Source organism: Planktothrix agardhii (assembly GCF_904830935.1).
Classification (GTDB): domain Bacteria; phylum Cyanobacteriota; class Cyanobacteriia; order Cyanobacteriales; family Microcoleaceae; genus Planktothrix; species Planktothrix agardhii.
The window spans coordinates 115,344-346,029 of the sequence record NZ_LR882952.1; the positions used below are offsets into that span (position 1 = coordinate 115,344).

Annotated in this window: 200 protein-coding genes, 1 rRNA gene and 3 pseudogenes (2 of these 204 only partly in view); 84 read left to right on the forward strand and 120 right to left on the reverse strand. The window is 39.8% G+C overall.

Annotated features, from left to right (window positions below; translation table 11 throughout):
* The 6 genes from psbA to NMG88_RS00610 form a co-directional block, all read right to left on the reverse strand.
* A protein-coding gene (gene psbA, locus NMG88_RS00590; RefSeq protein WP_026787323.1) for a photosystem II q(b) protein crosses the window boundary here: on the reverse strand, positions 1-910 show its 5' portion. Its footprint begins 173 nt before the window's first position; 910 of the gene's 1,083 nt are visible here — the first part of the coding sequence; the start codon lies at positions 908-910; its stop codon lies off the left edge, out of view.
* A gap of 277 nt (positions 911-1,187) precedes the next feature.
* Positions 1,188-1,310, reverse strand: a complete 123-nt coding sequence (locus NMG88_RS22440; RefSeq protein WP_264478083.1) for a hypothetical protein — start codon at positions 1,308-1,310, stop codon at positions 1,188-1,190.
* Between the two features lie 8 nt (positions 1,311-1,318).
* Complete coding sequence (locus NMG88_RS00595; protein WP_026797445.1) at positions 1,319-1,744, reverse strand: tetratricopeptide repeat protein; 426 nt, start codon at positions 1,742-1,744, stop codon at positions 1,319-1,321.
* Positions 1,745-1,824: 80 nt separating this feature from the next.
* The gene (locus NMG88_RS00600) at positions 1,825-2,679 is read right to left on the reverse strand and encodes a Uma2 family endonuclease (RefSeq protein WP_227351402.1); all 855 of its coding nucleotides are present in this window, start codon (positions 2,677-2,679) and stop codon (positions 1,825-1,827) included.
* A gap of 148 nt (positions 2,680-2,827) precedes the next feature.
* Positions 2,828-3,955 (reverse strand): AbrB family transcriptional regulator, encoded by a 1,128-nt coding sequence (locus NMG88_RS00605; RefSeq protein ID WP_254032140.1) that lies wholly within the window; start codon positions 3,953-3,955, stop codon positions 2,828-2,830.
* 28 nt (positions 3,956-3,983) lie between these two features.
* On the reverse strand, positions 3,984-4,445 hold the full coding sequence (locus tag NMG88_RS00610) for a peroxiredoxin (protein ID WP_042156813.1): 462 nt from the start codon (positions 4,443-4,445) through the stop codon (positions 3,984-3,986).
* Between the two features lie 338 nt (positions 4,446-4,783).
* Here NMG88_RS00610 and NMG88_RS00615 point away from each other — a divergent pair, with 338 nt between their 5' ends.
* Both NMG88_RS00615 and aqpZ read left to right on the forward strand, forming a co-directional pair.
* Positions 4,784-6,346, forward strand: a complete 1,563-nt coding sequence (locus NMG88_RS00615; RefSeq protein ID WP_042156815.1) for a B12-binding domain-containing radical SAM protein — start codon at positions 4,784-4,786, stop codon at positions 6,344-6,346.
* Between the two features lie 333 nt (positions 6,347-6,679).
* A complete protein-coding gene (aqpZ, locus tag NMG88_RS00620) occupies positions 6,680-7,432 on the forward strand; it encodes an aquaporin Z (RefSeq protein WP_042156817.1) in 753 nt (250 codons plus the stop codon).
* 208 nt (positions 7,433-7,640) lie between these two features.
* Here aqpZ and prfC read toward each other — a convergent pair whose 3' ends face one another.
* Both prfC and NMG88_RS00630 read right to left on the reverse strand, forming a co-directional pair.
* The gene (gene prfC / locus NMG88_RS00625; RefSeq protein WP_042156819.1) at positions 7,641-9,290 is read right to left on the reverse strand and encodes a peptide chain release factor 3; all 1,650 of its coding nucleotides are present in this window, start codon (positions 9,288-9,290) and stop codon (positions 7,641-7,643) included.
* A 91-nt stretch (positions 9,291-9,381) separates the two neighbouring features.
* A complete protein-coding gene (locus NMG88_RS00630; RefSeq protein WP_042156822.1) occupies positions 9,382-10,131 on the reverse strand; it encodes a 4'-phosphopantetheinyl transferase family protein in 750 nt (249 codons plus the stop codon).
* 389 nt (positions 10,132-10,520) lie between these two features.
* Here NMG88_RS00630 and NMG88_RS00635 point away from each other — a divergent pair, with 389 nt between their 5' ends.
* From NMG88_RS00635 to NMG88_RS00655, 5 genes are all read left to right on the forward strand, one after another.
* Complete coding sequence (locus tag NMG88_RS00635) at positions 10,521-11,912, forward strand: malic enzyme-like NAD(P)-binding protein (RefSeq protein ID WP_042156823.1); 1,392 nt, start codon at positions 10,521-10,523, stop codon at positions 11,910-11,912.
* A gap of 101 nt (positions 11,913-12,013) precedes the next feature.
* Positions 12,014-13,783 (forward strand): EAL domain-containing response regulator, encoded by a 1,770-nt coding sequence (locus NMG88_RS00640; RefSeq protein WP_254035003.1) that lies wholly within the window; start codon positions 12,014-12,016, stop codon positions 13,781-13,783.
* 33 nt (positions 13,784-13,816) lie between these two features.
* Positions 13,817-14,911 (forward strand): hybrid sensor histidine kinase/response regulator, encoded by a 1,095-nt coding sequence (locus NMG88_RS00645; RefSeq protein ID WP_042156828.1) that lies wholly within the window; start codon positions 13,817-13,819, stop codon positions 14,909-14,911.
* Between the two features lie 52 nt (positions 14,912-14,963).
* Positions 14,964-19,766: a PAS domain S-box protein gene (locus NMG88_RS00650; RefSeq protein ID WP_042156830.1), complete on the forward strand. Its 4,803-nt coding sequence runs from the start codon at positions 14,964-14,966 to the stop codon at positions 19,764-19,766.
* Positions 19,767-19,888: 122 nt separating this feature from the next.
* Positions 19,889-20,980, forward strand: coding sequence for a hybrid sensor histidine kinase/response regulator (locus NMG88_RS00655; protein ID WP_042156832.1), 1,092 nt, complete (start codon positions 19,889-19,891; stop codon positions 20,978-20,980).
* Positions 20,981-21,046: 66 nt separating this feature from the next.
* Here NMG88_RS00655 and NMG88_RS00660 read toward each other — a convergent pair whose 3' ends face one another.
* The 5 genes from NMG88_RS00660 to NMG88_RS00680 all read right to left on the reverse strand — a co-directional run bounded on the left by NMG88_RS00660 (position 21,047) and on the right by NMG88_RS00680 (position 27,218).
* Entirely contained in the window at positions 21,047-21,997 is a 951-nt protein-coding gene (locus NMG88_RS00660) for an RluA family pseudouridine synthase (protein WP_254032142.1), read from the reverse strand.
* On the reverse strand, positions 21,990-23,960 hold the full coding sequence (locus NMG88_RS00665; RefSeq protein WP_254035004.1) for a TolC family protein: 1,971 nt from the start codon (positions 23,958-23,960) through the stop codon (positions 21,990-21,992). Before NMG88_RS00665 ends, NMG88_RS00660 begins: the two co-directional genes overlap by 8 nt.
* A gap of 42 nt (positions 23,961-24,002) precedes the next feature.
* Complete coding sequence (locus NMG88_RS00670) at positions 24,003-25,190, reverse strand: ABC transporter permease (protein WP_254034552.1); 1,188 nt, start codon at positions 25,188-25,190, stop codon at positions 24,003-24,005.
* Positions 25,191-25,213: 23 nt separating this feature from the next.
* On the reverse strand, positions 25,214-26,404 hold the full coding sequence (locus NMG88_RS00675) for an ABC transporter permease (protein ID WP_227381053.1): 1,191 nt from the start codon (positions 26,402-26,404) through the stop codon (positions 25,214-25,216).
* Between the two features lie 124 nt (positions 26,405-26,528).
* Complete coding sequence (locus tag NMG88_RS00680; protein ID WP_227366532.1) at positions 26,529-27,218, reverse strand: uracil-DNA glycosylase; 690 nt, start codon at positions 27,216-27,218, stop codon at positions 26,529-26,531.
* A gap of 147 nt (positions 27,219-27,365) precedes the next feature.
* On the opposite strand from NMG88_RS00680, the gene NMG88_RS00685 reads away from it, so the two are divergent.
* Both NMG88_RS00685 and NMG88_RS00690 read left to right on the forward strand, forming a co-directional pair.
* Positions 27,366-28,028: a phosphoribosyltransferase gene (locus tag NMG88_RS00685; RefSeq protein ID WP_254035005.1), complete on the forward strand. Its 663-nt coding sequence runs from the start codon at positions 27,366-27,368 to the stop codon at positions 28,026-28,028.
* A gap of 38 nt (positions 28,029-28,066) precedes the next feature.
* Positions 28,067-28,360, forward strand: a complete 294-nt coding sequence (locus NMG88_RS00690; protein WP_264477077.1) for a hypothetical protein — start codon at positions 28,067-28,069, stop codon at positions 28,358-28,360.
* A 9-nt stretch (positions 28,361-28,369) separates the two neighbouring features.
* On the opposite strand, the gene NMG88_RS00695 is transcribed toward NMG88_RS00690, so the two are convergent.
* Positions 28,370-28,738: a VOC family protein gene (locus NMG88_RS00695; RefSeq protein ID WP_026787302.1), complete on the reverse strand. Its 369-nt coding sequence runs from the start codon at positions 28,736-28,738 to the stop codon at positions 28,370-28,372.
* 57 nt (positions 28,739-28,795) lie between these two features.
* On the opposite strand from NMG88_RS00695, the gene tftA reads away from it, so the two are divergent.
* Positions 28,796-30,148 carry a hormogonium tapered terminus morphoprotein TftA gene (gene tftA, locus NMG88_RS00700; protein ID WP_254035006.1) on the forward strand — a complete coding sequence of 451 codons (1,353 nt, stop codon included), beginning with the start codon at positions 28,796-28,798 and terminating at the stop codon, positions 30,146-30,148.
* Between the two features lie 69 nt (positions 30,149-30,217).
* On the opposite strand, the gene NMG88_RS00705 is transcribed toward tftA, so the two are convergent.
* Entirely contained in the window at positions 30,218-30,994 is a 777-nt protein-coding gene (locus NMG88_RS00705) for a hypothetical protein (RefSeq protein WP_026787300.1), read from the reverse strand.
* Positions 30,995-31,193: 199 nt separating this feature from the next.
* Here NMG88_RS00705 and cobA point away from each other — a divergent pair, with 199 nt between their 5' ends.
* Entirely contained in the window at positions 31,194-32,801 is a 1,608-nt protein-coding gene (gene cobA, locus NMG88_RS00710; RefSeq protein ID WP_042156844.1) for a uroporphyrinogen-III C-methyltransferase, read from the forward strand.
* Positions 32,802-32,945: 144 nt separating this feature from the next.
* Here cobA and NMG88_RS00715 read toward each other — a convergent pair whose 3' ends face one another.
* The 3 genes from NMG88_RS00715 to NMG88_RS00725 form a co-directional block, all read right to left on the reverse strand.
* Complete coding sequence (locus tag NMG88_RS00715) at positions 32,946-33,410, reverse strand: hypothetical protein (protein ID WP_042156845.1); 465 nt, start codon at positions 33,408-33,410, stop codon at positions 32,946-32,948.
* A 159-nt stretch (positions 33,411-33,569) separates the two neighbouring features.
* Positions 33,570-34,190, reverse strand: a complete 621-nt coding sequence (locus NMG88_RS00720; RefSeq protein WP_042156847.1) for a L,D-transpeptidase — start codon at positions 34,188-34,190, stop codon at positions 33,570-33,572.
* Between the two features lie 125 nt (positions 34,191-34,315).
* Positions 34,316-35,422, reverse strand: a complete 1,107-nt coding sequence (locus NMG88_RS00725) for a tetratricopeptide repeat protein (RefSeq protein WP_144390506.1) — start codon at positions 35,420-35,422, stop codon at positions 34,316-34,318.
* A gap of 327 nt (positions 35,423-35,749) precedes the next feature.
* Between NMG88_RS00725 and rsmA the strand changes: the two genes are divergently transcribed.
* The 3 genes from rsmA to NMG88_RS00740 are packed head-to-tail and all read left to right on the forward strand — an operon-like array spanning position 35,750 to position 37,908.
* The gene (gene rsmA / locus NMG88_RS00730) at positions 35,750-36,586 is read left to right on the forward strand and encodes a 16S rRNA (adenine(1518)-N(6)/adenine(1519)-N(6))-dimethyltransferase RsmA (RefSeq protein WP_042156851.1); all 837 of its coding nucleotides are present in this window, start codon (positions 35,750-35,752) and stop codon (positions 36,584-36,586) included.
* A gap of 35 nt (positions 36,587-36,621) precedes the next feature.
* Entirely contained in the window at positions 36,622-37,569 is a 948-nt protein-coding gene (gene ispE, locus NMG88_RS00735; protein WP_254035007.1) for a 4-(cytidine 5'-diphospho)-2-C-methyl-D-erythritol kinase, read from the forward strand.
* A gap of 3 nt (positions 37,570-37,572) precedes the next feature.
* Positions 37,573-37,908 carry a DUF3082 domain-containing protein gene (locus NMG88_RS00740; protein WP_214560247.1) on the forward strand — a complete coding sequence of 112 codons (336 nt, stop codon included), beginning with the start codon at positions 37,573-37,575 and terminating at the stop codon, positions 37,906-37,908.
* 162 nt (positions 37,909-38,070) lie between these two features.
* Here NMG88_RS00740 and NMG88_RS00745 read toward each other — a convergent pair whose 3' ends face one another.
* Together NMG88_RS00745 and NMG88_RS00750 are read right to left on the reverse strand one after the other, a co-directional pair.
* On the reverse strand, positions 38,071-41,193 hold the full coding sequence (locus NMG88_RS00745) for an AAA-like domain-containing protein (protein WP_254035008.1): 3,123 nt from the start codon (positions 41,191-41,193) through the stop codon (positions 38,071-38,073).
* 28 nt (positions 41,194-41,221) lie between these two features.
* Positions 41,222-42,529: an AAA-like domain-containing protein gene (locus tag NMG88_RS00750; RefSeq protein WP_254035009.1), complete on the reverse strand. Its 1,308-nt coding sequence runs from the start codon at positions 42,527-42,529 to the stop codon at positions 41,222-41,224.
* A gap of 178 nt (positions 42,530-42,707) precedes the next feature.
* On the opposite strand from NMG88_RS00750, the gene NMG88_RS00755 reads away from it, so the two are divergent.
* Positions 42,708-43,523, forward strand: coding sequence for a phospholipase D-like domain-containing protein (locus NMG88_RS00755; RefSeq protein ID WP_227351418.1), 816 nt, complete (start codon positions 42,708-42,710; stop codon positions 43,521-43,523).
* Positions 43,524-43,594: 71 nt separating this feature from the next.
* Here NMG88_RS00755 and NMG88_RS00760 read toward each other — a convergent pair whose 3' ends face one another.
* From NMG88_RS00760 to fraC, 10 genes are all read right to left on the reverse strand, one after another.
* On the reverse strand, positions 43,595-46,072 hold the full coding sequence (locus NMG88_RS00760; protein ID WP_254035010.1) for an HD family phosphohydrolase: 2,478 nt from the start codon (positions 46,070-46,072) through the stop codon (positions 43,595-43,597).
* Between the two features lie 69 nt (positions 46,073-46,141).
* Positions 46,142-47,122, reverse strand: coding sequence for an ADP-ribosylglycohydrolase family protein (locus tag NMG88_RS00765; protein WP_042156863.1), 981 nt, complete (start codon positions 47,120-47,122; stop codon positions 46,142-46,144).
* On the reverse strand, positions 47,119-47,580 hold the full coding sequence (gene aroQ / locus NMG88_RS00770; RefSeq protein ID WP_026787287.1) for a type II 3-dehydroquinate dehydratase: 462 nt from the start codon (positions 47,578-47,580) through the stop codon (positions 47,119-47,121). The genes NMG88_RS00765 and aroQ overlap by 4 nt, the downstream gene beginning before the upstream one ends.
* A gap of 30 nt (positions 47,581-47,610) precedes the next feature.
* A complete protein-coding gene (locus NMG88_RS00775; protein ID WP_162832325.1) occupies positions 47,611-47,748 on the reverse strand; it encodes a hypothetical protein in 138 nt (45 codons plus the stop codon).
* Positions 47,749-48,252: 504 nt separating this feature from the next.
* Positions 48,253-49,509 carry a competence/damage-inducible protein A gene (locus NMG88_RS00780; RefSeq protein WP_254035011.1) on the reverse strand — a complete coding sequence of 419 codons (1,257 nt, stop codon included), beginning with the start codon at positions 49,507-49,509 and terminating at the stop codon, positions 48,253-48,255.
* A 72-nt stretch (positions 49,510-49,581) separates the two neighbouring features.
* Positions 49,582-51,285 (reverse strand): CocE/NonD family hydrolase, encoded by a 1,704-nt coding sequence (locus NMG88_RS00785; protein WP_042156865.1) that lies wholly within the window; start codon positions 51,283-51,285, stop codon positions 49,582-49,584.
* 135 nt (positions 51,286-51,420) lie between these two features.
* A complete protein-coding gene (gene larE, locus NMG88_RS00790) occupies positions 51,421-52,242 on the reverse strand; it encodes an ATP-dependent sacrificial sulfur transferase LarE (protein ID WP_254035797.1) in 822 nt (273 codons plus the stop codon).
* A gap of 34 nt (positions 52,243-52,276) precedes the next feature.
* Entirely contained in the window at positions 52,277-53,050 is a 774-nt protein-coding gene (locus NMG88_RS00795; protein WP_026787281.1) for an ABC transporter permease, read from the reverse strand.
* 54 nt (positions 53,051-53,104) lie between these two features.
* Positions 53,105-53,686, reverse strand: coding sequence for a DUF5357 family protein (locus NMG88_RS00800; RefSeq protein WP_026787280.1), 582 nt, complete (start codon positions 53,684-53,686; stop codon positions 53,105-53,107).
* A 1-nt stretch (position 53,687) separates the two neighbouring features.
* Complete coding sequence (gene fraC, locus NMG88_RS00805) at positions 53,688-54,194, reverse strand: filament integrity protein FraC (protein ID WP_144390507.1); 507 nt, start codon at positions 54,192-54,194, stop codon at positions 53,688-53,690.
* 248 nt (positions 54,195-54,442) lie between these two features.
* Here fraC and NMG88_RS00810 point away from each other — a divergent pair, with 248 nt between their 5' ends.
* Positions 54,443-54,676 carry a hypothetical protein gene (locus NMG88_RS00810; RefSeq protein ID WP_026787278.1) on the forward strand — a complete coding sequence of 78 codons (234 nt, stop codon included), beginning with the start codon at positions 54,443-54,445 and terminating at the stop codon, positions 54,674-54,676.
* Between the two features lie 46 nt (positions 54,677-54,722).
* Here NMG88_RS00810 and NMG88_RS00815 read toward each other — a convergent pair whose 3' ends face one another.
* Both NMG88_RS00815 and NMG88_RS00820 read right to left on the reverse strand, forming a co-directional pair.
* Positions 54,723-56,525, reverse strand: a complete 1,803-nt coding sequence (locus NMG88_RS00815; RefSeq protein WP_042156868.1) for a two-component system response regulator — start codon at positions 56,523-56,525, stop codon at positions 54,723-54,725.
* A 57-nt stretch (positions 56,526-56,582) separates the two neighbouring features.
* Positions 56,583-57,467: a fructosamine kinase family protein gene (locus tag NMG88_RS00820; protein ID WP_042156869.1), complete on the reverse strand. Its 885-nt coding sequence runs from the start codon at positions 57,465-57,467 to the stop codon at positions 56,583-56,585.
* A gap of 131 nt (positions 57,468-57,598) precedes the next feature.
* Here NMG88_RS00820 and msrA point away from each other — a divergent pair, with 131 nt between their 5' ends.
* Together msrA and NMG88_RS00830 are read left to right on the forward strand one after the other, a co-directional pair.
* Positions 57,599-58,237 carry a peptide-methionine (S)-S-oxide reductase MsrA gene (msrA, locus tag NMG88_RS00825; protein ID WP_042156871.1) on the forward strand — a complete coding sequence of 213 codons (639 nt, stop codon included), beginning with the start codon at positions 57,599-57,601 and terminating at the stop codon, positions 58,235-58,237.
* A gap of 65 nt (positions 58,238-58,302) precedes the next feature.
* Positions 58,303-58,620 (forward strand): STAS/SEC14 domain-containing protein, encoded by a 318-nt coding sequence (locus tag NMG88_RS00830; RefSeq protein ID WP_254035012.1) that lies wholly within the window; start codon positions 58,303-58,305, stop codon positions 58,618-58,620.
* Positions 58,621-58,634: 14 nt separating this feature from the next.
* Here NMG88_RS00830 and NMG88_RS00835 read toward each other — a convergent pair whose 3' ends face one another.
* The 5 genes from NMG88_RS00835 to NMG88_RS00855 form a co-directional block, all read right to left on the reverse strand.
* Entirely contained in the window at positions 58,635-60,431 is a 1,797-nt protein-coding gene (locus NMG88_RS00835) for a caspase family protein (protein WP_042156873.1), read from the reverse strand.
* 149 nt (positions 60,432-60,580) lie between these two features.
* Positions 60,581-61,540, reverse strand: coding sequence for a DNA-methyltransferase (locus tag NMG88_RS00840; RefSeq protein WP_052347362.1), 960 nt, complete (start codon positions 61,538-61,540; stop codon positions 60,581-60,583).
* Positions 61,541-61,649: 109 nt separating this feature from the next.
* Positions 61,650-62,489, reverse strand: a complete 840-nt coding sequence (locus NMG88_RS00845; protein WP_227398191.1) for a DEAD/DEAH box helicase family protein — start codon at positions 62,487-62,489, stop codon at positions 61,650-61,652.
* 57 nt (positions 62,490-62,546) lie between these two features.
* On the reverse strand, positions 62,547-62,855 hold the full coding sequence (locus NMG88_RS00850) for a hypothetical protein (RefSeq protein WP_026797475.1): 309 nt from the start codon (positions 62,853-62,855) through the stop codon (positions 62,547-62,549).
* Positions 62,856-62,978: 123 nt separating this feature from the next.
* Entirely contained in the window at positions 62,979-64,496 is a 1,518-nt protein-coding gene (locus NMG88_RS00855) for an Eco57I restriction-modification methylase domain-containing protein (RefSeq protein WP_254035013.1), read from the reverse strand.
* 163 nt (positions 64,497-64,659) lie between these two features.
* On the opposite strand from NMG88_RS00855, the gene NMG88_RS00860 reads away from it, so the two are divergent.
* The 6 genes from NMG88_RS00860 (at position 64,660) to NMG88_RS00885 (ending at position 77,124) form a co-directional block, all read left to right on the forward strand.
* Positions 64,660-64,905, forward strand: a complete 246-nt coding sequence (locus tag NMG88_RS00860) for a hypothetical protein (RefSeq protein WP_214559362.1) — start codon at positions 64,660-64,662, stop codon at positions 64,903-64,905.
* Complete coding sequence (locus NMG88_RS00865; protein WP_026793600.1) at positions 64,896-65,171, forward strand: hypothetical protein; 276 nt, start codon at positions 64,896-64,898, stop codon at positions 65,169-65,171. Before NMG88_RS00860 ends, NMG88_RS00865 begins: the two co-directional genes overlap by 10 nt.
* A gap of 10 nt (positions 65,172-65,181) precedes the next feature.
* A complete protein-coding gene (locus NMG88_RS00870) occupies positions 65,182-68,754 on the forward strand; it encodes a TIGR03032 family protein (RefSeq protein WP_254035014.1) in 3,573 nt (1,190 codons plus the stop codon).
* A gap of 72 nt (positions 68,755-68,826) precedes the next feature.
* The gene (locus tag NMG88_RS00875) at positions 68,827-75,963 is read left to right on the forward strand and encodes a putative Ig domain-containing protein (protein WP_254035015.1); all 7,137 of its coding nucleotides are present in this window, start codon (positions 68,827-68,829) and stop codon (positions 75,961-75,963) included.
* Positions 75,964-76,024: 61 nt separating this feature from the next.
* Positions 76,025-76,219 (forward strand): hypothetical protein, encoded by a 195-nt coding sequence (locus NMG88_RS00880; protein ID WP_026793602.1) that lies wholly within the window; start codon positions 76,025-76,027, stop codon positions 76,217-76,219.
* Between the two features lie 122 nt (positions 76,220-76,341).
* Positions 76,342-77,124: an SDR family NAD(P)-dependent oxidoreductase gene (locus NMG88_RS00885; RefSeq protein ID WP_235765568.1), complete on the forward strand. Its 783-nt coding sequence runs from the start codon at positions 76,342-76,344 to the stop codon at positions 77,122-77,124.
* A 57-nt stretch (positions 77,125-77,181) separates the two neighbouring features.
* Here the strand turns inward: NMG88_RS00885 and argC are convergent, their stop codons facing one another.
* The 10 genes from argC to NMG88_RS00935 form a co-directional block, all read right to left on the reverse strand.
* Entirely contained in the window at positions 77,182-78,243 is a 1,062-nt protein-coding gene (gene argC, locus NMG88_RS00890) for an N-acetyl-gamma-glutamyl-phosphate reductase (protein ID WP_026787270.1), read from the reverse strand.
* Positions 78,244-78,339: 96 nt separating this feature from the next.
* Positions 78,340-79,533 (reverse strand): glycosyltransferase, encoded by a 1,194-nt coding sequence (locus tag NMG88_RS00895; RefSeq protein WP_227364662.1) that lies wholly within the window; start codon positions 79,531-79,533, stop codon positions 78,340-78,342.
* A 153-nt stretch (positions 79,534-79,686) separates the two neighbouring features.
* Positions 79,687-80,292, reverse strand: a complete 606-nt coding sequence (locus NMG88_RS00900; protein WP_052369716.1) for a fasciclin domain-containing protein — start codon at positions 80,290-80,292, stop codon at positions 79,687-79,689.
* Positions 80,293-80,319: 27 nt separating this feature from the next.
* Positions 80,320-80,874 carry a fasciclin domain-containing protein gene (locus NMG88_RS00905; RefSeq protein WP_052369715.1) on the reverse strand — a complete coding sequence of 185 codons (555 nt, stop codon included), beginning with the start codon at positions 80,872-80,874 and terminating at the stop codon, positions 80,320-80,322.
* Between the two features lie 124 nt (positions 80,875-80,998).
* Positions 80,999-81,802, reverse strand: a complete 804-nt coding sequence (locus NMG88_RS00910) for an MBL fold metallo-hydrolase (RefSeq protein WP_235753221.1) — start codon at positions 81,800-81,802, stop codon at positions 80,999-81,001.
* A 37-nt stretch (positions 81,803-81,839) separates the two neighbouring features.
* Positions 81,840-82,427, reverse strand: coding sequence for an anthranilate synthase component II (locus NMG88_RS00915; RefSeq protein ID WP_254035016.1), 588 nt, complete (start codon positions 82,425-82,427; stop codon positions 81,840-81,842).
* Between the two features lie 3 nt (positions 82,428-82,430).
* Positions 82,431-82,946: a diacylglycerol kinase gene (locus NMG88_RS00920; RefSeq protein ID WP_042156920.1), complete on the reverse strand. Its 516-nt coding sequence runs from the start codon at positions 82,944-82,946 to the stop codon at positions 82,431-82,433.
* A 141-nt stretch (positions 82,947-83,087) separates the two neighbouring features.
* Positions 83,088-83,642, reverse strand: a complete 555-nt coding sequence (gene ybeY / locus NMG88_RS00925; RefSeq protein WP_026793609.1) for an rRNA maturation RNase YbeY — start codon at positions 83,640-83,642, stop codon at positions 83,088-83,090.
* Between the two features lie 31 nt (positions 83,643-83,673).
* Positions 83,674-83,865, reverse strand: coding sequence for a DUF3285 domain-containing protein (locus NMG88_RS00930; protein ID WP_026787263.1), 192 nt, complete (start codon positions 83,863-83,865; stop codon positions 83,674-83,676).
* Between the two features lie 112 nt (positions 83,866-83,977).
* Entirely contained in the window at positions 83,978-84,481 is a 504-nt protein-coding gene (locus NMG88_RS00935) for a thylakoid membrane photosystem I accumulation factor (RefSeq protein WP_233428016.1), read from the reverse strand.
* Positions 84,482-85,188: 707 nt separating this feature from the next.
* On the opposite strand from NMG88_RS00935, the gene apcA reads away from it, so the two are divergent.
* From apcA to NMG88_RS00955, 4 genes are all read left to right on the forward strand, one after another.
* Entirely contained in the window at positions 85,189-85,674 is a 486-nt protein-coding gene (gene apcA / locus NMG88_RS00940) for an allophycocyanin subunit alpha (RefSeq protein WP_042156917.1), read from the forward strand.
* 68 nt (positions 85,675-85,742) lie between these two features.
* Positions 85,743-86,228: an allophycocyanin subunit beta gene (apcB, locus tag NMG88_RS00945; protein WP_026787260.1), complete on the forward strand. Its 486-nt coding sequence runs from the start codon at positions 85,743-85,745 to the stop codon at positions 86,226-86,228.
* A 225-nt stretch (positions 86,229-86,453) separates the two neighbouring features.
* Positions 86,454-86,657, forward strand: a complete 204-nt coding sequence (locus tag NMG88_RS00950) for a phycobilisome linker polypeptide (RefSeq protein WP_026787259.1) — start codon at positions 86,454-86,456, stop codon at positions 86,655-86,657.
* A gap of 187 nt (positions 86,658-86,844) precedes the next feature.
* Positions 86,845-88,929: a hypothetical protein gene (locus NMG88_RS00955; RefSeq protein ID WP_042156916.1), complete on the forward strand. Its 2,085-nt coding sequence runs from the start codon at positions 86,845-86,847 to the stop codon at positions 88,927-88,929.
* Between the two features lie 78 nt (positions 88,930-89,007).
* Here NMG88_RS00955 and psaK read toward each other — a convergent pair whose 3' ends face one another.
* On the reverse strand, positions 89,008-89,268 hold the full coding sequence (gene psaK / locus NMG88_RS00960) for a photosystem I reaction center subunit PsaK (RefSeq protein ID WP_375295595.1): 261 nt from the start codon (positions 89,266-89,268) through the stop codon (positions 89,008-89,010).
* Positions 89,269-89,731: 463 nt separating this feature from the next.
* On the opposite strand from psaK, the gene NMG88_RS00965 reads away from it, so the two are divergent.
* Positions 89,732-90,367, forward strand: coding sequence for a phosphoribosylanthranilate isomerase (locus tag NMG88_RS00965; protein WP_026787256.1), 636 nt, complete (start codon positions 89,732-89,734; stop codon positions 90,365-90,367).
* An 89-nt stretch (positions 90,368-90,456) separates the two neighbouring features.
* On the opposite strand, the gene NMG88_RS00970 is transcribed toward NMG88_RS00965, so the two are convergent.
* On the reverse strand, positions 90,457-90,816 hold the full coding sequence (locus NMG88_RS00970; RefSeq protein ID WP_036834084.1) for a hypothetical protein: 360 nt from the start codon (positions 90,814-90,816) through the stop codon (positions 90,457-90,459).
* A gap of 561 nt (positions 90,817-91,377) precedes the next feature.
* Here NMG88_RS00970 and psbO point away from each other — a divergent pair.
* The gene (psbO, locus tag NMG88_RS00975; protein ID WP_042156912.1) at positions 91,378-92,214 is read left to right on the forward strand and encodes a photosystem II manganese-stabilizing polypeptide; all 837 of its coding nucleotides are present in this window, start codon (positions 91,378-91,380) and stop codon (positions 92,212-92,214) included.
* Positions 92,215-92,686: 472 nt separating this feature from the next.
* On the forward strand, positions 92,687-93,460 hold the full coding sequence (locus tag NMG88_RS00980) for an RNA polymerase sigma factor SigF (protein ID WP_027254885.1): 774 nt from the start codon (positions 92,687-92,689) through the stop codon (positions 93,458-93,460).
* A gap of 107 nt (positions 93,461-93,567) precedes the next feature.
* Here the strand turns inward: NMG88_RS00980 and panD are convergent, their stop codons facing one another.
* The 8 genes from panD to lysS form a co-directional block, all read right to left on the reverse strand.
* Complete coding sequence (gene panD, locus NMG88_RS00985) at positions 93,568-93,993, reverse strand: aspartate 1-decarboxylase (protein WP_227373518.1); 426 nt, start codon at positions 93,991-93,993, stop codon at positions 93,568-93,570.
* Positions 93,994-94,293: 300 nt separating this feature from the next.
* Complete coding sequence (locus NMG88_RS00990) at positions 94,294-94,962, reverse strand: pilus assembly FimT family protein (RefSeq protein WP_254035017.1); 669 nt, start codon at positions 94,960-94,962, stop codon at positions 94,294-94,296.
* Between the two features lie 287 nt (positions 94,963-95,249).
* The gene (locus NMG88_RS00995; RefSeq protein ID WP_254035018.1) at positions 95,250-95,864 is read right to left on the reverse strand and encodes a type II secretion system protein; all 615 of its coding nucleotides are present in this window, start codon (positions 95,862-95,864) and stop codon (positions 95,250-95,252) included.
* A 41-nt stretch (positions 95,865-95,905) separates the two neighbouring features.
* Positions 95,906-96,862, reverse strand: coding sequence for a hypothetical protein (locus tag NMG88_RS01000; RefSeq protein WP_254035019.1), 957 nt, complete (start codon positions 96,860-96,862; stop codon positions 95,906-95,908).
* A gap of 61 nt (positions 96,863-96,923) precedes the next feature.
* The gene (gene hpsB, locus NMG88_RS01005; protein WP_254035020.1) at positions 96,924-97,568 is read right to left on the reverse strand and encodes a hormogonium polysaccharide secretion pseudopilin HpsB; all 645 of its coding nucleotides are present in this window, start codon (positions 97,566-97,568) and stop codon (positions 96,924-96,926) included.
* Between the two features lie 21 nt (positions 97,569-97,589).
* Positions 97,590-102,425, reverse strand: a complete 4,836-nt coding sequence (gene hpsA, locus NMG88_RS01010) for a hormogonium polysaccharide biosynthesis protein HpsA (protein WP_278047048.1) — start codon at positions 102,423-102,425, stop codon at positions 97,590-97,592.
* A gap of 461 nt (positions 102,426-102,886) precedes the next feature.
* Entirely contained in the window at positions 102,887-103,123 is a 237-nt protein-coding gene (gene rpmB / locus NMG88_RS01015; RefSeq protein WP_026787250.1) for a 50S ribosomal protein L28, read from the reverse strand.
* 469 nt (positions 103,124-103,592) lie between these two features.
* Positions 103,593-105,152, reverse strand: a complete 1,560-nt coding sequence (lysS, locus tag NMG88_RS01020) for a lysine--tRNA ligase (protein ID WP_227358220.1) — start codon at positions 105,150-105,152, stop codon at positions 103,593-103,595.
* Between the two features lie 207 nt (positions 105,153-105,359).
* Here lysS and NMG88_RS01025 point away from each other — a divergent pair, with 207 nt between their 5' ends.
* The 3 genes from NMG88_RS01025 to NMG88_RS01035 all read left to right on the forward strand — a co-directional run bounded on the left by NMG88_RS01025 (position 105,360) and on the right by NMG88_RS01035 (position 107,184).
* Positions 105,360-105,602, forward strand: coding sequence for a hypothetical protein (locus NMG88_RS01025; protein WP_235750911.1), 243 nt, complete (start codon positions 105,360-105,362; stop codon positions 105,600-105,602).
* Entirely contained in the window at positions 105,595-105,852 is a 258-nt protein-coding gene (locus NMG88_RS01030; protein WP_235750910.1) for a type II toxin-antitoxin system RelE family toxin, read from the forward strand. Before NMG88_RS01025 ends, NMG88_RS01030 begins: the two co-directional genes overlap by 8 nt.
* 195 nt (positions 105,853-106,047) lie before the next feature.
* Entirely contained in the window at positions 106,048-107,184 is a 1,137-nt protein-coding gene (locus tag NMG88_RS01035; RefSeq protein ID WP_254035022.1) for a Rid family detoxifying hydrolase, read from the forward strand.
* A 71-nt stretch (positions 107,185-107,255) separates the two neighbouring features.
* Here the strand turns inward: NMG88_RS01035 and NMG88_RS01040 are convergent, their stop codons facing one another.
* Positions 107,256-108,638, reverse strand: coding sequence for an MFS transporter (locus NMG88_RS01040; RefSeq protein ID WP_254035023.1), 1,383 nt, complete (start codon positions 108,636-108,638; stop codon positions 107,256-107,258).
* A 235-nt stretch (positions 108,639-108,873) separates the two neighbouring features.
* Here NMG88_RS01040 and NMG88_RS01045 point away from each other — a divergent pair, with 235 nt between their 5' ends.
* Positions 108,874-109,641, forward strand: coding sequence for a WecB/TagA/CpsF family glycosyltransferase (locus NMG88_RS01045; RefSeq protein ID WP_042156889.1), 768 nt, complete (start codon positions 108,874-108,876; stop codon positions 109,639-109,641).
* A 245-nt stretch (positions 109,642-109,886) separates the two neighbouring features.
* Here the strand turns inward: NMG88_RS01045 and NMG88_RS01050 are convergent, their stop codons facing one another.
* A complete protein-coding gene (locus NMG88_RS01050) occupies positions 109,887-110,540 on the reverse strand; it encodes a pentapeptide repeat-containing protein (protein WP_026793621.1) in 654 nt (217 codons plus the stop codon).
* A gap of 573 nt (positions 110,541-111,113) precedes the next feature.
* On the opposite strand from NMG88_RS01050, the pseudogene NMG88_RS01055 reads away from it, so the two are divergent.
* Positions 111,114-112,127, forward strand: a pseudogene (locus NMG88_RS01055) (IS701-like element ISPlag1 family transposase).
* Between the two features lie 213 nt (positions 112,128-112,340).
* On the opposite strand, the gene NMG88_RS01060 reads toward NMG88_RS01055, so the two are convergent.
* A complete protein-coding gene (locus NMG88_RS01060) occupies positions 112,341-113,309 on the reverse strand; it encodes a glycosyltransferase family 2 protein (protein WP_254035024.1) in 969 nt (322 codons plus the stop codon).
* A 418-nt stretch (positions 113,310-113,727) separates the two neighbouring features.
* Here NMG88_RS01060 and NMG88_RS01065 point away from each other — a divergent pair, with 418 nt between their 5' ends.
* Together NMG88_RS01065 and NMG88_RS01070 are read left to right on the forward strand one after the other, a co-directional pair.
* Positions 113,728-114,978, forward strand: a complete 1,251-nt coding sequence (locus NMG88_RS01065) for an RNA-guided endonuclease InsQ/TnpB family protein (RefSeq protein WP_254035025.1) — start codon at positions 113,728-113,730, stop codon at positions 114,976-114,978.
* A 193-nt stretch (positions 114,979-115,171) separates the two neighbouring features.
* Positions 115,172-115,774 carry a superoxide dismutase gene (locus tag NMG88_RS01070; protein ID WP_026793716.1) on the forward strand — a complete coding sequence of 201 codons (603 nt, stop codon included), beginning with the start codon at positions 115,172-115,174 and terminating at the stop codon, positions 115,772-115,774.
* A gap of 209 nt (positions 115,775-115,983) precedes the next feature.
* On the opposite strand, the gene NMG88_RS01075 is transcribed toward NMG88_RS01070, so the two are convergent.
* Positions 115,984-116,427 carry a helix-turn-helix domain-containing protein gene (locus NMG88_RS01075; protein WP_026787115.1) on the reverse strand — a complete coding sequence of 148 codons (444 nt, stop codon included), beginning with the start codon at positions 116,425-116,427 and terminating at the stop codon, positions 115,984-115,986.
* A gap of 381 nt (positions 116,428-116,808) precedes the next feature.
* Between NMG88_RS01075 and gatA the strand changes: the two genes are divergently transcribed.
* The 3 genes from gatA (at position 116,809) to NMG88_RS01090 (ending at position 119,042) form a co-directional block, all read left to right on the forward strand.
* Entirely contained in the window at positions 116,809-118,269 is a 1,461-nt protein-coding gene (gatA, locus tag NMG88_RS01080) for an Asp-tRNA(Asn)/Glu-tRNA(Gln) amidotransferase subunit GatA (RefSeq protein WP_042151002.1), read from the forward strand.
* Positions 118,270-118,332: 63 nt separating this feature from the next.
* A complete protein-coding gene (locus NMG88_RS01085; protein ID WP_052369315.1) occupies positions 118,333-118,635 on the forward strand; it encodes a type II toxin-antitoxin system HicB family antitoxin in 303 nt (100 codons plus the stop codon).
* The gene (locus tag NMG88_RS01090; RefSeq protein WP_042151005.1) at positions 118,632-119,042 is read left to right on the forward strand and encodes a type II toxin-antitoxin system VapC family toxin; all 411 of its coding nucleotides are present in this window, start codon (positions 118,632-118,634) and stop codon (positions 119,040-119,042) included. The genes NMG88_RS01085 and NMG88_RS01090 overlap by 4 nt, the downstream gene beginning before the upstream one ends.
* A 132-nt stretch (positions 119,043-119,174) precedes the next feature.
* Here NMG88_RS01090 and NMG88_RS01095 read toward each other — a convergent pair whose 3' ends face one another.
* A complete protein-coding gene (locus NMG88_RS01095) occupies positions 119,175-123,140 on the reverse strand; it encodes an NACHT C-terminal alpha/beta 1 domain-containing protein (protein WP_254035026.1) in 3,966 nt (1,321 codons plus the stop codon).
* Positions 123,141-123,334: 194 nt separating this feature from the next.
* On the opposite strand from NMG88_RS01095, the gene NMG88_RS01100 reads away from it, so the two are divergent.
* Both NMG88_RS01100 and NMG88_RS01105 read left to right on the forward strand, forming a co-directional pair.
* Positions 123,335-123,595 (forward strand): helix-turn-helix domain-containing protein, encoded by a 261-nt coding sequence (locus tag NMG88_RS01100; protein WP_254035027.1) that lies wholly within the window; start codon positions 123,335-123,337, stop codon positions 123,593-123,595.
* Positions 123,596-123,660: 65 nt separating this feature from the next.
* Positions 123,661-124,266, forward strand: a complete 606-nt coding sequence (locus NMG88_RS01105) for a PDDEXK family nuclease (protein ID WP_235758383.1) — start codon at positions 123,661-123,663, stop codon at positions 124,264-124,266.
* Positions 124,267-124,352: 86 nt separating this feature from the next.
* Here the strand turns inward: NMG88_RS01105 and secG are convergent, their stop codons facing one another.
* Both secG and gpmI read right to left on the reverse strand, forming a co-directional pair.
* Positions 124,353-124,580, reverse strand: coding sequence for a preprotein translocase subunit SecG (secG, locus tag NMG88_RS01110; protein WP_026787120.1), 228 nt, complete (start codon positions 124,578-124,580; stop codon positions 124,353-124,355).
* Positions 124,581-124,657: 77 nt separating this feature from the next.
* On the reverse strand, positions 124,658-126,256 hold the full coding sequence (gene gpmI / locus NMG88_RS01115) for a 2,3-bisphosphoglycerate-independent phosphoglycerate mutase (RefSeq protein ID WP_254032164.1): 1,599 nt from the start codon (positions 126,254-126,256) through the stop codon (positions 124,658-124,660).
* An 85-nt stretch (positions 126,257-126,341) separates the two neighbouring features.
* On the opposite strand from gpmI, the gene NMG88_RS01120 reads away from it, so the two are divergent.
* The gene (locus NMG88_RS01120; protein ID WP_310995358.1) at positions 126,342-127,343 is read left to right on the forward strand and encodes a lysylphosphatidylglycerol synthase transmembrane domain-containing protein; all 1,002 of its coding nucleotides are present in this window, start codon (positions 126,342-126,344) and stop codon (positions 127,341-127,343) included.
* Here NMG88_RS01120 and NMG88_RS01125 read toward each other — a convergent pair.
* Together NMG88_RS01125 and NMG88_RS01130 are read right to left on the reverse strand one after the other, a co-directional pair.
* Positions 127,316-128,005, reverse strand: coding sequence for an N-acetylmannosamine-6-phosphate 2-epimerase (locus NMG88_RS01125; protein WP_254035028.1), 690 nt, complete (start codon positions 128,003-128,005; stop codon positions 127,316-127,318). The genes NMG88_RS01120 and NMG88_RS01125 overlap by 28 nt on opposite strands.
* Before the next feature lie 72 nt (positions 128,006-128,077).
* Positions 128,078-128,680, reverse strand: coding sequence for a DUF2059 domain-containing protein (locus tag NMG88_RS01130; RefSeq protein ID WP_026793707.1), 603 nt, complete (start codon positions 128,678-128,680; stop codon positions 128,078-128,080).
* 157 nt (positions 128,681-128,837) lie between these two features.
* On the opposite strand from NMG88_RS01130, the gene rimO reads away from it, so the two are divergent.
* The 3 genes from rimO to NMG88_RS01145 all read left to right on the forward strand — a co-directional run bounded on the left by rimO (position 128,838) and on the right by NMG88_RS01145 (position 132,974).
* Entirely contained in the window at positions 128,838-130,154 is a 1,317-nt protein-coding gene (gene rimO / locus NMG88_RS01135) for a 30S ribosomal protein S12 methylthiotransferase RimO (protein ID WP_254035029.1), read from the forward strand.
* A 358-nt stretch (positions 130,155-130,512) separates the two neighbouring features.
* Positions 130,513-131,919, forward strand: a complete 1,407-nt coding sequence (locus tag NMG88_RS01140; RefSeq protein ID WP_042151026.1) for a DEAD/DEAH box helicase — start codon at positions 130,513-130,515, stop codon at positions 131,917-131,919.
* 272 nt (positions 131,920-132,191) lie between these two features.
* Entirely contained in the window at positions 132,192-132,974 is a 783-nt protein-coding gene (locus NMG88_RS01145; RefSeq protein ID WP_042151029.1) for a hypothetical protein, read from the forward strand.
* 83 nt (positions 132,975-133,057) lie between these two features.
* Here NMG88_RS01145 and NMG88_RS01150 read toward each other — a convergent pair whose 3' ends face one another.
* From NMG88_RS01150 to NMG88_RS01165, 4 genes are all read right to left on the reverse strand, one after another.
* Positions 133,058-134,116, reverse strand: coding sequence for an adenylate/guanylate cyclase domain-containing protein (locus NMG88_RS01150; RefSeq protein ID WP_042151034.1), 1,059 nt, complete (start codon positions 134,114-134,116; stop codon positions 133,058-133,060).
* A 207-nt stretch (positions 134,117-134,323) separates the two neighbouring features.
* On the reverse strand, positions 134,324-134,701 hold the full coding sequence (locus tag NMG88_RS01155; protein WP_042151037.1) for a response regulator: 378 nt from the start codon (positions 134,699-134,701) through the stop codon (positions 134,324-134,326).
* 38 nt (positions 134,702-134,739) lie between these two features.
* On the reverse strand, positions 134,740-138,396 hold the full coding sequence (locus NMG88_RS01160) for a PAS domain S-box protein (RefSeq protein ID WP_235765548.1): 3,657 nt from the start codon (positions 138,394-138,396) through the stop codon (positions 134,740-134,742).
* A 221-nt stretch (positions 138,397-138,617) separates the two neighbouring features.
* Positions 138,618-138,806, reverse strand: coding sequence for a hypothetical protein (locus NMG88_RS01165; RefSeq protein ID WP_227349882.1), 189 nt, complete (start codon positions 138,804-138,806; stop codon positions 138,618-138,620).
* A 147-nt stretch (positions 138,807-138,953) separates the two neighbouring features.
* Here NMG88_RS01165 and NMG88_RS01170 point away from each other — a divergent pair, with 147 nt between their 5' ends.
* The 5 genes from NMG88_RS01170 (at position 138,954) to NMG88_RS01190 (ending at position 146,176) form a co-directional block, all read left to right on the forward strand.
* Positions 138,954-141,323 (forward strand): glycosyltransferase family 4 protein, encoded by a 2,370-nt coding sequence (locus NMG88_RS01170; protein WP_227357713.1) that lies wholly within the window; start codon positions 138,954-138,956, stop codon positions 141,321-141,323.
* Positions 141,324-141,403: 80 nt separating this feature from the next.
* The gene (locus NMG88_RS01175) at positions 141,404-142,522 is read left to right on the forward strand and encodes a CobW family GTP-binding protein (protein WP_026793704.1); all 1,119 of its coding nucleotides are present in this window, start codon (positions 141,404-141,406) and stop codon (positions 142,520-142,522) included.
* 98 nt (positions 142,523-142,620) lie between these two features.
* Positions 142,621-143,079 carry a D-aminoacyl-tRNA deacylase gene (gene dtd, locus NMG88_RS01180; RefSeq protein ID WP_026793703.1) on the forward strand — a complete coding sequence of 153 codons (459 nt, stop codon included), beginning with the start codon at positions 142,621-142,623 and terminating at the stop codon, positions 143,077-143,079.
* Positions 143,080-143,107: 28 nt separating this feature from the next.
* Positions 143,108-144,697, forward strand: coding sequence for an Hsp70 family protein (locus tag NMG88_RS01185; protein WP_254034513.1), 1,590 nt, complete (start codon positions 143,108-143,110; stop codon positions 144,695-144,697).
* 57 nt (positions 144,698-144,754) lie between these two features.
* Positions 144,755-146,176: an MlaD family protein gene (locus tag NMG88_RS01190; protein ID WP_052369318.1), complete on the forward strand. Its 1,422-nt coding sequence runs from the start codon at positions 144,755-144,757 to the stop codon at positions 146,174-146,176.
* 205 nt (positions 146,177-146,381) lie between these two features.
* On the opposite strand, the gene NMG88_RS01195 is transcribed toward NMG88_RS01190, so the two are convergent.
* A complete protein-coding gene (locus NMG88_RS01195) occupies positions 146,382-146,639 on the reverse strand; it encodes an AAA family ATPase (RefSeq protein ID WP_235750876.1) in 258 nt (85 codons plus the stop codon).
* A gap of 141 nt (positions 146,640-146,780) precedes the next feature.
* Positions 146,781-146,897: ribosomal RNA gene (gene rrf / locus NMG88_RS01200) — 5S ribosomal RNA — on the reverse strand.
* A 235-nt stretch (positions 146,898-147,132) separates the two neighbouring features.
* Between rrf and NMG88_RS01205 the strand changes: the two genes are divergently transcribed.
* Entirely contained in the window at positions 147,133-150,294 is a 3,162-nt protein-coding gene (locus NMG88_RS01205) for a valine--tRNA ligase (protein ID WP_254035030.1), read from the forward strand.
* Between the two features lie 389 nt (positions 150,295-150,683).
* On the opposite strand, the gene NMG88_RS01210 is transcribed toward NMG88_RS01205, so the two are convergent.
* The 4 genes from NMG88_RS01210 to NMG88_RS01225 form a co-directional block, all read right to left on the reverse strand.
* Positions 150,684-151,046: a response regulator gene (locus NMG88_RS01210; protein WP_042151059.1), complete on the reverse strand. Its 363-nt coding sequence runs from the start codon at positions 151,044-151,046 to the stop codon at positions 150,684-150,686.
* Between the two features lie 130 nt (positions 151,047-151,176).
* A complete protein-coding gene (locus NMG88_RS01215) occupies positions 151,177-155,682 on the reverse strand; it encodes a PAS domain S-box protein (protein ID WP_235750878.1) in 4,506 nt (1,501 codons plus the stop codon).
* Between the two features lie 117 nt (positions 155,683-155,799).
* Positions 155,800-157,209 carry a cobyrinic acid a,c-diamide synthase CobB gene (locus NMG88_RS01220; RefSeq protein ID WP_026787143.1) on the reverse strand — a complete coding sequence of 470 codons (1,410 nt, stop codon included), beginning with the start codon at positions 157,207-157,209 and terminating at the stop codon, positions 155,800-155,802.
* A 75-nt stretch (positions 157,210-157,284) separates the two neighbouring features.
* Positions 157,285-158,067, reverse strand: a complete 783-nt coding sequence (locus NMG88_RS01225) for a TIGR00297 family protein (protein WP_026793694.1) — start codon at positions 158,065-158,067, stop codon at positions 157,285-157,287.
* 18 nt (positions 158,068-158,085) lie between these two features.
* Between NMG88_RS01225 and NMG88_RS01230 the strand changes: the two genes are divergently transcribed.
* Positions 158,086-158,514, forward strand: coding sequence for a VOC family protein (locus NMG88_RS01230; RefSeq protein ID WP_026787145.1), 429 nt, complete (start codon positions 158,086-158,088; stop codon positions 158,512-158,514).
* Here NMG88_RS01230 and NMG88_RS01235 read toward each other — a convergent pair.
* Positions 158,511-159,146 carry a lipase family alpha/beta hydrolase gene (locus NMG88_RS01235; RefSeq protein WP_026787146.1) on the reverse strand — a complete coding sequence of 212 codons (636 nt, stop codon included), beginning with the start codon at positions 159,144-159,146 and terminating at the stop codon, positions 158,511-158,513. The two genes, NMG88_RS01230 and NMG88_RS01235, sit on opposite strands and share 4 nt — an antisense overlap.
* Before the next feature lie 299 nt (positions 159,147-159,445).
* On the opposite strand from NMG88_RS01235, the gene NMG88_RS01240 reads away from it, so the two are divergent.
* Positions 159,446-159,817, forward strand: coding sequence for a hypothetical protein (locus NMG88_RS01240; RefSeq protein WP_235750879.1), 372 nt, complete (start codon positions 159,446-159,448; stop codon positions 159,815-159,817).
* Positions 159,818-160,227: 410 nt separating this feature from the next.
* Positions 160,228-161,133, forward strand: coding sequence for a heterocyst differentiation master regulator HetR (gene hetR, locus NMG88_RS01245; RefSeq protein ID WP_254035031.1), 906 nt, complete (start codon positions 160,228-160,230; stop codon positions 161,131-161,133).
* 115 nt (positions 161,134-161,248) lie between these two features.
* Here the strand turns inward: hetR and NMG88_RS01250 are convergent, their stop codons facing one another.
* Positions 161,249-162,010, reverse strand: coding sequence for a peptidylprolyl isomerase (locus tag NMG88_RS01250; protein WP_227366431.1), 762 nt, complete (start codon positions 162,008-162,010; stop codon positions 161,249-161,251).
* A gap of 364 nt (positions 162,011-162,374) precedes the next feature.
* Between NMG88_RS01250 and NMG88_RS01255 the strand changes: the two genes are divergently transcribed.
* A complete protein-coding gene (locus NMG88_RS01255) occupies positions 162,375-162,629 on the forward strand; it encodes a DUF7219 family protein (protein ID WP_026797524.1) in 255 nt (84 codons plus the stop codon).
* Between the two features lie 341 nt (positions 162,630-162,970).
* Here NMG88_RS01255 and NMG88_RS01260 read toward each other — a convergent pair whose 3' ends face one another.
* From NMG88_RS01260 to mfd, 6 genes are all read right to left on the reverse strand, one after another.
* Positions 162,971-163,360, reverse strand: coding sequence for a pepsin/retropepsin-like aspartic protease family protein (locus NMG88_RS01260; RefSeq protein WP_227366430.1), 390 nt, complete (start codon positions 163,358-163,360; stop codon positions 162,971-162,973).
* Positions 163,353-163,571 carry a hypothetical protein gene (locus NMG88_RS01265; protein ID WP_026787152.1) on the reverse strand — a complete coding sequence of 73 codons (219 nt, stop codon included), beginning with the start codon at positions 163,569-163,571 and terminating at the stop codon, positions 163,353-163,355. Before NMG88_RS01265 ends, NMG88_RS01260 begins: the two co-directional genes overlap by 8 nt.
* Before the next feature lie 197 nt (positions 163,572-163,768).
* Positions 163,769-164,020 (reverse strand): DUF6737 family protein, encoded by a 252-nt coding sequence (locus NMG88_RS01270; RefSeq protein ID WP_227349890.1) that lies wholly within the window; start codon positions 164,018-164,020, stop codon positions 163,769-163,771.
* Positions 164,021-164,052: 32 nt separating this feature from the next.
* On the reverse strand, positions 164,053-164,382 hold the full coding sequence (locus NMG88_RS01275; RefSeq protein WP_026787154.1) for a type II toxin-antitoxin system PemK/MazF family toxin: 330 nt from the start codon (positions 164,380-164,382) through the stop codon (positions 164,053-164,055).
* Positions 164,367-164,561, reverse strand: a complete 195-nt coding sequence (locus tag NMG88_RS01280) for a hypothetical protein (protein ID WP_026787155.1) — start codon at positions 164,559-164,561, stop codon at positions 164,367-164,369. The genes NMG88_RS01275 and NMG88_RS01280 overlap by 16 nt, the downstream gene beginning before the upstream one ends.
* A gap of 50 nt (positions 164,562-164,611) precedes the next feature.
* Complete coding sequence (gene mfd / locus NMG88_RS01285; RefSeq protein ID WP_042151083.1) at positions 164,612-168,127, reverse strand: transcription-repair coupling factor; 3,516 nt, start codon at positions 168,125-168,127, stop codon at positions 164,612-164,614.
* 133 nt (positions 168,128-168,260) lie between these two features.
* Between mfd and NMG88_RS01290 the strand changes: the two genes are divergently transcribed.
* The 3 genes from NMG88_RS01290 (at position 168,261) to NMG88_RS01300 (ending at position 171,987) form a co-directional block, all read left to right on the forward strand.
* A complete protein-coding gene (locus tag NMG88_RS01290; RefSeq protein WP_042151086.1) occupies positions 168,261-169,589 on the forward strand; it encodes a hemolysin family protein in 1,329 nt (442 codons plus the stop codon).
* Positions 169,590-169,727: 138 nt separating this feature from the next.
* Positions 169,728-170,921, forward strand: coding sequence for an SGNH/GDSL hydrolase family protein (locus NMG88_RS01295; RefSeq protein ID WP_042151089.1), 1,194 nt, complete (start codon positions 169,728-169,730; stop codon positions 170,919-170,921).
* Position 170,922: 1 nt separating this feature from the next.
* Positions 170,923-171,987 (forward strand): SGNH/GDSL hydrolase family protein, encoded by a 1,065-nt coding sequence (locus NMG88_RS01300; protein ID WP_227382206.1) that lies wholly within the window; start codon positions 170,923-170,925, stop codon positions 171,985-171,987.
* A gap of 181 nt (positions 171,988-172,168) precedes the next feature.
* On the opposite strand, the gene NMG88_RS01305 is transcribed toward NMG88_RS01300, so the two are convergent.
* Positions 172,169-173,572 (reverse strand): tetratricopeptide repeat protein, encoded by a 1,404-nt coding sequence (locus tag NMG88_RS01305; RefSeq protein WP_052338683.1) that lies wholly within the window; start codon positions 173,570-173,572, stop codon positions 172,169-172,171.
* Between the two features lie 161 nt (positions 173,573-173,733).
* The gene (ilvB, locus tag NMG88_RS01310) at positions 173,734-175,596 is read right to left on the reverse strand and encodes a biosynthetic-type acetolactate synthase large subunit (RefSeq protein ID WP_026787161.1); all 1,863 of its coding nucleotides are present in this window, start codon (positions 175,594-175,596) and stop codon (positions 173,734-173,736) included.
* 497 nt (positions 175,597-176,093) lie between these two features.
* Here ilvB and NMG88_RS01315 point away from each other — a divergent pair, with 497 nt between their 5' ends.
* Positions 176,094-176,432, forward strand: coding sequence for a P-II family nitrogen regulator (locus NMG88_RS01315; protein WP_042151095.1), 339 nt, complete (start codon positions 176,094-176,096; stop codon positions 176,430-176,432).
* 51 nt (positions 176,433-176,483) lie between these two features.
* Here NMG88_RS01315 and NMG88_RS01320 read toward each other — a convergent pair whose 3' ends face one another.
* The 12 genes from NMG88_RS01320 to murC all read right to left on the reverse strand — a co-directional run bounded on the left by NMG88_RS01320 (position 176,484) and on the right by murC (position 187,806).
* Positions 176,484-177,728 (reverse strand): L-lactate MFS transporter, encoded by a 1,245-nt coding sequence (locus NMG88_RS01320; protein WP_042151098.1) that lies wholly within the window; start codon positions 177,726-177,728, stop codon positions 176,484-176,486.
* A 245-nt stretch (positions 177,729-177,973) separates the two neighbouring features.
* Positions 177,974-178,585: an RdgB/HAM1 family non-canonical purine NTP pyrophosphatase gene (rdgB, locus tag NMG88_RS01325; protein ID WP_042156944.1), complete on the reverse strand. Its 612-nt coding sequence runs from the start codon at positions 178,583-178,585 to the stop codon at positions 177,974-177,976.
* A 55-nt stretch (positions 178,586-178,640) separates the two neighbouring features.
* Positions 178,641-180,071, reverse strand: coding sequence for a phosphoglucomutase/phosphomannomutase family protein (locus NMG88_RS01330; protein ID WP_042151101.1), 1,431 nt, complete (start codon positions 180,069-180,071; stop codon positions 178,641-178,643).
* A 106-nt stretch (positions 180,072-180,177) separates the two neighbouring features.
* Positions 180,178-180,867, reverse strand: a complete 690-nt coding sequence (gene folE / locus NMG88_RS01335; protein WP_026787165.1) for a GTP cyclohydrolase I FolE — start codon at positions 180,865-180,867, stop codon at positions 180,178-180,180.
* A gap of 68 nt (positions 180,868-180,935) precedes the next feature.
* Positions 180,936-181,658 carry an SDR family oxidoreductase gene (locus tag NMG88_RS01340; protein ID WP_042151105.1) on the reverse strand — a complete coding sequence of 241 codons (723 nt, stop codon included), beginning with the start codon at positions 181,656-181,658 and terminating at the stop codon, positions 180,936-180,938.
* Positions 181,659-181,796: 138 nt separating this feature from the next.
* On the reverse strand, positions 181,797-182,396 hold the full coding sequence (locus NMG88_RS01345; RefSeq protein ID WP_052369320.1) for a methyl-accepting chemotaxis protein: 600 nt from the start codon (positions 182,394-182,396) through the stop codon (positions 181,797-181,799).
* A 17-nt stretch (positions 182,397-182,413) separates the two neighbouring features.
* Positions 182,414-182,611 carry a hypothetical protein gene (locus NMG88_RS01350; protein WP_042151108.1) on the reverse strand — a complete coding sequence of 66 codons (198 nt, stop codon included), beginning with the start codon at positions 182,609-182,611 and terminating at the stop codon, positions 182,414-182,416.
* Between the two features lie 52 nt (positions 182,612-182,663).
* Positions 182,664-183,644 (reverse strand): acetyl-CoA carboxylase carboxyl transferase subunit alpha, encoded by a 981-nt coding sequence (gene accA, locus NMG88_RS01355; RefSeq protein WP_042151111.1) that lies wholly within the window; start codon positions 183,642-183,644, stop codon positions 182,664-182,666.
* 458 nt (positions 183,645-184,102) lie between these two features.
* Complete coding sequence (locus NMG88_RS01360; protein WP_026787173.1) at positions 184,103-184,582, reverse strand: low molecular weight protein-tyrosine-phosphatase; 480 nt, start codon at positions 184,580-184,582, stop codon at positions 184,103-184,105.
* Between the two features lie 130 nt (positions 184,583-184,712).
* Positions 184,713-185,069 (reverse strand): YbaB/EbfC family nucleoid-associated protein, encoded by a 357-nt coding sequence (locus tag NMG88_RS01365; protein ID WP_026797516.1) that lies wholly within the window; start codon positions 185,067-185,069, stop codon positions 184,713-184,715.
* 135 nt (positions 185,070-185,204) lie between these two features.
* Positions 185,205-186,167, reverse strand: a complete 963-nt coding sequence (murB, locus tag NMG88_RS01370; RefSeq protein ID WP_026793673.1) for a UDP-N-acetylmuramate dehydrogenase — start codon at positions 186,165-186,167, stop codon at positions 185,205-185,207.
* Positions 186,168-186,264: 97 nt separating this feature from the next.
* A complete protein-coding gene (gene murC / locus NMG88_RS01375; RefSeq protein ID WP_235750881.1) occupies positions 186,265-187,806 on the reverse strand; it encodes a UDP-N-acetylmuramate--L-alanine ligase in 1,542 nt (513 codons plus the stop codon).
* Between the two features lie 481 nt (positions 187,807-188,287).
* Between murC and thrC the strand changes: the two genes are divergently transcribed.
* Together thrC and NMG88_RS01385 are read left to right on the forward strand one after the other, a co-directional pair.
* Positions 188,288-189,592: a threonine synthase gene (gene thrC, locus NMG88_RS01380; RefSeq protein WP_026787177.1), complete on the forward strand. Its 1,305-nt coding sequence runs from the start codon at positions 188,288-188,290 to the stop codon at positions 189,590-189,592.
* Positions 189,593-189,656: 64 nt separating this feature from the next.
* Entirely contained in the window at positions 189,657-189,932 is a 276-nt protein-coding gene (locus NMG88_RS01385; protein ID WP_026787178.1) for a MoaD/ThiS family protein, read from the forward strand.
* Positions 189,933-189,994: 62 nt separating this feature from the next.
* Here NMG88_RS01385 and rsmG read toward each other — a convergent pair whose 3' ends face one another.
* Both rsmG and NMG88_RS01395 read right to left on the reverse strand, forming a co-directional pair.
* Positions 189,995-190,744 (reverse strand): 16S rRNA (guanine(527)-N(7))-methyltransferase RsmG, encoded by a 750-nt coding sequence (gene rsmG / locus NMG88_RS01390; protein WP_026787179.1) that lies wholly within the window; start codon positions 190,742-190,744, stop codon positions 189,995-189,997.
* 18 nt (positions 190,745-190,762) lie between these two features.
* Complete coding sequence (locus NMG88_RS01395) at positions 190,763-191,446, reverse strand: ABC transporter ATP-binding protein (protein ID WP_254035032.1); 684 nt, start codon at positions 191,444-191,446, stop codon at positions 190,763-190,765.
* A 257-nt stretch (positions 191,447-191,703) separates the two neighbouring features.
* On the opposite strand from NMG88_RS01395, the gene NMG88_RS01400 reads away from it, so the two are divergent.
* Positions 191,704-192,735, forward strand: a complete 1,032-nt coding sequence (locus tag NMG88_RS01400) for a Sll0314/Alr1548 family TPR repeat-containing protein (RefSeq protein WP_235765550.1) — start codon at positions 191,704-191,706, stop codon at positions 192,733-192,735.
* Positions 192,736-192,744: 9 nt separating this feature from the next.
* The gene (locus tag NMG88_RS01405) at positions 192,745-193,197 is read left to right on the forward strand and encodes a DUF3531 family protein (protein ID WP_254035033.1); all 453 of its coding nucleotides are present in this window, start codon (positions 192,745-192,747) and stop codon (positions 193,195-193,197) included.
* A gap of 74 nt (positions 193,198-193,271) precedes the next feature.
* On the opposite strand, the gene NMG88_RS01410 is transcribed toward NMG88_RS01405, so the two are convergent.
* From NMG88_RS01410 to psb32, 3 genes are all read right to left on the reverse strand, one after another.
* Positions 193,272-193,586 (reverse strand): hypothetical protein, encoded by a 315-nt coding sequence (locus NMG88_RS01410; protein ID WP_254035034.1) that lies wholly within the window; start codon positions 193,584-193,586, stop codon positions 193,272-193,274.
* A gap of 91 nt (positions 193,587-193,677) precedes the next feature.
* On the reverse strand, positions 193,678-194,736 hold the full coding sequence (gene obgE / locus NMG88_RS01415; RefSeq protein ID WP_042151132.1) for a GTPase ObgE: 1,059 nt from the start codon (positions 194,734-194,736) through the stop codon (positions 193,678-193,680).
* A 97-nt stretch (positions 194,737-194,833) separates the two neighbouring features.
* Positions 194,834-195,556 (reverse strand): photosystem II repair protein Psb32, encoded by a 723-nt coding sequence (psb32, locus tag NMG88_RS01420; protein WP_042151135.1) that lies wholly within the window; start codon positions 195,554-195,556, stop codon positions 194,834-194,836.
* A 107-nt stretch (positions 195,557-195,663) separates the two neighbouring features.
* Between psb32 and NMG88_RS01425 the strand changes: the two genes are divergently transcribed.
* A complete protein-coding gene (locus tag NMG88_RS01425; protein ID WP_042151137.1) occupies positions 195,664-197,385 on the forward strand; it encodes an ABC transporter ATP-binding protein in 1,722 nt (573 codons plus the stop codon).
* A gap of 106 nt (positions 197,386-197,491) precedes the next feature.
* Entirely contained in the window at positions 197,492-198,661 is a 1,170-nt protein-coding gene (locus NMG88_RS01430; protein WP_042151139.1) for an FAD-dependent oxidoreductase, read from the forward strand.
* Between the two features lie 141 nt (positions 198,662-198,802).
* Here NMG88_RS01430 and NMG88_RS01435 read toward each other — a convergent pair whose 3' ends face one another.
* From NMG88_RS01435 to NMG88_RS01450, 4 genes are read right to left on the reverse strand one after another with little or no spacing between them, the layout of a single operon-like run.
* The gene (locus tag NMG88_RS01435) at positions 198,803-199,396 is read right to left on the reverse strand and encodes a hypothetical protein (protein ID WP_227349899.1); all 594 of its coding nucleotides are present in this window, start codon (positions 199,394-199,396) and stop codon (positions 198,803-198,805) included.
* A gap of 37 nt (positions 199,397-199,433) precedes the next feature.
* A complete protein-coding gene (locus tag NMG88_RS01440) occupies positions 199,434-200,648 on the reverse strand; it encodes a phosphate/phosphite/phosphonate ABC transporter substrate-binding protein (protein WP_235758367.1) in 1,215 nt (404 codons plus the stop codon).
* A 4-nt stretch (positions 200,649-200,652) separates the two neighbouring features.
* A complete protein-coding gene (locus tag NMG88_RS01445) occupies positions 200,653-200,949 on the reverse strand; it encodes a DUF3593 domain-containing protein (RefSeq protein WP_027254857.1) in 297 nt (98 codons plus the stop codon).
* A gap of 54 nt (positions 200,950-201,003) precedes the next feature.
* Complete coding sequence (locus NMG88_RS01450; protein WP_026787189.1) at positions 201,004-201,309, reverse strand: DUF2499 domain-containing protein; 306 nt, start codon at positions 201,307-201,309, stop codon at positions 201,004-201,006.
* Positions 201,310-201,420: 111 nt separating this feature from the next.
* Between NMG88_RS01450 and csaB the strand changes: the two genes are divergently transcribed.
* Both csaB and trmB read left to right on the forward strand, forming a co-directional pair.
* The gene (gene csaB / locus NMG88_RS01455; protein WP_235765553.1) at positions 201,421-202,461 is read left to right on the forward strand and encodes a polysaccharide pyruvyl transferase CsaB; all 1,041 of its coding nucleotides are present in this window, start codon (positions 201,421-201,423) and stop codon (positions 202,459-202,461) included.
* A gap of 30 nt (positions 202,462-202,491) precedes the next feature.
* Entirely contained in the window at positions 202,492-203,130 is a 639-nt protein-coding gene (trmB, locus tag NMG88_RS01460; RefSeq protein WP_042151148.1) for a tRNA (guanosine(46)-N7)-methyltransferase TrmB, read from the forward strand.
* 199 nt (positions 203,131-203,329) lie between these two features.
* Here trmB and rpaB read toward each other — a convergent pair whose 3' ends face one another.
* A complete protein-coding gene (gene rpaB, locus NMG88_RS01465; protein WP_027254861.1) occupies positions 203,330-204,091 on the reverse strand; it encodes a response regulator transcription factor RpaB in 762 nt (253 codons plus the stop codon).
* A gap of 474 nt (positions 204,092-204,565) precedes the next feature.
* On the opposite strand from rpaB, the pseudogene NMG88_RS01470 reads away from it, so the two are divergent.
* Positions 204,566-204,943: pseudogene (locus NMG88_RS01470) on the forward strand (glutaredoxin domain-containing protein); the annotation flags it as partial.
* Positions 204,944-204,969: 26 nt separating this feature from the next.
* Here the strand turns inward: NMG88_RS01470 and NMG88_RS01475 are convergent.
* Both NMG88_RS01475 and NMG88_RS01480 read right to left on the reverse strand, forming a co-directional pair.
* Positions 204,970-205,221, reverse strand: coding sequence for a MoaD/ThiS family protein (locus NMG88_RS01475; protein WP_026793659.1), 252 nt, complete (start codon positions 205,219-205,221; stop codon positions 204,970-204,972).
* Positions 205,222-205,336: 115 nt separating this feature from the next.
* Positions 205,337-205,459, reverse strand: coding sequence for a photosystem II protein Y (locus tag NMG88_RS01480; RefSeq protein ID WP_026787195.1), 123 nt, complete (start codon positions 205,457-205,459; stop codon positions 205,337-205,339).
* Between the two features lie 792 nt (positions 205,460-206,251).
* Between NMG88_RS01480 and NMG88_RS01485 the strand changes: the two genes are divergently transcribed.
* Positions 206,252-208,156: an iron uptake porin gene (locus NMG88_RS01485; protein WP_042151157.1), complete on the forward strand. Its 1,905-nt coding sequence runs from the start codon at positions 206,252-206,254 to the stop codon at positions 208,154-208,156.
* Between the two features lie 60 nt (positions 208,157-208,216).
* On the opposite strand, the gene NMG88_RS01490 is transcribed toward NMG88_RS01485, so the two are convergent.
* Complete coding sequence (locus NMG88_RS01490) at positions 208,217-209,200, reverse strand: hypothetical protein (protein WP_254035035.1); 984 nt, start codon at positions 209,198-209,200, stop codon at positions 208,217-208,219.
* 115 nt (positions 209,201-209,315) lie between these two features.
* Between NMG88_RS01490 and pdxA the strand changes: the two genes are divergently transcribed.
* The 4 genes from pdxA (at position 209,316) to moeB (ending at position 213,329) form a co-directional block, all read left to right on the forward strand.
* Positions 209,316-210,353 (forward strand): 4-hydroxythreonine-4-phosphate dehydrogenase PdxA, encoded by a 1,038-nt coding sequence (pdxA, locus tag NMG88_RS01495; RefSeq protein WP_254035036.1) that lies wholly within the window; start codon positions 209,316-209,318, stop codon positions 210,351-210,353.
* Positions 210,354-210,358: 5 nt separating this feature from the next.
* The gene (locus tag NMG88_RS01500) at positions 210,359-211,558 is read left to right on the forward strand and encodes an MFS transporter (protein WP_235750890.1); all 1,200 of its coding nucleotides are present in this window, start codon (positions 210,359-210,361) and stop codon (positions 211,556-211,558) included.
* Positions 211,559-211,595: 37 nt separating this feature from the next.
* Entirely contained in the window at positions 211,596-212,069 is a 474-nt protein-coding gene (locus NMG88_RS01505) for a M67 family metallopeptidase (protein WP_235750891.1), read from the forward strand.
* Between the two features lie 87 nt (positions 212,070-212,156).
* Positions 212,157-213,329, forward strand: coding sequence for a molybdopterin-synthase adenylyltransferase MoeB (gene moeB, locus NMG88_RS01510; RefSeq protein WP_042151169.1), 1,173 nt, complete (start codon positions 212,157-212,159; stop codon positions 213,327-213,329).
* 62 nt (positions 213,330-213,391) lie between these two features.
* Here moeB and ligA read toward each other — a convergent pair whose 3' ends face one another.
* Positions 213,392-215,440, reverse strand: a complete 2,049-nt coding sequence (ligA, locus tag NMG88_RS01515) for an NAD-dependent DNA ligase LigA (protein WP_254035037.1) — start codon at positions 215,438-215,440, stop codon at positions 213,392-213,394.
* A gap of 228 nt (positions 215,441-215,668) precedes the next feature.
* On the reverse strand, positions 215,669-216,622 hold the full coding sequence (locus NMG88_RS01520; protein WP_026797504.1) for an Npun_R2479 family HD domain-containing metalloprotein: 954 nt from the start codon (positions 216,620-216,622) through the stop codon (positions 215,669-215,671).
* 141 nt (positions 216,623-216,763) lie between these two features.
* Here NMG88_RS01520 and NMG88_RS01525 point away from each other — a divergent pair, with 141 nt between their 5' ends.
* From NMG88_RS01525 to yidD, 3 genes are read left to right on the forward strand one after another with little or no spacing between them, the layout of a single operon-like run.
* Positions 216,764-217,606, forward strand: a complete 843-nt coding sequence (locus NMG88_RS01525) for a calcium-binding protein (protein WP_042156952.1) — start codon at positions 216,764-216,766, stop codon at positions 217,604-217,606.
* Between the two features lie 47 nt (positions 217,607-217,653).
* A complete protein-coding gene (gene truB, locus NMG88_RS01530; RefSeq protein ID WP_254035038.1) occupies positions 217,654-218,547 on the forward strand; it encodes a tRNA pseudouridine(55) synthase TruB in 894 nt (297 codons plus the stop codon).
* A gap of 16 nt (positions 218,548-218,563) precedes the next feature.
* The gene (gene yidD, locus NMG88_RS01535) at positions 218,564-218,788 is read left to right on the forward strand and encodes a membrane protein insertion efficiency factor YidD (RefSeq protein WP_026787206.1); all 225 of its coding nucleotides are present in this window, start codon (positions 218,564-218,566) and stop codon (positions 218,786-218,788) included.
* 63 nt (positions 218,789-218,851) lie between these two features.
* Here the strand turns inward: yidD and NMG88_RS01540 are convergent, their stop codons facing one another.
* A complete protein-coding gene (locus NMG88_RS01540; protein ID WP_254035039.1) occupies positions 218,852-219,757 on the reverse strand; it encodes a calcium-binding protein in 906 nt (301 codons plus the stop codon).
* 713 nt (positions 219,758-220,470) lie between these two features.
* On the opposite strand from NMG88_RS01540, the gene NMG88_RS01545 reads away from it, so the two are divergent.
* Positions 220,471-221,514 carry a DUF1565 domain-containing protein gene (locus NMG88_RS01545; protein ID WP_254035040.1) on the forward strand — a complete coding sequence of 348 codons (1,044 nt, stop codon included), beginning with the start codon at positions 220,471-220,473 and terminating at the stop codon, positions 221,512-221,514.
* Positions 221,515-221,778: 264 nt separating this feature from the next.
* On the opposite strand, the gene NMG88_RS01550 is transcribed toward NMG88_RS01545, so the two are convergent.
* The 6 genes from NMG88_RS01550 to NMG88_RS01575 form a co-directional block, all read right to left on the reverse strand.
* On the reverse strand, positions 221,779-222,075 hold the full coding sequence (locus tag NMG88_RS01550; protein ID WP_254034520.1) for a DUF3493 domain-containing protein: 297 nt from the start codon (positions 222,073-222,075) through the stop codon (positions 221,779-221,781).
* 229 nt (positions 222,076-222,304) lie between these two features.
* Complete coding sequence (locus tag NMG88_RS01555) at positions 222,305-223,537, reverse strand: DUF445 domain-containing protein (protein WP_235765558.1); 1,233 nt, start codon at positions 223,535-223,537, stop codon at positions 222,305-222,307.
* A gap of 75 nt (positions 223,538-223,612) precedes the next feature.
* Positions 223,613-224,320: a bifunctional demethylmenaquinone methyltransferase/2-methoxy-6-polyprenyl-1,4-benzoquinol methylase UbiE gene (gene ubiE, locus NMG88_RS01560; protein WP_042151189.1), complete on the reverse strand. Its 708-nt coding sequence runs from the start codon at positions 224,318-224,320 to the stop codon at positions 223,613-223,615.
* A gap of 201 nt (positions 224,321-224,521) precedes the next feature.
* A complete protein-coding gene (locus NMG88_RS01565; RefSeq protein ID WP_087882185.1) occupies positions 224,522-225,418 on the reverse strand; it encodes a response regulator in 897 nt (298 codons plus the stop codon).
* 164 nt (positions 225,419-225,582) lie between these two features.
* Positions 225,583-226,122: a tetratricopeptide repeat protein gene (locus NMG88_RS01570; RefSeq protein WP_254035041.1), complete on the reverse strand. Its 540-nt coding sequence runs from the start codon at positions 226,120-226,122 to the stop codon at positions 225,583-225,585.
* 12 nt (positions 226,123-226,134) lie between these two features.
* Positions 226,135-226,497, reverse strand: a complete 363-nt coding sequence (locus NMG88_RS01575; protein ID WP_042151194.1) for a single-stranded DNA-binding protein — start codon at positions 226,495-226,497, stop codon at positions 226,135-226,137.
* 234 nt (positions 226,498-226,731) lie between these two features.
* Between NMG88_RS01575 and NMG88_RS22790 the strand changes: the two genes are divergently transcribed.
* The 5 genes and pseudogenes from NMG88_RS22790 to NMG88_RS01595 form a co-directional block, all read left to right on the forward strand.
* Positions 226,732-226,863, forward strand: a complete 132-nt coding sequence (locus NMG88_RS22790; RefSeq protein ID WP_479724786.1) for a helix-turn-helix domain-containing protein — start codon at positions 226,732-226,734, stop codon at positions 226,861-226,863.
* A gap of 148 nt (positions 226,864-227,011) precedes the next feature.
* Positions 227,012-227,269 (forward strand): annotated as a pseudogene (locus NMG88_RS22560) (transposase); the annotation flags it as partial.
* 187 nt (positions 227,270-227,456) lie between these two features.
* Positions 227,457-229,361, forward strand: coding sequence for a protein kinase domain-containing protein (locus tag NMG88_RS01585; protein WP_376786468.1), 1,905 nt, complete (start codon positions 227,457-227,459; stop codon positions 229,359-229,361).
* A complete protein-coding gene (locus NMG88_RS01590) occupies positions 229,361-229,510 on the forward strand; it encodes a hypothetical protein (RefSeq protein ID WP_254035042.1) in 150 nt (49 codons plus the stop codon). Before NMG88_RS01585 ends, NMG88_RS01590 begins: the two co-directional genes overlap by 1 nt.
* Before the next feature lie 80 nt (positions 229,511-229,590).
* On the forward strand, positions 229,591-230,686 hold the 5' portion of the coding sequence (locus tag NMG88_RS01595) for an IS1634 family transposase (RefSeq protein ID WP_254035043.1). The gene runs 548 nt beyond the window's last position; only the first 1,096 of its 1,644 coding nucleotides appear in the window; the start codon lies at positions 229,591-229,593; the stop codon falls past the right edge of the window.

Here is a 230,686-nt window from a genome sequence, read left to right on the forward strand (position 1 = left end):
GGTTGAAGTTGAAACCGTTCAGGTTGAATGCCATGGTGGATACACCCAAAGCGGTGAACCAAATTCCGATTACAGGCCATGCGCCTAACAGGAAGTGTAAGCTACGGCTGTTGTTGAAGCTGGCATATTGGAAGATTAAACGACCAAAGTAACCGTGGGCTGCAACGATGTTGTAGGTTTCTTCTTCTTGACCGAATTTGTAACCGTAGTTTTGAGATTCGGTTTCGGTGGTTTCACGAACTAAGGAAGAGGTAACTAAAGAACCGTGCATGGCGGAGAATAAACTACCACCAAAAACTCCAGCAACTCCTAACATGTGGAAGGGGTGCATTAAGATGTTGTGTTCGGCTTGGAACACTAACATGAAGTTGAAGGTTCCAGAGATACCTAAAGGCATACCATCAGAGAATGAACCTTGACCGATGGGGTAGATCAGGAACACGGCGGCTGCTGCTGCAACTGGTGCAGAGTAGGCGACGCAGATCCAAGGACGCATCCCTAAACGGTAGGAGAGTTCCCATTCCCGTCCCATGTAGCACAGAATCCCAATCAGGAAGTGGAAAATCACTAACTGGTAAGGGCCTCCGTTGTACAGCCACTCATCTAAGCTGGCTGCTTCCCAAATGGGGTAGAAGTGTAAACCGATAGCGTTAGAGGAAGGAACAACTGCACCGGAGATGATGTTGTTTCCGTATAACAGCGAACCAGCTACGGGTTCACGGATACCATCGATGTCTACGGGGGGAGCCGCGACGAAGGCGACGATGTAGCAGATGGTGGCGGTTAATAAGGTGGGTATCATCAGGACTCCGAACCAACCGATATAAATGCGGTTGTTGGTGGATGTCACCCAGTTACAGAACCGTTCCCAGATGGAGGCGCTTTCGCGCTGCTGAATCGTGGTTGTCATGTTGGTTATGATTGCTATGTATTTGTCGAGGTACGTTTGGTATCTATGTCTACTACATTAACGGCTTTGTTACGGTTTGTAAAGTATTTTAACATCAGAGTTTTGCATATAAGCTATAAGTTTTATTAATGTTATCGCTTTTCTGTCACTCTCCAAAAATTTTTGCCGTTTCTGGATTATGGAGCTTTTGCATAGAAAGCGATTTTCAAATGAAGGAGAGTTATCTATATAAATGGGGACGTAAACTTAAAAACAAAGGTAATGCTATAATCACAGTCTAAATAAACAAGAGCTTATCAGAGTTTTCATTTAATTTTCCTTGAACTTCTGTTCTGGCTTGTTCTGTTCTAATTTGATCTTCTAACTTTTGCTGTTTTATCCAGTAGTCTAAATGTTTCATAACTGGATTTATTTTTTATTTTGCTGTTTTAATTGAGTTAATGAATTTTGATAATCCTGCCGATCAGGATATAATTTCACCAACTTTTCTAAGGGTTCAATTGCTCCTTGAATATTATTTTGTTGTAGGCGAACATTCACTAATCCTTCCAATGCTGTGGGGTTATTGGGTTCCCGTTTTAATACAATTTCGTAGCCTTTTTCTTGCTTTTGTAATAAAGCACTTGCAGATTGTTGTTCTGTGGTTTGAGTCGCTTCAGGTTTTTTTTCAAATCCACTTTTAAACACTTTTCCTAATCCAAATATACTCGTTCCAAAAAAAGACAGTATTGATAGGATCATAATCACTCTTTGTACCTGTTTAAAGCGTTCCATTTTACGGATACGCTCTGATCCATATTGTTTTTCTAATGATTGTTTCTCGGCGGGATTCATTGCTTATACCTTCCTCTTATTTTCAATTAGTTGGCTTTTTAATCGTACCTATTTTGAGAATACCCAATGTGATCTCAAAACTAATCAGAACTGAGTTCGGGTAATTCGCCAAACTGTTGACGGTAGCGGTTGAGTAAGGTTTCTAACTCCTGGGAACGTTCTTGGGCTTGTTCGGCTTGAAGTTGGGCTTGTTCGGCCTGAAGTTGAGCTTGTTCGGCCTGAAGTTGAGCTTGTTCGGCCTGAAGTTGGGCTTGTTCGGCTTGAAGTTGGGCTTGTTCGGCTTGAAGTTGGGCTTGTTCGGCTTTTTGTGCGGATAATTCATCGGGTGTCGGCAGAATTTCACCTTCTGAAGTTGCCCATCTTAACCATACCGTTTCAACGGTTTTATAAACCCCTGACCATCGGACTAATGATAAGCCTAATTGTTGACTGAATAACCGATTAAATTGATCGGGAAAAATTGGTTCATAACTACCATTAATTAGGATAAATCCTGCCAAATCATCAGGCTTAAAGGGGTCAAACCAGAAATATTCAGGAACCCGAACTTGATTTTGATAGATAATTTTTTTGTTGGTTTTATCTTCTTGGGCGGTACTGGGTGATAATAGTTCAATGATCACATCGGGGGCTTTTCCTTCTTCCCAAACTACCCAACTTTTTCGCTCTTTTTTGGGAACTCCTAATACGGCAAAAAAATCGGGGCCTTTGAAGTCTTGATTCCGCACTTGGGCTAAACTAAAATAGAGGAACATATTGCCCCCAACATAACCATCTTCTCGGGTTTCTAACCAAGGAATTAATGGATCAATTAGTAAATCCATTTGCATTTTATGGCGTTGGGTTTCCATGGGGACTCCATCGTCAAAGGGTAGTTCGTCTTGGGTAGGAGGTAATATTAACCCAAAGGGGATTGTTTCTTGTGATGGTGACATGGCTCTCAATTAATCAATAGATTAATGATTTTTAGGATATTATATCACAGTCAAATACCGATAGTGTGGGTAGTAACTATTAAATTTACAATCAAACAGTTTGTTGTTGGGCTTCAGCGCTCTTTTTAGGAGTGCTAAAGCCCAACAACTAGGTTGGGTTAGATTGTTTTTGACTTTTAATTAATACATTCGCAAACCAAGGACTAATTAATAATATCAATAACATTCGAGTCATTTGCATAGCTAATACAATTCCGGCATCTCCTCCGAGTTGAATTACCGTTGCGATCATTGCTGTAATTCCTCCGGGTGTGGAACCTAATATCGCCGTCATGGTATCAACTTGGGTAATTTGATGGAAAATATAACCTGCACCTAAACAGAATAAAATTAATATCAGAACTAAAACAATTTCAATTAAAACAGCCTTCCAGAGTTTTTTAGCATTCTGCCAGTCAAACTTTAAACCAACAGAAAACCCGACAAATAATAGCCCAATAGTAAATAGCAAAGGAGGCATTTTAATTGAATATGGAACTGTCCAAAAAACAATTAAACTAACTAGAAACGGCCCCAGAAACAACGATGAAGGTAAACTAAACTTTTCCCCTAAAACGATTCCTAACGCCGCACAACCCCCCATAATTCCGAGGTTGTAAAGCATTGGCAAAGCAGGTGAAGTATTAAGGGGAATAGATACCACAGACCCAATAGCCACATCCCCCGCAAACCAGAACCCGACGAGGGCAGGAACAATTAATGCTACTAATAGAATCCGCAGATATTGTAACAGAGCAACGGCGATCGCATCGGCTCCCATTTCCTCACTCATGGCAATTAAACTGTAACTCGCCCCAGGGACACAACTGAGAAACCCTGTCGCCCGGTCAATTCCGCCCCAGCGCCCTAAAAAATAACCATTCAAAATACTCATCCCCCCGGTCACCAAAATACAGAGCATCAGGGGAAAGGCGTAAGTTCCCATTAAACCGATAGTATTAAGCGAAAAGCCCGTAGCTGTAGAAATCGCCACAATAGCTTGACCGAAAATAAAAAAGATCGGGGGTAGGGGCTGAGGTTTCCCCTGAAACACCGCATAAATAATCCCCGCCACCATTGGGCCAATCAGCCAAGCAACGGGAACCTGCAACCAATTGAATAGATAACCAACGCCCACAGCTAACATAAATAGAGGTAGAAGATGGGCAAGTTGGGGCAAAGTTTGAGATAACTCTTGCCTCCAGTGGGTGAGGGTATTTTGATAGTTTATATTCATTGAATAGAGGCGATTTTTGATTAAAATTCTATGGCTTTGGAATCGATTTAAGAGTCGTTAAAGCCTCATCAACGTGACGCCCAAAATCTAGCATAGAATCAAACAGATGTCGCACCACACCCTCCCTATCAATTACATAGGTAACGCGACCCGGTAGCACCCACATCGTTGCTGGAACACCATAGAGTTGACGAACATTATTCCCGGTATCGCTTAACAAAATAAACGGAAGATTGTATTTTGTGGCAAACTGTTGATGAGATTGGGCCGTGTCTGAACTAATCCCAATTACTTCGGCCCCCGCATCTGTAAAGACTTGATAAGCATCTCGAAAAGCGCAGGCCTCTGCGGTACAGCCAGGAGTATCATCCTTGGGATAGAAGTAGAGGACAACGGATTTTTTTCCCTGAAAGTCTTCGATACTAACTAATTCGCCCGTTTGCGAAGTTAAGGTGAAATCAGGAGCCATATCTCCTACTTTAACAGCCATATTGGTAATAACCCTGTATGATTTGGTGAAATGTTAACATTTGTATCATAGCGCCAACAATGAGATCCAGAGATCCAGCGATTGAAATCGTGGCTACACAACCCAAACCCGCCTGCGCGGATTGAAGATAAAATCAGAGAACATTATGTTAATCTGTTAATTAGTCTGCGTAGGCGGACTTCGTTTGTGTAGCCGCGATTTCAATCGCTGGGTGAAAAATTCTTCGTTTGTGTAGCGACGATTTCAATCGCTGGGTGAAAAATTATGGGTGAAAAATTCATTTGTACTATTTAACTAATTCTCTAAAATAATATTAACCTCAAATTACCATTTTTCCCATGAAAACATTATTAATTTATCCCCAATTCCCGTCTACATTTTGGTCGTATGAAAAAATCCTAGAATTAGTTGATCGCAAAGTATTGTTACCGCCCCTGGGATTAATTACGGTAGCGGCAATTTTGCCTCAAACTTGGCAATTCAAACTGGTTGATCGTAATATTACTGCTGTAACTGAAGCCGAATGGGAATGGGCAGAATTAGTCATTCTTTCGGGAATGATTGTGCAGAAATCCGATTTTATTGCTCAAATTCAAGAAGCCAAAAAACGCGGAAAATTAGTCGCTGTTGGTGGCCCCTATCCCACTTCTGTCCCCCATGAAATTGAAAATTCTGGGGCAGATTTTCTGATTTTAGATGAAGGGGAAATTACCCTACCCATGTTTATAGAAGCTCTGGAAAAAGGTGAAACTTCCGGGGTATTTCGCACAGAAGAAAAACCCAGTGTCACCTCAACTCCTATTCCCCGTTACGATTTATTAGAATTAGATGCCTATGATTCTATGTCGGTACAATTCTCCCGTGGATGTCCGTTTCAATGTGAATTTTGTGACATTATTGTGCTTTATGGTCGCAAACCCCGCACTAAAACTCCAGAACAATTATTAAAGGAATTAGATTATCTTTATGAACTGGGATGGCGACGATCAATATTCATGGTGGATGATAATTTTATCGGCAATAAACGGAATGTGAAATTACTGTTAAAAGCTCTAAAAATCTGGCAAGCGGAACATCAATATCCTTTCCGATTTAATACAGAAGCCTCCATAGATTTAGCCGATGATGGTGAATTAATGGAATCGATGGTGGAATGTAACTTTGATGCGGTTTTTTTGGGAATTGAAACCCCAGATACCAGTAGTTTAGAAATGACCAAAAAATATCAAAATAACCGCAGTCCGTTATTAGAAGCCGTTGATAAAATTATCCGCACTGGCTTACGTCCAATGGCGGGATTTATTCTAGGATTTGATGGGGAAAAACCCGGGGCGGGATATCGAATTATTGAATTTGTCGAAAAATCTGCGATTCCCACGGCTTTATTTAGTATGTTACAAGCCTTACCCAATACGGCGTTATGGCATCGTTTAGAGAAGGAAGGACGGTTAATTAATCCTAAAAAGTTTGATATTAACCAAACCACATTAATTAACTTTGTTCCTACCCGTCCCGTTGAAGAAATTGCCCAAGAATATATTGAAACCTTCTGGCAATTATATGATCCCGAACGTTATTTAGAACGCACCTATCGCTGTTTCTTGAAGTTGGGTGCTCCCAAATGTAATCCCCCAGGTAAATTCCCCAGTTGGATTGATTTAAAAGCCTTAACAACTGTAATTTGGCGACAGGGAATTAAACGCCAAACTCGCTGGAAATTCTGGGGATATTTGTTTAGTATTATCAAACATAATCCCGCCGTCTGCGGGCAGTATTTAACCCTATGCGCCCATAACGAACATTTTTTAGAATATCGCCAAATTGTTAAAACTGAAATTGAACAACAGTTGGCAGAATATCAAGCCCAAAAAGCCCAACTTCCCACCAAAATTCCCGCATAATTCAATCATTAACCCGTAGGGTGCGGCTATTAACGCCCTGTAGAGACGTTCCATGCAACATCTCTACAGGGGAGATTTCAGCTTAATTTCACACTAATGCTTACCCATCCCCTGGTTATTGATAAATTTATTTTAAAGACATAGAATAATAAATGATATTTATACAAAAATATTATTTTTTATAATTTCTTAATAATTCATTTAAGATTTTATTAATTTTTCTGAATTTGCTAGATATGACACCAAAATTGATCAATTTTATGGTAAGTTTCAACTGAAACTCATCAGGATTAAAACTGATAGTTAAATTCAAGTGCATTCTCAAGAGGTTTAATGATGCCACTGACTAAGAAATGTCTTGCCGAGTTCATGGGAACATTTTGGCTAGTTTTTGGAGGGTGTGGATCTGCTGTTTTTGCCGCCGCATTTCCCGATGGAACTACTAACCCCCTTGGGATTGGATTTGCCGGGGTTGCATTAGCTTTTGGTTTAACCGTTTTAACCATGGCCTATGCCATTGGTCATGTTTCCGGTTGCCATCTCAATCCGGCGGTTTCCTTTGGATTATGGGCGGGTAAACGCTTCTCTGGAGGCAAAGATTTAGCCCTTTATATTGGATCTCAAGTTGCCGGGGCAATTGTAGCATCCTTAGTGCTTTATTTAATTGTCAGTGGGAAAGCCGGATTTGATGCAGTGGCTTTTAAAGGTGGTTCTAACCCCTTTGCCACCAATGGATATGGCGAACATTCTCCCGGCGGTTACAATCTCGTTTCCGCTCTGCTGGGTGAATTTGTGTTGACATTTATGTTCTTGATGGTGATTATGGGATCAACCGATAGTCGCGCACCTCAAGGATTTGCCCCGATTGCTATTGGTTTGGGATTAACCTTAATTCACCTAATCGGAATTCCAGTCACCAATGTATCTGTAAATCCAGCCCGTAGCACTGGCCCAGCATTATTTGTTGGCGGTTGGGCAATTCAGCAATTATGGTTGTTTTGGTTCGCCCCTATTTTGGGAGGAATTGCCGCCGGGTTCACCTATAATTCCTTATTTGGTGAATCCCCATCTGATCCGAATTCTTAATCAATCAAAACTCTAAATTAGTCCTCGTTTTGTGTTTAATACTTTCTTCTGTAAGTAGGTGGTCAAAAAGCCCGTTGTTGCGCTTGCTGCGCACCGCTTAATTGCGCAGCAAGCGCAACAACAAGTTTAATTGTATATGCGTTTATTTTTGACCACCTACTGACTCGAAACAGAGGGAGAAAATTAATCAAGGATCAATATTTAGCCCTTATTCTTCCTCTCCAGATTCAGAGGGTTGAATTGAAACTACCGGAGCAATAGAAGTCAGTTTTAACTCAGGATGATCGGCTTCAGCTTGACGACAATTCCATTCATTTTTAAATAGTAAAACCGGACGATCCCAACTATCTTTAACCACCGCAGCGTTAAAAATTCGTCCAACTTTATTTAAAACTTCCCAACCTCCTGTTACCCAACGAGCCACACTATAGGGTAGAGGTTCTAATAGAGTTTCGGCCCCATATTCATTTTGTAATCTAAACTGAACTACCTCAAATTGAAGTTGACCGACCGCCGCCAAAATCGGATCACGTTTAGCTTCATCAATGGAAAACATAATTTGTACCGCTCCTTCTTCTCGCAATTCCAAAACTCCTTTATGGAACTGTTTAAACTTAGAAGGATTAGGATTTTTTAAATAGGCAAATAACTCCGGGGTAAAACAGGGAATCCCTTCATATTCTAATTTTTTGCCCATATAAATTGTATCCCCAATGGCAAAAACCCCAGGATTATTTAATCCAATTACATCCCCAGGATAGGCAGTTTCAATTGATTGTCTTTCCTGAGCAAATAATTTTTGAGGACGGGAAAGACGGACAACTTTTCCCGTGCGGGCATGATTTACCGTCATATCTTTTTCAAATTTTCCTGTACAAACTCGCACAAAAGCCACCCGATCTCGGTGTTTGGCATCCATATTAGCTTGTAGTTTAAATACAAAGCCCGTAAACTCAGGATATTCGGGTTCCATATCCCCCAAGGTACTCAGATGGGAACCGGGTTTTAAAGCATAATCTAAGAAGGAATCTAAGAATAATTGAACCCCAAAATTAGTCATGGCACTGCCGAAGAAAACCGGGGTCATTTTTCCAGCATGAACTAAATCCAGATCAAATTCTGAACCCGCGTGTTCAAGTAGTTCTAATTCTTCTTTTAATTGATGATAAAGATCCGGATCTAATAATTCATTAATTCTAGGATCATCTAAATCAAAAACCCGATCTAAAGCTTCTCGACTGCCGTGGGCGGTACGTTCAAATAAATGAATTTTTTGTTTGCGACGATCAAATACTCCTTGAAAGCGATCACCCGTACCAATTGGCCAATTTATGGGATAGGTTTTTAACCCTAATTCTTTTTCAATTTCATCAAGTAATTCTAAGGGTTCTTGACCCGGACGATCCATTTTATTAATAAAAGTAAAAATAGGCAGACCTCGCAGTTTGCAGACTTCAAAAAGTTTGCGAGTTTGCGGCTCTAAACCCTTGGCGGCATCTTCTAACATCACCGCGTTATCGGCTGCGGCTAAAGTGCGGTAGGTATCTTCACTAAAATCTTGGTGCCCGGGTGTATCTAGCAGATTAATTTGACAGTTGTTATACTCGAACTGCAAAACCGTTGAGGTAATCGAAATTCCCCGTTGTTGTTCCATTGCCATCCAGTCTGAGGTAGCATGACGTTGAGCCTTCCGTACTTTAACAGCACCTGCTTCGTGAATGGCACCTCCGTAGAGGAGTAATTTTTCTGTCAGGGTGGTTTTTCCAGCATCAGGGTGAGAAATAATTGCAAAATTGCGACGTCGCTCAACCTCCGCTTGAATTTCGGTTTGAATTTCGGTTTGAATTTCTGTAGTCATGAGAGCCTAAATCTGGAATTTGTGATCAAACTTATAATCATAGAGGCTAAAGTAGATTTTTGCTCAATATTAACATTAATTAGCTAAATTGTCATCTATCTTTAGCCATAATATTATACTCGATTTCTTTTTCTTCAGTCCATTGCCTATATTTAAACTGATAATTTATTCCCTTAATAGCTAAGGTTGCTAGATAGTTTTCTGCGGTTTCAATAGTTTGCATTGTCCAATTTTTAGCTAATTCCAAATCCTGGGAAATTTTCAAAATTCTGGGGTAGGAATCCAGAGGAGTGAAAATTTCAATATCCTGTAAACCAACTAAACCTTCTCCCGTGGCTTTTAAGTAGGCTTCTTTGCACGTCCAGAGTCGAAAAAATGCAGCATATTGTGCTTCTGAATTAAGGGAATTTAACCACTGATATTCAGAGTCACAAAAAAACCGTTTTGCTAAAGATATAACTTCAATTTCCCGAATATATTCTATATCTATGCCGATATTTTCTTCAAGGGCGATCGCATAAATTGCTTTTCCATGGGCATGAGATAGATTAAAATTTAGGGGTAAGGGAGCTTGATCTAAACTCGGTTTTCCATTAGAACTATACTTAAATTGAATCTGTTTTGCAGACAGGTTTAAATAGTGGCTGAGAATCATTCTTAATGTTCCCCTAGCAATCATAAATGCCTGTTGATCCCGTTCAAACTTAAACCGTCTCGCCCGTTTTAGTTCATCATCAGCCAGAATTTTTTGATAGAATTCTAGGTATTGGGGCGATCGTGTTAGACTGGTTTGCCAAATATGAACCATCTGGGAATATAACTGAAAATCCGATAAAACCATTGTCCTGATTGATCTTATTAATGAAGTCAGCAATTTCACTTGTTTTGTTTAATTCTAGTGCGGATCACCTCAAAAATAAATAGTATGAGACTATTAAGGGTGAATAGATCAGATAATATTAGATAATCAAGGTAAACCGTCCAATCTAACCTGAGATGATCACTATGGAATCCTCAAAAAATCAGCGAAAAAAGCAAGTAAAGCGAAAACTTGAAAAAACACCCACTCCGCAATACGTTGATCACTATATTACCTTAGCTAACCTCAGCTATTACCTGCAATTCCAGCAACAGTATTAAGGAAATTTGATAGATGTCATGCTTCAACTACAGACCGATGTTGATCTCCGGTGATATCATACCGAATGGACAAATAAATTAATACTGAACATGGTTAGCTTAACACCGAATCCTAGTTATAGCGTTACAATTCGTCTGGAACTGCCTAACCGCGCCGGAATGTTGGCTAGTGTTTTTCAAGCGATCGCCACCGTCGGAGGAAATTTAGGTCAAATTGACTTAATGGAACAAACTCTGCACAAAACAATTCGAGAAATTAGTGTAGATGCCTCTAGTGAAGAACACGCAGAACAAATTGTCCAAGCGGTAAAAGGTTTAACTGAGTTAAAAGTATTAGCGGTTTATGACCGAACATTTAATCTCCATCGCGCCGGAAAAATCAGTATTCAAAGTAAAATTCCCCTGAAATCTCAATCGGATTTAGCCATGGCTTATACTCCGGGTGTGGGTCGAATTTGTCAAGCGATCGCTGAAGATCCAGAGCAAATTTATAAGCTGACAATCAAACAAAATACCGTCGCTATTATTACTGATGGTAGTGCGGTTTTAGGCTTAGGAAATTTGGGGCCAGGTGCAGCTTTACCCGTGATGGAAGGGAAAGCCATGCTCTTTAAAGAATTTGGAGATATTGATGCGTTTCCGATTTGTTTGGATACCCAAGATACAGATAAAATCATCGAAACGGTTAAATATCTTGCCCCAGTTTTCGGAGGAATAAATTTAGAAGATATTGCCGCCCCTCGCTGTTTTGAAATTGAAGCTAAACTGCGGGAATGTTTAGATATTCCGATCTTCCATGATGATCAACATGGCACGGCAATTGTGAGTTTAGCCGCCTTAATTAATTCCTTAAAATTAGTTAAAAAATCACGGGAGGATATTCACCTGGTTTTAAACGGGGCGGGTGCTGCGGGGGTAGCAATGGCGCGTTTATTCAAAAAAGCCGGAGTGCGTAATATTACCCTCTGTGATTCTAAGGGAATTATTAGCCATAATCGCACCGATATTAACGAACAAAAACGGGAATTTGCCGTTAACTTATCGGGAACTTTAGCGGATGCGATGAAAGATGCTGATGTGTTTATGGGAGTTAGTGCCCCTGGTGTGGTGACACCGGAAATGGTAAGATCTATGGCAAAAGATCCTATTGTTTTTGCCATGGCTAATCCGATTCCTGAAATTCAACCGGAATTAATTCTTAATGATGTCGCAGTCGTGGCAACAGGACGGAGTGATTATCCCAATCAAATTAATAATGTTTTAGCCTTCCCTGGTCTATTCCGAGGAGCCTTAGATTGTGGGGCTAAAAGTTTAACTATTTCGATGTATTTAGAAGCGGCAAATGCGATCGCTTCTTTAGTCTCTCCCACGGATTTAGATCGGGAATATGTTGTGCCTTCAGTGTTTGATAAACGGGTGGCTACGGCGGTTGCTAGTGCCGTTACCCATACCGCCCGTCAAGAAGGTTTAGCCCGCACTTAATCCATCCTTAATAATCGTAGTGAGTCCTTCAGGACTTTCTTAGAGGCGTTCACGCCTCACTACGATTATTTCTATAAAAAATTTATTTTAGAGAAACAACCATGGCTAAAATTCTTGTGATTGAGGATGAAGAATTAATTCGAGATAACATTGTAGAACTACTAGAAACAGAAAACTTTGAAGTTTTTACTGCTGAAAATGGCAAAATCGGTTTACAATTGGCAATTCAGCATCAACCAGATTTAATTTTGTGTGATGTGAGGATGCCGGAAATAGATGGTTATGGGGTGATCACTGCTTTACAAAACAATCCCATCACGGCAACTATTCCCTTCATCTTCTTAACAGCAAACGCCGATGTAGGTGACCTACGAAAAGGAATGCAGCTTGGGGCTGATGATTATTTAACCAAACCTTGCACCCCCACAGAATTACTCAAAGCTATTGTAATTCGTTTGGAAAAACACGCCATTTTAAAAGCCAATTATAATCATAAATTAACATTAGCTGAATCTAAACTTAATCAACTAATTTATCAAGATAGCACCACTAACTTACCCAACCGTTTATCCCTGTTGGAATATTTTCAACAAATGCTAGATAAGTTGTCATTGCTATCTATTGCCGATCAAAATTGGCAACAAAATGGGATGATACCAATTATCTATTTAGGGATAGATCGGTTTGGCAGAATTAACGATATTTTAGGATATGAAGGGGGAGATTCCCTTTTAAAAGCGGTAGCAGAGCGGTTAAGAAAAAATTTACCTTCCGAGTATATTATTACCCATATTAATGGCAATCAATTTGCAATTTTATTCCCACCAATTCTGGATCAACAACAGATTAAGACCGTAATTAAAAAGTTACAACAGCAGATATCTGACCCCTTTATCTTAACAAATCGGGAAGTTTTGATTACCTTTAGTGCTGGAATTTCCCTTTATCCCCAAGATGGTCGGGATATTATTCAACACCTGCTGCGGGAAGCCAAACAAGCCATGAATCAAGTCAAACAACAAGGAGGAAATGATTATAGTTTTTATATTCCCGCCTCAGAACATCAACTTTCGGAAAGGATTGATTTAGAAGTTGCCTTGCGGTATGCTTTAGAAAGAGAAGAATTTGAACTTTACTATCAACCGCAAGTCAGTTTGAAAACGGGAAATATTATTGGTGCGGAAGCCTTACTTCGCTGGAAACACCCCCAAAAGGGCATGATTTCCCCAATAAAATTTATTCCTATTGCGGAAGAAATAGGTTTAATTGAACCCATTGGCGAATGGGTTTTATCTCAAGCCTGTCAACACAGTAAAGCCTGGCGATCTCAAGGTTTAGGAAATTTGCGCGTGGCGGTAAATTTATCCGGTCGGCAATTCCAAACATCTAATTTGTGCCAAAAGTTAATGGAGATTTTACTCAGTACAGACTGTGAACCGGATTATTTAGAATTAGAATTAACCGAAAGTTCATTAATTCGAGATCCTGAATTATCCATCCAACAGTTACAGGCCTTAAAAGCCCTGGGAGTAACCATAGCCATTGATGATTTTGGGACGGGATATTCTTCTCTCAACTATCTGCAAAAATTCCCCTTTGATGTGCTAAAAATAGATCAATCTTTTGTTCGCAATCTCCATACTAATAAAATCAATGTAGCCATTACAGAATCTTTAATTTACATGGCTCATCTTTTAAATTTAAAGGTGATTGCTGAAGGGATAGAAACTCAAGAAGAATTAAATATCTTGCAGGGCTTTCAATGTGATGAAATTCAGGGGTATCTATTTAGTCGTCCGCTCAATTTAGAGGATTTTCAAACCTTAGTTAGAAGTGGAAGTCAATTAAAAATTTCTCAACCTGAGCCATAAGAATCCTGAATTAACATTATTGAGGAAATTGAAATGACCAAAATTTTAGTAATTGAAAATGAAGAATTCATTCGAGAGAGCATTTTAGAACTGTTAGAAATTGAAGAATTTGAAACCCAGTCCGCCGAGAATGGCAAAATCGGTTTACAAGTTGCTCAAAAATTTAATCCCGATTTAATTTTATGTGATGTGGTCATGCCCGAAATGGACGGTCATGGGGTATTGGAGGCCCTAAGAAAAGCACCAGAAACTAAGATGATTCCGTTTATTTTCCTAACTTCTCAAGGCGATAAATTAGACTTAAGAAAGGGAATGGAACTGGGGGCGGATGATTATTTAATTAAACCATTTACCCCCAAGGAATTGCTGAAAGCGATCGCCACTCAACTAGAAAAAAAAGCATCAGTTGAAAAATTTTCCCAGGAAAAATTAGATGAACTTCGCAACAATATTACCCATTCCCTGCCCCATGAATTAATAACGCCTTTGAATGGAATTTTGGCATCAACGGAAATTTTACTCGATGAATTAGATTCTATGGAAACTAATGAAATTCGTGAAATTGTCGAACAAATTTCCCTATCTGGGAAACGTTTATATCGGTTGATAATGAATTTTCTGCTCTATGCTGAATTAGAACTAATTGCCACCGATCCCAAAAAGATTGCCAGCTTACGTCAGGATAAAACCCTATCCTCGCAAACAGTAATTACGAAAAAAGTAATGGCTCAAGTTCAAGAAGAAAAACGGGAGGCAGATTTATTTCTCAATCTACAAGATGTGGCGATCGCCATGGCAGAAATGAGACTAGAAAAACTGGTTGAAGAATTAGTTAATAATGCCATGAAATTTTCCGCCATCGGACAACCAATTGAAATTAACGGATTTGTTAAAAATTATCAATTTGTTTTATCAGTTAAAAACTTTGGACGAGGAATGACCCCTCAACAAATAGCTCAAATTGGTGCCCATGTTCAGTTTGAACGCAAATTGTATGAACAACAGGGTTCGGGGTTAGGATTAGCCATTGTCCAAAAAATGATCGAACTTTATCAAGGTCAACTGATCATAGAAAGTCCCGACGATCAGCAAACTATTGTAACCGTTTATTTACCTTTGTTTGCTTGACGGTTAACTATGGCTTTTTTATTGGAATAATAACTATAATATTGGGTGATTTATGACAAAAAATAATTGGAAAAAAGAGAAACAATACCTGCTTGACCAACAGGAACAAATAATTGAACAACGGGTACAACAACGCCTGCGGGAACTCCAAACTCCCCCCGCCTCTAACCCGCAACCAAGCATAGAAGCCGAATTAGCACAGGCCCATCAACAGTTAACATTTCACGTCGAAAATTCGCCTTTAGCTGTGATTGAGTGGGATCAGCAGTTTCGGGTCAAACGGTGGTCGCCCCAAGCCGAAAAAATCTTTGGCTGGAAGGCAGAAGAACTGATGGCTCGCCATTGGAATCAGTGGGAATTTGTACATCCAGAGGATTTAGAACAGGTAAATACGATCTCGTCGCGGTTGCTCAATGGTGAGGACAACCGGAATATCTGTTGCAATCGGAACTACACGAAACTTGGCAACTTAGTATATTGTGAGTGGTATAATTCTGTTTTAAAAAATGCAAACGGACAAGTCATTTCTCTTTTATCCTTGATTCAGGATGTTACTATCCGTGAAACAGCCCAACAGGAACTCAAGCGTCGCGCCCGACAACAACAGGTGATTGCCGAATTAGGTCAATATGCCCTCTCACAAACCAACTTAGAGCACCTGGCAAAAAAGGTTGTAACCTTGGTGGGACAAACATTAGGGATCAAATATGTTCAAATTTGGGAATTACTCCCCAACCAAGGCACATTTTTGTTAACGACGGGATTAGGTTTGCGTCCTCGTTCGGTGGGGCGAGTGACCCTGAGCAATACCCCCCAGTCCCAACCGGGCTATACATTATTAGTGAAACAACCCGTTATCGTTGAGAATTTGCAGGTCGAAACCCGCTTTAGCGGTTCGGAATTTTTTTCTAATCATCATATTGTTAGTGGGGTAACAGTTTTAATTTCTGGAAAAGAAAAGCCCGTTGGGGTGTTAGGAATTCATTCTCAGGAGCAACGAACCTTTAGCCCCGATGAAATTAATTTTTTACAAGCGGTTGCTAATATTATTGCCTCTGGTGTAGAGCGCCAACAAGCCGAAGTGGAGTTAAAAATCGTAAACCAAGATTTAGAAGTTCGAGTGGCTGACCGGACAACAGAACTAATTTTCATGAATGAAAAACTCCAGCGCCAAGTTGTCGAGTTAAAGAAAATAGAGTCTCAATTAGAAAATAAAGCTAATCAACAAGCGATTATCGCCGAATTAGGTCAAAAAGCCCTATCAGAAACCAATTTAGTTTCCCTCATTAATGAAGTTGTGATTCAGATTGCTAACAATTTAAACGTTGAATATTGCAAAGTTTTAGAATATAGTTTAGAGGACTGTTTTCTAACCTTAGCAATTTGGGATGAACCCCTTAATAATTATATTCTTCTGAGTCATGAACCCCTATTTTCACTATCCTTAAGCATAAATCAACTCCCCGGTAATCAAGAGGATTTAAGATCTAACTTATTCTCTTGTAGCTGCAAATATAGCCAGGATTTAGAGCCAAAAGAGCTTAATTATGGCAAGTTTAATTTTGTTAATCAAGGAATTTGTATTCCGATTCGGGGACAAAATTACCAGCAGTTAGGACAGATAGAAATTTATGGTAAAAAAAATCAACTGTTTCGCGAAGACGAGGTAAATTATTTGCAAAGTGTGGCAAATATTTTAGCAACGGCAATTGAAAGAAAACAAACGGAAGTAACCCTACGGTTTAGTGAAGAACGATTTAAAATTACGCTAAAAAATTCGCCTATTGTTGTGTTTAATCAAGATTTAGAGTTACGCTACACCTGGATTTATAATCCGACGGGAGCATATGAATCAGAAGCCGTTATTGGTCAATTGGATTTTGATATTTTTCCCCGGGAAAATGCGATTCAACTCACCGAACTGAAACAACAGGTTTTGAACACAAAAGCGGGTTTACGAAAAGAGGTGACTACTAATATAGGGGCGGATATTCAATGCTATGATTTAACCATTGATCCTTTGTGGGATTTAGAAGGAAATATTATCGGAATTACGGGCGCGGCATTAGATATTACCGATCGCAAAAAAGCGGAATTAGAGTTACAAGAAAGTCAACGGTTTATTCAACGAATTACTGACGCTATTCCTAATATTTTATATATTTATGATTTAATTGAAAGTCGCAATATTTATGTGAATCAAGAAATTATTAACATTTTAGGATACACGCCAGAACAAACTTTAGAAAAAGGTTCAAATTTTCTCTCTGAATTGATTCATCCAGACGATTATATCAGTTTAGGAAAACATTATCAGAAAATTACCAAAGCCAAGGACGATGAAATTTTAGAGTTTGAATACCGCATCAAAGATACTCAGGGAAATTGGCATTGGTTGGTCAGTCGAGATACAATTTTTGCTCGGAATTCTGAGGGTAAACCTAAACAAATTTTAGGAGCCGCAACGGATATTACAGAACGGAAAAAGGTAGAAGAACAATTGCGGCTGAGTGAACGAGCGATCGCCTATAGTAGTAATGGTATTGTGATTGCTGATGCTCGAAAACCGGATAACCCCATTGTTTTTGTCAACCCGGCTTTTGAAAAAGTCACTGGATATTCTGCCGCAGAAGCCCTGGGGAAAAATAGCCGTTTTCTTCAAGGTAAGGATCGTAATCAGCCCGAGTTAAAACAAATTAGAACAAGATTAAAACAGAAACAAAATTGCAATGTTGTATTAAGAAATTACCGGAAAGATGGATCTTTATTTTGGAATGAACTAAATATTTCTCCCATTTATGATCAGGAGGGAAATCTCACCCATTATGTAGGAATTCAGAATGATATTACTGAAAATAAATTAGCCCAGGAACGTTTAGGTCAACAAGTGATTCGAGAACGATTAATTGCCACCATTACCCAACGAATTCGAGAATCCTTGGATCTAAAATCTATTTTATCAACAATGGTAACGGAAGTTAAACAATTTTTGAAAGCCGATCGGGTATTAGTGTATCGGATTTACAATGATTATACAGGTTGTGTTATTTCTGAGGCCGTTAGTCCTCAGTGGTCTTCCCTTTTAGAAAAAACTTTTTCTGAAGAAATTTTTCCCTCCCAATGTCATAGCCATTATATTCAAGGCAAAATTGCCTCAATTGCTAATATTAACAAGGGTAATATTTTACCCTGTTTAGTTGAATTTTTAACTCAATTTAAAGTCCAAGCTAAACTAGCGGTTCCTATTATTGAAAATGAGACCTTATGGGGTTTATTAGTTGTCCATCAATGCAGTCAAACTCGACAATGGGAAGCCTGGGAAATTTCCCTACTAGAACAAATTACCAGTCAACTCGCCATTGCGATTCAACAATCTGAACTTTATGAACAATTACAAACAGAATTAAAAGAAAGATCTCTAGCTCAACAATCTTTATTAGTCAGTCAAGAACGATTAAAATATTTGCTATTTTCTAGCCCCGGAATTATTTATAGTGCGAAACCATGGGAAGACTATCAAACCACATTTATTAGTGATAATATCAAGACTCTTTTGGGATATGAGGTTTCCGACTTTACTCAACCTGGATTTTGGTTGAGTCATATTCATCCACAGGATATCGGGAAAATTACAAATCAATTATCTCCATTATCTCCGTTGTTTGAGCAAGGCTATTCTAGTTATGAATATCGTTTTCAACACCAGGATGGTAGCTATCGTTGGATGTATGATCAAGCCAAATTAATCCTCGATGCCCAAGGAAATCCTTTAGAAATAGTTGGATATAGGATTGATATTAGCGAGCGCAAAAGAATTGAAGAACAATTATGGGCCACTACATCTCGATTAAGCACATTGATTGAGAATTTACAGTTAGGGGTTTTAGTTAAGGATGAATTTCAGAAAATTGTATTAATTAATCAAACTTTTTGCGATTTATTTAAGATCAAAGAATCCTCCGATAAACTGATCGGTATGGATGGCAAAACATTTTCCTTTGAATATCAAAATCTATTTAGCGATCCCGCACAATTTATTATTAGAAATAAAGAAGTCATGGGCAGAAAGCGAGTGATCACGAATGAAGAAATCTCTTTAGTTGATGGACGGACTTTTGAACGAGATTATGTTCCGATTATGATTCAAGGAGTCTCTCAAGGTCATTTATGGATGTATCGAGATATTACTGAACGCAAAAAAGCAGAAGATACCCTGGTGACATCCTTACGAGAAAAAGAAGTTTTACTCAAAGAAATTCACCACCGGGTCAAAAACAACTTGCTGGTGGTTTCTAATCTTTTAGAATTTCAATCGGATATGTTCACCGAACCTGAATTAATTAAGGTTTTGGACGATAGCCGAAATCGGATCTATTCCATGGCTTTAATCCATGAAAAACTCTATCGTTCAACTAATTTAGAAAAAATTAATTTTGCAGATTATTTAGAAGATTTAATTGATAATTTATTTGACTCTTATAATATCCAAGCTGGTCAAATTGAGTTTAAACTCGATATTGAACCCGTTGGTTTGAATATTGAAACCGCTCAACCCTGCGGTTTAATTGTGAATGAATTAGTATCTAATACCTTAAAACACGCCTTTCCCAATGGTCGCTCAGGAATTGTTTATCTGGGACTACACCAAAACCAGGAAGATAAAATTATTCTAACTGTTCGAGATAATGGCATCGGTTTTCCCGCCGGAGTAGACTTTAGAAATGTTGAATCCTTGGGAATGGAATTAGTTTGCACTCTCACCGAGCAAATTGAAGGAACTATTACCCTAAACCAAGAAAACGGAACTTTATTTACCCTTAGTTTTTCCGAACTTCAATATCGACATCGGCTTTAATCGGAAGTAATTTTCGGTAGCCTGTATAGCTTCTCCCACGCACTAACAGATTATCCGTATACAGCCAAACTGGATCAAATAAAAAAATGTTAATATAGTTAATAGGGAAAGGAGGGAAAAAAATGGCAGCCATTAAAATTTTAATCGTCGAAGATGAATTGATCATTGCCAAAGGATTGGCGAGGAAATTAGAAAAACTAGAATATGTGGTGGTGGGGATTGCGTCCTCTAGTGTATCGGCATTAGAAAAAGTGACAGAAACCCAACCGGATTTAATTTTGATGGATATTGTAATTAAGGGGGATTTAGATGGAATTGAAACGGCAAAAATTATTCAAGAAAAGTTTAATATTCCGGTTATTTATGTAACAGCTTATGCTGATGATGAAACCTTAGAACGGGCTGAAAAAACGCAATCCTATGGATATATTCTCAAACCGTTTAAGGAGCGAGAAGTTCATGCAGCGATTAAAATTGCCTTAAACAAGCATCAAGCCTCCTTACAAATGCAGCATTCTTTGCAAGAAGCCCAATCGGTTAACGATGATAAATCGCGGTTTTTCTCCATTGCTTCCCATGATTTAAAAACCCCATTAACAGCGATTCAAATGTCCGCCGGAATGTTGAAAGATTATAGTGAAAAATGGCCAGAAGATAAAAAGCAAAAACATTTAGATAGAATTCAAAACTCAGTGCAGAATATGAACAATCTTTTAGAAGATTTGTTAATATTAAGTCAGGCTGAATCTGGGAAACTAATCTTTAGTCCTGAACCCCTAGAAATTGTTGAATTTTGTCAAGCCATTATCGAAGAAATTAAACCCATTGCTAATAATAAAAATCCCCTGGTATTAATCACTTTTCCAGACGTTATTTTGGGAAACTTAGATAAACATTTATTGCGTCATATTTTATTAAATTTGTTATCTAATGCGATCAAATATTCTCCTGATGGGGGTAAAGTAAGCCTGACAATTCACCAAGAGGGTCAATTTGTCCGGTGTGAAGTGGCCGATCAAGGAATTGGTTTACCGAAAGATTATCAAAATAAACTATTTCAACAATTTGAACGCGCTAGTAACGTAGGAAATATTAAAGGGACAGGGTTAGGATTATCAATTGTTAAACAAGCTGTTGATTTACACCAAGGTAAAATTACAGTTAAAAGTGAACCGGGAGAGGGAACAATATTTACGGTAATTTTGCCTTTGTAGACCCTAATTTTTTTATCGTAGTGAGTCCTTTAGGACTCTCTGAGAGCCTTGAAAGGCTCACTACGGTTAACGGCGGCGTAGGACTTCTAAAAGCGTTTTTAGAGTATCTGGAATTGGAGCGATCGCTTCAATTATTTCTCCTGAAATTGGATGATTTAAGGTTAATTTCCAAGCATGAAGCGCCTGTCCGGGTAAATTCACACCAATCGCTTTTCCTCGACTATATTCAGGATCACCCACAATCGGATTTCCCATAGAAGCAGTATGCACCCGAATTTGATGGGTACGTCCGGTTTCTAAGGTAAATAACATTAACGTATAGTTCCCGATTCGTTCTTGCATTTGCCAATGGGTAATGGCTTCCCGTCCCCCGTTTTCTATGGGAACAATTGCCATTCTTTTGCGATCAATCGGATGACGACCAATAGGTTGATTAATCGTTCCTGAATTGGTTTTAGGAACCCCATAAACCACTCCCAAATATTGACGACGGGCAGTTTTAGACTTAATTTGAGCTTGTAAACTTTGCAGGGCAAAATCCGTTTTAGCCACCACTATTGCCCCGGTGGTATCCTTATCTAAACGATGCACAATTCCTGGTCTTTGTACCCCACCAATTCCTGATAATTGATCACAATGGGCTAATAAACGATTAACCAGGGTATCATTCTGATGTCCTGGCGAGGGATGAACTACTAACCCAGCAGGTTTATTTAGAATTAAAAGACAATCATCTTCATATAAAATATCCAGGGGAATATCTACTGCTTCTAAGTCTAAAGGTTCGGGGGGTGGAAGAATAATTTCTAAGCGATCGCCACCTTGCACAGACACTTTTTTAGTCGTACAAACCTGTTGATTAATTTTTACCCATCCCTGGGTAATTAAAGTTTGAATCCGCGATCGAGACAGATCAGGAACCTGTTGAGATAACCACACATCTAACCGTCGATGCTGTTTATCCTGGGGTAAATTTTCCGTATCTACGGTTAACTCAATCAGAGCGGAATCATTCATTATTTTGTTCAGGTTGTTGTTCTAGGGTGATCCCCAAGGTATCTAAGGTGATTCCCAAGTTTTTTTCTAAATTAGTTAAGGCATTCAGATAATCTATTTTAGCATTTAATTCATTATTTTGGGCTTCATTTAATTTAGATTGAAAATCTACTAGATCTAGTAGTCTACGCCCTTGGAACCCCAACTTTATTTTCTCCACTTCATTGCTAAGTTGCAGTTCAGCTAACTTCGTCGCCTGTCGAGATAATTCAACTTTTTTAAAGTTTAATTCAATATCTTGTAAATTTTTAGTCACCTCAGTATTAACTTTTTGTATCGTCTCTTTTAAATCGTTTTCTAATTTTAAAACATTAACTCGACTCCGTTGAAAATCACGCTCTATGCTGCGATCACCCAGGGCTTTACTAAAAGTTAATCCAGCACTTAATTCCGTTCTATTTTCAATAATATTGGGTGCTGGATCATGTCTAACTACGGTTGCTAAATCAATATTCCAACGGCGCTTATTTTCATCAATAACTAATTGTGTTTTTGCGTTTTCTAAATTTAATTTTGCTTTTAAATAACTGGGTTGATGCTCAAGAATAGATTGTCTGATCCGATCAATATCTAAGGTTGGGGGCTGAATTTCTAAGTTTTGAGATGCTATGATATTAACATCTTCATCAATATCTAATAATTCCAATAAATCCAGTCGTCGTTGCCTCAAATTATTTCGAGAACTTAATAAAGCTATTTCTTGATCAGCAACTTGCGATTGTACTGTAATTAGCTCGGCTTTAGCTATGCGTCCAGCATCAATTAAAAACTGGGTGTTTTCTACTGTTTTTTTAGCATTTTCTAAAGCTTGTAAATCAATTTTAACTTCTTCTTGAGCTTGTAATACACGGCGATAGGATATAATAATTTCGGTGGTTTTATCAATTAAAGTAGATTTTAAATCTAGTAAATTAATAGTTTCTTTAATTCGTGCAATTTCAATATCAGCACGATTAACCCTTTGACCTGCTCCCCTTAATAAAGGTTGTTTAAAAACTAATTCTAAATTTTGTCTTAAAACATCTCGATCCGAACCTCCTGAACCTTGATAATTTTGTTGTTGTCGCTGTCCAACCCAACTCATATTCAACTCTCCCCCCGTGGGAATTTTAATCACTAATCCTGCTGATAACCTTAAACCATTGCTCATCACGGTTGAATTTCCTTGAGTAATATCACTCCAGTTAATTGATAAATTCGGGGTAAAATTAGGATTAAATTTATCTTCAGCAACGATTAAATCCTGACGTTGGACAATGCGATCTAAATATTGATTTTTAATCGTCCGGTTATTTTCTAAACCCAAAATAATTACATCATTTAAGGTCAATTCAACGCCATCGATTTCAGTAACAACCGGAACCGGGGGAGACGGTTGAACCTCTGGAGGTTGTTGAGTAATTCTCTGATATTGGGGACGATTAGCGGTTAAATTGAGAGGGGTCATACTATTTTCAATCATTTCCCTAGGATTTGGTTCCTCTGACTCAATTTTAAACGAATAATTACCTATATTAAAAGGTTCAGGATCGGGAGTTAAATATATATTTTTCTCCAAATTATTCAATTCAATAACAGAATTATTGTTGGGGTTGGTATTTTCTAAAATCCCAAAAATATCGTTAGATTTGATAGGATTTGGAGCGATTAAATTTCCCGTGATAAAATCAATCGGAGCCGGGGGAGGAACTGGATTAAAATTAGCTGGAGGTGGAACCGTAGGAATTAGAGGAGAGAATAATTCTAACTTTGTAGAGGATGGATTATTAATCGGTTGAGAAGGAAGGGCTATAAAAATTATCCCGCTTATACCGGAGATTAAAGTTATAATAATTCCTAAAGGTAAAAAATTGAAAGATTCAGATTCAGTTGAATTTTCCGAATTAACTGATGATTCCAACTCTAAATTATGCTGTTCTTCCATAACCATTAATCCTTGATTTTGTGTTCAATTCTTTATTTTTCCCTATTCTCCTTTTAAGGCTTTTACTGGGTCAAGTTGACTGGCGCGTAAAGCCGGGAAAAATCCGGCTCCTACTCCTACTAATATAGCTGAACTTAGAGCTAATGCAGCCGTTTTCTGTTCAAATTTATAGGGTAACTTAAATTGTTTAGCTACAACAACCGTCGCAGCATGAACGGTGATAATCGCAATAGTTCCCCCAATTAAACTTAAAATAGCTGCTTCTAAAATAAATTGCAACATGATATCTAATTGGGTCGCACCTACCGCCCGCCTCAGCCCAATTTCTGGGGTACGTTCGATTACCGAGGCGATGGTAATATTAGCAATCCCAACTCCGCCAACAATTAAAGCGATCACACCTACAACTAATAATGCTTTAGAAACAGAATCCAGGGTTTTTTGCTGTTCTAAAATTTCCTCAATGGTATTCGCCACATAAAATTCATCCCCAGGAAATCGTTGTTCTAATATTTTTTTAGCTTGCTTACTTAAAGGCTCTAAATCTTCAATTTTATCGGGACGTAATTGTAAAAATCTAATGTTTTGGTCTCCTGTGATTGCACTATAAATCGCCATTGGAATATAAACATAACCTGTAGGTTTCTCTTCCTCACTATAATATCTACTAGCAACAATCCCAATCACAGTATAAGGTCTAAAGTTTACATAAATATTTTTTCCTAAAGGATTTATTTTTTCAAAGAGTTTATCAGCTAAAAATTGATCAATAATAATCACAGGTTTATAGTTTTTAAAATCATTGGCATCAAAAGGTCGTCCAGCAACTAATCTCTGTCCTGATGTGTTGAAAAAATTGATTGTTATCGCTCTTGCATAGGGATTAGCTGGCTGATCTTGAAAAATAACCTCTGGGCTTCCTATCCCATTCGTGCCACTAATTGATCGTAACCCTTTTAACTGTTTTTTTAAGATTTTTATATCTTCTAAACTCAGTTGTGGTGGAGTTTTTGTTATGGGGTTTCCCCATGACAAAATGCGGATTTGTGGTGCATCTCGTTCAGCTAATTGTTGCTCAATGATCGCCGTGCTAATATTACCAACTTCCAAGGTTGCACTCACCGCAGCCACCCCCATAAATACCCCAATTCCTGATAAAAAAGAACGGACGGGATTACCTAATAACGAACTACAACTTAATTTAATTAAACTCAAACTGGAAAGACTCATAATGCAGTGTTTTTAATGGTTTTCTAATCTCCTCTTAACGCTTTTACCGGGTCAAGTTGACTGGCGCGTAAAGCTGGGAAAAATCCGGCTCCTACTCCGACTAATATCGCTGAACTCAGAGCTAATGCAGCCGTTTTATTGTTAAATTGATAGGGTAAACTAAATTGTTTAGCTACAACAACCGTCGCACCATGAACGGTAATAATCGCAATAGTTCCCCCAATTAAACTTAAAATAGCGGCTTCTAAAATAAACTGTAACATAATATCTAATTGGGTCGCACCCACCGCCCTCCTCAGTCCGATTTCTGGGGTACGTTCTATGACTGAGGCGATGGTAATATTGGCAATCCCAACTCCGCCTACAATTAAAGAAATTGCACCGACTACTAATAAAGCTTTAGAAACAGAATCTAGGGTTTTTTGCCGTTCTAAAATGTCCTCAGATGTCTTCCAAGGCTCAATTTCATACCCAGGAAACCGTTTTTCTAATATTTTTTTAGCCTGTTCACTCATAGAATCTAAATTTTCAATTTTAGAGGGACGCAAGAGCAAACTGTTGATTTCTTTTTGTCCTGTAACTGCACTATGAATAGCCATCGGAACATAAACAAACCCTTTTGGTTCTTGCCCGCTCCATAGAGGTTTAGTTACAACAATCCCAACCACCACATAAGGTCTAAAATCAATATAAATAGTTTTTCCTAAAGGATTTAAACTTTTAAAGAGTTTATCCGCTAAAAATTGATCAATAATAACTACGGGTTGATAGTTTTCAAAATCACTGGAATTAAAAGGTCGCCCAGCAATTAATTTACGTCCTGATGTGTTTAAAAAATCGACGGTCATAGCCTGTAAATAGGGATGGGCTTTCTGATTCTGAAAAACAGCCTGTGCCGACCAGTTTATCCAACTGCTGCCACTAATAGATTTTAAGCCTTTTAACTGTTTTTTCAGGATTATGATATCTTCTAAACTAAGTTCTGCCCACTGTTCTGTAATCGGGTTCCGGGGTGAATCTATACCAATTTGTGGCGCATCTCGTTCATCCAATTGTTGCTTAATCACCGCCGTGCTAATATTTTTAACTTGCAAGGTCGCACTCACCGCCGCGACTCCCATAAATACCCCAATTCCTGATAGAAAAGAACGAACGGGATTAGCTAATAACGAACTGCAACTTAATCTAATTAAACTTAGAATAGAAAGACCCATAATCTTGTTTACTAAACCTCATAATTGATTATTATAAAATGATGTAAAATAACCCGGTCGGGCTCACTACGATTGAGGTGGTTAATAGTAAGAGAGCCCTGAAGGGCTCACTACGATTGCAAGATTATTCATTCAATTTATTGTAAACTTCTTGAATATCTTGCCACATTAACCATTTCGGTGATCCCTGTTCCTTAGAGGGATTTCTTAATAAATAAGCTGGGTGAAAAATTGGCATACATAATCGCCCTTCCCACTCCATCCATTGCCCTCTAATTTTACTAATTCCCCGTTTATCTCCTAATAAAGATTTAACCGCCGTTGCTCCGGTTAATAAAATAATTTTTGGATTAACTAAACGAATTTGTTCTAATAAATAGGGTTTACAGGCTTCGATTTCTTGCGGGGTAGGAGTGCGATTATTCGGCGGACGACAGCGAATGGCATTAGAAATATAAACCTCTTTATCCGTAGTTAAACCCACGGATTCTAAAATTTTTTCTAACAGTTGTCCCGACCTGCCAACAAAGGGTAAACCCTGTTCATCTTCATTTTGCCCCGGTGCTTCTCCGATAATCATAATTGGCGCTTGAATATTACCTCTACCAATGACCGCATGGGTACGATTTTGCCCTAATTCACAACGATAACAATGATTACAATGGTTAGCAATTTCTTCTAAGGTTTGATAAGTTCCTAAAGGAATCGCAATTTTAGCATCAGTCGGAATTAAATCCCGATTCAAATTTATTAACGGAGCAGCAGGTTCAGTATTTTTAAAATCAAATAAACTCAATTGTTCGTGATCAGACATAATCAAATAGAGTAGGGTATGGGGTATTAATGATTAACCGATACCCAATTTACAACTATTTTCCATCCAGTGGGAATTTATCAAGTTGCAACTCTCAACAGCAACAGTCATCATAGAGTTGATGGGATGGCAGGGGGCAAGCAGATCATGTTATTCACACCAATATTTAAAGATCGGACTCAAGCGGGTGAGCAACTGGCAAAAGAAATTTTGTTACAGATAAGTTTAGAACACCCAAATCGGGATACAAAAATAGTGGTTTATGCCTTACCCCGTGGAGGTGTACCCGTGGCTGTGCCCATTGCTCAAGGGTTGCAGGCTCCTTTGAGTGTAATTGTGGCCAAAAAAATCACCTTCCCCGATAACCCAGAATTGGCCTTGGGTGCAGTCACCTCCGATGGTCATGTATTATGGTCGAAACGCAAACCCCTCGATCTGGAGCTTCAACAAAGGATATTAGAACAGGCTCAGACCAAAGCCCAGCAGGGTTGGGAACAGCTTTCTCCGGCTTGTCCAGATGTTAACCCCCATGGAGCTTTAGCCCTGATTGTTGATGATGGTATTGCCACTGGAATGACGATGGCTGTGGCGGCAAAGGCATTGAAAGCTCATCACCCCATGGCAATTTGGATTTGTGTTCCCGTGGCCCCGCTAGAATTAATTCCCTCTATGCAGCAATGGGGCGATCGGGTTATTGTCTTAGAAACCCCCGATCCCTTTTTTAATGTTGGTCGGTTTTATCAACAATTTGAACAGGTAGAGACGGAAACAGCTTTATCCGATTTACAACAACAAACCTGGCTACAATAAATCTACAATAAATAGTGATTCACAGTTGATAATTAATCATGATTAGACGTTGGAATTTTTGGTGGCAAACTTTAGTATTATCAACCCAATATAACCCCCCTCAATTTATTGAGTTACTGATGTTAATGTTAGGATTTTTTTTACTTTTAATTTGGATGGGGAATCAACAATGGCCCTATTTGGTACTGTCGATGAGTTATGTTGCGGGATCATCCACTTCGATTCTAGTTAGGGAAGCTATGATTCCTTCCCCCAGTTTACAACTCACCCAAAAACTGGCAATATTATTGTTAATAATGAGCCTTTACACCCTCTTAGATTTAATGCGGTGAATAATTCCCCTAAATTTGATATAAAATTAAACGGTTTCCCATCGGATCATAAGCATAAATTTCTCGACCGTGGGCAGCCGTAATGATTTCTCCAGGGGGAGGATATCCTAATGCTTCTAAATGGGCGATCGCTTGTTCTAAATTTGGGACTTCTAAACACAAACTCATGCCCGTTTTACCCGTCGGAGAAAATTCAGAAATATCAGTAGTTTGGGGTTTAAAAATTCCTAATTTCAAACTCGGTAACTGAAATTCTGCATAACGATGGGGAATATAATTTAACGGTTGTATTCCCAATAGTTGAGAATAAAACTCAACCAAAATTTCCATTTTCGGATCGGCGAGGGTGACAAATGCCTGATTACAGTGTAAAACCATAAAGGGAATCAAAATATTTAACCTTAATATTAAACTTAAAATTGAGAGCATAAACTAATGACAAGAATTTTTTTATCCGCAGGTCATGGAGGATTTGAAAATGGTGCAAGAGACCCAGGTACGGTTGCTGGAGGGACAACCGAAGCCCAAGAAATAATTCGGATTCGGGATTTAGTCGTTGGTGAATTGCGCTCTAGGGGTTTACAAGTGATTTCGGTTCCTGATGATTTGAGTCAAACTCAAACTATTGATTGGATTAATGCCCATTCTCGCTCAGGAGATATTGCTTTAGAATTGCAAATGGGAGGCTCATCAAACCCTCTAATTCGAGGGGCTACAGCCTTTTATATTGCGGGTAATCAATCCCGAAAACAAGACGCGGAATCCCTATTATTATCCCTGCTTCAACAAGTCCCTCAACTTCCCAATCGCGGGACAAAACCGGACACCGAAACTGGCTTAGGAAGTTTAATTTTTTGCCGTTGGATTAGTATTCCTTCTCTCTATCTGGAATTGGGATTTCTAACTAATCCCACTGATCGGGCTTTAATTCAAAACCGACGTCAAGATATAGCGATTGGAATTGCTAATGGACTCACTAATTGGTTAGGAAATGGTTCAACAAATCCTATTCCAAATGTTCCCCCAGGTACACCCGTTTATGGTTCGATTGGAATTAATATTAATGGCCGTCGCTATGGGGAAAATGGAATTTTAGTCAATGGAAATGCTTATATTCCCATTGATTTAGTCGATAAATTTGGCTTGAATTTATCAGAAATTTCTGATCGAATAAGAAGAATTAGATATAATAATATTGTTTATATTCGAGCCGTTGATTTCAAAAATTTTGGAATTTCTGTGGGCTGGGATAATCCCAATCGAAGTGTGGTTTTTCGTTCTAATATTCGTCCCTATAATAGTCAAATGGATCAGATTATGGGCAATGGCTTAACCACAGAAGTTCAACTAATTATGTTTATCAAAACTCAAGATTCTAATATGATTAATACTGTTCCTGAAATTGCTAAATTTTATCGAGAAGAATCGGCTACAGAAGGAGTGAATCACGATATTGCGTTCTCTCAAATGTGTTTGGAAACCAACTTTCTACAATTTGGCGGAACTCTCAAACCCGAACAAAACAATTTTGGAGGTTTAGGAAGTTTGGGAGGTGCTTCCGAAAGTGCTTCTTTCCCGACAATTCAAATCGGAGTTAGAGCCCATATTCAACATCTAAAAGCCTACGCGAGTTATGAACCTTTAGTCCAAGATATTGTTGATCCTCGCTTTGAATTTGTCACACGAGGAATTGCTCCTTTTGTCCAACAATTAAGCGGGAGATGGTCAGATGATTCCACCTACGGCGATCAAATTTTAGCTTTATTAAGAAGACTTTATGAAATTTAAGCAAACACAAAGACACAAAGACACAAAAAAAGGGAGAGAAATAATTATTTTTCCTTCTCCCCTCAATTTTTATGCTTCTTTTACAAATCTAATAATTTCTCTAACATGATTGAGGAATTTTCCATCGGTGGTTAATTGAGCGATCGCATTTTTTGCCTCTTTTTCTAAACGCTCATGTTCGGATAAATTAGTGGCTTTTAATGTTTCTAAATCCGCCGTTAATCGGGTGAAATCTTGACGGGTTGCTTGCCATCTTTGTTCCTGTTGAGAAGCCCAAGAATCGGCATATTTAAGGTTTAATTGGCTTTGTAATTCTTTTAAGGTTAATTCTACCGTTTCAAAACGATTTCGCAATTCTACCACGTCCTCACGGGGGTAAGAAATCTGACGTCTAACCATTGATAATCGTGCCGATAAATATTGGTAAGCCCGCACCGATGGCCGTAAAATTGTTAATAATAAAGCCGCCCCCGCACCCAAATAACCGACTAAACTAATTCCCGACCAAGCTAACCCATAAAGTCCTAAAGTAGATATTAAGTGTAAACCCAAAGCTACCCCCAGGGAACGTCGGGCTAATTTGGTTACATATTCCACTTGTTTCGGTTCAACGGGAATCCCTTTTTTTTTCGATTCTTCGGCTTCGGCTAAAACTTCTTTAGCTTCAAAATGAATATTCCAAGGAACAGTTACAATTAATAATAACCACCAAAAAATTGCACAGGCAATTACCCAATCTAAAAAGGTTCCTGCCGAAATTTGTAACCATTGTAACACACTAAACAGAATTAACAAAATGATAGTTAATCCTAAACCAAAAAAACCATAATTAAACTGAACTCTCATGGTTATTAATCCTAATTAATGATAGATGAAATTTAGTAAGTGCTTTCTATTTAAAAGCCGGATTTCCCTGTTTCCTTTCAACCCCGATTATGGATAAAAATATTCAGATTGCGATCGCCCCTGTGACACTTCTTAAAGTTTCACACCCTGAAATTAGGATAAAATCAGATTTGAACCTTGATTTTTATGAAATTTATCAATGATCAACCCAACTGGAAAAGTTTATTTAATGGGGGCTGGGCTAGGGGAAATTGCCTATCTTACCCTACAAGCCCAACAGTTACTTTCCCAAGCAGAAGTAATTATTTATGATGCCTTAGTAGATAATTCTATTTTAACCTTAGTTCCGGCAAATTGTTTAAAATTAGAAGTCGGAAAACGAGGTGGAAAACCCAGCACTCTCCAGACGGAAATCAATCAATTATTGGTTAAATATTGTCAAGAAGGAAAACAAGTTATCCGTTTAAAAGGAGGCGATCCTTTTATTTTTGGACGGACAACATCGGAAATTCAAGATTTAATTGAATCGGAATGCAAATTTGAAGTAATCCCCGGACTTTCTTCGGCTTTGGCGGCTCCAACCCTCGCCCATATTCCCCTAACAGACCCGGTAATGAGTCGTTGTTTTGCCGTCCTAACTGCCCATGATTTAGAAGCCCTAGATTGGCAAATTGTTTCCCAAATAGAAACCCTAGTTATTTTAATGGGAGGACGGAATTTAGCCGAAATTGTCCATCAACTTTTACGCCATGAACGACTTCCTCAAACCTCAATTGCTATTATTCAATCGGGCGGTTGTCCCCAACAAAAAGTTTGGGTTGGCAGATTAAATGATATTGTAGAAATAACAGCCAATCAATCCCTATCTCCCTGTGTGATTGTGGTGGGTGAAGTTGTTCGTTTACGCGATTTTATCAACCCTGATCAATACCCTTGGCAACAGAATCAACTACCAAAAAATACTATTTTAAATCAACATATTATGAACCAACTACTATTAGGTAAAACTATATTAGTTACTCGCTCCGTAGAACAATCAAGCATCCAAAGTGACTTATTAAAAGCTCAAGGAGCAATTGTTATTGAAATGCCCGCTTTAGTGATTACACCTCCATCTAGTTGGGAAAGTTTAGATCAGGCTATTGTACAATTAGGAAGTTCATCAGAAAATCCCTTTGATTGGTTAATTTTAACTTCTTCTAACGCAGTTGAATACTTTTTTAATCGCTTAATTACCCTAGGAAAAGATACCCGCAGTTTAGGTCAAACTAAAATCGCCGTAGTCGGTAAAAAAACTGCCGCTAGTTTGCAAGAACGTTATTTAAAACCTGATTTTATTCCGCCGGATTTTATTGCGGATTCCCTGGTCGAACATTTTCCAGAATCCTTAGCAGGAAAAAGAATTTTATTTCCCAGAGTTGAAACCGGAGGACGGGAAATTTTAGTGCAGGAATTGACAGCAAAAGGAGCAATTCTTGTGGAAGTTGCCGCTTATGAATCCGGTTGTCCTGATAGTATTTCTACTGAAGTTTTAGACGCTTTACAGACCCAAAAAATTGATATAATTACTTTTGCTAGTTCTAAAACCGTCAAAAATTTCTGTCAACTGATTCAAACCCTACCGGAACAATCTTTACCCCCCAATTATTTAGACACAATTTGGATTGCTTCGATTGGCCCCCAAACTTCTAAAAGCTGTCAAAGTTTATTAGGAAGGGTAGACATCGAAGCCCAAGAATATACCCTAGAAGGATTAACCCAAGCGATTATAGAAATATCCGGTAAGCGTAAAACTCAGTGTCTTTAGACCTGAGATATCAGCGAATCGTGCGGTTTTAACCGCATAAAGTTTCTTTATTTAAGAAATGACTCAACCTTTGGCTTTTTTGTACGTAATTTTTAGCGAATGAAACAGCCCTAATCTTAGTAAAAAAAGAGGGCTTATATGGATCTAAAGTAACCAAGTGCTACTCGAAAAATCCTCATTAGAAGCGGGTTGAGAGGTGGAAGAATAGGGACGACGGGATAATGGATAGCCCTTGGGTTTTTCGAGTGCTTTCGGGGGTAAAGGTTGAAGTTTGGGTTCCAAGGCTGTTTTCAAGGATTCATTTTCTTGTTTTAGGGTTTTCAATTCTGCAATTAATTTAGAATTTACCTCAGATAATTGTAAGGCTGTATCTTGAGCTTTTTGTAATTTCCCTTTTAAATCGGCTTCTTGAATTTCAGTTTTCATTCGATCAATAAATAGATTTTTGTCGTTTAATTCCGCTTGTAATTGTAAGACTTTTTCTTGAAGTGATCGCTCCTGATTTTCAGATGTTGTGGGTAAGGCGGTTGATTCAGTCATAACCACACCTTCATCAGGTACAATTTCCACTTCAGCCATTGAACTTTTTTCTGTTTCTTGGCGTACCATATCGGAAAGACGTTTCCTCACCATCATTCTTCCCCTTGAATGAGTATTGATTTCCCAATCATAACCCTAATCTGCCCTTGAGAGACAATAAAAAAAAGGAATCAGGAGAGACTTTAACTTTCCTCGATTCCCCAAAATCTCAATAATATCTAAACTAGATTAAGGCTCAACAATCACCGGAGTTCCGACATCAACCTGTTCAAATAGGGCGACAACATCTTCATTTCGCATCCTTACACAGCCATGGGAAGCAGCCTGTCCGATGGAGTTTACCGTGGGGGTGCCATGGAATCCAATCGAATCTTTTCCATCTGTCCAGAAGCCAATCCAACGCAATCCCAAGGCTGTATTTGGCCCCGGAGAACGGACTTCTCCCGTCCAGGGATCTTGCCAAACCGGGTTTTCAATTTTTTGCATGACTTTAAAACTCCCGGTTGGGGTTTCCCATCCCGCTTTCCCCACCGCCACTGGATAACTGGCAATTACCTGTTCTCCCTGATACAAATAAACCCGGCGTTGACCTAACCGTAAAATCACACGCTTAGGCTGTTCTAAAGAGGGCAAAAACAAGCCCGGATTATCCAAGGGTGGAACTATGGGGTTGAGGGACTGACTGGGAATAGTCGGGATAGGGGTAGAGGAAGCCGCACTGAGGTTTTCCGGGCCGGGGGCGGTTTCGGCGTTACCGGGTTGCTGTCCCCCTAAAAATAACGCGGCTGTTGCGATACCAGCGCCGATTAAATATTGAGATAAACCTTGAGCGCTGACTTTGATGGTCATATTTGACTCCTCACTTAGAAATAATATTTAGTATTTACAAAATACGACTGGGCAAAAATCAAACTGTTCCTTAATTGCAAAGTATCATAGCAGGGCAGCAGCGATTTACTGCCCCGGTTTTCTATTTACTTTTTCTTTTGCAATTCCTTTAAGGCAGCTTGGGATTTTTGCACTCCTTCAGTATTTCCTTGTTGTTGATAAAGTTCCAGAGCTTTTTGGAAAAACGTGATCGCCTGTGTCTCCCGACTCCCCCGACCTTTAAGGGCCATTCCCATACCAAAATGGGCGGAAGCATCATCGGGATTATTTTCAATCACCCGACGATAACTAATAATCGCCCCGACATAATCTTCTTTTGCTAGTTGAATTTCACCGAGGGCTGCATTGGCCGCCATCAAGGTCGGTTTTAAGGCTAAAGCCCGTTTATAGGCTTGACTGGCGGCTTCAAAGTTCTGTTCTACCTTGAAAATTTCACCGATTTGGAATTGCACATCGCCATCCCGGGGGGCGAGTTGGGCGGCTTTTTCAAAGGCGGCAATTCCGCCATTGCGATCGCCATATTTTAATAAAGCGGCCCCCAATTTAATCTGGACACTGGCTTCATTCGGGGCTAACATCTCCGCCTGTTGCAGCACTTCTAAGGCTTTGCTGACGTTCTCTTGCTTCAGAAAAGCCATTCCCATAGCAGAATAGGCTTGCCAATTGCGCGGATCAACGGTCAGGAGGGTTTGATAGGCTCGGATTGCCCCCGCATAGTCCCCTTTACGGAATAGGGTAGCCGCTAATCCCTGGTGAGCCGGGATGTTGTCTCGTTTGAGCATGGTGGCTCGACGATAGGCGTCCGCGGCCGCATCATATTGTTTTAAATTGGCGAGGGTAAACCCTAAACCGTACTGAAAATCAGCATTATTCGGTTCTAGGATTAAGGCGTTTTGATAATATTGGGCGGCCACTTGGAAGTTACCGCGTAATGCTTCTAGGTAGGCAATCCCAGAATAAATTTTAGGGTTTCTAGGATCTAAACTAACGGCCTGGGTATAGATGCTAATGGCATTTTCTACATCTCCAGCATCCACCAACTTCCGACCCTGTTCTAACAAATCATTAAGCTGTTTGTTAGCTTGGGGGTTGGCTTGAGCTACAATTTCCGTAGCTTGAGTAATTTGGGGTGTACTTATAGCAATCACAGCCATAAATACACTACTGATTAATAATTGAGTTCGATTTAACACGGCCTATTTTGTGTGAGAAGTTGAGCGAGTTGTCACTGGAGTTCCTAACCGATGGTTAGGGGTGAAATTGATACTGACATACTTCGGGCCATTTGTGAAGCTATCCGGTTGATCGGATTTCCCTGATTTTAAGGGGTTGTATCTCCCCTGATAGGGGTCAATAAAATTGAACCTCGGATCTGATCCCCCTAAATCCCCCTTAAAAAGGGGGACTTTGACTGTCCGCTCCCCCCATTAGTAAGGGGGGTTAGGGGGGTCTTCCCAGGGTGCAAGTCAAATTATTGTTAGTTTCCCAGTCTATTTTTAACCTTTTATTTAATTATTTATATGCGATCGCCCCAACCCCGCAAACAATTCGCTCAACATTGGTTACGCAGTGAAAAAGCCCTGAGTAAAATTGTTAAATCTGCCTTATTATCCCCATCAGATTGTCTATTGGAAATTGGCCCAGGAACAGGCATTCTCACGACTCAATTATTATCGGTAGCTCGGTCGGTTGTGGCAGTGGAAATTGATCGGGATTTATCTCAAAATCTAGTTAAAAGATTCGGTAATCGGGATAATTTTTTATTACTAGAAGGAGATATTCTTACTTTAGATATCGAAGGTCAACTCCAAGGTTTTCCTAATTTCCAAAATCCGAATAAAGTTGTTGCCAATATTCCCTATAATATTACCGGGCCGATTGTTGAACAATTGTTAGGAACCATTTCTGAGCCTAATCCTCACCCATACCAATTAATTGTACTATTAGTTCAAAAAGAAGTCGCCCAACGCATCACCGCCAATGCTGGATCTAAAACCTTCGGGGCGTTGTCGGTGCGAGTCCAATATCTGGCTAACTGTGAATATATCTGTGATGTCCCCGCCAAAGCCTTTTATCCAGCCCCGAAAGTCGATTCTGCGGTACTGCGTTTAAGTCCCCGTCCCATTACCCATCCCGCCAATAACCCGCAATATTTGGAAACCTTACTCAAATTAGGATTTTCCAGTAAACGAAAAATGTTAAGAAATAATTTACAAAGTGTGATCAGTCGAGATCAATTAACCCAATTACTGGAACAATTAGAGATTAACCCCCAAGTTCGCGCCGAAGACCTCAGCGTTGAACAATGGGTTAATTTAACTAACTTGATGGAAATAACTGATCTAGTCACTGATTAAAATACGCTGTATCCTATCTCTAATTACAAATAAAAATGCGTTCCTATTCTTTAATTGCTCCGGCAAAAATTAACCTTTACTTAGAAATTATTGGCGATCGCCCTGACGGATATCACGAACTGGCGATGGTACTCCAAAGCATCAGTTTAGCCGATCAAATTGATATTCGATCAATTGGAATTGATGCCATTAGTGTCCGTTGTAATCATGCAGAAGTTCCCAATGATCATACTAATTTAGCCTATCGGGCGGCGGCCTTATTAACCCAAGAATACCCCGAGGCTATGGCACAATTTGGGGGCGTAGAAATTAACATCAAAAAAAATATTCCCATTGCTGCCGGGTTAGCCGGAGGTTCCACCGATGCGGCGGCGGTTTTGGTCGGTTTAGATCTAATGTGGCAATTAGGCTTAACTCAAAGCGAATTAGAAGTATTAGGGGCTCAAATTGGTTCCGATGTTCCCTTTTGTATTCAAGGAGGAACGGCTTTGGCTACGGGACGGGGGGAAGAACTTTCTCCTTTGAAAAATTTAGATAATTTATATGTGGTTTTAGCCAAACATCGTCACCTAGGAATTTCTACGATTTGGGCTTATCAAACCTATCGTCAACAGTTTAGCCAAACCTATATTTCCCAAGCTCAAGATTTAGAAACCCGTCAACGCCGAGTCCATTCTGGGCCGATGGTTTCTGCTATTATGCACGCAGACGGCGCGGCCATTGGTCAATTACTGCACAATGACTTAGAAAAAGTCGCCTTACCCGAACATCCTCAAGTCTTGGAACTGCGAGAGGCTTTTGAGTCCCAGGGGGTTCTGGGAACGATGATGTCCGGTTCGGGGCCAACGGTTTTCGCCTTAACCGCATCTGAAGCCGAAGCCCTACGGGTTTTAGAAGCAGTTAAAACCCAAATTGACAACCCAGAATTAGAGTTTTGGACAGCCAAATTTGTCTCCACTGGTATTCGTTTAGCCCAATCATAAACCATGACTAAAACTACTCCTCAAACCTCGGAAATTTCCTCAAAAACGGATTCAGTTAATTTATTCCGTTGTATTAGTAATGCGGGAATTTATGCCGCCGTTGCCTTCGGTTTGTATAATGTAACCCATGCTATTTCTGGAAAGTTTGCAGCCAAACCTATCCATTCTGAGAATTTTACCGTGATCCAAATGTCAGCAGCCGTTCGGACTCTTGTGGTTGGTGTATTGACGATGGGAACGGTTTTATTTGCTTTCCTGGCTGTAGGATTAATTGGATTAGCTTTTTACGTTAGTATTCAAAGGTTAATTAAACCTAAAATTCCTTCCTCTAATGGTTAAAAACCGTAGTGAGCCTTTCAAGGCTCTAAGCCCTAAAAGCGTTTCGTAGTGAGCCTTTCAATGCTCTAAGCCCTGAAGGGCTTACTACCGTAGTATATTTTAGGGAGCGAGGACGCTCCCACTACAGATCGGTTGAAATTAATTTGGGAAAGAAAATAGAGCCTATTGACAAACTTTCAAACGTTCTCGTCCATCTGGACGATTAGCAAAGTAACTTGATAACCAATTACAACCTCTTTCAAGTAGTTCATCTAAGTTTTGAGGAACAGACCAAACTACAACTTTATTATCTTCTCCAACAATAGCTAGATACTGCCCGTCAGGGCTAAACTTTACAGTTATTCCATTCCTAGGATCAAAGTTAACTTTCCATAGTGCTAGTAATTGACCTGATAAATTCCAAATCCTAACTTTTCCATTTCGAGTTGTGATGGCAATATACTGGGAATCTGGACTAAGAGTTGATTCCACAATTTCTCCATCATAATCCTGAAGTGTAATTTTCTTTTCACCGAATTGATCTCTAATAATGACTGTACCCTCTTCTTGATTTTCTAATTCGACTTGAACAGAAGAATTTGATTTATAATCCCATTTTTTGATATCATTTTTATTAATGTTTTTTAAATAATTACCTGATAAATTCCATAGACGAGCGGTATCATCATTTCCATAGGAAAGAAGATTTTTATTGTCGTGACTAAAGAATAAATCTGTGACATCTTCCTGATGTCCTTTAAGTTCTACTAACTCTTGACCTGATAAATCCCAAACATGAATTGTTAAATCTGAACCCCCAGTTGCAATGTATTTCCCATCCGGGCTAAAACTTACTCCGGTCACAGTTCCTTGATGTCCTCTAAGTTCAACTAACTTTTTCCCAGACAAAGACCAGACATTAGTAATACCATCTTTTCCACCTGTAGCTAGAAGTTTTCCATCCGGGCTAAAACTCAAGCCCCAAACTCCAAATTTATGCCCTTTAAATTCTCTTAATTGTTTACCTGATAAATCCCATAAATAGGCTTTATCATCATCAGCCGTTGCAATGTATTTCCCATCAGGACTAAAGCTAATATGATAGCCTTTAAGTTTTGCTATTTGCTGACCTGACCAATCCCAAATCAAAACACCTGAGCCTGCTCCAGATCTATACAAATACTGATGATTAGGAGTAATATTCAAGCCTGTAGATTCAATCTCACTATCACTAGGAATCCAAGCGACTTTAGTTAATATTTTACCGGATACATCTATAATATATCCTTTATTTTCCATTGATAAATCTAAAACAAGACGTTTACTATCATAACTAAAGTTTAAATTTCCGACTTGATCCTTATCTCCCTTGAACTCTCCTAACTTTTGACCTGACAAATCCCACCAGCGAACTATGCTATCTTGGCTATCTTCTCCAAGGGCTGCTAAATATTTACCATTAGGACTGAAAATAATACGGTTAGTAGCACCTTGATAAGCTTTAAAAGAAGTTAACTGTTGGCCGGATAAGCTCCAAAGGCGAATTACACCATCATTTCCTGCTGTTGCTAAAGATTTACCATCGGGACTAAAGGTAACATCATTGATAACACCTGGATCGGCTTGAAACTTTGTTAACTTTTGATTTGACCAGTTCCAAAAATTAAGTTTTCCATCTTTATTTACTGTTAAAAAATTATTCTTTGTAGGACTAAACTCAAGACTTTTTAGAGATCTAAATTGATTCATTTCATGAATATTGTCTAAAATTTGCTGTAATCTAAATAAATGAGCTACACTTAAATATTGTTGATCGAAAGGATTATCTTTTGATAGTTCTTTCAAACCTTTGCTAGATTCCATTGCTGACAGTAAAGATTCAATTTCTCCTCTATCCGACTTAAACTGTTGTAATGCACCAACCCCATTTTGTTCCAATTCTATAACTTTCAATGAATATTTTAGTTTTTGTGTTGCATCTCTCAAACTCAAGCTAATCCACATCATTGATATTCCCATTAGAAATGAAATTACAGAAGCGATATCAAAAATATTTTTTTTAGTCTCTTTTTTTTGACTTTTATAAATAAAATCTATATGTTCACTGGGTAAATTCTTATCCTGTTGCCATACTTCTGCTTCTCTTAATCTTTTGCCTTTTAGAAGATATTTAGGATCTTTACCATGCTCTAACCAAATTAATAGATCTTGTGCATAAGGGCATAATTTATATAGCTGATCTTGTACCCAATTTTTATTAAAAACTAATTCATATATTTTATTATATATTTCTAATCTACCTTGGTTCTTAGAAACTAAACCTGATAATCTTAATTGCAGTTGTGTTGAACTACCATCTACCTCAATTTTCCCATCTTGTAGAATTTGCTGATAAAGCCCTAATAAATCAATGAAATATTTTTCATTATCAAGAATGCGATCGCGGATTGTTTTTAAATGTTCAGGCTCATCCTGAGATTCCCAATTATTGATAATATAGGCTTGCACAATCTGTTCAATATTAGGGGTTCTATTTTCTGCTTTTTCAACAACTAGCTTACATAACTTTTGAGTCAGAAAGGGTTGTCCGCCTGTCCAGTGTAAAATTTCTTCTAATATTTCTTCAGGATTATCAACAACTTCCCTCAACCCTTGAGTTAAAGATGACTGCGCTTCTTCAAATTCAAAACCTTTTAACTCAATAGCTTGACCAATATTAAAAGGAGTACGAGTTTTGTCTTGAATCAAATCAGAAGGCGTTGCGACTCCTAATAAACAAAACGTTAAACGTTTATATTCTTGATTCTCTGAACGCTGATTGTAAAATGAACGAATTACGGCGAAGAATTCATCTTTAAACTTTATTTTTATAATACTGTCGATTTCATCTAAAAAAATAATTATTTTTTCTTGTAACTGAGATAAAATAATAGTTTCAATAAACTGGTTAAATTTTTGCAACGGTGATAAATAACTACATTCTTGCAACCATAATTCAAAGTTGACTTTTTGATCTAAGATTAACCCTTGAAGCAGCATAAACATTAGATCTCCATACCATTCTTCCGCACTGCCATAACTACTAATTTTTGTCATATCAACAGATACACATTTGAATCCTTCTTGCTTTAATTTCTTTGCCATTTTAACTCGTAAACTAGATTTACCCATTTGTCGAGAGTTCAAAACATAGCAAAACTCACCATTTTTTAAAGCATTATAAAGTTCATCATCTGCTTTGCGCTTTACATAGGTAGGGTTTTGATAGTCTAAACTTCCCCCAATACTGTATCGATATCTAGCCATATAATTAACTCCTTGATATGACCATTAATTAAAGATATTGTTGAAAATATTTATAGTATAAATCGCAACGAGATTGAGCTAAATAACCTTGTTTTTTAATTAATCCCATACTGTGTAGTTTATAAGCTTGCATAGGTTCAATTTGTATAGGTTGATCTGCATTAATAACTTGCTTAAAAGCTTCAACCAGTTCTGGTTTTTGCTGCAAAGCCTCTAAATGACGTCGCAGGTGATCATCATAAATTCCTGCTGGAGTTGCTGCATCTTCTAACAACTGATCGAATGATAAACTGTGACGAGCAAGATGATAAAATGCTAATCGTGCTAAATAAGGATGCCCACCTATCATGTCGTATAATAAACTAATCTCCGGTGAATCTACCTTAATATGTAATTGATGAAGTTTTGCTAAATCTATCATTTGTTCTAAGGTAAATTCGCTTAAATTAACTGGAAATCCTACATTAAACGGTGACTGATTAATGTCTAAACGTCCATAGTCTTCTGTAGAATGGACAACTAATAATCTTAGATTTTCAAAAATTTCTAAATCTCTAGCATCTTCATACCAACTTCGTAATAATGAAAAGAAATCTTGATAGATTTCAGGATAATCAAAAATTCGATCAATTTCATCAAATCCTAAAACTAATGGTATCTCAATTTCTTCTAATAAAAACTTTAAATAATTACTGCAACTAACTTTACTACCTCGATTCCAATATTGATCAAGCTGTTCAGGAATTTGTAAGCGCTCGCTCATATCAATACACAGAAAACGTAGAAAATGATCTGAACTTTTAAAGGCATCGCCATCTATCTTCTGCAAATTAAAACGTACTGTTCGATAACCCTGCTGTTCTGCATGGTGAAGAATTCGGTTTAATAAAGATGTTTTACCCATTTGTTTTGGTGCTTTGATCCGAATTAATGCTCCTGGTTGTTCAATTTCTTCATAACAGTCGGATTCAATGGGTAAACGCTCAATATAAAAAGGACAGTCTAACGGAACAACCCCTTCTGGATTGTCTAGTTTCATCTTTGGTAAAGTTCCGCCAAGATACTTAGCAATGATTTCAGGACTTACATATTCAGGCTTATACTTAGCAAATAATTCAACCAAATCATTCCGAAGACGTTCATGTTCATTCTTTTCGTTTTTAATCCCAAATATATTGCAGGCTTTTGCAATGTGCTTTCGGATGGTAGATAAATCAGTGACATTTAGTCTTTCCGCAATCAGGATATCTGGCTTTCCTGCCAAAAAAGCCTCTACTACCTGTTGTTGCTTAGGAGTCAATAGTTTGTATGCCGCATCGAATTCTTCTTTATTCATATTCTAAGTTTAGCAAAAATCCTATAAGTCTTAGTTTTGGGAATTTTTTTTCACAAAACCATTATATACAGATTTGCTTGTGAAAGTATGAGAATTTTTAGACTCATTTGCAAGTTTGAAAAAAATATATTTTATGCTGAAAACGTAATCAGCAATTTCTTATTAGGAGAAATTAACTATGTCGGCTTATAACTCCCTCAATAATCAAAATTTTATTCAACGCCAAGCCCATTCTCTTGATTTGCGTAGCTTGTCACAACTTGACACCCGTTTAGCTCACTGTCAAAACTGCTATGCAATTCACCCCAGCTTACAACGAAACCAACATAAACAAATTTTCTGCCCAACTTGTGGAATTCAATATATTGTCAATATTCCTGAACCTGCAAAAGTAATTCAAGCTTATTTCCGAGATAAAAATCTCTACTTTAATGATAATGACCTTGATATTGAGCAATATAAAAAATTAGGAGCGATCGCACAACGCCTTAATACTGACCCCAATTATCCCCTCATTGCAGCTTTATTCAAAGCAATGAATCTGGCTAAAAAGTTTATCCATTTTACCAGCCTTGGGATTAGTCATCAATTTCTAGGCGCATTAAAAACAGTATCTCAAGGGATTCCAGTTAAAGGTATTGTTTCGCTAACCTCTCATCAAACCTATCAATTAGACGAATTATCTGAATACACCCATGAAAGCCCAAATTTAGATATTAAACCGATGTGTGAAACTATTTTTAATTGGGATAGAATTCCCCATCAAAAACTAATTGTTGTCGATGGATTAATTGCCTTTAAAGGCAGTGCAAATCTGACCCTGACAGCTTGGCGAAAAGCCGAAAAAAATTTAGAAGAAATTGAAGTGATCACCAATATGGATGAAGTGATTTATCTCCATAATCGCTATTTTTCACCCGTTTGGGCTGATTTTAGTTCCGATGAAAAAGCCATTATTATTGATCACGATAACCTTGAGGATATGGCAGCTTAAAAAACATCAATTCCTGTAGGGGTAACGCGCACATAGATGGAATCCCCGCCCGTTTTACGGCGGGGCGGATGTCAACGACAACCTAGCACCGCTTTTGGATAAGCAATTCGTTTGTGATTAACTTGTTCCCAAACTCGCACAAATATTTCGGCGATTTTTGCCATTTCTGCCCGGGTTAAACCCGAATCAATTAATTGATTATCTTGCCATCGAGCCTTTAATATTTTATTAACCATATTTAATGCTTCTTCGTGGGTGGCATCCTTAAGCGATCGCAATGCCGCCTCACAGGAATCTGCTAACATCACAATTCCCGTTTCTTTAGATTGGGGAATCGGCCCATCATAGCGAAAATCATCTTCTCGGACTTCCAATTCAGGATTTTCTTGAGCCAGTTGTTGGGCTTGATAATAGAAATAGGCAATCTGCATATTTCCTTGATGTTCAGGAATAAACGCTTGAATTGCTTTGGGTAAACGGTATTTTTTCGCCATTACTAACCCCTCACCAACGTGCTTTTTAATAATTTTGGCACTTTTCCAAGGGTCATCAATCGTATCATGTTTATTCGTTCCCCCCATTTGATTTTCAATAAATCCTAAAGGGTCGTGCATTTTTCCAATATCATGATATAAAGTTCCCGTTCTGACTAATTCCACATTACAGCCCAATTCTTGAGCGGCGGCTTCGGCTAAAGTTGCCACAAACATCGTATGTTGAAAAGTTCCGGGTGCGACGGTCGCCAATTTTTTTAATAACGGTCGATTGGGATTTGCTAACTCAGCTAATCGAATCGGAGTAATTAAATCAAATAGATGTTCTAAATAGGGACTTAACCCCAGGGCGACAATACTCCAAGCCACTCCTTCTAATACTTGTAATCCTACAACCTTGAGCAGAACATACCAAATTGATCCGGCCGTTGCACTCGCCATTAAATTAAAAATTAAGTAAACAGCACCTTGAGCAATTCCCACCTCTAATCCTAGTAATGCTAATTCTTCTCGACTCCGAGATTGTCCTGCCAAAAGACTCCCAACTAATCCCCCCACGGCACTAGCCAGTAAATGAAAACTATCAATTTCCATTCCAATTGGTAATAAAATTGAAAGTAGACCCACAACCGTTACTCCCACGGCCGAGCCGTAAAAACTGCCCACCAATAATCCCACCGCAGGTAAATTAATCAGAGGTAATTTCAACAAAATAATAATCGGCGTACTCAGGGTTAGCAATAATAATAAAAGCCGATCTCGACGACGTAAACCTCGATGAAATTTCCATTCAACCAATAAAACAATTCCAACTCCGGCACTAACTAACCCCACTAACTTGATTAATCCTTTTGAATTAATTCCCCGTTCACTCAAACCAAAATAATCCAGTAAGACAAAATCCCGTTGAGTAATTTTTTGTCCTCTATTAACAATAACTTCTCCCTTATTAATATTGACTAAAACTGGTTCAATTTTTTGTGCAACTAACTCTGCTCGACGACGGGTGGCCTCGGGATCTTTAACTAAATTTGCTTTTAAAACTTGATTTAACAAATCCGTAGCAAATAATTGAGTTTCTAAAGGAATCGTATATTTAACATGGACTTCAATGGCTTTTTTCAGGATTTCATCGGGTACACCAGGAGCAATCCCCTGGGCTAACATCTCTTGAGTAATTTGAGTAATTCCTGTTTGGGTTTGCAACCAAATTTGATCAGACCAGCCAAAGATAGACTCACTATAAAAGACTGTTTGATCAACAGGGGATTCCTGAGAAAAGGCATTCAACGACGCGACATATCGCCAACGGGCTTGGGTCACATCGGATAATAATTGTGAAAATTCAACCTCAGTGGTTCGCTGACGGTAAGCCTGTAATTGTCTGAGGGTATGTTGGCGAATTTCGACTAAGTTGGCTTCTTGCCAATCGGTAAATTTGGTCGGGTTTTTTTTATTAGGGGTTTTTGATGGGGTAGTTGAGGGAATTTGGACAATCACCTGTTCAACTTGGGCGATTAAATCTTGCCATTCTCGTTCTGGAACCCCGCGCAGGTAACTCTGAACTTCCGTCGATAAAATTCCCGTATTCACAAAAGGAAAAGGTTCGGCGATATTGCGGATAGATGCCCCCTGGGCTAATACCTTTTGAATGGTTTGCTCGATATCTTGATTGACGGCATTGTCAATCACTAAAACCGGAATCGCACCAATTTCAGCCGCTTTGCGCTTTTCATCGGTGGTTTTCAGGTCAGGAACATTGGCATCCGAGGGGGCGTTAATGGTTTCCTGGGCAATACGACCGACATCTAATTTGGGTTGGTTGTAAAATCGAACCCCGATAACGCTAGTTAAGGAAACTACACTTACCAAGAAAAAGATTGGACTCGTTAGAGAACTCAATTTTTTTTTGACTTTTCGGGGTTTAGGATTGGATAACAATGAAGGGTTGGAACCGGATAGTTTTGTGGGTGAAGGCTGTATAGGAGGCGAGGCGGAATGGGCGCGGCTACAAAGCCGTTCAATCTGTTGCGTCAGAGTAGGTCGCGTATTCATCTGCTTGGAAACTAGATCAAGGGGTTGAGCAGCCGTTTGAATTTAATTGTATAGTATTGTTTTGAGTTTTTAAGAAAAGCCAATGACCATTGGTTGTAAAGGGCGATATACCCCTGACCAAAGGGCAAACAGACCCTGAGATAACTGTAGCAGTTCTCCCTGAGTGGGGTTGGGTTTTACAGGATTATTTTCGATTTCTGGATGAGTTAAGGGCCAAATAGAGGGGTATTGAAACTCCAAACGCCATTTTACCGGAATTGCGATGTAGCCTTGATAGGCACCGGATAAAGCCCCACTAATGGCTGCTGTGATTTCAGGGTGATATCGGGTTTGTAGCGATCGCAAAACCGTTAAGGAATAGTCTTCTGGGGTGCTGAGAAAACAATAGAAGCCCAGGGCCAAGGCCGTCCAATTTTCAGGATCGAAATGATTTGGAACAGTCGCTTGAGGAGAATAACTGAGTTTTGAGGTTTGGGTCAGTTGATGAACGGCCGTTTCTAAACTGGCTTTTTGCTGTAATAGGGTTTGAACTTGTTCTAATTTAGCCGTTAAAGCGGATTCGGTCGGTAACAGCTTTAATAAATTGGGAATTAGTTGATCGAGTTCTGGATTTTGAGTTAGGATCTCGGCGATCGCGGTCGCCATGACCAAAACCCCATCCCAAATACTAGCCACCTGTTCCGGGCTATTTGATCTTAACTGTTTTAAGTAGATCAAATTATCGTGAAAAAATAGGGCCAGTGGGAAGCCAACAATAGCCACCTCACTCCCTGAATTTAACCCCTGTGGGCATGGTATCGAGGGTTTTTGAGAAATTTCCAATTTTCGAGGTTCTTCCCTCTGGTTCGCCACTAATGCCCAGTAATCAATCGGATTAAATCCTTGATATTTGATTAAGCTTTGAGCGAGTTGGGGAATCAGTTCCCCCCAATTTAGGGAACAACCAGGAGATAGGTTTTCAGACCTGGGTTTAATTTGGCCTAACCGATAACCGAGGACTGTGCCTAGAAAGGCCCCTTGAAATTGGCTAGATAGTGAATATTGGTTCATGGAGAGGATTCTAACGGTTTTTGCCCCTGCAAATGATGAACCAAAGCCTGTAGTCCCAAGCGGTAACTTTCTGCTCCAAATCCACTAATTTGTCCAATCGCCACTGCTGCAATAAAAGAATGATGCCGGAATGGTTCTCGACGGTAAATATTGCTTAGATGTACCTCAACGGTAGGAATCCCAACTCCTGAGATCGCATCTCGCAGGGCAATACTGGTGTGAGTATAGGCTCCGGCATTAATTAGCAAGCCTTGGTGTTGCCCGAATGCGGAGTGTATTGCATCCACCAAAACCCCTTCGTGGTTAGACTGGATGATTGAGAGTTTAACAGAGAGTAACTGAGCCTCCTGTTCCAACAGTCGATTGATTCCTTCTAACGTTGTTTTCCCGTAAATTTCAGGTTCTCGCTGACCCAAGAGATTCAAATTGGGGCCATGCAATACTAAAAGACTTAGCAAAGGATTAACCTTAATCAAATGTTAAATTAACTACCTCCGACGGCGGGGCTCATCCACAGGTACAGGAATTGGCTCTGCTTCGGGTTGAGCCGCCGGGCCCAATAGGGCATCAATAAGCTCCCGCGCCCATTCTTTTAACTTTTCCAGTATTCTATCAATGTATTCCATTGAACAAAAAGCTCCTCGCTGTAAACTAGCTACGCAACTGGACTGGGGGTTAAGGTTAACCGAATGGTTAGCCCAATCACCGTATAACGCTCAAAACCAATGCTTGCTATGGGTTAGCAAGTTTTATCCTTAACGGATATCTGCTCTATATTTCCTATTCTATTATATTACTCCAATTCTGGCTTAAAATTTTATAAAAGTTTCTAAAATTTTAAGCACTTGGTAATAGGACATCCTAGAATAATCTCTTTAATTTAGGGGATTTTTACACCCCCAACCATCTCCTAGATCCATGGCATTTAGGATTAGTTGAAAATTGGTTTGATCGGGGTCGCTAATTCACAACTGCCTAACTCAAATAAACCTAGAGAGACACTGTACTAGCTCCATCTTACCAAATTTTTCAGTTATGGTTAGGTATTGAATTGAACAACACCACCCTCAGCATAACGAATCTTTACAAGTTTAGGCAATAGCTTGACAATTTCTTGTTTTCCCCAACCATTAACCTTTACCGAGAAGATGACGACGCAGAAGGTCAAGGGCCGTACTGCTGCTTACCCGCCGTATCCAGTCCCGACTCCGTTTTTCCCCAAAACGACATTCCAGACTCTCTACTGACCCCTGGGGCGTCGCTAAACCAATGTAAACCAGTCCGACGGGTTTGGTCGTAGTACCGCCTCCTGGCCCAGCAATTCCGGTAATACTTAAGCCCCAATTGGTTTGCAAGAGATTTTTGACACCGATGGCTATTTGTTCAGCGACGACCGCACTAACAGCCCCGTATTCCTCTAAATCATCGAGGTTGACATTGAGCAGAGAAGCCTTCACCCGATTATTATAGGCAATTACACCGCCGAGAAAATATTCAGAACTGCCGGGAATTTGGGTCAAGATGTGTCCTAAACCTCCTCCAGTGCAGGATTCAGCCACACTCAAGGTAGCTTGATGTTGTTGCAATAATTCCCCCACCACTGAAGCCAAAGTTTGATCATTGGCCCCATAACAATCGAGTCCAGCAATTTCTCGCAGTTGGGTTTCAATGGGGGTAATTAATTGTTGGGCAATTTCTGGAGAGTCGGCCCGGGCAGAAATTCTTAATTTCACTTCTCCATGATTAGCATAGGGAGCAACGGTGGGATTTTTTAGATATAGGAAATCAGCAACTTTTTCGGCTAAAGTGGATTCGGCTATGCCCCAAAATTTTAGGGTACAACTTTGAATAATTCCTTGACACCAATTGTTATTTTTTAGATAGGGAATTGCCACATCTGACCACATTTGATAAAGTTCTGCGGGAACCCCTGGAAAGGTTAAAATTGTTAATCCATCTCCCCTGGGTTTCCAGATAATTCCCGGTGCAGTTCCGGTTAAGTTTGCAAGGATTTCTGCCCCTTGAGGAATTAAGGCTTGTTTACGATTACTCGCCGACATCACCCGTCCCCGTTGATTAAATTTTTGAGTGATATCTTCAATAATTTCCGGTCTTTCTATCAGGGGAAATCCAAAAAAATCAGCGATGGTTTCAACGGTTAAATCATCGGGAGTCGGCCCCAAACCCCCGGTAAAAATCAATAATTGAGAGCGTTCAGATGCGATCGCAATTACTTTTTTTAGGCGTTCTCGATTATCTCCAACTACACTTTGATAATAATGGGGAATGCCTAATTGAGCTAATTGTTGTCCCAAAAACTGAGCATTGCTATTGAGAATATCACCCAAAAGCAGTTCCGTACCGACACAAATAATTTCAGCAACCATAAGCTCAAGATAAGATAGATTTTGACATCCGCCCCGCAGTAAACGGGCAGGGATTCCATCTATTTTAGCAGGTTAACCCTTCGACCGTTCGACTGGCTCACGGCTCAGGAGATAGCTGCTGAAATTCTGGTGGGATAATATAATTTTTGAAGAAAAATTACCTCCAGAATGAATAGTTAACGTAATAATTTTATGCTCAATTAAATGGGTTTGATTCAGAGGTTTTTCGGTTCCTGAGTTCACGGGATAAGCTGGAAAACAAGCCCCACTGATACTTAAACGTAAACAATGGTTTTGAGGAATTTTAATACAAGTAGGCTGCAATTTAATTTGATAAGAATTTATATTTTTATCTTGACTAAAATCATTATTTGTGTTAAGATTAATGGTAGTAATTCGTTGATAACCTTGACTAAAATTATAAACACTGCCATCGGGTTTAACTTCTGATAAAACCGCAGATAAATCAAACGTTGGCTGGTCTGCTGTACAATAAATTTCTACCGCTAAATCCCCGGCTAAATGTAAATCTTGACTCAAGGGTTCCGAGGTATAAGTAACAATATCACTGCGACAATCTAAGCTAGAACGGTCAAAAGAACCCGTGGGATACATGGCATGACCTCCCAGGGCGGGAACCGGACGCCAAGGGTCATGAACAAAGATATCTTCTTGAGAATTTTCAGGACAATTTGGCGTTAAAATTCCGGCATCTTCTCGTAAATTTGCTAGTCCATTTGTGGATAAATAATAAATCTGGGAAGGTGATGACGGCCATTGTTGAAATTGTCGCCATTCTTGACTTCCCATCTCAAATAAACAAACCTGATTTTGATTAAAAATTGGGTTTTCTTTTGCTTTTAAAAAAGTATCAAACCATTGAATTTGCAGGTTATCAATAAAGCTGGATGCGGTTAACCCATAATTCACAGACCCGACCTTTCTCCCCCAGGGAAGATGCGCCCAGGGGCCAACAATTAAATATTGGGGGGAGGAGCTACGCTTGACCATTTCTTGATAAAAATTAATTGTTCCTCTTAAATAGGTATCAAACCATCCCCCAATATGCAGCATCGGTAAGTCTAAATTATCTAATTTTGGCGATAGATTTTGCCAATATTCATCGGGTTGATTATGGGCTAACCATTGGTGATAAAATGAATTTGAATCATGGATTTTTAACGCTTCTGGACTAGCAGGAATGGGATCAAAAAAGGGTAAATTTCGAGAGGCTTGATACAGAGAATTATAGGCGGTTTTATCCCCTTTTAATCGGGCTGTTTCGGCGGCAATTTGAATCGCCCATCCTAAGTTAGCATATAAACAAAAAGCCCCTCCTTCATAGGCCCAATCTCTATATAAATCATAACTCATCATCGCCGGACAGATAGTTTTTAATGCTTTCGGGCGGCTAGAAGCGGCATAAACTTGAGTTAATCCTTGATAGGAAAATCCATACATTCCCACCTGACCGTTACTATGGGGAAGATTTGCGACCCAATTAATAGTATCTAAGCCGTCCTCTATTTCATTAGTAAAAAGTTGGAATTTACCTTCCGAGGTTCCCCGTCCTCTCACATCTTGAATTACTACAATATAGCCCTGTTGAGCATACCATTTTGGATGGGCATAAACAACGGTAGATGCGATCGCTCTCCCATAGGGTTGCCGCATTAATAAAACGGGTAATTTTTCCTCTATATCAGGTCGATAAATGTCCGCATCCAGTCTAATTCCATCCCTGGTAATTAGAGAAGTTGTTTCTTTAATAATCATTTTTTTAAGTTATAGTAGGGAACAGGGAGGAGGATGTGTAATTAATTTTGTTTAGGTACTTAGCAATATTTTTAACTCCTAATCTCTACTTAGAGTCCAAAATTGGGGTTTATGGTTCACAAAAATAGAGGGTATTTAGGTGCTAATTAATTCTGAAGGTAAGACTTGATTGAGTTTTCCGCTTCGATATCCCTCCAGGTCTAAAGTAACATAAATAAACCCAAATTCTTGGAAGGTTTTCACTAATTTAGGCAGTTCAATAATTAATACAAAGTCTTTAATTTCTTCTGGAGATAATTCGATGCGGGCCGTATCTCCTTCTGAACGAACTCGTAGATTTTTCCAGCCTAATTTTTTTAAATACACTTCGGCTCTACCAACCCGTTGTAATTTAGAAATTGTGATTTCTTCTCCATAGGGAAATCTGGAACTTAAACAGGGTTGAGCGGGTTTATCCCAAGCTTTTAAACCGAGATATTTAGAAATTTCTCGGACTTCAGTTTTGCTAATCCCTAATTCCGCTAAAGGTGAACGGACTCCCCGTTCTTTTGCTGCTTTAATTCCTGGGCGATAGTCGCGTAAATCATCGCTATTCACTCCATCAATAATATAGGGATAACCCCAGGTTTGAGCCAGGGGTTTTAGAGTATCATGGAGTTCACTTTTGCAAAAATAGCAACGATTAACTGGGTTTGATGTATAATTAGAATTAGCCATTTCTTGGGTTTGAATTTCTTGGTGTTGAATCCCAATTTCGGCGGCTTGAATTCGAGCATCTTCTAAGTCTTCGGGTAATAGGGAGGGAGAAACGGCGGTTACGGCTAAAGATTGATCTCCTAATACATCATAGGCAATTTTAGCGACTAGGGTACTATCTATTCCTCCAGAATAAGCGATTAATGCCCGTTCCATTTCTTGAAATAGGGCTTGGAGTTGTTGTAATTTTTCTGTGATGATCATAGTGTAGATGAAACCTATTTTTATAATTTAACTAAAATTCTCTCTGCCAAAAAACTGCAATGGACAGGGATAATATAAGAACCATATAAATGATAGCATAAATCCCATTAGTTATTAACACTGAAGATGGGGGTAAGTAACCATAAACAGCCTCATTTTTCAAATCCAATCTTGCTAAATCGGGTAAGATCATATAGGTGACTTTCATCATTTGTTCTAAGGTGGGGTTTTCGCTAATTTTTCCTAATGCGAGTAAGTCACGACTGAGACTTCCCATTGCATAAACACCTAGGGTTAATAAACTCGCGAGGAGGGAACTGGTAAATACTCCTAATAAAATACCGACCGCCGCCACTAAAGATAATTGTAGCCACATAAATATAAAAGCAATACTTAGGGAGGTGAAGGGGTAGGGAATTTTATTGAAACTGAGAATGCCAAAAAATAGCAGGGTCATCACCAAGATTAAAACTGCAATAAAAGCCGAGATACCAAAATGTTTTCCGATAATTAATTCCGCCGGACTGACGGGTTTAGAAACCAGGAGATAAACGGTTTTTTTGTCAATTTCTTTGTTAATCAGATTAGCACTCACAAAAACTGTAATCAGTAAGCCCAATAAGCTAATCATGGCGATGCCAAAATCTAGGGTTATTTTGTTTTCTAACCCGGCGGAAACTTCAGGAAGTAAACGAATAGAACCCATCAAAAACACAGCAAAAATGCCAATAATATAGAGAATGCGGTCACGAACGACTTCTAAGAAAACGTTACTGGCAATAGTAAAAATTCGGCTGAAATTCATCTTGATTTCCAGATTATTATTGTGATCAGGTTTGACATAAAATAAGCAATATCCTTATTCCTGTTTCATTCCCAGAAATAAATAGGATTGAAACTCTGGGTTGATTTTAGCAGAATCCGGCTGCAAAGTCTCTGGTGTAGGAAGAATATCTGGAACTTTTCTTACCCAATTTTCCACGCGCAAAGAAAATTCTATCCAACAGTAAATATTAATGTGAATTAGGAAAACAATAATAAACCCCATACGAACTAAAGGCGGGGGAGAATGAATTTTAAATTTATCTTTAATAAATTCCAGAATAAAGATTAAACAAGCTGCGATGATTGGCCAAGATTTTAAGGCAAAATTAGGTTGATTTATTTCTGTATTTTGATATATAATTAGACATAGTAAGAATGAAGTAATCCAAGGACTTAAAGAAATATTTCCCATTATAAATGGAGGTTCATTCGTTCGGATACTAATAGCAACAGTTAGCATTAATAAACTTAGAAATACCAAACCATTTCTAGTATCTTCATTGTTAATTACAAAAAAAGATGCCATCCAAATAGCAATACCAATCAATATAAACGTTCTCCAGTCTAAGGGATGAGAGGGTTTAATTATATTTAAAAAATTAATTAGTTTTTTCATTTTATTTTAAAATTAATAATGTAAATGCTAACCCTAAAAACAGAGAATAACTGAAAGTATGTGCTAGTAATATTACTCTAAAATCCTTATATTTTTCTGACATTTGAATCTGGTCTTCTGAATTTCCTGAAAATACTTTACTAATTTTAGTAAAGTCTGTACTTGATAAAAACCGGAGGGTTTCAAAGCCTATCCATTTAATTAATAGTAAGAAAGTAAAATTAAAAACCGTTAATAAAAAAATAACGAAGGAGGTTGTATCAAGCTGTTCTACCAATAAATAATTAATTAATTGTGTTCGAGCTTTCAATGGTAATATTGCTTCTGCATTTACAACAATCATCCATTCACAGGCACTTGCTAATAAATTGAGAGCCATGGTATATTGTACACTCAATTTTGGGGAGATATTGAAACTTTTTTTGAAAATCCAGGCTTCAATAGTAATAGACATTAAAAGCCGAATAATTCTTAATAAAATAACTCTTAATATAGTCCTGACTGGCATATATAGTAGGGAGATTAGGTAAGAGGCAAGAGACAAAAAGCAATAGGGATGAAAACCAGATTATATTTTTAAGCATACTCTGATTTTAACGGATTAGAAACCATTTGAGGATCACCAAGCCCCTAAGCTAATTTTAATCACGGGGGATTTCCCTGTTCCGTTCCCTGTGCTATCTGAATATCCATTTGAGTTTCAATTTTTTGTGCTACAATTCACCCTAAAATCAACAGTTAACTGATAACTGATATATGAATCATCCCATTCCCACAAGCCCCCAAGAAATGATGGCTCTGCGACAACAACCTGTTACTGATGATTTAGTCGTAACGGCGTTGGCAGGAGTCGTAAAAATTGCGCGTTCTCGTCAACAATCTTTAGAAGATCTTAAGGCTGAGGTTTTAGCCGATGATAGTCTACTCAATCGAGAACAGCGAGTCTGGTTAAGTGAATTAGTCACCCATGCTTGGCAATCTTTACCCTAGGAAAAAATTTAGGATTTTTAGAAAAATAGAGCATAGCAAATGATTATTACCATTGAGGATGGGAGAAAAGCAGAGTTTCTGCGGCTTCTGCATCCAAAGGTTGAGCGAATAGATAACCCTGAGCTAATTCGCAACCTAAAAACCTCAGAAGGGATAATTGTTCTGGTGTCTCAATGCCCTCAGCTACAACACTCATTCCTAAATGATGGGCGAGATTGAGAATGGCTTGAACCACTTCTAAATTTTTTCCAATCAAATCTAAGTTACTAATAAAAGAGCGGTCAATTTTAATAATATCTAAAGGAAATCGGTGTAAATAACTTAAGGAAGAATATCCCGTCCCAAAGTCATCTAAACTTAACTGAATGTTGCGCTTTTTGAGTTGTTCAAATAGCTGTGATGCTAATTCAGAATTATCCATAATGGCACTTTCTGTAATTTCTAATTTTAGATTTTTGCTATCTAATTTTAAATGTTCAAGAACTTGATCAATTTGTTCAATTAAATTGGGTTGAGAGAACTGTTTAACAGATAAATTAACACTCATCGTAACATCAAAAACTTCCCCTCGTTGGGCTGATTTTTCTTGCCATTGTTTCAGTTGACGACAGGAGTTTTCTAACACCCAAAATCCCAAGGGAACAATTAAACCGGTGGCTTCAGCAATAGGAATAAAATGATCTGGTGGAACTAAGCCCCGTTGGGGATGTCTCCAACGAACTAAGGCTTCAAAACTACTAATTATTCCCGTTGATAAACAAACAATTGGTTGATAGTAAACAATAAATTCTTGACGTTCAATCGCACGTCGGAGGTCATTTTCTAACTGTAAACGAGTTAAAGCGCGGGTGTGCATCTCTCGATTGAACACCTGATAACGGGCTTTTCCTAGAGTTTTAGCCTGATACATTGCCGTATCTGCATCCCTGAGCAAATATTCTGGCTGTTCGTAATCAGAATTTCCTAAAACAATCCCAATACTGGTATTAATAAAAACTTCATGTTCATGGAGTAAAAAAGGTTTAGTTAAAGCCTGTTGAATTGTTTCCGCTAATTGGGTAGCTTCATCAACGGATTCAATCTTTTCTAACAGGACAGTGAATTCATCCCCTTCAAATCGAGCCAAGGTATAATTAGGATTAATACAATTGCTTAATCTTCTCGCCACCGCCTTTAAAAGTTGATCTCCAGCTAAATGTCCCAAAGAATCATTAACAACTTTAAAATCATCACAATCGAGAAATAATACCGCAAATTGAGAGCTAGAACAGGTGTGGGTATAAGCCAAAACTGTCATCAATTGTTCCATAAAAAACACTCGATTCGGTAAACCCGTAAGTGCGTCATGGGATGCCATGTATAATAATCGTAAATTAGCTAGTTCTAGTTCCTCAGTGCGTTCTTTAACCCGTTGTTCCAGTTCGGTATTGAATTTTTTAATTTGTAATTTTGCCTCTTGTAAATTTAATTGATTTTTGATTCTAACTAAAACTTCTCGAATTTCAAAAGGTTTAGTAATATAGTCTAAACCTCCCACTTCAAAGGCTTGAATTTTATCAAAAACTTCATTTGATGCACTTAAAAAAATTACAGGAATATCTCGGGTGCGTTCGGAAGATTTTAACTTTTTGCAAACATCATATCCACTCATTTGAGGCATCCGAATATCTAATAAAATTAAATCCGGTGGGTCAGAAATCGCCACCATAATCGCAGATGAACCATTAATAACACAGCGAACATTATACCCCTGTTCTGTTAACATCGCTGACAAAAGATATAAATTATCGGGTGTATCATCAACAATCAAAATACTGTTGAGTGAGTGATTTGGTTGAGCGTCATTCATCAGAAAAGACTATAAATACAAGAAAAGATAGGTGGTAAGTGCTGGTTGAGTTAAGGTTTAGCGCAAAATTTCTTCAATCATCTGATTAGCTTGTCTACCATAGCTCCCTCCAAATAAGTTAAAATGATTTAGGATATGGTAAAGATTATAAATCATTTTACGACGCGCATAACCAGAATTTATCGGAAAAATCGTCTGATAACCTTGATAAAAACGGGGAGGAAACCCGCCAAATAATTCCGTCATAGCTAAATCAACTTCTCGATCTCCAAAATAAATAGCCGGATCAAAAATTACTGGTTCTCCTGCTGAAGAAATCGCCGCATTTCCTCCCCATAAATCTCCATGAACTAAGGAAGGTTTAGGAGTATAATTAGCTAATAACTCTGGGATTTTTTTTAGTAATTTTTCTTCCTGTTCAAAATAGCCTCCTCGCCGTTTAGCTAGTTTCAATTGATAGCCAATTCTATGTTCTTGCCAAAATTCTACCCAATTATTTGTCCAGGTATTGATTTGAGGTGTAGAACCAATTGTATTATTAATTTCCCAGCCAAAGTTTTCAAACCCAGGATAATTTTGTTCTGGTGTCCAGTCATGGAGTAAAGCTAAGTTTTTTCCCATTTCTTCCCAGGCTGAAGGATCATTTTTTCCATCTAAATTCAGCCATTCTAAGACTAAATAAGCGGAATTTCCCAACCCTCCCCAACAAATGACTTGAGGAACTCGAATAGTCTGGGTTTTCCCAATTTGTTGAACCCCTAAAGCCTCAGCTTCAAACATTCCCACTTGACTAATTTTATTCAGTTTAATAAAATAGTGACGGGAACCTTGGCTAATTTGATATCCTTGATTGATACATCCTCCACCGACGCCATGGCGATCGCAAATTTGAAACGGTTCTCCCGTAGCCTGTGTAATTTCTTGAGCAATTTCATCCCACATCATATCTGAGTTTTTTATTCTTCTAACTGATTATATCAAATTTTAAAAACTCAACTATAATTATTATATTTCAGCAAAAATCCCGATAAAAACGCTAAAATTAAGATATAGCAATCCTAAATAATTCAATTATGCACATTTTTGGACTGGGTAAAAAACTCAAAATGCCTTCAGCCTCCGACGCCCTACCCGGACGGAAACAAGCCATGTCCGTACCCGACAAACATTATGTCAATGGTAATCCCCTCAAACCTCCCTTTCCCCCAGGATTAGAAATGGCGGTATTTGGGATGGGTTGTTTTTGGGGTGCAGAACGCCGATTTTGGCAGCAGGAAGGGGTGTTTAGCACCTCCGTGGGCTACAGCGCCGGATTTACCCCTAACCCCACCTATGAAGAAGTTTGTAGCGGGCAAACGGGACATAATGAAGTCGTGTTAGTGGTTTATGATCCGAAAATTATTAGTTATGAACAATTGCTAAAAGTCTTTTGGGAAAGCCATAACCCGACCCAGGGAATGCGCCAGGGTAACGATGCTGGGACACAATACCGTTCAGGAATTTATGTTTATTCCGAGCAGCAACGGGAATTAGCAGAAGCCTCCCGGGACATATATCAAATCGCCCTGAAAAAAGGAGGTTATGAAACCATAACCACGGAAATTCTGCCAGCGCCGGAATTTTATTATGCCGAAAGTTATCATCAACAATACTTAGCTAAAAACCCCAATGGCTACTGCGGTTTAGGGGGAACAAAAATCAGTTATCAGTAATCAGTAATCAGTTATCAGTTATCATCAAGATATCCAGAAATCTAAAATAAAAGTGTTGTAAGATCATGCCCACTGTCAAAATTGAAGCCCAAATATCAGCATTAGATTTACTCCAAGCTGTTCAGCAATTAAATCAAGCTGAATTAGAGCAATTTATTGAGCAAATTCTACAAGTTAAAGCTCAAAGAATTGCTCCTAGTCTATCAATAAATGAGTCTGAATTATTGATCAAAATTAATCAAGATTTACCTCAAGAATTACGACATATATATCAAACTTTGATGGAGAAACGCAATCAAGAAATTTTAACAGAATCAGAGTATCAGCAACTTTTAGAATTAACTGAGCAAGTAGAAAGATATCAAGCTCAACGCGATGACTGATAACTGATGACTGATTACTTATTCGTTTTCCAATCGGCGATCGCTTTCTTAGCCGCGTCATAGGCCGATGTATTTTCGGGAACTAACTTAGCCGCTTCAATAGCATTATCATATTGCTTTTTCTTCGCACGGGATTGAGCAATTTCCCAGATTTGATTTCCCCATTGATCGATTAATTTTTCCGCCTCCAAATATCCCGGCTGATCCGCCGGAATTTTTTGGACAAGACCGATGGCATCACTATAGGATGAGGCTTGACCGGGCTTAATTAAAGCCTTAGCCTGACTCAAAATTCCTTGATTATTGTTCAGGACTTTTAACTGAGCCTCCCACTCCTCAAGTTGTTTTTGTCCCTGTTGATAAATCTCAGGATTAGCGTCAGGGAGCAACTTAATTGCATCCACTGCTCCCGGCAAATTTTGACTCAGGGCGCGTCCTTGGGCAATCACCAAGATCGTTTTACTCCAATGTTCAATATCCCCTTGGGCTTCCTTGTACTGGGGATCGCTCGCCGGAATTTGTCGAATGATGGCGATCGCTTTACTAAAATCAGAAGCGGAAACATCTTTTAATAGGAGTTTCGATTCATCTAACAATTGAACCGGACTTGCAGGAGTTGGAGTCGGGGGTGTACTTTCCGGTTTTGTGGTCGCGGGCAGTGGTTTGGGAGTTTTAACCACCGTTGAAGTCTCAACAGAAGACTTAGCGGTTTTTTGACCTAAAAATATTGGTTTATTGGTCAGAAACACACCCAGTAACAGTACCAGCGCCGTTGCGCCACTCCAAAGAATTAACCGTTGTAAAAATGAACTTTCTGTCATAGTGTCCTCTGTTGAACTTGCAGGCGGTTGGGAGTTCATCTGAATTACAGAAGCTGGAGAATTTGGGGGTAAATTCCCGGGTTCGACGGGTTCACCTGTCGCAGAACCCCGATCTCCATTTCCTTGATCAGAGGATAGGGATAATTTCAGGGGATCTTCCGATACAGGAGCAGTCCCATTTTGATGAGATTCTACAGTTGCCATATTTATTTCTCTAATACCGTTGGAAAGATTAATAGCCACCTGACGAATTTCAGGTAAAAGTACCTGCTGGAGTTTAGAGGCTGGATAAACTGCAAATACGGGGTTTTGTCGGGGTCTTAAATGTTGTTCCGTCACTTCCGGTAAACGTTTCTCCAGTCCATGAATTAATCGGTCTAAGGTTGAAAACTGTCCGGCTTTCAACCCTTCCAATAATACCGAAGTAAAGAATCCTTGGCGCAAAGCCGAAGTTTCCCGGGACAACTGTTCGGGCTGACAGGATAAAATCGTCGGAATTTTTAATTTTCGGGCGATTTCAGCCGTTTGAGTTCCCACACTTTCCCCCGCGTGTGCCCCCTGAGCGCGGTTAATATCCAGCAACACCAAAATTTTATCGGTTGCCGCGGCTTTAAAATAGTCAAATAACTCTTGAATCGGAATTCCCGTTGTTTCTAACTGAGTCGGGTTCCCATCAATCGGCAATAGATAATCCCGCCCATCCTTGGCAAACCCATGACCACTAAAGAAAAACCAGAGGACATCCTCCGGGCCGAGTTGCTCTTTACAGAAAGACTCCACCCAATCTACAATATTTTCCCTGTTGGGATAGGTGGACATCTTCGACATTTGGGGGGACTTATCGGTGATCAATAAACTCTGATCGCGAGGAAACCCGGCAACATCAACCAAATATTCATAAATAGCCTCTGCATCCTTTTGGGCATAATTCAAGGGTTGCAGATATTGATATTGATTAATGCCAATGGCAATACAAATATAGCGTTTCATCGCTTATGCCCCATAAATTTCTATTTTAGTCATACTCAACTTAAAACCCCATCATACATCATTACAGCAATATCTATCGCAGTGTGCAAAGAAATTAGGACATCAACAAGATCGTTAAATTCGCTCCTGAAAAATGACTTTCCATGAAGCTACCTATTTCCCGTTATTTTGCCAAACACTGGATGGGACTCAAATTCAATTTCAGTTAATAAATTAAAGGGGACAAAATCAGAAAAAATATCGGGTTTTATTTTGGCAATATGCTGATCTAAATAGCCATTCAAATCAGTAGAAATATCATTTGCTATACTATGTCTTCCTTCTTCTATACACACTCTGGTTGTCACTCCTGAACCCGCAAAAAAATCAAGCACAACGGAACCAGGGTAAGACATCGCCCGGACAATTCTTCTAATTACTTCCGTTGGTTTTTGGGTGGGATGTCCTACTCTTTGCAGGGAATTACCATTCAATCTTCCAATCTCCCAAACATTCGTCGGATTTTTTCCTTTCTCAACACTCTCAGGCTTTAATCTTTTATCTTTCAAGTAAAGGGTTTTAGTCTCTTGATCAAAAGGTATACGAACTGCATCTAAGTCAAAAACATATTTTTTTGTCTTCGCAAACCAAGCTATTTCCTCATGGCGATTGGCAAAGAATCTATGGGCACTCATTCCATTTTTATAATACCAAATAATCACGTTGACTAATCGCATTTTGCTATGACGGCGCATATACATCATAATTTCCAGTAAATCACCACTTCCGGCTTCAGTTTGATATTGAAACCCACCAAATATAACAATATTTCCTGTCTCAGATAGGACTCTCTCGCTCTCTATCAACCATTCAGATGCCCACTTAATATAATTATCAAAATTATCCCATTCAGCAAGATTTATATTATAAGGAGGATCACAAACAATCAGTTGAACCGAGTTTGAGGGAATCTTTTTAAGCAGTTTAAGACAATCAAGATTCATAACAGCATGAACGGTTTCTTGATATTTTTTAATTTCAATTTCAAGTTCAGAAGTGTGAACCCCGTTACGTTTTCGCAGGGCATTCATTCCAATAAGTCGTGTATTTCTGTGAGATCGGTTAGCCATGTTTTTTCTATAGTTGAATGTACTCTGTTTCTGTTAAGTGGTAGTTATTTGTTAGGAAATCTGCTCCAAATAATTCTCGTAAAATACTAACATCATCACTATAGCAAGTCTAAATCATTTGTACAAAAGCATCATATTTTTCTAAGTTGGGAGGATTGAACAAATTAAACTTAAAGAAAAGCTGGAATAACTTTTTAGCTATTGAGAAGTTTCGACACCGATAATAAAACCGTCTAATAAAATTTTTCACTTGTAACCAGATCGCTTCTACTGGATTTTCTTTCGGGCCATAAGGTGCAAATAAACAACAAGTTATCAACCAATCTTTCTCTTCGATTAGATGCCTTTCTAACTCGGAGATGTTTCGTCTTTCTAAGGGAATTAGCCACTGTTCAATTTCTTCAAGTTGTGAGGGTGTTAAATAGCTTTTTGAACTTCGATCTGGTGTAGCAGTCATTCCAAGCATAAATCTTGGTTTGAAATAGGAAAAAATTTCTCTGTAAGAAGGTGTTTGACCATGATAAACTTCATCAATAACAATATAGTCAAACTCATCATGTCTATACTTGGTTAACTCGGTAGTTTGACGAAGAGTATCTTTAGATGCAAATAAAATATCACAATTTAACTCGTTCTCTCTTGACTCTCCAGTGAGTATCCCAATTGTTGCCTGATTCCAGACCTTTTTATATGCAGAGATACTCTGTTTTAGGATATCTAATCTATGAACAATAAAAAGCACTTTTCCTCGAAATATTCTAGCATCTAAAGCCGATAATATAGTTTTACCTGTACCTGTAGGTAAGATCACAACGCCTTTCTTCCAACCTTTTGATCTGTAGAATTCTAATGCTTTGAGTGCATTTATTTGAAGAGGGTTAGGCTCAACTAACTCTTCTCCAAGAAGATTAGGAGCATAATTAGAAAAGAAGTTTCTTAAAGACTGCATTACTACTGGTCGCCACTGAAGAGACTGGAGCATACTATAAGAAAATCGAATTAACTTCTAACCATCTTGTAATATTTCATTTTGGCGAAATAAGTTGTCGTCAAACACCTCGTTAGGGACAATACCTTCTGCATGGTAAGTCTCGCCGTTGACTTCAATTGCCAGCTTGCTACTACCCTCAACATAAGAAAAATCAATCCGCCTGTTTTTGCCCGTGCTGTCAATGAAAGTGCGTTGAGGGATGATGTAGCCTATTTTTGTGCCAAGCAGAGTCCACAGGAATTCATCAACGAAGAGGCGTTCGCTCTCTTGAGTAATGCGAGATCCGAACTCAGCATAATAACCATCTTTTGTTAACTCAGGCATGGACGGTAGTTTCAAATCTTGACCTTTTAGAGCATACCACTTTTCATTGTCTGATTCTTAAGAGTTTAAATATTATCAGGAGAACATTTTTAACCGCTTAAAGTATGATTTGGTCTTGTCTTCTCATGATATTTTAGCACCATATACATCATAAAAGTATTCATTCAATTTTTGCAAATCTTGATCATTAATAATATTAGACTTAGATAATATAACCAGCCGCCCCACTTCTTTTAATATAGTTTCTAATAACTGTTTTTGTGGTATAATCAAGGGTATTTTCTTGATATAATTAGCGGAATTATTGGTGCTTATATTGATAGTTCTAATCAGATCATTACAAGCTTTACTATTAAAAAAACCCAGTAAATAGTAAATTAAATCCTGGTAATCTTGGCGGGGAAATATTCCCACAATAGACTGATCAAATAATCTACCATCAAGCAATGATCCCGTAATTGAGGAGGAGGATATCATCGGTACAGCAATTCCTTGACGGAAATAAAATTGAGAATTCTGAAATCTAGCTTTTTGCTTATTAGTAACTTTATAATCATGAACTGCTTTTTCTCCCCAGTCCATAAACCATTCTGATTGTTTGTAGAATCTTTGATTACCACCCTTGACAATAGGAACCCAATAACAATCATTTTTGATGCCATTCAGGGGCGGATTAATAGAAAGATTATCCCTACATATCTTATTATTCTCTACAATAGCATACTTTTTAGTCCCCCTAGTAACAGAGGGCGATCGCCTTAAATACTTACCATCATTACCCGAATAAAAACCCGTTACCACAAAACAAATATCACCTATTGTTAGATTATCGGAACTCAGAATTTGAGAAATCCAGTCTTTTGAAGACAGAAAAAAAGCCTGGGATGGATTGTTAATAAGCTGATGGTAGGAAAGTCTACAAACTTCATAATTTTTCTTGGTTTTGGTTAATAATTCTGTCAACTCTGACGGTGAATGCAGACCTTTATAAACAGGAAAATTATAGTCAATATTTGGTTTTTCCTTAACAATAGATATTATACTTAAACCCGCATAGCCAAAGTTGACACCCGGGAAAAAATCAGAAGGAAAAAGCGTGATTGATTCTATTTTATAATTACTAATAATTTCTTTTCGCAAACCTTGATGATGATGGAGTGATAAATAGGTATCGGGAATAATAAAAACCAGGCGTCCGTCCTGTTTCAATAATTCCAGCGTTTGAATTAAAAATAAACCGTAGGTTTCCTTAGCATATATATGGGGATATGCTTTTTTTAATTGTTTTCTTTTTTCCGGTGATTGATATGCTCCATAAGGGGGATTGGCAATCACTCTATCGAATTTTTTATTAGTGTTTGCCAGGATAAAATCTTGATGTATAATCTCAATATTTTTTAAATTATTATATTTACTATTTAACTGATTTACGGCATCAATATTTAACTCATAGGCGGTAATTTCTGGAGTTAATTTCTGTTTCAATAACTCGTCAATAAACACACCCTCACCCGCACAAGGTTCAAGCACAGACATATTAGAATCACATTCGAGAAGTCCTACCATATAGGAAGTAATATGATCACAATTCGTGTAATAAGATTGGAACTTATCTTGCTTTCTGTTTGTGGGAGCTACCATGATTAAAAACTGCTATATTGATATTTTATAATAAATTCAGGACTTACGCAGGCACACTATATATAGTGTGCAGTAAGCCAGCGAACGCTGCCAATTGTTCAAGTATCTGCGCCAGCAATATAAAATTTACAGGACTTACGCAAGTACGCTATATATAGCGTGCTTGCGTAAGTCCCGTGTTACTAATGTTAATGACTTACCGACAGGAATAGTTAATATTACGGGTACAGCGACACAAAATCAAACCTTAACTGCAACCAATACCTTAGCCGATATTGATGGTTTAGGAACATTAAATTATCAATGGCAAGAGTCATCCGATAATGGAGTCACCTGGACTGATATTAGTGGAGAAACTAATGATACTTTCACCTTATCTCAAGCACAAGTGGGGAAAAAGTGCAGGTAAAAGTTAGTTATACCGATGGACTAGGAACACAAGAAATCGTTAATAGTAGTCCAACTTCTGTTGTTACTAATGTTAATGATGCTCCTACAGGAACAGTTAATATTACAGGAACACCCGAACAAAACCAAACCTTAACTGCCACAAATACCTTATTTGGGTATAGTCTTACCTTGAGAGAATCCAACATTGCCGCTGTACTTTTAAAAAAATCTTGTTTTAAGATAAGATTTATTTGGTTTTTGTGCAACCTCTATCTACATCAATAAGCAATAACCTATGAGCGCTCCCAAAACCCTAACTGTTCCTTACTCACGACACTTTCTGGAATGGCTGCACCAACACCAAGTCAGCGTCGCCCTGACTACCTACCAAACAAACCGCCTTTGTTTGATTGGAGTCCAACCGAACGGCCAAATTTCCACCCCCGTTTGGGAATTTGAGCGACCGATGGGACTTTATGTGACATCAGAACGCTTTTACCTCGCTACCCGCTATCAAATTTGGCGGTTTGAAAATGTTCTGGAAAATGGGGAGATTTTAAAAGAGAAATATGATCGTCTTTATGTTCCTCGTGTTGCCTACACCACCGGAGATTTAGACGTACATGATCTGATAGCTGACCCCCAGGGAAATATTATTTTTGCCAACACCGAATATAGCTGTTTAGCAACGCTCCATCCTCAACACAGCTTTACCCCCATCTGGAAACCGAATTTTATCAGCAAACTCGCCCCGGAAGATCGCTGTCACCTTAACGGGTTAGCCGCCCTTAACGGTATTCCCCGCTATGTAACGGCGGTTAGTCATTCGGATGTAGCATCCGGTTGGCGACATCGACGCAGTGATGGGGGAGTGGTGATTGATATTCAAACCCACGATATCATCGCTAGGGGTTTATCCATGCCCCACTCTCCCCGATGGTATCAAGGGAAATTGTGGTTACTCAACTCAGGAACAGGAGATTTTGGATACATCGAAAACGGGGAATTTGTCCCCGTTACATTTTGTCCGGGGTATGGACGGGGGTTAGCCTTTGTCGGAGATTTTGCCGTTGTGGGTTTATCTAAACCCAGAGATTATCATTTTTCCGGTTTATTACTGGGAGAAAAGCTGCAACAAAAACAAGCCGAAGCCCGTTGTGGCATCTTAATTATTGACTTAAAAACCGGAGATATTGTCGAGTGGCTAGATATGGATACTGAAGCCACAGAACTTTATGATGTCGCTATTTTTCCCCAAGTTCAATGTCCGATGGCTTTAGGGTTTAAAAGTGGAAATATTGCTAAATTAGTAACTATTGGTAGCCCCACAAAAACCCAGAAAAAAGTCATCTCTTTTAGTCTTTGGGGCCATGATCCTATCTACAATATTGGTGCGATTAAAAATGCGGAATTAGCACTTAAAATTTATCCGGGTTGGATTTGTCGGTTTTATGTGGATGAAACCGTTCCCAAAGAAACGTTAGAACGTTTATCAGCTTGGAATCATGTAGAAATCATCCCGATGCAAACCCCCTCTCAAAATTGTACCGGATCATTTTGGCGGTTTCTAGCCCTGAATGATCCTGATGTCGAAATTACGATTATTCGGGATACGGACTCGCGGCTTAATCAACGGGAAAAAGCCGCCGTTGATGAATGGTTAGCCAGTCCTTTTCCGTTTCATATTATGCGAGATCATCCTTTGCATCGAAGCAAAATTATGGGAGGGATGTGGGGATTTAAAGGGAATTTAGAGATCAAAACTGCTATCAATAATTATGTTAAAACTCATTCTAAATCTTTAATGAAAGGCATTGATCAACGGTTTTTGAACGATGTCATTTATCCTTTAGCTCAATATCAAAGTTTAGTTCATGATGAATTTTCCGAAGGAAAACCCTTTCCAATTTCTCGTCAAAAGACTGAATATGTCGGGCAGATTTTTCGAGAAGATGAGACAACAATTTCAGAATTAGATGACATCTTAGAACAACACTTAAGGACGTTAGAAAACCCACGATTAAAAGCAGCAAAAGCTGAATTTGAACGAGGGCAAGATTTTAAAAAACAAGGAAAAATTCAAGAAGCGATCGCTTGCTTTCAAAATGCTATAGCAGCCGACCCAAATTATATTCCACCTCACAATAATTTAGGAACCTTACTGCAACAGCAAAATCGCTTATCTGAAGCCATAACTTGTTATCAAAATGCTCTAAAAATTAACCCAAATTCTGCGTTAACCTTAACAAACTTGGGGTCAATCTACCTAATTGAAGGTCAATTAAATCAAGCTGAGGAGTTATTAAAACGCGCCTTGGAATTAAACCCTGAACTTGTCCCAGCGTTGTATAATTTAGGTTTATTGTATAAACAACAAGCCAAATTAGACGAAGCCATTCAGCTATTCCAAACCGCAGCCAAACATCAACGGGATTATGCTGATGCCTATTTTGAATTAGGGCAAATTTGGGAATTTCAGAGTCAATTTATCCTAGCGAAACTCGCCTATGAACGAGTGCAAAAACTCAACCCCAATGCTCAATATTTATTATCCCATATTGGTTTTGTGAAACTCAATCTCTGCGACTGGGAAAACTATGATAGTTTCATAGAACAATTAATTGATTCTACGACCCAATATATTCAGGAAGAAAACGGCGGTGTCACCCTCGCACCCTTTCAGTTAAACGCCCTTCCTATTCCCCCAGAATTATCCCTAGCATTTGCCCAAAAACACGCCGCAGGAATTGAGAAATCAATAGCTGAGAAAAAACCTAAATTCATCTATTCTCAAAAAACCGATAAACTGCGGGTGGGTTATGTTTCCCCAGATTTCTACAGTCACGCCGTCGGACGCTTAATTTATCAAATTTTTGAAAACCATAACCGAGACGAGTTTGAAATCTTTGGCTATAACCTATTAAATGTCAACGATGAAGTCACAGAAATGATTAAAAATGGCTGTGATCAATTTCGAGATATTTCCCAACTTCCTGCCGTCGATGCTGCTGTGCAAATTAACGCTGATGGCATTGATATTTTAATCGATTTAGCCGGGTATACCGGTTACGGTAAACCGCAAATCTTTGCCTATCAACCGGCTCCTATTCAAGCCAGTTTTCTGGGATATCCGAACACAATGGGAGCCAATTTTATTCAATATTTACTTACCGACCAATGGATTGTTCCTCCAGAATTAGCTCAATATTATAGTGAAGAAATTCTCTATTTACCTGATCAGTTTATCGCTTCTGAAATGGAGATTTCTTCCCAACCCTTAACTCGCGCAGAATTCGGGTTGCCAGAAGATAGTTTTGTCTTCTGTTGCTTCAACCGACATTTTAAAATTACCCCCGATTTATTTGCCGTTTGGATGGGAATTTTGCAGCAAGTTGAAGGCAGTGTCTTGTGGTTATCTGAACCGACAACAGAGGAAGTTATCAATAATTTACACAAAAAAGCTGCTGCTTCTGGAATTGCACCCGAAAGACTAATTTTTGTCCCCAAAATTCCCCACCCCGAATATCTCGCCCGCTTACAACTGGCAGATTTAGCCTTAGATACGTGGATATATAGCGGGGGTTCTACCACTGTAGCAGCGTTGTGGGCGGGTGTACCTGTACTGACAAAACCCGGTTTGACCAACGCTTCCCGCATGGGGGCGAGTATTTGTGCCAGTGGCGGACTCCCAGAAATGATTGCTAACAGTGTGGAGGAGTACGAACAAAAGGCCGTTGACTGGGCCACCCATCCCCAGGAGTTGCAACAGTTGCGTCAACGGTTAAAGGCACGAGATGCCCCGTTATTTAACATATCAGGGTTTGTCAGCCACTTAGAAGAGGCATTTCGACAAATGGGAAACCGTTAACCCCCAACCATCAGAAACATCTTGATACCCATTAGGGATAAACCGACTACCCAATTAAAGGAAATTAAGAAAATGACTTCCAGTTTTAACTTTACCGAAAACACCAACGTCTCCCTCACGGGTGTTAACTATAGTTCCGTCACCACCGCCGACTTCGACAAAGATGGGGACACCGACATCCTGCTCACGGGCTTAGATAGTTCTAATAAACGCATCAGCAAAATCTATAGCAACAACGGCAGTGGCGGTTTTAGCGAAAACACTAACGTCTCCCTCACTGGTGTTGACAGTAGTTCCGTCACCACCGCCGACTTCGACAATGATGGGGACACCGATATCCTGCTCACGGGCCGGGATAGTTCTAATAAACGCATCAGCAAAATCTATAGCAACAACGGCAGTGGCGGTTTTAGCGAAAACACCAACATCTCCCTCACCGGTGTTAGCTATAGTTCCGTCACCACCGCCGACTTCGACAAAGATGGCAACACCGATATCCTGCTCACGGGCCGGGATAGTTCAGGGAACCCCATCAGCAAAATCTATAGCAACAACGGCAGTGGCGGTTTTAGCGAAAACACCAACATCTCCCTCACCGGTGTTAACTATAGTTCCGTCACCACCGCCGACTTCGACAAAGATGGCTACACCGATATCCTGCTCACGGGCCGGGATAGTTCAGGGAACCCCATCAGCAAAATCTATAGCAACAACGGCAGTGGCGGTTTTAGCGAAAACACCAACGTCTCCCTCACTGGTGTTTATACAAGTTCCGTCACCACCGCCGACTTTGACAAGGATGGCTACACCGATATCCTGCTCACGGGTAAGGATAGTTCTAATAACCGCATCAGCAAAATCTATAGCAACAACGGCAGTGGCGGTTTTAGCGAAAACACCAACGTCTCCCTCACTGGTGTTTATACAAGTTCCGTCACCACCGCCGACTTTGACAAAGATGGGGACACCGATATCCTGCTCACGGGCTACGGTAGTTCTGGCCGCATCAGCAAAATCTATAGCAACAACGGCAGTGGTGGTTTTAGCGAAAACACTAACGTCTCCCTCTCTGGTGTTAGCTATAGTTCCGTCACCACCGCCGACTTCGACAAAGATGGCAACACCGATATCCTGCTCACGGGCTTAGATAGTTCTAATAAACCCATCAGCAAAATCTATAGCAACACCCTCAACCCCCCCACCCTCAGCAGTTTTACTAACCCCGTTGACACTACCAACGAAGACACGGAAGTCGAACTCACCTTTGCCGAATTCGCTGCCCAAGGAAATGAAGCGGACAATGGAGGGACGGTGGATGCCTTTGTGGTTAAAGCCGTTAGTAGTGGTACGTTAAGAATTGGGAGCGATGCCACCAGCGCCACAGCTTGGGTTGCCGGGAGTAATGATACGATAGATGCCACGAAAAAAGCTTATTGGACACCGGATGCCAACGTTAACGGCACGGTCAATGCGGTTCAAGTGGTGGCTAAAGATAACGATGGTTTGGAGTCAGCTACCCCAGTCACTGCCCAAGTTACGGTAACGGCCGTTAACGATGCGCCCCTATTAGATAATACCAACTTCACCTATAGCCTCACCACTATTAATGAAGATGACAACAACTACAGTGGGGATGTTATCGGGGATATCATTCCGGCTCCGAGTATTCAAGAAAACACCAACGTCTCCCTCACCGGTGTTCGCTATAGTTCCGTCACCACCGCCGACTTCGACAATGATGGGGACACCGATATCCTGCTCACGGGCCGGGATAGTTCAGGGAACCCCATCAGCAAAATCTATAGCAACAACGGCAGTGGCGGTTTTAGCGAAAACACCAACGTCTCCCTCACCGGTGTTTCCAGTAGTTCCGTCACCACAGCCGACTTTGACAATGATGGGGACACCGATATCCTGCTCACGGGCTTCGATAGTTCTAATAAACCCATCAGCAAAATCTATAGCAACAACGGCAGTGGCGGTTTTAGCGAAAACACCAACGTCTCCCTCTCTGGTGTTCGCTATAGTTCCGTCACCACCGCCGACTTCGACAAAGATGGCTACACCGACATCCTGCTCACGGGCTGGGATAGTTCTAATAAACCCATCAGCAAAATCTATAGCAACAACGGCAGTGGCGGTTTTAGCGAAAACACCAACGTCTCCCTCACTGGTGTTTATACAAGTTCCGTGACCACCGCCGACTTCGACAAAGATGGCTACACCGATATCCTGCTCACGGGCTACGGTAGTTCTGGCCGCATCAGCAAAATCTATAGCAACAACGGCAGTGGCGGTTTTAGCGAAAACACCAACATCTCCCTCACCGGTGTTAGCTATAGTTCCGTCACCACCGCCGACTTCGACAAGGATGGCTACACCGATATCCTGCTCACGGGTAATGATAGTTCTAATAACCCCATCAGCAAAATCTATAGCAACAACGGCAGTGGCGGTTTTAGCGAAAACACCAACGTCTCCCTCACTGGTGTTTACTTGAGTTCCGTCACCACCGCCGACTTCGACAAAGATGGGGACACCGATATCCTGCTCACGGGCTTAGATAGTTCTAATAAACGCATCAGCAAAATCTATAGCAACAACGGCAGTGGCGGTTTTAGCGAAAACACTAACGTCTCCCTCACTGGTGTTGACAGTAGTTCCGTCACCACCGCCGACTTCGACAAGGATGGCAACACCGATATCCTGCTCACGGGCTACGGTAGTTCTGGCCCCATCAGCAAAATCTATAACAATCTTTTCCCCATATCCGATGTAGACACCACCACCATCACCGAAGCTATCGCTATCACTGCCGCCGACAATAACGGCACTTGGCAATATTCCACCGACAACGGCACAACCTGGACAAACTTCCCGGCTGTTAGCAACAGTAACGCCCTATTATTAGATGCGGGTAACAAAGTTCGCCTCCAACCCAATGCCAACTATAACGGCACTATTACCAACGCCCTCAGCTTCCGCGCTTGGGATAAGTCCACAGGTACAGTCGGAGGTACAGCCGACACCAGTATTAACGGTGGGACAACGGCGTTTAGCGTCAACACTGCCACCGCCTCCATCACGGTCACGCCCGTTAACGATGCTCCAACTGCGACTGACAAAACCGTAACCTTTAATGAAGAGAGTAGCTACACCTTTGTGGCTGCGGACTTCGGTTTTAGTGATGTAGACACCGGAAACACCCTAGCTTCGATAAAAATCACCCAACTGCCCACAGCCGGGACATTACAACTCAGCAATAGTAATGTTAGTCTCAACCAAGTTATCAATACTGTTGATATTCCCAACCTAAAATTTACCTCGGTTGCTAATGCCAATGGTAGCGGTTATGCCAACTTCAAGTTCACCGTTAATGACGGCACTATTGACAGTGTGGCAGCTAATACTATTACTATTGATGTTACTGCCGTTAACGACGCTCCAACTGCGACTCCTATTACGGCTCAAACCGTTAACGAAGATAGCAGTTTTAATCTCAATATTGTTAATAACTTCAGCGATATTGATGCAGGGGATACCTTAACCTATACCGCCACCTTAGCAGATGGTACAGTATTACCCAGTTGGTTAACTTTCAACACCACAACCGGAGCATTTACCGGAACACCGACTAACGCTGATGTGGGAACTCTTGATATCAAAGTTATTGCTAAAGATAGCAGTAATGCGACCGTTGAAAATAGTTTCCAACTAACCGTTAATAACGTTAACGACGCTCCAACTGCGACTCCTATTACGGCTCAAACCGTTAACGAAGATAGCAGTTTTAATCTCAATATTGTTAATAACTTCAGCGATATTGATGCAGGAGATAGTTTAACCTATACCGCCACCTTAGCCGATGGTACAACCTTACCCAGTTGGTTAACATTTAATAGCACAACGGGAATATTTACCGGAACACCGACTAACAGTGATGTCGGAAATCTTGACATTAAAGTTATCGCAACCGATAGTAATAATGCCACAGTTGACAATAGTTTCCAACTCACGGTTAATAACATTAATGATGCACCAACTGCGACTGCTATTGGCAACCAAACCGTTAACGAAGATAGCAATTTCAGTCTCAATATTACTAATAATTTCAGTGATATTGATGCAGGAGATAGTTTAACCTATACCGCCACCTTAGCCGATGGTACAACCTTACCCAGTTGGTTAACATTTAATAGCACAACGGGAATATTTACCGGAACACCGACTAACAGTGATGTCGGAAATCTTGACATTAAAGTTATCGCAACCGATAGTAATAATGCCACAGTTGACAATAGTTTCCAACTCACGGTTAATAACATTAATGATGCACCAACTGCGACTGCTATTGGCAACCAAACCGTTAACGAAGATAGCAGTTTCAGTCTCAATATTACTAATAATTTCAGTGATATTGATGCAGGAGATAGTTTAACCTATACCGCCACCTTAGCCGATGGTACAACCTTACCCAGTTGGTTAACATTTAATAGCACAACGGGAATATTTACCGGAACACCGACTAACAGTGATGTCGGAAATCTTGACATTAAAGTTATCGCAACCGATAGTAATAATGCCACAGTTGACAATAGTTTCCAACTCACGGTTAATAACATTAATGATGCACCAACTGCGACTGCTATTGGCAACCAAACCGCAACAGAAGATAGCAGTTTCAGTCTCAATATTGCTAATAATTTCAGTGATATTGATGCAGGAGATAGTTTAACCTATACCGCCACCTTAGCCGATGGTACAACCTTACCCAGTTGGTTAACATTTAATAGCACAACGGGAATATTTACCGGAACACCGACTAACAGTGATGTCGGAAATCTTGACATTAAAGTTATCGCAACCGATAGTAATAATGCCACAGTTGACAATAGTTTCCAACTCACGGTTAATAACATTAATGATGCACCAACTGCGACTGCTATTGGCAACCAAACCGCAACAGAAGATAGCAATTTCAGTCTCAATATTACTAATAATTTCAGTGATATTGATGCAGGAGATAGTTTAACCTATACCGCCACCTTAGCCGATGGTACAACCTTACCCAGTTGGTTAACATTTAATAGCACAACCCAAACATTCACCGGAACACCGACTAACAGTGATGTCGGAAATCTTGACATTAAAGTTATCGCAACCGATAGTAATAATGCCACAGTTGACAATAGTTTCCAACTCACGGTTAATAACATTAATGATGCACCAACTGCGACTGCTATTGGCAACCAAACCGCAACAGAAGATAGCAATTTCAGTCTCAATATTACTAATAATTTCAGTGATATTGATGCAGGAGATAGTTTAACCTATACCGCCACCTTAGCCGATGGTACAACCTTACCCAGTTGGTTAACATTTAATAGCACAACCCAAACATTCACCGGAACACCGACTAACAGTGATGTCGGAAATCTTGACATTAAAGTTATCGCAACCGATAGTAATAATGCCACAGTTGACAATAGTTTCCAACTCACGGTTAATAACATTAATGATGCACCAACTGCGACTGCTATTGGCAACCAAACCGTTAACGAAGATAGCAGTTTCAGTCTCAATATTACTAATAATTTCAGTGATATTGATGCAGGAGATAGTTTAACCTATACCGCCACCTTAGCCGATGGTACAACCTTACCCAGTTGGTTAACATTTAATAGCACAACGGGAATATTTACCGGAACACCGACTAACAGTGATGTTGATGCGTTGACTATTAATGTTACTGCTACCGATAAAAGTGGGGCAAGTATTAGTGATAGTTTCCTGTTGAGCATTATACCCACGCCAACACCGGAACCGACACCAACACCGACACCAACACCGACACCAACACCGACACCAACACCGACACCAACACCGACACCAACACCGACACCAACACCGACACCAACACCGACACCGGAGCCAACACCGGAGCCAACACCGGAGCCAACACCGGAGCCAACACCGGAACCAACACCGGAACCCACACCGGAGCCAACACCGGAACCCACACCGGAGCCAACACCGGAGCCAACACCGGAACCCACACCGGAGCCAACACCGGAGCCAACACCAACACCGGAACCAACACCGGAACCGACACCGACACCAACACCAACACCGACACCAACACCGGAGCCAACACCGGAGCCAACACCGGAACCCACACCGGAGCCAACACCGGAACCCACACCCACGTCAACACCGGAACCAACACCCAACTCCACTCGTGATTTTTATGAGCCTAGCAATTTCATTAAAACCCTTGATTTTCCTGCTTTAAAAACTAACACAAACTCCCCATCCCAGGTTTCCAGCAATGGCAATGAGGAGATCTCAGGTACAGCCGAATCTGATCAAATCTTTGGTAAAGACGGTGACAATAACATTGAAACCGGAGATGGCAACGACGAAATTAACGGCAATCAAGGGAACGACTATATCAATGCGGGCAAAGGCAAAGATCTAGTTTTCGGTGGCAAAGGCAACGACCAAATCGACGGTGGCGATGATGATGATGACTTGTTTGGCAACCTTGGTAACGATACCATTGCTGGAAATACTGGCAATGACTCGATTAATGGTAATCAAGGAGATGACCTGATTGATGGTGGTGATGGCAAAGATGAACTGTTCGGAGGTCAGAATAATGACTTTGTTAAAGGTGGTAATCAAGATGATATCATCTTCGGCAACCAAGGAACAGACCGACTCGAAGGAAACGACGGTGACGATACCCTCTTTGGGAACCAAGATAGTGATACAATCTCTGGTAACTCCGGGGATGACCTGATTTACGGAGGCGAGGACAACGACCTCCTAGACGGGAACGAGGGCAATGATGCACTCTGGGGCGATGACGGTGATGATACCCTTGATGGTGGCCAAGACAACGATATTCTCACCGGAGGCAAAGGTAACGATATCCTGGTGGGGGCGGAAGGTGTTGATACCCTCACCGGCGGCGAAGGCAGTGACCGCTTTGTTCTGGTTTCAGGATTGGGCCCTGATACCATTACTGACTTTACTTCTGGGGTGGATATTATCGTCCTTGATGGCGGTCTCACCTTTGAACAACTGACTTTAACCCTTGTCAATGGTTCGACTCAAATTCAGGTGAATAATCAAATTCTGGCAACTCTGAATAACGTTAATCCTAACTTGTTGACCTCTGATAACTTTACAACTTCTATCTTCTAAAAAAGCTTTAAGTTGTTTTCAATATTATTAGGCCATTAATTAATCAACTCAAGAGAAAACCATGAAAAAGCAACCCCCGATGAATCAAAAATCCCTTCTCTGGGTACTATTTCGTCGGTTGAAAATCAACCTTATTTTGCCAAATCAGGGATACTCAAATGGGGGAATTGATGAACATAATTCGGTTCAAAGCCATAAACTTCGATATTTACCCTTCTGCCTAACTGAAGAATATAGTCATCTATTTTATCTGTAATGTCAATATTCTCCCACCGTCCAACCTGCTCCTAAGTCAGAGGAATCACCTTCGGTGGGTGCCAACACCCTCGAAACCAAATACAATAATTGATCAGAAAGTGATTCTAGGATGGAAAATTAATGAAAACTGCGTTAATTACAGGAGCGTCTGTTGGGATTGGGGCGGCGTTTGCAAAGGAATTAGCCTCTCGGAAAATAGATGTGGTTTTGGTGGCTCGTTCTCAAGATAAATTGGAACAACTGGCGGAAAAATTGCGATCGCAATATAATATTAAAGCCCATGTGATTCCCAAAGATTTAACCCAACCCGATGCTACACAATTGGTTTTTGATGCTATTTCTCAACAGGGTTTAACGATTGATTTACTGATTAATAATGCTGGATTTGGAGATTATGGAGCTTTTGCAGATCGTCCCTTAAATAAACAAGTGCAAATGATTCAGTTAAATATTACAGCCTTAGTTGAACTGACTCATTTATTCTTAACAGATATGAAAAAACGGGGTTCAGGTGCGATCGTTAATGTCGCTTCTATTGCGGGTTATCAACCCTTACCTTATTGTTCGGTTTATGCGGGAACAAAAGCCTTTGTTTTGAATTTTACCGAGGCTTTATGGGCGGAAAATAAAGACTCTGGGGTGAGGCTTTTAGTGGTCTGTCCTGGCCCTACCGAATCTAACTTTTTTGTCGCAGCAGAATTTCCTCAAACCCTTTCCGGCGTTGGACAAAATTATGCCACGGCGGAGGAAGTTGTTCAAGACACATTAACAGCCTTAGAAAAAGACTTTTCAACTTTAGTAACGGGAGGATTTAGTAATCAATTTATTGTGAATTTACCTCGATTTTTCCCTAGGGATACGATTGTTAGTTTAGTGGAAAAACAGTTTAAACCTAAAAAATAAATTGTTGTTGGGCTTTAGCACAAAAATTAGGAGGGCTAAAGCCCAACAACATAAAACTTAAGGATAGAAACACAATTGGGGTAAACCCAAGGTTTCTTCCCAACCCATCATAATATTCATGCACTGCACTCCTTGTCCGGCTTGACCTTTAATTAAGTTATCAATAGCCGACATAACGATCACTCGTCCGGTGCGTTGATCAACTTCAATTCCTAAGTAACAAAGGTTAGTTCCACAGGCCCATTTTGTTTGAGGATAGGTACCACCAGGTAATATTTTAACCAGGGGAGAATTGCGATAAAAGGCTTTATAAATAGTAATTAAATCCTCTCTAACTAACCCTGGATCTCGTAAAGTTGCATAAACCGTGGCTAAAATTCCCCGTACCATTGGCATTAAATGGGGAGTGAATTGAACTAAAATATCATGTCCGGCTAAGTCACTACAAACCTGTTCAATTTCTGGGGTATGGCGATGATGACCTCCGACACTATAGGCCCCGATTGAACTATCAGCTTCGGCTAATAACATATTAACTTTAGCCTGTCTTCCTCCTCCAGAAGTGCCGGATTTGGCGTCAATAATTGTGGTATGGGGATCAACTAATCCCTGTTTTAATAGGGGAGAAATTGCTAATAAACTTGCTGTTACATAACACCCGGCACAACCAACTAATTGAGCCGTAGCTAGGCGATCGCGATACAATTCAGGTAAGCCATAAACTGCCGTTGCTGCGATGGCTTGATCCGTGCGTTCTCCCCCATACCATTTTTTATAAATGTCTAAATTAGAAAACCGATAATCGGCCGATAAATCTAATACTTTACATCCTTTTTCTATTAATTGTGGCGCCATTGTATAGGCTAAATTATTAGGTAGGGATAGAAAAACAATTTGACATTTAGAGGCTATTTTATCAATATCAATAGGTTCGATCACTAAATCCACACATTCATTCAAATGGGGATAAAGACTACAAAAGGGTTTTCCGGCGCTACTATCCCCGCCCAAATAAGCAATTCTGACCAGGGGATGATCCTGTAACAAACGCACCAACTGCACACCACCATAGCCCGAGGCTCCAACAATACCGACGGGAATCCGTTCTGCATTAACCATATTACCTAACTCCTAGAAAAATGACCTAACTTTTGCTGCATGATAGCTGATTATGGAAAAGTTTGGCAAAATGTTTTAAAATTTATCTGGGCTCTCTCAAACTCGAAAACCCATTTCCCCAAGTTCCTGACGCAAGCGTTGGGCTTCTGGGGAGTTATTTTGTTCGTGTAATTCTATGGCGGCTTTAAACATCATTGAGCTATCGTTGAGTTGACCAATTTGTAGTAAGAGAACTCCTAAATTTTGGAAGGTTTCGGCTGAGTTGGGATTGAGTTCTAGGGCTTTTTGATAGGCGGCGATCGCTTCTCGATAGGCTCCCATTTCTCTCAAGGTCATGCCTAAATTATAATAGGTGATCGCTAAACTAGGATCAATTTTTATGGCGGTTTGATAAGCTATTTTTGCCGATTCTAGTTCTCCTTTCTGTTTGAAAATATTGCCTAAATTATTATATGCTCCTAGCTTTAATTGTGGTATAATATTAACATTAACTGCTGTTTGATAATGATATTTTGCCAGGATAAATTGTCCTTTTTTACTATAGGCTATGCCCAAATGATAATGGAGTTCATATAAAACCCCATCTTCTCCATTACTCTCTTGAGATAATCCTAATTTCAACAGTTCAATTCCGCGCTCTAAGTCGCCAATTTCGACGTATAAAGCCCCCAATTTACTAGCAGCATATCCATCCGTTGGATGTTCTACTAAGTAACTCTCCATGGCTGTTTTTGCCAGTTGCCATTTATTCCGTTTCGCGATCGTTTCGGCTTGGTATCCATAATGTAAAATAGAAACTTGGGGTAATGTTACAATTTGCCATTGCGGTTTTTGGCGGATTAATTCGGTGACGCTATCATCTACCATGGCATGATAGGGACGGGAAAAACAGATTTGGGGATGATTTCTAAATAGTCGAGAAACTAAGGAATAAGGAGACTGAGTGGCGCCGATTTCCTGTCTAATTAAGTTAACTACAATTAAATTACGATTTTCCATAATTTGATGCAGTTGTGGCCCAATTTCAGGGTCTAAAATTTCATCTGCATCTAATACTAAAATCCACTGTCCGGTTGCATAACTTAAAGAGGCATTTCTGGCTTTGGCAAAGTCATCACACCAATTAAAGGAATGAACTTTCGCTCCAAATTGTTGAGCAATTTTCGGGGTTTTATCCGTTGACCCCGTATCAACAATAATCATTTCATCAACAATTCCTTTAACACTATTTAAACATTTTGTTAAAGTTTCTTGTTCATTCTTAACAATCATGCAAAGGCTTAATTTCATAAATAGGAAATTGAAAATGGGATATGTTGACAATGATAAAGCCTAATTTAACCACAAAGACACAAAAAAGTTGTAAATACTAACCTGTTCATTTCTATATTTTAGACATGAGATGCACCTATTTTTTTTCTATTGCCTATTCCCTATTTTAGCTTATTTAGGTAGAATTAAAATTTGATCAATAACATGAATTACTCCATTACTCGCCGGAATATCAGAATCAATTATCGTGGCATTTCCGACTTTAATTTGATTTTTCTTTGTCTTAATAGTAACAGAATCTCCTTCTAAAGTTTTGAGTTTTCCTGATTTTAAATCTGTTGTTGTGACTTTACCTGGGATTACATGATATTCTAATAATTCGGTAAATCGGTTGAGGTTTTGGGATTTTAGAATAGCATCTAAAATTTGTTGCGGTAATTTAGCTAGAGCTTCATCTGTTGGCGCAAAAATAGTAAAATCTCCCTGTTTTAAGGCATCTAATAATCCAATAGATTTTAAAATCATCCCTAGAATTTTAAAGCGTTCATCGGCTAAAATCACCGTGGCTAAATCTCCGACCACACCTTGAATCACTTTTGGAGAAATAGGCATTTGAGCCAAATCTTGGCTAGGTTGGCGACAAATCAGTTCGGAATTGGCAGACATTTGAACTTCGGCGGCGACTACGGGGGAAATAGTTCCTAATGTTAATAAACCTAAAAGACTGACAATTCCTAAATTTTTGCCTTTGTTTTGATTTTCTATGAAATTGTTCATGGTTTTATCCTCTTGAAATAATTAAAATTATTCAGGTAAAATCACCGCATCAATTACATGAATTACACCATTTCTAGCAGGAACATCGGCTTTAATTACCGTTGCTTTATCAACTTTTACCGATGAACCTACTTGAATATTAATCGTATCTCCTTCTAAGGTTTTGACTTCTCCAGATTTTAGGTCAGTTGATAATACATTTCCAGGCACAATATGATAGGTTAGAATTTTAACTAATTGGGCTTTATTTTCCGGTTTCAGTAAGTTTTCTAAAACTCCTGGGGGAAGTTCGGAAAAGGCTTTATCTGTTGGTGCAAATAGGGTAAATGGCCCTTCTGCTTTAATCGCATCAACTAAGTCCGCCGCTTGTAAAGCTTGGGTTAGAATTCTAAATTCACCCGCGCTAACAATAGTATCAATAATATCCAGGGAAGTTGTAGCCGGAATTTGAGTAATTTGGGTTGAGTTTATTAAGGTGTAATTATGCAGTTGAGCTTGAACGGGTAAAATCCCGAATAGCGTCAACCCAACAATACCTACAAACCCAGCGATTAATTTTTGCGAGTGATTTTGAATGGTCATAATAGTTATAAAACATCAATAGGGATACTAACCTTAACTGTCTATTTTGCCCTATATCAAAAGGAATAAGAATCTATTTTTTTAAAAGGGGATAGACAGTCAAAATTATTAAGGGAACTTTCAGTTAACTTTTAGGAGTTACATCAAAGTTATAACTTAAGACGTTAATTATCGGCCCTTGTTTCGGTAAATCATCTGCGGTTAATCTCAGTGTATCGGTTTGTTTAATTTGTATTGATGTTCCCGCCATTACGGATAAAAAATTATCCACAGGTTCGATATCACAGGCCGTTACATCCGCCGCCAAGGTGCGATAATGGGTGGGGATAACAATTTTAGGGTTGAGAAATTCAATCGTCTTTCTGGCTTCTTCTGGAGTATAGGATTTCGCCCCACCTCCCACCGGAATCAACATTAAATCTGGACGACCAATTAAAATCCGTTCTTCCATTCCCAATGGCCCAGCTAATCCACCTAAATGTAAAATTTTAATTCCCGCTTGTTTCCACAACCAAGCTACATTTACCCCAAATTGTCGGCCATTCAATCTATCTTTAATGGTACGAATTCCTTGAATTTGATTACCATTAAATTGATAAACCCCGGGTTCATATAATAAGGATGGATTTCCTGTAAATCCTTCGGTCACACCCTCATCTAAAAGACGGCTACTAATTAAGATTAAATCGGTTTGAACTTGTTGGGGATTTCGATAACCTGCGGTACATCCAATTGGGCGAAAAGGATTAACTAAAATTCTTAATCCTCCTCCGGTAAATAAAAAAGAAGTATGTCCTAACGATTTTACAGTTAAGGTATTTTCAGAAGTAGATTGTGCCCAAGAATTTTGCCATTGAGACGTTAACCCAGTCGCTAAGGTGGTTAATAGTGTTGTAGTTGTTAATTGAATTAATTTTCGCCGTTTCATATTATTTAGGTTGACGTATCAATAGATTAAATGACAATTATATTCGTTCTAGGAAGTTTCTTAGAAGTTGTTTACCATTCTGGGTCAAAACGCTTTCTGGGTGAAATTGTACCCCTTGAATGTGGGGATAGTCCCGATGACGAACCCCCATAATTGTCCCATCTTCTACCCATCCGGTAATCTCTAAAATATCGGGACAGGTTTCTCGTCCAATCACTAAACTATGATAGCGAGTTGCTGTTAATGGATTCTCTAAATTTTTAAACACACCAACGCCTGTATGATGGATAGGAGATGTTTTTCCGTGCATTAATTCCGGTGCCGAAATAATATTTCCCCCAAACACCTGGCCAATACTTTGATGACCTAAACATACTCCTAAAATGGGTAAAGTCGGCCCCAATTCTCTAATTAATTCTAGGGAAATTCCAGCATCTTCGGGACGACCTGGCCCTGGAGAAATTACCACGGCGTCGGGTTTCATTTGACGAATTTCTTCTAGGGAAATCCGATCATTTCTAAATACCTGAACTTCAGCAGCAATGGGTAATTCTTGCCCTAGTTCTCCTAAATATTGAACAATATTGTATGTGAAACTATCGTAATTATCAATAACAATAATCAAGGGTTAAACTCCTGAAACTATAACTTGAATCCAGGTGAACAGAGGAGGTAAAAGCAAGATTCCCGCTACCAATAATGCCACGAAAGCGGAAATTAAAACCGCCGCCGCCGCACAATCCTTCGCAATTCTGGCTAAATCATGGTAAGACTGACCAACGCTTAAGTCAACCACCGATTCTATGGCTGTGTTCAATAATTCCATGGTCATCACCGCACCGATAGTCAGGCCAATAATTGCGATTTCCACCCGGGTTAACTGCAAAAAAAGACCCAAGCCAATTGCTAGGGTTCCTATGATAGTATGAATCCGAAAGTTTCGTTGGGTTATAAAGGTATAACTAATTCCTGTCCAAGCATATTTAAAGCTAACTAATAAATTAGAAGCGATTTTCCACGATAATTCTCGGTCATATTTTTTACCCATAGTCCCGGAAAGATTAGACTTAGATAAAGTTGTTGTTTGAGGAATAGGAATTGACGGTGTAGGAAATGTTGAAAGAGAGGGTTTTTCTACATTCATTTCTAAGTCCTTCGCTGAATACGTTTTCACTACCAGCAGTTTTAGGTCTGTTATAGGAAGCAATTTATCACAGTTTTCTTGATAATTTGTTTATTGAGTTACTAGAATTTATGGCTATTTTGGATTAATCTAACTCACCTGTTAAACTCCTAAATTAACTATTTCTAGTAGTACCCGTTGTTGCTCCAACATTTCGGTTAAACTTTGATCATCGGGATGATCCCAACCTAAAAGATGTAGTAAACCGTGAGTTGCTAACCATCCTAGCTCGATTTTTAGGGAATGCCCTTGTTGTTGAGCTTGAAAGTTAGCAGTTTCCACCGAAATTACAATATCACCAAGATACAGCGATTCAGCAGAAAATTCTTCTGGAGGTTGGGGACAATCGACCTCTAATGTAGCAAAGGCTAACACATCGGTTGGTTTATCTTGAGAACGATACTGAGTATTTAAGAGTTTAATTTCATGATCATCAGTTAGACGTAAACTTAACTCGTAACTGGATGCCAATGGTAGATAGGACTCTAAATAATTTAACCAACTTTGGAACCAATATTCCCATTCTGTGATAGTCAAGGGACAGTCAATTTCCCGGGGAGAAGACTCTAGCGCATCATTGGGAATGGTGTTATTTTCCGAGTTTTCTAACTGCTCCCAAAAACAGTCTTGTATACTAACTTCAACCTGTACAGTCATTAATAAAAAATCTAATCAGAATTTAAAGGATTTAGCGGGTTAGATAAGCCATTCCAACTAGAAATCCGACTAAACCCACTGTGGTTAAGGCAAAGTGAAATAGGGATTTTCCGCCCTTGCGAACCATATTCCGCATCGCTAATTTAACATAGCTGGGTTTGGGTTCGTTGGGTTTAACTTGGGGTTCTAGTTCTGGGGTAGAGGGGGAAGATGGGGTATTCATTTAGGCGATGAGGATGGGAAAGTAGGCCGACTGAATCGATCATAACAAAAATGTTACATTTTATGAAGCGATCGCCCGGTCGAATCTATATTCGGTCATCTCCCGCAGATATTTACTTCTGGGTTGGAACTAACTCCGTGTTAAATTCATTGAAGGAACGACGCCGTAATTCCACGGATTCATTACGAGGCAATAAATCAAAGACTTGGCGAAACCCATCATCAACGGTTTCAAAGGAAACCTGTCCCGGTTTATCTAAAACGATTTTCCCCGACTGGTTAATTAATACGGTTTGGGGAACATAGCCTTTGTAATAATAACCCGGTTCCTGGGGGGAATTTTTGGCATCGGGTAATAGGGTATCAACATTTACCGGAATAAAGTCTGCCTCTCTTCCGTAAAAACGCTGAAGTTCTGATACTGTGGTGACAAATTTTTTACAATCTTTACTATCATCCAAAAAGAATACTAATAATGAGGGTCTACCTTGGTTCATGGATTCTGTTAAGGTGACTCTAGGGGGAACCAAGGAACCATTCCCAGCATACAGCGCAAAAATATTACCATCAAAGCGATCATCATCCAAACCCGCTAATGCCGAAGGAGTAATGGTCAAAAAGAATACACAAATGATCACCAAGGTAGTCAGCAGGGTTTTGAAACCCCTAAAACCCTGAAAGCAAGGTTGCCGGACATTGAACTGGGGAGAATGCCATCGAGTTAAACGCATATTATGGGGAAAGCCATTGAGATTCTAAACAGAATCTATTGTTACATTTTTGGGTTTACTTTACCCCAGTGAAGGCAGGGGAAAACGAGCTTGATATCGGTTCTAAAACATTAATATTTCAACTGTCAACACCTCAACGGTCAACCCGCGATTTCGGTGGTAATGTTAAAAACTATTACAATATCGCTCAGAATGTGTACTCCATGCCTGAAAATACAAGCGATAGGTAGTGACGGTGTTGGGCAAATTAATGTCCAAAGCTAGTTACCCCATCGACTGTAGCCCCAAGGGGAGCAGTTTGGGAATCCATTGCCTAAAAGCCAGTGGAGGATGTCGAACTTGTGGATTGTCCCCTAAAAATCTCAAAAATTTTTGAGGGTACAAAGCAGCAAGAAGTGAAGCAGTAGAAATCTCAAACCGATAGATTTGATTGCGGATCAAAAACACAGATGCACTCTATGTCATCACCTGACCCAGACTGTATCTGAACCAGCACCGAACGCTCATCGGTAACGATGAGGCTCTCCGACTCAGTTAATGGGTTTCGGGAGAGCGTCAATCAGGAAAACGTTAGCTAAACGCTTTTGTAGAAAATGAGTATCGTCACAAAATCCATTGTTAATGCCGACGCCGAAGCGCGTTACCTCAGCCCTGGTGAGTTAGACCGGATCAAAGCCTTTGTTATCTCTGGTGCAACTCGCATTCGTATCGCCGAAACAGTCAGCGGTGCCCGTGAGCGGATCATCAAAGAAGCTGGAAACCAATTGTTTCAGAAACGCCCTGACGTGGTCTCCCCTGCTGGTAACGCCTATGGCCCGGAAATGACCGCTACCTGCTTACGCGACCTTGACTACTACCTGCGTCTGGTCACCTATGGAGTCGTTGCGGGTGATATTACCCCCATCGAAGAAATTGGGATTGTTGGCGCTCGGGAAATGTACAAATCTCTGGGTACTCCCGTTGAAGCCGTTGCCGAAGGAATTCGTGCGCTGAAGAGTGTTGCTACAGGTCTGTTATCTGGTGAAGATGCAGCCGAAGCCGCAGCTTACTTCGACTATGTGATCGGTGCGCTCTCATAAGTCCGATCGCCTTATCACATTTTTTAAACGATTCCTAGATTCAGCGACTACAAGGAAATAGAACAATCATGCAAGACGCCATTACTTCCGTAATTAATTCTGCTGACGTTCAGGGTAAGTACCTGGATGCCAACTCCCTGCAAAAGTTAAAAGCTTACTTCGCCACCGGCGAACTGCGGGTTCGTGCTGCTTCAACCATTAGTGCTAATGCAGCCAGCATCGTCAAAGAAGCAGTAGCCAAATCCCTGCTGTATTCTGACGTGACTCGTCCCGGTGGCAATATGTACACCACCCGTCGCTATGCTGCTTGCATCCGCGACTTAGACTACTACCTGCGTTATGCCACCTATGCTATGTTAGCTGGCGATCCTTCCATTCTCGATGAGCGTGTTCTCAACGGTTTGAAAGAAACCTATAACTCCCTGGGTGTTCCCATCGGTTCTACCGTGCAAGCCATCCAAGCCATCAAAGAAGTTACCGCTAGTTTAGTGGGTGCTGATGCTGGCAAAGAAATGGGTATTTACTTAGACTATATCTCCTCTGGCTTAAGCTAAAACCAAGGTTAGGTTTGTGAGGGTAGTCACTCAGTTTGATTCCCCATCCCCAATCTAAACGACCTTCAAGGCCAGGGAAGTCTGGAGTGAATGCTAGACCGCCAAAGGCTTGTCTGTTTTCGGTGATAAGCTTTAGCGAGCTAGGATTGACTCCCGACTCCCGGCCTTTGATCATTTTAAAATTGATGTAAAACTTGTTAAATTTGCCTAGGAGAGACGAACCTCATGCGGATGTTTAAAGTAACAGCTTGTGTTCCAAGCCAAAGCCGGATTCGTACCCAACGGGAATTACAAAATACCTACTTTACTAAGTTAGTTCCCTATGACAGTTGGTTTAAAGAACAACAACGGATCATGAAAATGGGCGGTAAAATTGTCAAAGTGGAACTGGCAACGGGCAAGCCCGGAACTAACGCCGGATTGCTGTAGAAGACAGGAGGCTGGGGACAGAAGGTAGAAAGAACACCGAAAAAAAGAAAAAAGATTAATTCTTAATTCTTGATTCTTGATTCTTAATTCTTCCTGCCTCCTGCCTCCTGCCTCCTGCTGTTTTGCTGCCATCCAATTCCGCTATCATATTGGAGAAACGAAAAACCACCTAATATAGAGGCGGGAAATGGCAAGTTGGGAATTTTTACTGCAAAAAGAAGGGGACAATAGTTGGTTGACCTTAGAATCCCCGGATGTTGAGATTTTAGAAGGACGCTACCGGATGGTAGCCCGGTCTGGATATAAAAACACTTCAATTGATGTTCGGATTATTTATCAAGATTTTGATGCGGTTCCACCTGTCCAACAGGTTCAAACTCGGACACTAACCACAAATGCCGAGGGTTTGATGGTGGTTATGCCTTATACTTCCCTGAAACCTGGGAATTGGCAATTTTCTTGTGCGCCTCAACTGACGTCTGGGTTATTAGCAACCGTGGGTAAAAAAACCATACAATTAAGGGTTCTCCACTCGGAAGCAGAAGAATTTGATCAATTTTTTGGGGATACGGAACCACCGACGGCTGATATTACCTCCCCAGAGCCCCCGACTGTTGAACCGCAAACGGATCAGTCTTCTAAGGTTGTACAGTTCCCAACCGATCGCCTCTATGTTGTGCCTGAACCGACTCGGCCACCACTTTCGGTTCTGGAGACTCCCGAAGCATCCCCACAACCCCTTGATCCGCTAGAAACGTTACTCAATTCTCTGCATATCTTCCTAGAACAAGATACCTTTGTTGGCCGTTTAGGAGAAGCCTTAGTTGTTTCGGGACGGGTGGAATTGCCAACCCCTAACCCATCTTCTACTTACCCAATTCTGACTGACGGACAATTGCAATTTCGCTTACGCGACCCCCAAAGCTCAGAACCCTTATTTGAGGTTAACCAAACCCTTTCTTCCTGCGACTTCCCGCTATTTTTTTCCGGTGTGGTTTATATTCCCTTTGAATGTAAAACCCGTTTAATTTTAGGGGAAGTGATTTTTTCTCATGATGGGGCTTTGGTGACGACTCAATCCTTTAATGTTGTTACCCAGGTTGAACATCTTTTAGAAGCTATAGATCAGGGTTTTAGTCCAGAATTGGATCAAGATGACTTCCCCGACCTTGCTAATTTGGATATGGGAGTTCTGGAATTACCTGACCTGACCGATACCACTAACAGGGCTGAAGTTTTAACCACGGAAACGACTACGGTGCTTCCTCCCAAACTGAATAATTCTAGCTGGGAATCTCGATCTCCTACATCCCTAGATTTGCCAATATTCGGCTCTAGTTCCACAACTGGGGAAGTTAAACCTGCACCAAAACCGGATCAAAGTGTTGTATCGTCTGAGGATCAGGATTCATCGACGGTTGTTAACTCTTGGGAATCGAATTATACAGATATATCAACTTCAATTTCACCGCTATTAGTAGGAGAATCATCGGAATTAATCCCGGCGACAGATGGGATTGAAAAAATTGAACCAATAGCTAAACCGAAATCCGATCCAGAAGTTCAAGAAGCCTTTCAAGCGTTAGATTTGAATAATCGGTTTTGGTCACGGTTGAATGCTTTAGCGGGTGATCAAGAATGGTCGCAATGGGTGAAGCGGGCGAATGTTAATCCCCTACCTGAGATTCCTTTTAATGCTGCTAGTAATATTGTTAAACGTTCTGAACCAACATCATCGGATACAGCACCTTTGCCACACCCAGAAGTAATCAATGCCCAGGAAGAATTAGAGGAAATTGTAGTGGATGATGAACCTTTAGAATCCCCTGGAGCATTTTTTCCTCGGCGTAAACAGATCAAGGGAAGTAAACCTGAAGCCCCGGCGACAAATCAACCAATTTCTTATGTTTTACCTGAAGATCAACTGGTTCCTGATCCCCAAATTGAAGTCTTATCAACGGAAATTATTGCTGGAAGGTTAGTTAAACTGAGGGTAAGACTTCCCGATGGTTTACCCCGAATTTATGTCAAGGTTTGGCTGTTTGATCGGCAAACTCGCACTGTTGTTGATGGCCCTCGTTGGTTAACGGAATTTTCACCGAATGGATTTGATCAAATTGAAACAACCCTTGATTTAGAGATTCCTTACAGTAGTTTGGAAGTTTTATTTGAAGCGATCGCAGTGGAAATGCAAACCCAACGAGAAAGCAATAAAATCACGATTGAAGGTTCCGTTAATCCCCCTCCAGGGCCTTCTTTACCCATTCATTAATCAGTGTAGTGGAGACGCGCCAATAGCCTACGGCATCGCTGCGCTAGGGTACGTCTCTACAAGGGATGAGAACTTTTCCTAAATAACTCCCGCGTTACCCAGGGCTAAAATTACCCCAGCCCCTAAAATATGTCCAAAACTAGCAGTCGCTAATAATTCAGGAAATCCAAACCCGGTAAACATCCGGGGTAAACCGGGTAAACTCGGCCCTTTGCCACGATTTTCTTTAGAAATGGCATAGAAACCGATGAAAATTGCCAATAGGTTTGAGATAATCATCACAATGGCTACACTCGGAGACCAACTCACGGTGGTGGGAACATTGTTTTGTATTGACATCAGTAGGGAAGTGTAAATCAAGTTTCTATTCTCCTGAGCAATTTACGATTTTTTTAATTTCAACGGTTGATTATAGAAACCCAACGCTAAAAATTACCAATTTGTTGAAAAAGTTAATATATAGCAAGCGCCAAGGCAGTTAGGACACCAGACGGATCTTAGAACCCAGACGGTGAAGTAATGACAGAAAATCAATACAAAAGAAAAAACACATCAGTATTTGCTTAAACTACCTTCTTTGTGGAGTCGGAGCTATTATTGTGGGACGGCTGGCTCTGTATAAGAGTGAAACTATCAAGAAATATATTGCTAACCAAAACTCTCATTAACCTTCACTCCGCCTTTAGGCGGGTATTCTACATCCCACGCTTGAAAGACGTGGGCTTTGAATACGGTTATTGTAAAATTTTGATCAGAATTGTCTGCTGTGAATCAGACTTTAAACTCAACTTCAAGACCATCAATGCGAATTAAAATTTGTGGAATTACTCGACCGGATCAGGGTTGTGCGATCGCCCAAATGGGGGCGACAATGTTAGGATTTATTTGTGTTCGGTGCTCCCCTCGTTATGCCACGTCGGAGCAAATTCGCAGGATTTTAGAGAATTTACCCAACTCGATTCAAACTATTGGTGTATTTGCTAATGTGAGTGTGGAGGAAATTTATCAAACGGTCAGGGAAACGGGATTAACTGGTGTACAACTTCATGGGGATGAATCTCCTGATTTTTGCGATCGCCTGCGTCAAATCCTTCCTGATACAGAACTGATTAAAGCCCTACGGGTTAAATCCCCAGCGACTTTAATTCAAGCTCAAGACTATTTTAATTATATTGATTCGCTATTATTAGATGCTTATCATCCGCAACAGTTGGGAGGGACAGGTCAAAGGTTAGACTGGCAAATTTTGAAACCATTTTCCCCCCCCTGTTCCTGGTTTTTAGCCGGAGGATTAACCCCGGATAATATTGGGGAAGCATTGCAACAGTTACAGCCCGATGGTATTGATCTCTCTAGTGGGGTTGAACGTTCTGCTGGTGATAAAGATTTAGCAAAAGTGAGTCAATTATTTCAAGTTCTCACGGATTTTTATTCTTAAATAATCATTGAATTGATGGTAGTTTTAACCCTGGCTTAAAACTTTGATGAGTGATTCATCGCCGCCAACTCCTTAAATTTATTCTGAACTTAATCCTGATTTTTGTTACCCTCCCCATCTGGATCAACTTCCTCCTCTAATGTAACTTCTGGAAATTCCCGATGTAAATTTTCCATCATAGATTTGAGAGAACTCCGAGGAATATAAGGCCAACCCCCTTTAGATTCAATTTCTCGTAATAAATGATAGAGTTTTTGACGACTATCGGGTAAAGATTGCTGAAATAAACTTTCTCGGATGTTCTGGTGTAACTGTTCTAAAATTCTCAGTACCGCTAAAATTTCCAGAGGGTTTCCTTCGGCGGTTGTGGCTAAGGTTAAAACCTTTTCTGCCAGAAATTCAAGCTGAGTTGACCGAGCTTGTGAATCAAATTCAGTGGAATTGTCCATAATTGAAATCTATCATTGCCAAAAACCTAATGAGAGAGGGCGCTCAATAAATTAACTTAATTAGTTTAACTTATCGTTGAAAAATTTGTACTTCGTCAGAAAAACAGTCACGAGCCTTGTACGGGTATGGTGTAGAATCACTATTGGGTTAAGATTCAGCTACCAAATAGCTCCGGTGATTCAACGTGAACAACTCCGTTGAAACAAAATTCCTCCCGTCTTTGTACCGAGGAGTTCGAGAACGCAACCCTAGAAGTGTTAAGACTTGTGGCTAGGTCGCCAACAACGATTTTCTTCGCCACAAACCTAATTTCACCAAAAAACGAGCGAGAAGCCCCTGGCTTTAGACATGGGGAGGAAAGTGGCTGCGGTTTCAACCGCCTTCAATATTTCCTGATCTAAAAGTAAGCGCAATTGCAATATCTTTTATAAGGGTAGTTGTTTTGAGCGTGTAGAGGTGATTTGATAGCGCCTTTGAGAGTTTTCGGATTCATTCAAGAATCCCCGTGGCTTCAGCCCTGGGGAGTATCAAATATCAATTTTGCATATTTGAGGTTGACAATGAGATATCGCGCTTTGGTTGCTGCACTATTAGCAATCTGTTTAACTGTACTTACAGCTTGTTCTGATGGCCCAGAGGCTAAAGATCCGAAGCTACTGACCTATGATGACATTAGAAATACAGGATTAGCTGTGAACTGTCCGACTTTACCCGAAACAGCCCGGGGTTCTATTGCGATTGATGGTGGTAAGTCCTACAGTATCAGTGGTTTGTGTCTGCAACCCACCAGCTATTTTGTCAAGCAAGAATCTACCAACAAACGCAAAGAAGCTGAATTTGTTCCGGGTCGTTTATTAACCCGATTCACCTATAGCTTAGATCAAATTGGGGGTAACCTGCTGGTGGGTTCCGATGGTAAACTCACCTTTGAAGAAAAAGATGGGATAGATTTCCAACCGATTACGGTTTTATTACCCGGTGGTGAAGAAGTTCCTTTCTTGTTCACGGTTAAAGGGTTAGTGGCGAGTTCCCAACCGGGATTATCCAGTATCAACACTTCTACCGATTTACGCGGGGATTTTAACGTTCCTTCCTATCGAGGTGCTAATTTCTTAGATCCTAAAGCCCGTGGGGTGAATGCTGGCTATGACAACGCCGTTGCTTTACCTGCAACCGCCGATGGAGCCGATTTAAGCACTGCTAATGTCAAGTTAGCAGATACCAAAGTTAAAGCGGGTCAGATTTCTTTACAAGTTTCTAAAATTGACGGCGAAACCGGAGAGGTGGCTGGAATTTTTGAAAGTGAACAGCCTTCTGATGATGATTTGGGTGCGAAGGAATCCTTGGCTGTGAAAGTTCGGGGTGTTTTCTATGGTCGGATTGAAACTGCTTCCTAAGCTGATCTATCCTTGAATTAAGTCCTGATTTGATCCAGGAAGAATGGGGGATCAACAGTTGCCTGTCTCCGGTTTGTGGACTTAATCACTGATTGGTGGTAGGTAAGGGTTCAGCCCTCAGCCTTCCTGAATTAACACAAAAGTTTTTCGCCAAGTGAGTATTTATAATTCCCAATTTCAGGAAATATTAATCAAATTTTTCTAAATATCTTGCGTTAACCCGGCAAGTTGGGCTACAATAATATGTTATTAGCCATAATAGTGTATATAAATTTGCTAAAGCTAGGCTTCTAGCCGATGGCTTAAAAGTCCTCGTTTAGTGCTTCAGCGACCTCACATTGACTATTAAATATAGGTTCAGAGTCCCCCCTGTGTTGGGGCTAACCCTCTAACCTCCCATGCCATTAAAGCCTAGTGTGGTCAAGATTGATACGGAACTTATTAGCCAGCCCTACCAACGCAGGATATTGTCATGCCTACTCAAGTTGTCAATTACCCTAGGGGAGAAAGTTTAGAACTGTTACACCAATATCAACAGTCTGCTTCCAAGGATATCCGTAACCGGATTGTTCAGTTAAATATTGGATTGGTGCGTAAGGAGGTACACCATTGGGTGAACCAATGTACGGAAAGTTATGAAGATTTACTTCAAGTCGGTTGTATTGGCTTAATTCGTGCAATTGAGCGATTTGACCTGTCGAAAGGTCATGCCTTTAGTTCTTTTGCGATTCCCTATATTCGGGGGGAAATTCAACACTATTTAAGGGATAAAAGCCCGTCGTTGCGGGTTCCCCGTCAATGGTTGACCTTACAACGGCAATCTGTGAAGGTAATTCAACAACTTCAGTTAGAACTCAAGCGCCCGCCCACGGATGGGGAAGTGGCGGAGGTTTTGGGAATTTCTGTGAATGAGTGGAATGAGGTTAGGTTAGCTAATAGCAACCGTTCTATGCTGAGTTTGGATGCTCCGATTATGGATGGGGAAGATGGAGCGACCTGTTTGGGGGAATTAGTTCCCGATGGTCGTTATCGGAGTTTTCAGTTGGCGCAGGAGGATCAAATTCGTGTCCAGCAGGCTTTGGCTAAATTAGAGGACGGAACCCGTAAGGTTTTGGAGTTTGTGTTTCTGTATGATTTAACCCAGAAGGAAACGGCCGAACGTTTGGGTATTAGTTCGGTGACGGTTTCCCGTCGGGTGAAAAAAGGGTTAAGTTCTTTGCAGAAAATGATGTCTGGTGGTGAGTAGTTGAGTTTTTGGGAATTGACACTCTCACCGTATAAAGGTGAGAGTGTCAACTGAATGTACCTGAAATTTATGGGCAAATTGGTTACTGTAGTTACGGGGTTTGCGGATCATGACGATGTGTGACCTTCTGGAATTCCTGGCAAAGAGTGAAATTCAACACTTCCTTGATTTGGAGTTAGAGTTTGATAGAGAAGTTCTTGACAATGATTATTTTCATCAGCCACGATTATTTTCGCTTCGTGTCCATTTTTTAAGATTTCGGAGCGATCGCATTGTTCATTTGCCCAAATAATTAGTAGATCATCTTTCTGACATAGCAGTGCTGCCCCACCATTTGGACAAACTATGCCAGAACCTGCTTCACCTGGTAAAACATAGGTTGACCAACGGTTGCCATTATTGATATTGACGATTTGTACTTCTTCTAAAGGTAACATTCCTACCTTTTCTAACAAGTCTGAGTCTATGGTTAAACTACCAACATAGTCACGCTTTGCCTCTGTAACCCTGACCCGATGAAGTTTTGCGTGCATTAGTTTGATTATACCCATTATTTTCCTTTTTGATTTATTTGTACAATTAGAGTTTTTAGAAAATCAGAATACCTGTACCCGCCCCGATATCTAGGATAGTGACATCAAAAAGCCTAAGTAGAACTTAGGGGTTTTAACCCATTTTTCTGATAAGTCCCCCTTAAAAAGGGGGATTTAGGGGGATCTGGTCTGGGATGAAAGCAATGAGATTATTGCTTAATTTGATTACACAGGTACTATAGCAGGGAACAGCCCCCCCAAACCTCCCGTGCACGGGGGGCTAGGGGCAGGGATGTTTAGTTAATAACAATAGCGATCATTAGTATTGGGTTTGGTGTTTTCCTTTCCAATGCGGGTCACACCGAGAACGGTGGAAATAATCACGCAGCGTTTGGTGTTGCCGAGGTCGGGATGGTTCAGGGTGATGGTTCCGAGCGCTTGTAAACTGGTTTGGGTGCATTCGTCGTTGGGGAAGTAGACGGGACAGCCTTTGTAGTTGAACAGGGTGCGGTACATTGTGCCTGATGTGGTGACTTTGTTGGTGGTTGGGTTAATTTTACGCAGGCTGGTTTCGAGTTTGCCCTTGGGGTTGGGTTGTTTATCATCAATGATAATACCGGGTTCTAGGGTTTGCCAACTGCCAGCCGGGAGTTGAACTGGGGGGATACTAGCGGGATGGAGGGCAAATTTAATCGTTTTGGGGGTTTGTTGGGTTTCTTGGGTTTCTTGGATGCTGACTTGCCATGCGGTTTTTTCCCGTTTGGCGTCGCTTTGAGCCATTTTGAATGCCCATTGCAGTTGTCCTGTGGAGGTGGCGAGACGATGGCGGTAAATGAAACCTAACCAACTGGGGATAGCAATGGCACCCAGAACACCAATTATAAATATAATAATTAGTTGTTCAGTTAGGGTAAATCCGCTATTAGAGGAGGTTAAGGAGCGATCGCTGGTCTTTTTTTGATTGATCATTTTAGCACACCTGATTTTAACTAAAGTAGTTATGTTTTCTGAGCGAACCTAACTACCAGTCTGCAAAAAATCAGGGGCTTTGACCACGGGAGAATTACGGATCTTTTAAAATTATTTTGAACATTGAAATTTTAATCAATCTGTGGATATTACGGAGTTATAGTAGCTCTTGTGGCTATCCTGAAAGGGATTGGGCCTAATTTAACCACAAAGACAAAAGTAAGTTTTTGCCCATTACTATAATTGCAATGCCGCAAGATGGCGGCTACGCGATCGCATTCTTTCAACTATTTGGGCTCTGGACAACCTTTCACATCATCAGTACCTTCTGCTGTTCTTGTTGCTCCTAAAATCGTTTGTACAATTATGCAGTTTCGGGAATTTGGACTACCTTTAGGATAAACAACAACGCTAAAACCATCTGTATTCACAGGGGGTGTACTTTGCTTCAAAGCTGGATCTTTAACGGTTCCTCGATAATCGAAAGTAATTGTATTTTTGACTGTTCCATTCGCTTGAGAATAAATTTTGAGCATATTCTCTTTAATTGCACCATCAAGACTCAAAGATTGCCATTGTTTACCAGCATCTGGTGTATCTTTTTTGTAAATACTATACTTTGGTGGATCTTTAGCGGGATCGAATTGTAGTATATAGTCGTCTTTACTTCTCTTGGCTTCTGCTTGAGCAGTTTTAATAGCTTGAGATACCTGATTATTAACACTTTTAATTCGTTGTCCGGTTGTAAATGCTTGCCAACTAGGGGCGGCGATCGCACTTAGAATACCAATCATTAAAATCACAACTAATAATTCAATCAGACTAAATCCCTGATCAGATTGAACGGGATTTTTTTTTAACCGATTTATTAACAGCCTATTTAATATTTGTTGATTTTTCATAATTAATCCTTTTTGATTATTTAATAATTTTTGAGTTAATTCTAATTTCCCAGACCACTTAATCCTCGCAATTGAACTGATGATTTTGGACAATAGGGTGAATTACTATTAACACCAATATTAGCATTAGCCGTCGGACAATCGGCTCCAGCATCATTACGTCTTAGTGCATTTCCCTGAATTGTTAATTTAGCTAAGTTATTTGTTGAACTAGGATCTAGTTCCAATTCTTCAATGTAGTTAACTAAAACTTGTGAGTTAGGAAAATCGGTTTTGCTTGTAACATTTTCTAAGGGTTTAGATAGACTAAAATTAGAATTATAGGCTTTATTATTTTCCTGAGCATAGCTCTCAAGGTTTGTTCCAAGTTCTGCTTTTGTATAGTAGGTTCCATCATCAGGTTTTTTTAACCCCTCAGAAATTTCATATCGAACTATTCGACTAGGACAAGGTTTTTTTGGATCTGAAGGTTGACACCAAATTGATGTTTTATCTGTTTCTGGAAGTAAGTGATAACTGACTAATGATAAAACGTAGGTGTCATTACATTTCTCCGGTGTTGTACATTCGTCTTTAGGTAGTTTAGTATAATCTACAGGAACAGCATCTTCTACTAATTTTCGTTTCCAAAACACCAGAATAGGGGTTCCCGTAGTCGGTAAAAAGTTGTTACTTTCAAGGTTATCAATCTGCTTATTTAATTTTGTATCAGTTGATGTTGTGTTCGTGTAAATATAGAGAGCTTGACTAACATCCTCTGCAATATAATCTAATGCAGATTGGATTTCTTCTTCGGTGTTTGCCTTAGCACTTTCTCGTTGATCATCGTTTAATAGACCAATGACCATTCCCATCAAAGGAGTGATCACAATAAAAGCAATAATTGTACCGACTAATAGTTCTATCATTGTCATGCCTTTGACTTGATAGTTTCGATCAAATTTTGCCGGACTTGACCTAACTTGATGTTTAAGTAATAATTTTAGAAAGATACTCATTTTTATTGCTCCATTAACTTAAGAAAAGTATGTGAATTAAGTTAGACTTAAAATATTACGGTCAAGGTGTACCCTGTAGTCGGTCTCTAAGATTTTCAAAGGTTGCATCTGACGGTAAAACTTCAGTTTTCATCATAACTAAAGGTAAACCGCGATTACCTAACGCATTCGTTGTTAAGCTGTCCGACTTAGTAGGTGACTGAAGCGTTACACCAGGGGCAAAAGAGTTAGCGCGGTAAACTCTCACTGTCATTTGATAACCTTTTTGTGGATTCGTAGCATCACCATTTGTTATCAGAGGTTGAACCACCATATCAACAGGGCTATTTGTTTGACACCCTGCTGTTTCATCAAGATTTACACAGTACAATTTTTTATCGGTTGTTGTACAATAACCATCTTTTGATGTGCAATCACTTGTTAAATCACCTGTTGCTGGAGCGGTAATTGCAGTTTGTTTGGGTGCTCTTCCCTGTATTGCATTGGCATCAGGAGCAGCTTTCACCCAATCAATATAACTTTTTCCCGCTTGAGTTGCCAGTTCAACTCGTTTGGCTTGCACGCGAGTCCCCACAGAGAAGGCAATAACGGGGCCAATTGCTAACAACATGACTGATACAACAATTACCGCCATTAGTCCCTCAAGGATGGTATAGCCTTCTTGAGAAGGTGAGCGTTGATTGAGTGGGCGTTGCTTTAAAAACATGACTTTTTCCTCCTATAAAACTTAGCTACCATATTTAGCAGAGCAAGTTTGACCGGGTATTGCTCTGGTTGTGGAGATCGTTCCGGGGGTAGCGGTTGGTAACGGTGCGACCTTAGAACACAACAACCCTTTAACCCAATCATCATCTCGACTAACTTCGCGGAAATATTCATCGGGGTCAATACTTTCATCCGCTAGAGAGAATTTCTGGGCAAATAAATCCGGGGGTTGAGATAACAGACCGACATCAAAACCCCACTTCCGAGTCGGTGGTAAGAAGTAGCCAATCTTACCAGTCCCTGGATTACTTTTGTATTTGCTGGCATCGTTACCTGTATTCCCAAACATTCCGGGTGGACGTTTAGCGTAGGGATATGTTGCATCATCCATGACGCTGAAGTAAGGAGCGGAAGCGTAGGAACTGCGATTGGTTTGAATAAAAGCACCAGCGATACTAGCAGTTTGGGCTGGAGTTTGCCAGTTTTCTAAGAAGCGGGGTAAGTTTTGTAAACCGCCATTGTTGTCTCCAGGACGGGCTGGGATATCTCCAGTTGCCATGACTAAGTTAAACTCGTTCAAGTTAGTCGCCGTCTTAGGTGCAGCCCGAACCACCCACCGACTACCTACTTGAACCTCAGCGCCTACAGGGAAGGCAGTTGTTGTAGCAGTGGAGTCAGTGGCATGGATTTGCAGGATGGGAACTAACAGGGGTTGTCTATCTGTCTCCACGAAAGTATCAGGAGTGGCAGGTGCTTCTGGATTATAATACCAAAGGGGGTTAGTACCAGTGCTGCTACGAGCATTGGTAGTGGTACGAGTTTGGAACCAAAGAGCGTTAGGTTTAGTATCTGGAGTTGTATTCGTATCAGCAAAGGTAGCTTCAATTATTTGTGTGCCCCCCTTAACTCCTAATGGTATTGGTAAAGTCCCGTTCAACATGAGTGGATTTGTTGCTGTTGCAGTATCTCGCTTAAAAGCAACACGACGGGGGAAACGCTGATACTGGGAAGCAGGCGGAGTAGCAGTTGTGCCTGATAATAAGTTATTAACATTGGTGGTAGGAAGTAGATCCGTTGCTTTGCCTGGGCTTCCCGTATTTGGAACTATCACCCAATCTCCGGCATCACAAGCAGAAACAGGAAGTTTCAAACAAATTTCAGTTAGAAACTCCTTGGGATCATTATCAAGTCGTCGCTGAACCGGAGTCACAAAGTTATTGAAGTAGGAACTATTCAGAATTGTTCCTGTAGTTGAACGGTAATTCAAATCAACAGGGGTAGCATCCGCTCCATTGATATCTCCATTGTCGTCGATATCAAAGCGACCTGTTGTTAGCCCCCCACTACTCAAGCCATTAATGGCATAGTCATTATTCAAGAAACCGTTTTCCAGACGAGCCGTTTTTGCTGAAACCCAAATACCACCTCTTAGAATCAGTGCGCTACCCGCATTATTTCTGAGATCAAAATCCCCTTCATCTCGATAACCAAACCGGAAGTTATCAGACAGCAGGGTAATTGCATCCGCTAAGACGTTAGCAGGACGCCAATCGTCTCCGGTATCACATTTGAACCCCGCAGCTTGAATTCTAGGATCTCCTGCACGACAAGCAAAGTTAGGATTGAGGGCACTCGCTGCACGGCCATAGAAATCGGCAAAAGTCCAACTAAAAGTACCTGTAAATTCCTGTTGGGTATGTTTATTAAAATCCCCTTTAATATAAACAGGCAAGTTGGAGACTAAAGTTAGTCCTTTGTCTTGAACAACATCTTGTACTGTGGGAGATGCAGGTAATGGACGCTTTAAACTACCATTGGCGAGAAGAATCCCATTTGGGCGCCGGGTAGGATCTAATTTTAAGTCCGCCGCACTTTCTTCGAGATCAGCCGGGGTGTCAAGGGTGTCGGGTTGGGCGCTTAAATCGGGAAGTGCATCATCCCGACTAGCGTAGATAATTCCACTGAAGGGTAATAGATATTCTTCCCCGGCTTTATTTCGGGGTGCTTCTTTTACAGGCAGACTTTGGGCAATAGGTTGGTTTGCCAATAATTCTAAATCAATCCGAGTCACGCGAACTTCCTGCGGCATCCGTTCTTCTAGGGGGAGAGTGGCGCGGGCATTTAACTGCGCTTTCTGGGCAGTATTAGGAGGACTGCTGAGGGTGAAGGTTTCATCAACGGTTGTTGTTGGCTCATCCGGTTCATTGGCTTTGACTTCTCTGGCATTTAAAAAGGTGACTTCCCGAATCGCTCCATGAGGAATTACCGCGTCAGATGGGGTAATGCTGCCACTGATGATATCTAAAGAACAGAGGGCGCTATCAATGGCCGCTTGATTTGCTAAGGTCAGATCATCTCCGTCGAATAGGGTTTTTAAGGCATCTCTCAGGGCGGAATTAGCAAATCGACCATCGGGGAAAACATAGTTAGCTTGGTTTCCCAGTTCCGCAGCCGCACCAGAGACCGTATAGAGTCCTGTCGTAGAACTGTAAGAGGCGGCCGTCGGTCGGGCTGTTGTGGGTTTGGGGTAGGCTACACCATTATTGGATTTGCCATTGGCGGTATCTATTAACAGTCCCCCGTCAAAGTTAATGCTATTTTTGGCTGTAATTCGATTGGTTGGATCATAGTAACTACTAACGCAAGCAATCGGTTGTTGATCGGTGTCGCTATTGGCAGGATCATAGGGATCGGAGGCATAGTGATAAACCACTGATGCCCGCATCTTCAAATCTCCCTTCTTAGCTCCATTAACCTCAGACATGGGCATGGTATCGGGCCAGACAATCGGAAAAGTTTCTGTTGCTGATGTGGCAGGATCATTATAGGTGTCACTATTAGCAACCCATCGGGGGGTCGGTAAAAATGAGTTTGTCCGATCATAAATTCCTGCACCTGTAATCACCCGTAACCCGCCAATGGCATCTAATGGAGCTTTGGGTTTTTGGGCTGCGGCTTTTTCCCAATAGCCATCTCGTTTGGTATCGCCTAAGTTCGGTAAGGGTTTAACTTGGGTGCTGCGAGTTCGATCCACCGTATTCGGAGCAGTCCATTTCTGGCCCGTAATGAGTAAATTTGCTGCGGCTTTCCAACGGGTATTTATGGTTGAATCATAGTCTAGGGCGGGTAAGTTATTTCCGGCTATGACGCGATCGCCTAAATAGTTTTCTTTTTCATTTTTCTTCTGAGTCTCCGGTTCGGTTTGCTGAAGTTGACCAGAAACAAAGGTTACACCAGAGGTACTGGTTGTTCCTGCTGCGTTAGTTGGCAATCTCCAAGCATCTGTGGCGGGTCTTAAATCTTCTGTTCCTAATCCTGTTGCCACTGAACCTGCACCTGGAATCGTTTTACCCTCTACTTGTGTAACTTTCCGAATACGAGCTTTGAAATAAGCCCTCAGTTCTTCTTCACGGACTGTATCAGGTTTTAGTGTTGTATCTTGTGTTAGACGCTTTTGAACAACCCTTTCAATTGAAGGTGGCATATTACTTGCCACGATGTCTGTTCCTTTATCTCCTGGAGTTGCCCTCAAATCATCAATCAAAGCACTGAGACGCTCTTTATAAGCAGCATCATCATACATTGCACTGTTGACAGCAGTGCTGACCGATTGATTAGTCGTTGTAATTTTTTGAGTGGCGGTTGGGTTAGTTCCGGCTCCTTGGTACAAATGCACCTGTACAGATTTTGAATTAACTTGATCCGTCATGCCATTTATAACGTTACCTGCCACAACAACTTTACTGTTTTCTTCTCTATAAAAACAAGAGTTAATTCCACTAACTTGATATAATTTCAAGTCGTCGTTAGCAAAAGGAGAAGCGATTAAATTACTGTTGGTAAAAATCCGTCCGTTTAAGTTAAGTCCAAACCCAGGAGTAATAATTAAATCATCTTCATAAACAACTGCATTATTTGTTAGGGGAACCCGTGTGAAATCAAGTTGATATTCTAAAGCTGAAAAGCTAGGTGTTCCTTGAAATTGACTATATTTATCTGAGGTAAAGACTAATTGATTTTGACTATTTTTAATCAGGTTTGAACTGCTAATATCTGCTAGAGTAATCGGTACAGTTGTTGTATAAACAAAAAAAGCTTTTTTCAGGTTGCCATCTAACCTTGACCAACCGGAATCATCGACTAGACCGCTCGTTCCCCCGGAGGCAATAACCGCTTGACATTGCTTGCTGATCCCAGAACTTGGGGGCATGGGAAGGGTTCTGGCATCTAAAGGGTTTCTAGTTCTATCCGTTCCAGGTTTGCGGAAGAAAATCCCGTAGTAGGTAAAACTATCAAATTTCCCATCATTATTAGTATCTACTGGAAATCGCCAAGCAGTTTGAATAGCGTCTTGATCTTCTAGTGGTTTGAAATTCGTGCCATCCTTGATGACTGTTATTCCAGCGATGTCATCAATTTCATACTGAATTTGTAAGCGTTGCTCATCACCTAAATTATAAGAAGGATCATTTAAAGCTCTACTCAACACATCATCAGATGGTGTTTCTGTTGTTTCCTTTCTTGATAACAAATATTCAATTTTTGCTTTTGCCCGATCTAATGCCGGGGTTGCAGCTTGTAAAACTTGTTCATCTACCCGTCGATATTGAGCCATTTTAGCCCGATCCATCGATCGCAACATAATAGTTATGGTCAATAGCACCACCACTAATAGCACCATTGTCACCGTAGGCAACACAAAACCCGCCCGACCATAACGATCTTGACGGTTTATCCTCATCCAGACCCTAAAAAGCGATCGCATTGTCCGCCGTGTCATCCGTTGAAAAGCAATCCGGATCGAACGAAACAAAGACAGAATAGGATTAGAGAACTTGTTGTTGTGATGTTGTGACATAATATATGCCTACCTAACCTGTGATTGGAATGGTTGTGATGGCGAATAACGGGAAAAACTCCCTACCTTTAGTTTTAGCATTTCTGCCCCAGAATCGCCTCGGTAAAAATACCGATATTTCCGAGTTTAGTCGCGCTTGCTATTAATGTAAGAAATACAGTTTAGGGATTCTCCTCTATTATTTATAATGCCCAATTTTTTTTGAAAAGCGATCGGGATCTGGATATATTAAGTTTTTCCTTTTTGAATCCTAAGACCTAACCCCCCAGCCCCCTTCCCTGCGAGGGAATGGGGTGTAATCGATCCTAAATCTCTTTGAGATTTAATATTAGAAATTCTTCCCCCTCTCCTTGTAGGAAAAGGGCTGGGGGAGAGGTTACACAATTTTTTAATCTCAAAATAAATATCCCCCCTGTTGTCTAGGGGGGGTTAGGGAAGTTCTGGCTATTGTTCGGCCCCATTTAAAATTTGTTCAGATCAAGTCCTGCTTTTTTTGCCATGGCTTGTAACCCTTTCAGTTCAATAGTTTTAATCGCTTTTGTAGAAAGTTTTAATCTCACAAAACGATTCCCCTGGGGCCACCAAATCCGTTTCCACTGTAAATTCGCTTCCTGCAATTTGTGGGTGCGACGGTGGGAGTGGGACACGGCCATACCGTTATTGGCTCTCTTTCCCGTTAACTGACAAATCCGAGACATGGTTAACTCCAGCTTACTCTTGTTTTAAAAGTCCAAACCCCCATTATACAGAATTTTGGTTCTAACAATCCCGTGGCTTTGAAAGTCCTTTGATTTTATAGCAGGGAACAGCCCCCCAAACCCCCCGTGCACGCCGGGGATAGGAGGAAGGGAACAACAGCCCCCCAAACCCCCCGTGCACGCTGGGGATAGGAGGGAGGGAACAACAGCCCCCCCAAACCCCCCGTGCACGAGGGGCTGTTTCATTCTCTCCCAAAAATTGTGTGACCTCTCCCCCAGCCCCTCTCCTACAAGGAGAGGGGGGAAGGATTCCTAATATTAAATCTCTTTGAGATTTAAACAGATTAATTACTCCCCCTTCCCTCGTAGGTAAGGGGGTTGGGGGGTTAGGTCTTAGGGTTGACGATAGAAAATGAAACAGCCCTGCCGTGCACGGGGGGCTAGGGAGGGAGGGAACAGGAGGTTTGGGTTAAAAAGTTCGCATGGTCGGGAACATAATCACATCTCGAATGCTGGCGGTATTCGTAAATAACATTACTAACCGATCAATTCCAATCCCCATTCCACCACAATTTGGCATCCCTAAAGATAGGGCTTGAATGAAGTCTTCATCCATCGGATGAGCTTCTTCATCCCCGGCATTTTTCTGGGTTAATTGTGCTTCAAATCGTTGGCGTTGGTCTTTGGGATCATTCAATTCAGAAAAGCCATTAGAATATTCTGTCCCATGAATAAATAACTCAAAACGTTCTACAAATCCCGATTTAGAACGGTGACGTTTAGCTAATGGACTGACTTCCACAGGAAATTCCGTAATAAAAGTGGGTTGAATTAATTTAGGTGAAACTAACTTATCAAAAACCGTATAAAGGACATATCCTAAACTTTGGATTTCTAATTTTGATAAATGTAACCCTAAACTTTCTACGGCTTTCAGGGCTTCATCTAACTCTAAGGTATCAAAATCTAACCCAGTTGTTTCTCGCACCGCTTCCACCATTGTTTGTACTTTCCAATGGCTTCCGGTAAAAGTCGGATATTGTTCAGAATAGTTATATTTTCGTTCTAAACTTATCACATCTCCCTGATATTCTAGTGAAGTTTGTTCTCCTAAAACATCCTTAGCGATCGCACAAATCACATCTTCTACTAAAGTGATCACATCAAAATAATCAGCGTAGGCTTGATATACTTCAATCGAGGTAAATTCGGGGTTATGGGTACTATCAATACCTTCATTTCTAAACACCCGCCCAATTTCAAATACCCGTTCAAAACCGCCACAAATTGCCCGTTTTAAATGCAATTCCGTAGCAATTCGCAGATATAAATTAATATCCAAACTGTTATGATGGGTAACAAAAGGACGAGCCGCCGCCCCGCCATAAATTGCTTGTAATACAGGAGTTTCTAATTCCTCAAAACAATTATCCCATAAATAAGTCCGCATCCTTTTCAGGATTCGATTTCTAACCTTAAAGGTTTCTAAGGATTTAGAGTTACTAACTAAATCAATTTCTCGATGACGACGACACAGTTCCGGGTCATTAACTCCATAATAGGAATCAGGAAAAGGCATGGTAGCTTTAGAAACAATAAAAATCCGTTCCACCTGTACGGATAATTCCCCTCGGTTAGTCCGACAACCAATCCCTTCGGCGGCAATAAAATCCCCCAAATCGAGATATTTTTTAACCTGATTAAAGGATAATCCTGTTTCGCCCGTAACTATTTTTTTCTCTAATTTGAGTTGAATTATTCCCGCAATATCGGTTAAACCGATAAATCCAATACTTCCACTATCGCGTTTAAAAGTAATCCGTCCACAAACCTTTAAAGGAATAGCATCGGCGTCGCTTTCCCCATCATTTAATTCTTTACCTGGTTGGGCGAATAAGTCTTTAATGTCCTGGGTTGTATGTGACCTTTGAACTGAATGACTGGGATAGGGTTCTATTCCCAATTCTCTCAACTCATCGACTTTTTGAGAACGAACTTCTACTTCATTGCGGGTTTCATTTTTAGCCATGTTGATGATTTCCTATATCAATTTATCCTCAATCTTTTATAATAACAGTGATTTGCTATTATTTGGAAGATAAATTTCTAGGTTCTTGCTCATCGGGTCGTTTTTGGGTTTTTCCTAGAAAATATAGTCGTTAGGGTCATATTCATCTAGGCAAAATCTGAAAATGAGGTAAAATAGACATAGAGCAAAACTATCCTCAGACAATTTATGCCAGCTTACAATGAAGTTTTAACTCAGGTCAAAAGTTTAACTATTACCGAGCAACTTCGCCTTTTAAATGATCTAAAAGGCATGGTTGAACAAGGGATTAAAGTTGATGATGATGAGATTATTTCTATTGAAGATATTAATGAAAGTGAAGTTGCATTACAAGACTATTTAGCAGGACGTGATTCTGGTAAATCCCTAGAAGACATCGAAATTGAATTATTTGGAGGACAACTTGACTAAATGGCATTTAATCATTTTGAAACCCGCAGAACGTTACTTAAAACGGCTGTCATCAGAGCATCAAGCCCGAATAATTCGGGCTTTAAAACTTCTGCAACAAGATCGAAACTTGGTTGATATTAAGTCTTTGCAAGGTCGTCCAGAATGGCGTTTAAGAGTGGGAAATTATCGAATTTTGTTTGTTATTGATCCTGAGAATACAATTTATACTGTGACTCTAATTAAGCCTCGTGGAGATGTTTATAAATAAATGGATCATTATTTTACTCGTTTCTAGGTTCTACCTAGAAACGCAATTAAGGTGGCTCTGCCACCAGAACACTATCATAATATTATAATAGAGGCAGAGCCTCTATTTAGCATTCCAAGGCAGAGCCTTGGAACGAGGATATTTAGGAGTTGATATTAATGATAAACTAATACAAGGATAATTAAGAGGTGAATTATGGACATCAAAGAATTTTTAGAGAAACGTTCTAAAGGTGAATCTAACTTTCAGAACGTACAATTATATAATGTAAACCTTGAAGGAACAGATTTAGGTGGTATTAATTTCTCTGGTGCTAATTTAGGAGGTGATAAATTAAGCCGTGCTAGATTATATGGGGCTAATCTCAGTTATACCAGATTAACATCAGTTTATCTTGAGCAAGCGTATATCTCTAATGCGAATTTGACAGCAGCTGATTTAACAGGTTCTATTCTGAATAGAGCAGATTTTACAAGCGCAAATTTGACGGGAGCTAATTTAACAAATTGTAGTCTGAATAGAGCAGATTTCACTAGGGCAAATTTAAGTCGAACTGATTTAAGAGGAGGAAAATTTGAAGGCAGTAATTTTATATCATCTAACTTAAATTTTGCCAACTTAAGTGATGTAAATTTATCGTCAGTAAACTTTATAAATGCCAATTTGGAATGTGCTAATCTGGAAAATGCTAATTTAAACAAAGCTATACTTAAAAATGCTAATTTAAAAAAAGCTGATTTGCGAGGAGCTAATCTAATTAATGCAAATTTAGAGGGTGCAAACTTAACTCAAGCTGATTTAACAGATGCTAATATTTATGGAGTCAATCTTGAAAATGTTAACTTAACAGATACAATTATGCCTAATGGAGAATGCTATAAACCTGAAGATAGCACTCCTGATTTACCAGACCCAATAGAAACATTATCAGACACAGAAAAAACCATGACTCGTAAAATCATTAAAACCGAAAACGCTCCCAAACCCGTTGGCCCTTATAATCAAGCGGTAATGGTCAATAACATGATCTTTTTATCGGGACAAATTGCCATTGACCCCCGCGTTAACGACATTCTTTATCCCGATGACGTCATCAAACAAACCGAAAGAGTCATGTCAAATTTAGAAGCCGTATTAACAGAAGCCGGCGCCACCTGGGAAAACGTAGTTAAAACCACAATATTCTTAAAAGATATGAACGATTTTACCCAAGTTAATGAAGTCTATTCCAAATATTTTAAACCCGAAACCGCACCCGCTAGGGCGACCGTTGAAGTGTCCCGTCTTCCCAAGGATGTATTAGTAGAAATTGAGTGTATCGCCGTCCTCTAAAAAAATTCGTTGTTGGGCTTTAGCCCTCCAAATATTCAGGGCTAAAGCCCAACAACGGTTTTTAATTTGTTTTATTTGATGTCTTCATCATCGAGTCCAGGTCTGGTAACATAACTAATATGATTTTGATCTTTAATCGGAATAAAGAAAATAGTTAATAACCCTGGAATTACCGCCATTGCACTCAATAAAAAGTAGTTTTGATAGCCTAAATCTGCTTGAATATATCCACTAAATACCCCCGGAATTAATACTCCAGCCGCCATAAATGCCGTTGTAATTGCATAATGGGAGGCTTTATATTCAGGACGGACTGTTTGCATTAAAAATACAGTATAGGCGGCTACTCCTAAACCATAGGTAAATTGTTCCAGGGAATTAACCACATAGGCCCAAATAATTTCCGGTTGAGTTTTAGCTAATAGCCAATAAAATATATTAGTAAAATTTTGGAGAATTGCCATCGGCCATATCCAGGTTTTTAACCCTTGTTTAGCGATTAAAAATCCTCCTAATAACCCACCAAATAATAGGAAAATTACCCCAACCGTCCCCGATAAAATCCCAATTTCCGCCGTCGAAATGCCTAACCCGCCTTTTGCAGCCGTATCCATTAAAAACGGAGTTGCCATTTTGAAAGTTAAAGCATCTCCTAAACGGAATAATAAGATAAAAGCCAGAGTCCAACCAATTTTATATTGAGTAAAATAGGTTTTAAAGGAGTTCAGGAAATTAGCGGAATTTGATAGATTTTCCGTTTCTGAAAATGTAACTTTTTGAGGTCTGGGTAAATATATTTTCTGAAATCCGTAGATGAATAAAAAGATTAAACTAGCGATAGAAAAAGCAATTGACCATCCCCATTGTAATGCAGGAATTGAAAAATTAGACCCCAATAAATTAAACTGAACTGGGTTATATAAAATTTCTCCCGTCGGACTTTTACCATTACTATATTTTTCAGCAATATTTCCCGCTAAAAATACTAAACCCCCACCTCCAGCTAATACCGCCATCCGATAAGCGGTATTTCTAACCCCGACATAAAACGCCTGTTGGTCTAAATTTAAAACCGTTAAATAAAACCCATCAATTGCTATATCATGGGTAGCACTAATAAAAGCAATTGTGGCAAAGATTACAATAGAAATCGGAATAGCTTGCGGAAATAGTGCCCCCAATGCTAAAATTAAGAATAGGATTGTACATAGAATTTCCATTCTTAAAATCCATCGCCGTTTGGTTGAATAAATATCAACAATTGGCCCCCATAATCCTTTCATTACCCAAGGCAGGGATAAGAAACTGGTTAACCCAATTAATTCGTTACTCGTCCCTAAACCCTTTAAAAAAACCACCGACATAATATTAACGACAGTATAGGGAAATCCTTGGGCAAAATATAAAATTGAAATCCACCAACCGGGATGCAGTTTTTGTTCTTGATTTTTCATGTTTAATGCTTAGTTTCAAGTTAAGATAATCAATGATCGTGAGAATTGTTTTATCCTACAACAATAGTGAATCTCTGCCAATGGTTAAAATTACCCAGAATCTCAAAAGTTTAGTCAGCAACGGATTATGCTCAAGTATCTTATTGATGAAAATATGGATTCCTAAAATGTAAAATTTTGGTCACACAATCGGCTATTATTATAATAATGTATGTGAGGTCGCCAAAATTTATTTATGAGTCCAACTATTTTGCCTTATGATTCTGCTCTTAACGGTTTTCCGGTGTTGGGTTTACCTGTACATTTAACTAATAATTATACTAATTGGTTATTACAACGTTGCCAACAAGAGTTAGGAACTCACGTTATTACTTTGAATGCAGAAATGGCAATTCAAGCAGAAAAAGATCCTAAATTAGCAGAAATTATTCATTCAGCAGAGTTAGTAATTCCCGATGGTGCGGGGGTGGTGCTTTATTTACAATATAAAGGTAAAAAAATTCAACGTTGTCCGGGTATTGAATTAGCAGAAACCTTGATAGAAAATATTGGTAAATTAGATAATTCTGAATTAGTCTTTTTCTATGGGGGAAAACAGGGAATTGCTGAACAGGCGGCGGATAATATTCAACAAAAACTCCCAGGTCTGGGAATTTCTAGTTATCATGGTTATCTGTCTGCTTCTGAAGAAGAAGATTTAAAAATTACTTTAAAAGACCTACAACCCAAATTAATATTAGTCGGTTTGGGTGTTCCCCGTCAGGAATTTTGGATTAGTCAAAATCGTCATCTTTGCCCGAATTCTATTTGGATAGGTGTGGGAGGAAGTTTTGATATTTGGTCAGGAATTAAACAACGGGCACCGGAATTTTTCTGTAAATATCATTTAGAATGGTTATATAGATTATATCAAGAACCCTGGCGTTGGCGTCGGATGTTGGCGTTACCAGAGTTTGCGATTAAAGTGTTATTAAAGGGAACAGGGGTCACGGATTTAAGATGATTACCCAGATTAACACAGATTAAAATCCGTGAAATCCGTGAAATCCTCTTAAATCCGTGATATGCAATTGGAAAAAAGAGGGTTTGGAAACCAAACTCCTACGATAGAATAATATATAGCAATCCTAAATCAGTTGTAATATTTCCATCTATCTCGACCCCTCCCAACCCTCCCCTTAGTAAGGGGAGGGCTAGGGTGGGGTTCTATATTCTGATCGCAAATCATTTAAGATTGCTATATCTATATTAGGAAAAAATAGCCCCGTTTAAGTTAGCAAATTTTAGGTCAACTCCGGTTAAATTTGCTCCGGTTAAATTGGCTTTACTTAGGTTTGTCCCTCTCAAATTTGCGTAGGATAAATTGGCATTTTGTAAATTAGCTTTAATTAAGGTTGTCCCTCTTAGATTAGCTTTGGTTAAATTTGCTTGATAAAGATTAGCTTTGTTTAAATTAGCAAATCTCAAATCAGCTTCGCTCAAATCAGTTTCACTCAAATTAGCCTGATATAAATAAGCTCCATTTAGATGTACTTTAATTAGTTTAGCATTATTTAATTCCGTGCGATATAGATAAGTTTCAATCAATTCTGCTCTATTTAATATGGCTGTGCTAAGATTAGCTTGACTTAAATTAGCTTGAAATAATACAGCTTTACTGAGGTTTGCTCGGTGCAATTGAGCCAAACTTAAATCCGCTTGTTTTAGATTTGCCGAGCTTAAATCCGTGGCAATTAAATTGGCTTTACTTAAATCAGTATTTTGTAAATTAATTCCGTTTAAATCAGCGCCCATTAAGTTGGCTTCGCACAAGTCCGGCTGAATATTAGGATTATTTGAACGCCAAATTTGCCAACGTTGAGATCCCCATTTTAATAAATCTAAATGTTCTGAATTTGCCATATTTTTTTACTAATTTATTCGGGATTAAAACTACCTAGTGATTATGTCATTATAAGCTTTAGACAGTACATATTCTTTTTTTTTGTCTGTCAAATATTGGTACAGACGGACGATACGAATTGCAAAGGCATAACTCTTTTCTTGCACTAAATTATCAGGTTTCATCATTATACCACACCTCATTAATAGCTTTAGAAATTTTTCCCCGACATTCCTTAATTCGTAATTCGTAATTCGAAATTCCCAATTATTCCTCTCCCCAAATACGATTAAGAGTATTTTGAATCTTTTTCTCAAAGCGGGTAATTAATTCGCGGTTAGCATTAACTAAGGTTTGCTCGGCTTCGATTTCTGCTACTATTGCTTTTTGTGTTTCGAGAGGTGGAAGACTAACCTTAACAGGACTTACGCAGGCACACTATATATAGTGTGCAGTAAGCCAGCGAACGCTGCCAATTGTTCAAGTATTTGCGCCAGCAATATAAAATTTAGACACAAAAATTATGCTGATTGACAGATATTTAACAGTCAATATTTATGCTAAACTGATTAAGTTAATTTGGGGTGAAAAATATGTCGTTTAGCCAACTAGATTACTGCCAATATCTATTGAGCAGCCCAAACAATTATACCTTAAATAACTTAGCCAAACACTTAGAAAATGTTAGCCATGATACCATAAATCGTTACTTAACCAAAGAAAATTTCACCTCGGAATCTTTGTGGCAAAATGTCAAAAAAGATATCCAAATCAGTGAAAATAGTGCGATCATTTTTGATGATACAGTATTGGATAAAAGGTTCGGGGAAGAAATTGAATTAGTCCGTCGTCAATATAGCGGAACAGAACATCGTGTACTGTCAGGTATTGGGCTGGTTAACTGTGTTTATGTTAATCCAGAACTGGGTTTATTTTGGGTAATTGATTATCGCATATATGATCCAGAATATGATAATAAAACCAAACTAGATCATGTAGCTGATATGTTGAATAATCTGGTGACAGAAAAACAACTACCCTTCGCAAAAGTCCTTATGGATAGCTGGTATGGGTCACAAAAACTAATGGCAATGATTGAAGAATTAGGAAAAATTTATTATTGCCCATTGAAAAAGAATCGTTTAGTAGATGACACAGGAGGAAAAGAAAAATACCAATCAATTGAAAAGTTAAACTGGTCTAATACTGAAGAAAAATCAGGGAAGTTAATCAAAATCAAAAATTTCCCTAAATCTCATAAAGTCAAGCTATTTCGGGTTATTGTTTCTACCAACAGAACGGAATATGTAGCAACTAATGACTTAACTCAAGCATCCACATTGGATACGAAAAAAACCTGTGCTATTCGCTGGAAAATAGAGGAGTTTCACCGAGAAATTAAGCAGTTAACTGGGATTGAATCTTGCCAGTGTCGTAAAGCTAGTATTCAAAGAAATCATATTGCTTGTGCCCTTTTAGTTTGGAATCAATTGAAAAGATTAGCTCATCTGACAAAGAAAACAGTCTATTAGTTAAAAGCTGAATCTTTGTCCAGTTATTTAATCAAAGAACTGAATTGTCCTTCGATAAAAATGGAACTTGTTTGATTCTTTTGGGTTTATTTTTAAATGAATAATCAGGACTTTTTAGGGTGATTGCTATTATCATTGGTATGCGATCGCCTACTTTTAGTACGCTATATATAGCGTGCTTGCGTAAGTCCTGAGTATGTACAAACAGTGCGGGGCTAGTTTTTGTTTTTAGAGGAATGGCTTAATTTCGGGAAATCAAGACTTAAAAGTTTCAAAATTAAGATCCCCTCAGTTTTCAATAATCCCAAACATAAGTTGTTGCCATTCAGGTAAATCCGTCAAAAAACAAATATCCAAATTCAAGTGATTTTGAACTGAAAACTTTTTGAACTGCTCTACCCAGTCTGAAATAGTTTCTACCCTGTAGTAGGGAGTATATTCCAAAGACCCATCCAGAAATCGAGCCATTTCCCCATATAAACCCCTATCATAGTGATACCAAGCCAACCATACCAACGTATGATAACGCACCCGATGCTCCATACCTCGAATCTGCTCCGGTAAATCCCGATGAGCAAAAAACTTGTCCAGCACCTTCACCACACATTCAGCTTGAGTTTTGGTGTTTCTAGTCGTGTTCCCCCCATACCTGCGATAACCCACCGCCACCCGTCGCCACCAAGCCGCTTCAAACCCCATCAACGCTAAACGCAACACCAAATCAACATCATGGGATTGGCGCAACTCCCCATCAAACCCCGCCACCTGTTCTAACCAGTGTTGACGAATCATCATGCCACTGGTTTTAATAGGTTTATACATTAACCAACTTTCCAAATCCAAATCAGGAACATCACGCCAAGGTTCCACATCAATAATTTTCTTACCCCCTCCATCCACAATTCGCCAACCTGTATGTACACTTCCCAAACTAGGCTGTTGCTCAAAACAATTAACTTGTTCTGCTAACTTTTCTGGTAAAAGCCAAAAATCATCCGCATCTAAAAAAGCAATAAATTCACCCTTAGCCTGTTTAATCCCTAAATTACGAGCGACAGCCGAACCTTGATTCTGTTGATAAAAATATCTAATTTTATGTTTGTAAGCTTCTAAAACTTGACAAGTTTGATCCGTTGAACCATCATCAATAACAATAATTTCATAATCTTGATAAGTCTGCATTAAAACACTATCAATCGCTTCGGGAAGAAAGCGATCGCAATTATAAGTCGGAATAATTACACTAACTCTAGGCATTAAAATTGCTGTTAATTAATCCGGTTTAAATTATTTTTGGGATACCAATTATCCTCTAATAATTGTTCAAAATTTTCTGATAAATGCGATCGCCCCAAAAGATAACCCCCCCCTGACCAAAGTTGAATTGAACTCAGTTAATAAATATTAACAAATTTCTCACCAAAAAACGAGCGGAAGCCCCTAGCTTTAGCTATGGGGAGGTAAGCGGTGGTGGCTTTAGCCACCGTCAAGATTAAATTCTCTAATAAGTCTTTTGAGTGCAGCAGACATACTGCACCCCCACAAACTAGCAATCTTGGTTAACTTTTCAGACTCTAGCTCATCTAGGTACGCGGGGACAGGATGTTTTTTTGTTGCCATGACATTATGCACATAGTATTAATACTATGTTATTTTAGTGTCAGGAGGTAACAAAATGTTTGGATGTCAGCAAAATCTCATTAGTCCCGACACAGAACTCAAAGCAATCCTAGAGTTTTTGTGTGGAGAGTCTTCAAAATTAACTAATTGTGGGATCTATTATTCTCGTCAAATATATTTCAAAGAGGGGAGAATACCCAATAGGGCAGAATTGCATAAAGTGTTAGGGACAGAAAATCAGAACCTACACTACCAAGCTTTCTATTCAGATACCGCACAACAAATTCTAACTAGCGTGTCCGAATCCTTTAAATCCTATATCGGTTTACTAAAAGGAGTCGCAAAGGGTACTGTAACCCAAAAACCTAGACTACCTGGCTACAGAAAAGGAGGACTATCTTTGGTGACTTTTACGGGTCGCTCTGTCAAACTTAAAGACAATCAACTAAGATTCCCTTTGGGTGGCAAGGTAAAAGCATGGTTTGGGATAGATTCTTTTTACTTGCCAATGCCCTCGAATTTAGATTTTAAGGACATTCGAGAATATCGAATCTTGCCTAGAAACGGATGCTTTTATTTAGAGCTTGTCTATAAGTCTCAAAATATCCAATCTAATGTCAATCCATTAAATGCTTTGATGATAGATCATGGCATGGATAATTGGTTAACCTGCGTTTCTAATGTGAGGACAAGCTTTATCGTTGATGGAAGACACTTAAAATCTATTAATCAATGGTATAACAAGCAAGTTGCATTATTGACAAAGGATACGCCCAATGGTTATTGGACTAAAAGGCTTCAGTCTCTAACAGAGAATCGTAATCGCACAATGCGAGACGCTATAAATAAAGCCGCCAGAAAAGTAATCAATCATTGCCTTGACAACCAAATTGGGACTATCGTATTTGGGTGGAACAAGGGCATGAAGGATGGCGCAAATATGGGAGCTAAAACCAATCAAAAGTTTGTTCAAATCCCAACCTCAAGGTTAAAGGATAGAATTGCTCAACTGTGTGAACAGCATGGAATTAGATTCGTCGAAACCGAAGAATCTTATACCTCCAAGGCAAGTTTTTTAGACTTGGATCTACTACCTAAATTCGGCGAAAAACCTGAAGGGTGGCAACCAAGTGGAAAACGAGTCAAGAGAGGCTTATATCGAACTGCTGATAATTGGTTGATCAACGCAGATTGCAATGGTGCGGCCAATATTGGGCGAAAAGTAGCGACAATACTAGGACTTGATCTTAGTGGAGTCAGTAGAGGGGAATTGACAGCCCCTTTGAGAGTCCCTTTGTGGGCTTAGTCAAGAATCCCCCGCATTTATGCGTGGGGAGTGTCAAGGATCTCGGTTGACCGGGACTGACCCCTTCCTAGAGACAGATAATTAAGGGTTGAAGGGCCAAAATCGCCAACTTTTGTAATTTTTGATATAAAATCAAATTTATGTGAAGATTTGTTTAGAATAACCGACATCCATTTAGAGAGGAGAAAATACAGTGGCTTTTGAACTTCCCGCCCTACCCTTTGCCGACGATGCTTTAGAATCTAGCAAAATGTCGGCCAAGACCTTTTCCTTCCATCATGGTAAGCACCACGCGGCTTATGTTACGAACCTGAATAAACTGATTGATGGGACAGGACTAGCGGATAAATCCCTAGAGGAAATTATCAAGGCAACCGCCAATGACCCGAATAAAGCTGGAATTTTCAACAATGCGGCTCAAGTCTGGAATCATACTTTCTTCTGGAATAGTCTGAAAGCTGGTGGCGGTGGCCAACCCACAGGCGCTTTAGCCGAAAAAATTAATGCCGACTTTGGTAGCTTTGACAAATTTATCGAAGAATTCAAAGCCGCCGCGACTACTCAATTTGGTAGTGGTTGGGCTTGGTTAGTATTAAATAATGGCACTCTGAAAGTTACCAAAACCGCTAATGCAGGAACTCCTATTGTGGATGGATTAACTCCTTTATTAACTTTAGATGTTTGGGAACACGCCTATTATTTAGACTTCCAAAATGCCAGACCTGCTTACATTGAAAACTTCCTAAATCAATTAGTGAACTGGGATTTTGTGGCTGAAAACTTCGCTGCTGCATAATTGAGCATTCTTTCTGAAATAGATTGAACCACAAGCAAGACAGTCATTCTATTTTTAGAACTGTCTTGCTTTTTTTATCATCCCAATTAATTCAATATATTCAAGAGTTAGCCCAACTGCATCAAGAATTAATGAATTTGGGGGAGTGGTGGTTGGGAATAGAAAATGAGGTTTTTGGTTAAAATTGATTCCTCATCATTTTTTAGGGTCTAATGCTTCCAGTTCACCCCCAAACGTTTGAGATAATCCCAACCCCTTTGGGGCCAAACATGAGGACGTCCCGTTTTTTCAGCAATCCATTCCGCCACCTTCGGGCCAGACCAAGATCCACCATCCGGTGCTGGCCCCTTTAACGCCTGCATCAGTTCATGTTGTTGACCTAAAGTGAGTAAAGATTTCGCTATCGGGGGTTGGCGCTCCCGGCTACGATTCTTAATAGAACTGGGCCCCTCGCGGTTATAGCGCCGGATAATTTCCTTGGCATAGTCGTAATTTAACCCCACCACTTCAGCCGATTGTTTAATTGTCCAATCCCCTGCCACAAGGCAAAGCAAATGCCATCGACGAGCCTCTGTCGTGTCTCGTGCTTGACGATAGCGAGCTTTCAGGTCATCGGGCGTTAGATACGGTTCAATGTGTGCTTTAGGTGGCATTCCTCCGATTCAGCATCAGGAAATTTGGTTAGTCTATCTGATCGTTTTAAGGGTTTTCCGGATCAATGCCAGAATTTCTAAGAATTACGAATTACGAATTACGAATAGGTAATGGGTAATGGGTGATACTCAACGAGCGAGGACGCTCCCCCTACCTCCCCTGCCTCCCCTGCCCCCCCTGCTCCCCCTGCTCCCTCCCCTACCTCCCCTGCCTCCCCCTACCTCCCCTGCCTCCCCCTACCTCCCCTACCTCCCCTGCCTCCCCTGCCTCCCCTGCTCCCCCTGCTCCCCCCGCTCCCCCTGCTCCCCTACTCCCCCTACTCCCCCTCCTGGTGTTAAACTCTGATATGGGTATTTTAAGAATATGAGGAATAACAGAGTATGGCATCCATCCGTAAGTTGCACCGACAACTGATCAAAAAAGAACGCTCCGCCGTTGAGATCACCCAGGAAGCGCTGGATCGGATTGCACAACTTGAACCCCAACTAAAGAGTTTCCTCTATGTGACGGCGGATAGAGCCTTAGAACAGGCCCGTCAAGTAGATGCCAAAATTTCCAGAGGAGAAGAAATAGGTCTGTTAGCAGGAATTCCCATCGCCATTAAGGACAATATGTGTACCGAGGGAATTCGGACTACCTGCGGTTCCAAAATTTTAGAGAATTTTATCCCGCCCTACGAATCTACCGTCACCCAGAAACTCGCTGCGGCTGGCGCGGTGATGGTCGGAAAAACCAACATGGATGAATTTGCCATGGGGAGTTCCACGGAAAACTCTGCCTATCAGGTGACAGCCAATCCCTGGGATTTACAACGGGTTCCGGGGGGTTCATCGGGGGGGTCTGCTGCGGCCGTAGCAGCCGGAGAAGCGGTGGTTTCCCTGGGTTCAGATACGGGGGGTTCGATTCGTCAGCCCGCGTCATTCTGTGGGGTGGTGGGATTTAAACCCACCTATGGTTTAGTTTCTCGTTACGGCTTAGTCGCCTATGCCTCTTCTTTAGATCAAATTGGGCCCTTTGGACGCTCTGTAGAAGATGTCGCTATTTTATTACAAGCGATCGCCGGACACGACCCTAAAGATGCCACCAGTTTAAACCTACCTATTCCCGATTATGTTTCCGGGCTATTACCTTCATTGAGAGCCAGAAGTGGGATTAAAATTGGAGTAATTAAAGAAACCTTTGGGGAAGGATTAGATCCCATTGTAGAAAAAACTGTCACCAAAGCTATTAGTGTTTTACAGGAATCCGGTGCAGAAATTCAAGTGGTTTCTTGTCCTCGATTTCGCTATGGTTTACCGACTTATTATGTAATTGCCCCTTCGGAGGCTTCGGCTAATTTAGCCCGTTATGATGGGGTGAAATATGGTTTCCGTTATCCCGATGCCGATAATTTAATTGAAATGTATCAGAAAACCCGGGCGCAAGGGTTTGGGGCGGAAGTCAAACGCCGGATTATGATGGGAACCTATGTATTATCGGCGGGATATTATGACGCCTATTATTTGAAAGCCCAAAAGGTGAGAACTTTAATTAAGGAAGATTTTGATCGGGCGTTTAGTCAAGTGGAAATTTTAGTTTGTCCGACCGCACCTTCAACGGCTTTTAAAGCGGGTGAAAAAACGGCTGACCCATTAAGTATGTATTTATCGGATTTAATGACAATTCCTGTGAATTTAGCGGGTTTACCAGGTATTAGTGTTCCCTGTGGTTTTGATGATCAAGGCTTACCCATTGGGATGCAATTAATTGGGAAACCGTTAGGGGAATCTCGGTTATTAGAAGTTGCTAATACCTATGAAAAAGCGACGGATTGGCATAATTATAAACCTCAAGGAATCTAATCTGTAAATATTAGGGTGGGCTTTGCTCACCTCTTTAATCCTTCTGTAATTTTTCTAACCATTATGTCCTATAAAGTTAATGTTTCCATAGAAAAAACGGATTCAGGATATTTAGCCTATTGTCCAGAACTCTCTGAACAAACCTTTCAAGGAGATTCACTGGATTTAATTTTTTCTGAATTAAAAACTGTTATTCAAGCCGATTATCAACATCTAGTTGCTTCTGAAACTAAAAGAAAACCGATTTGGGAAATTGCTCAGGATTTAACTCAAGATATAACTGAGGATGAACTTAAACTTTTTCCTGTTGATGGTGCAGAACAGCATAATCATTATATTTATGGAACTCCCAAAGAAAATCTATGAGGGTAATATTTGCAGATACCTTTTACTGGATTGCTTTAATTAATCCTCAAGATCAGTGGTATCCCAAAGTGATAAAAGTTAGTCAGTTTCTGGGAACGATGAAACTGGTAACAACGGATGAAGTTTTAACTGAACTCCTAACTTTTTATGCTAACTCAGGAATTCAGCAACGACAACGAACAGTTAATTTTGTCAAAAATATTATAAACGATCCAGATATTCAAGTGATAGAGCAAACCCATCAATTTTTTTTATCAGGTTTTTCTTTGTATGAACAACGTATGGATAAAGGCTATAGTTTAACGGACTGTATTTCAATGCAAACGATGTGTAACTTAGAAATTCAGGAAGTATTAACCCATGACAAACATTTTACTCAAGAAGGTTTTACAATCTTATTACAATAATTCTTAATTATTAATTTCCAAACTGTAGGGTTGGCTTTGCTCACCTTATTTTTAATCCCATTTAGAATGGTATTGCGGTTATTGCGATCGCTTAGAAAAAGAACAGAACGCGAGGACGGTTTCTTGAGTTATCTACAATGTTTCCTTATAACTAATTTCAGTTAACCAATTTTGCAGAATATTAACTAAATTATTTTGCATCGGAAACCCTCTTAAATCAGGTTCAATCTGCTGATCGGTAATAAAAGCAATATGAAACTTACCCAACAGTTGACGGCAAACATTAATTAATTCTGGATAGGGTTCGATATTATAGATAATAAAGACTAAAGTTAATATGTTGAGTTGTCTTTTAAACTTGGGGAATAAGCGTTTTAATTCCGGTGCATTTTTAACAGGTGGAATATCATCATCGGGAAAAATAGCTTCATAAATTTTGTTACAGAGTTCCTGCGCGATCGCACTTTCATCGGTTAAATTTTCTAAACTATATTTACCATCAATTAGAATCGGATAAACTTGATCAGTCGGTTGCAGTTGTTTGAGGATTTCAGTTAGATCATTATAGGAGGTTTCTAGTTGTTCTTTTGTTGTATCTGATTCATGCCATGCTTGATAAAATTCGGGGTAACTCATGTGTTGAGCGCAATGCCATAAGAGGTTATCAATTTCATGAGAGTTCTTATAATCCTTGATCATGACTTGATTTGAAAGGTAGTTTCTATAACTATGAATAATTTTTTTTGCATTCTCACGGGTTATCATTCTCTGCAAATACAAACAAATAATTGTTAATTTTTTTGAACTGTCTTTTGCAAAAGTCAATTCTAATAATTTATTAAACAGTATGTTTTTCGCTTCTTTTATTTTAGATAAGTGATAAGCCAAGGTTAATATTTCTTCTTCAGTTAAATCATTAAAATGTATATTTCCAATTGTTGAATTTACTAAATCATGATTAGGAATAAGAAGCGATAAATTATAAATTAATTTAACTTTAACTTGAATATTAGAATTATCGGTTGATTCTATCTTATTTTCCAACGCTCTAATTGCATCATCTTCTTTTATTTCTAATTTACCTAAAATGTTACTAGCTAAAATACACAGGGTCTTATCTTTACTATCTAACATTTCTACTAATGTCTGAGAAGCTTTCTGATTCTCTCGATCAATCTGTTTTAATCCCTCGGCTACTGTAAGAAGAGTATAATCATTAAATTTAGATTTACTCTCCAGCATTTTCTCAAAACGAGCTATAATGATAGGATGATTACCCATTCTCGCTAAACTTTTAATAATTTCTTGAATAACTGTTCGATCAGAACATTGATAAATTAATTCAAACAATTCATAAATAATATTTGTTTGCTGATGAGGATTGTTTTTACAAATTTCTTCTAAAGCATCTAATGCTATTTTCCTGTTTTTTTCAAAGCCTTGCATTATAGGTAATTCTAAATACACAAATTCTAATTCTAAATACTCGTTCTCTTCAAAATTATATTCTGATTGTTGTAGAATTTTTGCTGACCTATCCCTTAAAGCAATTTCCTCTAAAGTTGGTGTAATGATATTAAGAAGCTCAGGAACTAAAATAGAATGATTAGGCTGAAGCTTTGCTAAAGCCTGAAGAGAATTAATTTTAGAATTACAATCATCATTTTGATTAATAATATCAATTAATACATTTACAATATTATCGTCCGATTCACAATGGATCTCACTGATAGCTTTTAAGGCTTCATTGTTGCAACGTTTGGATAATTCTATTAAAATTCTAATTGCCTTGAAATTATTGAAATCAATTATCCCTAAAGTTCTTGCCGCTTCAATTAGAGTATTTTGGTACTTACAATATTGAACTCCATCTTCTTCTATTAGATGATTTTTTTCATCCTCAATTAATTTTTTTAACTCATCTATAAAGTTACTAATTTCTTTAATAGCTGCATTATTGCCATTTCCCATTAAAGCAATTAGTTTTAATAATTCACAACATTTATATTTATATTGTTTATTCTTTCTAAGTAACTTAGTTAATTTATCAATGATATAAGGTTGATTACCAAAGCAAATTTTTTGGAAAGTAGAAAAAAATCTTCTACTTAAGAGATAGGATGAAGTCTGTTCGCTAATTTCCAATAGCCTAAAAATAGCTAGGTTATTGTTTGTTTCTAATAAAATTTTTCTGGATTCTCCTTTGATAGACTCTAGTATCTGTGTGTTATTATTCATGAATGCCCAGTTTACAACTTGAGTAACAATTTCCTTCCCTTTAGAAAAGTTATGAAATTCAGCCATCCCATTAGCAGCTAAAAAATATGTTTTATACCAATAAAATCCATTACACCCATCCTCAAAATAAACTAACGATTCAATAAACTTTTCCTTTTCATTATCATCAACATTCTTACGTCCTAACCAAAATAATATAACTTGTTTCCATTGAGGTTGAAAAATACGGTATATTCCCAATTTAGGATTATGAGGGACATGATTCAAAAACTCTTTACGCCAATCATCAATAACTAATGCTGCAAAATATTCTTGAAAGGTAGGATGATAGAAAGCATAAACCTCTTCATCTGTTTTTTCTTCTCGCTCAACTAAAGTTAACCAACCCAGATCCCAAGCTAGTTTAAATAGCTTATCGTCCATTTCAGTTTTAATTAAACTTAATGGTAAACGATATCTATAATTACTATCTAATCCGGCGATCGCTAATTTTCCTAATCCTTGATGCAGTTCATCTTGTAACTGAGATTGAGTTCCCCAATCTATTCCCGTTATAGCAGGTTTCCATTCATAAAAATAACGAACAAACTGCTCATAGAGTCCTGCTTTCGTTTCCGGTAACTCAGCATTTTTATCTTTATAAAAGATTTGGCACAATAACGCTAAACGTAGCGGGTTAGTGACTAACTGACGAATGCGATCACGTTGGGGTTCTTTGAGTTTTGCTTGTAACTCTTTTCCTCTAATTTCATCCTTTGCTTGTTCAAACCAACCTTGAATAAACTGATCAATTTGTTCGGGTTTAAACTCCTGGGTTTTATAGGTTTTAAACCTCGTTAAAGGATTATTAACGTAAGTATCCCAAACATTAGTTCTACAAGTTAATACAACCCTAATTTTTACGAAATTACTAAGCTCCGTTTGAATTTCTGGTAAAGAAAGTTTTCCTTCATCTGCACCATCTAATAATAACCAAACTCCGCCTTGATTTAATCGGTTTTGAAAGGTTTTTTCTAATGATTCTGGATCAAATTCAGGATAAGAAAGAGCGATCGCTTTGGGTAGCCATTCTTTCAATATATAAGTTTTCAGGGGTCTACCTTGTAAATTCGCTAAGGGAATACAAATTAATAAATTCTGGGTATTATCTTTAATATAAGTCGCAATTCGATCTAATAACGTTGTTTTTCCGGCTCCAGGTTCTCCAATAATGGCAATATGTTGATCCTGATCTTTCGGTTTTTGCCCAATAATATCGTCTAAAAACTCCTGATGTTTATAAATTTGAGTAATGGCTTCTTGCTCTAATTGATGGATCTGTTCTGTCTCTATAATTCCACTTTGAGTAATGGCTTCTTGCTCTAATTGATGGATCTGTTCTGTCTCTATAATTCCACTCCGACGCTGTTGTTGTTTACGTTCTACCAGTCCCAAAGGTACATAAACTTTAACCTCAAAACCCATTTCTGTTGCTTTGCGTCTGATTTGTTGTTGCTTCTGTTGGTATTGCCACATAGATGAGCAAATTTCCCACCAATTAAGCGAATGAAGATCAATCTTGCTTTGTGGCTGTCTTAAGTTTTTAGTTGGCAACCAATCATCAATAAAATCTTTAGGGTTTAGATCAAGAACCTTAGCTATTTTTTCAATAGGATTTTTTCCAATTCCTACACCCCAGTGCGGATTAAATAATCTTTTTACTTGATCATCTGCGTTTAATCCTGCTGCTTCTGCCAGCAACTCATAGGTTTCAGCGATGGTTTCACCGATATAACCTTTTTCTCGTCGTTTTACTTCTAACAGTGCTAACCCTTCTCGACTAGCCAGAAACCCCCTGCGTCTTGTGCGTTTTTCTGCCATTACTTAGATCCTGCTGCATTAGTCCTTTTTAATACTATAGCTAACTTAACCCAGAATGAGGAGTGCGGATAAGTGCTGTTAAGAATCGTTTAACAGCATGGCTTAACTGCATTTATTATCCCTGGTTAACAGCATTTGAAGTTGATACTCTCAAATTATCGAGTTCAAACAGTATCAACACGGAGTACAAACTTATGACCGCTTATTACCAACTCAGCCTTTTTCCCAACGAACCCCCAACACCTGTTGAACTTTTCAATAAAAAACGACAACCCAAACCCCAGACAATGATTATCGAAAATTGCTGTACGACTCAACGCGCAACAGAACTTTTAGACGTTTCCCCAACAACCCTTTATCGAGCAAGAAAAGCAGGTCAACCTTATCAAAAAGGCGGTTGGGTTGCAGAATCTATTGGTGATAATGCTTGGAAAGTTGTGTTTAATGCGGATTAAGTTTTGATGGTGGGTGCGCTGCGCTTACCAACCCTACAAATAGGAATTTTTGGAGGAAATAACGAATGAGTTACGCTTACAATTCAGAAGAATTTGATTTTAATTTAGAGGGTGATTTTATCCATGATTTTGAAAATGGAGAGATTATTAATGAATTAGAAATGATCGTGATGGAAATTGTAGAAATGATTTTAGGCGATTGCTTTCGCTATTGTCCACAGGTTCCATTAAGGGTAATTTGTTCCCATTCTGTGGGATGGCTAATGATTTTAGGCGATTGCTTTCGCTATTGTCCACAGGTTCCATTAGGGGTAATTTGTTCCCATTCTGTGGGATGGCTACCGAATGAGATTTGGAAATTTTGGGTGAATTCCAGAGTCGATATTGCCTTAATGGAACGGGGATTTAAAGCCAGTCGTAAAGCAAAATTAGCCATTGAGTGTCAATCTTATTATCATGATAGTTTAGAAGCCCAGGTGCGCGATCGCAAAAAAGCAAAACTCTTAGAAAAGGTGGGAGTTCCCTTAATTTATGTGCGTTCGGTTGAAACTGATAGAAGGTTTTATCGGTTTTATACCCCAGATGAAAATACAGAAGTTTTTTATAATATTATTAATCAGGAGGGACGAACGGAATTAGAAACCTTTTTAACTGCCATTGTTACCCTTTAATATTACCATCGGGATTAAAAGCATAAATTAACCCCCTTTCTATTATATAGAAGGAGGGTTAAGGATTTGAGCGCGAATTGACGATCCTATTTAATCCAACCTGCACTTAAAATAACAGTAATTCCCATAAAAATAATTGCCAACATCCAAGTAATCCGATTTAAGGTAGTTTCGGCACTTTTGGCGCTAGTAAATAATTGAGCTTGTCCACCAATACCCCCAATTCCGTCTCCTTTAGGACTATGGAGTAAGACCAGAATAATAATCCCTACAGCCGATAAAGACCAAACCGCTTGTAATACTTGAGTAACCATGTTAAGAAGTTGATAATTTGAACAGAAAAATTAAACCTTCAAACCTTTGATTATAACCTATTTTTCAAGGAATTAATTTAAAGTTTTACCCGCATCGGAGTCCGATTTTCCCGAACTTCATAGGCGGCGGATTCAATCATAGAAACACCCGTCATTTCCGGGGGTTGAGGAATACCCAAAATCTGCAAAATCGTAGGCGCGATATCCGCTAAACAGCCATCTGTCCGTAAAGGAATATCGGTTCCGTGACCTGGGATTTTGCGTTTTTCCCCTTCTACTAGAATAAAGGGAACGGGGTTAGTTGTGTGGGCTGTCCAGGGATTTCCTTCCGCGTCGCACATATATTCGGCGTTACCATGATCGGCAATAATAATCGCCGTCCCCCCAGCTTGACTAATACCTTGTAACAATATCCCTAAACAGTGATCAACGGTTTCAACGGCTTTTACTGCCGCACCCATCATCCCCGTATGTCCGACCATATCAGGATTAGCGTAATTAATTACAATTAGGGAGTAAATGCCCTTTTCAATACCTTCAATTGCCACATCTGTTACAGCTTCGGCCGACATTTCCGGTTGTAAATTGTATGTAGCAACGGAGGGACTGGGAATTAATTCTCGGTCTTCCCCCGGATAGGGTTGTTCCAAACCGCCATTAAAAAAATAGGTGACATGGGCATATTTTTCGGTTTCCGCCGTGCGTAATTGTTTTAACCCGTGTTCGGCGATAACTTGTCCGAGAATATTATTTAGATTTTGGGGTTCAAAAGCTACTAATACGGGAAAATGAGAGTCATATTGAGTTAAAGTTACAAAGCTCAGGGGCTGAATATAGGAACGTTCAAAATCCTTAAAATTAGCATCAATAAACACCTGAGTTAACTCCCTTGCCCGGTCAGGACGGAAGTTAAAGAAAATCACCCCATCCCCGGCTTCCACCGACCCAGGCGCGATTCTACAGGGCACCACAAACTCATCGTTTATGCCTTCAGAATAGGAAGATAACATCACATCGGCGGCGGATAATCCATTACCTTCGCCATCGGTAATTATGACATCATAAGCTTGTTTAACTCGATCCCATCGTTTGTCTCGATCCATGGCATAATAACGGCCACTAATTGTTACAATTCGACCGATACCAATAGCATCAATTTGTTCTTGAAGTTGCTTAATATATTTAATTCCATCTTTAGGATTAGTGTCTCGACCATCCATAATGGCATGAACACAAACATCTCTAATATTTTTAGCTTTTGCTAAGTTTAAAAGTCCGTATAAATGATCTAAATGGGAGTGAACACCACCATCAGAACATAAACCCATCAAGTGTAACTTGCCGTTTTTATCTAAAACATCTTGACAGACTTTTAACAATGCCGGGTTATTTTGAATTGTGCCATCTTCAACCGCATCGGAAATTCTAACTAATTCTTGGGGAACAACGCGCCCCGCACCAATATTCAAATGACCCACTTCTGAATTTCCCATTTGCCCCACGGGTAAGCCCACGGCTTTCCCAGAGGTGCGAATTAAAGTTCGGGGGTAAGCCATCCATAGACTATCCATCACCGGGGTATTGGCAACGGCTATGGCATTTCCGTCGGCTTGTTCACGATAACCCCATCCGTCCAAGATAATCAGTACAACCGGAGATACAGATTTTGGTGCCATACTTAAGTTACCTTTTCCTGCTTGTGGTGATTTCTGGCTAGATTATACCTTATGGGGGAAGTCTATTAATCACCAGAACTTGACAATGCCACCTATAAAACTTAAAATTCAGCCTTTAAAAGCTGATACAAAATCTAAATTTTTAGGGCGTTTAATGAAATTTGCGATCGGTCTCCTCCGCTTCCTTAAACCTTATTTACGATGGATAGTCCTAGGAGGAACATTATTTTTCTTGGCGGCAAATTTTAGAAAGCATTGGCAAGAAATTTCAGAAATTGATATTAGTTCAACGGGATGGCTCTATCTCGGATTAGCTCTGATTATTACCCTTTGCGCCCATATTTGGTCAGCCTTTGTCTGGTTAATTATTGTTAAAGAGTTTAAGCAAATAATTAGACCCCGTTGGGGATTACAGCTTTATTTAATTACTAATCTTGCGAAATATTTACCGGGGAATATTTGGCACTTTTATGGGCGAATTATGGCGATGAAAGACTATGGTATTGCCCTAGAAGCGGCAGCATTAAGTGTATTACTCGAACCCTTAATCATGGCATTCGCAGCATTAGGACTGGCATTAATCAGCTATCATAGTTCCTATTTGGTCATACAAATTCTAGGTTTAATTGCTTTAGGAATTGGGATCCATCCTCGGATTTTAAACCCAATTCTGAAATATTTAGAAACCTCAAAATTTAAAAAACAACTGTCTGATTTTCCCCAGGAAGCCTCCTGTCAATTAGATCATTATCCCCTCAAACCCCTATTCGGAGGAGCAAGTTTCGTTTTATTAAGATGGTCGGGTTTTATGTTGACTTTACTCGCCCTAACTCCCCTAACTTTTGAGCAAATTCCGATATTATTAGGAGCCTATAGTTTTGCTTGGTTATTGGGGTTATTAATTCCGGGCGCACCCGGAGGGTTAGGGGTGTTTGAAGCCACTATTTTAGCTCTATTGAGTCAACAATTTTCCCCTGCTATTTTATTGGGTGCGATCGCATTTTACCGTTTAGTCAGTATTCTCGCTGAAACCCTGGGTGCATTATTAGCCAAATTAGATCAAAGATTTTTAGATAATTCTAATTGATAAGATTTAACTAATAAGTCAATTCCCGTAATCGCTGTACCAACAACTACAGCATGGGCTCCTAAATCTAAGGCTTTTCTAGCCATTTCCGGTGAAGAAATTCCCCCTTCACAAATTACAGGAACTTGCAATTGTTTAACCATTTGGGATAATAAATCAAAACCCGGAGGAGATTGATTTTGGGTGGCTTTTGTATAACCATATAAGGTTGTTCCTACACAGTCTGCACCCGCTTCTACGGCTTCTATAGCTGCTTCTAAACTATCCACATCCGCCATCACCAATTTGCCTAATTCTTGATGGATTTTAGCAATTAAATTCTTAACGGTTTCTCCTTGGGGACGTTCTCGCAAAGTCGCATCAATCGCAATTATATCAGCCCCGGAGTTAGCGATCGCAATGGCATCTTCAAATCGTGGCGTAATATACACATCAAACCCTGGAATTTGTTGTTTCCATAACCCAATAATAGGCTGAGAAACCCATTTACGCACGGCTTCAACATGGGCTGGGGTATCTATTCTCACCCCTAATGCTCCTTGGTTAACGGCGGCTTTAGCCATGGCTGCAATGACAATGGGATCATGTAGGGGAGAATCAATTGGCGCTTGACAGGAGACAATTAATCCGTGAGTTAAGAGGGAAAAAAGATTAGATTTCATGAAGGATTTTTGAGGTAAACACAAAGGCACTAAGGCACAAAGAATATTAAACTTTGAGCCATCAAAAATTAATTATTTTGAATTAAAACGGTCTATTTCTTGTTGAAATATTTCTTTAAAAATTTGGGTAGCTTGAGGTTGAATAATTTGGGAGAATAGTTGGATTGATTCTTGGAGTAATTGAGGCATAACAGTAATGGTTTTTTTGCCTGTGGGTGTTTGATAAAAGTCAATCATAGTTTGTAAATCTTTTTCTGTAAAGAATTTATCATACAGGGGATAATAAACTTTTTCCAGAATTTGGTTAAAATCAAGTTTTTCCATTAATCTTTGATTATATTGGGTGAGAATGCGACTCATATCTTGGTTAATTTGATTAATCATTTGTTGCTTTTTTTCTGAGGAAATTCCCGAATTTTCTGGGACAATAGATTCTAAAATCCCAGTAAATTCTTGTTGAAGTTGGGCGGTCGTAATTTGGCTAACCTGTCTAAATAGTTTTTCTCCTCCGGTGAGTTCTATTAATTCTCTGATCAGTTGACGTTTACTTTCAGAAACAGATGGTTGAGATAATTCTAATTCAGGTTTGGGAGTAGATTCTGCTTTGACAGGTGTGGGGAAAATTACCCCTAAAGATAAAATAGTTCCCAGTAATAAAATTCGCTTTAAGAACATAAAAAACTCTCCTGATTTTTGAGATTATATTACCAAAAATGCGATAGTGTTGGTGCCTGCGCGGGAATAGCCACATCCTACGGATTTTAACCAAAGATTGAAATATATGATATAATCCAAGATTCGTTGTGTAATCTTTATACAGAATTTGATTAGAATGGCAACACAGCCAACTATTGCGATCTCTCATCTCGGTTGCGAAAAAAATCGCATTGATGCCGAACACATCTTGGGCTTATTGGTAGAGGCAGGTTATCAGGTTGATTCTAACGAAGAATTAGCGGATTACGTTATTGTCAATACCTGTAGTTTTATTGAAGCCGCCAGGGAAGAATCGGTTCGCACCCTGGTAGAATTAGCCGATGCCAAAAAAAAAATTGTGATTACCGGGTGCATGGCCCAGCACTTCCAAGAACAACTGTTAGACGAACTCCCCGAAGCCGTTGCCGTTGTGGGAACCGGAGATTATCATAAAATTGTCGATGTGATCAGACGGGTGGAACAGGGAGAACGAGTTAAAGAAGTTTCCGCCGAACCCACCTATATCGCCGATGAAACCGTCCCCCGTTATCGTACCACTAGCGAGGGAGTTGCCTATCTGCGGGTAGCAGAGGGTTGTGACTATCGTTGCGCTTTTTGTATCATTCCCCACTTGCGCGGAAACCAACGATCACGTACTATAGAATCAATTGTTACTGAAGCCCAGCAATTAGCCGAGCAAGGGGTTCAGGAAATAATTCTCATTTCTCAGATTACGACCAACTACGGACTGGATCTCTACGGTGAACCCAAACTGGCAGAATTATTAAGGGCATTAGGAAAAGTTGATATTCCCTGGATACGGATGCACTATGCGTATCCAACGGGGTTAACCCCAAAAGTAATTGCAGCAATGCAAGACACCCCCAACGTTTTACCCTATTTAGATTTACCGCTACAACATTCACACCCCGATGTGTTACGGGCAATGAACCGTCCTTGGCAGGGACGAGTCAACGATCAGATTATCGAAACGCTGAAAACCGCTATACCAGATGCGGTGCTTCGTACCACATTTATTGTTGGTTTCCCAGGAGAAACTGAGGAACATTTTGAACACCTGCGGGAATTTGTGCAACGCCACGAGTTTGATCACGTTGGCGTGTTTACCTTTTCTCCCGAAGAAGGAACCCCTGCTTATAAATTGCCGAATCAACTGCCTCAAGGGATAATGGATGCCCGTCGGGATGCCTTAATGGAGATACAGCAACCCATTTCCTTGAAGCAAAATCAAAAATCCATCGCCCAGGCGGTGGATGTTCTGATTGAACAACAAAATCCCCAAACCGGAGAATTGATCGGTCGTTCTTCCCGTTTCGCCCCAGAAGTAGATGGCTTAATCTATATTGAAGGCGATGCTCGTTTGGGTTCAATGGTGAAAGTCCAAATCACCGATGCTGATGTTTATGATCTCTATGGTTACGTCTTAGAATAAAACGTTAGCCCTTAAAAGCTTACAGGTAAGCCATTTCACCGAAATCGCCGCAAATTTTAAGAAATTTGTTGTTATATTTCTGAATGTTAAGCGTTATCCTAGAGAGAGATGGTCTATAAAGAGTCTGATTGACTAAACAACCTCAATGGTTGTGACAAAAAGTGAGTTCAGGAACTTTGAAGACCTTGGAATGTAAATAAGGTTCCAAGATGCCCAAGAGACAGCGTAACTCAACGTTTGTAGAGAGCTGCGTCAAGCGTTATAGCAAAACTAATAAACCTCTGCATTGTAGTAAAAGTGTCTCAAATGAATAGGGCAAGGTCAGGAACCGGGCAAAAAAACATAGATAGGAGAATGAATGAGTCCATCTTTTGCAAGCTTAGGAATTTCCGAAGAACGTGCTAGTTATCTGGAAACAATAGGCTTTAGCGAGCCAACCACCATTCAAGTCGAAGCAATTCCCCATATTTTGTCTGGACGGGACGTGGTGGGACTGGCTCAAACCGGGACGGGCAAAACAGCCGCCTTTTCATTGCCCATTCTGGAGCAACTGGATACAAGTGCAAAGGGCGTACAAGCGTTAATCCTGACCCCAACTCGGGAGTTAGCCATGCAGGTTAAAGAAGCGATTCGGAAAATGACCGATGATCGCAGCTTGTATATTTTAACCGTTTATGGCGGTCAGTCGATTGAACGACAAATCCAACGGTTACAACAGGGCGTGCAGATTGTTGTTGGCACACCTGGACGGATTTTAGATTTACTCAACCGGGGGAATCTGAAATTTGACCGGATTAAGTGGTTAGTGTTGGATGAAGCCGATGAAATGTTAAGCATGGGCTTTATTCAGGATGTAGAAAAAATTCTGGAATCCGTTGCTGAAGATCGGCAAACGGCGTTTTTCTCGGCTACGATGGAGCCTTCGATTTGGAAACTGGTGAAGAAATTCCTCAAAAATCCAGTCACCATTAAAGCTGAAAACCCCAAAGCTACCCCCAAACGCATTGAACAGCGTGCTTATATGGCTCCCCGTGGGTGGTCAAAAGCCCGGGCGTTGCAACCGATTTTAGAATTAGAAGATCCAGAATCAGCGATTATTTTTGTCCGCACCAAACAAGCTGCTGCGGAGTTAACCACTTTCCTGCAAGCCGCAGGTCACAGTGTTGACGAATATCATGGAAATTTGAACCAAACCCAACGAGAACGGCTGTTGCAACGATTCCGTCGCCGTCAGGTGCGTTGGATCGTGGCCACGGATATCGCTGCCCGGGGCTTAGATGTGGATCATCTCAGTCACGTGATTAACTACGATTTACCAGATAACGCGGAGAGTTATGTTCACCGGATTGGTCGTACAGGTCGCGCCGGACGCGAAGGAATTGCGATTACCCTGATTCAACCGATTGATCGCCGGAAACTGCGGTTAATTGAGCGCCATTTGAATCATAACTTTACGGTGTTGTCAGTTCCTAAGCGATCGCAAATTGAAGGCCGTTATATTGAACGACTTCAAGGACGAGTGCAGGAAGCCTTAACGGGTGAACGAGTTGCCTCTTTCTTACCGATTGTGGCCCAATTGAGTGAGGAATACGATCCCCAGGCGATCGCCGCGGCGGCTTTACAACTGGCCTACGATCAAACTCGCCCCAGTTGGTTAGATTCCGAATTCCCGGCTGAGGAAGAAGAAATGCCACTCCCGTCTTCTAAACCGAAATTAAATCGTCGGGTGGTTCCTCGTCCTTCGGTGTCCCAGGGCGTTGAATAGGATTCAACGAATGACGGTTTCTACCGATTAAAATAGATACACCAGATGCAATTGATCGTGTCTGGTGGATTTTTTTTTAGTAGGGAACAGGGAACACCGGAACAGCCCCCCAAACCCCCCGTGCACGGGGGCTAGGGGGGAGGGAACACCAGAACACGGAAGGCAAACTCTTTCTATTACCAATTACCAATTACCAATTACCAATTACCAATTACCAATTACCAATTACCAATTACCAATTACCAATTACCAATTACCTAATTAGTAGACCCATGCAGACTAATTCTCAGGACTCTCATCTTAACTCCCTCAGACAATGGGCAAATTTAATGGCGATTATCGCCGCATTTGGAATTAATGTATTAGCGAACTTAGCTCCCTTTAATGGTTTAACTATTGGAGAAATTTCTAATACAGTTTTTAGAGATGTTAAAATTATTCCGGCTAATTATGCCTTTGCTATCTGGGGCTTAATTTATCTAGGATTATTCGGTTTTGCCCTATATCAATTTTTACCTCAAAACCAGGAAAATCCGCGATTAGAGAAGTTAGGTTTTGCCTTGGTTTTAGCCAGTATTGCCCAAATAATTTGGGTATTTTTATTTCAATATCAGATGTTTTTTTTGTCCCTGGGGGCAATGATAGCCATTTTAAATTCTTTAATTGTGGCTTATTTAAGATTAAATATTGGTAGGGTTAAAGTCTCTAAACAAGAACGCTGGTATGTTGATCTTCCGATTAGTATTTATTTAGGTTGGATTAGTGTCGCAACCATTGTGAATGTCGCTTTAGTCTTGGAAAATTGGCAATGGAAAGGCGGGGGAATTTCACCGGAATTATGGACAGCAATTTTATTAGTAATTGCTGGAACTGTAGCGTCTATTTTAATTATTGAACGGAATGAAATTGCCTATCCTTTTGTGATTATGTGGGCACTTTGTGCGATCGCAGTTCGCCAAACTACCCAACCTTTAATTTTAGTCACAGCGATCGCCGTATCTCTATCTTTAGGATTATTTGGATTAAGTTTAACTATTTTACGACGAAGGATTTAAGCAGATTAACACAGATTAAAATCCGTGAAATTCTCTTAAATCCGCGATCCCCATTACCCATTCGTAATTCGTAATTACCCAATTCAATCTTTTCGGGCGATGAGGAAATAGGTGAACATTTCGCCTTTGCCTTTAATTTCAATGATGCCGCGCTCCTCAAAAATGTATTTATCTTTTAAACGTTGGTAGGTAGTTTCTGTTACTTGAATTTTGCCTGCGACGCCATGGGACTCCATGCGGTTAGCGGTATTTACCGTATCTCCCCAAAGGTCATAGGTAAACTTCTTGGTACCAATAACTCCCGCTTCTACCGCCCCGATATTAATTCCGGTTCGCATTTGTACAGGTTCATTGCCTTCGAGACGAAATTGACCGATAATGCTTTGCATATCTAAGGCCATATTAGCGATCGCTTCTGCATGGTCAGGACGGGGAGTAGGGAGTCCCCCAACTACCATATAAGCATCTCCGATAGTTTTAATTTTTTCTAAGCCATATTTTTCCGCTAATTCGTCAAAAGCCGAAAAAATTTCGTTGAGAACTTCCACTAATTGAGCCGGGGATAAATTAGCGGATAATTTAGTAAAATTAACAATATCTGAAAATAAAACCGTGACATCGGCGAAACTATCGGCAATGGTGCTTTCTCCCTGTTTTAGGCGTTGGGCGATCGCTTCGGGTAAAATATTTAATAATAATCGTTCCGATTTTTCCTGTTCTTCAGCTAACTTTTTTAAATAGGCTTGTTCTTGATCCCGTAAGCGTTTTTTTTCTAAACAGGCATTAATTCTAGCTTTTAATAAAACCGGATTAAAGGGTTTAGATAAATAATCTTCGGCCCCTAATTCAATACAACGAACAATACTATCAATATCATTAACCGCCGAAATCATCACCACGGGAATATGACGCAGGGCGGGATCAGCTTTCAAAGTTTCCAAGACTTGATAGCCATTCATTTGAGGCATCATAATATCCAGTAACACCAAGTCCAGGGACATTGATGCCATCATTTCCAGGGCTTCAAAGCCATTAGAAACCACAGTCACGCCGTAACCTTGGCGCTGGAGTCTTTTAGCCAGGAGGTCACGGTTAACCTCATTATCATCAACAATTAGTACGCGATCGGGTTGAGCTTCCATCTCTTATTCGTGGCTCCTACTGTCGTTTTGGGATAGTAACAACAAGTACCAGGCCCCCAGCTAAGGTTTTCATTAAATCAGTTGCTCAGATAAAAATTGAGATCGCTTTCAGCAGATTCTACAATATTTCCGTAAGAGTTAAGAGTAGAGATTTATAGTTTCTCTTGGCTGATAACTGTTGACTGTTGACTGTTTACTGATAACTGATTAGGGTGCGGTGGCTTTCTTTAAACAGACTTCTATTTTGTCCAATAGACGGGAAAATTCTACGGGTTTTGTATCGTAATCATTGCACCCGGCGGCCAAACATTTTTCCCGATCGCCCGCCATAGCATGGGCCGTTAACGCAATTACGGGAATGGCTTTGGTTTTTGGATCGGCTTTAATTTGTCGGGTAGCTTCCCATCCATCCATCACGGGTAAACTCATATCCATCAGGATCAGATCGGGCATTTTTGAATGGGCCAGTTCCACACCCTCAGCCCCATCCACGGCAATAAATACCTCATATCCCTTGCGGAATAGGCGTCGTTTGAGCATATCCCGATTCATTTCATTATCTTCAACTAATAAAATCTTTACCATGATCTGATCTCAACATTAATAGTTTAGGCTTAGAATTTTCACGATTTAGAATTTAATGGAAACTGTTTCAAGCTGGCATTCAACAACGTATGAATTTCTTTCAAAAGATCTTCACCGCTATAACTGCCTTTCTGAAGAATTTGCTCCACATATCCCCGCAATTGCATCCATTCTGTGGGGGTTAATTCCGCAGCCGTAATTACGATAACTGGGATATGCGCCCACTGTTCAGCTTTTTGAAGGTCGTGGATCAACTCAAAACCACTTTTTCGGGGAAGAACTAAGTCCAGCAGAATTAGTCTGGGAGCGGACTGTTGGATCAATTGCAAAGCGACTTCACCATCGGCCGCCTCTTGAACTATCCAACCCTGTCGCTGTAATAATCCGCGTAACATTTGTCGGATTATAGGATCATCTTCAACAACTAAAATGTGATTAGCTAGGGGCAGAATATCCGGTTTCCGATCAGGTTGATACTTACTTAGTAAAGTAGCCAGACGCTTCCCATCAAAAGGTTTTGTTAGATAGTCCGATGCACCTAAGGCAAACCCTCGGTTTTTATTGCTGATGAACGATAACACGATCACTGGAATCTCAGCTAGATTAGGATCGGCTTTTAATGTTGATAATACCGCCCAACCGCTCATTTTTGGCAGGATTATATCTAAAATCACGGCATCGGGACGCAATTCTTGGACACGCTGAAGTCCTTCTTCTCCTGTAGCTGCGGTTTCTACCCGCATTCGGTGCTCGATTAGCGATCGCTCGATTAAATTCCGGGTATCGGGATCATCATCAATGACTAAGATCGTTGCCGATGAACTATTAACTGTCAAGGTAGGTTCAACCCAGATTAAATCCGGTTCTGCCAAAGGTTCCTCGGGTTCGGATTCCAATTCCGCTTCTGGGAATAGGGATTGAACCCAGAGGGGCAAATAGACGGTAAAGGTGGAACCCTTGGATAGTTCACTATTAACGCTAATCGAACCCTGCATCATTTGACAAAAGCGTTGACTGATCGTTAGTCCTAATCCCGTTCCCCCATAACGGCGAGTGGTTGAGGCGTCTCCTTGGGTGAAGGGTTCAAATAGTTGTTTTTGTTGTTCGGGAGTAATGCCAATTCCGGTATCTTGAACTTGGAAAGCAATATAGCCTGATTTGGGATCGACGGTCAGATTTTGCGGGTGAACGTCTTCCCAGGGTAGGGTTTGGGCTAGACAAATATCGAGGGTAATTTGGCCTGCTGAGGTGAATTTAGCCGCATTACTAATCAGGTTCAATAAGACCTGTCGAACTTTAGTTAAATCGGCGAGCATGGTGCTGGGGGTATTGGGGGCATAGTGAATGTCCAATGTGTTTCTATTTTGATCTACAAGCGGTTGAGCCGTGGCGACGACACTTTCAATTAACATGGGAATCTCAAAGGTTTCCAAATACAAATCCATCCGCCCCGCTTCTATTTTAGAAATATCCAAAATATCATTAATCAAAGATAGTAAGTTACGTCCAGCCGTGCGAATTCGTTCTAAATCAGGAACAATATCTTCATATCCTGAGTCTCCGGCTTCTTCTGCCAAAATCTCACTATAGCCAATAATCGCATTTAAAGGAGTGCGGAGTTCGTGACTCATATTGGCTAAAAAGCTACTTTTAGCTCGGTTGGCGGCAACGGCGGCTTCCTTGGCTTGTTTCAGGGCTTCTGCGGCTTGTTTACTTTCGGTAATATCTTCGATTGTGCCTTCAAAACAGAGTAGTTGTCCGGTTTGATCTCGAACAGCCCTGGCATTTTCTGAGATCCAAATAATACTTCCATCTCGGCGATAAACCTGGGATTCAAACCTGGATACGGAATTATTGTTTTGAATTGCTGTGATAAATTCGGTTCGACGGTGAGGATTAATATATAATTGACGATCAATATCTGTGATGGTTTGTAATAAATCCTCTGGGGAATTGTAGCCTAAAATTCTTGCCAATGCCGGGTTAGCACTCAGGTATTTCCCTTCTGGAGTGGTTTGACAAATTCCCTCGGCGGCATTTTCAAAAATACTGCGATATTTGGCTTCAGTTTGTCGTAAAAATTCTTCGGTTTGTTTGCGTTCAATGGCATTAGAAAACATTTCTCCTACCATTTTTAATAGGGCAATATTATCCGATGACCAGGTATAACTAGAATAGATAGAATCAAATCGCAGAAAACCTACCAGGGCGCGACGACAGACTAACGGAACTAGAATAATGGATGCAATTGCAGGTAAAGTATCGGTTTCGCAATAAGATGATAATTCTAAACTTTGATGAAATTGTCGTAAATATTCTAAATCCTTTAGTGCTTCTGGGGGTAAATCTTGAATCGCTAGATAAATATTTTCATAGCGGTTGAGTTGTTTTTCTAACCAAGGAATATCAAAAAGGTAGAGTTTTGAGGGTAATATTTTCTTTAATAAATCGGTTAATCTTGCGTTTTCTTGTAGGCCAAGATTTGGACTTTTACTCGCTAACCACTGATAAACCGAATTCATCTGGATTTCCTGATCGGCGAATAAATATAAATAGCTTTGTTCTACCTCAATAAAGATACTAATTCGTTCTAAAGCCTGTTGAATACCATTTTCAATCCCATCGGTGGTTAAACTAATAAAGTGAGTCGATAAATTAGTAATTAATTGTTCAAATTCTACCCGATATTGTAGGGCTTTTTCGACTCGTTTTCTTTGGGTAATATCTCGAAAACTCCAGACTCGCCCAACTAATTTTTCTCCCATTTGGGAAGGATGGGAATATAGCTCAAAAACTCTGCCGTCTTTGAATTCTACCACATCATAAGTTGGTGTTTGCGGTTCAGAAGAAAGCTGCATGACCGTTTTTAGAAATCGAGGCGGATCTTTTAATTGTCTTAACACAAAGGCTAGGGCGGATTGATCGTGGGGAGGCTTGAATAGGGTGGTGGGAACTTGCCACATTTCCACAAATTTCTGATTAAAATTTAAGATTTTTCCCGTGCGATCAACGGCTAAAATTCCGGCATCGGTGGAATCAAAAGTGGCGCGTAGGAGAGAGATCGAACGTTCGGCTTCTAACTGAGCTTGTTTGCGTTCGGTAATGTCTAAAAACACTAAGACGGCTGCTACAAAGGTGTTTTTCTCTAAAATCGGAGTTAATACATAGGAAACGGGTAAAATACTGCCATCGGCGCAGAGAAACTGATCGTCACTGGATTTGATCGGTTCTAGGAAAGAGGTTAACTCTGCGGGGGTGGAGGCGGATTCGGTAAGCTGTTGAAACCCATCTAAGGATAATTGCGATCGCCCTCCAATCCACTCTAAAATCGGGTTCCCGACTAATTCAACTTCCGACCATCCTAGTAGCCTTTCCGCTTCAGGATTCATTGATAACAAACCGCCCTGGGGATTTAAAATACATAACCCCGCGCCGAGGGAACTAATTACGGATTTAGCTCGATCCCTTTCTGCTTGTAAACGAGCTTCTGATTCTTGAGTTTGTTGGTTATATAACTCCAACATTTCCCGGGAAGACATGGTAAGGGAGCGGTCGATTAAATTTCGTTCTCGATCCGCTTTATTGTAGCTGTGGTTAACGACTTCCAGAAATTCTTGCCATGTAGCGAGATCAACCGGAGGAGTTTGTTGATCAAGGCTCAGACGTTTGAGTTGGCGTTGGAGCGCGTAGTGCATAGAATTTCGGGGTTGAAGAAATCGGGATGCAGTCAGGGGAAACAGAGCTAGGGGGGCTAGTTTTCCCAATGTTTTTTGGGGCAACGGATCTAGTTTAGCCTCTGGAATTGGTAAGTCATCAAAATTGAAAAATTAGTTTCTGGAGGATACCTCATCACCCGGGGCAGAACTTTCCTCTTGTTGTTCGGCGATTAGTTTGGGTTGTAGATACAGATTTTCAACTAATATCGAGGAACCTGTTTTGTTTCTGCCAAATTAACAATAGGAACAATAGAAGCGGCTAAAACCACAGAAATCATTAATAGAACGATTAAACCTCGAATTTGCCAGAGCAGAATCAGTAGAAATACAGATGCTAAAATCAGCAGCAGACTAGAGAGGGAAAATGAAATACGTCGTTCAGATTTCATAGATTTTCAGTAAGTTAGTCTCAGGGGTTGATCATGATCGAAAACTATGTTTTAATTCTATTTGCTGCCTTGATTTATTTTAATCATTAAGGGAACATTCGTCAAGAGAAATTATTCATTAATTTATATTTAAGGAAAAAAATATCTATGAAAATTCATGTTGAAGGTTGGCGTTTTATCCCCCATGCTTATAGTATCACCAATCAATTCCAACTTTTGGAACTGTTAAAGCGATCGCAATTAGAAATAACCCATCAAGATATTCCCGGTTTAAAACCCCAGTGGAAACATTTAAACGGATTATTCCCACCTCCATTAGAAACCCAGTTACAACAAATTACTCAAGCAATTAATCCCCCTGCTGATGTTACTATCCGTCTCTATCAACCCTTTAATTTTAACTCATCTCAAAGTCAAAAAACCCTGATCTATACCACTGCTCCTTGGGGAATTTTAATTGATTCTTCGCCACAACTTAAACCCCTATTTCACTTAAAAAATCAAATAATTAATCCCGATGTTACTATGATTACGCCCTCCCAATGGTCACGGGAAGGACTGATCCGCAGTGGTCTAAATCCTGAACAAATAAAGGTTATTCCTTGGGGTGTTGATCCTAAAATTTATTATCCCTTAGATGAAACCGAAAGAAATAGACTTAGAAAACAATGGGGATGGGAAGATTATTTTATATTTTTCCATGTTGGAAGTTTACAGGATCAAGATGGAATTAAACCCATTTTAAAAGCTTTTTCTCGTATTATAGAACGATATCCCCAGGCGCGATTAGTCTTAAAAGGATCGGATTTTTTTCATGACTCTAACCAGTGGTTAACCAGTGCTAGTCAACAAGTATTAACCGAGGAAGAAGTTACTAAAGTTAAACAGCGAGTTGCCTATTTTAATCAAACCCTATCCTGTGCATCCCTAGCCCAATTATACCAAATTTCCGATGCTTATTTAGCGGTGGATATTGCCACTGCTTTTAATTTATCAGTATTAGAAGCAGCAGCATCGGGACTACCGATTATTTATGCTTCTGGAGGAGCCACAGAAGAAATTATTAATCCAGAGTTTAACTTAAAAATAGATACTCGATTTAAAACTCGAATTATTCAAAATCAAAGTCAATTCTTTCTGCATCCAAATTGGAAACATCTGGCAGAATTAATGCAAGAGGTAATAGATAATTCTACCTGGCGAGAACAGGCTAGAAAAACTGCGCCCGAATGGATTAATCAACATTATACCTGGAAACATACCGTTGATCAACTCTTAGAAGTTTGCCAAGATCAAACAGCAATATCCTGGGCAAATCCCATAATTAAAGATTCTGTTTGTTTATCTGATTCCCATAGTATTATTGTCGAAGGATGGCGAGATATTCCCCATTCCTATTCCTTTATTAACAGTTATCAACTGTTAGAAATGGTTAAATATCCAGCTTTAAAAGTTTTTCATAAAGATATTAAATATGTTACCTCAGACTGGAAACCTAGCAAACATTTATTAAGTATCGAAGCTGAAAATATATTAGACCAAATTACTGTTCCTAAAACCGAGGAACAAGTGGATGTTACCCTGCGGGTTTATTGTCCGTTTAATTTAACAGCTTCATCTAGTAAAAAAACCGCTATTTTTGGCTGTACAGAATGGGGAATTGTGCCACGTTCTATTTTAAATGGTATGAAAATTGAATGTTTTAGAGAAGCTCATCGGAATTCTGATACCTTAATTATTACCTCCTCCCATTGGTCGAGGGAAGGATTTATTCGCAGTGGCGCTGTTCCTGAACGAGTAGTGGTAATTCCTTTAGGAATTGACCCTAATATTTATCATCCTTTACCCGAAGAAAAACGACAGGAATTAAGAAAAAAATTTGGCTGGAATGATGGTTTTATCTTCCTGAATATTGGGGTAATGTGGAATGAACGTCAGGGAATTGATCGGATTTTAAAAGCCTTTGCTCAAATTACAGAAAAATATCCCCAAGCCCGATTAGTTTTAAAAGGGAGAGATGCAATTTTTCCTTCTAAAGACTATCTCAAACAAGCTACAAAAGACACATTAAACGAGACAGAAATACAACGGATTTCCTCTCGAATGGTTTATATTGGTAATAACTTATCATCCTTAGAAATGGCACAATTGTATCAAGCCGCCGATGCTTATGTGTCTCCTTATGCCGCCGAAGGGTTTAATCTTCCGGTGTTAGAAGCGATGGCTTCTGGTATTCCCGTTATCTGTACCGACGGGGGGCCAACGGATGATTTTACCGATGAAAAATTAGTCTATAAAATCAGAAGTAAATTTGAGAAAATGACTTTAAAAACAGGAGAAACTCGATTCTTTTTAGAACCGGATCAGGAACATTTATTACAGTTAATGGAAATGGTAATTCAAAAAGAAACCCTTTATCAATTCCTCCAAAAAATCGGGCCTGATTTTGTCTCAAAAAGATTTACCTGGAAAATTGTTGTTGAGCAATTATTAAAGGTTTTATTCCACAATCTTTAATTCTAAAATTGTCATCTGGGAAAGAATAGGATACACTGAAAATTACCAGTTAAATTTTTGACGTTTTTGGTAGTACCCCTATGCAGTCCACCGTCACACCTAAGACAGAATTAACCATGGATGACCCCAAGCGGGGAATGCCTGTCACCATTATTACAGGATTCCTAGGAAGTGGGAAAACCACCCTGCTGAATCATATTTTATCCAATCAGCAGGGAATCAAAACCGCCGTCCTGGTGAATGAATTTGGTGAAATTGGAATTGATAATGAATTGATTATCAATACCGATGAAGATAATACAATGGTTGAGTTAAGTAATGGCTGCGTTTGTTGCACCATTAATGAAGATTTAGTTAATGCGGTTTATAAGGTTTTAGAACGTCCTGAAAAAGTGGATTATATGGTGGTAGAAACCACCGGACTCGCCGATCCGCTTCCGGTCGCTCTGACTTTTTTAAGTACAGAATTAAGGGATATGACTCGTTTAGATTCCATTGTAACATTAGTAGATTGTGCTAATTTTAGTTTGGATTTATTCAATAGTCAAGCCGCCAATAGTCAGATTGTCTATGGGGATATTATTGTTTTAAATAAAACCGATTTAGTCGATGAAGCCGAGGTAGATTTATTGGAAGTCAGAATTCGGGATATGAAAAAAGATGCCCGAATTTTACGCACCACTAACTCTCAAGTTTCCTTACCTTTAATTCTGAGTGTTGGATTATTCCAATCCGATCAATATTTTGATGATCAATCCCATGAACATGACCATCATGAGCACAAACATGATCACGACCATGACCATGATGATCATGTCTGTGATCCAGATTGTGAGCACGATCATGATCATGATCATCACCACCATTCTAATCACTTAGAAAATGATGGTTTTACCTCCCTTTCTTTCCAAAGTGATCAACCCCTTTCTTTAAGAAAATTTCAATACTTTTTGGATAACCAACTTCCCGCAAGTGTGTTTCGAGCCAAAGGAATTTTATGGTTTGATGAAAGTCCCAAACGTCATATTTTTCATCTGAGTGGAAAACGGTTTTCAATTGATGATGATGAGTGGAAAACCGAACCCAAAACCCAGTTAGTTTTAATTGGTCAGGAATTAGATCATGAAATTCTACGATCTCAACTCAATCATTGTTTATGTCTTCCCTCTACCAGTCGTGGAAAAGGATTTGGGAAATAAAATATTAGTTAATAGGTGAACAATAGTAATGGTGCGTGTACTGATAATACGCACCCTACTATTAACTGATGACTAATAACTGATTACTGATTACTGATATGCGGGTAATTGTTCAACGAGTTAATGCGTCTCAAGTTACTGTCGGAGGTGAAATCATCGGTCAAATTGGGAGAGGACTCAACCTATTAGTAGGAATTGCTCAAACAGATACCGAAATAGAAATTAATTGGATGGTGCGAAAATGCTTAGAATTAAGATTATTTTCCGATCCCCAAACCAACACTGGAAAATGGGAAAAATCCATTCAAGAAATTCAAGGTGAATTATTAGTGGTAAGTCAATTTACTCTCTATGGGGACTGTCGCAAGGGTCGGCGTCCGTCCTTTGATCGTTCAGCACCTCCAGCAACGGCTGAAAAGCTTTATCAACAGTTTGTTGAACAATTGCGTTTGAGTGGTTTAAAAGTAGAAACAGGGAAATTTGGCGCCATGATGCAAGTTTCAATCGAAAATGATGGCCCGGTTACGTTAATCTTAGAAAAAGAAGCAAACTCTTAATTATTTCTATTATAAAATATTTAGAAAAATGACTATTTCGATTGATTTTGGAACCAGTAATACAGTGATTTCCCGTTGGAATTCGGCGACACAAAAACCCGAAACCTTAAAACTGCCTAATTTATCTCAAATTTCCAGCCAAAATCCTCCCCTAATTCCGAGTTTAGTTTATTTAAAAGATGCGAGTCAACCGGATATTTTATTGGGTCAACAAGTACGAGATGGAGGATATGATATTAGTAATAATCCTCGTTTTTTCAAGAATTTTAAACGGGGAATTGGGAGTAATATTCAGGGATTTTTACCCGAAATTGATGGTCAAATTATTAGCTTTGAACGAGTGGGAGAATTGTTTTTAAGAGGAATTGTGAATGCTATTCGTCAAATACCTATGGAGGTTGATTCTTTGGTATTTACCGTTCCAGTTGACAGCTTTGAATCCTATCGTTATTGGCTTGGAAAAGTATCTGAATCTCTTGATGTAGAACAGGTAAAACTGTTAGATGAACCCACGGCGGCTGCTTTAGGTTATGGATTAGCAGATCAAGAGCTTTTGCTGGTAATTGATTTAGGTGGAGGAACGTTAGATCTCTCCCTAGTTCGTTTAGAAGCAAATAACAATAAAAAACCGTTAGGTTTTATTTTAAAATGGGGGCAAAAATCCTTTACAGAATCATCAGGACAACGGGTACAAACTGCTAGAGTTTTAGCGAAAGCGGGGCAAAATTTAGGGGGTTCTGATATTGATAATTGGTTATTAGATTACTTTACTAAAACCCAAGGTTTACCCAAAAATAGCCTAACTAATCGTTTAGCTGAACGTTTAAAAATTCAATTATCTTTACAAACTCAAGCGACAGAAGTTTATTTTGATGACCAAACCTTAGATAGTTATGAATTAACCTTAACGCGGAACCAGTTTGAAACTATTCTTACTAATGCTAGTTTTTTTGAAACCTTAGATGATTCTATTGGTAAAGTTTTCCAACAAGCTCGCCGTCAAGGAATTGAAGTTTCTGATATCAATGCTGTTTTATTAGTGGGAGGAAGTGCTCAAATTCCATCGGTACAAACTTGGATTCAGCAATATTTTGAGAATGATAAAATTCGCCGTAAAAAACCTTTTGAGGCGATTTCCCATGGTGCTTTACAACTAAATCAAGGGACAAAAATAGAAGATTTTTTATATCATAGTTATGGGGTTCGCTATTGGAATCGTCGGGATAATTGCCATAGTTGGCATTCAATTATAAGATCAGGTCAACCCTATCCGATGACGACACCCATAGAATTAATGTTGGGTGCATCTTTGGAAAATCAACCCAGTATTGAATTGATTTTAGGAGAATTGGGGGATAAAACCGGAGGAACAGAGGTTTATTTTGATGGCGATCGTTTGGTCACTCGTCGTTTAGATCAAAGCCAAATTGTTCAATCTTTAAATGATACCCCAGGCGGTCGCACCATTGCTCAATTAGCCCCTCTAGGAAACCCAGGAAGTGATCGGATTAAAGTCTTATTTCAAGTAGATGAAAAACGATTTTTAAGAATTACGGTTGAAGACTTATTAACCGATAAACTGCTTTTAGAAAATCAAATTGTTGTCCAGTTAAGTTAGAGGGAAATACCAGATTTATGATGTTAAAAGTTTACCCTAATTGTGAGAGAGAAAACTATGCGATCGCGAGCTATTCGGGAAGGTTCTGTGGGTTTATTAATTTTGTTGGGATTGGGTTTACTCGGAGCCGTAGTTTTATGGCTGAAAAATATTAGTTTAGGAAGTCGTAGTTACACAATTATTGCAGAATTTTCTGATGCGTCTGCATTACAAATCGGAACAGTTGTCAGATATCGAGGGGTTAAAGTGGGTCGATTGGTTCAACTTAAAGCATCCTTAAATGCTGTTGATGCCATTTTAGAAATTACACCGAGTAGTTTTATTATTCCTCGCAATGTGATCATTCAATCTAACCAAATTGGTTTATTAAATGAAGGATATATTGATATTATTCCCAAGGAAAAATTTTCTCAAAACTTCGCAGATGCAGATCCGCTTAGTCCCGATTGTCCTGAAACTATTCTTTGTAATAATACTCGCATTCCTGGAGAGCTAGGAATTGATATTATGAAACTAATTGGCAGTTTATATCAATTTGCAGAAATCTATGGAAATCCAGAGTTATTTGCTAACCTAAATGCCGCCGCCAAAACCAGTTCTAGTGCCGCACAAGAAGCCATCAATTTAAGTGGGAAAATATCGGATTTTTTAGCCACTACTGAGTCAGAAATTAGGCAATTAAATGGGTCTGTAGATACTGGAATCATTGGTTTAAATCAATCAGTTAGTCAAGGAGTTAATGCTTTGACTTCAGAAATAACCAATCTTTCAACTGGTGTTCAAAGAGATACAGAAGAAGTCACTAAAGCTACTGTTAATTCTGCCAATTCTATCAGTCAGGCGGCGAATCAAGTTAGCGCTCTTAGTAATCAATTTAGTGGATTATTAGCGAATAATCGATCTAGTTTAATTTCTACTTTAGAAAATATTAATCAAACCACCAAGGAACTCAGTGTTTTAGTCGGAAGTCTAACCCCGATCATGACTCAATTAGAACAGGCTAATATTATTAAAAATTTGGAAGCCGCCTCAGCTAATGCAGAAGCCACATCAGCTAACCTCAGAGATTTATCAAAGGGAGTCAGTGACCCTGAAAATTTAATCCTCATTCAACAAACTTTAAATTCAACCAGAAATACACTACAAACTATTCAAAAAATTAGTGAAGATGTTAACCAAGTAACCGGGGATGAACAATTACAAAATAACCTGAAAAACTTAATTAATGGTTTGGGGAGATTATTTAACTCAACTCAAAGTTTAGAAAGACAAAAATCAATGTCGGAAAAATTAGAACCTCTCGCAGAAGCCGTTAAAAAAACTCAGGTTACACTCTCAACTATTAATCAATCTTCAACCCTAAAACAGCCTGGTTTTGAAGCGAATGAAAGGGTAAATCAACTGATGAATTCTGCTACAGATTATTCTATTGATCAAAATCAAAAATTTGTTTTTCCACCCCAATTTAATCAAGAATAGGAAATAGCTTAACTTAAGGAAAACATTTTATTATCTAGTGTTTTAAGCGGTTCAACTTTTATATCTTCGATTTGTGGAAAAACATCAATAAATCTTTCTCTAATTTGATCAAAAATATCTAGCTGATTTTCATAAGTCAGATATAGTTTAGTTCTAATATCTTCCTCACTATTGACTATACTCTCTAAAGTTTTGTATTTACCTTTCAGAGAGTATAAAGGTTTTTCATGTATTCTAAGGCGAAGACCAGGGTTCCTTTTACAGTAGAAAATATGATTTTCCATTCCAACCCATTTATAGCTTGTCCATTTGCAATACGTCTTAAATCAATAATTGCACGCAAGATTTGGGTTTTTCCTGCACCTGATACGCCTACAAAAAGGGTTAAATTTGAGGAAAATTTGATTTCATCAAAATCCCAACCCAAAAAATTATTTTTTAGTCGAAGTGAAATAATCTTCATAACTTAAAAGTTTGTTATTTTTCAAAGTACCCAACCTATGTGCATTGTTGCAAGTAATATTGGCGATCATCTATGCAGAAACTATTATACAAACAAAAACACCCTTCCGATTTATCACTGGAAGGGGGTTTTTGATTATTAACCTGGCACCGAGCTATTTTCCCAGGAGGCTACCCTCCAAGTATCTTCGCCGTATCAGCGTTTCACTTCCGAGTTCGAGATGGATCGGAGTGGTTCCACTGAGCCATAGGCACCAGGAAAGCTCTACAAACTTTTACCTGGGTTTGAGGTTTGCAGCCGTTTGTGTTTTGCTTGCCTCTCACAACTTACTAATCTACTCGCTTTTTCTGGGAATGTCAACCCCTTTTTAAAACTTTTTTTTGATATCGCTAAAACCTATACTGTTCAGCGTTTCTAGGATTAGGGGGCAGCCCTCAACCCCAAATATGGCAGAATAGAAAAGATTGTCTAAAATTGCCCAACTTGTCGAAACATGACTGCAACGACCCCAACCCAAGCCACGAAATACGAACCCTTTAGTACCGAGGCCAAATGGCAACAGTATTGGGAAGCTCATCAGGTGTTTAAAGCTGACCCCAACCAACCCGGAGAACCCTATTGTATTATGATTCCCCCCCCCAACGTGACGGGAAATCTCCATATCGGTCATGCTGTTAATAATTCCCTAATTGATGCTCTGATTCGGTATCATCGGATGAAGGGTTATAACGCGCTGTATTTGCCGGGGATGGATCACGCCAGTATTGCAGTCCAAACGATTTTAGAACGACAACTGAAAGCAGAAGGGAAAACTCGCGACGATTTAGGGCGAGAAAAATTTTTACAACGAGCTTGGGAATGGAAACAAGAATCTGGCGGAACAATTGTTAATCAGTTGCGACGTTTGGGGGTTTCTTGTGACTGGACACGGGAACGATTTACCCTAGATGAAGGGTTATCAAAAGCGGTATTAGAAGCCTTTATTAGATTATATGAAGATGGGTTAATTTATCGGGGAAAATATTTAGTTAATTGGTGTCCGGCTAGTCAATCGGCGGTATCGGATTTAGAAGTAGAAAATAAAGAAGTTGATGGGAATTTGTGGCATTTTCGCTATCCTTTAACCGATGGTAGTGGTTATGTAGAAGTAGCAACCACCCGACCGGAAACGATGTTGGGGGATACGGCGGTAGCGGTGAATCCTAATGATATTCGCTATAAAGATTTAATTGGGAAAACAGTAATTTTACCGATTATTAAACGGGAAATTCCGATTATTGGGGATGATTTTGTTGACCCGAATTTTGGTACGGGTTGTGTTAAGGTAACTCCGGCCCATGATCCGAATGATTTTCAAATGGGTCAACGGCATCAACTGCCGATGATTAATATTATGAATCAGGATGGTTCGTTAAATGAAAACGCGGGGCCATTTGCCGGACAGGATAGATTTGTCGCCCGAAAAAATCTGATTCAATTCCTGAAAGATAAGGGATTTTTAGTTAAAATTGAGGACTATAAACATACGGTTCCCTATAGCGATCGCGGTAAAGTTCCGGTAGAACCGCTATTATCAACTCAATGGTTTGTTAAAATTCGTCCCCTGGCAGATAAGGCGTTAAATTGTTTAGATCAACAGGATTCTCCTGTCTTTGTTCCTGACCGTTGGACTAAGGTTTATCGAGATTGGCTAGTTAAATTAGATGATTGGTGTATTTCTCGACAATTGTGGTGGGGGCATCAAATTCCGGCTTGGTATGCGGTTAGTGAAACGGGCGGTAAAATTAGCGATAATACGCCGTTTGTAGTAGCTAGAACGGAAACAGAAGCCCAGGAAAAAGCGATCGCCAAATTCGGAGAAACTGTTATTTTAGAACAAGATCCTGATGTTTTAGATACTTGGTTTTCCTCCGGTTTATGGCCGTTTTCTACCTTGGGATGGCCGGAAGAAACTTTAGATTTAAGCAAATATTATCCTACCAGTACCCTATCAACAGGTTTTGATATTATCTTTTTCTGGGTTGCCCGGATGACGATGATGGGAGCATATTTTACCGATAAAATGCCCTTCAAAACCGTATATATTCACGGGTTAATTCGGGATGAAAATGGCAAGAAAATGTCAAAATCCGCCGGAAACGGTATTGATCCGTTATTACTGATCGATAAATACGGAACCGATGCGGTGCGGTTTACCTTAATGAAAGAAGTCATCGGAGCAGGGCAGGATATTCGTTTAGAATATAACCGAGAAACCGACGAATCTGCATCTGTTGAAGCCTCTCGAAATTTTGCCAATAAACTCTGGAATGCGTCTCGGTTTGTGATGATGAATTTAGACGGAAAATCTCCCAAACAGTTAGGAGAACCAAATATTAATCAGTTAGAACTGAGTGATAAATGGATTCTATCTCGCTTTAACCAAACCGTAAAACAAACCCATGAGGATATGGATAATTACGGTATTGGTGAAGCGGCTAAAGGCATTTATGAGTTTATTTGGGGAGATTTTTGTGATTGGTATATTGAATTAGCTAAACCCCGTTTACAAGGAGAAAATAACGCCTCTCGTCAGGTTTCCCAACAAACTTTAGCTTATGTTTTAGAAGGGATTTTAAAACTTCTCCACCCGTTTATGCCCCATATTACCGAAGAAATTTGGCATAGTTTAACGCAAACGGGAGAAGAATCTTGTTTAGCGTTGCAACCCTATCCGGTGGTGGTAGAAGATAATGTATTAGACCTGGAAGTGCAACGGTTAGGAAAGTTTGTTAATGATCCTGATTCAATTTTAGGTCAATCCATCACAATTTTGTTTGAATTACCGGAGGTTTTAGGAGGTTTCTTTAAACAATATCAAAAACCTCTAATTCTGACGGGTCTATTTTTCGTTGCTTTTTTAACGGTTAAATGTTTTGTGGCGGCGTTAAATGCCCTTAACGAGTTACCCTTAGTCTCTACCATTTTTGAACTAATTGGGATGGGATATTCGGGTTGGTTTGTGTATCGATATTTGCTAAAAGCGTCCCAACGGGAGGAACTTGGGAAGATTTTAGAGGAGTTGAAAACGGAATTTATCGGGAGTGCAAAAGCCGATAATAACCTTGAAATTCCTAACATTTATTCCGAAATTTATCAAGAGCAATCTAGTGAAATTATCAGCATTATTGATCCGAAACTAGAGGTGGATTTTGAGTTAATTATTGGGGCAATTCGTACCGTCCGAAATTTACGCGCGGAGGCGGATATTAAACCCAAGGTTAAGGTTAACGCTATTCTGCAAAGCGAAAGCACCAAGGAACAAAAAATTTTGAAACAAGGACAAACCTATATTCAAGAGTTAGGAAAAGTTGAAGCGTTAACTATTACAGAAAAGTTAACTGGAAATGAAGGACAAAGTATTGCGGGAGTCGTGGGAACTGTACAGGTATTAATGCCTTTAGCCGGGGTGGTTGATTTAGCTGCATTTCAAACGAAATTACAGAAAAAATTAGCAAAAGTTGAAAAAGAAATTCAAGGGTTACAACGTAATTTGAATAACTCTAATTTTGTTAACCGTGCCGAACCGGAAGTTGTAGAAAATACCCGCAATAGTTTAGCTGAAGCGCAAAAACAAGCGGAAATTCTCCAACAACGGTTAAGTCAATTTAACTAACTTTTTAACCCCCCTAACCCCCCTTAGAAAAGGGGGAATCGAGGGCTGTTTCCTCCCCCCCTAGCTCCCCATGCACGAGGGGTTTGGGGGTCTGTTCCCTGTTCTAAGAGTGCGTAGAGCTATAGACTGAATGAATCAAGATTTAGGTTTATTTTTGTTGGGAATTGCTGTTTTAACTCTGTATTTAATCCTATCTGCATTAACAGAAATGGGAACAAAACTTCCCTGGAAAAAGTAGAGCTATTTTCCTAGTTTATGGGATTATAGCAACGGCCAAGGCAGTTAGGACACCAGACCGATATTGGAACTCAGACAGTGAAGTATTTCCCTCCTGTTCCCTCCCCCCCAATCCCCCCGTGCACGGGCGGGGGCTGTTCCGGTGTTCCCTGCTATAACAAGGCTTTTTGAACAGCTTTAATCACCTCTTGAGCTTTAAATGGTTTAATTAAATATCCAGAAGGATTAGTTTCTTGGCTGCGTTCAATCATTGAATTATCAGAATAAGCCGTAATATAAATAATCGGAATTTGATGATGTTCTCGAATGCGTTTAGCTGTTTCAATACCATCTAATTCCCCGCGTAAATGAATATCCATTAAAATTAAATCCGGGGGATTTTTCGCAACCTGTTCTAAGGCTTTTTCTCCAGAATTAATCCGAGAAATAACTGTATACCCTTGTTTTTTCAAACTTCTGGCGATACTTTCAGCGGCAATTAACTCATCTTCTACAATTAAAATAGTAGCTGTCATTTGGTTAAAACCCTCTGATTGTTAAAATTATGGCTGGGAACACCGGAACAGGAAAAACAAGATTTCACCATCTAGGTTTCAGAATCTGTTTATGTCCTAACTGTTTTGAAGACTGCCATATATTCATAAATTAATTATAGCTTTGTTCTTGAAAAGTGAGGGTAAAACTTGTACCATTGCTACAATCAACTTCAAGGGATGCCTCTAATTGATCTGCTAAAATACTAACTAATCTTAATCCCAAGGATGGAGTATCTTCCCAATCAAAGTCATTGGGAATCCCTATACCATTATCACTGATTTTCAGAAAAATCTGTTCTTTTTGCTCAAGTTTTAACTCGATTTTAATGGCTCCATATTGAGAATTTGGAAAAGCATATTTAAAAGAATTTGTGACTAACTCATTAATTAAAAGTCCACAGGGAATCGCACTTTCTAAACTTAATGTGACGGGTTGAACATCGAGAATGATTTCAACCTGACAGTGTTTTGTTTGATAGGATAACGATAATTTTTCCACAAGATTTTGAATATAATTGGCAAAATTCACCTGTGATAAATCATTTGATTGATAAAGCTGTTCGTGAATTAGTGCCATTGTTTGAATTCGATTTTGACTTTCGGCAAATAAATTGCGTTGTTCCTCCTGTTCCAAGGTATCTGCTTGTAAATCTAATAAATTAGAAATTACATAGAGATTATTTTTAACTCGATGGTGAATTTCTCGCAATAAAACTTCTTTTTCTAGGAGTGAGGCTTTAATTTTTTCTTCCGCTTTTAAGCGCTCCGTAACATCTCGACAGACACAAATTAATAAATCATCATCGGTTAAAGTTAGTGAGACTTCTTCTGTAAAAATACTGCCATCTTTGCGTTGAGCAGTGGCTTTTCCTTGCCAATGACGTTGTTCGGATAAAATCGGAAAAGTATGCTGTTGAAAATAGTCTAGTTGTTCGGGTTTATACAGTGCCGTCCAACTTTTTCCTAATAATTCTTCAGGATAAGTATAACCAAAGAGTTCAAGATGAGCTTGATTCAAATAAATGTATTGTCCATCTTTTAAAATAGCAATGCCATCAATGGCGGCTTCAATGGCGGCTAACTGTTGTTTTAAGACTTCTTGAGCTTTTTGAAGTTCTGTAATATCCGTATGGGCTCCCACCATGCGGATGACATTTCCCTGGTCATCTTTAAGATGAATTGCTCTGGATAAAATATAGACGGTGGAGCCATTTTTATGATGAAAACGTTGAACCGCTTGAAACCGATCAATTCGACCTTGGTTATAGTTTTCAATTAATTTTATCGCCTCAATTTTATCCTCGGCAAAAATGACTTGCTCCCAGGAGGATAATTGATTCGGTAATTCGTCATTATTATAGCCTATCATCTCTTTCCAACGGGGCGATAAATAAAAATTACCTGTGACAAAATCCCAATCCCAAAATCCATCTTGGGCGGCTTGAATGGCTAAATGAAACCGTTCTTGAGCGACTTTTATTTCGGCTTCTGTGCGTTTGTGTTCTCTTAAATCTTGAGCAATACCTAAAAATCCGCTAATATTTCCCATTTGATCTCGTAAGCTAGAAATAGACAGTAAGACTGGAAAATGTGTGCCGTCTTTATGAACATAAATCCATTCTCGTTCTTCTTTTTGTCCGAGACGAGATTTAGCAACAAATACTTCAAATCCGGGTTCAATTTCTGTTCCTAGTTCTAAGGATAAACTATAGGAACGTTCTATAATTTCTTGAGAATTGTGAATGATAGCTGGAGTTTTTTTACCGATAACTTCTTCAGCTTGATAACCGAGTAAATTTTCTGCCTCCCGGTTCCAAACTTGAATAATGCCATTCATATCTGTAGAAATAATCGCGTAATTTGCCCCATCTAAAATCGCTTGTTGAAACTGATTTAATTCTAAAAGTTTAGCTTCTGCTAATTTGCGCTCTGTAATATCTAACATAATTGATAAATATTGGAACGGTTTATCCTCCTGATTGACAAAGGGAACAATCGTACTATCTACCCAATAATAGTCTCCATTTTTAGCTTGATTTCTGATTTCTCCCTGCCAAACTTTGCCTTGAGAAATGGTTAACCAAAGTTGTTGAAATAAACTCGAAGGATGATAGCCAGAATTAATTAAATTATGGGTTTTGCCTAAAGATTCTTCAGGAGAATATTGAAAGAGTTGACAGAATTTATCATTAACATAAGTGATCAACCCGTTAGCATCTGTAATTACGACGATTGCCATTTCATCGAGGGCTAATTTATGATAAGTTAATTCTTTGAGAGCTTTTTGTAGCTGTTCTTCTGCCTGTTTTTTAGCGGTGACATCGTGGAAAAATGATTGAATAACCGTTGGTTTACCATCCTTAATTTGACAGTTAGCACTGCCTTCTAAAATCACAATTTCTCCGGTTTTTGTTAAAAATCTTGTTTCAATTAAATTCTGTTTGGTAATAGTTCCATTTTTTAACTGTTCAAAAATTTGACGCCATTTAGGAGTCTGGTTAAAATCAATTATATCAAAAACTGATAAATTTTTAATATCTTCATCGCTATATTTTAAGGTTTCTTTCCAAGCTCGATTTACATAAATAAAATGTCCATCTTCAGAGGAAATTAGTTGAATTAAATCACTGGCATTTTCAAATAAATCCTGCAACTGTTCTTGACTTGCTTGTAAATCTATTAATAATTGAGCTTGAGCAAGCGCAATTCCCACTTGATCGGAAATTTGCTGCATGATCTCAATTTCAAACTCTGTCCATTTATGGGGTGCAAAGCATTGATGCGCTAACATTAATCCCCAGAGTTGCTGATTTTGAAAAATCGGAATAATTAATTTTGATTTCACCTGTAACTGCTGCATTAATGCTCTCATACACAAACTTTCAGGTCTGTCCGATGGATAAGCTGCTTCGATATTATCAATCACTTTCACTTTTCTTTGTTCATAAAAGCGTTCACACTCACTTGAAAAAGTTTCGTCGGTAAAATATTGATCAAGTATTGATAAGTCAGGAAAAATAACTGATTCTGTAATTGTTTTTCCCGATCCGTTGGGGAAAATTCGATAGATTAATACGCGATCGCAATCTAAAATCTGGCGAATTTCTGTCACGGCGGCTTGCAAAATATCTCCTAGTTGCAAAGATTGACGAATATTGAGGGTAATATCAGCCAATAACTCTAATTTCTGATTTTGATCATGTAATTTTTTTTCTGTTCGTCTATATAATATTTTTTCTAATTTGACTTGCTGATGCAGTTTTTCTTCTAACTGTTTTTGGGGAGTAATATCCCTAGAAATTCCCAAAAAAGATATTAAAATGCCATCGGGTGTATATTCAGGAACCAGTCGAGTTTCATACCAGTTTGAACTTGACATTGTGGGAAAGGGATATTCAATCAGTTGCTCTTTCTCTGTTTCTATTCCCTTTTGAAACACGGTTTTCCAAAGATTGACTAGCTCTTGATCATATCCTACATCCTCTAAAGATTTACCGATTAAATCTTGAGGGGGAACTTGGATAAATTTTTGAATTGCAGTATTAACATAGAGATACCGATAATCTAAATCAATTCTAAATATAATATCAGGATTGGTTTCAACAATAACTTGAAACTCTTTTTCTCGATAATACAATTTTTCATTGCTTTCTTGGACTTGTTTTTCCAAGTTAAGGTTACGGTCTTCTAGCAGTTCAATTATTTCATCTTGTAAGTATTTAACTTGTTTATGTAAGACTTCAATAACATTATAAACTTCTAAGGGCTGTAACACTTGTAAAATATTAGTTCGGGTCACCAGTCCCACTAATTCCCCCTGATTTCCAGTCACAATTAAGCGACCAATGTGATGGGATTCTATTGTTTCATAGGCAATATTCAAAGTATCTTCACCACGCAATGTTAACAGGGGTGAACTCATAACCTTTGCCGATGGAGTATAATTAAAATCGAGTTTTAACGTTTTAAACTGGACTAAATCTCGTTCTGTGATGATTCCAAGCGGAATGGGTTGTGGGGTTTCCTCAACAATCACTACACAACTAATATGATGCTTTGACATCAGTTGTGCTATATTTAATAAAGGAGTTTGAGGAGTCGCACAAATCACCTGGAGATTCATCACTTCAAAAACTTTTCTGAACCGCAACAAATTTGCTGGTTCTATAGAACTTATAATCGTATCATAGGTGATTAATCCCACCAGTTTATCTTGATTAACTACCGGGATATGACGAATGGAATTCCGGTGAAACTGCTCGATGACAGAGAAAATATCCTGCGGTTCTAAATATTGAAGCGTCACAACAGGTTGACTCATTACCTCTGCGACCTTAACCCCGGTTGTGTTTTTTCCTGTGGCGATCCAGTGAATTATATTTCGTTCTGTAACAATACCAATGGGTCTATTATTACTATTATTATCCACAATAATTACACAACTTCCCCGTCCTTCTGTTTTGGCATTTTCTAGGAGGTTAAATTCCGGTGAGGTAGGATAACAAATGCTTCTGGTGTGAGTAATTAATTCGATCACCTGATCTAACGGGGTATCGGGTGTTACTGTTATCGGATCGGGGATCACCGCAGTTTCTAAGTTTTCTGACCAAATCATAAATTCACCGCTATAAGTACCTAAACAAAATTAATTACACATCCTCCACCCTGTTCCTTCCCCTCCTATCCCCCCACGGGGGGTTTGGGGGGCTGTTCCCTCTCTCAACTAGGTAATTTATTTTGTGTAACTACTTAATTGTGTACAAGACTTTAAAAAACGGGTAGGAATATCAATTCTATTTCCCCAATGGAGATGTAAATAAGACCCATGAACATTAGAACAATTTCCCCAACCTTCTAATACGGGGGCAGTGGTTTGCGAGGACATAAAACGCTGCATTTCATATAAAGGATCAGACGGATTTTCTATCAGTTCAGACCGATGAAACTCATGTCCGGTGATGATTTCTCCCTCTAATAATAAAGGAGTATTTTTTAAAACCTTTGCTTGATAATACCCTAATTTTAAGCGTTTTCCCATAACCGCAGTGGTCGGTAAGATTCCCACCATTGACCAAGCATTATTTTCAAAGTCAATAATCTTTTCACACAAATACATTAACCCCCCACATTCTGCATAAGTCGGTATCCCTGATAAAATAGCCGTTTTAACTGCGTTTAAAATTAACTGATTTTGACTTAATTCTTGAGCAAATACTTCGGGAAAACCTCCGCCAAAATATAATCCTTTAATATCGGTCGGAAGTTGCTCATCCTTTAAAGGACTCCATTCGATTAATTCTGCACCCAACTGTTGTAAAATCTCTAAATTATCGGCATAATAAAAATTAAATGCCGCATCTTTGGCGATCGCAATTCTAATCGGTTGATAGTTATGTTCAAACCGTAAGGTAGGGATAGAATTTTCCCGCTTAACTGAATTACTCAGATCAGAAATTAGAGTATTTTTTAATAAGGGTAATAATTTTTCCCAATCAAACCAAGTTTGGGCTAATTCAGCTAACTCTTGAATGAATAAATCCATCTGCGGCAGTTCATTCGTGGGAATTAACCCCAAATGGCGATCGGGAATCACAATATTTTCCTGTCTTTTAATTATTCCAATAATCGGAATATTCACAGGTTCTAAGAAGGCTTTTAATAGTTCTAAATGGCGATCACTTCCCACTTTATTTAAAACTAAACCCTCCAATTTTATATCAGGATTAAAGTTTTTAAACCCTAGGGCGATCGCAGCAATAGAACCCGATAATCGACTACAATCTAAGACTAAAATTACAGGTAAATCAAGAATCAAAGCAATTTGAGCCGTGGAAGCAATCGGAACTTTTTCCCCATTAGGAATCCCATCAAACAGACCCATAACTCCTTCAATTAAACCATAATCACAGGTCTGAATATGTTGATTATAACAGGCTTTAATATAGGATTCTGAAGTTAAAATCGAATCTAAATTATAACAAGGTTTACCCGTAACATAGTGATGAAACATGGGATCAATATAATCGGGGCCAACCTTAAAAGATTGGATATTAGAATTGTGTTTTTTTAAATAGGATAAAATAGCTAGTGTAATAGTTGTTTTACCAACTCCACTCCTTTCTCCAGCAACAATCAGCGTCATAATCTAACAATTTGAGTTAATAAGGTCATAGAAACAGGGTTTTGGGGCGAGTCTGATTTTTACCCCTAAAGCTGATTATAAAAATCGCCAAAGATAAGCGAAAAAGATCGCCGTAATTGCCCCAATTAATGTATTAATAAAATTCACAATTTCATTAGTTAACCATGTCCATTTTGTCTGTAAGGTTGCCCCAATCACACTTTCCAAATTAGTAGCAATAAACGCCGCTATCACACTCCAAATAATCCCCCAACTATCAATTAAACCCGCACTCCAAGCTAACACAGAAACCACAATAGAAGCCACCACCCCGGCTAAAGTCCCCTCCAAACTCACAGCCCCTTCCGTACCTTTAGGCACAGGTTTTAATGTAGTAATTAAAAAAGTCTGTTTCCCGTAGGCTTTGCCAATTTCACTACCACAGGTGTCGGATAATTTTGTACTAAAACTGGCAACATATCCTAATAATAATAACGGAATCCAAGATTGTATTCCAACTGTATCAGGAAAAAATAATTGTAGGGAAAATACCCCTAACCCACATAACATTCCCGTTAACGCCGAACCCCAGACATTTTCGGGCCCCCGGGCTCCCCCGCGTTTTTCCGCAATTCCAGAGGCTTCCTTTTCGGCTTTACCAATTCTGGTAACACCCGAACCCACCAAAAAATAGAATACCACAATCAGATAACCTCGCCAACCCAAACATCCCCAAATCAGCACTCCCAATATCCAAGCATGAATCCATCCGGCGGGGGTTAATAACTTTTTGGCGGCAATCACCCCTAAACTAATTAAAACTGTATTTAAAGCGATCGCAAATAACCAAGGATTAAGCGACACTAATTCATAAATCATAAATTTGATCTCAAAACCATGAATAAAACATTATTCCATCTTGCCTTTCCCGTGAACAATATCGAACAAACTAAAGCCTTTTATGGGGAGGGTTTAGGGTGCGAAATCGGTCGAGAAACCCGCAATTCCATCATTATGAACCTCTACGGCCATCAAATTGTCGCCCATGTCGGTCAAGAACCCCTAACACCCCAAAATGGGATTTATCCCCGACACTTTGGGTTAATCTTTACTTCCGAGACAGACTGGGAAACTCTCTTAGACCGTGCCCAAAAAAAACACCTGAAATTTTACCAAGAGCCCAAACGCCGTTTTCCGAGTTTACCTACAGAACACCGCACTTTTTTCCTAGAAGATCCTTTTTATAATCTCTTGGAATTCAAATATTACTGTCATCCCGAAGCCGTATTTGGCTGTAACGAATACGCCCAGGTTGGCGACATTTAAAGGGTAGCGGGTGACACCGAACGGGTCAAGGTTTTTAGAGGTGAATTTAAGGCTTTCTCTACCATAGCTAAACTTTTGGGATCGTTTACCATCCAAGCATGGAGAAAAACATTAACCGTGAATTCTTCACCAATAGAGATATGAGAACTTTCAGCCGGGACAATCATCCCATCCAAAGGTGTCCAAATGGAGGTAAAATTGATCGAGTCTAGGACTTCTAAATCCCGATTTAAGTCTTCTAAAAACGGACTATGGGAACGCATTTGGGATGCAGCCAAGGTGGGGTAAAGATATCCCGTTAAGGTTCCGTTGTGGGGGGAGGAAATCGTGATCAGACGTTGAACTCGTTCAATTCCTCCCAAGCGTTGGACATAATAACGACTAACAATTCCTCCCATACTAAACCCGATTAAATCAATCGGTTGTTCCGGGGGGAAGGTTTGATTCACATAAGCTGTAATTTGTTGGGCTAAGGCTTCTAAGCCAAATCGACCATCATTAGGAATCAGATTCAGACTGTGAATATCCCATCCCCGTTTAGTTAGATGGGCTGTCATGGTTTTAAAAATTGCTTTGGTATCAAATATACCGTGAATCAATAAAACCGGATGGCGAGGGCTGCTGTTATCCATGGGATTTTAAATTGGATTAATATTGGTTCCAACTTAGACTATCACGGGAGATTCTGGATGCAACTAGGGGCCATTCCTGCAACTGGTCATTGATTAACTGCTCACTCCTATTCTGAGAAATTTGTAAATAAATGCAAACAGATGAGAGATTTTTTACCGAAACCTAGGAAAATCGGGAGTTTTGTTTAAACAAAATGTAACAATATGTAAATTTTTGTAGACAAATCTTTCATTTTTCCCTAGTCTGAATTCAGGGCTCAGGCTTGAAACTTCCTAAAAATACCCACGGAGTAAGTATAATGTTAAATAAATTTTTTGGTTCTAAGAAAAAAGATGGATATTATTTAGAGTTTGGCGATGCTCAAGATAAACAAGCATCTCCAGCCGAGTCTAAACCCGCACCTAAAGCAAAAGCAGCATCAGCAAAAGCAGCAAAAGATCAACCCGAAACTGTGGCTGTGGCTAAACCCCAAACCACAACCGTTGCTCCTCCTGCCCCTCACCCCCCCCCAGTTGAGGAACCCGCCCCCCTTAACCCCCAGGTAAAAACCCCTGCTGGTATGAACTTTTCTACGGAATATTTAACCTCCTCATCCCCTACCCCCCGTCGTCGGCCCGGGCCGAGTCTGGCGATGTTCACAGATATGGCAAATCAGATGAATCGCTCCTAATCTGCTGAAGTGTCAAAACCATCAACCTCTCTAGCTATCTGCATCAGGCTGGGGAGGTTAATAGTTTTTTGGGCTTTTGGTTTTTTTTTGATTGTTGATGGGTTGACCCCAAAAGTTGGCTTAGAAGGGCAAGGCTTTAAACCCAAATCTCTGGTAATATTTAAGATAGAATAGAATTGTGTGATCGATCAATTAATATGGGAACCCTGAGTGCCAAGGGTGCTAAATAATCTACTTAATTTTGATAGGCTAATCAACAATGCACCAAGTGCCTGCCGACTCATGACGGTGCTATCGTTGGTTGGTTGCTGTCATCAACTTGAGAATTTTCTAGGTGACTGAGATCCCTTCAGTCTCTTTTCTGCTCATGGCTAAAGCCATGCTCGTTTCTAAATTTCTATGAGGTTTCTATGACAAAAGACACCGATCTGATCAAAAGTCTTAGCCCCAGTGCCATGGATCAGATTCTGTTATATCTGGCTTTTAGCGCCATGCGAACCAGTGGACATCGACATGGGGCGTTCCTCGATGCGGCTGCCACGGCGGCGAAATGTGCCATTTACATGACCTATATGGAACAGGGAAAAAACCTGAGAATGACAGGACACCTGCACCATATTGAACCCAAGCGAGTCAAGGTGATTGTTGAAGAAGTTCAACAAGCATTAACCGAAGGCAAACTATTAAAAATGTTGGGGTCTCAAGAACCTCGATATTTGATTCAGTTTCCCTATGTTTGGTTAGAAAATTATCCTTGGCAACCGGGACGATCTCGGATTTCAGGTAGTAGTTTAACTCAAGAAGAAAAGCGGGTGATTGAAACTAAACTCCCTAAATATTTACCCGATGCTCAATTAATTAATTCTTTTCAATTTATGGAATTAATTGATTTTTTACATACCCGTTCTCAGGAAGATTTAGAACCGAATCGGAGAATGCCTTTGAGTAAAGCCTTAGCCGAACATATTAAGCGCCGTTTAACCTATTCTGAAACCGTAATCAAAATCGAATCCCCTTGGGGAATGCCGTTTTATGCCCTAAATCGAGCCACCTATTCCCCTGAAGATCAGGAGGAAAGAACTTTTATTATGGTGGAAGATACAGCCAGATATTTTAGATTAATGAAGGACTGGGCTGAACGTCAACCTAGGGTAATAAGGGTTTTAGAAGAATTAGATATACCCCCGGAACGAATTGATCGAGCCATTGAAGAATTAGATGAAATTATTCGGCAATGGGCGGATCGATATCATCAACAGGGAGGAGAAACCATGGTGGTACAAATGGTATTCGGGCCAAAGGAAGAAGAAGACTAATCCAAAAGGTTTAAGGTTGAAAGTGGTGGGGGAACTCCGTCACTCAAAAAAGCCTTTGGAAAAAAAGAAAAAGAAGCCTACGGTCTAACGTTACTCCGTTGACCGTCAGGTTCGTTCACTCTTGAATATTCAGGGTGATTTTAGCGGATTGTAGTTGTTGATTCAACCACTGATCAAATAATTCGTTTTGCAGCCGTTGTTTAACTTGAGGGTTGTCTAAGGAGGCTTCTAAAAACTCGTCTACTCGGAAAATACACCAACCGCCCTCGACTTCCATCGGGCCAACAATTTGTCCGGGTGGGGTTTGCTGTAAAATCACCTTGAGATTATCGGGAATGGTTGACCAACCCACAGCCCCCATCATGCCGCCAAAAGAGCGTTCATTGGTAATGGAATACTCTCGGGCTAATTCTTCAAATCGGCTTTCCTGTTCTTTTAAACGGGATACTAATGTTTCTGCAAGTTCATAGTCATTTAAGGAAATTCGTGATAAGACCACTGCATCTAAGGCGGGTTTTCGTTGCTGAAAATACTCCTCAAGTTGAGGTTGTACGATTGAAAGTTTGAGTTTTTCCCGTTTGAACCCAGAAACAATTTGTTCGTGAAAGGCTTCGTAGGTCATGCGGTTACTTTCCAACCACTGTTGAAAGGCTTGGGGGTCGCTGAGATTACGTTCTAATCTAAAATTCACTACGGATTGTTCAATACTAGCAGCAGGGATATCCAAATCCGTTCGAGATTGCAATTCCCGATCCAGAATATATTCTCGCAAAATATCAGTTACCATGGGCTGTAGTTTTCCAGCCGCTTGCAAGTATTTTAGGGCTTGACCTAAGATAATGGGTTCGTCGTTAACGGTTAAAAATGGATTAGCCACTGAAATTCACATCCTAAACGCGATTCTACTCACAAATATTGTACGGGTTTAGGCTCTCGGTGCTATCAGATTTACCGACAGTCCCCACTACTCCCCGTCTCAATATTCAGCCACGGCTTAGTCAATATGGCAATCCGTGTAGGATTTTTGATCAGATCCTACGATAAAATCTTACAATCTCCGTCTCGAAGGCAGCGATTGCTATAGTTGTTACGCAGATAGGCTATGTTAAGTACAATGAGGATTAAACCCAATAGAATGTCAATTAAGCCCTTAACTGCTTTTGATGAATCTCGGTAGTGGCTAATTGTCCATTTTCCGTCCTATTTGGAACCCCACAGTCCTAATTGTTTGGGAGATAGCTATGTCAGAACGCGATGATTTTCTTTACCCCCGTAGTCGTTACCAGGGAGAGTTTACGCCAGAAAAACTGATTTTCAATTCCAACTTGCAGGAATTTGCCCAGCGAGTTAACTATATTTGTGGATTGGAAACGAATGGGAAAGTAAGTTCAGAGGAAGCCTATCAACAAATCAAACAACTTTGGAAAAAATTACGTTCATCGAAAAAAAGTCTAGGAATTAGTAAACCTCCTGATGAGACTCCAGAAAATAGTTAATTAGCAACGCCATCAGAGAGTCTTGCAAGGAAGGTTAATTCTTTCAATAAAAATTTAATTTCAGGCAAACTTTACCAAATAGTTTATAGCAGGGAACACCGCAATGGGCTGCATCGTGAGCCCTTCGACTTCGCTTAAGCATCAACTTCAATCCATATAAGAAATCGGGTTTCTGCGACAATTTTTGCGGCTTACCCAAGATTAAATTAAGAAACCCGGTTTCTGTTCAGGGGAAAAACAAGATCCGCACCTGATTCAAACTATTATTACTTGGCTACAAAAGACTATTTTAGAAGATTAATAATCTCAACTATCCCTAAATTTAGGACATACTTCAAACGCTAATTGTGACCCAAAAAAACAAACATCAAACTCAGTAAAAAATTAGTCCGTCCTAAAATAATTGGAATATTATTTACCCTAGTCCAAGCAAAAGCCAACTGAACTGGCTCAAACTCCCCTACTGTTGCCAAAACTAATAACGCTTTTGCTTGAACACTTGCTAAATTACCCGCTAAAGCAATAGAAAATCTTTGTTCTTCCCAAATTGCTCCTAATTGTATTCCAATATTATAAGGCAACACATTAACACTAGCTCCTGTATCGAGCAAACCCATAACCTCAACCGAACGATTTTGATAAGTTAGTGTTAAAGGCAGATAGGGAACATCAGCTAAAACGCCAAACTCATCCCGTTTAGGTTGAAAAGGATATCGCCTAATATTAAACATTTTGAGTTTGCTTTTTTTCTGTTTCTAGTAACTGCATCAATTGTTCTGCTGCACCATTAGATGTATGCACTGCACCAATAATTTCTGCTGCTTCATTCCCTAATATAATTCCTTCTTCTTTTGCCAATTCAGCCGTTAAAAACTGCATCATTTGAAACTTATCCGCACGGGATAATTGCCGCAGTTGAGCTAATAATTCAGGATTTGACATAAAACAACCTTGAATTTACTTTTCCATCTTACCACTACTCCAAAGATTTTACCCAACCCTCGCGGAGCTGTTAGTCTAGGAAAATCAGTACGTCGCGCGGCAAACAGCAGACAAGCCCCTACATAAATGCAATCGGGGTTAAGGCATTGACTTATGGTTAAATCTAGGGGTATTATATTTTTAAATTCATTGACAACTTATTCCTTATTACTTAAATACTCCTGAGAATAAACCTCTGCCATTAACTTCGGCCAGATTAATACAAAAAATCCCATCCAGGCCAACAAAGGAATAGCGACTAAAATTGTAATCCACAGGGTTTTAAATAGAAACCAACTCCCTGAAATTAGGGTAATTCCAGTTAATAGAATTGACCAAGGTTGACACCACCAGGGTTTATAATTCCAGGGGTTAAAGGTTGGGGTTTCAATCGGTGTTTGATCGGTCATTGTATTTATTAACTCTATGATTAAGAAAATGATTACTGAATAATTTTAACTATTGTAGCAATAACTTCTACTAACTTTTGGGGTTTAATTTGACCCGCTTTATACAGTATAATTCCTTTATCAGCAGTAAACAAACGATTAGGTCTAATATTGCTATTTTGGTTGAGTCCTCCCTCACTAAAATCGCTATTTTCAAGGGTAATACCATAGCAATCACCGATAGTTTGGCTAGTAATCTGGCAAAGAATTAGATCATCTCCTGTTAAGGTTGCTATTACTAATGCAGGCCGTCGCTTGGCTTGTGTTAAATCAGAAAAGGGGAAAGGGACAATAACTACATCACCTTTTACAAATTTTTCCATGCTTCCTCCTCCGCCGGCTGTAACCAATCTTTTTGTAGGGAAGATTCACTCAGTATACTAATTTCTAACTGTTCTTGCTGATATTTGGTTTTAAGAAATTGCAGAAAATCCCAAACCTCTTGTAAGATGAAATCAGGACTATTTTCTACTTCTTTAATTAATAATTCTTTAGTGTTCATGTTTTTGACCTTGATTTTTTGGGTTTGAAAATTCAGAAAAACGGGATTATCTAAACAACAGAATTTTCCGGTAAAGCGGTTTGCATTTGGGCTAACCAACCTATTAAAGATTCTAACTGTTTATCCGCACTTAATACCGCTAATCCCCTCACCGTAACTTTACCTTTACTATACACAAACCGAGTATGTAAACTTTCTGATAAATTGGCTTTTAATAAATTCCATGCGGGTTCTTCCATGGGGGTTTCTAATAAAATATGTTGTTTTCCGTCGGGTTTAATCCGAGAAAAGCCTAATTTCTTAGCAATTTGTTTGAGTTCCATAATTCTAATTAATTGACGCGCCGGGGTAGGAACTGGGCCATAGCGATCGCACCAATCTTCTTCAATTCGAGATAATTCATCCCGACTTTTACAAGCAGCAACTGACCGATAAGCACTCATTTTTTGATCTAAATCCGGTATATAATCGGAAGGAATAAAAGCTGTTAAACTCAAGTCAATTTGAGTATCATCAACCTGGGGAATTTCTTGACCCCGGACTTCTTGAATTGCTTCTTGTAACATTTCACTATAAAGATCGAACCCTACCACATCCATTTGACCCGATTGTTCGGCCCCTAAAATGTCTCCCGCGCCCCGAATTTCTAAGTCTCGCATAGCTAATTGATAGCCCGATCCTAACTGGGCAAATTCTTGAATTGCTCTCAATCTTTTGCGAGCATCATCGGTTAAATTAACCCGTCCGTCGGCCGTTGTCGGATAGAATAACCAGGCGTGAGCTTGCACCCCAGAACGTCCAACCCGACCGCGTAATTGATATAATTGACCTAGGCCGAAACGGTGGGAATCTTCAACTAAAATCGTGTTAACTCTGGGAATATCTAACCCCGATTCAATAATGGTTGTACAGACTAAAACATCCGCATCCCCGGAACTAAATGTTAACATAATTGATTCTAATTCGGAGGCATCTATTTGTCCGTGGGCGATCGCTAATCTCACCCCAGGAATCATCTCTCGAATTTGGGCAGATTTTTCTTCAATTCCTTCAATTCTAGGCACAACATAAAACACCTGTCCCCCCCGATCTATTTCTTGACGAATTGCTGTTCTAACTATTTCTAAATTCAAAGGAGATAAATGGGTTTGAATTGGGCGACGGGAGGGAGGAGGAGTAGTAATTAAACTCATTTCTCGAATTCCAGATAATGCCATATATAAGGTACGAGGAATGGGAGTAGCGGTTAAAGTTAAGACATCAACATGGGTTTTTAATGTCTTAATTTTTTCCTTTTGATTCACTCCAAAACGTTGTTCTTCATCAACGACTAATAACCCTAAATCCTTAAAATGTACCCCTTTTCCCAGTAAGGATTGAGTGCCAACAATTATATCAATTTCTCCCGTTGCCAACCGTTTTAATATCTCTTGTTTTTCGGAATTGGTGCGAAAACGATTAATTAAAGCAACTTCTATGGGATAGGGAGAAAATCGTTCTTTTATGGTATGATAATGTTGTTGGGTTAAAATTGTAGTGGGGGCTAATAATGCCACCTGTTTTCCAGCAGTAACGGCTTTAAAAATAGCCCGAATTGCGACTTCTGTTTTGCCAAATCCTACATCTCCACAAACTAACCTATCCATGGGGCGATCGCTTTCCATATCCCGTTTCACGTCTTGGGTTGATTTAATTTGATCGGGGGTTGGTTGATAGGAAAAGGAGTCTTCTAGTTCCTGTTGCCAAGGCATATCAGGGGGGAACGCATAGCCAGTTTGTTGGGCGCGTTGGGCATATAATTTTAATAGATCTACGGCTAATTTCTTTAAGGTTTTTTTGACTTTTTCCTTGGTTTTTTCCCAAGCTTGTCCGCTAAGTTTATTCAGTTGGGGAACTTTGCCCCCGGTACTTCTAAATCTCGATAAACTGCCAACTTGATCGGCGGCAACTCTTAACGTACCATCGTCATATTGTAAGACCAAATATTCCCTAGTTTCGTTATTAATCACTAGACTTTCTAATTTAGTAAATCTCCCTACCCCATGTTGACGATGAACCACAAAATCTCCTGGTCGGAGTTTATTCAGTTCAACCTGTTTTGATGCCGCCCGTCGTCGTTTTCTAATATAACCATGGGTGGCTAGGGAATGCTGACCATAAAATTCTCGGTCAGTAATTAAAACTAACCGAAAAGTGGGTAAAATAAACCCTTCTAATTCGGCAAGTCCGGTATATTTTAAGGCGACGGGGGTATTTTTAATTAAGCTATCAATGGCGGGATAATCACGGGGGTTAGGAATGAATTTTGAGGGGCAATCATGTTCTGATAATAGGGCAACCGATCGACTAGGTTGGGCGGAAACAATAAATATAGAAAAATATCGTTGTCGCTCATAACGAATTAATTCCGCCAGTTTAGCAAATTGATGGGGAGTTGCCGGAACTGGACGAGAAGATAGGTTTAAACTGGGAACATTGGTAATATTAACTAGGCTGGGTTGATAATCCCCTATTTCAGATAAATAGAGTTTATCAAAGGATTCAATTTGTTGCAAAGATTCGGTAAATAAACGATGAATTTTAGGCGGTTTTTCGGGTAAGGCTTGCCATTGTTCTTCAATATGTTCTAACCAGCGATCGCTATGGGCACAACATTGATCAATTTCATCAATCACAATTAAAGTTGTATCGGTTAAATAGTCTAATAAACAAGCGGGTTGTTCAAAAGCTAAACCTAATAATGGATGATAGGATTTAGGGGATTTATAGTTATTATTATCGAGTTGAAATTCTGGTTTAGGGATGGGGGGAATAATTTGGGAAATTAAGGTTTCAGCCGAGGCTAAATTACCTTGAATAATTACATCAAAATTGGTCGGGGTGAGAATTAGATTTTCAATTTTATCTAAGGATCTTTGGGTGATGGGATCTAGTTCTCGAATTTGTTCTAACTCATCCCCAAACCATTCTAAACGCACAGGCCATTCCGAGGCCACCGGGAAAATATCCACAATATCCCCCCGCCGACTCCATTGGCCCTCGGTTTCCACCAAGGATACGCGCTCATAGCCTAACTTGGCGAATTGTTCATCAAGGGTTTTTCCGGCCGAGGTCATCCCCCGATACAGTTTTAAACAATAGGGTTGAAACGCCGAAACCGGGGGTAAATGGGGCTGTAAACTCCGTTCTGTGGCCACAATTGCCATCGGTACGGCCGAAGGTGTCTGCAACCGTCCCGCCAACTCCGCTAACACCTGCATTTGTCCCCAGGTCATCTCCTCGGAAGTCACCGACTCGTAGGGCGACGCTTCAGAAGTGGGGTAAAACTGAACTGTGGCCCATCCCATCGCCTCCAGTTGAGTCGCCCACCGTCCCGCTTCCTCTAGGGTCGCCGTCACCACAAATAAATTTAATCCCGACTCCTGAGCTAAAGTTGAAGCGACTAACCCCTTGGGAATGCGAGACAGACCATTGAGGTAGAGGGACTGGGATTTATTCAGTTTGGTCAGGAGTTCAGCCGTTAAGGGCGATCGCCCCAATGCACGCACGATGGAGGAAAATGTCATATTGGCAGGGAACGGGGAACAGGGAATGCAGTCGTTTTAATATTTTAAGCAATTCTTTGAAAATCCGATAGGATAATTAGATCTTGATAAGATCAGTTATTCTAATCTTTTATCTTCCTATTCTGACCTCAAAATGTCATCTGTATTCCAAGAAATTCTAATCGTTTTCCTTCTGATTGTCGCCAATGGCGTATTTGCGATGTCAGAAATTGCGATTCTTTCGGCGCGGAAAGTTCGTTTACAACAGTCAGCCAATCGAGGCAATAAAAAGGCAAAATTTGCTTTGGAATTAGCCAACTCTCCCAATAGTTTACTCTCAACGGTGCAAATTGGAATTACCCTGATTGGCATTTTAGCCGGGGCTTTTGGAGGATCGGCAATTTCAGCCCGATTAGCCATCCAACTAAACAAAATTCCGATTTTAGTTCCCCACAGCAATGCAATTAGTTTTACAATTGTTGTGATCATTATTACCTATTTATCATTAATAATCGGGGAATTAGTTCCTAAACGGTTAGCTCTGAATGCTCCTGAATCCATCGCAACTAGCGTTTCAATTCCCATGCGTTGGTTATCTAATTTTAGTTCCCCGATTGTACATTTATTGGGTATGTCTACGGAATTAATTTTAAAGCTTTTGGGTAGTAACACCTCGACGGAACCGGAAGTTACCGAGGAGGAAATTAAGATTATGATTGAGCAGGGAACCCGATCAGGAATTGTGGAGGAAGCGGAACAAAGTATTGTCGGACGAGTGTTTGAATTAGGCGATCGCCAAGTCAGAAGTTTAATGACGCCTCGCCCTGAGATTTTTTGGCTTGATATTGATGATTCTGCCGAAGAAAATCGTCAGAGTATTGCCCAAAATAGTTACACTCGCATTCTAGTTTGTCAGGAAGATTTAGATCATGTTTTAGGGTTTATTAAAGTCGCGGATTTATTAACTCAATCCCTATCCGGTCATCCCTTAGATTTAACTGCAAATTTACGCCGTCCCTTATTTGTTCCTGAAACCACTTCTGTTTTAAAAATTTTAGAATTATTTAAACAGGGAGAAACCCATTTTGCTGTAGTTGTTGATGAATATGGCGTAATTCAAGGATTAGTAACTTTAAATGATATTCTAATGGAATTAGTCGGCGATATGCCCTCCTGGGATAATCCCGAAGAACCCCAGAAAGTGCAACGGGAAGACGGATCTTGGTTATTAGATGGAATGTTGCCCGTTGAGGAATTTTTTGAGTTATTTGATTTAGAAGATTTATTAGAACAATCAGAAGGAAATTATCATACAGTTGGAGGATTTGTGATTACTCAGTTAGGGCGGATTCCGGCTGCTGCTGATTATTTTGAATGGCAAAATTTACGCATTGAAGTGATGGATATGGATGGCAACCGCGTTGATAAAGTATTAATTGTTCCTCCTTCTTTGAATAAAAATAATCAGCTTATTGAACCTTGAAAAAAATAAATTATTCTCTTAATTAAGCTAGAATTTAGTAAGTTTGCGATCGCTATAACCAGAAACAGGTTAGTGTTTAAAACTTCTTTGTGTCTTTGTGGTTAAATTAATCTTTTATGCTGTAGTTTTAGATTATTTATGATTAAAAAATCTCTATCCAAAATCTTGCTATTATTATTCTGTTGGACAATTGTACCATTATTCTTAGTAGAAATATTAATGATTGTCCTCGAACCCCAGTTATCCCAAGGACTCTATCAATATGATCCCGATTTAGGATTTAAAATTCGTCCCTACGCCAATGGAAATAATCAATTTGGGTTTAATGATCGAGATTATCCCCTACAAAAAGAACCGGGAAAATATCGAATTTTAATTCTGAGTGATTCCTTTAATTGGGCGGGGGGAAAAGAAGGAAACTATACCGCTTTATTAGAACAGAAATTTGCCCAATATTATCAAAATTCTCAAGTTGAAGTTATTAATGCTGGATACCCCGGAACTCACACCGGAGAACAATTAGCCCTGTTAAAAAAATATGCCCTAGAATATCATCCTGATTTGGTTATATTAGGTTTTTTTGTTGGCAATGATTTTATTGATGCTAAACCCAACCGAAAACGGATTATTGTGAATGATATTTATATTGATATTGATAAACGCAAGGAGTTAAAATTATTCGGCTATCCGATTATTAATCAATCTCGTTTGTTACTCTTTATCCAGCAAAAATACAAAGTATTTCAGGAAGCTGCAAAGGCAAAAAAACAATCGGTTTTACCGTCTTCTTCCCCTTATTCGTTACAACTCGTTGCTAATAATTCTCAAGCAGACAAATCCCCTGGTATTTTATCCCCAGAAACCTTTCTGGAGATAGAAAAAAGCCGCTTAGAATTTTGTAAACGTCAAGATTTGCAAAAAGGAGTTTGGAATGGTAATATTAATTATATTCTCCAAAGCATTGACGAAATGAATCGGCTGTTAAAACAACAAAATACCCAGTTTATTGTTGCGATATATCCCGATGAATTTCAAGTTAATCCTAACTTACTAAACCAAATCACCCAAAAATATGAACTTAATTTATCCAAATATGACCCAAACTGTATGCAAAATATTTTAATTCCCCATCTGCAATCACAAAAAATTACCTATATAGATTTCCGCCCTCGGTTTCAAGCTGAACAAAAACAACGTCCCTTATACTTGTTACAAGAACCTCACTGGAATTCAGCCGGAAATCAACTGGCTGCGGAAATATTATTTGAGAATTTAATTCCCAAAACCAATCAATTTTTTAAACTTTTTCCCCCTTCTTCCAATAAAATTTAAAATGCAAAAAACCCAACTAAAAGCTTTTACTCAAATTCTCGGACAAACTGCATTAATCGCTTTAATTACGTTTGTGATGTCCGAAATTACTCTAAGAATTTATAATAAAATTAATCCTAGTTTTGTTTTTTATGATTCTTCCTATAACCGTTTTCGGGGAAAAGCCAACGCCCCCGACTATGATTTTAAGTTAAATTCCCAAGGTTTTAAAGATTTAGAATTTACCGTAGAAAAACCTGCCCAAACCCACCGAATTTTAGGGATAGGAGATTCCTTTGCTTATGGTATTGTTCCCTATCAATATAATTATTTGACGCTTTTAGAAAAAAAATTAAATCAATCCGGTAAAAAAACTGAAGTGATTAATATGGGCATTCCCGGTATGGGGCCAAAGGATTATTTATATCTTTTAGTGAATGAAGGATTAAAATTAAATCCAGACCGAATTGTTTTATCCTTCTATATGGGCAATGATTTTTTAGATAATTCTATGACCGCCCACCTGAGAAAACAGGAAAATTCCTATGTTATTGCTCTAATTAAATCTTTAATTAAACTTCAAAGCCATTATCAAGGTACATTCATCAACCCGGTGCTTAAATATGACGATAACCAACCGAGTATTGATAGTGCTAAATATCTGCAAGATACGGTTAGCAAAAGTAATATGTTTGTGCGAAATCCCCCGGATGATATCTTTAAAGGTTTTTTAGAAGATGCGATGCAGGATTTAATTAAAATTAAACAAATTGCCGATTCTCAAAATATCCCCTTAACTATTGTAATTATCCCTGATGAAGTTCAAGTTAATTCACAACTTCAACAGCAAGTAAAAACAGCTTTTGATCCAAATGATCCGAATTTATTAGATTTTGAACTTCCTAACCGAATGTTAACAGAGCGCTTACGACAGGCCAATATTGACTATTTGGATTTATTACCGAGTTTTGTCGCCGCTTCTAAAACAACTCGCCTCTATAAACCCAATGATACCCACTGGAATATCGCCGGAAATAGTTTCGCTGCGGAATTAATTAGTAGACATTTAAAAGCTCTTGCTGATTAAATAGATTTCGCGGATAATGTAGTAGGCTCTTTAGGGCCTCCGTATTTTATTGTTTCAGTCCCCTTGTCTCCATGCACAAGTAAACGTTTCAATTCTTTACAAGAATCCTCCGTTATCCGGTTGTTAGACTGGTGAGGACTCGGATTAGGAAGTGCTAAAGCACAACAACGATGACTGAGTTTTAAAAAACGATACTTCTAATTTTTTCAGCTAAATTATCCGCCCGTTGAGGAATATAAAAATCATGATTTCGGAGAATTTCCCCGACACGGTTAAATGTCTCAATACATAAATTCAACCGTTGTTTATATTCTAAAAAGGTCATATTTTCGATATATTGAAACAACTCCCTAGGATGCTCAAAATCAGAATAGTCTAAAAAACTATTCCGGGGGAAATCCTGATAAATAGTTGCATCTTTTCCCCCATAATAAATCGGTAAACATCCGCCAATAATGGCATCCCAAATTTTTTCTGTACAATAATAGGGGGCAATAGTGTTCTCAAAACACAGATTAAAATGATAATCTTGGAGAATTTCAAACTTGCGAGTTGTCCAGTCTCCATCCCTAGAATTTTCTATAGTAATTCCGATTTCCCAACCATTTCCATAAATATCAACTTTCCCTAATTGATGACCTTCTAAAGCAATTTGATTCCGTAAATTATATAAATCAATACTTTTTCCCTCCCTGACTAAAGTTGTAAATCCAGCCACCGGATTTTTTGACATTAAAGCTGCAATTTTCCGATGTTTAGGTCGTCCAAAATCATCATCGGTGAAGAATTGTAAGGGTTGACTAAACACATTACCCCGCCAAATACAAAGATGATAATTATTAACAAAAACATCTCCGGTATAAATATTCATAATATTAATTTCGACTCCATCAATATTAACTTTAGACTCAAAATTAAGATCAAACCGGGGTTCTTCTGTATATAAAAGGTATTTTTTTTGCTGCTTATATTGACGAGCAAAACTTTCTAAAAGAACAATATATTGAGAAATAATGATATCCGCTTCCGTTTGATCTTCCGTCACCTCAATTCCTTGTTCTTGAAGTCGAGAAAAAACCTGTTTTTGATATCCAGAAGATAAACGATTAAGCATACTATATAACCCGGGGTCAGCTTGAAAAATCTTGATAATTTTCCGATCTGAATTATGACTGATCTCCGAGAAATTAATACTTTGCCATTGAATTAACATTTCTCGCAAATAGTTATGGGGAGGATAGAGAATAGCTCCTTCAAAAGTTAATAATTGATTATAATATTCTAAGGCTTGATAACCTTGACCTAATTTAATATAAGCATAGCCTAAATTTTGGTAACAATCAATTAAATCCGGTTTTAATTCCGTTGCTTTAAGGTAATTTGCGATCGCCTTTTCCCATTGACCATCTTGAAAATAACTATACCCTAAAGCATAGTAAGTCCCGAAATAGTCCGGCTGTAACTCTAAAGCCCTTAAATAATTATTAATCGCCGCTTCCCAGTTTTGCCCTTGATAATATTGCCGACCTAAATTAATATAATATTCAAGGGTAAGTTCCGATACCGATTCATGATTACTATTCATTAAATCAAACTAAAAATAAATAACTAAAAATTCTCTGATCCCGTTGTTGTGCTTTAGCACTTCCGAATCAGAGTGCTAAAGCACAACAACAAACCGTACACCTGAAATCAACAAAAAACAACCCCATATAGGGGTTGCTGATCACCTGAAATCTGGTTAATTTACAATTTAGTGCCACATTCAGGACAGAAATTATTACTGCCCACATTTTTCGCGCCACAATTGCTACAATAAACTAACTCAATGGTTTCTAAATTTGTCCGTTCGGGTAAACCAATCATTTGAGCATTGCTCTTACCTGGGGCGACCATGGGATAACAGTTTTCATCCCGTTTCACCTGCACATCCATTAATACCGGGCCCTCAAATGCCAACATTTCTGCGATCGCATCCTTTAAGTCCTCCCGGCGGGTGACTTGCATCCCCTTAACCCCGTAGGCTTGGGCTAACATCACAAAATCAGGCATTCCCGCCTGCATATTAGAAGAAGAATAGCGCTCGCCATAGAAGGTTTCTTGCCACTGACGCACCATACCTTGCCAACCATTATTGACAATCACGGTTTTAACATTAATTCCATATTCAGCCAGAGTCCCCAACTCCTGAATATTCATCTGAATACTAGCATCGCCAGCCACACAGATCACCTGTTCATTCGGGAGAGCCATTTTTGCCCCCATCGCTGCGGGCATTCCATAGCCCATTGTCCCTAACCCGGCGCTGGAAATCCATCGTCGCGGGCCATTTTTCAGGAATTGAGCCGCCCACATTTGGTGCTGTCCCACATCGGTTGTGAAATAAGCATCAGGAGCCATTTTCCCCAAAGTATCGATCACCTCTTGGGGAGAAAGAGAATCTTGATAAATCGGCACAACCAGGGGATAATCTTCCCGCCAGCGTTGAATGCGTTGTAACCATTCGGCCGTTAGACTGGTTTCCGCTCCCCCCGTGCACGGGGGATTGGGGGGGGGTTCGACCGTTTCCTGACATCGGCGCAATAAATCCACTAACACCTGTCTAACATCCCCAACAATGGGAACTTCCGGAGCGCGATTTTTCCCAACTTCGGCCGGATCAATATCAATATGGATCACCTTGGCACGGGAGGCAAATTCATCTAATTTCCCCGTCACCCGGTCATCAAAACGGGCGCCCACGGCAATTAATAAATCGCATTCCGTCACCGCAAAATTAGCATAAGCAGTGCCGTGCATTCCCAACATTCCCACCGATAGGGGATGGGTTTCACTAAACACTCCCTTACCCATCAGGGTTGTGGTCACGGGGAGATTAAATAGTTCGGCTAATTCTTGGATTTCTCGATGGGCGCCAGCAGCAATCGCCCCGCCTCCAACATAGAGCAACGGTTTTTCAGCTTGCCGAATTAATTTAATGGCTTGATTAATTTGGCGACTATTTCCCTTGACCGTTGGCCGATATCCGGGTAGGGTGACTTCCCCAGGATTAACGGGAACATAATCAAATTCTTCTAAACCTACATCTTTAGGAATATCAACTAATACCGGGCCAGGACGTCCACTACTGGCAATATGGAAAGCCTCGGCGATAATTCGAGCCATCTCCTTCGGGTCACGCACCACATAGGAGTGTTTGACAATTGGCAGGGTGATCCCATAAATATCCGTTTCTTGGAAGGCATCCGTCCCAATGGACGATCGGGGAACCTGTCCGGTAATCACCACCATCGGAATCGAGTCCATTTGGGCTGTGGCAATCCCCGTAACTAAGTTAGTGGCTCCGGGGCCAGAAGTCCCAAAACAGACCCCTACATGGCCCGTTGCCCGGGCATAACCATCGGCGGCATGGGCGGCTCCTTGTTCATGACGCACCAGGATATGTTTTAAATCCCCCGCGGCTTCAAAGCGGTAGAGTTCATCATAAATGGGCAAAATCGCTCCACCGGGATAACCGAAAATGTGTTTGACGCCATGGCGCTTCAAACTATCCATCAGTGCGTAAGCACCCGTTGCTCGTTTTGCAGCTATTTTAGTTTTTAGTTGCACAGTAATTCCTCGAACTGTGTTTAAGTTGACTGGGGTGGGTTTTTTAATTAGTGTATTGACACTAAAATTTGATTTTGATTAACCCGCCCGTAGATAGTTTTTTTATTTTAAAAGTTACCAAGCTCTCAGGCCTGAGAGACTGCCACTTTTAACAAGACTTTACAATATCAGTGAAGTTGTTAAGGATGTTGGGATTTTTCAGGGAGATCAGATAGATTTTCGATGAAGTCTGTCTATCGATTCTTAAACCATTATCCTAACTTTCCAAAGTATGGTAAAATCTCTGATGGATTTGGGGCTGGTTCGGTGGCTTTTGTCTTGTTCTCTAGTCTGATTAGATCACATTGAGATCAAGATGTTAGGCTAAGTCAACCCTAATTCCATTTAGGTGATAAATTGTAGCATATTTTACAAATAATTGTCTCTTAGCGGTGATATCAACAGATAGAATGCTAAGTGACGACTACAAGAAATATTTAACTTGAGGAGTGAGGATTTTGAAGAAGATAGAAGCAATTATTCGGCCTTTTAAGCTTGATGAGGTTAAAATCGCCCTGGTCAATGCGGGTATTGTGGGGATGACGGTTTCTGAAGTTAGAGGGTTCGGACGTCAGAAGGGTCAAACAGAACGTTACCGGGGTTCTGAGTACACCGTGGAATTCCTGCAAAAACTTAAAGTCGAAATTGTTGTCGAAGATAGTCAGGTTGATATGGTCTTGGATAAAGTTATTACTGCTGCCCGTACAGGGGAAATCGGTGACGGTAAGATCTTTATCTCGGCTGTGGAACAAATTATCCGAATTCGGACTGGAGAGAAAAATTTAGAGGCAATTTAAGTTTTCTTGCCATCAGGGATACGGCATTGTCGTATCCCACTTTTATTTTATTCAAAATCTTTCTTTTTTCAGCAGAAAACAAGCCACAATAATGCCAATCATCGCCAAAAATGCCATTGGGTAAAACACATAGGTGTATGTGCCAAATAAATCTCGAATACGACCCGTCGCCAAGGTTCCAATCAAAGCACCAACACCATAAGCTGTAAAGACAATGCCATAGTTTTGAGCATATTGTTCTGGATTAAAAAAGCCCAGGGTGATAGTGGGAGCCATTGCCAACCAACCGCCCAGACAAAACCAAAATAGACAGAAGGCAATCAGGTAGTTACCAACTTGTCCTGTCTGGGCGTTGACCATTAATATACAGGCGATTAAAATTAACACATAGGACAAAATAGCAATATAGTGAGGCTTAAACCGATCAACTAACCAACCGAACAAGGGACGACTTACCCCATTAAATAGGGCAAATAAGGAAACACTACTAGCCGCCACGGTCGGGTCAATATTAATAATTTCCTCTCCTACTGTACTAGAAATACCGATCGCACTCAAACCAACTAAAGTGCCGATCACATAGCAAATCCACAGTCCATAAAATGAGCGACTCCGCAACAAATTCTTAGGGTAAGATGAGGCTAGTATCGATGTGGAATTTGCCATATTTTGTCGAGGATGCCAGCCCTGGGGTGGCAACTTCATAGTCAGGGAAATGGCTAAAATGATCAATATAAAGGCAATACCGAGAATCCGTAAGGTGGGTCGAACAGTATAGATATCGATTAGTTGGTTGGCGAGGGGAGCGGTGATCAAGGGGGAAAGTCCAAAGCCAATAATCGTCAACCCTACAGCCAATCCTTTTTTATCAGGGAACCATCGGGATACTACCACCATCGGCACACCATAGGCAATACCAACCCCAATGCCAGCAATCACTCCATAGGTCAAGACTAGCGTTGTCACATTGGTAGCAAAGCTGGAAAGAATATAACCTAAACCGACGATCATCCCGCCAACTGCGGTCATGAGACGAGTACCAATCCGAGGAATATAAAAACCGGCTATCGGCATGACAGCCGCATAAAAAACTAAAATAAATGTGAATGGCAATAGGCTGGCACTGGCACTAATTCCCAGTTCTTTTTCCAAGGGAGTTCTAAAAATACTCCAGGAATAGACACTACCTAAGCACAGTAGAATAGTCATCCCCAAAGGTATTAAAAGCCATCTACCTCGATCTGCCGGTATTCCCAGGATGTTTATCTTTGTTCCATGATTATTAATTATGTTCATATCTGAAAAGATGAAAATTTCATCAAGTCTACAAGGTAATAGGGAACACCGGATAATACTTCTGGCTGTTTGATGTCAGTATGGAAATGTTACAACCTATTTACGATTTCTATAGCAATCCTCTTTGAGTTGTGTTCAAAATTGTTGACCAAAAGGGAACACCGGAACAGGGAACAGGGGTAAGACTTTTGACTGTTTCATGTCAGTATTGAAATATTACAGCCTTTTACGATTGCTATATAGTCCTATTCAAAGTTTTTATTGTCTATATTTGCGCTCTCAAATAATGTTTGCAGTTGGGGTAGAATCCCTTGGAAGGCTTGACCCCGGTGGGAGATTTTATGTTTTAATTCCGCAGACATTTGGGCAAAGGTCATGTTAACCTGGGGAACGTAAAAAATCGGATCGTAACCAAAACCTCCGATTCCAGTTGGTTCATTTGTGATTGTTCCTTGACAAATTCCCTGATATTCTACAGCAATGGAACCATCGGGACGGGCGATCGCTACTGCACAAATAAATTCAGCATTCCGGTTAGGGTGATCTCCGAGTTCCTTGAGCAGTCGCACAATACATTCGGCTTCCGTAGGAGCATAACGGGCTGAATAGAGTCCTGGCGCTCCATTTAAGGCTTCTACAGCCAATCCTGAATCATCGGCGATCGCCCATTCTCCCGTCGCTAAGGCAACTTGGGACGCTTTTAAGGCCGCATTTTCAACAAAAGTTTTTCCGGTTTCTTCTATTTCTAAATCTTTGGGCTTAATCTGCAATTCAATCTCTAAATCCTCCAAATAAGCCTGCATTTCCTTTAGTTTACCTGGATTTCCGGTTGCAACAATTAATATTTTTTCGGTCATATTCAAGTGATAATAATTAACGAGGAAGGGCAAGGACACCTCGCCCTGATCCATACTAAAACTGATTTGCCCAATCCTTTGCCCAGGCTAGGGTTTCTTGAACCCTATCCATGTCGGGAGCTTCGCAATAAAGACGGAGAAAGGGTTCTGTCCCACTAAAGCGAATTAATAACCAGCGACTATCTGCGAGGCGGTATTTGTAGCCATCAACGGTCAAACAATCAACCACAGCCTGTCCCGCAATTTCCTGTAGGGGGTGAGTTTTAAGTTGTTCAACTAGACGCGATCGCACATCCATACTAACTAAGGGTAAATCAATCCGATCATAGGCTGAATCAAAGCCCGTTTGCGCCTGTAACCGTTGATAGGTTTGGGTCGGATCTTCCCCAGACTGTACCATCGCTTCTAAGACATACAGCGCCGATAACAGCGCATCCCGTTCGGGAATATGGGTTCCATAACCCACCCCTCCCGATTCTTCGCCCCCGACTAAAACTTCAGTAGCCAACATTCGATCAGCAATATATTTATAACCGATCGCCGTTTCATACAGCGATAAATTAAATAATTTAGCAATTCGAGGAATTAAATCAGAACCACTGACGGTTTTAACAATTTCTCCAGTAAATCCGCGACGAGTAGATAAATGTTCAATTAATACTGGAATCAAAATTTGAGAACTGAGAAAATTACCATTTTGATCCACTGCGGCAATGCGATCGCTATCCCCATCAAACACAAATCCAATGGCTAAACCCCCGTTAGTAGAGCGATGGGATTCTAATTGTTCAAACAATTTAGGAATATAACGAGGTAGAGGTTCCGGCGCCGTCCCGCCAAAATAAGGATCACGATCGGGATTAATTTCGTGAATATTATCTCCCAATAATTGGGTTAATCCTCCGGTCGCCGCCCCGTGCATCACATCAGCAAAAACCGTTAATTTTCCTTGATTTATTGCCTCTTGAATTGCCCCAATATCCACCTTAGAACGTAAAGTTTCACAATAAGTTGGCCAAGGATTAAAGCGTTCTAAGATTCCGCGCGGGGTTTCAAAGGTTGGGGGTTGCTCTAATAACGCCTCAATTTGTTGGGTAATTTCTGGCCCCACTGACCCCCCAAAAGCCCCTTTGACTTTTAAACCCAAATATTTACCGGGGTTATGACTGGCGGTTAACACAATCGCCCCTAAAGCCTTTTGTTGATAGGCGATTAAGGAGAAAGCCGGAGTGGGGGCATAAGTTTCACTCAGTTTCACATCAAAGCCCGCCACTTGGATGGCTTCGGCCGCACATTGGGCAAATTCCTCAGCTAAAAAACGTCGATCATAGCCAACAATAATCGTCCGGCTTCCGGTTGTTTCTCCATAGGTTTGATAGAGAATCTGAGCTGCAATGGGGGCGACTAAAGCCACTTGTTCAAAGGTAAAGTCCGCAGCAATCACACCGCGCCAGCCATCGGTTCCAAACTTAATCGGTTGAGTCATAATCAATTTTTTAGTTAGTGAACTAAGAACCAAGAATCCCGGCAAATACTTGTTGATCAACAGAAAACAGTAATCTGTGAAATCCTCTTAATCCGTATAATCCGTGTTAAAAAAACGAAGGTTGGTGGCGAATCAAATTTAGGAATTCTTCACGGGTTTTCTGTTCATCTTGGAATACACCGACCATGGCGCTAGTTACTGTCCAAGACCCGGGTTTTTGTACCCCTCGCATTGCCATACACATATGGGTGGCTTCCATGACAATGGCGACTCCTTGAGGTTCCAAGACGCTTTGAACTGCTTCAGCAATTTGGCGAGTTAGACGTTCTTGAACTTGTAAACGACGGCTGTACATTTCCACAATTCGAGCCAGTTTGCTTAAACCAATTACTTTTTGATTGGGAATATAGGCAACGTGCGCCCGACCCATGAAAGGTAACATATGGTGTTCGCACATACTGAAAAAAGTGATATCGCGTACCAGCACCATTTCTTCATGGCCTTCATCAAAAATAGCCCCATTCACCAAATCTTCCAGGGATTGACTGTAACCACTGGTGAGAAAGCGCATGGCTTCAGCTACCCGTTTTGGTGTTTTGAGCAATCCTTCCCGTTCGGGGTCTTCACCGACACCTAAAAGCATGGTGCGAACCGCCCCCATCATTTCCTCATCACTCACCTCTGTGCAGAGTTGGGAGGGAGTGCTTTGACTATAGGATAAAGTCCGATCCGGTCTAATCGAAAATCCAGTAGTGTCCTCATTTTTGACGCCATTGGTGTTTGTGGAGATAGTCATGGTGTATCTTGAATCAAGGTTTAAAAACAACAAAGTTAAACTGTTTTAAAATCGATATTGAACACGATTTAAAACTTACCAACGCTTGGCATCAGGGTTAATTCTTCAATAACCGCAGAGGTGGGTAATAATGCCACATAGAGAATTGACTCAGCCACAATCTCCGGTGTCAGCATTGCGGAGCGATCAAAGTCAGCTTTAACGGTTTCGCTATCCCAGATGGGAGTATTCACAGAACCCGGACAGAGGGCCGTTACCCGAATTCCATTGGCCCGTTCCTCTATGTTCAGGGTTTTGGAGAGAGCCATCAAACCAAATTTACTGACGCAGTAAGCCCCCCAGTTGGGAAAAACCTGTAGACCAGCAATGGAAACAACATTAATAATGGTTCCACTTCCTTGATCCCGCATCCCTGGCAGAACACCTTTTATACACTGGAATACGCTAGTTAAGTTTAAGTCGATTACCTTTTGCCAATCGGCCAGGGATGTTTCGATTAAGTCTCCGGTATATCCCATCCCGGCATTATTGACGAGGATATTAACGGAGCCAAAAGCAGCCACGATACTATCGATTTGGGTATGAACTTGTTCGACTTTTGCTAAGTCTAGGGGGAAGGCTTTCGCCTCCACACCCAGATTGCGGGCTTCTTTGGCTACAGACTCTAAGCGATCCTTTTGGCGACTGACCAATGCAATATCAATCCCGGCTTTGGCAAAGGCTATGGCTGTTGCCCGACCGATGCCACTACTGGCTCCTGTGATCAAGGCTCTTTTTTGCACGAGGCTCATTCATGTACCTGTTAAGTTTTCGACCATGCCAGCGAGCGAGGACGCCCGCAATACAAACTAATGTTACAAATCTATAAACTGCTGAATCTGAGAAATATGTAAAGATTTGTTACTGCCATCAGTATATCATCAAAAGCATTAAGGATTTAGGATTCTCGGTGAATCCTTCTCAACTTCAAGGAACTCAACAAAGAACTCAACTTTTTTTCCCGCCAGGTTTTGAAGATTAACGGCAACTTGGTTGATTTGTTGAACGCTACCACGGGTTTCCCTAATTCCTAAGACGCTTTGTTGAGTCCCCTGGTTGATCTGGTTCATGGCGGTGACGAGTTGTTCCACTGCTGTTGCTTGTTGTTGAGAAGTTAAAGCAATTTCTTGATTAATCATCATTACATGATTAATTCCATTAAACAACCTTTCCAGAGCCATAGCAGTTTGTTGGGATAATTCAATCCCATCTATGGCATTTTGTTTGCCCGATGCGGTTACAGAAACAGTTGTTTGCAGGGATTTTTGAGTTTCGGTAATTAAATGATTAATTTGAGTCGCAGAATTTTTACTTTGGTCAGCTAATTTACGAATTTCTCCCGCGACGACGGCAAATCCTTTCCCATATTCTCCGGCTCTCACCGCTTCAATAGAAGCATTCAACGCTAACATATTAGTTTGATTAGCTAAATCGGTAACTAAGTTAGTAACTATACTAATTTGATTTATTTGCTCATCTAAACCCGTCATCTTATTAGAAATTTGTTCTACTGTAGATTGCGAAGTTGGGTTTGTCCTTCATTAATTTTATTTAAACCCCGAATACTGGTAATTACAGTATAACCCAAGGTTTCAATCTGCCTATTCAGACGGGACACTCCATAGAAACCCAGAAGAACAATACCAAATACCAGGGCAAAAAATGAACCACTAATTTTAACTTCTAAAGGGATTTTATTAGCCATATTTTCAAATGTTTGGGTTCTCTGCTTATTCTTCCCTGGTATTATCCATCCTTTAAACCTTAGCTTCTGCAAAAACTCCAATATTTCTAAATTTCTGATAGCGCATTTCTTGACGCTGCTGGGATGTTAAAGCCAGAAGTTCCCCTAAAGATTGAATTAAAGCCTTTTTCAGTAGTTCTGCTGCCTTTAAAGGGTTGCTATGGGCGCCTCCATCGGGTTCGGGTACAACTTGATCAATAATGCCTAATTGTTTGAGGTCTTTGGAGGTGATTTTCAATGCTTGGGCCGCTTGGGGAGCTTGACCCGCATCTTTCCACAAAATCGCGGCGCAGGCTTCGGGGGTAGCTACAGTATAAACCGAATATTCTAACATCAGCAGTTTTTCACCCACACCAATACCTAACGCCCCACCGGAACCACCCTCACCAATAACAGTACAGATAATTGGAACCTCTAAATCAAACATTTCTCGTAGGTTATAGGCGATCGCTTCTCCTTGGCCTAATTTTTCGGCGTCCACTCCCGCCCAAGCCCCAGGAGTATCAATAAAGGTCAGAATTGGCATCCCAAAGCGGTTAGCGTGTTCCATCAGGCGCATCGCTTTCCGATAACCACCGGGGGCGGCCATCCCAAAATTACGGGCGACGTTATCTTTGGTATCCCGTCCTTTCTGATGACCGAGGATAACCACAGGTTGTCCCCCTAAACGAGCTACACCTCCCACCAACGCGGGATCGTCATAACCCCGGCGATCGCCATGGAGTTCCATCCATTCATCGGTCATGGCTTGAATATAATCTAGGGTACTGGGGCGACGGGGATGGCGAGCCAGTTGTAGCCGTTGTAAGGGAGATAAACCACTGAAAATTTCTTGTCGCAATTGGCTGGCGCGGGCTTCGAGTTGTAGGATTTCATCGGACACATCCACACCATTTTCATTCGCTAACTGACGAATTTGATCAATTCGGCTTTCTAGCTCAACTAGAGGCTTTTCAAAGTCAAGGAGAATCGGTTTTCGATTAGAATTAGCCACACTCAAAATTACTGTTACACAGGGTAAATATTATTTCTAGTATTTTATCGGAAAATGATAGCTGTTTCACCCCAGAGACTCAAAAACACCTAGATCGGTCAGTCGATAGCCAAAGAAGCAGTTGATAAATTCGATAGAAACATTGATCTGATAATCCTCAAAGGAATAGATTAAAGTGGCTGATAATGATGGTTTTTTGTTTAAATTGATTGTTTAAAAGATATTTGATTTAGTAAACTAGGATTATGATTCTTAGCCCTAATAACTATGGACTGCCACAAATGTTCCAACCAATGTTCTAGTCATTTATTATTAAAATCGGTAGGACTCGTGCCACCCTAGATCAAGAAACAGCAGGACAGATTTATATTGAGTAGAGATATTCTGCTTAATCCCAATTCCCCCTGTTCCGGTGTTCCGGTGTTCCGGTGTTCCGGTGTTCCCTTCTAGGCTTGAGTTTATAATTTTTGGTCTTGAATAATAAACTCTAACAAACCCTCACAGGAATCTAATAATAAATCAATCACCTGATTAAATCCTTCCGTCCCTCCATAATAGGGATCAGGAACTTCTTTGAGGGTATGATGGCGACAAAACTCACACATCAACTTAACTTTATGGCGATATTTTCCCAAGGGATCAAGATGGAGAATATTTTCATAATTTTCTTGATCCATTGCTAAAATTAAATCAAATTTTTCAAAATCATCTCGCTGAAATTGACGACCTTTTCCCGTCATTTTAATTCCCCTTTGGTTAGCACTTTGAGTCATGCGTCGGTCGGGGGAACTGCCAATATGATAACTCGATGTTCCCGCAGAATCACAAACAATCTGAGTATTCAAATTTGCCTGATCAATTAAATGATTCATAATATTTTCCGCGGCCGGAGAACGGCAAATATTACCGAGACACACAAATAATAATTTATAAGGCATAAGTGAAGAATTAAGCTAAAAACTCAAGACCCCAAATTAGGGATCTGACCAATAATTTGTTCTATGTTTAACCAAAAAAACACAGCCAGCGAGGACGCTGGCAGTGCCTTGTTTGAGGTTTATGGGTTATCTAACCTAACCCGGGTAAATTCAAACCCCCGGTCAGTTCTTCCATCCGTTCGCGCATGGTTGCAGTGGAGTTACCATAAGCTTCCCGCATGGCAACCAAAACCAGATCAGAGATCACCTCAGCGCCCTCGCCTAAAACATCCGGTGAAATCTCCACCCGACGGGGTTCTTGGTTTCCACTCAGGTATACCTTAACTAAGCCGCCCCCAGCTTCCCCTAGAATTTCTAACTGATCTAGGTCTTCTTGGAGCTTTTTCGCTCCTTCTTGAACTTGCTGCGCCTTTTTAAAAGCCTCAGCCAGTTCCTTCATTTTGCCCAGACCAAAACCAAATCCTGGTTTTTCTTTTTCTTGTGTCATAGTTTGTTTATCGAGCGCTGAAAACGCTTTGTATAGTCAAGTTGACGCCATATAAGTAAGCTATAGTAGCATTTTTTGGCGGATTAACTGCGTTTTGGGGTAAGAGATTGTCCCTACCCCGATCCCCGTGGGGAATCAAAACCCCGGGAAATCACCCATAATTTTAACTTCGGGTTCCAATAAAAACGACCAGCGCCGTTCAACCTGTTCTTGAACATGACGAATTAACGAAAAAATATCACCGGCCGTTGCACCGCCACAATTAAGAATAAAATTAGCATGGCGTTCAGCTACCTGAGCTTGACCGATGCTGTAACCTTTTAAACCCGCCTGTTCAATCAGCCACCCCGCCGTTTTCAGACCCGGGTTACGGAATACACTGCCACAACTGGGTAGATGATAGGGTTGGCTATTGCGACGTTGATTAAAATGGGCAGTTGTATCCGCAAGAACCTGTTGGGGATCATGACCTGGTTCTAACTGGAAAGTCGCCTGAGTCACAAAGCGATCGCCCCCTTGCAAAATTGAGGTGCGATAGCGATAGGCTAAATCTTCCGGGGTTAAAATCTGTAATTCCCCGGACTTGGATAGAACATGGGTATGGACTAAAATTTCTGCGGTGCAGGATCGGTGAGCGCCAGCATTCATGACCACTGCCCCCCCCATGGTTCCGGGGATGCCTACGGCCCATTCCAGTCCCCGCCATCCCAGGCGAGCGGCTTTCCAGGCTAAACGGGGAAGGGAAGTTCCCGCCCCGGCGGTCAGTAACCCTGTTTCTGAATCAAAGTCAACATAACGTAGATGACGAGTTGCAATCACTAATCCTGATAACCCTTGGTCACTAATTAATAAATTTGATCCCGCCCCCAAGAGGGTGATCGGTAATCCTTGAGTATCGGCCCATAAGAGGGCTTCTTGAAGTTGTTCTACTCCTTTAGGTGCGACATACCACTCGGCTGGCCCTCCGACCCGAAAGGAGGTGAAGGTGGTTAAAGGAACTAAAGATTGAATCAAACAGTCCGTTTCAGGTAGGGCTATGGAGCGTGGCTGAGAGTAGTTGGTTTGACTGGGGGAGTCATAAGAGAGTGTCATGACCATATCAAAATGAATACCTTAGAACTTGGATATAAATCACCGATTGCATATAGATCAGTCTGTCAATCGGGAGAAGCACCCTGCCTCAGTCCCCTTAGTATCAGGGAGAGGTTTGATAAAATGCCATCACCTCGGGAATAATTTTATTGAGGTTACCGGCACCGAGAAATATAGCTAAATCTCCGGGCTGTAGGAGTTGAGGCAAACAGCCCTTAACGTCATTCATAGAGGGCTGATACAATATTTGAGGGTGGTAATGACCAATCAAGTCTGCAACTTTCTGGCCATCAATGTCCCAGCTATTCGGTTCTCCGGCACTATAAATTTCGGTCAGAATTACCACATCGGCATCGGTAAAACACTGAGCGAAGTCTTGAAGAAAGGCATGAGTTCGACTATACCGATGGGGTTGAAAAATAGCAACAATACGTTGAAGGTGGGGTTGGGTATTTAAGATACTATCTTGCATCCGCAGGCGAGCAGCGGCGAGGGTGGCGCGGATTTCACTGGGATGATGGGCATAGTCATCTACAAACAGGATGTCATTAAAACACCCTCTATGCTCAAAACGACGTTTTGCCCCTGCAAAATCTGCTAATGCCTTGGCTATGATGGAAAACTCTAGGCCTAACTGCCGTCCTACGGCGATCGCAGCTAAGGCATTACTGAGATTATGTTGCCCGAGCAACTTTAACTCTAACTTACCAAGGAAATTGCCTCGCTCCCATACTGGGGCTAAGATCCCATTGGCACGATATTCAACATCCTTAACGATATAATCGGCACCGGAGTCAGGATTTAAACTGTAGGTAATACTGGGTTGGATTTGCTCCCGTACAGTTTCGCAATCAATACAGCCTACTAAGGTTTGACAGTTGTTCTCAAAGACTTTGAAGGTGTTGATCACCTGTTCTAAGCTTTCATAGTGATCGGGGTGATCTAACTCAATATTGGTGATTACACCAATTTGGGCTTTAATTTTGACCAGGGAACCATCGGATTCGTCGGCTTCCGCCACCATGTAGGGCCCCTGACCCATGCGGGCATTCCCCTCCCAGGCATTCACTTCTCCCCCAATTAAAATGGTGGGATCAAGACCCGCCACCAGCAAGATCATGGCAATCATGCTACTGGTAGTGGTTTTGCCATGGGTTCCAGCCACAGCAATACTTTGATACTCTTGAATTAAGGCCGCTAGTAAATCGGAACGATGAAAAATCGGACAACCTAACTCCTGGGCGGCTTGATATTCCAAATTTCCAGAACTAATGGCGGTCGAACAAATGACTTGAGGTAATTTTGGGGAGTTTTGTCCTTTCCCCTTCAAACTTTCGACTTTTACCCCAGCTAGGGCAGTTTTTACGCCGTTTTGAGCGACGGATAATTCCAGTTCCACCCCAATCGGTTGTTTATTCCCCCGCTCCTGGGGTTGTTTAACATACTCAAAATTGCTTGCCTGTTGATGGCAAAAAATTTCGGCGCCTAAATCTTGTAGGCGTTGAGTAATATGGCTACGTTGAATATCCGAGCCATAAATAGGTAGCTTTCGCTTCGCTAGGATATAGGCTAGGGCTGACATTCCAATCCCGCCGATCCCGATAAAGTGAAAAGGCCTGCCACTGAAATCTACAGAAATTGGCATCAATTACTCCTCATCACACCACACCACACCACACCAATAACACGCGATATCATATCAAGAATTGTTTTTTACCGATACTCCCTAGCAAACATTTTTCAGATGGCATTTTGCACTAATATTTTTAGATTTTAGGCAAATTGAGTCTGATCGGTAGTTGTATAGTTCTGAAAACCCTAGACAAATATCTCAGGTCTTACTTAGCCACTAACCGCACTGGATGAACTACAACACCCTCTATCCCGTTACTAAAAGTGTTCAGGACTGCTTTTCTAATACCATATACCCCTAAGTTTGTAAATCACCGGATTTTCTCTGAATCGATCAAGGGATTCAGGAGACGGAGCGGTGAACCCTAAACCTAGCACTGTTGAATCTAGTTTTAATCCCGACAAAAAAGGTCGGGTATTGTTGACGACATTTTTGAGGTTGTGATACCTTAATTTCAACATCGCAGTATCAGATTCACAGTGGAGGACAGGTCATGACTCAGGCAACAACCAACAACTTAGCACTCACAGGCGCTACCTTTGACAAATTAAAATGTAAAGAGTGTGGGGAAGAATACGCCCCCGAAGCCAAGCACGTTTGTGAAGTCTGTTTTGGCCCATTAGAAGTCCAGTACAACTATGACCTGCTCCGCCAAACCGTAACTCGCGCTACGATTGAAGCTGGCCCTAACTCGATTTGGCGTTATCGGAAGTTCCTGCCTGTCGCTACTGAGAATGTGATTGATGTGGGTACGGGAATGACTCCCCTGATTAAGTCGGAACGGTTGGCCCGTCGCCTGGGTTTAAAAAATCTGTATATTAAAAACGATGCTGTGAATATGCCCACTCTGAGCTTCAAAGATCGGGTGGTGTCCGTTGCCTTGAGTCGCGCTAGAGAATTAGGATTTTCGACGGTTTCCTGTGCTAGTACCGGAAATTTGGCCAACTCCACGGCCGCCATTGCTGCCAGAGCAGGTCTGGACTGCTGCGTGTTCATCCCGGCAGATTTAGAAGCGGGTAAAATCCTGGGGACTTTAATCTACAACCCGATTTTAATGGCCGTTAAAGGTAATTACGATCAAGTCAACCGCCTCTGTTCAGAAGTGGCTAATACCCACGGCTGGGGATTTGTGAATATTAACCTACGTCCCTACTATTCCGAAGGTTCAAAAACCTTGGGCTATGAAGTCATCGAACAACTGGGCTGGAAATTACCCGACCATATTGTTGCTCCCATTGCCTCCGGTTCCCTATTCACTAAAATTCATAAAGGTTTCCGAGAATTTGTTGAAGTCGGTTTAGTTGATGACAAACCCGTGCGTTTCAGTGGAGCCCAGGCGGAAGGTTGTTCTCCCGTTGCTACGGCGTTTAAAGAAGGACGGGATTTTATTACTCCAGTTAAACCTAATACTATTGCTAAATCCATTGCTATTGGCAACCCCGCCGATGGAATTTATGCTGTTGAATTAGCGAACAAAACTAACGGAAATATTGAATCTGTCAATGATGACGAAGTGATTCAAGGAATGAAATTATTAGCTGAAACCGAAGGTATTTTTACAGAAACTGCCGGAGGAACAACTATTGCCGTCTTGAAAAAATTGGTAGAAGCGGGTAAAATTGATCCTGAAGAAACTACCGTTGTTTATATTACTGGAAATGGCTTAAAAACTCAAGAAGCCATCCAAGGTTATGTCGGTGAACCCTTAACTATTGAACCGAAATTAGAAAGTTTTGAACGGGCAATTGAACGCGCTCGTACTTTAGATCGTTTGGAATGGCAACAAGTGTTAGTTTAGGTTTAAAATAGTCTAAAACGTTTCTGCTCAACCCCAACTGTTAATTTATTGTCCTGTTGAACCTATGACCGTTAAAGTTTTAATTCCCACACCCCTGCAAAAATTTACGAAAAATCAAGCAAAGGTTGAGTGTGCAGGTTCTAGCATTTCTGAATTGATTGAAGATTTAGAAGCAAGTTTTCCCGGTATTAAAAAAAGTCTCTGTGATGAGAAAGGAAAACCACGGAAATTCTTGAATTTCTATGTGAATAGCGAAGATATTCGTTTCTTAGAAGGAACTGAAACCAAACTAGAATCTGGGGATGAGGTGAGTATTGTTCCGGCGGTTGCTGGTGGTTGATTCAGTAATTGGATTTGATTATATTTACCGAAAAACCCCTATTTTCAGCCCTGAAGGGCTTACTACAGGGGTTTTTGACCAGGAATTCCAATAGCGCGGGGATATTGTTTAGCCGTGGGTCTGACTTTTTTTAAATATAAACAATGGCGAATACTTTGGGTTAAAGGAGTGGTAAACCCATCCACAGATTCTAGCACTCCTCCTAATTGTTTAACCGCCGAGATTAACTGTTGTTCTTCTTCCGGTGTCCAATGACCGCGATAGAGAATTGCCGTCCCTCCCACCTTTAATAAGGGTAGTGCATATTCAGCACTCACCGAGGGCGGTGCAACGGCCCTTAATAGCGCAAAATCGTAGGATTCTCGATGTTTTGGATGTTGACCAAGAGCTTCCGCCCGACCCACCCAAGGAATAGTATTATTGATCTTTAATTCTTCTAAAATAGTAGTTAATGCCGTAATTTTTTTACGAGTTGAGTCTAAAAGGGTGACAGAAGATTCAGGAAAAATTACTGCCAACGGGATGCCAGGAAAACCTCCACCTGTCCCAATATCAATAAATTTTGTTCCTGGGGATAGGGGATTTTTTTCTGATAATAAAAAGGAAATTCCTCGCAGGGAATCCCATAAATGTTTTTCCCAAAATTCTTCGGGTTCAGTGAGGCGAGTTAAGTTAAGCTGTTGATTAAATTGAATAATTAACTCAAATAATTGTTGAAATAAAACCTGTTGTTCGGGAGTGGGTTGCCAATTTAAGGTTTCTTGCCAAACGGCGGTCATATCAGGTAATTGGGGAGCGGAAATTTGATTCATAATTCAATTCACTAAAAATTAAACGGGAGGAAAAGTGGCAATTTTTTGTTTTTCTTCGATTGCCATGGCATTAATATCTAGGGCGGTTAAATGACCCTGTTTTAATGACCAACAACGGTCAGCCAAACTAAATAATTCTCTGGCATCATGGGTAACAACTAATAACGTCCAATGTTTTTTTAATTTACCTAATAAATTAATTAATTGTTGTCGCATTGACCAGTCTAACCCGGCGGTGGGTTCATCTAGCATTAAAATATGGGGTTGACGAATTAATTGTACCGCTAAGGCCAGACGTCTTTGCTGTCCGCCACTGAGGGAATGGGGCGCGACCTGTAAAGATAAATGGCCCAATCCCACTTCCTCTAAGGCTTTATCAACCTGTTCTGCGTCGATTTCGGGATGACCCAGGCGCAATTCCTCTAAAATTGTACCCCCGCAAAAATGTCGTTCTGGAAATTGAAACACTAAACCCACCAGTTGTTGTAGGTGTTCTGGGGTCAATTCTTGCTCCCGCCAGCGAATATTTCCCTGGGTTTTTGTGGCCAAACCAGATAAAATCTCTAGTAGTGTGCTTTTCCCCGATCCACTAGGCCCAATAATCAGTCCCATTTGCTGTGGCGCCAATTCTAAGTTAACTTGGGTTAAAATCGAGTGGTCACTAGCGGCGGGATGATAAACTAAGTTTTTGATATAAAGCATCAGAAAAATATAGCAGGGAAAGGGGAACAGCCCCCCCAAACCCCCCGTGCACGGGGGGCTAGGGGGGGGAGGGAACAGGGGTAAAGACTTCAATCATTGATAGTCCAACCCAAAAACGAGGCAAAAGCAATGGTCAAATCACTAATTGCTTTGGATTATAACATATTTATCAGTAATCAGTTGATTAATTAACAGTTAACTTTTTGTTCCTTTCCAATTTAATCACTCTTTAGTTGTTTACTCATTGATTAAAAATAATGATTTATTCTTATTTTAAAAATCCCAAACTATTTTCAATTTTGAAAAAATTTGTCCTGGGCATTAATACAGGTTTAATTGTATTTAGTTTGGGGGTAAATCTTGTTTTTGCTGCTGATCCCTTTCGTAAAAATGAGCCTCGTCCGATTGGAAATCAAACGGAATCTGCTTTTAAATCCATGTTTGCCCAGGGGAATTATAAACAAGCCAAGGAATATTTAGAAAAAGCGCAATCTCAAGAAACCAATGAACCTTTAGTTTATGCTCTTTTAGCTTCTTTAGCTTATCAGGATCAGGATTTTACAGCCTTAAAAACCTATAGTGATAAAACCCTAGAAACCGCCAAGTTATTAAGTACAAAAGATCCTTTACGCGGTAATCTCTATGTGGCGGTTGGTTTATTTTTACAGGGAGGTCATACTTTAGTCACAGAAGGTACACTCAAAGGCGCACCTAAAGCACTCAATAAATTACAAGAGGTGTTAAAGTTTTTAGATGTCGCTCAAAAAATCGATCCTCAAGATCCCGAACTCAATTTAATTCAAGGTTATATGGATTTATTATTATCCTTAAATCTTCCCTTTTCTGACTCAAAAAAAGCAATTAATCAATTAGAAAAACAAGCGGAACCTCGTTATTTAGTCTATCGAGGAATTGCTGTGGGCTATAAAAATTTAGGTCAGCCGGATCAAGCTTTAACTTATACTGATAAAGCTTTATTAGAAGCTCCCAACCATCCAGAAGTATTATATTTAAAGGCGCAAATCTTAGCCGACCAGGGGAAAAAATTGAAAACAGAAAATCAAACCACAACCCCGACCCAATTAAAAGAAGCCCAAAAATATTTTACTCAATCTTTGGGTCAATCTGATCGACTTCCTAAACGATTAGTGGCTCAAATTTTTTATGAACAATGCAAAAATTTGAACCGCATTGATAATCAAAGCCGTCCCTGTGATCCATTGCGAGATACAATTAAAAATGCTAATGGTCTTTGGGGGCCAACTGCGAATCAATTACCACCCTTATAGCTTTTAATTATGGAAGTTTTGTTTAGAGAATGTAATCCTTTTGATATTTGGATTTGGCTACAATTTCAAACCGTCCCCTCCCGCAGTGAACGGGATTATATTGAGGAAGTTTTTGATTCTTGGTTTTTATTAGGAAAAATGGGCGGATTTAATGCTGAAAATCTCCAGGTTCAGGACACGGGAATTGACCTAAATTATATGACCTATGATGATGCCATCGTGGATAATAGTATGATGGCATTGATGCACAATATGGGGGAAATAGAATATCAAGGCGTCTGGGCGCGGTGTTGGTTTGATTTGGGAACCAGTGATGCTTTTGCTCTTGATGTTTTAATTAATACTTTTCGTCAACTCAGCCAAGAATATGTGACTATTGAAAAAATTATTATTGGTGGTGAAAATGAAGATTGGCCGATTGAAAAAGACATTTATCAATCCAGTGTAGGCGATTATAATTAATCCTACTAGGTTTAAGGAAGGTAAGTCTAAACAGTCGGCTAAGTTCACTGATGAATAAAACTATTGATTTTAATTTAACTTCCGGCTTGACAAACATAGCCTAACAGATCTTGAGTTGCCTGACTTTGGGGAGAATAAGTAGTATCATATTGCAGGACATACCAAGTATTATTATTGCAGTTAGCTGCCGCCTGAAGGGTTTCATTACCGATGCTGTAAGTAAATCTGATTCCTTCTCGGGCTGACGAAATACTATCCGCATCAACAGAAATTTCTTCTCCAGTCGATGCTTTTCCAATATATACCCACTTCTCAGCCATTGCTGGATAAACAGCAGCAATCAGGCTGACCATTCCACCCATTAGAACACCGACCATGGATTTCTTCACGGTTCTTCCTCTATAGATGAGTTTCATTCCAGATTAGCCGAGAATTAGAGATTTTGGGATAAAACTTTACATAAAGTTAATCTTTTTATTATCAACTTGATAGGGGGTTAGACATCAATGTTTCGAGTTCTAACTTCTGTTTATCAATTAAATACAGTTGATCTAATTGTTTCCAAACCTCTTGTAATAAAGCATCTAAACCCATTCCAACCACCGCAGAAATCATAAAAATAGGGCTTTGATTCAATTCTTGCAATTGAGCAGCAAGGGCTTGAATTTCTGGGCTTTCCGTATCGACTGCATCGACTTTATTAAAAGCTACAATTTGAGGGCGTTCTCCTAATCCTCTCCCATAAGCTTTTAATTCCTCTTGAATGGTATGATAATTGGCAATGGGGTCACTATCGGTAATATCAATTAAGTGTAATAAAACCCGAGTTCGTTCAATATGTCGCAGAAATTCATGACCTAACCCCGCCCCTAAATGGGCACCTTCAATTAACCCAGGAATATCGGCAAAAACCGTACCGTCTCCCGTGGGTTTTCTGACGACTCCCAAGTTAGGAATTAAGGTGGTAAACGGATAATCAGCAATTTTAGGACGGGCGGCGGATAATGCGGAAATTAAGGTGGATTTTCCGGCATTAGGTAAACCAATAATTCCGACTTCTGCTAATAATTTTAATTCTAATCTTAACCGTCGATTTTCTCCTTCTAATCCGGGTAAAGCATATTCAGGAGCGCGATTACGGTTACTTAAAAAAAACTTATTTCCTAAACCTCCTTTACCTCCGGCTGCGACACAAAATTGTTGATTTTTTTCGATTAAATCTCCTAATATTTCATCGGTATTAGCGTCATAAACCACTGTTCCCAAGGGCACTTCAATTATACAATCTTCTCCCTGTGCCCCCGTCATATTTTTCGGGCCGCCTCGTTTACCATCATCGGCCTTAAATTTATGGTTATATCGAAAATCTAAGAGGGTTTGTAGGTTGTCAACCGCAATTAATATAACTGAACCTCCTTTCCCGCCATTCCCTCCGGCTGGGCCCCCAGCAGGAACATATTTTTCTCGTCGAAAAGCAACGACTCCATCGCCTCCTTTTCCGGCTTCGACTTCAACTTCAACCTGATCAATAAATTGCATTTTATTTAATTTGAAATGAGTAGGATATTGGAACCTCCTAAACCCCTTTTTTTCAAGGGGTTATAGGGGTCTGAACGATTGCTAAAAATCAATATTTTTAGCTACGATTTGCCTGGAAATAATAATAAGTTGCCATCGGAACCACCGTCGCCACGATTAACAAGACCACTACTATAATTGTAGCACTCATATCGTCAGTTTCTTCAGCTGATTTAAAGGTGCTTTCAACACTAATATTATCTTGTTCTAGGGGCGGGCCAGGATCGGGTTCTCCCGATAAAACAGCAGAGATGCGATCGCTGGCTGCAATAAACGCCTCATTATATTTATCTCCTTTACGAAGGGGATATTTTAGGGTTTTTTCCACCACACTTTCAGCTATTTCATCGGTTAATAAAGATTTGGTTTTTTCTCCTGTTTGGATCGCCGCATTATTCGTTAGTAAATCTAAAACCAATAAAGTTTGATTCGTCGCAACTTCAGGAGTCGGAAACCATTTTTGAAAGACTTTTTCGGTAAAAGTTTCAATGGTTTCTCCATAATCTAAACGGCGAATAGTTAAAAATCTAACTTCATATCCGGTTGTTTTTGCTAACTCAGATAAGCTATTATTTAAACGTCCTTCTGTACTACGGCTGAGAACACCATCGAGTTCCACAACCCAAGTTTGCTCACCGGAAGATACAGTTGGAACTTGATAAACTCCCGTGGCTAAAGCCGGAGTTGCTGAAAATCCAAGAATCACCGTTAACAGGAGGGAAATTATGAATCCTGTTAATAAGTTCCCTCGATTTAATATTGTTTTAAGTTGTTGTATCATTGTCAGAATTGATCTTATGAGTGCAGGGTTTCCCTATACTAACTATACAAGACAATGGTTTTCCTTTGTCTGCTAACAATCAACAGTGAACTTTATCCCCTGTTATTATGCCAAGTTTGTTTGATGTTGAACATCTGAGGGTCGCCTATCCCCACTCCCGCAAGGCTCAAATTTGGGCCGTTGATGATGTCTGCTTTTCCCTACAACCCGGAGAACGTCTGGGACTTGTAGGGGAGTCCGGTTGCGGAAAATCCACCATTGGGCGGGCGGTGATGCGGTTGTTACCCACAACCAGCCAAATTGAAGGACAGGTGCGGTTTGAAGGACAACCCGTGTTTGGGATGGATGAAAAACGGTTGCAAAAGTTTCGGGGGGAGGCGGTGGCTTTGGTTTTTCAAGACCCCATGACTCGCCTTGACCCGTTGATGACCATTGGCGATCATTGTTTAGAAACCCTCAAAGCTCATCGTCCTCAATTATCTAATTCCCAAGCTAAAAATAAAGCATTAGAAGTATTAGAATCGGTAAAAATTCCCGCCAATCGGTGGTCACAATATCCCCATGAATTTAGTGGGGGAATGCGTCAAAGAGTTGCGATCGCTTTAGCTTTATTACTTGACCCTAAATTAATTGTAGCCGATGAACCTACTACCAGTTTAGATGTCACAGTTTCCGCTCAAATTTTACAGGAATTAACCCGACTTTGTGAACAACGGGGAACAGCTATTTTATTGATTTCCCATGATTTAGCTATGGTGGGGGAATATTGCGATCGAATTGCGGTAATGTATCAGGGAAAAATGGTGGAAATGGGAGCATCGGAAACGGTGTTTCAAAATCCCCAACATCCCTATACTCAATCTTTATTAAAGTCAGCTTTACATTTACAGGATATTGAAAATAAAGCAGTTAATTCTGGCTTAGAAACGAGTACATCTGCTACTAAACCCCTATTATCAATTAAAAATTTACAAAAATATTATACCCTAGAAGCTGGATTTATTCAACAACTTTTTTCCAAATTATCAATTAAAAATTTACAAAAATATTATACCCTAGAAGCTGGATTTATTCAACAACTTTTTTCCAAACAAAAAAAATCCGTGATCAAGGCTGTTGATGGGATTAATTTAGAATTATATCCTGGGGAAATATTGGGTTTAGTGGGAGAATCGGGTTGTGGAAAAAGTACCCTCTCTCGGACTATTTTACAACTAATTCGGGCAACAAATGGTAGTGTAGAATTTTTAGGAACAGATTTAACTAAATTATCCTCTGAACAGGTGCGAAAATATCGCCGTCAAATGCAAATGGTATTTCAAGATCCTAATGCTTGCTTAAATCCAATGATGACGGTGGGAGAAAGTATTGCTGATCCGCTTTTTATTCATAAATTAGCAACTCCAGAGGAGGCAAAAAACCAAGTTTTAGCGATGTTAGAAAGGGTGGGATTAACACCAGCAATTGAATATTATCAACGATATGGGGGGGAATTATCGGGGGGACAACAACAACGAGTAGCGATCGCTAGAGCTTTAATGACCCGTCCCCAATTATTAATTTGTGATGAACCCGTAAGTATGTTAGATGCGAGTATTCAAGCCCAAGTTTTAGATTTAATGTTAGAATTAAAACAAGAGTTTAATTTAACCTATTTGTTTATTACCCATGATTTATGGGTGGCTCGGTTTTTATCCGATCGGATTGCGGTTATGAACGGCGGTAAAATTGTTGAATTAGGAGAAACAGAATCAATATTTACTAATCCCCAACATCCCTATACCCAAACCCTATTATCCGCTATTCCTTCCCTCGCAAAAACAATATAATCATCATTCGTAGTGAACCCTTGAGGGTTCTATTATCTCTGTATTAATCACCTCGTAGTGAACCCTTCAGGGTTCTATTATATCTTTCTTAATCACCTAAATTGTCATGAAAAAACTGGTTTTAATTGGTGGAGGACATAGCCATGCGATCGCCTTAAAACAATTGGGAATTAATCCCTTATCAAATGTTGAATTAACATTAATTACGGATGTAATTCAAACCCCATATTCAGGAATGTTACCCGGTTATATTGCGGGGTTTTATAGTTTTAATCAATGCCATATTAATTTACAGTCCTTAGCTCAATTTGCTCAAGCTAAACTTTATATTGATTCAGCAATAGGTTTAGATTTAGAAAAAAATCTAGTAATTTGTAAAAATAATTCTACTATTCCCTTTGATATTTTATCAATTGATATTGGTAGTATTCCGACAACCTTAACTATTCCTGGGGCGATAAAATATACTATTCCTGTTAAACCTATTTCTCAATTTTTGCAATATTGGGATCAATTAATTGAGAAAATCAAGCAAAATCCGCAAGAAAAAATTAGATTAGCTATTGTGGGTGGTGGTGCGGGAGGAGTTGAATTAGCTTTCAATATTCATAGCCATCTAACCCAAATTTATCAACAATTTAATCAACCTTTAAATCAGTTGGAATTACATCTGATTCATAGCGGTAATCGGCTATTATCTGAACGTAATTCCGATTTAAGTCGGAAAGTAAAAACTATTCTCGCAAATCGTAATATTAATGTACACTTAAATCAAACAGTAAGTAATATTGATCAGAATCAGGTTAAAATTATTCGTTGTACATCAGGACTAACCCTAGAATGCGATCGCATTTTTTTGGTAACACAAGCATCAGCATCTCCTTGGGTTCAAAAAACAGGAATTTCAACGGATGAAAGGGGATTTATTCTAGTCAATAATTACTTACAATCTATTTCCCATCCCCAAGTTTTTGCCGCTGGAGATATCGCTACAATGGTTAATTATCCTCGACCCAAAGCGGGAGTTTTTGCTGTGCGTCAAGGTCAACCACTATTTGAAAATTTAAAAAGAAGTTCGCAAGAAAAACCTCTGAAATCTTTTATTCCTCAAAAGGAGTTTTTAACTTTAATTGGGACAGGAGATCAAAAAGCGATCGCATCAAAAGGATGGTTTAATATTGGGCCTAATTCTTTATTTTGGCGATGGAAAGATTATATTGATCAAAAATTCATAAAACAATTTAAGGGGATAATCTCCAGTCTTTTAAAAATATAGCATATAGCAGTTGCCGCATCTATTAGGACATTCTTGAAAGCTAAAAGCTGCTCACAGTAAGTATTTACAAGAGTGCCTATTGCCTATTCCCTATTGCCTCTTGCTATACCAGATACTAAAGAACTTTTTGATTGAAACAAGCTAATGTAAATCGGCTTCCCAAATTCCGATATAAATGCGATCAGATTGTTGTCGCTCAACAACACCTTTGAGTGAATCAATTGCAAAAGAATAATCGTTATCTTTGCGGTTATAAACCATTTTTAAGCCAGCTTCTAGGGTGGAATTTAAGCGACAACCTGACATACTATTAAAAGTAATTAAAATAGTTTTTAATTCAACTTCTTGGGAAAATGCAGCTTCCGTTTGTCGCAATTTACCCGATTTTTTATCAAACAAAAAACCTAGACTAACGCGGTTAGGAATTAAATGATAAAAAACAGCTTGGGTATTCGGCCAATACCCAGTTTCTATTTTTGCGGGAGTCCCAAACATCTGAAAGACTTGATTTTTATCAATACCTGGCTTAAACCCAGGAATTCCGTAGCCTGATGGAATTTCATCGCATTGGTCAAGGTCTATTTTCTCAGGTTGTATAGGAGTAATTTTAGGGATAGAAAAATCGGGAATAATCGTAGCTATAATCTGTTTAATTTCTCTCGAAGAAAAACCGATTATGGATGGATAAAAACTTTTAGAAGTGAAAACAATAGGTAATAAACCTATTAAAAACAATTTAATAATAATAGTTTACCTCCGACTCGATAATTTGTTAATTTAAAACACTGATTTGATTGGAGTCAGTAATCACAATTTTATCAATTTTATTAGATTGTTGTTCGGGAATAACTCCTTTAATTACAATAGTTTTATTTTGTAGATTTAACCCACTTCCAGCATTAGGAATCTGATTCAAAATTTTTGGATTCAGGAAAACATAATAAATCTTTTTATCTTTTGATTGTAATGTTAACCGAGTTATTTGATTTTCTACCATGGTTAAACCATTAACAATTCCTATAATTTGATTAGATTTTGTTGTCAAAGATGATGAAATAGTAGAAGTTACTGGAGAACAGAAAAAGTTAACCGGATTTCGAGTGAAATCCGCACATTTTAATACTTCTTCTGCTCTCTGACTAATTTGAATAAAGGAGGAAAAATCCGGTTCTCTATCAACACCATAATTTGCTTTTTTCTGGATATTTACAGGAGCATTAACTAACGCTTGGGTAATCGCTTTTTGATCATTATTTGACAAATTAGGAGAAAGATATACCCCTGACCCTGGAATATTTCTACTCCTCTGAATCACCCTAAAATTAGGATCATTTTTAACCGCTTCATAGGATGCTGCACCGACATCGGCTTTCCCAGTTCTAACTAACTCTTGAATGACTTCCCCCCTATGTCCCATCGTTACCCGTAGAGATTTGCCAAATAAATCATAACTAGGCATATAAAAACTAGAAGCAGAGTTAAAATCTCCTAAAGCAATAACGGTGGTATTTTTGAAATCAGAAATAGACTGAATTGAACTATTTTTTTCAACAAATAATGCCGATTGATAATAGGGAGGAGACTGGGGAAACATTCGCGCTACCCAAATATATCCGTTATCTTTAGCGGCTACGGAAATCATCGGGGAAAGGGTAAAAGCTATATCCCATTTTTTAGTGGCCAGTTTGTTTTTTACCTCTTGATAAGATTCCCTAAGTTTGCTATCAATAGTAATGGTAATTTGATCACCAAACTGTTGTTTTAAATATTCAACTAATGGGGTATAATCATCTGACTTCACTAAAATTCCAATAGTTAGGGAATTTGTCTCTAAACGGTTTATTGGTTGTTGTTTTTCTGAAAATACTAATGGAATTAAACCCGTTTTAGGATTGACAAAAAGATAAACCATAATCCCAAATAAAGATAAACTTAAGATGGCACTTATGGTTAAAATAAAAGCCTGGTTAGTTTTAGAAGAACTCATTTTTTTATTCTGGCGAGGATTGTTTTTCAATGATCGCTTGGCGAAATCCTAAAACCAGTAAAATATTAGCCAAGGTTAAAAAGACTTCCGCCCCGCCATGTAACCAATCAATATTAGCTAAAGATTCCTGATAAACTACTTTGGCATAAATTCCCGCCGGAATTGTTACCGCGACAAATACTAATGTTCCATAGAACCCAATTAAAGCTAAACGGGGCATTTGTCCAGAACGAGTTAAAAACCACAAAAACCCTAAATAGGGAAATAGAGAAATCGCAAATAAAGTATCTTTTGAAAACATTGTTTTTTAAAGGTTAGACGGAATCAAATGTTGTGTATAATCAAGCTAAATACCTTAATTTTTAACGGAATTTGCATTACGCCAAATCCACCAAGCCGCCACACAAAGGGTCGTATTTCCCACAACTGTCATCGTTGCTTGTAAGGTAACTAACCATTCTAAGGAGGCAGGATTATCAAAATAATGCCAGGTACAGGCACACATGGCGCTGACTAAAGATGGTAACATGGCGAAGGAAAGACCCCACCAAGCTCGATTTTGAGTCACTTCTCCATAAATCCAGATGAACCAAATCGCGACAATCCACTCAATCACACTCGAAATATGAATTACCCAGGTCGGAATAGATAAAGCGTGCATAATTTGACAATTGATAACAGAAAGTTAGTTAATATTTGAGTCTGATATTTATGTTAATTTAATTAGCGTACAATCTGATATTAATATTGGGAACTGGAGAAAGGGGAGGCCATGCAACGGGTAATTTGTAGTGGATATTATGGAAAGGGCAATGGCGGGGATGAGGCTTTGTTAGCATCGCTGTTACAAATGCTACCGCCTACGGTTGAACCAATTATCTTGTCGGGAAACCCCAGCCAAACCCAAAACCATTATCAGGTGGAAGCCTGCGACCGGATGAATGGGATGGAAGTTTTCAACGCCCTCTGTCGCGCCGATGCTTTAATTTGGGGCGGGGGGAGTCTGATCCAAGATGTGACCAGTGCCATCAGTCCTTTTTATTATGGCGCTTTGATGGGATTAGCGCAACGGATGGGACTCACAACTATTGCCTGGGCCCAGGGTATTGGCCCCTTGAACCGTTCTATTTCTCGATGGCTGGCAAAAAAAACCTTTTCGGGCTGTAGTGCCGTCAGCGTGCGTGATGTGGGTTCTGCAAGGTTATTATCTAAGTGGAATATTCCCTTTACCCTGGCCCCTGATCCGGTTTGGGCCTTGGAATCTCGACCCGTGGCCGGGTTGTGGGATTTACCCGCGCCACGAGTTGCCCTGACTTTGCGACCTCACCCCCAATTGACGCCGGAACGGTTATTATTAATTACTCAGGCATTAATATCTTTTCAAAAAGCTACCCAAACGTTTATTTTATTAATTCCGTTTCAGCCTATTCAGGATTTAGCGATCGCCCAAATTATACATCAAGCCCTACCCGAAAATAGTCAGATTCTAATATTAGATGATCCTCGACAATTAAAAGGAGTATTTCGAGGAGTTGAATTTTTGATTGGAATGCGATTTCATAGTTTAATTATGGCAGCAACAGAACAATGTCGCTGTTTTGCCTTGAGTTATGATCCTAAAGTTAGCCGTTTAATAGAAGAATTAGAATTACCCGGATGGGAAATTGATCAACTCCCAGAAGATCCTAACTTAATTAGTAAAATCTGGATTGATTGTTATGCTAATAATCAACCCTTTTCCCAGGGAAAAATCGAGTTTTTTGTGGATCGGGCAAAAGTTCATAAAGAACTATTATACTCCCAATTTCATTAAATCCTATTGTTCATTTTACAATCATTATTTATGGCCCGCGTCCGAGTTCGTCAGCACGTTAATCCCCTCAGTCAAAAATATCTAATTCCGGTAATTCCGCCTGACTGGTCAAAGATTTATACCAATTCTAACCAACCCATTCATTTAGATATTGGCTGCGCTAGAGGTCAATTTTTATGCGAATTTGCCCAATTAGAAACCCAATGGAATTATTTAGGATTAGAAATTCGAGAATCCTTAGTTGAGGAAGCTAATATGATCCGAGATCAACTGGAATTAACGAATTTATATTATCTATTTTGTAATGCTAATACTTCAATTCAACCGATTTTAGACTCCTTACCAACAGGATTATTAAAACGAGTTAGTATTCAATTTCCCGACCCTTGGTTTAAAAAACGTCATCAAAAACGCCGAGTTGTTCAACCGGAATTAGTAAATAATTTAGCCGATTATTTAGCAGCAGGAACAGAGGTTTTTGTCCAGTCTGATATACAAGAAGTTGCATTAGAAATGTGCGATCGCTTTTCTGAACATCCCGCTTTTCATCGTACCCAAAATGACTGGTTAACGGAAAATCCCCTTCCCCTTTCGACAGAACGAGAACAATCAACTTTAGAACGAAATGAACCCGTTTATCGGGCTTTATTTATCAAGACATCTGATTAAAACAACAGAGGAGAAACATTCAGACTTGTAATTTTTGCCTGAATATTTATCCTCCAATTCTCGATTTTAGACCCTAAACCCTATTAATCTATAAGTGATGATAACTATTTTTCAGGGGGGAAATCGAGATTTAAAATTCACAAAAAACAGAAAAAAGAAAGTTGTCTTTAAATTTTGAAAAGTTTTTATTTGAAAACAATTAAGCACCAATAGCTTCTTCCACACCGGGTAAACGTTGAGCAGAATAACCGACACCTCGCACCGTTAAAATATATTCAGGATTGCGTTGATCTTCTTCAATTTTTGCTCGTAACCGCGCAACATGAACATCCACAACCCGCATATCCGCAATCCGTCGAGGTGTATATCCCCATAATTCCTTGAGAATTTCTGAACGAGAAACCGCACTCCCAGAACGTTTAACTAATAACTCCAAAAGATTGAATTCAATATAGGTTAAGGCAACCACTTTATCACCCTTATAAACCCGTCGTTTAACCGTATCAATCCGCACGGCTTCGAGTTGAATCATCTCTGGACTCAAACTATGGGATGGAGTCGTATCTTTAAACCGTCTTAAAATCGCATGAATTCGAGCTTCTAATTCTTTAGGAGAAAACGGTTTAGTTAAATAATCGTCTGCTCCTAATTCTAAACCCGTAATTCGATCCGCCACATCCCCTAAAGCGGTTAACATAATAATCGGAATATCTGATTTTGTGCGAAGTTCTTGACACACGCCATAACCATTTAATTTCGGCATCATTACATCCAAAACCAAAAGATCAGGACTTTCTTTTTCAAACATTTCTAGCGCTTCTAAACCATCGGCGGCGACTACAACATTATAACCTGCCATGGAAAGACGAGTCTTCAAGATCCGCCGAATCGCGGATTCATCATCAGCAACTAGAATTTTTTCTCCGTTGCGTTTTTCGTCAAATTGTGCTTGTACGCTCATATCTGGTTTTATAATAGATGGATCAGCCGTTAATCGAGCAAGGCAAAAGCAAATCACATCAATGCCCACAGGTTCTCAGGACTGCTTCAACCCACAAATTCTGATAAACTGCATAGTGATATGACGGGACAGAAATTCACTTGTTCTTGGGGTGGGTGATTCAGTCTGATGCTTAGATTGCTGCCTATTATGATAACATAAGTTTTCAATTTGTTATCAAACTTAACAAACCTACCATTTGTCGTAATATTCAGTTACGGGGGTTAATATTTTTAAACAAAACATCAATAGTGCTATAGCAATCCTAAATAGGTTGTAACATTTCAATACTGATATGAAACGGCCAGAAGTATTACCCCAGATCCCTTCCCCCCCCTAGCCCCCCAGGGCTGTTCCGGTGTTCCCTTTTGATCAGGGATTTTAAACACAACTCAAATAGGATTGCTATATTATACCTAATTAGTAACAACGATTTTGGGATTTGGTAAACGTTCTTGGCGTTATTCCATGTTAGTCAAAGATGGGATCATCGAAAAAATGTTTATTGAGCTGGAAGTTGCTGGCGATCCATTTGAAGTTTCCGATGCAGAAACTATACTCAAATATATTAATCCTAATGCGGTCAAACTCCCTTTAGTTTCGCTGTTTACAAAAGTAGGTTGTCCCTACTGCGCCCGTGCTAAAGCCCTATTAAAAGAGCGAGAAATTGCTTTTGAAGAAATTGTTTTAGGGAAAGAAATTACAACCAAAAGTTTGCAAGCAGTCACCGGAAGTACCACAGTTCCTCAACTTTTTATTGATGGAAAACTAATTGGTGGTTCTGAGGATTTAGCCAAGCATTTTGGAGTCTAATAATTCCTTTTTAATAGTTCAGGGAATTAACCACCACTAACCGGAGGAATTAAAACAATTTCATCTTTATCCTGTATTTCAGTATCAGGATTAACGAATTCTAGGTTAATTCCAAACCTGGTGACATTTCGCCATTTTTCTAGTTCTGGGTGTTCTTGAATTAACCGATCTAAAATTGCAGAAATGGGAGTTTTTGGTGGAAAATTCAATACTAATTCTGGAACTTTGTAGGCTTCTTGAAAGACTGCAAATAGTTTCACCGTAACTGTGATTGACATAATTCGTAATTACCCATTACCCATTACCCATTACCCATTAGCCATTACCCATTTTAGAAAAAAACCTACCCCGTATCATAACAGGATAGGAAGAAATATCGCTGAGAAGTTACGTTTAACTTTTATTTAAAAAGCGTTGAACTTGTCCAATGGCGATCGCACCAATATTAAAAAAAACCCAACCCAATGCTGCAATTAGGGGTAATAGAACAATCAAAATGCGAAAATCGAAATCCATAGATTCTCCTTCTAAAGTTTTTTAAACATCTTTCATCTTTTTGTTTTGATTCCAACTATTCTGGTAATCAAGAGAGGACTGAGGCTGTTTTGCCAGTTCTGTTAACCCCATTTTATCAGATTACGAGGATCAGTAGAATGAGAACCCGATCCCAGAATATAAAGTTTTGTTACAATCCTTGAGTTAAAATACTTATAAGTAGTTGCACAAAATAAATTACCTAGTTGAGAGAGGGAACATCCCCCCAAACCCCCCGTGCACAGGGGGCTAGGGGGGGAGGGAACAGGGTAGCTGAAGGAGTTCTATATGTGGTGGATGAAGTCCGGGAGTCTGCCGACGGCAAATCCTACGCCGTATACGGCAAAATTCGGCGTCTGATTCAATAGCATGGGCAGTTTGTATTTCACCCCTAACCTCATCCTTACACCCATTACCCATTACCCATTACCCATTAAATGGTCTAAGCTCTAATCTGTTAGGTCATCTGGCAAGAATTAGGGTAGAATAGGGATTTCCAACAGATCAGCATAACCTGGTTAAATCAGATTCAGTCTGATAGAATCTGAAAAATTCAAGAACCACAGACAACCTCACAACAATCAAGTGAGTGAATAATATTCGGCGGATAACTTGTCCGTGGGAGCCTGTGGACTGGATTGTGCCAACACTTCCACCCCTGAAGTCGGAACAAAACCAACATCAAAAAAATCCCAGATTTTAATTGATGGTTGTAGGTTTGGTGAAAGTGCTTGCTAGAATATCAAAATTAGACCCGTGTGAGGAGCAAATAGAGTGTCGAAAATACTACTGAAAGCATGGCTACTCAGTCCTGCCGTCTTAGGAGCTAGTTTATTAGCCCCGATGACAGCATTAGCAGAGTTACCCGTGACTAAGGCCGGGCCCACTGCGATTGCAGCGGCAACCGAAGTATCTGCCCCGGCAGAAACCCCTTTGGAACCCATCCAAACTGAGTTAAAAATCAGTGAGCAAGTCTCTGTGAATCCTTTGGACATTTTGACCCTCACCCCACCGCAACAGTTAGCTCAGGTTCCCGTGAATCCCCATGCTGGAGCAGGGAACAGTAGAGGCATCGAAACTCCCGCTAACAGCGAGATTCCCCTAGCTGATCTCGATGCTGCACCTCAAGGCGATGCGGCCAATAACGCCGAGGTGATGCAACAGCTTAATGAATATGGCCGTGAAGGTCGGGGCAACAAGCGTCAAGCTCAAGTTACCTCCGTCTCCCAACTGTCCGACGTTCAACCGACGGACTGGGCGTTCCAAGCTCTACAATCCTTAGTAGAACGCTATGGGTGTATTGCAGGATATCCCGATGGAACTTTCAAAGGGAATCGTGCTTTAACCCGTTTTGAATTCGCTGCTGGGGTGAATGCCTGTTTAGAGCGGATTAATGAACTGATTGCTGCCTCAACCAAAGATTTAGTCACCCGTGAGGATTTGGCGCAACTGCAACGCCTCATGGAAGAATTTGCAGCCGAATTAGCCAGTCTGCGCGGAAGAATTACGGTATTAGAAGCCCGCGCCGGAGAACTGGAAGCCAATCAATTCTCTACCACTACTAAACTACGGGGAGAAGTGGTGTTCTGGCCAGGAGATGCCCTTGGAGATCGGGCGTCTTATAATGTGGTCGGTCAGTTTGCCGATACGAGCGATGACCCCGCCGAAGCCTATTTTGGCTACCGCGCTCGTTTAAACTTTGATACCAGTTTCACGGGCCAAGATTTACTCAGAACCCGTTTACAAGCCCAATCCATACCGGATTTGAGTGCTTTTGATGTCACCAATACCCTAATGTCTCGGACGGGCATTGATGGTCAACCTGGCAACGTGACTCTGGATAACCTCACCTACCGTTACCCCTTCTCCCAAGGAAAAGGTTTAGTCTGGGTCGGTGCAAAAGGGTTAGCCTTGGATGATATTCAAGATGTTCTGACTCCCTTTGGTGATGATGCCGGTGGTTCAATTTCCCGCTTTGGACGCTTCAACCCGACGACATTCCAGGGCCCTTCTGGTACGGGCTTAGGTGTGGAATATGCCTTTAGTCACGCTTTTAAAGCTAACCTGGGTTATATGGCCGATGATGGTTTTGCTTCTCAAGCCAGCCAGGGTACAGGTATGTTCAATGGTACCTATGGTGCCATGGCTCAATTAGTCTTTGCGCCAACTGATAACCTGGCTTTTTCCTTGGATTATAACCACCGTTACTTCAGTAACGATAACGTATACGTTTCCGGTGGTACGGGGAGTTGGGGTGCTAATAGACCTTTCGGTAATAATGCCACAACCACAGATAACCTGGGCGTACAAATGAACTGGAGAGTCGCCAGCCATTTCTCCATCGGCGGTTGGTTTGGAAGTACCTGGGCTGACCAGAAGAATGGTGGTAACAGTAATGCAACCATTATCAACTGGGCTGCGGTGTTAGGATTTCCCGATATCCTCCGAGAAGGAGATGCTGGGGGTTTAATTGTGGGGATGCCTCCGAAAGTCGTCAGTCATGATATTAATGGCTTAGAAGACAGAGACACCTCCATTCATATTGAAGGCTTCTATCGCTTACCCCTCAGCGAGTACATTGCTGTGACACCTGGTTTCTACGTCGTCACCAATCCTGATCATAATAGCAACAACAACACGATTGTTGTGGGAACATTGCGGACAACTTTCCGCTTCTAATTCCCTTTTAATATTTATTGAATCAACCAGTTTCTTTAAGAGGCTGGTTTTTTTATGACTTCAAGATTGGGGTTTTGATCCGGTATTCCGAACGTTAATTAATTTGTTGAGAATATCAAACCAAAAGGAAGAACCCATGGAAATTGCGATCGCAGTTAATCCCCAGCCCATGATAACTTTAAATAGTTGAATAACAATATTTTCCCCTGAATTAAACTGTTGATTTAAGTTAGATTGATCCCATCCTAAAGGCAAGGAAGAAAAGTCAAATAAATAAGAATAGAGAAAATTTTCGGTTAAATCTTGACAATTTTTTGTAAATTCAGCATCTGAATTTAAACAGTTATTCAAGGGAGAATTAGGATTGTTAGTTAAAACAATATCAATACTTTGACTGAGATTTTCCTGTAAAATAGGTTCTTGAAAAAGACGGTTAGTAATATTTAATGTATCTGCATTTAATCCCATAGCTACTAGGAATCCAATGGTAAGTGTAATCAGTTTGACTTGCCGTTTATAGACTCCCGATGCTCTGGTCATAGACTGTTGAAACCAATCGCTGATCGCTGTTTCTAAGGATTCAAAATTAGCAGTATCTCCGGCTTGATTTTTGGTTTTTATGGCTAAAATTTTGAATAGTTTAATTTGATCTGGATCAAAAAACTGTTTAATCTCCTCTGAGTCAATAGCTAGAATAAAATCATCAATGGTTAAACTATTGATTTCGGGTTGAACTCCAGACTTTTCTATAATTACACTAATTAATGCTAAAGCAAAGGTGGAATTAGGAATATAAGACGGCCCAACAGAATTTTTATTCACCCGTTGTTTATAATCTTTCCAAGATTTAATTAAAGGGTATTGGTACAGAAGTTCTGTTGCTGAATCTCCTAAAATAAATTGAATAGAACGATATAAATTTTTGGCTCTCCAATCAAATATAGAACTGGCTAAAAATTCTTGTATTTCTGATATTAATAAGCTCAGAAGCAAATAAATAAAAAATAAACCGATGGCGACATTAATGGTTGAGGGAATATTCATATTTAGCTAAAAGTGGGAAGAAATAAGGGAAAGAAAGCCCTGAAGGGCTTACTACAATTTTAGGATTACTGTATGATATCAATTAAAATTAACATAGTTTTAAGGATTTTGAATTATGCTTCAATCTAAAAAATTACCTCGTTTAGCGATAACATTAGGCGATCCATCAGGAATAGGGCCAGAAGTAATATTAAAAGTTTTAGCTGATCCAGCACTGCATCAACAGTGTAATCTAACTATAGTGGGAAGCGATCGCATTTTACAAGCAACCTATCAGCAATTACAAAATCAGGGATTTCAGGCGGCAAAACCTAATCAGTTACGGGTGATTAGTTTAGATCCTGATCCGAGTTTACCCCCATTAGAAATCGGGGTCGGAAATCAAACCAGTGGGGCGGTCAGTTTTCAATATTTGGATACAGCTATTACCCGAACTTTACAAGGAGAATTTGATGGAATTATCACCGGGCCAATCGCTAAAAATCTCTGGAATTTAGCGGGTTATAATTATCCCGGACAAACGGAATTTTTAGCAGAAAAAGCCAAGGTTAAACGCTTTGGAATGCTATTTGTTGCCCGCTCTCCCTATACAGGCTGGACATTAAGAACTCTATTAGCTACGACCCATATTCCCCTAACGCAAATTTCCCAAACCTTAAACCCGGAATTAATGAGTTTAAAATTAGAGTTATTGGTCGATTGTTTACGCCATGAATTTGGATTAGAAAATCCTAGAATTGCCGTAGCCGGATTAAATCCCCATAGCGGAGAAAATGGGCAGTTAGGAACAGAAGAAAAAGACTGGTTAATTCCTTGGTTAAATCAACAACGCGATCGCTATCCCTATATTCAATTAGACGGCCCCATTCCCCCTGATACAATGTGGGTTAAGCCCGGTCAAGCCTGGTTTAATTTAGGAAAAAATGCCCATGATGCCTACATCGCATTGTATCATGATCAAGGGTTAATTCCGGTTAAATTAATGGCATTTGATCGGGCAGTCAATACTACAATTGGTTTACCCTTTATTAGAACTTCTCCCGATCATGGCACAGCCTTTGATATTGCGGGAAAAGGAATAGCTGATGGGTCAAGTATGAAAGCAGCCATAGAATTAGGTATAGAATTAGTCAATAATCGTATTAACCCTTAATTCCGATGTCAACCTCAAATTCTAAACCGTCTATTCTCTGGTTTCAGTTAATCGGATTATCCTTAGTTCAAGGAGCAATTAGCTTAACTTGGTTACTGTATAGATTATATGTTCCTCAACTTTTAGCTTCCTTGGGATTTCCGGGTTTATTCCCAACTATTTTAGTAATTGAAAATGCGTTAGGAGTAATTATTGAACCCATAGCAGGAAATTTTTCTGACCGTCAACGAAAATGGCTAGGAACTCGTTTTCCTTTAATTAGTTTAGGGGTAATTTTATCTTCCGGTTTATTTATAGCAATTCCCGCCTTTTATATTTTTGGTCAATCTCTTAATTCCCTACATTGGATATTCCCAATTCTATTAATTTTATGGGGCGTTGCTATGGCGGTTTTTAGAAGTCCAGTTACGGCTTTATTAGGTCAATATGCTGTACAAACAAAACTCCCCCAAGCCATGAGTATTTTAGTTGTTACGGGGGGTATTATCGGTGCAATTCGTCCTATTTCTAGTCAGTTTATTCTCAGTTTAGGATCGGGAATTACCTTTAGTATTGGGTCTTTAGTTTTATTGGGTTCTGTGGGTATTTTAAGATATTTTAATCCTGATTTGAGCGTTATTCCTCAGTCAGAAGAACCGACTCAAAAATTATATTTCAGAAACTTAGTTTTTGTGGCATTATTAGGGTTATTTGTAGCATTAGGATCTCGATTAATCTTAGGGGAAGTTTTTCCTCAAATCATCAAAAATTATGGTGGCAATACCCAATTAATTATGTTTTCTGGGTTAATTTTATTAGCATTTACTTCCATTCCTGCGGGATTGTTTGCTGTTAAAATTGGCAATAATAAAGCAACATTAATCGGATTAATAACAACAGCTATTTTATTATTATTCTCGTCTTTTGTTGTGAATAAAATTATAATTATTCTGGTTAGTTTATTAATGATTGCCAGCTATAGTTTAGTCGCCAATGGAATTGTCCCCATTGCCTTTTCTTTATTTCCATCCCAGAAGAGCGGTTTAGGAATAGGAGTATATTTTGGGGCGTTTTCTTTGGCGATGAGTGGATATGATTTCATCATCAAAAAATTGGGAACTGTTGACCTTATAATCAATTATCGCTTGGGGATGATGGCATTTTTAATTACAACTTTTTTGGTATTATTTTTGCCGAAATTAACAATTCCTAAAATAACTGAATAAAGACAATTCTGATCTATTCTAAAATAAACCTTAACCGATGTCTAAATTAACAATATCCTCAGAACAGATTAAAGCTATTTCTACCCACGCCGAACAAACCTATCCCCAGGAATGTTGCGGTTTATTAATGGGCGAAATTAACGAAAATTATGATAAAATAATTGTAGATATTATTCCTACAGAAAACGCTTGGAATTCTGAAACAGCCAAAACCTTTGAGGAAGTAGAAACTACTAATAAACCCGTTACCTCAGAACGTAGGTTTACCATTTCTCCTCAACAAATGATTCAAGCTCAAAAACAAGGACGAGATCGCAATTTAATCATAATAGGTATTTATCATTCCCATCCCGATTATCCCGCCATTCCCTCCGAATTTGATCGAGTTTGTGCTTGGTCAGACTATTCTTATATTATTATTTCCGTCGAAAAAGGAAAAACCACCGACCTACAAAACTGGATTTTAGATCAACATCATCAATTTCAGTCCGAACCCTTAATCACACATTAACCGATCTTCCCCATCCTCAGCTATAATATATAGTTTTGATGACCCAAATCCCTAACTGGGACGGTTATATTTTTTGTCAAAATTGCTATGCTAAATCCGAATCTGGATGAAATCCAGTTAACGAAAGACGACTACGAACGGTACTCCCGCCACTTGATTTTACCAGAAGTCGGTCTGGAAGGTCAGAAACGCTTAAAAGCGGCGAGTGTGCTTTGCATCGGAACCGGGGGACTAGGTTCGCCCTTGCTGCTATATTTGGCGGCGGCGGGTATTGGACGCATCGGAATTGTTGATTTTGATGTGGTGGATACCTCCAACCTGCAACGCCAAATTATTCACGGGACTGCTTGGGTGGGGAAACCCAAAATTGAATCGGCGAAAAACCGGATTTTGGAGATTAACCCCGCTTGTCAAGTTGACCTCTACAATACCCGCATCAGTTCAGAAAATGCCCTCGACCTGCTGCGACCCTATGATGTGATTGTAGATGGAACCGACAATTTCCCGACCCGATATTTGGTGAATGACGCCTGTGTGTTACTGAACAAACCTAACGTCTACGGGTCAATTTTTCGGTTTGAGGGTCAAGCAACGGTTTTTAATTACCAAGATGGGCCCAACTACCGGGATTTATACCCCGAACCTCCTCCCCCCGGAATGGTTCCCTCCTGTGCAGAAGGCGGGGTTTTAGGGATTTTACCAGGAATGATTGGCGTGATTCAAGCCACAGAAACCGTTAAAATTATTCTGGAAAAAGGACAAACTTTAAGCGGACGTTTGTTATTATATAACGCTTTAGAAATGACGTTTCGTGAGTTAAAATTACGTCCAAATCCTGTTCGTCCAGTGATTGAAAAGTTAATTGATTATGAGCAGTTCTGCGGTATTCCGCAAGCACAAGAACAGGAGGCTAAACAGAAAATGAATATTCCTGAAATCACCGTTGAGGAACTTAAACAATTACTTGATAGTGGGGCGGATGATTTCCTATTAATTGATGTTCGTAATCCCCATGAATATGAAATCGCTAAAATTCCGGGTTCGGTGTTAATTCCTTTACCCGATATTGAGCAGGGAAAAGGCATTGAACAAGTCAAAGAACTGTTAAATGGTCATCGTTTAATTGCCCATTGTAAATCGGGAATGCGTTCGGGAAAAGCTTTAGGGATTCTCAAGGAAGCAGGAATTTCAGGAACTAACGTTAAAGGTGGAATTCTGGCTTGGAGTCGAGAAATTGATGCTTCAGTTCCCGAATATTAGGTTGAGATTGCATTGATTTGTGCTCAAAACCTGTAGGGGTTGGGTCTCCCAACCCTCTTTGCTTAAACACCAGATATTAAAGTTAGTAATTCTGCTTCTGATAATAGGGTAATTCCTAAATCTTGGGCTTTTTTAAGTTTAGATCCTGCTTCTTCTCCTACTACTACATAATCTGTTTTTTTACTAACTGAATCCGTGACTTTTCCTCCGGCATTTTGAATTAATTTTTTTGTGTCTTCCCGTTTTAATGTTGGTAATGTTCCTGTAATTACAAAAGTTTTGCCTGCCAAGGTTTGAGGTTCATTACTTTGATTATAGTCTATTTTTTCTGAATTTGCAAGCTCTAATCCTGCGGTTTTTAATCTTTCTATTAATAGTTGATTGGCAGGAAGATTAAACCATTCATAGACAGAATAGGCAATTTCTGGCCCGATGCCATAAACACCTTCAATTTCGGCGGCGGATGCTGGGGTTAATTGTTCAACACTCTTGAATTTTTGGGTAATTAATTCGGCATTCACACTGCCAACATGACGAATTCCTAAACCATATAATACCCGCGCCCAAGGTTGGTTTTTAGAAGTTGCGATCGCCTGAATAATTTTAGTCGCTGACTTTTCCCCCATCCGGTCTAAAGTCATTAATTGTTCAACGGTTAAATCATATAAATCTGCTACGGAATTAACTAATTTTTTATTAACAAACTGTTGAACTAATTTATCCCCAATACCATTAATATCTAAGGCATCTCTGGAACACCAATGAATCAAAGATCCTTGTAAAATTGCCGGACAAGAATCATTAATACATCTCGTTACCGCCTCTCCTAATGACTGTACAACCGCCTGACCGCATTCAGGGCAATGGGTTGGCATTTCAAACTTTTTAGCGTCCTGGGGGCGCAATTCTAATAATACTTTTACGACTTCGGGAATAATTTCCCCAGCTTTGCGGACAATTACCGTATCACCGATATGCAGATCTAATTCAGCTAGGCGATCGCGGTTATGTAATGTCGCTCTTTGCACCGTTGTACCTGCCAGTAAAATCGGGTTAAGTTCCGCAACGGGGGTTAAAGCTCCAGTTCTCCCCACTTGTACAGTAACAGATTTAATTTGAGTTGGCATTTCTTCCGCCGGATATTTATAAGCGATCGCCCATCGCGGAAATTTCTGGGTAAATCCTAATTTTTCCTGTAGAGATAAGGGATTAATTTTAATTACCACTCCATCGGTCATATAGGGTAAATTTTGCCGTTTTTGATCCCAATATTCACAATATTTGATCACTTCGTCTAAACTGGAACAAAGTTGACGATTAGGATTAACTTTAAACCCCATTTTTTGCAATAATTCTAAATTATCCCATTGGGTTTGAGCAGAAACTATTTCTAAATTATTCTGTTCGTGAATATGTAAAGTATAGGCAAAAAAATCTAGTTTCCGTTGGGCGACAATTTTAGAGTCTAATTGTCTTAAAGTTCCAGCCGCAGCATTTCTAGGATTAGCAAATAATGATCCCCTTTCTTTTTGTCTTTCTTGATTAATTATTTCAAATACTTTTAATGATAAAAATGCTTCCCCTCGAACTTCAACTAAATTAGGTGGATTTTCTAATTCTAATTTCAAGGGAATTGAACGAATTGTTTTTACATTTTGAGTAATTTCTTCCCCGGTTATCCCATCTCCTCGGGTTGCACATCTAACTAATATTCCGTTTTCATAAGTTAATGCTAAGGCAGATCCATCTATTTTTAATTCACAAATATAAGTCGGAAATTCTGATGTATTTGTAGCTGTTTTTAGACCTCGCTCTTGCCAAGTTTTTAAATCATTAAAATTAAAAGCATTATCTAAACTGTACAAAGGAATATTATGTTTAACGGATTGAAATTGAGTTGCGGGTTTTTCTCCTACTCGTTGAGTTGGACTATCGGTCGTAATTAATTCAGGATATTGTTGTTCTAAATCTTGCAATTCTCGATATAATTGATCATAAACAGAATCCGCCATTGTGGGCGCATCTAGGACATAATATTCATAACTAGCTTTCTGCAATAACCGTCTTAATTCTTCAATTCGTTGCTGAATTTCTGGGGTAATTTCTATCATTGTTAATACCTCAAACCTGTGAATGTATAGCAGTCGAGCTTGGTAGTTAGGACAAAGAAAGCTTACGGTTAAGTCTTTTACCCTCTGTTCCCTCCCCCCCCAAACCCCCCGTACACGGGAGGTTTGGGGGGTCTGTTCCCTACTATCAAAGATAGTAAAAGGAAGATTAATAAATTAACCTCCCTTTCTCAATTAGGAATTACCGTTTTTCCGATCAATTTTGAGTTTCTATAAATTTAAACCCGTCAACTCAAAGGATTTTTGATCATTTAAGTCGTTCTCTTTGTTCTTATCATTTTGACTTCCACCATTGACATCAGCCGGAAATTGATTAATTCCTTGCAAAATTCGAGATTCATTTTCCACTTGAAATACATTGGCGTAAAGGTTAGCCACAATCTGTTTTCCCTCTTGGGTTAATTCCAAATATTTTAATGCCGCCGGAATATAAGGAAACACTCCATTCCAGTAAAATTTAGCATAATTTCGGCGTAAATCCCCTGGAGTTTTATAACCTAAAACTTTGTTAGTTCCCACTTCTTCAAATTCATAAAATAGGGAACTAATCTTTTTCAGATACCGGGGATCACTGAGTTGACCTATCAAATCAGCAGCCCGGGCTAGTCCCGAATAATTATGTCGATCTTGATGGGTTTCATCAGCAGGAACAGGAAAACGAGTTAACTCAATATTGCGTTTAATTTGTTCCGCATCAATTAAATTATGTCCCCCAAATCTTTCATCAATTACTAACTTTCCCCGATCAACATGATAAGCAGTTAAACTAGCTGATGTGGCTCCCACCGAAATAGGCACAATTCCATCCCCAATTCCCGTTGCAAATAAACCCAAAGATTCTTGATCTTGACGACAAACACCCTTCACATAGCCAATATCATGACACAGTAAAGAAATGATAAAATGTAACCAGTCTTCGGTCGTAACTCCACCTTCCCGAATATGTTTTCCGCGTAAAATTTCCTGTCCCACTAACGTCACTAACATGGTATGCTCAACGTTGTGGTAAAGAGCGTCACAATTGGCAATATTTTCCAGTGCCATTGTTCCAGCCCAGGCAATAATTTCGGGGTAGTTGGGTTTAAACCCACCGTAAGTTCGACGGTATCCAGCTTGTAATTGCTGAACAAAGACATCAATTAGAATCGCTGTGGCATTAAGCATAACTTATTAGTTAAATAAAGTGCTACAGACCAGATAATTAGCTATCTAGTCATGGGTTTTAAGGCTTAAGCTAATTATATTCTATTAATCCGTTGTCCCGGTGTGGGCAAAATTTCAGATCAACCTAATTTTGAACTGATTATGACATCCGCATTTGATCCCGATTTAGTTTTTCTGTTATACGACAACACCCTACCCGGGGACACCTTGACTAATGGTAGCACAACGGTTCCCGGAGGTGATAGTACCGTTTCTGGCAATAGCAGCTTGAGTGGAAATGGAAACCAAATTCCTCAAGTCACAGATACCCTGGGTGTTAGTCTAGCTGGGACTGCGGCGGCAGATATTATCCGAGGAAATATAGGGCGAGATAGTTTGTATGGTCGCGGAGGAGGAGACACAATTTTTGGTGATGACGGTGAAGATTTGATCGATGGGGAAACTGAAAATGATTATATTAATGGTAATCAAGGTCGGGATTCTATTCTCGGTAGTGATGGAGATGATACCCTATTTGGAGGCAAAGGTGCAGATACTTTAGAAGGTGGAAATGGTAAAGATTTTTTATTCGGAAATAACGATAACGATCTGTTGATCGGAGGGGACGATAATAATAATACCCTGTATGGTGGAGCCGGAGATGATTGTCTGGTTGGAGGAAATAAAGATGATTTTTTATCCGGTGATCGAGGTCAAGATATTTTAGTTGGGGGTGACGGAAAAGATACTTTCTTTATTTCGGTTAATTCTGGTAGTGGAAATGCTGCTTTAACAGATATTATTGTAGACTATAATCAAAATGATGATGTTATTTTGCTACCCAACGATTTAGCTTTTAGTAAACTAAAATTTGAAACAGACCGTGTGAATGGAGTTAACGGTTTATTGATTCGGACAGATGATCGAGATAACCCCACTTATCTAGCATTTATTCCTGGTTTTACAGGCAATTTAACATCGGTTAATTTTAAATCTCTACCTTAATAAATAATAGCAGAAAACAACCATTTAATAAAGGAAATTTAATACTAATGTACGGGTTTATCAACCTTAATAAATCTGCCGGATTCACCTCCCATGACTGTGTGACGCGAGTTCGCCGAATATTACGATTAAAACGGGTCGGACACGCCGGAACCCTCGATCCCGCCGCAACGGGAGTATTACCAATGGCGCTGGGAAAAGCCACTCGTTTATTGCAATTTCTCCCTTCTCATAAAGCTTATCATGCTAGAATTAAATTCGGTGTCACCACCACCACCGATGACTTAGAAGGAGAAACCTTAACTGTTCAATCTGTACCGCATTTACAACTTGAACAAATTCAAGAAATTCTCCCTCAATTTATCGGTAAAATCGAACAAGTTCCTCCTATTTATAGTGCGATTCATGTTCAAGGAAAACGCTTATATCATTTAGCCAGAAAAGGAGAAGTTATTCAGGTTCCCAGTCGGACAGTCGAAGTTTTTGATCTGAAAATTCTTAATTGGTATCCTGGGGAATTTCCCGAATTAGAAATTGCGATCGCCTGTGGTTCAGGAACCTATATTCGCTCTATTGCTAGGGATTTAGGAGCTATACTTAATACTGGAGCTACTTTAGCTAATTTAATTAGAACCGAAAGTAGTGGTTTTGATTTAGAAAATAGTCTAACCTTGGAAACCTTAGAAACCCAAGTTCAACAGCAAACCTTTTCGCCCCTATCTCCAAATATTCCTTTAAATCATTTAACAAAAATTATCCTAAATTATGAATCAATAAAACGTTGGTTTCAAGGACAATCTATTGTTGTAGAAAATCAAATAATAGAAGATCGTCCCGTGAGTGTCTACGATCAAAATCAACAACTATTAGGAATAGGAAAATTAATCGAAACTCCCGATCAAATTCTCCTCGCTCCTCAAATTGTTCTCACCGAAAATTAACCGATTTTTTAATATGATCAAAACCCTATTAATTACCCTAATTAAAGGCTACAGATTGTTGATTTCTCCCCTATTTCCCCCCGCTTGTCGCTTCCATCCCACCTGTTCCCAATATGCCATTGAAGCCCTAGAAACCTTTGGAATCATTCAAGGAAGTTGGTTAGCACTCAAGCGAATTTTACGCTGTCATCCCTATCATCCAGGGGGTTATGATCCTATTCCTCCCAAACCCGAAGATTAGACTGATAAATAAAAAAGGGGTAGACTAAGCTACCCCTAGTTCTGAATTACTACAAATTAAGACTTAGAATAGTTCAAAGTCAGTAGCTTTCAGAGCAGGATTATTCACAAAGGTAGCTACTTCTTGTGCAGCACCACCAGTGACGAAGTATAACTTACCATTGTTAGAGTCATAAACCAATCCAGCAGTAGCAGCAGGAGTTGCAGGGTTGAAGTTAGCAACCACTGTGAATTCACTGGTTTCTACACTGACACCCAGAGATGTGAACGTACTAGAAGCCAAAGCAATCTTGTCAGTTCCCGATACGAAATCAACCACTACATCGGCATTAGCAGTGCCAACTTGACTAAAGGCAAATGTGTCACTTCCGGCATTACCAGATAAGTTATCATTGCCTTTGTCTCCATTAATGAAGTCATTTCCGTCTCCACCAGCAATCACATCGTCGCCGGCACCACCATAGATGGTATCGTTTCCGGCCCCACCATAGAGGTTGTCATTACCCTTTTCACCCCAGATAATGTCATTGCCGTCATCACCATAAATTAAGTCATTTCCTTCACCGCCACCAAGGATGTCATTGCCAGCGCCACCGGAAATCGTATCGTTTCCTAGGTCACCAAAGACGGTATCATCTCCATCACCACCATAGAGCAGGTCATTTCCTTCACCACCAGCAATGAAGTCTTTGCCACCTAGACCATAGATGGTGTCATTTCCTATGTTCCCGTAAAGCTCATCGGTATCGACGTTACTACCATAGATCAGATCATCGCCACTGAAACCATAAATGACAACAGGGGCTGCGAGTCCAGCCGAGAGAGTATCATTAAGACCAGCACCTTGAATTAAATTGGTATCAGCCGTACCTGAAATGCTATTAGCCTTACCTGGGACAGCATTTAGGGCAACTCCGCCCCCTGCTAGTGTTACTGATGCTACGCCTTCGGATGTTACTATCTGAGACATTTAAGTGCTCCTCACTTGAGTTAAATAATGTTAGCGTTTCGATTCTTTGGGGATTCTACAATAGGAACTTAGTTACTGGTAGCTTTAGAGATGATTAAACTTCAACTTACCAGAGATTCCAGTCGGTCAATGAACACCACGCTTAGTTTATCCTAAAGAGAACAAACAATCCAGTGCATTTTAACAGAAAAAGGGACGATGTTGAAAATTGAGCAAAGTCCATCTCTTGTAGGTGCAAACAATGGTTTGACACCACCGACTAGAACCCATTGGAGTGAAGCCAAGCACCCGTCAGTAATGAGTAAAAAAATATCGTATCAGCTTAACAGAAGTGTCAATAAAATAGCAAGAGATTGAGAAATTTATATCTTGGTCTTCAATGGACACAACAGGAATACGCCCTGATCTCACATCCGTTCTTGGGTTCGGCAAAACTGGCGATCGCTTGATGTGAAATGATTGACCGCCCGACGGGAGCAAAGGAGTCCTAGATACAAGGATTTCTTGACACCCCCGCTTAGAACTGTCCTCGTGACACCGACCTGGAACCGGACGTAAAAACAATCTGGCTTCTCTGACTGACCTTGTTACTGGGAAGTTCCCAACAGAATCACCGTTTTATTCAAGAAAACTGAATTGATTGATCTGAATCGGCTAAAATGCTTGAAGTTAAACGAATCCCAGCGATATCTATGTCACATCAACAGGAGCCGATGCCACGATTGACTTTACTCTACCAATGGCATCGACACCCCAGCCCCAGTGGGTTAAGAGGATGGCTAACAATCATTTTAGGATTAGGGCTGATATCAGGAATGGGAAGTCCAGTTTTGGCTGGTATCCCAGGGATTGGGCCCAATCCCCCATTGATGTCCCAAAATTTGGCTCAAAATTCAATCATCCATATCGATCCCAACACTGGACGTGATAGCGAAACTTCCACAGGAAGTCAAACTGGCCCCTATCGTTCGATTACTTATGCGCTGCAAAGGGTTCAATCGGTTACAGTGATTCAACTTAACCCAGGTACCTACAGTCAGGAAACCGGAGAAGTGTTTCCGATATCCCTAAAGGATGGGGTGACATTACAAGGAGATGAAGCCAGCAATGGACAAAATACGGTGATTATGGGGGGGGGAAATTTCGTGAGTCCCACCTTTGCTCGACAAAATGCCACAATTAAAACCCAAGGAAATAGTCAAATTATCGGGGTTACAGTTACCAATCCCAATACTAGAGGAACGGGTTTATGGATAGAATCTTCTAGTCCTGTAGTTAGTGGCTGTACGTTTATTGAAAGTAAGCGGGATGGAATTTTTATTACTTCTGAAAGTAATCCAAAAATCCAGAGTAATATATTTACTCAAAATGCTGGAAATGGGATTTCAATTGCCCGTTCAGGAGCCGGAGAAATTCGGAATAATGTTTTCCAAAATACCGGATTTGGGATCTCGATTAATGATGAAGCGTCTCCTACAATTATGGAAAATAAAATTATCGAAAATCGAGATGGAATTGTGATTTCTCACCAAGCCAAACCTATTTTACGAAATAATTTAATTGAAAATAATGAACGAGATGGAGTGGTGGCAATCTCCCAATCTCAACCGGATTTAGGCACAACCGCCAGTCCTGGTCAAAATATTATTCGGAGTAATGGTCGCTATGATGTGTATAATGCCACACGCGGTTATACCCTGACAGTTGTTGGAAATGAAATCGATCAAACCCGCATCTCCGGTGCAGTAGAGTTCTGAAAATAAAAAGCCAGCTTCCAACTGAGGGAAGCTGGCCTTCACGTTTTTATATGTAGGTTTATTATGTTTAGGGTCTTTATATAAGCTGACCCCATTTGAGCGATTAAATCGGATTTATGGTTAAGGTCTTATAAAAGCTGACCTCAATTGATTAACTATATATAATCATGCCAGGGATCAAGGCAAAACCTTAATTTCGTAATATTTTCTTTATTTTCTTTTGTTTGCGTCTTGTATTGTTAGATTGAGAAATATGTAGTTATGTTACTTTCTGTCTGATGGACGGCGACTGGCCCGTTGTTCCCAACGGAATAAACCCACCATTAGGGCTACCACTCCCACCTGTAGAGCTAAGTTTGGTAACGCGGAGGTGATATTCCGTCCGGCTAACAGTTGGGCCAAAAACACCACCGCCCCAATAAAACCTGAAGCCCCAAAACCAATATAAATAAACTGTCGTAAACCCCGATAAGGAGCCATCGCTTCCGCCCTCAGACGGGTATATTGTTCGGGACTCAGTTGGGAGTTTTGTTGAGAAGGATTAGATTTAGGAGTTGTCATATTAGTTATAGTGCTAGGGAATAGGGAACAGGGAACAGGGGAAGCAGAGGAGCACCAAGCAGTTCGAGCGTCCTCGCTCGCTTAGTATCACCCAAAACCCATTCGTAATTCGTAAAATTCGTAATTCGTAATTCGTAATTCGTAATTCGTAATTCGTAATTCGTAATTCGTAATTCGTAATTCGTAATTCGTAATTCGTAATTCGTAATTCGTAATTCGTAATTCGTAATTACCTTAATACTAACAAAATTGTCTGAAATAACCCAATCACAACCCCTAAAATTCCCCCTAAATTAACAATGGCTTGTAATTCACTTTTAACGATACCATTAATGGCAGCTTCCATATTTTCAGGAGAAGTTTCCTTGACTCGATTAATAATCACCTGTTCAATATTCAAAATCGGAATCACTTGAGCCATAATTTTCTCTATATCCCGTTCTAAATACCGTTCTAAAATTAAAGCTAATTCCTGACTGACTAATTCTAAAGATGTATTCATCACCGGAGAAATTTGTAAACGTTTTAAAATCCAATTTGAAACATTATCCCAATCAATGGATTGACTTAACTCTTGAAGCACATCAATACCTTGTTCTTGAATATAGGTTTTCACAGCATCTCCCATCGTTTTTCTTAACTGTTTGACGGTAGAAACAGGTAAATTTTGTAAAGAGATATTTTGCAACCACTCTTGTAGTCTTTCTCGTAATCCTAAAGATTTAATTAATGCGGTTAATCGTCGATTAGTTTCTTCTTTTTCGTCTAAACAAAAGGTTCGTAAACGGGTTAAACTATTGCGTAATCCCAACAAATTTGCTACCACCCAATAGGTTCCAGTGCTTTGTTCACGGAATCCTTCATCAATAATTGAAATATTTTTATCCGTGAGAAAATCAATTAAAGCCTGTCGCAATATTTCCGGGGTTAATACAACCTCTAACAGCCATTTAGATAGGTGTTGCGATTGTTGATCATTTAATTGAAATTCTAATAAAATTCGATCAAAAATTTGGTTGATTTGAGGAGCCAGAAAGTCATCTTTTTTGGCTAAAACCCTTAAAATTTTAGGTAAAGACTCTCCAATAAAATCCCGTAAAATTCCCGCTAAAATTTTAGCTGTTTTTGGTTCTGTATCGGCTTTAATTTGATCTAAAGCTAGTCTTAAAAACCAACTAATAGCGGCTTGCATTCGTTCTGTTTCGAGCAAACGACGCGCTAATTTTTGTAATTCTTCGGGAGTCAATAAAGACCCCATAATGGTATCGGAAATTCGTTTAGCTAAACGCTCTTGATTTCTGGGAATCAAACCGGGAGTAAACGGAATCCTTCGGCCATAAATCTGTAGCGGTCGATACGGACGAAATAACATTTTAATGGCTAAATCATTGGTAAAATAGCCAATAATTCCACCCACCATCGGAGGTGTAATTAAAACCAACTGTTCAGAAAAATTGACCATTCTTATCGTAGCAGTCCACTAGGAAACCATCTGATGTATTAGCAATTGTCACTGAACACACCGAATACCTAAAACTTAATTGGCTTTAGTGATTACTAATACTCCCATCATACCGCTTGCAATTGGGTAATGTGTGGCGGTTGAAAATCCTGCTTGCTGGGCTAACTGAACTTGTTCTGTACCGATAGGGAATTGATCTAAACTGGGGTTAATATAAGCGTATTCTTCTCGAAACCCAAATCGTTCCGCCGTGCGAACCACAAACTGCTGTAAATACCACTGTTGAAAAGTACGCAATAGGGAACCCGGAGGACGGTGAAAATCCAAAATCGCAGCTTTTGTCCCAGGTTTGAGTACCCGATGAAGTTCCTCAAGACTGCGGGGAATATCTACAACATTCCGTAAACCATAGCCCATAGTGGCACAGTCAAAGGTGTTGTCTGAAAACGGCAATCTTAATACATCCGCTTCTATCCAAGAGATCTTAGCCCTTGGAATAGTAAAGGGTCGGGGTCGGTGCTGGGCAATTTCCAATTGACAACTGGAAAAATCTACCCCAAACACCTGTCCCGGTTCTCCAACCTGTTGTGCTAATAATAGGGCTAAATCTCCACTTCCACAACATAAATCTAAAGCGGTGTCTCCAGGTTTAGCCCCACTCCAGGCTACGGCCATTTTTTTCCAAATCCGATGTTGGCCTAAACTTAACCCGTCATTTAACTGATCATAGACCGGGGCGATGCGATTAAAAATCTCTTGAATCGGGTTATTTTCCTGAACCATTCCTCTAATTAGCTGTTAGCTGTTGCCTGTTGCCTGTTGCCTATTGCCTGTTGCCTGTTGCCTGTTGCCTGTTGCCTGTTGCCTGTTGCCTGTTGCCTATTGCCTGTTGCCTGTTGCCTATTGCCTGTTAGCTGTTGCCTGTTGCCTATTGCCTATTGCCTGTTGCCTATTGCCTGTTCCCTGTTCCCTTCTTCAAATTGATTAATGCCCCAGACTAATTAAAGCCAAAGCGATTTGTTGAGCCACTAAATGAACCGTGATCAGATCGTCAGGACTCATCTGACAAGGCTGTTTCCATTGTACTGATAATAGACCGATTAGTTGTTCCCGATAGGTAATCGGAATATTGATATGGGCTTGAATTCCCGAACTTTGATAGTGAGCCAGAGTAGCTAAGGCGGGATCAGTTGTAATATTAGTCGATGCTTGTACAGTTCTGGTAGTTATGGTTTCCTGAACTAAAGGATCAATCTCTAACCAGTTTTCCACAACACCAGTGGAACTATAATGACCTTCTATAGAATTTAAGCGATTGTCTTTAATTTGTTGCAAAATACAAACATCGGCTCGGAACCCCGATGCGACGGCTGTGCACAATGCAGTGAGTAAACTTTCTAGGGTCGTCGCTGCTTGGGCCGCTTCCATAATCGTCGCTAACAGTTGGGTTTGAGCCTGAGCGCGATTGAGTTCTGCGGTGCGTTGGTTCAGCAATTGATATGTTTGGGCGGCTCTTTCTACTACGGCTTTGAGTTCATTGGGATCCCAGGGCTTTGTAATATATTTGTACACCTGTCCTGAATTAATCGCATCTACCAAGTCCTCAATATCTGTAAATCCGGTCAAAATAATTCGCACGGTATTGGGGAACTCCGGCACAGTTTTGCTGAGAAACTCTGTACCCTTCATCTCTGGCATTCGTTGGTCGGAAATAATGACCGCCACTTCTCCTTCGTTGGCCAAAATTTCTAAAGCTTGACCCCCGCTTTCCGCCTTAAATACATCAAAGTTACGTCGAAATGTCCGATAGAGCAGATCCAAATTATCCGGCTCATCGTCAACGACCAACATCTTAGGCTTTTTGGGTCTCTGATGGTTCATGAGTTAGCGCTTAACACTTTCTAGTTGGGGAATTTCAACTTCCATCTATACCGATTCTTTTTGAAGAACGTTTATTGATACCAGTTATCAGTTATCGGTGATTAGTGGTTAGATCTGCGATGGCGTCTCTAACCACTGATTTTGTGATTATAGCTGATTACTGATTACTGATTACTGATTAAAGAACTGACCCAGATTAATCCGCCACTCACCAAAAGCACGATGATTAAAGCGATCCCCAAAAATTGATTGTCTTGAGTCTTCACCGCATCCCCAGAGTTCACCTTATGTGAAACCGGGGGTTTGGGAATAGACCGAACGGTCGCCACCGAATTGTTTTGAGATCGGGAATTTCCTTGGACATCCAGATGATCCAAATCAGGAATTTTTACAAATCCCTCTGGGTCAATATAGAGTTTAGGAGCTTCCAGGACTTCGAGTAAACGACGAGCCTGTTGACGAGTGCCAATATTCGGATGACGAGTCAACTGTTTACATAAAGCGATCGCTTCTTGCCTTTTGCCAGAGGCTTCAAATGCTGTGACTAACCACATTTGGATCTCTCCACCCAGAGGAGAATTGAGTTCCACAGCTTGACGAGCCTGTTCTAAATATTGAACCGACTCTCGATAACGCCCCTGTTCAAAGGCAAACTGACCCGCTTGATATGCAATTTGAACGGCTTCTAAGGGTTCTTGAGTCACGGTTTTCCCTATTTAAAACTCATCATAGTTGTTCCGAGGCGCACCTTCATCCGAATCGCGCTTAGAACCCAATAGGTCTAATTCATACACTCGAATTACAGGTTTTGAACGTTGAGTGCCTGTATTCCGATCTTGCCAATAGTCAAACTTTAACACTCCTTTAATCCCAATTAAACCGCCTTTACGGACATAGTTAGCCGCAACTTCTGCTGTTTTGTCCCAAATTTCTAAGTTAAACCAATCGGGTTGATCCGTTTTTTTAGTCCGACGGTTAACCGCTAAGGTTAAATTACAGACGACGCTACCGGACTCAAAGTATTTGACTTCTGGATCGCCACCAGCGCGACCAATCAACGTCACAATATTTAGGTTCATAAGAAAATAATGATCGAATAGTGCATATCGAGGTTCTTCAGACCTTGGGTAAAACACAAGGATCACCGAAACTAAATCCTTGGTATTTTTAACTTACACCGCCGGGAAGTCCCCCGCTCTAACTGTACCCAGGTAAGCGGTAGGATGAAAGGCGGGTCAACTCCGTACCTACATTGACCGAATCTTTTTTCAGTATTATGTAGTAAGATATTCAGACCAGGAGGTACAAATCGAGTGTTACATCAAGCTGTACAAGTCCGTCTGTATCCAACTGCATTGCAAAAAGCACTACTAGCCCAAACATTAATCACGGATTTCTCACGGATTAAGAGGATTTCACCGATTACATCTTTAACTTCGTATTAGATAAATAATTTAGTGCGAAGCAAGGAATATAATCCGCGTTAATCCTCTTAATCAGTATAATCGGTGTCAAAGAAATTAGCGCGTAAACAAAAAGCCTGTACTTGAGCCCTTAGGCTACGCTCAGGAGAGCCCCAGTCGAAGTGGGAGTCAGTCAAGACAAAAGTATAGAAAAATTGTGGCCGCATTATACGAACGAGTTAGTAATTCCCGGCAAGATTTTCTACATAAACTTAGTCATAAGTTGGTCAGCGATAGCCAAGCTGTCATAGTGGAGAATCTTAATGTCAAATTTGCGTCTGGAGTGCTATTATTGTCACAGGTTTTTAAATTGAGCATAATTAAACAACCTAAAAACTTAACTAAATTGGTTAAGTGCGGAGTCACACCTAACCGTGTTGCTGTTTAATAAAGCTAAATTTGAACAAAAACCTAGATATAAATTAACAACAACTCTTCAACCTAGATCTGGGTTCTCGATCAATGTGAGTTATTGCCTTAATCCTAAGTGTCCAAATCCAACTGATCCAGCAAACGAGAATCGGCGCACTTGCTGTCAATGTGGCTCGGATCTTTTGCTGGAAGGACGGTATCGTGTGATCAAACAACTTGGAGGAGGAGGTTTTGGCAAAACATTTGAAATTGATGATCAAGGCAAATGTAAGGTTGTAAAAGTTTTATTAAAAAATCATCCTAAAGCCGTCGCTTTGTTCAAACAAGAAGCGAAAGTTTTGAGTCAGCTTAATCATCCTGGAATTCCTAAAGTTGATCCCGATGGCTATTTTACCTATCTTCCCAAAGGGAGTAACGAAGCCCTTCACTGTTTGGTGATGGAGAAAATTGAAGGGCTAAATTTACAAGACTGGATGAAAGAACGAAAAAAAGAACCCATCAGTCAAGAACACGCTTTGGAATGGTTAAGAGAACTGACTGAGATCCTAGAGCAAGTTCATAATTTGCAATACTTCCATCGGGATATTAAGCCTCAAAATATTATGAGGAAACCCAATGGACAGTTAGTATTAATTGATTTTGGAACTGCAAGGGAAGTTTCAGGAACCTATATTGCTAAGGTAGAACAGGGGCAAAATGTAACCGGGATTGTTTCCCCTGGATATACACCCCCAGAACAAACGAATGGCAAAGCTGTTCCGCAATCCGATTTTTTTGCCCTGGGACGAACTTTTATTTATTTATTAACCGGAAAACCTCCCACTGCTTATCCAGAAAATCCTCGAACTGGAAAGTTATTGTGGCGAAAGGGCGCACCCAATCTTTCTGATCAATTTGCGGGAACTATTGATTTTTTGATGGCCCCTTTTCCGGGTAATCGCCCTCAAACGCCACAAGCAATCTTGCAGTGTTTAAAAGATATTAAACCTCTAGGCGAAGAAAAAGAAGTTCCCCCGCCTTCCCCTACGGACAAAAAGCAAGTCAAGCAAAATTGGAATAGTGGGTTTAATTTTTCTATTCCTAAAATTAAATTTCCTAAAATTCAGCTTAAATACTTCTGGGTTTTAGGAACATCCTTAATGGTATTGGGCGGAGTTTATACACAAATTGATGGCTATATCCGTTATGGATTTATCCCGGCTAATCCAATTTTAATTTTAAAAGGATTGCCAGGCAGTATTTTTTTAGAGAGGTACGAACGAGCCGTTGGTGAAATTTATGCTATTGTCATTAGCCCCGATAATAAAACCCTGGCTGTGGGGAGTTTTGGGGCAATTAAAATTTGGAATTTAACAACAGATGTCAAACCACGAACGATTGCAGCCCATTCTAGTTGGGTCAAGGCTCTGGCTATTAGTCCCAATAATGCAACCATAGCCAGTGGTAGCAATGATAAAACGATTCGTCTGTGGGATTTAAAGAATGGAAAGAAAACACGAACAATTGAAGAACATACTGAAGGTGTAAATATTGTTGTTTTCAGTCCTGACGGTCAGACCTTAGCCAGTGGGAGTGATGATAAAACTATTCTGATTACGCCTTTAAATAAGGGATCTCGACAACTCATGTTTACGGGTCATGAAGGCGCAATTCATGCCCTTTCATTTAGTCCTGATGGTCAAACTCTAGCCAGTGGAAGCTCAGACCAAACAATTCGGTTATGGAATTTGGAGACGGGCACTCGTAAACGAAGTATCTCAGGTCATGACGGTAGCATTAATGCTCTGATTTATCATCCAGATGGCAAAACCCTAATTAGTGCCAGCGATGATGGTACGATTCGGCTATGGAACCCAGATACGGGAGAACAAAAAGAAGTCTGGAAAGCTAATAATAGTCCTGTGAAATCATTGGCAATCACAAAAGATGGTAAGACTCTTGTGAGTGGGGGTGATAGTGTAATTATTTGGGATCTAAAAACGGGCAGAAAACGGGTGGTTTTGTGGGGTCATGATAAACCTATTAATGCTTTAGATGTAAGTTCAAATGGTCAAATTGTAGTTAGTGGTAGTGAGGATAAAACCATTAAAATTTGGCGAATGCCTTAATGAGTTATAGCAGTCGCCAGACCTATTTAGATCATATGCCCAATAGTCGTCTGTTTTGTCGCGATCGCCTGCCCAGTAGTCGTCTGTTTTATCCCACATTCCGCAGATATTTAAGTCAATTTAATTTTCAACTAAATTGTTCTAAATAAAAGCCCAAATAATTGCCATGTAATAATTTGGACTATTTTTAATGTAGAATAATAATTGCAGTAACTGAACCAATAAAAAGATGAAAAACCCCCTAGAAGCGATAGAAATCGTAAATTTAGACCATTTAGGAATAGTAGCAGGGATAATAGATGAGATGGAATTAGTAGAAGAAGTGAATAAAAAAGTGGGATTAAGAGCAAAAGAAGCAGTAAGCCCAGGACAGGTAATGAAAGCAATGATTTTGAATGGATTAGGGTTTTTGAGCGCGCCGCTGTACCTATTCGAGAACTTTTTCGTAGGGAAAGCAACAGAACATTTAATAGGAGAAGGAGTAATAGCAGAGCAACTAAATGATGACAGAATCGGGAGAGCATTAGATAAATATTATGAAGTAGGAACAACAAATCTATTCACAGCAATAGCCCTAAAAGCCGCCCAAAAATTCCAAGTAGAAAAGGAAAGCGTACACCTAGATAGCAGTTCGATATCAGTAGAGGGAGAATACAAAAGTAAAGAAGAAGAAAATCAGGAAATAGAAGAAGAAATGAAAGCCATAAAAATAGTGCATGGATACTCAAGAGATAAAAGACCAGATCTGAAACAATTTATAATAGATATGGTAGTAAGCGGAGACGGAGATGTGCCATTATATCTAAAAATAGATGACGGAAACGCCGATGATAAAAGCGTATTTGTAGAAAGACTAAAAGAATTTAAAAAGCAATGGACATTTGAAGGAATATGTGTAGCAGACAGTGCATTATACACAGCAGAGAATATAGGAGCAATGGCAGGAATGAAATGGATAACAAGAGTACCATTAAGTATAAAAGAAGCGCAAAATAAGATTGTAGAGATAGAAGAGGAAGAATGGGAGCAGAGTCAAATAAAAGGATATAGAATAGCAACGAAATCAAGTGAGTACGCAAACATAAAACAAAGATGGTTAGTAGTAGAAAGTGAAGCCAGGAAAAAAGCAGCCCTAAAAAAAATATCAGAGCAAGTAGAAAAACAGTTAGAGAACGCCAAAGCATCACTGCGGAAGCTATTGAAACAAGAGTATGCTTGCATAGCGGATGCAGAGATTGGGATAAAAATGTTATCAGATTCGTGGAAATATCACGAAATAAAAGAAATAAAATGCACAGAAAAAGCCAGTAAAAAAAGCCAAAGTA

Coding starts and splice junctions, on each gene's coding strand:
- NMG88_RS00670 (WP_254034552.1), bottom strand. CDS start 25,190: ATGAGTCTTTCCAGTTTGAGTTTAATTAAATTAAGTTGTAGTTCGTTA.
- NMG88_RS01280 (WP_026787155.1), bottom strand. CDS start 164,561: ATGAACACTAAAGAATTATTAATTAAAGAAGTAGAAAATAGTCCTGAT.
- rpmB (WP_026787250.1), bottom strand. CDS start 103,123: ATGTCTCGGATTTGTCAGTTAACGGGAAAGAGAGCCAATAACGGTATG.
- NMG88_RS01330 (WP_042151101.1), bottom strand. CDS start 180,071: ATGACTCAACCGATTAAGTTTGGAACCGATGGCTGGCGCGGTGTGATT.
- NMG88_RS01240 (WP_235750879.1), top strand. CDS start 159,446: ATGTTAAATAAATTTTTTGGTTCTAAGAAAAAAGATGGATATTATTTA.
- NMG88_RS00645 (WP_042156828.1), top strand. CDS start 13,817: ATGACCAAAATTTTAGTAATTGAAAATGAAGAATTCATTCGAGAGAGC.
- NMG88_RS01145 (WP_042151029.1), top strand. CDS start 132,192: ATGCAGACTAATTCTCAGGACTCTCATCTTAACTCCCTCAGACAATGG.
- NMG88_RS01190 (WP_052369318.1), top strand. CDS start 144,755: ATGCGATCGCGAGCTATTCGGGAAGGTTCTGTGGGTTTATTAATTTTG.
- NMG88_RS00640 (WP_254035003.1), top strand. CDS start 12,014: ATGGCTAAAATTCTTGTGATTGAGGATGAAGAATTAATTCGAGATAAC.
- ispE (WP_254035007.1), top strand. CDS start 36,622: ATGCGTTCCTATTCTTTAATTGCTCCGGCAAAAATTAACCTTTACTTA.
- NMG88_RS00675 (WP_227381053.1), bottom strand. CDS start 26,404: ATGGGTCTTTCTATTCTAAGTTTAATTAGATTAAGTTGCAGTTCGTTA.
- NMG88_RS01480 (WP_026787195.1), bottom strand. CDS start 205,459: ATGGATTTCGATTTTCGCATTTTGATTGTTCTATTACCCCTAATTGCA.
- NMG88_RS00995 (WP_254035018.1), bottom strand. CDS start 95,864: ATGAAAAATCAACAAATATTAAATAGGCTGTTAATAAATCGGTTAAAA.
- aqpZ (WP_042156817.1), top strand. CDS start 6,680: ATGATGCCACTGACTAAGAAATGTCTTGCCGAGTTCATGGGAACATTT.
- csaB (WP_235765553.1), top strand. CDS start 201,421: ATGCAACGGGTAATTTGTAGTGGATATTATGGAAAGGGCAATGGCGGG.
- NMG88_RS00605 (WP_254032140.1), bottom strand. CDS start 3,955: ATGAATATAAACTATCAAAATACCCTCACCCACTGGAGGCAAGAGTTA.
- NMG88_RS01290 (WP_042151086.1), top strand. CDS start 168,261: ATGTCATCTGTATTCCAAGAAATTCTAATCGTTTTCCTTCTGATTGTC.
- NMG88_RS01050 (WP_026793621.1), bottom strand. CDS start 110,540: ATGGCAAATTCAGAACATTTAGATTTATTAAAATGGGGATCTCAACGT.
- truB (WP_254035038.1), top strand. CDS start 217,654: ATGTACGGGTTTATCAACCTTAATAAATCTGCCGGATTCACCTCCCAT.
- NMG88_RS01400 (WP_235765550.1), top strand. CDS start 191,704: ATGATTTATTCTTATTTTAAAAATCCCAAACTATTTTCAATTTTGAAA.
- NMG88_RS00655 (WP_042156832.1), top strand. CDS start 19,889: ATGGCAGCCATTAAAATTTTAATCGTCGAAGATGAATTGATCATTGCC.
- NMG88_RS01140 (WP_042151026.1), top strand. CDS start 130,513: ATGAGTCCATCTTTTGCAAGCTTAGGAATTTCCGAAGAACGTGCTAGT.
- murC (WP_235750881.1), bottom strand. CDS start 187,806: ATGCCAATTTCTGTAGATTTCAGTGGCAGGCCTTTTCACTTTATCGGG.
- NMG88_RS01040 (WP_254035023.1), bottom strand. CDS start 108,638: ATGAAAAATCAAGAACAAAAACTGCATCCCGGTTGGTGGATTTCAATT.
- NMG88_RS01445 (WP_027254857.1), bottom strand. CDS start 200,949: ATGTTTTCAAAAGATACTTTATTTGCGATTTCTCTATTTCCCTATTTA.
- apcB (WP_026787260.1), top strand. CDS start 85,743: ATGCAAGACGCCATTACTTCCGTAATTAATTCTGCTGACGTTCAGGGT.
- NMG88_RS00955 (WP_042156916.1), top strand. CDS start 86,845: ATGGCAAGTTGGGAATTTTTACTGCAAAAAGAAGGGGACAATAGTTGG.
- NMG88_RS01170 (WP_227357713.1), top strand. CDS start 138,954: ATGAAAATTCATGTTGAAGGTTGGCGTTTTATCCCCCATGCTTATAGT.
- NMG88_RS01175 (WP_026793704.1), top strand. CDS start 141,404: ATGCAGTCCACCGTCACACCTAAGACAGAATTAACCATGGATGACCCC.
- NMG88_RS01095 (WP_254035026.1), bottom strand. CDS start 123,140: ATGGCAGAAAAACGCACAAGACGCAGGGGGTTTCTGGCTAGTCGAGAA.
- NMG88_RS01385 (WP_026787178.1), top strand. CDS start 189,657: ATGACCGTTAAAGTTTTAATTCCCACACCCCTGCAAAAATTTACGAAA.
- NMG88_RS01360 (WP_026787173.1), bottom strand. CDS start 184,582: ATGCCTTATAAATTATTATTTGTGTGTCTCGGTAATATTTGCCGTTCT.
- NMG88_RS01340 (WP_042151105.1), bottom strand. CDS start 181,658: ATGAGCCTCGTGCAAAAAAGAGCCTTGATCACAGGAGCCAGTAGTGGC.
- NMG88_RS01345 (WP_052369320.1), bottom strand. CDS start 182,396: ATGACGGGTTTAGATGAGCAAATAAATCAAATTAGTATAGTTACTAAC.
- NMG88_RS01320 (WP_042151098.1), bottom strand. CDS start 177,728: ATGAACATAATTAATAATCATGGAACAAAGATAAACATCCTGGGAATA.
- NMG88_RS00920 (WP_042156920.1), bottom strand. CDS start 82,946: ATGAATGTAGAAAAACCCTCTCTTTCAACATTTCCTACACCGTCAATT.
- NMG88_RS00740 (WP_214560247.1), top strand. CDS start 37,573: ATGACTAAAACTACTCCTCAAACCTCGGAAATTTCCTCAAAAACGGAT.
- ybeY (WP_026793609.1), bottom strand. CDS start 83,642: ATGACTGTACAGGTTGAAGTTAGTATACAAGACTGTTTTTGGGAGCAG.
- NMG88_RS00840 (WP_052347362.1), bottom strand. CDS start 61,540: ATGGCTAACCGATCTCACAGAAATACACGACTTATTGGAATGAATGCC.
- NMG88_RS00695 (WP_026787302.1), bottom strand. CDS start 28,738: ATGGTTTTACACTGTAATCAGGCATTTGTCACCCTCGCCGATCCGAAA.
- NMG88_RS01075 (WP_026787115.1), bottom strand. CDS start 116,427: ATGCCACCTAAAGCACACATTGAACCGTATCTAACGCCCGATGACCTG.
- NMG88_RS00895 (WP_227364662.1), bottom strand. CDS start 79,533: ATGAAATTAAGCCTTTGCATGATTGTTAAGAATGAACAAGAAACTTTA.
- NMG88_RS00755 (WP_227351418.1), top strand. CDS start 42,708: ATGTCGGCTTATAACTCCCTCAATAATCAAAATTTTATTCAACGCCAA.
- fraC (WP_144390507.1), bottom strand. CDS start 54,194: ATGCCAGTCAGGACTATATTAAGAGTTATTTTATTAAGAATTATTCGG.
- NMG88_RS01550 (WP_254034520.1), bottom strand. CDS start 222,075: ATGACAACTCCTAAATCTAATCCTTCTCAACAAAACTCCCAACTGAGT.
- NMG88_RS00720 (WP_042156847.1), bottom strand. CDS start 34,190: ATGACCATCAAAGTCAGCGCTCAAGGTTTATCTCAATATTTAATCGGC.
- trmB (WP_042151148.1), top strand. CDS start 202,492: ATGGCCCGCGTCCGAGTTCGTCAGCACGTTAATCCCCTCAGTCAAAAA.
- moeB (WP_042151169.1), top strand. CDS start 212,157: ATGCTAAATCCGAATCTGGATGAAATCCAGTTAACGAAAGACGACTAC.
- cobA (WP_042156844.1), top strand. CDS start 31,194: ATGATCAACCCAACTGGAAAAGTTTATTTAATGGGGGCTGGGCTAGGG.
- NMG88_RS01295 (WP_042151089.1), top strand. CDS start 169,728: ATGATTAAAAAATCTCTATCCAAAATCTTGCTATTATTATTCTGTTGG.
- NMG88_RS00705 (WP_026787300.1), bottom strand. CDS start 30,994: ATGAGAGTTCAGTTTAATTATGGTTTTTTTGGTTTAGGATTAACTATC.
- NMG88_RS00795 (WP_026787281.1), bottom strand. CDS start 53,050: ATGAATTTCAGCCGAATTTTTACTATTGCCAGTAACGTTTTCTTAGAA.
- NMG88_RS00800 (WP_026787280.1), bottom strand. CDS start 53,686: ATGAAAAAACTAATTAATTTTTTAAATATAATTAAACCCTCTCATCCC.
- NMG88_RS01590 (WP_254035042.1), top strand. CDS start 229,361: ATGAGTTATAGCAGTCGCCAGACCTATTTAGATCATATGCCCAATAGT.
- NMG88_RS01545 (WP_254035040.1), top strand. CDS start 220,471: ATGCCACGATTGACTTTACTCTACCAATGGCATCGACACCCCAGCCCC.
- tftA (WP_254035006.1), top strand. CDS start 28,796: ATGACAAGAATTTTTTTATCCGCAGGTCATGGAGGATTTGAAAATGGT.
- NMG88_RS00610 (WP_042156813.1), bottom strand. CDS start 4,445: ATGGCTGTTAAAGTAGGAGATATGGCTCCTGATTTCACCTTAACTTCG.
- NMG88_RS00870 (WP_254035014.1), top strand. CDS start 65,182: ATGAGCGCTCCCAAAACCCTAACTGTTCCTTACTCACGACACTTTCTG.
- NMG88_RS01490 (WP_254035035.1), bottom strand. CDS start 209,200: ATGAATATTCCCTCAACCATTAATGTCGCCATCGGTTTATTTTTTATT.
- NMG88_RS01000 (WP_254035019.1), bottom strand. CDS start 96,862: ATGAGTATCTTTCTAAAATTATTACTTAAACATCAAGTTAGGTCAAGT.
- NMG88_RS01215 (WP_235750878.1), bottom strand. CDS start 155,682: ATGATTTGGTCAGAAAACTTAGAAACTGCGGTGATCCCCGATCCGATA.
- psbO (WP_042156912.1), top strand. CDS start 91,378: ATGAGATATCGCGCTTTGGTTGCTGCACTATTAGCAATCTGTTTAACT.
- NMG88_RS00905 (WP_052369715.1), bottom strand. CDS start 80,874: ATGACCATTCAAAATCACTCGCAAAAATTAATCGCTGGGTTTGTAGGT.
- NMG88_RS00615 (WP_042156815.1), top strand. CDS start 4,784: ATGAAAACATTATTAATTTATCCCCAATTCCCGTCTACATTTTGGTCG.
- argC (WP_026787270.1), bottom strand. CDS start 78,243: ATGGTTAATGCAGAACGGATTCCCGTCGGTATTGTTGGAGCCTCGGGC.
- hpsA (WP_278047048.1), bottom strand. CDS start 102,425: ATGTCACAACATCACAACAACAAGTTCTCTAATCCTATTCTGTCTTTG.
- mfd (WP_042151083.1), bottom strand. CDS start 168,127: ATGACATTTTCCTCCATCGTGCGTGCATTGGGGCGATCGCCCTTAACG.
- murB (WP_026793673.1), bottom strand. CDS start 186,167: ATGGTCATGACACTCTCTTATGACTCCCCCAGTCAAACCAACTACTCT.
- NMG88_RS00780 (WP_254035011.1), bottom strand. CDS start 49,509: ATGGTTGCTGAAATTATTTGTGTCGGTACGGAACTGCTTTTGGGTGAT.
- lysS (WP_227358220.1), bottom strand. CDS start 105,152: ATGGCTAAAAATGAAACCCGCAATGAAGTAGAAGTTCGTTCTCAAAAA.
- NMG88_RS00635 (WP_042156823.1), top strand. CDS start 10,521: ATGGTTAGCTTAACACCGAATCCTAGTTATAGCGTTACAATTCGTCTG.
- NMG88_RS00990 (WP_254035017.1), bottom strand. CDS start 94,962: ATGATCAATCAAAAAAAGACCAGCGATCGCTCCTTAACCTCCTCTAAT.
- NMG88_RS01395 (WP_254035032.1), bottom strand. CDS start 191,446: ATGCTTTATATCAAAAACTTAGTTTATCATCCCGCCGCTAGTGACCAC.
- NMG88_RS01265 (WP_026787152.1), bottom strand. CDS start 163,571: ATGTCAAATCCTGAATTATTAGCTCAACTGCGGCAATTATCCCGTGCG.
- pdxA (WP_254035036.1), top strand. CDS start 209,316: ATGCTTCAATCTAAAAAATTACCTCGTTTAGCGATAACATTAGGCGAT.
- NMG88_RS01500 (WP_235750890.1), top strand. CDS start 210,359: ATGTCAACCTCAAATTCTAAACCGTCTATTCTCTGGTTTCAGTTAATC.
- NMG88_RS01060 (WP_254035024.1), bottom strand. CDS start 113,309: ATGCCTAGAGTTAGTGTAATTATTCCGACTTATAATTGCGATCGCTTT.
- NMG88_RS01525 (WP_042156952.1), top strand. CDS start 216,764: ATGACATCCGCATTTGATCCCGATTTAGTTTTTCTGTTATACGACAAC.
- NMG88_RS01195 (WP_235750876.1), bottom strand. CDS start 146,639: ATGAAGATTATTTCACTTCGACTAAAAAATAATTTTTTGGGTTGGGAT.
- rsmA (WP_042156851.1), top strand. CDS start 35,750: ATGCGATCGCCCCAACCCCGCAAACAATTCGCTCAACATTGGTTACGC.
- NMG88_RS01130 (WP_026793707.1), bottom strand. CDS start 128,680: ATGTTCTTAAAGCGAATTTTATTACTGGGAACTATTTTATCTTTAGGG.
- NMG88_RS01405 (WP_254035033.1), top strand. CDS start 192,745: ATGGAAGTTTTGTTTAGAGAATGTAATCCTTTTGATATTTGGATTTGG.
- NMG88_RS00685 (WP_254035005.1), top strand. CDS start 27,366: ATGTTATTCACACCAATATTTAAAGATCGGACTCAAGCGGGTGAGCAA.
- NMG88_RS01255 (WP_026797524.1), top strand. CDS start 162,375: ATGTCAGAACGCGATGATTTTCTTTACCCCCGTAGTCGTTACCAGGGA.
- NMG88_RS01230 (WP_026787145.1), top strand. CDS start 158,086: ATGAATAAAACATTATTCCATCTTGCCTTTCCCGTGAACAATATCGAA.
- NMG88_RS00910 (WP_235753221.1), bottom strand. CDS start 81,802: ATGAAACGGCGAAAATTAATTCAATTAACAACTACAACACTATTAACC.
- rdgB (WP_042156944.1), bottom strand. CDS start 178,585: ATGACCGAAAAAATATTAATTGTTGCAACCGGAAATCCAGGTAAACTA.
- NMG88_RS00815 (WP_042156868.1), bottom strand. CDS start 56,525: ATGAATGACGCTCAACCAAATCACTCACTCAACAGTATTTTGATTGTT.
- NMG88_RS01125 (WP_254035028.1), bottom strand. CDS start 128,005: ATGAAATCTAATCTTTTTTCCCTCTTAACTCACGGATTAATTGTCTCC.
- hetR (WP_254035031.1), top strand. CDS start 160,228: ATGACAAAAGACACCGATCTGATCAAAAGTCTTAGCCCCAGTGCCATG.
- NMG88_RS01105 (WP_235758383.1), top strand. CDS start 123,661: ATGAGTTACGCTTACAATTCAGAAGAATTTGATTTTAATTTAGAGGGT.
- NMG88_RS01505 (WP_235750891.1), top strand. CDS start 211,596: ATGTCTAAATTAACAATATCCTCAGAACAGATTAAAGCTATTTCTACC.
- folE (WP_026787165.1), bottom strand. CDS start 180,867: ATGACTATCTCCACAAACACCAATGGCGTCAAAAATGAGGACACTACT.
- NMG88_RS01205 (WP_254035030.1), top strand. CDS start 147,133: ATGACTGCAACGACCCCAACCCAAGCCACGAAATACGAACCCTTTAGT.
- NMG88_RS00845 (WP_227398191.1), bottom strand. CDS start 62,489: ATGCAGTCTTTAAGAAACTTCTTTTCTAATTATGCTCCTAATCTTCTT.
- gatA (WP_042151002.1), top strand. CDS start 116,809: ATGGCATCCATCCGTAAGTTGCACCGACAACTGATCAAAAAAGAACGC.
- NMG88_RS01260 (WP_227366430.1), bottom strand. CDS start 163,360: ATGTTTAATATTAGGCGATATCCTTTTCAACCTAAACGGGATGAGTTT.
- NMG88_RS00650 (WP_042156830.1), top strand. CDS start 14,964: ATGACAAAAAATAATTGGAAAAAAGAGAAACAATACCTGCTTGACCAA.
- NMG88_RS01365 (WP_026797516.1), bottom strand. CDS start 185,069: ATGACACAAGAAAAAGAAAAACCAGGATTTGGTTTTGGTCTGGGCAAA.
- secG (WP_026787120.1), bottom strand. CDS start 124,580: ATGGTTACTCAAGTATTACAAGCGGTTTGGTCTTTATCGGCTGTAGGG.
- NMG88_RS01065 (WP_254035025.1), top strand. CDS start 113,728: ATGTTTGGATGTCAGCAAAATCTCATTAGTCCCGACACAGAACTCAAA.
- NMG88_RS00885 (WP_235765568.1), top strand. CDS start 76,342: ATGAAAACTGCGTTAATTACAGGAGCGTCTGTTGGGATTGGGGCGGCG.
- psaK (WP_375295595.1), bottom strand. CDS start 89,268: ATGTCAATACAAAACAATGTTCCCACCACCGTGAGTTGGTCTCCGAGT.
- NMG88_RS00980 (WP_027254885.1), top strand. CDS start 92,687: ATGCCTACTCAAGTTGTCAATTACCCTAGGGGAGAAAGTTTAGAACTG.
- NMG88_RS22440 (WP_264478083.1), bottom strand. CDS start 1,310: ATGAAACATTTAGACTACTGGATAAAACAGCAAAAGTTAGAAGATCAA.
- NMG88_RS01235 (WP_026787146.1), bottom strand. CDS start 159,146: ATGGATAACAGCAGCCCTCGCCATCCGGTTTTATTGATTCACGGTATA.
- NMG88_RS01425 (WP_042151137.1), top strand. CDS start 195,664: ATGCCAAGTTTGTTTGATGTTGAACATCTGAGGGTCGCCTATCCCCAC.
- NMG88_RS00600 (WP_227351402.1), bottom strand. CDS start 2,679: ATGTCACCATCACAAGAAACAATCCCCTTTGGGTTAATATTACCTCCT.
- rsmG (WP_026787179.1), bottom strand. CDS start 190,744: ATGAATCAAATTTCCGCTCCCCAATTACCTGATATGACCGCCGTTTGG.
- NMG88_RS01300 (WP_227382206.1), top strand. CDS start 170,923: ATGCAAAAAACCCAACTAAAAGCTTTTACTCAAATTCTCGGACAAACT.
- NMG88_RS00820 (WP_042156869.1), bottom strand. CDS start 57,467: ATGTGGGATGAAATTGCTCAAGAAATTACACAGGCTACGGGAGAACCG.
- NMG88_RS01350 (WP_042151108.1), bottom strand. CDS start 182,611: ATGGCTAATAAAATCCCTTTAGAAGTTAAAATTAGTGGTTCATTTTTT.
- NMG88_RS01025 (WP_235750911.1), top strand. CDS start 105,360: ATGCCAGCTTACAATGAAGTTTTAACTCAGGTCAAAAGTTTAACTATT.
- apcA (WP_042156917.1), top strand. CDS start 85,189: ATGAGTATCGTCACAAAATCCATTGTTAATGCCGACGCCGAAGCGCGT.
- NMG88_RS00765 (WP_042156863.1), bottom strand. CDS start 47,122: ATGAACCAATATTCACTATCTAGCCAATTTCAAGGGGCCTTTCTAGGC.
- NMG88_RS00760 (WP_254035010.1), bottom strand. CDS start 46,072: ATGAATACGCGACCTACTCTGACGCAACAGATTGAACGGCTTTGTAGC.
- NMG88_RS00900 (WP_052369716.1), bottom strand. CDS start 80,292: ATGAACAATTTCATAGAAAATCAAAACAAAGGCAAAAATTTAGGAATT.
- NMG88_RS01450 (WP_026787189.1), bottom strand. CDS start 201,309: ATGCACGCTTTATCTATTCCGACCTGGGTAATTCATATTTCGAGTGTG.
- NMG88_RS00775 (WP_162832325.1), bottom strand. CDS start 47,748: ATGGAATACATTGATAGAATACTGGAAAAGTTAAAAGAATGGGCGCGG.
- NMG88_RS00630 (WP_042156822.1), bottom strand. CDS start 10,131: ATGGTTTTATCGGATTTTCAGTTATATTCCCAGATGGTTCATATTTGG.
- NMG88_RS00660 (WP_254032142.1), bottom strand. CDS start 21,997: ATGAATGATTCCGCTCTGATTGAGTTAACCGTAGATACGGAAAATTTA.
- NMG88_RS00665 (WP_254035004.1), bottom strand. CDS start 23,960: ATGGAAGAACAGCATAATTTAGAGTTGGAATCATCAGTTAATTCGGAA.
- thrC (WP_026787177.1), top strand. CDS start 188,288: ATGACTCAGGCAACAACCAACAACTTAGCACTCACAGGCGCTACCTTT.
- dtd (WP_026793703.1), top strand. CDS start 142,621: ATGCGGGTAATTGTTCAACGAGTTAATGCGTCTCAAGTTACTGTCGGA.
- NMG88_RS00785 (WP_042156865.1), bottom strand. CDS start 51,285: ATGATTATTAAAGAAACAACTTCTCTAATTACCAGGGATGGAATTAGA.
- NMG88_RS00715 (WP_042156845.1), bottom strand. CDS start 33,410: ATGGTACGCCAAGAAACAGAAAAAAGTTCAATGGCTGAAGTGGAAATT.
- NMG88_RS01565 (WP_087882185.1), bottom strand. CDS start 225,418: ATGAACCATCAGAGACCCAAAAAGCCTAAGATGTTGGTCGTTGACGAT.
- panD (WP_227373518.1), bottom strand. CDS start 93,993: ATGCACGCAAAACTTCATCGGGTCAGGGTTACAGAGGCAAAGCGTGAC.
- NMG88_RS01090 (WP_042151005.1), top strand. CDS start 118,632: ATGAGGGTAATATTTGCAGATACCTTTTACTGGATTGCTTTAATTAAT.
- NMG88_RS01220 (WP_026787143.1), bottom strand. CDS start 157,209: ATGACGCTGATTGTTGCTGGAGAAAGGAGTGGAGTTGGTAAAACAACT.
- NMG88_RS01430 (WP_042151139.1), top strand. CDS start 197,492: ATGAAAAAACTGGTTTTAATTGGTGGAGGACATAGCCATGCGATCGCC.
- NMG88_RS01440 (WP_235758367.1), bottom strand. CDS start 200,648: ATGAGTTCTTCTAAAACTAACCAGGCTTTTATTTTAACCATAAGTGCC.
- ubiE (WP_042151189.1), bottom strand. CDS start 224,320: ATGGTTCAGGAAAATAACCCGATTCAAGAGATTTTTAATCGCATCGCC.
- NMG88_RS01160 (WP_235765548.1), bottom strand. CDS start 138,396: ATGCACTACGCGCTCCAACGCCAACTCAAACGTCTGAGCCTTGATCAA.
- NMG88_RS01275 (WP_026787154.1), bottom strand. CDS start 164,382: ATGGAAAAATTTGTAAAAGGTGATGTAGTTATTGTCCCTTTCCCCTTT.
- NMG88_RS00970 (WP_036834084.1), bottom strand. CDS start 90,816: ATGGACAATTCCACTGAATTTGATTCACAAGCTCGGTCAACTCAGCTT.
- NMG88_RS00680 (WP_227366532.1), bottom strand. CDS start 27,218: ATGTCTGATCACGAACAATTGAGTTTATTTGATTTTAAAAATACTGAA.
- NMG88_RS00835 (WP_042156873.1), bottom strand. CDS start 60,431: ATGAAACGCTATATTTGTATTGCCATTGGCATTAATCAATATCAATAT.
- ligA (WP_254035037.1), bottom strand. CDS start 215,440: ATGATAGAAATTACCCCAGAAATTCAGCAACGAATTGAAGAATTAAGA.
- NMG88_RS00965 (WP_026787256.1), top strand. CDS start 89,732: ATGCGAATTAAAATTTGTGGAATTACTCGACCGGATCAGGGTTGTGCG.
- NMG88_RS01150 (WP_042151034.1), bottom strand. CDS start 134,116: ATGGAAGCTCAACCCGATCGCGTACTAATTGTTGATGATAATGAGGTT.
- NMG88_RS01100 (WP_254035027.1), top strand. CDS start 123,335: ATGACCGCTTATTACCAACTCAGCCTTTTTCCCAACGAACCCCCAACA.
- prfC (WP_042156819.1), bottom strand. CDS start 9,290: ATGACTACAGAAATTCAAACCGAAATTCAAACCGAAATTCAAGCGGAG.
- NMG88_RS01210 (WP_042151059.1), bottom strand. CDS start 151,046: ATGACAGCTACTATTTTAATTGTAGAAGATGAGTTAATTGCCGCTGAA.
- NMG88_RS00810 (WP_026787278.1), top strand. CDS start 54,443: ATGAATCATCCCATTCCCACAAGCCCCCAAGAAATGATGGCTCTGCGA.
- NMG88_RS00950 (WP_026787259.1), top strand. CDS start 86,454: ATGCGGATGTTTAAAGTAACAGCTTGTGTTCCAAGCCAAAGCCGGATT.
- NMG88_RS00855 (WP_254035013.1), bottom strand. CDS start 64,496: ATGGTAGCTCCCACAAACAGAAAGCAAGATAAGTTCCAATCTTATTAC.
- msrA (WP_042156871.1), top strand. CDS start 57,599: ATGCACATTTTTGGACTGGGTAAAAAACTCAAAATGCCTTCAGCCTCC.
- NMG88_RS00850 (WP_026797475.1), bottom strand. CDS start 62,855: ATGCCTGAGTTAACAAAAGATGGTTATTATGCTGAGTTCGGATCTCGC.
- NMG88_RS00595 (WP_026797445.1), bottom strand. CDS start 1,744: ATGAATCCCGCCGAGAAACAATCATTAGAAAAACAATATGGATCAGAG.
- NMG88_RS00745 (WP_254035008.1), bottom strand. CDS start 41,193: ATGGCTAGATATCGATACAGTATTGGGGGAAGTTTAGACTATCAAAAC.
- NMG88_RS01155 (WP_042151037.1), bottom strand. CDS start 134,701: ATGGTAAAGATTTTATTAGTTGAAGATAATGAAATGAATCGGGATATG.
- psb32 (WP_042151135.1), bottom strand. CDS start 195,556: ATGATACAACAACTTAAAACAATATTAAATCGAGGGAACTTATTAACA.
- NMG88_RS01045 (WP_042156889.1), top strand. CDS start 108,874: ATGAGTCCAACTATTTTGCCTTATGATTCTGCTCTTAACGGTTTTCCG.
- NMG88_RS01225 (WP_026793694.1), bottom strand. CDS start 158,067: ATGATTTATGAATTAGTGTCGCTTAATCCTTGGTTATTTGCGATCGCT.
- NMG88_RS00875 (WP_254035015.1), top strand. CDS start 68,827: ATGACTTCCAGTTTTAACTTTACCGAAAACACCAACGTCTCCCTCACG.
- NMG88_RS01185 (WP_254034513.1), top strand. CDS start 143,108: ATGACTATTTCGATTGATTTTGGAACCAGTAATACAGTGATTTCCCGT.
- gpmI (WP_254032164.1), bottom strand. CDS start 126,256: ATGGCACCAAAATCTGTATCTCCGGTTGTACTGATTATCTTGGACGGA.
- NMG88_RS00690 (WP_264477077.1), top strand. CDS start 28,067: ATGATTAGACGTTGGAATTTTTGGTGGCAAACTTTAGTATTATCAACC.
- hpsB (WP_254035020.1), bottom strand. CDS start 97,568: ATGTTTTTAAAGCAACGCCCACTCAATCAACGCTCACCTTCTCAAGAA.
- NMG88_RS00750 (WP_254035009.1), bottom strand. CDS start 42,529: ATGAATAAAGAAGAATTCGATGCGGCATACAAACTATTGACTCCTAAG.
- NMG88_RS01270 (WP_227349890.1), bottom strand. CDS start 164,020: ATGACCGATCAAACACCGATTGAAACCCCAACCTTTAACCCCTGGAAT.
- NMG88_RS01475 (WP_026793659.1), bottom strand. CDS start 205,221: ATGTCAATCACAGTTACGGTGAAACTATTTGCAGTCTTTCAAGAAGCC.
- rpaB (WP_027254861.1), bottom strand. CDS start 204,091: ATGAGCGTACAAGCACAATTTGACGAAAAACGCAACGGAGAAAAAATT.
- NMG88_RS01305 (WP_052338683.1), bottom strand. CDS start 173,572: ATGAATAGTAATCATGAATCGGTATCGGAACTTACCCTTGAATATTAT.
- NMG88_RS00930 (WP_026787263.1), bottom strand. CDS start 83,865: ATGAATACCCCATCTTCCCCCTCTACCCCAGAACTAGAACCCCAAGTT.
- NMG88_RS01575 (WP_042151194.1), bottom strand. CDS start 226,497: ATGAACCTAAATATTGTGACGTTGATTGGTCGCGCTGGTGGCGATCCA.
- NMG88_RS00830 (WP_254035012.1), top strand. CDS start 58,303: ATGCCCACTGTCAAAATTGAAGCCCAAATATCAGCATTAGATTTACTC.
- NMG88_RS01555 (WP_235765558.1), bottom strand. CDS start 223,537: ATGGTCAATTTTTCTGAACAGTTGGTTTTAATTACACCTCCGATGGTG.
- NMG88_RS01520 (WP_026797504.1), bottom strand. CDS start 216,622: ATGCTTAATGCCACAGCGATTCTAATTGATGTCTTTGTTCAGCAATTA.
- rimO (WP_254035029.1), top strand. CDS start 128,838: ATGGCAACACAGCCAACTATTGCGATCTCTCATCTCGGTTGCGAAAAA.
- NMG88_RS01540 (WP_254035039.1), bottom strand. CDS start 219,757: ATGTCTCAGATAGTAACATCCGAAGGCGTAGCATCAGTAACACTAGCA.
- NMG88_RS01120 (WP_310995358.1), top strand. CDS start 126,342: ATGCCACCTATAAAACTTAAAATTCAGCCTTTAAAAGCTGATACAAAA.
- NMG88_RS00880 (WP_026793602.1), top strand. CDS start 76,025: ATGAAAAAGCAACCCCCGATGAATCAAAAATCCCTTCTCTGGGTACTA.
- NMG88_RS01085 (WP_052369315.1), top strand. CDS start 118,333: ATGTCCTATAAAGTTAATGTTTCCATAGAAAAAACGGATTCAGGATAT.
- obgE (WP_042151132.1), bottom strand. CDS start 194,736: ATGCAATTTATTGATCAGGTTGAAGTTGAAGTCGAAGCCGGAAAAGGA.
- NMG88_RS01165 (WP_227349882.1), bottom strand. CDS start 138,806: ATGAAATCTGAACGACGTATTTCATTTTCCCTCTCTAGTCTGCTGCTG.
- NMG88_RS01035 (WP_254035022.1), top strand. CDS start 106,048: ATGGACATCAAAGAATTTTTAGAGAAACGTTCTAAAGGTGAATCTAAC.